The organism is Methylocystis sp. (assembly GCF_051061225.1).
Classification (GTDB): Bacteria; Pseudomonadota; Alphaproteobacteria; order Rhizobiales; family Beijerinckiaceae; genus Methylocystis.
On the sequence record NZ_JBPFEB010000028.1, the window covers coordinates 56,041 to 237,724 of the forward strand.

Annotated in this window: 162 protein-coding genes, 2 tRNA genes and 3 pseudogenes (1 of these 167 cut by a window edge); 93 read left to right on the forward strand and 74 right to left on the reverse strand. The window is 65.7% G+C overall.

Features of this window, described 5'->3' with window-relative positions; all coding sequences use genetic code 11:
• The 4 genes from ACR652_RS05930 to ACR652_RS05945 all read left to right on the forward strand — a co-directional run.
• On the forward strand, positions 1-453 hold the 3' portion of the coding sequence (locus tag ACR652_RS05930) for an ABC transporter ATP-binding protein (RefSeq protein WP_434505599.1). 495 nt of this gene lie to the left of the window's left edge; 453 of the gene's 948 nt are visible here — the last part of the coding sequence; its start codon lies off the left edge, out of view; the stop codon is at positions 451-453.
• Positions 450-1,628, forward strand: a complete 1,179-nt coding sequence (locus ACR652_RS05935) for an ABC transporter permease (protein ID WP_434505600.1) — start codon at positions 450-452, stop codon at positions 1,626-1,628. Before ACR652_RS05930 ends, ACR652_RS05935 begins: the two co-directional genes overlap by 4 nt.
• An 83-nt stretch (positions 1,629-1,711) precedes the next feature.
• Complete coding sequence (locus ACR652_RS05940) at positions 1,712-1,921, forward strand: hypothetical protein (protein WP_434505601.1); 210 nt, start codon at positions 1,712-1,714, stop codon at positions 1,919-1,921.
• A 1-nt stretch (position 1,922) separates the two neighbouring features.
• Positions 1,923-2,345, forward strand: coding sequence for a hypothetical protein (locus tag ACR652_RS05945; RefSeq protein WP_434505602.1), 423 nt, complete (start codon positions 1,923-1,925; stop codon positions 2,343-2,345).
• 33 nt (positions 2,346-2,378) lie between these two features.
• On the opposite strand, the gene ubiA is transcribed toward ACR652_RS05945, so the two are convergent.
• Both ubiA and ACR652_RS05955 read right to left on the reverse strand, forming a co-directional pair.
• Complete coding sequence (gene ubiA / locus ACR652_RS05950) at positions 2,379-3,323, reverse strand: 4-hydroxybenzoate octaprenyltransferase (RefSeq protein WP_434505603.1); 945 nt, start codon at positions 3,321-3,323, stop codon at positions 2,379-2,381.
• Entirely contained in the window at positions 3,320-3,769 is a 450-nt protein-coding gene (locus ACR652_RS05955) for a hypothetical protein (RefSeq protein ID WP_434505604.1), read from the reverse strand. Before ACR652_RS05955 ends, ubiA begins: the two co-directional genes overlap by 4 nt.
• A 152-nt stretch (positions 3,770-3,921) precedes the next feature.
• Between ACR652_RS05955 and ACR652_RS05960 the strand changes: the two genes are divergently transcribed.
• Both ACR652_RS05960 and ACR652_RS05965 read left to right on the forward strand, forming a co-directional pair.
• A complete protein-coding gene (locus ACR652_RS05960; protein ID WP_434505605.1) occupies positions 3,922-4,674 on the forward strand; it encodes a 16S rRNA (uracil(1498)-N(3))-methyltransferase in 753 nt (250 codons plus the stop codon).
• Positions 4,675-4,910: 236 nt separating this feature from the next.
• Positions 4,911-5,219: a hypothetical protein gene (locus ACR652_RS05965; protein ID WP_434505606.1), complete on the forward strand. Its 309-nt coding sequence runs from the start codon at positions 4,911-4,913 to the stop codon at positions 5,217-5,219.
• 159 nt (positions 5,220-5,378) lie between these two features.
• Here the strand turns inward: ACR652_RS05965 and ACR652_RS05970 are convergent, their stop codons facing one another.
• Together ACR652_RS05970 and ACR652_RS05975 are read right to left on the reverse strand one after the other, a co-directional pair.
• Positions 5,379-6,767 carry a glutamate--cysteine ligase gene (locus tag ACR652_RS05970; protein ID WP_434505607.1) on the reverse strand — a complete coding sequence of 463 codons (1,389 nt, stop codon included), beginning with the start codon at positions 6,765-6,767 and terminating at the stop codon, positions 5,379-5,381.
• Between the two features lie 208 nt (positions 6,768-6,975).
• The gene (locus tag ACR652_RS05975; protein ID WP_434505608.1) at positions 6,976-7,857 is read right to left on the reverse strand and encodes a DUF937 domain-containing protein; all 882 of its coding nucleotides are present in this window, start codon (positions 7,855-7,857) and stop codon (positions 6,976-6,978) included.
• 323 nt (positions 7,858-8,180) lie between these two features.
• On the opposite strand from ACR652_RS05975, the gene ispH reads away from it, so the two are divergent.
• From ispH to rnhA, 3 genes are read left to right on the forward strand one after another with little or no spacing between them, the layout of a single operon-like run.
• A complete protein-coding gene (gene ispH, locus ACR652_RS05980) occupies positions 8,181-9,149 on the forward strand; it encodes a 4-hydroxy-3-methylbut-2-enyl diphosphate reductase (protein ID WP_434505609.1) in 969 nt (322 codons plus the stop codon).
• Between the two features lie 27 nt (positions 9,150-9,176).
• Positions 9,177-10,142, forward strand: a complete 966-nt coding sequence (locus ACR652_RS05985; RefSeq protein ID WP_434505610.1) for a homoserine kinase — start codon at positions 9,177-9,179, stop codon at positions 10,140-10,142.
• Positions 10,139-10,597 (forward strand): ribonuclease HI, encoded by a 459-nt coding sequence (gene rnhA, locus ACR652_RS05990; protein WP_434505611.1) that lies wholly within the window; start codon positions 10,139-10,141, stop codon positions 10,595-10,597. The genes ACR652_RS05985 and rnhA overlap by 4 nt, the downstream gene beginning before the upstream one ends.
• Positions 10,598-10,774: 177 nt before the next feature.
• Here rnhA and ACR652_RS05995 read toward each other — a convergent pair whose 3' ends face one another.
• Positions 10,775-12,268: an outer membrane beta-barrel protein gene (locus ACR652_RS05995; protein WP_434505612.1), complete on the reverse strand. Its 1,494-nt coding sequence runs from the start codon at positions 12,266-12,268 to the stop codon at positions 10,775-10,777.
• 344 nt (positions 12,269-12,612) lie between these two features.
• On the opposite strand from ACR652_RS05995, the gene ACR652_RS06000 reads away from it, so the two are divergent.
• The 3 genes from ACR652_RS06000 to lpxK all read left to right on the forward strand — a co-directional run bounded on the left by ACR652_RS06000 (position 12,613) and on the right by lpxK (position 16,611).
• Complete coding sequence (locus tag ACR652_RS06000; RefSeq protein WP_434505613.1) at positions 12,613-14,142, forward strand: FAD-dependent oxidoreductase; 1,530 nt, start codon at positions 12,613-12,615, stop codon at positions 14,140-14,142.
• Between the two features lie 204 nt (positions 14,143-14,346).
• On the forward strand, positions 14,347-15,624 hold the full coding sequence (locus ACR652_RS06005) for a 3-deoxy-D-manno-octulosonic acid transferase (protein WP_434505614.1): 1,278 nt from the start codon (positions 14,347-14,349) through the stop codon (positions 15,622-15,624).
• Entirely contained in the window at positions 15,625-16,611 is a 987-nt protein-coding gene (lpxK, locus tag ACR652_RS06010; RefSeq protein ID WP_434505615.1) for a tetraacyldisaccharide 4'-kinase, read from the forward strand.
• Here the strand turns inward: lpxK and ACR652_RS06015 are convergent.
• Positions 16,595-16,816 (reverse strand): DUF2093 domain-containing protein, encoded by a 222-nt coding sequence (locus ACR652_RS06015; protein WP_434505754.1) that lies wholly within the window; start codon positions 16,814-16,816, stop codon positions 16,595-16,597. The genes lpxK and ACR652_RS06015 overlap by 17 nt on opposite strands.
• Before the next feature lie 278 nt (positions 16,817-17,094).
• On the opposite strand from ACR652_RS06015, the gene ACR652_RS06020 reads away from it, so the two are divergent.
• Positions 17,095-18,168, forward strand: a complete 1,074-nt coding sequence (locus ACR652_RS06020; RefSeq protein WP_434505616.1) for a DGQHR domain-containing protein — start codon at positions 17,095-17,097, stop codon at positions 18,166-18,168.
• Here ACR652_RS06020 and ACR652_RS06025 read toward each other — a convergent pair.
• Positions 18,146-20,083 carry a glycosyltransferase gene (locus ACR652_RS06025; RefSeq protein WP_434505617.1) on the reverse strand — a complete coding sequence of 646 codons (1,938 nt, stop codon included), beginning with the start codon at positions 20,081-20,083 and terminating at the stop codon, positions 18,146-18,148. The two genes, ACR652_RS06020 and ACR652_RS06025, sit on opposite strands and share 23 nt — an antisense overlap.
• Before the next feature lie 124 nt (positions 20,084-20,207).
• Here ACR652_RS06025 and ACR652_RS06030 point away from each other — a divergent pair, with 124 nt between their 5' ends.
• Positions 20,208-21,047 (forward strand): transporter substrate-binding domain-containing protein, encoded by an 840-nt coding sequence (locus ACR652_RS06030; protein WP_434505618.1) that lies wholly within the window; start codon positions 20,208-20,210, stop codon positions 21,045-21,047.
• On the opposite strand, the gene ACR652_RS06035 is transcribed toward ACR652_RS06030, so the two are convergent.
• Positions 21,044-21,448, reverse strand: a complete 405-nt coding sequence (locus ACR652_RS06035) for an Hpt domain-containing protein (RefSeq protein WP_434505619.1) — start codon at positions 21,446-21,448, stop codon at positions 21,044-21,046. The genes ACR652_RS06030 and ACR652_RS06035 overlap by 4 nt on opposite strands.
• Before the next feature lie 267 nt (positions 21,449-21,715).
• On the opposite strand from ACR652_RS06035, the gene ACR652_RS06040 reads away from it, so the two are divergent.
• Both ACR652_RS06040 and ACR652_RS06045 read left to right on the forward strand, forming a co-directional pair.
• The gene (locus tag ACR652_RS06040) at positions 21,716-28,801 is read left to right on the forward strand and encodes an apolipoprotein acyltransferase (RefSeq protein ID WP_434505620.1); all 7,086 of its coding nucleotides are present in this window, start codon (positions 21,716-21,718) and stop codon (positions 28,799-28,801) included.
• 155 nt (positions 28,802-28,956) lie between these two features.
• Positions 28,957-29,817, forward strand: coding sequence for a hypothetical protein (locus ACR652_RS06045; RefSeq protein WP_434505621.1), 861 nt, complete (start codon positions 28,957-28,959; stop codon positions 29,815-29,817).
• Here ACR652_RS06045 and ACR652_RS06050 read toward each other — a convergent pair.
• The 3 genes from ACR652_RS06050 to ACR652_RS06060 form a co-directional block, all read right to left on the reverse strand.
• Entirely contained in the window at positions 29,802-31,439 is a 1,638-nt protein-coding gene (locus ACR652_RS06050) for a copper resistance D family protein (RefSeq protein WP_434505622.1), read from the reverse strand. The two genes, ACR652_RS06045 and ACR652_RS06050, sit on opposite strands and share 16 nt — an antisense overlap.
• Position 31,440: 1 nt before the next feature.
• Positions 31,441-31,722, reverse strand: coding sequence for a copper resistance CopC family protein (locus ACR652_RS06055; RefSeq protein ID WP_434505623.1), 282 nt, complete (start codon positions 31,720-31,722; stop codon positions 31,441-31,443).
• 195 nt (positions 31,723-31,917) lie between these two features.
• On the reverse strand, positions 31,918-32,607 hold the full coding sequence (locus ACR652_RS06060) for a GyrI-like domain-containing protein (RefSeq protein ID WP_434505624.1): 690 nt from the start codon (positions 32,605-32,607) through the stop codon (positions 31,918-31,920).
• A gap of 134 nt (positions 32,608-32,741) precedes the next feature.
• On the opposite strand from ACR652_RS06060, the gene dapF reads away from it, so the two are divergent.
• Both dapF and ACR652_RS06070 read left to right on the forward strand, forming a co-directional pair.
• Positions 32,742-33,602, forward strand: a complete 861-nt coding sequence (gene dapF, locus ACR652_RS06065; protein ID WP_434505625.1) for a diaminopimelate epimerase — start codon at positions 32,742-32,744, stop codon at positions 33,600-33,602.
• Positions 33,599-34,756, forward strand: coding sequence for a MiaB/RimO family radical SAM methylthiotransferase (locus tag ACR652_RS06070; protein WP_434505626.1), 1,158 nt, complete (start codon positions 33,599-33,601; stop codon positions 34,754-34,756). The genes dapF and ACR652_RS06070 overlap by 4 nt, the downstream gene beginning before the upstream one ends.
• Before the next feature lie 57 nt (positions 34,757-34,813).
• On the opposite strand, the gene ACR652_RS06075 is transcribed toward ACR652_RS06070, so the two are convergent.
• Positions 34,814-35,068, reverse strand: coding sequence for a DUF4170 domain-containing protein (locus tag ACR652_RS06075; RefSeq protein WP_434505627.1), 255 nt, complete (start codon positions 35,066-35,068; stop codon positions 34,814-34,816).
• Positions 35,065-35,889 (reverse strand): inositol monophosphatase family protein, encoded by an 825-nt coding sequence (locus ACR652_RS06080; RefSeq protein WP_434505628.1) that lies wholly within the window; start codon positions 35,887-35,889, stop codon positions 35,065-35,067. Before ACR652_RS06080 ends, ACR652_RS06075 begins: the two co-directional genes overlap by 4 nt.
• Positions 35,890-36,118: 229 nt before the next feature.
• Between ACR652_RS06080 and ACR652_RS06085 the strand changes: the two genes are divergently transcribed.
• Positions 36,119-36,643 (forward strand): DUF6101 family protein, encoded by a 525-nt coding sequence (locus tag ACR652_RS06085; protein WP_434505629.1) that lies wholly within the window; start codon positions 36,119-36,121, stop codon positions 36,641-36,643.
• 75 nt (positions 36,644-36,718) lie between these two features.
• Here ACR652_RS06085 and hdeA read toward each other — a convergent pair whose 3' ends face one another.
• Complete coding sequence (gene hdeA / locus ACR652_RS06090) at positions 36,719-37,060, reverse strand: acid-activated periplasmic chaperone HdeA (protein WP_434505630.1); 342 nt, start codon at positions 37,058-37,060, stop codon at positions 36,719-36,721.
• Positions 37,061-37,219: 159 nt separating this feature from the next.
• On the opposite strand from hdeA, the gene ACR652_RS06095 reads away from it, so the two are divergent.
• The 3 genes from ACR652_RS06095 (at position 37,220) to ACR652_RS06105 (ending at position 39,035) form a co-directional block, all read left to right on the forward strand.
• Entirely contained in the window at positions 37,220-37,630 is a 411-nt protein-coding gene (locus ACR652_RS06095) for a helix-turn-helix domain-containing protein (RefSeq protein WP_434505631.1), read from the forward strand.
• A gap of 89 nt (positions 37,631-37,719) precedes the next feature.
• Entirely contained in the window at positions 37,720-38,352 is a 633-nt protein-coding gene (locus tag ACR652_RS06100; protein WP_434505632.1) for an FABP family protein, read from the forward strand.
• 116 nt (positions 38,353-38,468) lie between these two features.
• Positions 38,469-39,035, forward strand: a complete 567-nt coding sequence (locus ACR652_RS06105; protein ID WP_434505633.1) for an HdeD family acid-resistance protein — start codon at positions 38,469-38,471, stop codon at positions 39,033-39,035.
• 154 nt (positions 39,036-39,189) lie between these two features.
• On the opposite strand, the gene ACR652_RS06110 is transcribed toward ACR652_RS06105, so the two are convergent.
• From ACR652_RS06110 to ACR652_RS06130, 5 genes are all read right to left on the reverse strand, one after another.
• The gene (locus tag ACR652_RS06110) at positions 39,190-40,293 is read right to left on the reverse strand and encodes a CobW family GTP-binding protein (RefSeq protein WP_434505634.1); all 1,104 of its coding nucleotides are present in this window, start codon (positions 40,291-40,293) and stop codon (positions 39,190-39,192) included.
• A 161-nt stretch (positions 40,294-40,454) separates the two neighbouring features.
• Positions 40,455-41,330, reverse strand: a complete 876-nt coding sequence (locus ACR652_RS06115; protein WP_434505635.1) for a metal ABC transporter substrate-binding protein — start codon at positions 41,328-41,330, stop codon at positions 40,455-40,457.
• 5 nt (positions 41,331-41,335) lie between these two features.
• The gene (locus ACR652_RS06120) at positions 41,336-42,205 is read right to left on the reverse strand and encodes a metal ABC transporter permease (protein WP_434505636.1); all 870 of its coding nucleotides are present in this window, start codon (positions 42,203-42,205) and stop codon (positions 41,336-41,338) included.
• On the reverse strand, positions 42,195-42,977 hold the full coding sequence (locus ACR652_RS06125; RefSeq protein WP_434505637.1) for a metal ABC transporter ATP-binding protein: 783 nt from the start codon (positions 42,975-42,977) through the stop codon (positions 42,195-42,197). Before ACR652_RS06125 ends, ACR652_RS06120 begins: the two co-directional genes overlap by 11 nt.
• Positions 42,962-43,174 carry a hypothetical protein gene (locus ACR652_RS06130; RefSeq protein WP_434505638.1) on the reverse strand — a complete coding sequence of 71 codons (213 nt, stop codon included), beginning with the start codon at positions 43,172-43,174 and terminating at the stop codon, positions 42,962-42,964. The genes ACR652_RS06125 and ACR652_RS06130 overlap by 16 nt, the downstream gene beginning before the upstream one ends.
• Before the next feature lie 206 nt (positions 43,175-43,380).
• Here ACR652_RS06130 and rpsU point away from each other — a divergent pair.
• Positions 43,381-43,602: pseudogene (gene rpsU, locus ACR652_RS06135) on the forward strand (30S ribosomal protein S21); the annotation flags it as partial.
• A gap of 115 nt (positions 43,603-43,717) precedes the next feature.
• Entirely contained in the window at positions 43,718-44,590 is an 873-nt protein-coding gene (locus tag ACR652_RS06140) for a tetratricopeptide repeat protein (RefSeq protein ID WP_434505639.1), read from the forward strand.
• Between the two features lie 21 nt (positions 44,591-44,611).
• Here ACR652_RS06140 and ACR652_RS06145 read toward each other — a convergent pair whose 3' ends face one another.
• From ACR652_RS06145 to ACR652_RS06170, 6 genes are all read right to left on the reverse strand, one after another.
• Positions 44,612-44,902, reverse strand: a complete 291-nt coding sequence (locus ACR652_RS06145) for a hypothetical protein (RefSeq protein ID WP_434505640.1) — start codon at positions 44,900-44,902, stop codon at positions 44,612-44,614.
• 33 nt (positions 44,903-44,935) lie between these two features.
• Positions 44,936-45,226, reverse strand: a complete 291-nt coding sequence (locus tag ACR652_RS06150; protein ID WP_434505641.1) for a hypothetical protein — start codon at positions 45,224-45,226, stop codon at positions 44,936-44,938.
• A gap of 26 nt (positions 45,227-45,252) precedes the next feature.
• Positions 45,253-45,495 carry a hypothetical protein gene (locus ACR652_RS06155; protein ID WP_434505642.1) on the reverse strand — a complete coding sequence of 81 codons (243 nt, stop codon included), beginning with the start codon at positions 45,493-45,495 and terminating at the stop codon, positions 45,253-45,255.
• Positions 45,496-45,606: 111 nt separating this feature from the next.
• Positions 45,607-45,819, reverse strand: coding sequence for a cold-shock protein (locus ACR652_RS06160; protein WP_434505755.1), 213 nt, complete (start codon positions 45,817-45,819; stop codon positions 45,607-45,609).
• 303 nt (positions 45,820-46,122) lie between these two features.
• The gene (locus ACR652_RS06165; RefSeq protein WP_434505643.1) at positions 46,123-46,815 is read right to left on the reverse strand and encodes a TerC family protein; all 693 of its coding nucleotides are present in this window, start codon (positions 46,813-46,815) and stop codon (positions 46,123-46,125) included.
• Between the two features lie 35 nt (positions 46,816-46,850).
• A complete protein-coding gene (locus ACR652_RS06170; protein ID WP_434505644.1) occupies positions 46,851-47,012 on the reverse strand; it encodes a hypothetical protein in 162 nt (53 codons plus the stop codon).
• A 19-nt stretch (positions 47,013-47,031) separates the two neighbouring features.
• On the opposite strand from ACR652_RS06170, the gene ACR652_RS06175 reads away from it, so the two are divergent.
• Positions 47,032-47,457, forward strand: coding sequence for a PRC-barrel domain-containing protein (locus tag ACR652_RS06175; RefSeq protein ID WP_434505645.1), 426 nt, complete (start codon positions 47,032-47,034; stop codon positions 47,455-47,457).
• Positions 47,458-47,522: 65 nt separating this feature from the next.
• On the opposite strand, the gene carA is transcribed toward ACR652_RS06175, so the two are convergent.
• Positions 47,523-48,713 carry a glutamine-hydrolyzing carbamoyl-phosphate synthase small subunit gene (gene carA / locus ACR652_RS06180; RefSeq protein ID WP_434505756.1) on the reverse strand — a complete coding sequence of 397 codons (1,191 nt, stop codon included), beginning with the start codon at positions 48,711-48,713 and terminating at the stop codon, positions 47,523-47,525.
• Between the two features lie 242 nt (positions 48,714-48,955).
• On the opposite strand from carA, the gene ACR652_RS06185 reads away from it, so the two are divergent.
• Positions 48,956-49,405, forward strand: coding sequence for a GatB/YqeY domain-containing protein (locus ACR652_RS06185; RefSeq protein WP_434505646.1), 450 nt, complete (start codon positions 48,956-48,958; stop codon positions 49,403-49,405).
• Positions 49,406-49,496: 91 nt separating this feature from the next.
• On the opposite strand, the gene ACR652_RS06190 is transcribed toward ACR652_RS06185, so the two are convergent.
• The 3 genes from ACR652_RS06190 to ACR652_RS06200 form a co-directional block, all read right to left on the reverse strand.
• The gene (locus ACR652_RS06190) at positions 49,497-50,846 is read right to left on the reverse strand and encodes a hypothetical protein (protein ID WP_434505647.1); all 1,350 of its coding nucleotides are present in this window, start codon (positions 50,844-50,846) and stop codon (positions 49,497-49,499) included.
• 170 nt (positions 50,847-51,016) lie between these two features.
• Entirely contained in the window at positions 51,017-52,249 is a 1,233-nt protein-coding gene (locus ACR652_RS06195; protein ID WP_434505648.1) for a hypothetical protein, read from the reverse strand.
• A 327-nt stretch (positions 52,250-52,576) separates the two neighbouring features.
• On the reverse strand, positions 52,577-53,266 hold the full coding sequence (locus ACR652_RS06200; RefSeq protein WP_434505649.1) for a hypothetical protein: 690 nt from the start codon (positions 53,264-53,266) through the stop codon (positions 52,577-52,579).
• A gap of 130 nt (positions 53,267-53,396) precedes the next feature.
• On the opposite strand from ACR652_RS06200, the gene ACR652_RS06205 reads away from it, so the two are divergent.
• Positions 53,397-53,603 carry a hypothetical protein gene (locus ACR652_RS06205; protein ID WP_434505650.1) on the forward strand — a complete coding sequence of 69 codons (207 nt, stop codon included), beginning with the start codon at positions 53,397-53,399 and terminating at the stop codon, positions 53,601-53,603.
• Positions 53,604-54,264: 661 nt separating this feature from the next.
• Here the strand turns inward: ACR652_RS06205 and ACR652_RS06210 are convergent.
• The 8 genes from ACR652_RS06210 to ACR652_RS06245 form a co-directional block, all read right to left on the reverse strand.
• On the reverse strand, positions 54,265-55,431 hold the full coding sequence (locus ACR652_RS06210) for a hypothetical protein (protein WP_434505651.1): 1,167 nt from the start codon (positions 55,429-55,431) through the stop codon (positions 54,265-54,267).
• A 102-nt stretch (positions 55,432-55,533) separates the two neighbouring features.
• Entirely contained in the window at positions 55,534-56,331 is a 798-nt protein-coding gene (gene thiD, locus ACR652_RS06215) for a bifunctional hydroxymethylpyrimidine kinase/phosphomethylpyrimidine kinase (protein WP_434505652.1), read from the reverse strand.
• Positions 56,332-56,367: 36 nt separating this feature from the next.
• A complete protein-coding gene (locus ACR652_RS06220; protein ID WP_434505653.1) occupies positions 56,368-56,598 on the reverse strand; it encodes a hypothetical protein in 231 nt (76 codons plus the stop codon).
• A 90-nt stretch (positions 56,599-56,688) separates the two neighbouring features.
• Positions 56,689-57,108: an EVE domain-containing protein gene (locus ACR652_RS06225; RefSeq protein ID WP_434505654.1), complete on the reverse strand. Its 420-nt coding sequence runs from the start codon at positions 57,106-57,108 to the stop codon at positions 56,689-56,691.
• Positions 57,109-57,390: a YciI family protein gene (locus tag ACR652_RS06230; RefSeq protein ID WP_434505655.1), complete on the reverse strand. Its 282-nt coding sequence runs from the start codon at positions 57,388-57,390 to the stop codon at positions 57,109-57,111.
• 69 nt (positions 57,391-57,459) lie between these two features.
• Positions 57,460-58,482 carry a hypothetical protein gene (locus ACR652_RS06235; RefSeq protein ID WP_434505656.1) on the reverse strand — a complete coding sequence of 341 codons (1,023 nt, stop codon included), beginning with the start codon at positions 58,480-58,482 and terminating at the stop codon, positions 57,460-57,462.
• 157 nt (positions 58,483-58,639) lie between these two features.
• Positions 58,640-59,230 (reverse strand): DUF1134 domain-containing protein, encoded by a 591-nt coding sequence (locus ACR652_RS06240; protein ID WP_434505657.1) that lies wholly within the window; start codon positions 59,228-59,230, stop codon positions 58,640-58,642.
• A 129-nt stretch (positions 59,231-59,359) separates the two neighbouring features.
• Positions 59,360-60,190, reverse strand: coding sequence for a 3'(2'),5'-bisphosphate nucleotidase CysQ family protein (locus ACR652_RS06245; protein ID WP_434505658.1), 831 nt, complete (start codon positions 60,188-60,190; stop codon positions 59,360-59,362).
• Positions 60,191-60,367: 177 nt separating this feature from the next.
• Between ACR652_RS06245 and chpT the strand changes: the two genes are divergently transcribed.
• The 5 genes from chpT to ACR652_RS06270 all read left to right on the forward strand — a co-directional run bounded on the left by chpT (position 60,368) and on the right by ACR652_RS06270 (position 65,485).
• Entirely contained in the window at positions 60,368-61,057 is a 690-nt protein-coding gene (chpT, locus tag ACR652_RS06250; RefSeq protein WP_434505659.1) for a histidine phosphotransferase ChpT, read from the forward strand.
• A gap of 83 nt (positions 61,058-61,140) precedes the next feature.
• On the forward strand, positions 61,141-63,705 hold the full coding sequence (locus ACR652_RS06255; protein WP_434505660.1) for a hybrid sensor histidine kinase/response regulator: 2,565 nt from the start codon (positions 61,141-61,143) through the stop codon (positions 63,703-63,705).
• Positions 63,702-64,250: a chemotaxis protein CheW gene (locus ACR652_RS06260; protein WP_434505661.1), complete on the forward strand. Its 549-nt coding sequence runs from the start codon at positions 63,702-63,704 to the stop codon at positions 64,248-64,250. Before ACR652_RS06255 ends, ACR652_RS06260 begins: the two co-directional genes overlap by 4 nt.
• The gene (locus tag ACR652_RS06265) at positions 64,247-64,612 is read left to right on the forward strand and encodes a response regulator (protein ID WP_434505662.1); all 366 of its coding nucleotides are present in this window, start codon (positions 64,247-64,249) and stop codon (positions 64,610-64,612) included. The genes ACR652_RS06260 and ACR652_RS06265 overlap by 4 nt, the downstream gene beginning before the upstream one ends.
• A 33-nt stretch (positions 64,613-64,645) precedes the next feature.
• Entirely contained in the window at positions 64,646-65,485 is an 840-nt protein-coding gene (locus ACR652_RS06270; protein ID WP_434505663.1) for a CheR family methyltransferase, read from the forward strand.
• 81 nt (positions 65,486-65,566) lie between these two features.
• Here ACR652_RS06270 and ctrA read toward each other — a convergent pair whose 3' ends face one another.
• Together ctrA and ACR652_RS06280 are read right to left on the reverse strand one after the other, a co-directional pair.
• Positions 65,567-66,268 (reverse strand): response regulator transcription factor CtrA, encoded by a 702-nt coding sequence (gene ctrA, locus ACR652_RS06275; protein WP_434505664.1) that lies wholly within the window; start codon positions 66,266-66,268, stop codon positions 65,567-65,569.
• Positions 66,269-66,972: 704 nt separating this feature from the next.
• A pseudogene (locus ACR652_RS06280) lies at positions 66,973-67,236 on the reverse strand (TetR family transcriptional regulator C-terminal domain-containing protein); the annotation flags it as partial.
• A gap of 276 nt (positions 67,237-67,512) precedes the next feature.
• Here ACR652_RS06280 and rpmH point away from each other — a divergent pair.
• The 6 genes from rpmH (at position 67,513) to ACR652_RS06310 (ending at position 72,524) form a co-directional block, all read left to right on the forward strand.
• Positions 67,513-67,647 (forward strand): 50S ribosomal protein L34, encoded by a 135-nt coding sequence (rpmH, locus tag ACR652_RS06285; RefSeq protein ID WP_116638084.1) that lies wholly within the window; start codon positions 67,513-67,515, stop codon positions 67,645-67,647.
• Between the two features lie 34 nt (positions 67,648-67,681).
• The gene (rnpA, locus tag ACR652_RS06290; protein ID WP_434505665.1) at positions 67,682-68,122 is read left to right on the forward strand and encodes a ribonuclease P protein component; all 441 of its coding nucleotides are present in this window, start codon (positions 67,682-67,684) and stop codon (positions 68,120-68,122) included.
• The gene (gene yidC / locus ACR652_RS06295; RefSeq protein WP_434505666.1) at positions 68,119-69,891 is read left to right on the forward strand and encodes a membrane protein insertase YidC; all 1,773 of its coding nucleotides are present in this window, start codon (positions 68,119-68,121) and stop codon (positions 69,889-69,891) included. The genes rnpA and yidC overlap by 4 nt, the downstream gene beginning before the upstream one ends.
• 76 nt (positions 69,892-69,967) lie before the next feature.
• Positions 69,968-70,624 carry a ribosome biogenesis GTP-binding protein YihA/YsxC gene (gene yihA / locus ACR652_RS06300; RefSeq protein ID WP_434505667.1) on the forward strand — a complete coding sequence of 219 codons (657 nt, stop codon included), beginning with the start codon at positions 69,968-69,970 and terminating at the stop codon, positions 70,622-70,624.
• Positions 70,625-70,806: 182 nt separating this feature from the next.
• The gene (gene argB / locus ACR652_RS06305; protein WP_434505668.1) at positions 70,807-71,673 is read left to right on the forward strand and encodes an acetylglutamate kinase; all 867 of its coding nucleotides are present in this window, start codon (positions 70,807-70,809) and stop codon (positions 71,671-71,673) included.
• A gap of 146 nt (positions 71,674-71,819) precedes the next feature.
• Positions 71,820-72,524 carry a pyrimidine 5'-nucleotidase gene (locus ACR652_RS06310; RefSeq protein WP_434505669.1) on the forward strand — a complete coding sequence of 235 codons (705 nt, stop codon included), beginning with the start codon at positions 71,820-71,822 and terminating at the stop codon, positions 72,522-72,524.
• A gap of 71 nt (positions 72,525-72,595) precedes the next feature.
• Here the strand turns inward: ACR652_RS06310 and mazF are convergent, their stop codons facing one another.
• Together mazF and ACR652_RS06320 are read right to left on the reverse strand one after the other, a co-directional pair.
• Positions 72,596-72,922: an endoribonuclease MazF gene (gene mazF, locus ACR652_RS06315; protein ID WP_434505670.1), complete on the reverse strand. Its 327-nt coding sequence runs from the start codon at positions 72,920-72,922 to the stop codon at positions 72,596-72,598.
• Entirely contained in the window at positions 72,922-73,164 is a 243-nt protein-coding gene (locus ACR652_RS06320) for an AbrB/MazE/SpoVT family DNA-binding domain-containing protein (protein WP_434505671.1), read from the reverse strand. The genes mazF and ACR652_RS06320 overlap by 1 nt, the downstream gene beginning before the upstream one ends.
• A 132-nt stretch (positions 73,165-73,296) precedes the next feature.
• On the opposite strand from ACR652_RS06320, the gene dapD reads away from it, so the two are divergent.
• From dapD to ACR652_RS06350, 6 genes are all read left to right on the forward strand, one after another.
• On the forward strand, positions 73,297-74,154 hold the full coding sequence (dapD, locus tag ACR652_RS06325) for a 2,3,4,5-tetrahydropyridine-2,6-dicarboxylate N-succinyltransferase (protein WP_434505672.1): 858 nt from the start codon (positions 73,297-73,299) through the stop codon (positions 74,152-74,154).
• The gene (locus ACR652_RS06330; RefSeq protein WP_434505673.1) at positions 74,154-74,630 is read left to right on the forward strand and encodes a hypothetical protein; all 477 of its coding nucleotides are present in this window, start codon (positions 74,154-74,156) and stop codon (positions 74,628-74,630) included. The genes dapD and ACR652_RS06330 overlap by 1 nt, the downstream gene beginning before the upstream one ends.
• 48 nt (positions 74,631-74,678) lie before the next feature.
• Entirely contained in the window at positions 74,679-74,906 is a 228-nt protein-coding gene (locus ACR652_RS06335) for a DUF1902 domain-containing protein (RefSeq protein ID WP_434505674.1), read from the forward strand.
• The gene (locus ACR652_RS06340) at positions 74,906-75,100 is read left to right on the forward strand and encodes a type II toxin-antitoxin system HicA family toxin (RefSeq protein WP_434505675.1); all 195 of its coding nucleotides are present in this window, start codon (positions 74,906-74,908) and stop codon (positions 75,098-75,100) included. Before ACR652_RS06335 ends, ACR652_RS06340 begins: the two co-directional genes overlap by 1 nt.
• A 2-nt stretch (positions 75,101-75,102) precedes the next feature.
• Positions 75,103-76,263, forward strand: coding sequence for a succinyl-diaminopimelate desuccinylase (dapE, locus tag ACR652_RS06345; protein ID WP_434505676.1), 1,161 nt, complete (start codon positions 75,103-75,105; stop codon positions 76,261-76,263).
• Between the two features lie 337 nt (positions 76,264-76,600).
• Complete coding sequence (locus tag ACR652_RS06350; protein WP_434505677.1) at positions 76,601-77,053, forward strand: hypothetical protein; 453 nt, start codon at positions 76,601-76,603, stop codon at positions 77,051-77,053.
• A 4-nt stretch (positions 77,054-77,057) separates the two neighbouring features.
• Here ACR652_RS06350 and ACR652_RS06355 read toward each other — a convergent pair whose 3' ends face one another.
• From ACR652_RS06355 to ACR652_RS06365, 3 genes are read right to left on the reverse strand one after another with little or no spacing between them, the layout of a single operon-like run.
• Positions 77,058-79,265, reverse strand: coding sequence for a transglycosylase domain-containing protein (locus ACR652_RS06355; protein WP_434505678.1), 2,208 nt, complete (start codon positions 79,263-79,265; stop codon positions 77,058-77,060).
• Positions 79,262-85,084, reverse strand: coding sequence for an alpha-2-macroglobulin (locus tag ACR652_RS06360; protein ID WP_434505679.1), 5,823 nt, complete (start codon positions 85,082-85,084; stop codon positions 79,262-79,264). The genes ACR652_RS06355 and ACR652_RS06360 overlap by 4 nt, the downstream gene beginning before the upstream one ends.
• Positions 85,085-85,140: 56 nt before the next feature.
• Positions 85,141-90,279: a hypothetical protein gene (locus ACR652_RS06365; RefSeq protein WP_434505680.1), complete on the reverse strand. Its 5,139-nt coding sequence runs from the start codon at positions 90,277-90,279 to the stop codon at positions 85,141-85,143.
• Positions 90,280-90,489: 210 nt separating this feature from the next.
• Between ACR652_RS06365 and ACR652_RS06370 the strand changes: the two genes are divergently transcribed.
• The 11 genes from ACR652_RS06370 (at position 90,490) to ACR652_RS06420 (ending at position 101,904) form a co-directional block, all read left to right on the forward strand.
• Positions 90,490-90,891, forward strand: a complete 402-nt coding sequence (locus ACR652_RS06370; protein WP_434505681.1) for a hypothetical protein — start codon at positions 90,490-90,492, stop codon at positions 90,889-90,891.
• Between the two features lie 331 nt (positions 90,892-91,222).
• Complete coding sequence (gene ccoN, locus ACR652_RS06375; protein ID WP_434505682.1) at positions 91,223-92,878, forward strand: cytochrome-c oxidase, cbb3-type subunit I; 1,656 nt, start codon at positions 91,223-91,225, stop codon at positions 92,876-92,878.
• A gap of 14 nt (positions 92,879-92,892) precedes the next feature.
• Complete coding sequence (ccoO, locus tag ACR652_RS06380; RefSeq protein ID WP_434505683.1) at positions 92,893-93,648, forward strand: cytochrome-c oxidase, cbb3-type subunit II; 756 nt, start codon at positions 92,893-92,895, stop codon at positions 93,646-93,648.
• Between the two features lie 4 nt (positions 93,649-93,652).
• A complete protein-coding gene (locus ACR652_RS06385) occupies positions 93,653-93,841 on the forward strand; it encodes a cbb3-type cytochrome c oxidase subunit 3 (RefSeq protein ID WP_434505684.1) in 189 nt (62 codons plus the stop codon).
• Positions 93,834-94,724, forward strand: coding sequence for a cytochrome-c oxidase, cbb3-type subunit III (gene ccoP, locus ACR652_RS06390; RefSeq protein WP_434505685.1), 891 nt, complete (start codon positions 93,834-93,836; stop codon positions 94,722-94,724). The genes ACR652_RS06385 and ccoP overlap by 8 nt, the downstream gene beginning before the upstream one ends.
• Positions 94,725-94,868: 144 nt before the next feature.
• The gene (gene ccoG, locus ACR652_RS06395; protein WP_434505686.1) at positions 94,869-96,311 is read left to right on the forward strand and encodes a cytochrome c oxidase accessory protein CcoG; all 1,443 of its coding nucleotides are present in this window, start codon (positions 94,869-94,871) and stop codon (positions 96,309-96,311) included.
• A gap of 21 nt (positions 96,312-96,332) precedes the next feature.
• Positions 96,333-96,869, forward strand: coding sequence for a FixH family protein (locus tag ACR652_RS06400; RefSeq protein ID WP_434505687.1), 537 nt, complete (start codon positions 96,333-96,335; stop codon positions 96,867-96,869).
• Between the two features lie 37 nt (positions 96,870-96,906).
• Positions 96,907-99,210 (forward strand): heavy metal translocating P-type ATPase, encoded by a 2,304-nt coding sequence (locus ACR652_RS06405; RefSeq protein ID WP_434505688.1) that lies wholly within the window; start codon positions 96,907-96,909, stop codon positions 99,208-99,210.
• Positions 99,207-99,362, forward strand: a complete 156-nt coding sequence (gene ccoS / locus ACR652_RS06410; RefSeq protein ID WP_434505689.1) for a cbb3-type cytochrome oxidase assembly protein CcoS — start codon at positions 99,207-99,209, stop codon at positions 99,360-99,362. Before ACR652_RS06405 ends, ccoS begins: the two co-directional genes overlap by 4 nt.
• A complete protein-coding gene (locus ACR652_RS06415) occupies positions 99,359-100,429 on the forward strand; it encodes an MFS transporter (protein ID WP_434505690.1) in 1,071 nt (356 codons plus the stop codon). Before ccoS ends, ACR652_RS06415 begins: the two co-directional genes overlap by 4 nt.
• A gap of 116 nt (positions 100,430-100,545) precedes the next feature.
• Positions 100,546-101,904 (forward strand): MBL fold metallo-hydrolase RNA specificity domain-containing protein, encoded by a 1,359-nt coding sequence (locus ACR652_RS06420; protein WP_434505691.1) that lies wholly within the window; start codon positions 100,546-100,548, stop codon positions 101,902-101,904.
• 3 nt (positions 101,905-101,907) lie between these two features.
• Here the strand turns inward: ACR652_RS06420 and ACR652_RS06425 are convergent, their stop codons facing one another.
• Entirely contained in the window at positions 101,908-104,172 is a 2,265-nt protein-coding gene (locus ACR652_RS06425; RefSeq protein ID WP_434505692.1) for a transglycosylase SLT domain-containing protein, read from the reverse strand.
• A 209-nt stretch (positions 104,173-104,381) separates the two neighbouring features.
• On the opposite strand from ACR652_RS06425, the gene dapA reads away from it, so the two are divergent.
• Both dapA and smpB read left to right on the forward strand, forming a co-directional pair.
• Positions 104,382-105,275 carry a 4-hydroxy-tetrahydrodipicolinate synthase gene (gene dapA / locus ACR652_RS06430; RefSeq protein ID WP_434505693.1) on the forward strand — a complete coding sequence of 298 codons (894 nt, stop codon included), beginning with the start codon at positions 104,382-104,384 and terminating at the stop codon, positions 105,273-105,275.
• Positions 105,276-105,311: 36 nt separating this feature from the next.
• Positions 105,312-105,788, forward strand: coding sequence for an SsrA-binding protein SmpB (gene smpB, locus ACR652_RS06435; protein WP_434505694.1), 477 nt, complete (start codon positions 105,312-105,314; stop codon positions 105,786-105,788).
• 111 nt (positions 105,789-105,899) lie between these two features.
• Here the strand turns inward: smpB and ACR652_RS06440 are convergent, their stop codons facing one another.
• Positions 105,900-106,514 carry an NYN domain-containing protein gene (locus ACR652_RS06440; protein WP_434505695.1) on the reverse strand — a complete coding sequence of 205 codons (615 nt, stop codon included), beginning with the start codon at positions 106,512-106,514 and terminating at the stop codon, positions 105,900-105,902.
• A 383-nt stretch (positions 106,515-106,897) separates the two neighbouring features.
• Here ACR652_RS06440 and rpoZ point away from each other — a divergent pair, with 383 nt between their 5' ends.
• Both rpoZ and ACR652_RS06450 read left to right on the forward strand, forming a co-directional pair.
• Positions 106,898-107,284: a DNA-directed RNA polymerase subunit omega gene (gene rpoZ / locus ACR652_RS06445; protein ID WP_434505696.1), complete on the forward strand. Its 387-nt coding sequence runs from the start codon at positions 106,898-106,900 to the stop codon at positions 107,282-107,284.
• A 161-nt stretch (positions 107,285-107,445) separates the two neighbouring features.
• Positions 107,446-109,653 carry a RelA/SpoT family protein gene (locus ACR652_RS06450; RefSeq protein ID WP_434505697.1) on the forward strand — a complete coding sequence of 736 codons (2,208 nt, stop codon included), beginning with the start codon at positions 107,446-107,448 and terminating at the stop codon, positions 109,651-109,653.
• A gap of 12 nt (positions 109,654-109,665) precedes the next feature.
• On the opposite strand, the gene ACR652_RS06455 is transcribed toward ACR652_RS06450, so the two are convergent.
• Positions 109,666-110,433, reverse strand: coding sequence for a glycerophosphodiester phosphodiesterase family protein (locus ACR652_RS06455; RefSeq protein WP_434505698.1), 768 nt, complete (start codon positions 110,431-110,433; stop codon positions 109,666-109,668).
• Complete coding sequence (locus ACR652_RS06460; RefSeq protein ID WP_434505699.1) at positions 110,433-110,912, reverse strand: RidA family protein; 480 nt, start codon at positions 110,910-110,912, stop codon at positions 110,433-110,435. The genes ACR652_RS06455 and ACR652_RS06460 overlap by 1 nt, the downstream gene beginning before the upstream one ends.
• A gap of 106 nt (positions 110,913-111,018) precedes the next feature.
• Between ACR652_RS06460 and ACR652_RS06465 the strand changes: the two genes are divergently transcribed.
• Both ACR652_RS06465 and ACR652_RS06470 read left to right on the forward strand, forming a co-directional pair.
• Positions 111,019-111,843, forward strand: coding sequence for a cell envelope integrity EipB family protein (locus ACR652_RS06465; protein WP_434505700.1), 825 nt, complete (start codon positions 111,019-111,021; stop codon positions 111,841-111,843).
• Positions 111,844-111,960: 117 nt separating this feature from the next.
• Positions 111,961-112,761 (forward strand): DUF1217 domain-containing protein, encoded by an 801-nt coding sequence (locus ACR652_RS06470; RefSeq protein WP_434505701.1) that lies wholly within the window; start codon positions 111,961-111,963, stop codon positions 112,759-112,761.
• Between the two features lie 75 nt (positions 112,762-112,836).
• Here ACR652_RS06470 and ACR652_RS06475 read toward each other — a convergent pair whose 3' ends face one another.
• From ACR652_RS06475 to ACR652_RS06490, 4 genes are read right to left on the reverse strand one after another with little or no spacing between them, the layout of a single operon-like run.
• Entirely contained in the window at positions 112,837-113,070 is a 234-nt protein-coding gene (locus ACR652_RS06475) for a hypothetical protein (protein ID WP_434505702.1), read from the reverse strand.
• A 49-nt stretch (positions 113,071-113,119) separates the two neighbouring features.
• Positions 113,120-113,410: an acylphosphatase gene (locus ACR652_RS06480; RefSeq protein WP_434505703.1), complete on the reverse strand. Its 291-nt coding sequence runs from the start codon at positions 113,408-113,410 to the stop codon at positions 113,120-113,122.
• Positions 113,407-114,267 (reverse strand): pantoate--beta-alanine ligase, encoded by an 861-nt coding sequence (gene panC / locus ACR652_RS06485; protein ID WP_434505704.1) that lies wholly within the window; start codon positions 114,265-114,267, stop codon positions 113,407-113,409. Before panC ends, ACR652_RS06480 begins: the two co-directional genes overlap by 4 nt.
• On the reverse strand, positions 114,264-114,710 hold the full coding sequence (locus ACR652_RS06490; protein WP_434505705.1) for a gamma-glutamylcyclotransferase family protein: 447 nt from the start codon (positions 114,708-114,710) through the stop codon (positions 114,264-114,266). Before ACR652_RS06490 ends, panC begins: the two co-directional genes overlap by 4 nt.
• 61 nt (positions 114,711-114,771) lie before the next feature.
• Between ACR652_RS06490 and ACR652_RS06495 the strand changes: the two genes are divergently transcribed.
• Both ACR652_RS06495 and ACR652_RS06500 read left to right on the forward strand, forming a co-directional pair.
• Positions 114,772-114,861: transfer RNA gene (locus tag ACR652_RS06495), tRNA-Ser, on the forward strand.
• Between the two features lie 274 nt (positions 114,862-115,135).
• Complete coding sequence (locus tag ACR652_RS06500; protein WP_434505706.1) at positions 115,136-115,387, forward strand: hypothetical protein; 252 nt, start codon at positions 115,136-115,138, stop codon at positions 115,385-115,387.
• 110 nt (positions 115,388-115,497) lie between these two features.
• Here ACR652_RS06500 and ACR652_RS06505 read toward each other — a convergent pair whose 3' ends face one another.
• The 3 genes from ACR652_RS06505 to ACR652_RS06515 form a co-directional block, all read right to left on the reverse strand.
• Positions 115,498-115,815 carry a hypothetical protein gene (locus tag ACR652_RS06505; RefSeq protein WP_434505707.1) on the reverse strand — a complete coding sequence of 106 codons (318 nt, stop codon included), beginning with the start codon at positions 115,813-115,815 and terminating at the stop codon, positions 115,498-115,500.
• 62 nt (positions 115,816-115,877) lie between these two features.
• Entirely contained in the window at positions 115,878-116,285 is a 408-nt protein-coding gene (locus ACR652_RS06510; protein WP_434505708.1) for a hypothetical protein, read from the reverse strand.
• A 233-nt stretch (positions 116,286-116,518) separates the two neighbouring features.
• A complete protein-coding gene (locus ACR652_RS06515) occupies positions 116,519-117,208 on the reverse strand; it encodes a response regulator transcription factor (protein WP_434505709.1) in 690 nt (229 codons plus the stop codon).
• A gap of 265 nt (positions 117,209-117,473) precedes the next feature.
• On the opposite strand from ACR652_RS06515, the gene ACR652_RS06520 reads away from it, so the two are divergent.
• The gene (locus ACR652_RS06520; protein ID WP_434505757.1) at positions 117,474-118,526 is read left to right on the forward strand and encodes an ATP-binding protein; all 1,053 of its coding nucleotides are present in this window, start codon (positions 117,474-117,476) and stop codon (positions 118,524-118,526) included.
• 80 nt (positions 118,527-118,606) lie between these two features.
• Positions 118,607-119,338, forward strand: coding sequence for a DUF1614 domain-containing protein (locus tag ACR652_RS06525; protein WP_434505710.1), 732 nt, complete (start codon positions 118,607-118,609; stop codon positions 119,336-119,338).
• On the opposite strand, the gene lipB is transcribed toward ACR652_RS06525, so the two are convergent.
• On the reverse strand, positions 119,289-120,068 hold the full coding sequence (lipB, locus tag ACR652_RS06530) for a lipoyl(octanoyl) transferase LipB (RefSeq protein ID WP_434505711.1): 780 nt from the start codon (positions 120,066-120,068) through the stop codon (positions 119,289-119,291). The genes ACR652_RS06525 and lipB overlap by 50 nt on opposite strands.
• On the reverse strand, positions 120,065-120,415 hold the full coding sequence (locus ACR652_RS06535; protein WP_434505712.1) for a hypothetical protein: 351 nt from the start codon (positions 120,413-120,415) through the stop codon (positions 120,065-120,067). Before ACR652_RS06535 ends, lipB begins: the two co-directional genes overlap by 4 nt.
• Before the next feature lie 157 nt (positions 120,416-120,572).
• Between ACR652_RS06535 and ACR652_RS06540 the strand changes: the two genes are divergently transcribed.
• Positions 120,573-120,659: transfer RNA gene (locus ACR652_RS06540), tRNA-Leu, on the forward strand.
• Positions 120,660-120,952: 293 nt separating this feature from the next.
• The gene (locus tag ACR652_RS06545; RefSeq protein ID WP_434505713.1) at positions 120,953-121,549 is read left to right on the forward strand and encodes a hypothetical protein; all 597 of its coding nucleotides are present in this window, start codon (positions 120,953-120,955) and stop codon (positions 121,547-121,549) included.
• 15 nt (positions 121,550-121,564) lie between these two features.
• Here ACR652_RS06545 and ACR652_RS06550 read toward each other — a convergent pair whose 3' ends face one another.
• The 6 genes from ACR652_RS06550 to ACR652_RS06575 form a co-directional block, all read right to left on the reverse strand.
• Complete coding sequence (locus ACR652_RS06550) at positions 121,565-124,630, reverse strand: efflux RND transporter permease subunit (protein ID WP_434505714.1); 3,066 nt, start codon at positions 124,628-124,630, stop codon at positions 121,565-121,567.
• The gene (locus ACR652_RS06555; RefSeq protein ID WP_434505715.1) at positions 124,627-125,802 is read right to left on the reverse strand and encodes an efflux RND transporter periplasmic adaptor subunit; all 1,176 of its coding nucleotides are present in this window, start codon (positions 125,800-125,802) and stop codon (positions 124,627-124,629) included. The genes ACR652_RS06550 and ACR652_RS06555 overlap by 4 nt, the downstream gene beginning before the upstream one ends.
• Before the next feature lie 80 nt (positions 125,803-125,882).
• Complete coding sequence (locus ACR652_RS06560; protein ID WP_434505716.1) at positions 125,883-126,785, reverse strand: EamA family transporter; 903 nt, start codon at positions 126,783-126,785, stop codon at positions 125,883-125,885.
• A 29-nt stretch (positions 126,786-126,814) separates the two neighbouring features.
• Entirely contained in the window at positions 126,815-127,552 is a 738-nt protein-coding gene (locus tag ACR652_RS06565) for a class I SAM-dependent methyltransferase (RefSeq protein ID WP_434505717.1), read from the reverse strand.
• A gap of 54 nt (positions 127,553-127,606) precedes the next feature.
• Positions 127,607-128,302, reverse strand: coding sequence for an MOSC domain-containing protein (locus ACR652_RS06570; RefSeq protein WP_434505718.1), 696 nt, complete (start codon positions 128,300-128,302; stop codon positions 127,607-127,609).
• A complete protein-coding gene (locus ACR652_RS06575) occupies positions 128,299-128,769 on the reverse strand; it encodes a peroxiredoxin family protein (protein WP_434505719.1) in 471 nt (156 codons plus the stop codon). The genes ACR652_RS06570 and ACR652_RS06575 overlap by 4 nt, the downstream gene beginning before the upstream one ends.
• 156 nt (positions 128,770-128,925) lie before the next feature.
• Here ACR652_RS06575 and ACR652_RS06580 point away from each other — a divergent pair, with 156 nt between their 5' ends.
• From ACR652_RS06580 to ACR652_RS06595, 4 genes are all read left to right on the forward strand, one after another.
• Positions 128,926-129,267, forward strand: coding sequence for a hypothetical protein (locus tag ACR652_RS06580; RefSeq protein WP_434505720.1), 342 nt, complete (start codon positions 128,926-128,928; stop codon positions 129,265-129,267).
• A gap of 390 nt (positions 129,268-129,657) precedes the next feature.
• Complete coding sequence (locus tag ACR652_RS06585; RefSeq protein WP_434505721.1) at positions 129,658-129,822, forward strand: hypothetical protein; 165 nt, start codon at positions 129,658-129,660, stop codon at positions 129,820-129,822.
• Positions 129,823-129,837: 15 nt separating this feature from the next.
• Complete coding sequence (locus ACR652_RS06590; protein ID WP_434505722.1) at positions 129,838-131,451, forward strand: methyl-accepting chemotaxis protein; 1,614 nt, start codon at positions 129,838-129,840, stop codon at positions 131,449-131,451.
• Positions 131,452-131,540: 89 nt separating this feature from the next.
• Positions 131,541-132,338 (forward strand): metallophosphoesterase family protein, encoded by a 798-nt coding sequence (locus ACR652_RS06595; protein ID WP_434505723.1) that lies wholly within the window; start codon positions 131,541-131,543, stop codon positions 132,336-132,338.
• Between the two features lie 43 nt (positions 132,339-132,381).
• Here ACR652_RS06595 and ACR652_RS06600 read toward each other — a convergent pair whose 3' ends face one another.
• Entirely contained in the window at positions 132,382-132,867 is a 486-nt protein-coding gene (locus tag ACR652_RS06600) for a Crp/Fnr family transcriptional regulator (protein ID WP_434505724.1), read from the reverse strand.
• 148 nt (positions 132,868-133,015) lie between these two features.
• Between ACR652_RS06600 and ACR652_RS06605 the strand changes: the two genes are divergently transcribed.
• Positions 133,016-133,270 carry a hypothetical protein gene (locus tag ACR652_RS06605; protein ID WP_434505725.1) on the forward strand — a complete coding sequence of 85 codons (255 nt, stop codon included), beginning with the start codon at positions 133,016-133,018 and terminating at the stop codon, positions 133,268-133,270.
• A 5-nt stretch (positions 133,271-133,275) separates the two neighbouring features.
• On the opposite strand, the gene ACR652_RS06610 is transcribed toward ACR652_RS06605, so the two are convergent.
• Positions 133,276-134,490 carry a polyhydroxyalkanoate depolymerase gene (locus tag ACR652_RS06610; protein ID WP_434505726.1) on the reverse strand — a complete coding sequence of 405 codons (1,215 nt, stop codon included), beginning with the start codon at positions 134,488-134,490 and terminating at the stop codon, positions 133,276-133,278.
• Between the two features lie 120 nt (positions 134,491-134,610).
• Between ACR652_RS06610 and ACR652_RS06615 the strand changes: the two genes are divergently transcribed.
• A complete protein-coding gene (locus ACR652_RS06615; protein WP_434505727.1) occupies positions 134,611-135,264 on the forward strand; it encodes a glutathione S-transferase family protein in 654 nt (217 codons plus the stop codon).
• Between the two features lie 95 nt (positions 135,265-135,359).
• Positions 135,360-136,337: a YihY/virulence factor BrkB family protein gene (locus ACR652_RS06620; RefSeq protein WP_434505728.1), complete on the forward strand. Its 978-nt coding sequence runs from the start codon at positions 135,360-135,362 to the stop codon at positions 136,335-136,337.
• Between the two features lie 12 nt (positions 136,338-136,349).
• Here ACR652_RS06620 and ACR652_RS06625 read toward each other — a convergent pair whose 3' ends face one another.
• Positions 136,350-137,414, reverse strand: a complete 1,065-nt coding sequence (locus ACR652_RS06625; RefSeq protein WP_434505729.1) for a sodium:proton exchanger — start codon at positions 137,412-137,414, stop codon at positions 136,350-136,352.
• 82 nt (positions 137,415-137,496) lie between these two features.
• Here ACR652_RS06625 and ACR652_RS06630 point away from each other — a divergent pair, with 82 nt between their 5' ends.
• The 4 genes from ACR652_RS06630 (at position 137,497) to eutB (ending at position 141,964) form a co-directional block, all read left to right on the forward strand.
• Positions 137,497-137,877, forward strand: a complete 381-nt coding sequence (locus tag ACR652_RS06630; protein WP_434505730.1) for a hypothetical protein — start codon at positions 137,497-137,499, stop codon at positions 137,875-137,877.
• A gap of 30 nt (positions 137,878-137,907) precedes the next feature.
• The gene (locus ACR652_RS06635) at positions 137,908-138,141 is read left to right on the forward strand and encodes a hypothetical protein (RefSeq protein ID WP_434505731.1); all 234 of its coding nucleotides are present in this window, start codon (positions 137,908-137,910) and stop codon (positions 138,139-138,141) included.
• 115 nt (positions 138,142-138,256) lie between these two features.
• Positions 138,257-139,678: a glycosyltransferase family 4 protein gene (locus ACR652_RS06640; protein ID WP_434505732.1), complete on the forward strand. Its 1,422-nt coding sequence runs from the start codon at positions 138,257-138,259 to the stop codon at positions 139,676-139,678.
• A 96-nt stretch (positions 139,679-139,774) separates the two neighbouring features.
• Positions 139,775-141,964, forward strand: a complete 2,190-nt coding sequence (gene eutB / locus ACR652_RS06645; protein ID WP_434505733.1) for an ethanolamine ammonia-lyase subunit EutB — start codon at positions 139,775-139,777, stop codon at positions 141,962-141,964.
• Between the two features lie 36 nt (positions 141,965-142,000).
• Here the strand turns inward: eutB and ACR652_RS06650 are convergent, their stop codons facing one another.
• On the reverse strand, positions 142,001-142,918 hold the full coding sequence (locus ACR652_RS06650) for a hypothetical protein (RefSeq protein ID WP_434505734.1): 918 nt from the start codon (positions 142,916-142,918) through the stop codon (positions 142,001-142,003).
• Positions 142,919-143,283: 365 nt separating this feature from the next.
• Positions 143,284-143,505 (reverse strand): NepR family anti-sigma factor, encoded by a 222-nt coding sequence (locus ACR652_RS06655; RefSeq protein ID WP_434505735.1) that lies wholly within the window; start codon positions 143,503-143,505, stop codon positions 143,284-143,286.
• 225 nt (positions 143,506-143,730) lie between these two features.
• Between ACR652_RS06655 and ACR652_RS06660 the strand changes: the two genes are divergently transcribed.
• The 3 genes from ACR652_RS06660 to ACR652_RS06670 all read left to right on the forward strand — a co-directional run bounded on the left by ACR652_RS06660 (position 143,731) and on the right by ACR652_RS06670 (position 145,292).
• On the forward strand, positions 143,731-144,051 hold the full coding sequence (locus ACR652_RS06660) for a DUF1330 domain-containing protein (RefSeq protein ID WP_434505736.1): 321 nt from the start codon (positions 143,731-143,733) through the stop codon (positions 144,049-144,051).
• Positions 144,052-144,186: 135 nt separating this feature from the next.
• The gene (locus ACR652_RS06665; protein WP_434505737.1) at positions 144,187-144,570 is read left to right on the forward strand and encodes a hypothetical protein; all 384 of its coding nucleotides are present in this window, start codon (positions 144,187-144,189) and stop codon (positions 144,568-144,570) included.
• 116 nt (positions 144,571-144,686) lie between these two features.
• Positions 144,687-145,292, forward strand: coding sequence for a J domain-containing protein (locus ACR652_RS06670; protein ID WP_434505738.1), 606 nt, complete (start codon positions 144,687-144,689; stop codon positions 145,290-145,292).
• Here ACR652_RS06670 and ACR652_RS06675 read toward each other — a convergent pair.
• On the reverse strand, positions 145,283-146,092 hold the full coding sequence (locus ACR652_RS06675; protein ID WP_434505739.1) for a DUF72 domain-containing protein: 810 nt from the start codon (positions 146,090-146,092) through the stop codon (positions 145,283-145,285). The genes ACR652_RS06670 and ACR652_RS06675 overlap by 10 nt on opposite strands.
• Positions 146,093-146,196: 104 nt before the next feature.
• On the opposite strand from ACR652_RS06675, the gene ACR652_RS06680 reads away from it, so the two are divergent.
• A complete protein-coding gene (locus ACR652_RS06680; protein ID WP_434505740.1) occupies positions 146,197-146,655 on the forward strand; it encodes a YbhB/YbcL family Raf kinase inhibitor-like protein in 459 nt (152 codons plus the stop codon).
• A 1,092-nt stretch (positions 146,656-147,747) separates the two neighbouring features.
• On the opposite strand, the gene ACR652_RS06685 is transcribed toward ACR652_RS06680, so the two are convergent.
• On the reverse strand, positions 147,748-148,098 hold the full coding sequence (locus tag ACR652_RS06685; protein WP_434505758.1) for a DUF3147 family protein: 351 nt from the start codon (positions 148,096-148,098) through the stop codon (positions 147,748-147,750).
• 147 nt (positions 148,099-148,245) lie between these two features.
• On the opposite strand from ACR652_RS06685, the gene ACR652_RS06690 reads away from it, so the two are divergent.
• Both ACR652_RS06690 and der read left to right on the forward strand, forming a co-directional pair.
• Complete coding sequence (locus ACR652_RS06690; RefSeq protein ID WP_434505741.1) at positions 148,246-149,025, forward strand: tetratricopeptide repeat protein; 780 nt, start codon at positions 148,246-148,248, stop codon at positions 149,023-149,025.
• Positions 149,026-149,145: 120 nt separating this feature from the next.
• Positions 149,146-150,549 (forward strand): ribosome biogenesis GTPase Der, encoded by a 1,404-nt coding sequence (der, locus tag ACR652_RS06695; protein ID WP_434505742.1) that lies wholly within the window; start codon positions 149,146-149,148, stop codon positions 150,547-150,549.
• 14 nt (positions 150,550-150,563) lie between these two features.
• Here der and ACR652_RS06700 read toward each other — a convergent pair whose 3' ends face one another.
• Complete coding sequence (locus ACR652_RS06700) at positions 150,564-151,196, reverse strand: poly-gamma-glutamate hydrolase family protein (RefSeq protein ID WP_434505743.1); 633 nt, start codon at positions 151,194-151,196, stop codon at positions 150,564-150,566.
• Here ACR652_RS06700 and ACR652_RS06705 point away from each other — a divergent pair.
• A complete protein-coding gene (locus tag ACR652_RS06705) occupies positions 151,195-152,205 on the forward strand; it encodes a methyltransferase (protein ID WP_434505744.1) in 1,011 nt (336 codons plus the stop codon). The two genes, ACR652_RS06700 and ACR652_RS06705, sit on opposite strands and share 2 nt — an antisense overlap.
• On the opposite strand, the gene sctU is transcribed toward ACR652_RS06705, so the two are convergent.
• Positions 152,198-153,400, reverse strand: coding sequence for a type III secretion system export apparatus subunit SctU (gene sctU / locus ACR652_RS06710; RefSeq protein WP_434505745.1), 1,203 nt, complete (start codon positions 153,398-153,400; stop codon positions 152,198-152,200). The genes ACR652_RS06705 and sctU overlap by 8 nt on opposite strands.
• A 51-nt stretch (positions 153,401-153,451) precedes the next feature.
• On the opposite strand from sctU, the gene istA reads away from it, so the two are divergent.
• The 8 genes from istA to ACR652_RS06750 all read left to right on the forward strand — a co-directional run bounded on the left by istA (position 153,452) and on the right by ACR652_RS06750 (position 178,962).
• Positions 153,452-154,990 carry an IS21 family transposase gene (gene istA / locus ACR652_RS06715; protein WP_434505759.1) on the forward strand — a complete coding sequence of 513 codons (1,539 nt, stop codon included), beginning with the start codon at positions 153,452-153,454 and terminating at the stop codon, positions 154,988-154,990.
• A complete protein-coding gene (gene istB, locus ACR652_RS06720) occupies positions 154,980-155,777 on the forward strand; it encodes an IS21-like element helper ATPase IstB (RefSeq protein WP_434505746.1) in 798 nt (265 codons plus the stop codon). Before istA ends, istB begins: the two co-directional genes overlap by 11 nt.
• Before the next feature lie 97 nt (positions 155,778-155,874).
• Positions 155,875-156,360, forward strand: coding sequence for a hypothetical protein (locus ACR652_RS06725; RefSeq protein ID WP_434505747.1), 486 nt, complete (start codon positions 155,875-155,877; stop codon positions 156,358-156,360).
• Between the two features lie 26 nt (positions 156,361-156,386).
• Entirely contained in the window at positions 156,387-158,234 is a 1,848-nt protein-coding gene (locus ACR652_RS06730) for an ATP-dependent nuclease (protein WP_434505748.1), read from the forward strand.
• Positions 158,231-159,940 carry a UvrD-helicase domain-containing protein gene (locus tag ACR652_RS06735; protein ID WP_434505749.1) on the forward strand — a complete coding sequence of 570 codons (1,710 nt, stop codon included), beginning with the start codon at positions 158,231-158,233 and terminating at the stop codon, positions 159,938-159,940. The genes ACR652_RS06730 and ACR652_RS06735 overlap by 4 nt, the downstream gene beginning before the upstream one ends.
• 861 nt (positions 159,941-160,801) lie before the next feature.
• Positions 160,802-168,574, forward strand: coding sequence for a SpvB/TcaC N-terminal domain-containing protein (locus tag ACR652_RS06740; protein ID WP_434505750.1), 7,773 nt, complete (start codon positions 160,802-160,804; stop codon positions 168,572-168,574).
• A 19-nt stretch (positions 168,575-168,593) separates the two neighbouring features.
• Positions 168,594-175,574, forward strand: coding sequence for a neuraminidase-like domain-containing protein (locus tag ACR652_RS06745; RefSeq protein ID WP_434505751.1), 6,981 nt, complete (start codon positions 168,594-168,596; stop codon positions 175,572-175,574).
• 112 nt (positions 175,575-175,686) lie between these two features.
• The gene (locus ACR652_RS06750) at positions 175,687-178,962 is read left to right on the forward strand and encodes a hypothetical protein (protein WP_434505752.1); all 3,276 of its coding nucleotides are present in this window, start codon (positions 175,687-175,689) and stop codon (positions 178,960-178,962) included.
• 444 nt (positions 178,963-179,406) lie between these two features.
• On the opposite strand, the pseudogene ACR652_RS06755 reads toward ACR652_RS06750, so the two are convergent.
• Positions 179,407-180,427: pseudogene (locus ACR652_RS06755) on the reverse strand (IS630 family transposase).
• Between the two features lie 722 nt (positions 180,428-181,149).
• A complete protein-coding gene (locus tag ACR652_RS06760) occupies positions 181,150-181,518 on the reverse strand; it encodes an alpha/beta fold hydrolase (RefSeq protein ID WP_434505753.1) in 369 nt (122 codons plus the stop codon).
• Positions 181,519-181,684 lie beyond the last annotated feature (166 nt).

The following is a 181,684-nucleotide window of genomic DNA, read 5'->3' on the forward strand; positions in this document are numbered from 1 at the left end:
CTGCTGGATGAGCCGACCGCCGGCGTCGATCCGAAAGCCCGTCGCGACTTCTGGGACGAGATTCACCATCTGGCGACGCAGGGCCTGACCGTGCTCGTCTCGACCCATTACATGGACGAGGCCGAGCGCTGTCACGAGATCGCCTATATCCTCGACGGCAAGCTGCTCGTTTCCGGCGCGATCCAGGACATCATCCGCAACGCGGGCCTGTCCACCTGGGTCGTCACCGGCGAGGGGCTCGACGCTCTGGCTGGCGAGCTCAAACATGCGCCGGGCGTGGATATGGTGGCGCGCTTCGGCGCCGCCCTGCATGTCGCCGGGCGCGACGCCGGGGCGATGGCGCGCGTCGTCGAGCGCTACGCCGATCCGGCGCATCGCTGGGCGCAGGACCGGGCGACGCTCGAAGACGTCTTCATCGAGCTGATGACCCGCAACAATCGAGGGGCCGCATGAGCGACGCGGCGAGGCCTGCCGAACAACCAGCGCGCCGTCGCGGTTTCGCACAGGCGTGGCGGCGCATCGTCGCCATGTTCGTGAAGGAGTTCATCCAGCTTCGGCGCGATCGCCCGACCTTCGCGATGATCGTCGGCATTCCGCTGATGCAGCTTCTGCTGTTCGGCTACGCCATCAACACGGACCCGAAACATCTGCCGACCGCGATCCTGTCGTACGACGACAGCGCCATCGCCCGCGCGATGATCGGCGCGCTGCGCGCGACCGATTACTTCGACATCCGTTATGTCGCACATGGGGAAGCGGACGCCAACCGTCTGATCAAGTCCAACAAGGCGCAGTTCGTCATTCAAATTCCGCCGGATTTCACGCGCCGCCTGGTGCGCGGCGAGCGTCCCGCGGTACTGCTGATCGCCGACGCCACCGATCCGACGGCGGCCTCGGTCGCCATATCCGGCGCTCTCGGCGCCGCGGCGCAGGCGCTGGACCGCGAGCTGACCGGGCCGCTGGCGTTTCTGGCGCAAAATCCGGCACCCTTCGATCTGCAGGTGCAGCGCCGCTACAATCCGGCGGGCGAGGCGCGGCGCAACATCGTGCCGGGGCTGATCGGCACCATCCTCACCATGACGATGCTGATCTACACCGCGCTCTCCGTCACGCGCGAAATCGAGCGCGGCACGATGGAGGCGCTGCTCGCCATGCCGGTGACGCCGACCGAGATCATGCTCGGCAAGATCACCCCCTATGTGCTCGTGGGCGGCGTGCAGATGGCGACCATCCTGATCGTCGCGAGCCTGCTGTTCCGCGTGCCGATCGTCGGTTCGCTGGGCGTGCTCGTGCCGCTGACGCTGCTGTTCATCCTCGCCAATCTGTCGCTCGGCTATACGCTCTCGACCATCGCCGCGAATCAGCTCCAGGCGATCCAGATGACCTTCTTCATCTTCCTGCCGAGCATGTTGCTGTCGGGCTTTCTCTTCCCCTTTTACGGAATGCCGGTGTGGGCGCAATATATCGGCGAGGCGCTCCCGCTCACGCATTATCTGCGCATCGTGCGCTCGGTCATGCTGAAAGGCTCGGGTTTTTCCGATCTGGCGACGGACGCCGGCGCATTGGCGGTTTTCACGCTGGCCGCCATGTCCGTGGCGGTGATGCGGTTCCGGCAGACGCTGGACTAGAGTCGCCGCTTTACAGGGACGCGGCGCTCCGGCCGATTGACGCGCCGCGTCGGCGGCCTAACATTGTGGCCAAGGAGGCGCTCATGTCACAGCCCGAGACAGACCCGATCACGCGCTTCAACGTGCTTCTCAAGATAGTGGCCGTTCTGGCGCTGGCGCTCGTCAGCTATAATCTCTGGTCTTTCTTCACCAGCAGCCGGTATCAGGCGCTCTGCGGCGCCTCCTACTGGGATCTCAACCGCGCCCAGCTTGATTCCTGCCTGGATCAGAAGCGGAATCTGGAAGGCAAGTGAGATGAGGACAGCCTTTGCCGTTCTGGCCCTCGCCGCCGCGTCCGCGCCCGCGATCGCGGCGGAAATCCACCTCGACTGCGCGCGGTCGAATCAGACGGCGATGGTCGACGTCGACACCGGGCGGCAGTTTTTGCAGATCATGTGGAGCGAGGGCGTCGCCGAGGAATACCAGCAGGGCGATTCCTACATTTCCGGGCCGGACAAACACGGCCGCAAGGAAAGGGTCGTCTATGTGATGAGCGTCGACAAGAGCCTCATCACATTCGGCACGGACCGGCTCTGCATGGACGGCGGCGCGGACACATGCGCCGAGCGCCATGTGCGCAACACGCTCGACGTCGGACGCGGCGAGATGAAATATGACAATGGCGATGAAATCGCCGTGCTCGCCTGCCATCCGGCGCCGCCGGGACGGAGATTCTGACAGCCGTCAGTGCGAATCGCCCGAAAACGGGCGTCAGATCAGGTAAGCGACGCTCTGCATGAAGAACCCTGCGGAGAGCAGCAATCCCGCGTCCCGATTGGAGCGGAAAAGCATCAGCGCCACTGGCACGGGAGTCTCCTCGCGCGTCAGCGAGACCTGCCAGGCGAGATGCGCCGCATAGGCGGCGACGCCGAGCCAGGCGAACAGGCCGCCGCCGATGAGATGAACCGCCAGCGCCGCGAAGGCCGCCGAGGCGGCGTAGAGCATCCCCACCGCCCGCTTGACCTGCGCCCCGAAGAGCCGCGCCGTCGAGCGCACGCCCGCGATGGCGTCGTCGCGCACGTCCTGCAAGGCGTAGATCGTGTCGTAGCCAATGGTCCACAGGATGCACGACGCATATAGCGACAATGCGGGAAGCCCCAGCGATCCCGTCTGCGCCGTCCAGCCGAGCAGGGCGCCATAGGCGAAGGCGAATCCCAATATGGCCTGCGGCCAGGAGGTAAAGCGCTTGGCGAAGGGATAGACCAGCACGATCAGCGGCGACAGCAGCCCGACCGCGATCGTGTAGCCGTTGAAGGACAGGAGCACCGCGAGCCCCACGAGGCATTGCGCGACGATGAACCAGATCGCGGCGCGCGGGCTGACGCGGCCGGATGCGAGCGGCCGCCCGCGCGTGCGCGCGACCTTCGAGTCGATCTCGCGATCCACATAATCATTATAGGTGGAGCCGGCGCCACGCATCACGACGGCGCCGATGAAGAACAGCGCCAGATGCCAGAGGTTCGGCGCCCTGTGCAGCGCAGCGGCGGCAAGCGCGCTCGATTCCCAGCAGGGCAGCAACAGCAGCCACCAGCCCACCGGGCGGTCGAGCCGCGCGAGCTGCACATAGGGGCGGACCCACGCCGGCGCGTGGCGCCAGATCGGATGGTCGGTTTCGGCGTCCGGAAGGGCGGCGTCGTCGTCGCTGATGAGGCTCACAGAGGTCCGGCCGGCAGTTTCGGCGGCGCGCCCATGCCGCCGCTCGCGGCCTGTTCGCGCTGCTGCTCCATCATCTGTTTCATCTTCGCGGCGGCGGTGCAGGCCTGGTTGGCGAATCCCTTGGTCTTGGCGCCCGCCTGCTTGAAGCCGTCGAGAACCTGATCGGGAATGTTGCACCATTCCTTGTTCTTGGTCATGTAGGCCGCCATCTCGCTCTCGATGCCGACGAGCTTCTTGGCGGCGCCGCAGGCGGCGGTGGGGTCCATCTTGCCCTTGCCGGCCTTGCCGAGACCGTTGAGCACCTGAATCTGCGCCATCCGGCGGTCGGTCAGCTTCTGAAAGTCCTCCTGACAGGACTGCGCTTGCGCTGCGCCCGCGGCGGCGAGAAGCGCCAGCAGCGAGAGGCCCGCAACCGAGCGCAAGACGAAGAGACCGCTGTTCTTCATAATCGGGATCCGCTCCACGAAGGTGTATTTTCTGTTAACAGCAGGCTTGCCGCTCACGCAAGTTTTGGCCAACCTGTCCGCGAACAAAACGGCTGCTTCAAGGCGGTCCGACCGGCGGGTTGGACCCGTCTCCCTCCTGTCAGGACAAGATCTTGTCGCATTACGACTTTTCCGCGCAGCGCCTGTTCGTGGACGACGCGCTCGCGCCGGGCGTCGACATTGCCCCGCCGCCCGAGGCGCTCAATTATCTTCTCAATGTGCTGCGTTTGCGCGGCGGCGACGCCATCCTTCTCTTCAATGGCCGCGACGGCGAGTTTCTCGCGCATGTCGCCGAGACCACGCGCCGTTCGGCGAAATTGCGCGTCGACCGGCAAACGCGCCCGCAGACCGCGCCGGCGGATCTCGATTATTGTTTCGCGCCGCTGAAACAGGCGAGGCTCGATTACATGGCGCAGAAGGCGACCGAGATGGGAGCGGGCCGTCTCGTGCCCGTGATCACCCGCCGCACGCAGGTGCGCCGCGTCAATTCGGCGCGGCTGCGGGCCAATGCGATCGAAGCGGCCGAGCAATGCGGCGTGCTCGTCGTGCCCGAAGCGCCGGAAGCCATGGAGCTCGACGACTTCATCGCCGCCTTTCCGGCGGACCGTCTGCTCGTGTTCTGTGATGAGGACGCGCCGATCGCCAATCCGGTGGAGGCGCTCAAGGGCCGGACCGGAAAGGGCGTTTCCGTTCTTGTCGGGCCCGAGGGCGGGTTCGACGACGCCGAGCGCGCGGCGATTGGGCGCCTCTCCAATGTCGCCCGCATTTCGCTGGGACCGCGTGTCCTGCGCGCCGACACCGCCTCTGTCGCGGCGCTTGCAATCGTGCAGGCCACAATCGGAGATTGGTGTGGTAATCATTTGTAAACGGTATTTAATCAAACCTTTCGCGTATACGAAAAATCAATCCGACTGTGGTTTCTAATCCACAGGGGACGGACAAATCCCCCGTCCGGGACACGATCCTGCCACGATGTCAGGCTTAAGTGTCACGATCGCAGTTGAGGAGTCGGGCGCGTTGACCCCGGGTCTGTCTGCACAGGGATTGGGCAAGGATCGCAGCGCTTCGGGTTGCGCGGCGATCGGAAAAAAGGCTGACTGCCATGATGTGCGCTGATTTTCGCCCCAACGCGCCGCTCGCCATAGCCGGAGCCTTTGCGCTCGCCGCGTCTTTCTCCTCGCTTCCGGCGAAGGCCGAAGCGTCAAACCATTGCGCGCGCTATGGCGCGGATTATGTGGCCGTCGCCGGCTCCAATGGCTGCGTCAAGATCGGCGGCCATGTCCGTGTCGACATGGCGCGCCAGCCAGCGGCGGCGGCGATGGGCTACGCCGCTCTGTCGGATGGCGTGCAACGCGCGTCCAGCCTCCAGCCCATGGCGCCGTTCGGCCTGAACGATCTGTTCCCGCGCTGATTGTCACGAAATCATCGAGGAGTCGCCACGCCTCACCGGCGTGAGCCAATCCCTCCCCTGGACGGGGAGGGCGCCGCGCAAGGCGCGACACATCAAGTCCCTCTTTCTCATTGCGGCGCGGGCGCCACCGACGGTCTTCGATCGACGCCGGGGCGCTGATCAGAGCGGGATCACGCAATCCCGGAACGCGCCGTCCACCGAACCTCCCCAGGGACCATTGAAGGCGTCGAGCCTCTGCTGCGCCAGCGTGCGGCCGTCCGACACGATCTGTTCCAGCGGCGCCAGATAGACGGTCTCGTCCTGTCCCTTGGCGTTGAGCTGCGCGCGCCGCTTCAGTCCGGCGGCGGCGAGGTCGAGCACGTCGCGCGCGATCTCCCGCAGGCTGCGGCCCCCGATTCGCGCGTCGAGCGCGAGCGTCGGCACATCCTCCCGCAAAGTCTGACGGGCCGCATCATCCCAGTCTTTGGTCAACTGCCGGGCCTGATCGAGCGCCGCGCCGTCGTAGAACAGGCCGGCGAACAGAGCGGGCAGGGCCGTCATATGCGCTCGTGGGCCGCCATCGGCGCCGCGCATTTCGAGGTAGGTCTTGAGCCGCACCTCGGGGAAGATGGTTGAGAGATGATTCGCCCAGTCCGACATGGTGGCGCGTTCGCCCGGAAGCTGGCGCAGGCGGCCGTCGAGCAGGTCGCGGAAACTGGCGCCCGCGACATCATGATACACGTCGCCGCGTTTGACGAAATACATCGGCACGTCGAGCGCGTAATCGACATAGCGCTCGAACCCGAAACCATCCTCGAAGGCGAAGGGCAGCATGCCCGTCCGGGCCGGGTCGGTGTCGAGCCAGATGTAGGAGCGTTGCGAGAGCCGTCCTGTGGGCTTGCCGTCGAGGAAGGGCGAATTGGCGAAAAGCGCCGTCACCAGCGGCTGGAGCGCAAGGCCGACCCGCACCTTCTCGACCATGTCCGCCTCGCTGACGAAGTCGAGATTGGCCTGAATGGTGGCGGTGCGGAACATCATGTCGAGACCGCGCGAGCCGACCTTCGGCATATAGGCGGCCATGATCCGGTAGCGCTGCTTGGGCATGACCGGCGTCTCGGCGCGCGACCATTTCGGGCTCGCGCCGAGGTCCAGAAAGGCGACGCCGAGCGACCGGGCGACGCCCGCCAGGGCGCCGAGATGCGAATCGAGTTCGGCCGCCGTCGCGTGAATATCGGGAAGCGGCGCGCCGGACAGTTCGAACTGGCCGCCCGGCTCGATCGAAATCGCGCCGCCGCCGTTGGTCTCGGCGAGGCCGATCAGCGCGTCGCGGTCCATGATGGGCTCCCAGCCCATGGCCGCGCGCATTCCCTCAAGAAGATCGCCGACGCCGCAGCGGCCGTCGACGCAGCCATAGGGAACCGGCCGCAGCGTGTCCGCGTAGAAGGGGATTTTCTCGTGCTCGGTGCCGATCCGCAGCGGCGCGCCGGAGGTCTTGCAGCCTGCGGCGAGCCATTCGACGAGCGCTTCGCGGGACTCGATGGGCGTCGTGTCGGTTACGTCGCGGGCCATGATCTGACTGAATTTTCCATTGAGACAGGCGCCTGTCGGCGCCGACACGGGCGCAAAGCCGGCGGGGCGCCGGATGGATGCCGGAAAAGCCGTTCAGATGCAAGAGCCAAGCCGTTCCAGCCGAGCCGTTCCGCGCTCGCGCGCGAGAGGCCGCGCTCGCAAGCCCGGCGCCCTTTCCCGGCGCTTGCGGGAGAAGGCGCGTCAGGCGTCAGCGTTTGCCGAGGATCTGCCCCAGAATGCTTTCCAGATCGGCCGCGCCGCCGCCGCTCTGCCCGCCCGCGCCGCCGCCGCGTCCGACCTGAAGCGTCTTCTTGATCTCCTCGATCGCCTGCTGGATCGAGGCGTCGTCGAGGCCGGAGGACAGGCCCCCCGACTCGATCGGCCCCGCGCCGGAATCGAGCACGTCGCCGCCCCGGCCGCCGCCGGGACCACGGGGCGGAACGCCGCCGGGACCGTTGGGCGGAACCGGGGCCGGCGCTCGGCGCCCGCCGAGCAGGGAGCCGAGGATCGAGCCCAGAAGGCCGCCCAGCAGGCCGCCGCCGGCATTGCCTCGCGGCGGGGGCGTGGGAGCGGGCGCCGGGCTGGGGGCGCCGCCGCCGAGAATCTGCTCCAGAAGCCCCCCGAGCGCGCCCGAGCTTGCGAGCTGGCCGAGAAGGCCGCCAAGACCCTTGTCATTGATGGATTTGGTCAGCCCGCTGAGCAGGATCGAGGCGAGGATCGGCAGGAGCTGACCGAGAATGTCCGCCCGTACGCCCGAGGCGCGCGCGGCGGCCTGAAGCACCTGGCCGGTCTCGGCCGGAGACCCGAAAAGATCGGAGACGAGGTCGCGGCCCAGCGTGACGGCCTCCTCGCTTTCGGCCGCCGAGGGGTCATCGAAGAAGGAATAGCCGGAGGCGCCGGCGAGCGCGCCGACAGCCTTCTCGAAGACCTGCGGCTCTTCCGCCGCCCGGTTGAGCCCCATGGCGAGGGCAGGGGTCAGCGCCTGAATGGCGCTCTCGATCTGCTCTTCGGACAGGCCGAAGCGCTGGGCGAGGTTGGGGACGAGCTGTCCGCCCTGGGCGGAGGCCAGAATGCTCTCGACATCGGTCATTGATTCCTCCCGTCGCTGGGGGAGTTCGGTCTCCCGCCTCTTGCCAAACCCGCGCCGTCGCCAACGGATTTGCCTCATGCTAGCCCAGACCCGACCCAGCCGATAGCGCCGATTCCGCCGCCGCCTGCCCAGGCCCCCGCCGGCGCGCCTGCTCAAGCCCTTGCCCGCGCCCGCAGGCGCGCGGTCGCCTGCCCGCTTGACAGAGTCCGGCCGGCGCGACATTGCTTCCCGACAATCGACGCCAGATTGGCGTTTGTCCGGATGGACGATCCGCTGATTGAGCCGCGGCGCGGCCGCGCGCAACCTTTGCCGAAGGCGCCATAATGAATGCTCAGCCCCGCGGCATGAAGCCGCCGCTCAAGATTCTCCTGTGTTCGCCGCGCGGTTTTTGCGCCGGGGTGGTTCGCGCCATCGACGCCGTCGAGCGCGCGCTCGCGAAATTCGGCCCGCCCGTCTATGTGCGCCACGAGATCGTGCACAATCGCTACGTCGTGGAATCCCTGAAGTCTAAGGGCGCGATCTTCGTCGAGGAGCTCGATGAAATCCCCGCGACAAACGCGCCGGTCATCTTCTCCGCGCATGGCGTCGCCAAAGCGGTCTCGGCCGAGGCGCAGTCCCGCAATCTGATGGCGATCGACGCCACCTGTCCGCTGGTCACCAAGGTGCATCGCGAGGCGGAGATTCACTGGAAACGCGGCCGCCGCGTGCTGCTCGTCGGCCATTCCGGCCATCCGGAGGTCGTCGGCACGATGGGACAGTTGCCGGACGGCGCCGTGGTGCTGGTCGAATCCGTGGACGACATCGCGGGGCTGAGCTTCGCGGACGAGAGCAATCTCGCCTATGTCACGCAGACGACGCTGTCGCTGGACGACTCGCAGGAGATCGTCAACGCCCTTCAGCGCCGTTTCCCGTCGATCGTCGGCCCGCACAAGGAAGACATCTGCTACGCCACCACGAATCGTCAGGCGGCGGTGAAGGAAGTGGCGCCCAATGTCGACGCGGTGATCGTCGTGGGCTCGCCCAACTCCTCGAATTCGCAGCGTTTGCGCGAGGTCGCGGAACGCGCCGGCGCGCCCGCGCAGCTCGTGCAGGGTCGCGGCGAGATCGACTGGGAGATCTTCGGCAATATCCGCTCGCTCGGCATCACGGCCGGCGCCTCGGCGCCGGAGGTGCTGGTCGAGGAGATCATGGACGCCTTCGCCGAGCGCTACGAGGTCACGGTGGAAACCGTGTCGACCGCCGATGAAAGCGTGTCCTTCCCGCTGCCCAAGGAGCTGCGGGCGATGGCCTGACGGGCGTTGCTCTCTGGAAAGACGCCCATGGCCGTTTACACCCAGGTCGACGACGCGGAGCTGATCGCGTTTCTCGCGACCTATGACCTCGGCGACCTCCTCTCGTGCAAGGGCATCGCGGAGGGGGTCGAAAACTCGAACTATTTCCTGCACACCAGCGCGGGCAACTTCATTCTCACGCTCTATGAGAAGCGCGTGGCGGAAGCCGATTTGCCGTTCTTTCTGGGGCTGATGGAGCATCTCGCCGCGCAGGGCGTCACCTGTCCGCAGCCGGTCCGCGATCGTGAGGGGCGCGCGCTCGGCCGGCTCGCGGGCCGCCCGGCGGTGATCGTCACCTTCCTCGAAGGCTACTCGGTCCACCATCCCGAGCCCGCGCATTGCGCCGCGCTCGGCGAAGCGCTGGCGCGGCTTCATCTCGCCGGCGCGGGCTTCCCGCTGCATCGCGCCAATGCGCTCTCCGTCGACGCGTGGCGCCCGCTGTTTGCGCCCGCCGCCGACCGCGCCGGAGACGTCGCCGACGGCTTGCGCGAGATTGTCGAGGCGCAACTCGACGAGCTCGAAGCCCATTGGCCGCGTGATCTGCCGGGCGGCGTCATTCACGCCGATCTGTTCCCCGACAATGTGTTCTTTCTCGGCGACCGGATCTCGGGGCTCATCGACTTCTATTTCGCCTGCGTCGACGCCTTCGCCTATGATCTGGCGATCTGCCTCAACGCCTGGTGCTTCGACGAGCGGCATGTCTATGCGCCGGAACGAGGCGTGGCGCTGCTCGACGCCTATCGCCGCCTGCGGCCGCTGTCGCGCGCGGAGATCGACGCCTTTCCGCTGCTCGCGCGCGGCGCCGCGACGCGCTTTCTGCTCACGCGCTATGTCGACTGGCTGAATGTGCCCAAGGGCGCGCTGGTGCGGCCGAAGGACCCGCGCGAATATCTCGCCAAGCTGCGGTTTCATCGCACGGTCGATGACCTCGCCGGCTACGGCCTCTCGCCATGACCCGGCGCGTCGCGATCTGGACCGACGGCGCCTGTTCCGGCAATCCCGGCCCCGGCGGCTGGGGCGCCATCCTGCGCTTCGGCGAGAAAGAAAAGGAAATTGCCGGCGGCGAGCCGATGACCACGAACAACCGCATGGAGCTGATGGCCGCGATCATGGCGCTGGAGGCGCTGACGCGGCCCTGCGCCGTCGATCTCTATACAGATTCGCAATATATGCGCGGCGGCGTCACCTCTTGGATCAAGGGCTGGAAGGCGCGCGGCTGGACCACGGCGGACCGCAAGCCGGTGAAGAACGTCGAGCTCTGGCAGCGGCTCGAAGCCGCCGAGGAACGGCATGACGTGGCCTGGCACTGGGTGCGCGGCCATTCCGGCCATGAGATGAACGAGCGGGCGGACGCGCTGGCGCGCGCCGGCATGGCGCCTTTTCTGCCACACCGCCGCGCTCGCGGCTGAGCGCCCCTTGCAGGCCCGCGTTGCGCGCCTATCTCATGAGCAGACCCAGGACTCTCTTCTCTAGCCTCACGGGGCGCGGCGTGCCGCGCCCCTTTTTCGTATGGGTAAGCCAGCCAAATGAAAAAGCCGGCGACGTGGCGTCGCCGGCTTTCGTTTCGAGTTGCGTCTCGCGCCGTATCAGAGCAGCGAGAAGGGAATGATCACGTCCATGTTGAACATGCCCTGCGAACGGCTCTGGCCGTTGCCATTGTAGTTGAGGCCGCGGAAGAAGGGCGTCGTGCCATTGACCGCCGTGTCCCAACGGACTTCCGGACGCAGGATCAGGCCCGTGATGATCGGCAGCTTCGGCAGTTCCGGCGTGATCGTCATGCCAGCCGTGAGCGCCAGATAGCTGGTGCCGACATTGGCGGGACGGGCGATGCAGGACGGGCAGTAGAAGCCGTGCAGAAAGTTGATCGCGTCGAAGTAGCCCGGGAAGGCCGAGACAAAGAAGTTGTTGGCGTCGCGATAATATTCCACGCGGCCGTTGATCTTGAAGATGTCGTTGACCTTGTAGGAGGCATATTGCGCGATGGCGTATGACTCCGCGCCCTTGGGGTGCTGGGGCAGATAGGACAGGACCGTCGTCGGCCAGCCGCCCGGCGTCACGAAGTTCGGGAAGAACTGGTCGTAGAGGCCGTAGGAGTTCTGCGGAACATTGCCCAGAGCCGAGGCCGGGTTCCATCCGCGCTCGCGGTTGAACGCCATGTCGGTGATGAGGGTCAGGTTCTCCGTCACCTTCCAGGTTGTTGTCAGATTGGCGTAGGTGCGGGCGGTCGAGTTCGGATTACACACGCAGAAGAACGGCGTGTTCGGCCAGGAGGCGACAGGGAAGCCGAATCCCGGGTCGTAGGGGCCGCCGATCTGCTTGGGGTTCTCGGGGCCGTGGTGGACGATGCCGAGGATCGTCAGATTGCCGTCGAGGAGGTTGAGGCCGAAACCGCCATGGAAGGACGGCGAGCCGTTGTTGTCGCCCGGCCAGCCGATGAAGGTGTTCACGCCCGTGGTGACGCCCGCGTAGACGTCGAGCCACTCGCGGACGTGGGTCGTCGTCATCACGCCGGTGTGGAGGAAGGGCCCGAAGTTGAAGATGTAGGAGTGGCTGTAGAAGAGGTTGTCCTTCGCGTACATGACTTCGGCGCCATTGTACGTCGGGAAGATACCGGCTTTGACGTCGATGCCGCCCTGCGAGAGGAAGGTCTTCCAGGGCAGATGCGCCTGAACGTTGGCCTCGAGCGGGCCGACCTGGGTGCGGTTCTTGATCCAGTATTCGGTCGTGCCCGTCAGATGGTTGTAGCGCATGTCCTCGCCGAGCTGGACTTGCGCCTTGAAGCCGAAGTCATAGGTGTCGGACTTCGGGTCGAGGGGACGCTGCACGGTCAGAACCGCGCCATTGAAGGTCGGCGTGTTGGCGCGGTCGGTGTAGAGATGGCCCCAGTTGATGCCGTTCCAGGGCTGGTTGAAATTCATCGCCACGCCGCCCTCGACATAACCGTCGATGGTCAGCGTATCGAGCCAGGCTGGCGGCGGCGGAGGCGCGGCGGGCGCCTTCTTGTTCGCCAGGTCGGCTGCGCCGGCCATGGTCGCGGCGATCGACGCCGCAGTTATGACGGGGAGGGAATACCACTTCATTGCCAGGAACTCCGGTCTGGGGAGGCGGGAACTGCGTCAATTTCAACGCCATGGACCTTCGGCTTCAAGCTCAAGTCTCTCGCAATTGCCCAGATATTGAGCAAATACGGGTGTGGCGCGGTAATGTCTTTGTTGCTGTTGCGTCAATGTCACAACGTCGTCGCCGCAAAACTCATCGGCATTTCAGTTCGCTATCCTGAACCGGGCAAAACAGGTCTGCTCCTTGTGTCTGTTTTCGTACAAACTGATTCGCGCGATCGCTTCCGGCTGCTTGCCGTCCGTGCGGAAGCGCCCAGTTTATTAGCCAGCGGCCGCGTTCATGACGGCCGGCGAGAGGGGGACACATGTCGCAGAGCGATGAAACAGTCGGGCAGGACTTCGCGCTCGGGATCGAGGCCGGGACGGTGGTGGAGGGGCGTCCCCTTCGGGGTCACGTCGGCGGCAAGGACGCCATCATGGTGCGCAAGGGCGACGAGGTGTTCGTCGTCGGCGCCTTTTGCACCCACTATCATGGGCCTTTGGAGGAGGGGCTCGTCGTCGGCGAAACCATTCGCTGCCCCTGGCATCACGCCTGTTTCAGCCTGCGCAGCGGCGAGGCCCTGCGTGCGCCGGCCTTCGACGCGCTCGCGCATTGGCGCGTCGAGCAGTCGGACGGAAAGATCTTCGCGCGCGAGCGCATCCGGACGCAGGCTCCGAAATCCGCGCCGACCCGCGCGCCGCGCGCCGTCGTCATCGTCGGCGCCGGCGCGGCCGGTTTCGCGGCGGCCCATGAGTTGCGCGCCCAAGGCTATGACGGCGCCATCGACCTGATCGGAGCCGATCCGGCGCAGCCCTATGACAGGCCCAATCTTTCAAAGGATTATCTCGCTGGAACCGCGCAGCCGGAATGGCTGCCGTTGCGCGATCCGGACTGGTACCGCGAGCAGCGGATCAATGTGCGGACCGGGCGCCGGGTGGACCGGCTCGACGTCTCCGCCCGTCTCGTGACGCTCGACGGCGGCGAGTCGGTGGGCTTCGACGCGCTGCTGCTGGCGACGGGCGCCGATCCGATTCGCCTTCCCATTCCCGGCGCGGACCGGCCGAATGTGTTTTACCTGCGCAGCCTCGCCGACGCCGACCGTCTGGTCGCCGCCTGCGCGGGGGCAAAGCGCGCCGCGATCATTGGCGCGAGCTTCATCGGGCTGGAAGTTGCGGCGTCGTTGCGGGCGCGCGGGCTCGACGTTCACGTCGTGGCGCCGGAAGCCGTTCCCATGGCGCGCATTCTCGGGCCGGACCTTGGCGCGCACATTCGCCGGCTGCACGAGAGCCATGGCGTCGTCTTCCACCTCGAGAACTCCGCGACCGAGATCGGGGACGGCGGGCTGACGCTGAAGGACGGCGGGTCGCTGGCCGCGGACATTGTGGCGATCGGCGTGGGCGTGCGGCCCAATCTCGCGCTCGCCCAGGCGGCGGGCCTCGCCGTCGACCGGGGCGTGCTGGTCGACGCCTTTCTCGAAACGTCCGTCGCCGGCGTCTATGCCGCGGGCGACATTGCGCGCTGGCCCGACAAGATCACGGGAGAGGCGATCCGCGTCGAGCATTGGGTCGTCGCGGAGCGTCAGGGCCAGACGGCGGCGCGCAACATGCTGGGGCGCGGCGAGCGTTTCGACGCGGCGCCCTTCTTCTGGAGCCAGCATTACGATCAGGCGATCTCCTATGTCGGCCATGCGCCGTCATGGGACCATGCCGCGCTTGCCGGCGATCCGGCGGCGGGCGACTGCGAAGTCGTCCTGTCGGCGGGCAGCCGCAAGCTCGCCGTGGCGACGCTCGGCCGTGACCTCGACAGCCTGCGCGCGGAGGTCGCTTTCGAGAAAGCGATGGCGGCGCTTTCCTGATAAGACGAGCCCCCGCTCTCTCCGAGCGGGGGCTTTGCGCCCGGCCTGGAACATGATCGCACAGCCAGGCGGGCGCTTCCTAAATTCGCCAGCTTTGAGAACAATAAGACGGACCCTGTCGCCCGGATCGGCGCACCCCCAAAAGTGCGCCCCGTGCGGTCTGGCCTTGGCGCAAGGCGCAACCGGTTCAACAGAACGGGGATCATGCCGCTCTTAAAGCTTTATCGACTGGCGACTGTCGCGCTCACGCCCCTCGCTGGCCCCCTGCTCAACTGGCGCGTCACGCAGGGCAGGGAGGATCCGGCCCGAATCGACGAACGTCTCGGCTTCGCCTCGCGCGAGCGGCCGCCCGGCCGGCTGGTCTGGATGCATGGCGCCAGTCTCGGCGAGACGCTCTCCTTGCTGCCGCTCGTCGAACGATTCATTCAGCGAGGCGCCGAGGTTCTGGTGACCAGCGGCACGGTGACCTCCGCGCGGCTGCTGTGCGCGCGGCTGCCGGCGGGCGCCTTTCACCAATATATCCCACTGGACGCGCCGCAATTCGTCGACCGCTTTCTCGATTACTGGCGGCCGGACATCGCCATTTTCGCGGAATCGGAACTGTGGCCGAACACGGTCGCGGCGCTCTCCGCGCGCGGCGTTGCGCTGGTGCTCGCCAATGCGCGCATTTCGCGCGAGTCCGCCGAGCGCTGGAGCCGCCTGCCGGGCGCCGCCCGCAAGATCTTCCGCGCGGTCGACCTCTGTCTCGCGCAGGACCCCGAAAATGCGGCGCGGTTCATTGCGCTGGGCGCGCCCTGCGTGCGCGTCGGCGGCAATCTGAAATATGATGTGCCGCCGCCCCCCGCCGATCCGGCGCGGCTCGCGGAATTCAACGGCGCCATCGGCGCGCGGCCCGTTTGGGCCGCCGTTTCCACGCATGAGGGCGAGGAGGCGCTCGTCCTCGACGCTCACATGGACGTTGCGAAGACGATCCCGGAGCTTCTCACGGTCATCGTTCCGCGCCATCGCGAACGCGGCGCCGAGATCGCCGCGCTGGCGCAGGCGCGCGGCCTGCCGGTCGCGCTGCGCAGCCGCGACGGCGAGCCGTCGGCCGGCGTCGCGATTTATGTCGCGGACACGGTGGGAGAACTGGGGCTGATCTTCAGGAGCGTCGGCGTCGTGTTCATGGGCAAATCGCTTGCCGCCGGCGGCGGGCAGAACCCCATCGAGCCGGCGAAACTGGGTTGCGCCGTGTTGCACGGGCCGTATGTCGACAACTTCAGCGAGGTCTATGCGGCGCTCGCGGCCGCAAAGGCCGCCGCGCGGGTCACGGACGCGAGCGCGCTGGCGCGGGCGGCGCAATATCTTCTCTCCGATCCCAAGCGTATGCGGCGCATGGGCCGCGCCGGCGCGGAGGCGGTCGAGAAGCTCGGCGGCGCGTCACGCGGCATCATCGACGCGGTCGAGCCCTATATTGCGCAGGTCGCGATAGAGGGCCGCTGAATGAGGCGCGCGCCCGCCTTCTGGCGCGCCAATGGCCCGGCTGCGCGTGTCCTCGCGCCGCTTGGCGGAATTTACGGCGCCGTCGCGGCGCGGCGATTGCGGCGCGAGGCGCCGCGCGCGGCCCTGCCGACAATCGTGGTCGGCGGGCTGACGGCCGGCGGCGACGGAAAGACGCCGTTCGTCATCGCCCTCGCCGGACTTCTGGCGCAATTCGGCGAACGCCCGGCGCTGCTGACGCGGGGCTACGGCGGTCGGCGCCGAACGGGCTCCTTCGTTGTCGAACCCAATGAGACGGCCGAAACCGCTGGCGACGAGGCGCTCCTGCTCGCGCGCCACGCCTTGACCATCGCCGGCGCTGACCGCGTCGTCAGCGCGGACACCGCTCTCGGCATGAGCGCGACGGCGGTCATCCTCGACGACGGTTTCCACAGCCGCCGTCTGGCGGCTGACCTCGCCTTCCTTGTCATCGACTCGGAATACGCCGCCGGCAACGGCCATTGCCTCCCGGCCGGGCCGCTGCGCGCGCCTCTGCTGGCGCAGTTCGACGCGGCCGACGCCGTCGTCGTCATTGGCGACGGCGCCGGCGGAGCGGTGCTCGCGTCTCGCGCCGAAAAGCCCGTCTTCCGGGCGGAGGTCGTCGCGCGGCCGAGCGCCACGCTCGCTGGCGCGCGGGTCGTGGCCTTTGCGGGGATCGGACGGCCCGAAAAATTCTTTCGCACGGCGGCCGACGCCGGGGCGCAGATCGTCGCGCGCCGGGTCTTTCCGGACCATCATCGCTTCAGCGCGACGGATATGGCGGAACTGGCCGCCGTCGCTCGCCGCCATGCGGCGAGGCTGCTGACGACCGAAAAGGACGCCGTCCGTCTCCCCGCGGGCTCCCCGGCCGTGGAGACGCTGCCGGTTCGTCTCATCGTCGCGGAACAAGACGCGCTGGCGGCGACGCTTGCTCAGGCGCTCGAAAAGGCGCGGCTCAGTCGGGCTTGCTGAGCCCGAGCTTCTTCAGCTTGGCGTCGGGGCCGGCGTAGGGCTCCTGCAAATCGACGTTCCAGTAGCGCAGATCCTCGAGCGGAATGGGCTCGCCGGTGACGGCGCAGCGCACATAGGCGCCGGGCTTGCGCACGCGATATTCGCCGTCGAGATATTCGAGCTCGGCCTCGCCTGCCGGTTGAGGGGTGCGTTCGTAGCGGTTCATGCGAAATCTTCTGTTGAAGCGCCGCGAGAGCGGCTGTCCCGTCACCCGCCGCAACGACTTGATGATCGACCACATGGGCGACGCGCCTCCAGCCCGCCGGGCCGTTTGATCTCCTATCTACATCCGCGGGCGCGCCAAAGGAAAGAGAAAACCGCGGCCGGCGCCCGTCGCCTTGTCCCGTTAACGTTTCGCGCCTAGCCTGCCTGCGAGTGCCGATTTTGATTCGTCGAGTCAGCTTTCGTGAGCGCTGTCAAGCTCGCGCTGATGGGATCAGAGACATGGATCGGGACACGATTGGCGATCTCGCCGACTCCACCCCCCTCGCGGACGACGACCGGGACGCGCCCGACAGCGGCTCCGGCGCCCCGAAAGCCAAGGCGGTCAGCGCCAGGGCGTTCGTCGTCGCCCAGGGCAAGCATCGCTTTTATTCGCTCGTCCTGCCGAGCGAGTTGCTGGCGGAGACCTGCATGGTCGAGCCGCGCGTCGAAAACCCCATCGACGGATTCCAGCGTCTTCTGGATGAGCGCCGGGCGAAATCCATCGCCCGCTATATCGACTCCGGCTTTGGCACCGTGCCGGGAGCGGTGGTGCTGTCGGCCCAGTCGCGCGCGCATCTGCATTTCGACAAGGAGACGGGGACCCTCAGCTTCCGCCAGGACAAGAAGGCGTTCCTCATCATCGACGGGCAGCACCGCGTCTATGGCTTCCGGCTCGCGAAAGCCTCGGTCAGCGTGCCCGTGGTGATCTACAACCGGCTCACGCGCGCGCAGGAATGCCGCCTGTTCATGGATATCAACACGAAACAGCGGCCGGTGCCCAACGAGCTTCTGCTCGACATTCGCAGACTTTCCGAGGTCGAGACCGAGACCGAGGCGCTGCTGCACAATGTGTTCGACCTGTTCCAGACGCGCAAGGACAGCGCGCTCGCCGGCCTGTTGAGCCCGGCGGAACGCAAGAAGGGCATGATCTCGCGCGTCACCTTCAACGCCGCGCTGCGCTCCATCAAGGGCGCCTTCGCCGGCGCGCCGGCGGAGGAGGTCTACGCCGTGCTGAACGCCTATCTGCGCGCCTGCCGCCACGGTCTGGGCCTTCACGCCATCGACGAGAACATCTCCAATCCGGCGTTGTTCAAGGCGCTCATGCTGCTCTTCACCAATGTGGCCGAGCGCGTCGCCGACCGCCACGGCGGCAAATACACCGTCGCCAATTTCGAGGATGTGCTGATCCCCTTCTTCCGCCGGATGAAGAAGAGCGATCTGCCGCGCGCCGGCATGACCCACACCGCGCTGCACGAGCATTACAGCAAGGCGTTAAGCGCCGGCTTCCTCCTCAAACAATGGCTCTTCGCCTGAGGAGTCGGGGTCGCCGCGCGGTCAGTCCATGCTCGGTCTTCTCCCAGTGGAAGGGCCGCCGCCAGAGTTCGAACAAGGCGCGCCAGCTCGCGAAGCTGAGCATCAGCAGCCACAGCGGCAGATAGGCGAGCGCGCGGCGCTGGCGTGACAGGCCGCGCCGGCGCGCGCCGATCAGCAGCGGCGCGACGAGCGCCACGGTGCCGGAGGCGGCGACAAGGCACCAGAGCGCGGAACAGGCCATGCCGAAGACGCCCGCGCGGGCAAGCGCGCCGGTCGCCGCGTCGTAGAGAAAGCGCGCGCCCAGCAGGGGCCCGAACATCGGCCCGAGCAGGCCGCCCGCGAACATGGCGAGCACCGCCAGCGCCCCTCGCGGGCCGAAGTCGGCGACGAAGCGGGCAGGGTGACGGCAGTGAACGATCGCCGTCTGCATCCAGCCCTTCAGCCAGCGCGTGCGCTGCTTCAGCAGGGCGGAGAAATCGGCGGGCGCCTCCTCGAACGTGTGCGAGTCGAAGGTGCGGACGGCGTAGCCCGCCCGCGCCAGCCGCAGGCCGAGATCGGCGTCCTCGGTGACGTTGAAGGCGTCCCAGAAGCCGACCTCCCGCAGCGCCCCGATCCGGAAATGGTTGGAGGTGCCGCCAAGAAACAGCGGCAGGCCGAGCGCTCCCAGACCCTTGTTGTAGACATCGAAAAGCGCGGCGTAGTCGAGCGCGAAGAGGCTCGTCATCCAGTTGAGTCCGCCATTGTCGATGGCGAGGCTGGCCTGAAGACAGGCGACCTCGGGCGGCGAGCGGTCGAAGATCGCCGCCGCGCGCCGAAGCTGCCCGCCGTCGGGAATGTCCTCGGCGTCGAAGACCGCGACGAGGTCGCCGCGCGCAAAGGGCATGGCGATGTTGAGCGCGCGCGGCTTGGTGCGGGGGGCGCCCTCGGGGGCCACGATGATCTCATGGGGCGTGCGCGGGGCGTGCGCGCGCAGGGCGGCGGCCGTCGCCTCATCGTCGCATTCGACCACGAATTTCACGTCGAGCTTGGCGCGCGGATAGTCGAGGCGGTCGATGGCGCGCGCCAGTTGCCGCGCGACCGCCGCCTCCCTGTAGAGCGCCACCACCACCGTGTAGACCGGTAGCCGCGCATTCTCGATCCAGCTTGCCGGCTCCTCGACCTTGAGACCCGCGGCGCAAGCGTAAAGACGCAGGCCAATGCTGGCCAGAGACGCGCCCGCGAGGAAAAAGGCCGCCAGCAGCCGCGCTTCTTCCCACGGCGCGAAAAGTCCGGCGACGGCGCCGAAAAGTCCCGCCGTCGCCACGGCCAGCGACAGTGGACAAAGCGAAGCGCGCACGCACAGGTCGGGATCGACGCGCTCGGCGGACAGGCTCGCGGCCCGTGCGGCGTCCGTCGGCCGGGCGCGGCGCAGGGCCTCGTTCAGCCGCCCAGGCGTGGTCAAACCGAAGAGCGGCCGCCCTCTTGCGGCTCGAACCGCGCTCATCAGGCGGAAGATCCCGGCGCCAGTGGGGGCGAAGAGCCAGCGCAGGCCCTCGGCGTTCTCGCCCAACGGGACATAGCCGCGCGCGGCGGCGGCGAAGGCGCCCGGGGCGAGATCGAAGCCGTCGTCCAGGAAGGCGACGCCCAGATGATCCGCGAGCGCCTGATAGAAGACGTCCTCCGCCACGATCTTCTCGGCCAGCAGCACGGCGTCGGCCGACACGCCATCGGCGCGGGCGCGCGCCATGGCGTAATTCAGCGCCTCGGGCGGGACGCCATAATGGGCCAGAAAGGCGATTTCCACGGCGGGCTGGCGCGGCGCGGTCGCCGCCGGGCGCGCGCTGCGTCTCGCGGCGTCGGCCAGCGGATCGAGGGCGCGGCGGCGCGGCGCGCGCCTCCTCTCGCGGGCGAGGGAGGGGATCGGCAGGGTAAACATCAGCCGACGCCACGCTCATGAGCAACTTTCACAAAAAACGCTTGAGCGTGACTATTGCCGCATGGCGAGCCGGCCGCAAGCGATTTAGAATGGCCATGCACACCGATCTTCGCATGGAGCGCCCTTGCCCCGCTTTCGCCTGAGCGTCCTCGCCGCCTGCCTGTTGCCGGCGTTCGCGGCTTGCGGCCCGTCGCGGGCCGAGGTGACGATCCCCTCGTTCTTCGATCCGCATCGCGCCTTGCAGAAGCCCGACCTCTCGCGCCTGAAGCAGATCCGTTTCCTGACGGAGGACGACTTCCCGCCGTTCAATTTCCTGCTGTCGGACGGGCAGTTGGCCGGCTTCAACATCGACCTTGCCCGCGCCCTCTGCGCCGAACTGGAAATCCCCTGCACCATCCAGCGGCGGAGCTGGGAGCTTCTGCTGCCCGCCCTCGACGACACCAGCGGCGACGCCGTCATCGCCGCGCTGGCGATCAATGACGACACCCGCAAGCGGGCGGATTTCACGGCTCCCTATTTCTTGACGCCCGGCCGCTTCGTCATGTTCCGCGACACCCCGCTCTCCGCCGCCACGCCCGAGGCGATCGGCGACCGCAAGGTGGCGGTCGTCGGCGGATCGCGCCACGAAGCCTTTCTCAAGACCTTCTATCCAGAGGCCGAACGCGTCGTCTTCGAAACCACGGCGCAGGCGCGCAACGCGCTCAGAACCGGCAAGGTCACGGCCCATTTCGGCGACGCCATCGGCCTCTCCTTCTGGCTGAACGGGGCCGAGGCGGGCGGCTGCTGCGCGTTCAAGGACGGTCCCTTCACCGATCCGCGCTACTTTGGCGAGGGGGTGGGGATCGCCGTCCGCAAAGGCAATGAGCCGCTGCGGCGCGCGCTCGATTACGCGCTGGCCAAGCTCGACCGGCGCGGCGCGCTCGGCGAGCTCTATCTCAAATATTTCCCGGTCGGGCCGTTTTAGAGAAGTCCGGCGATCTCCGCCCGCGCCGCTCCGATCTCCGCCACCAGCGCGTCGCAGAGCCGGGCCTGGGCGCCGTCTCCCTGGCGCAGCGCCGTCTCATAGGCTTCCGCCGCCGCGCCCACGGCGCAGGCGCCGACCGAGCGGGCCGAGCCTTTCAACATATGGGCCAGCTCCATGCGCGCGATTTTGTCGTCATTGAGGCGAGATTCGGTGAGTCGCGCCGCAAACTGCGCCGCCTGACGCTCAAAAAGCGTGAGCAGCTCGATCTCTAGCGCATGATCGCCAAACGTCTGGCGAGACAGATGGACGAGGTCCAGGACCGGCGCCGCAGGCGCTGTCCCCAGCGTTTCGTCGATCCTCTGGATTTCACGGGACATATCAACAGCCGCAGGGTTTGCCATGCCTCACTCCGCTTGGCCCCCCGCTCGAGTTTCAGAAAAAAGCCGAGCTCATAACAACATGTAATGGTCCGGCCGATGCAGGCGAGGGGGCGTTTGCGCCCAGCCTCGCGCCGACGTCTGAAGCCTGCGTTAACGAAGTTTCCGAATACGCGCGCCGCTCGTGTTTCAATTGAAGGTGAGGGGCTGTAATATTTGGTTAATCCTTTCCGCGCCCACCCCAGGCGCGCAGCACGGGGCGGCTTGTTCGGGCCGTCCGGAGAAGTGACGATGGCGAAATCGGGCAAGATTCAGGACGCGGCCTCCGCCGCTCTGTCGGCGATCGAGGAAGCGCTCGATCTCGGCGCCCCTCCGGCGACGGAAGCCGACGCGGCGAAGATGGACGCGGCGAAATCCGGCGGCCTCGCGAAAGACGTCTCCTCCGGCCTGCCGAATGTGCCGCAACCCGGCGCGCGCAAATCCGAGGCGCGCGAGACGCCGAGGCCGTCGTCGCTCGTGACGCCGCATATCCCGCCGGCGAACGACGACCGCCGTACGGTCGGCGAGTTGCGCGCGGCGCTGCAAATCCAGCCCAATCGCTCGATCATGGGGATGACCTTCGCGTCGATCGCGCTCTGGGCGGCGTGCTGGGTTCTCTATGTCTACTTTCACCGCGACGAGATTCTGGAGGTCGACGGGTCGCTTCTGGCGCCCAGGCCCATTCTGGCCATCGCGGGCCTCGTGGGTCCGACGATCTTTCTCTTCATCACCGGCCTGATGGCGCGGCGCGCCCATGAAATGCGCCTGATCGCCAATTCCATGACGGAGGTGGCGATCCGCCTCATCGAGCCCGAGACCATCGCGAGCGAGCAGGTCGTGTCGCTCTCGCAGGCGATTCGCCGCGAGGCGGCGTCCATGGGCGACGGCATCGAACGCGCGCTCGCGGGCGCCGGCGAACTTGAAGTGATCGTGCGCACCGAGGTGACCAATCTCGAGCGCTCCTACACCGAGAACGAGCGGCGCATCCGTCTGCTCATCGACGAACTGACCCGCGAGCGCGAAGCCATCCTCGTCAACGCCGACAACGCCCGCACCGCGCTTTTCGGCGCGCGCGAGGCGCTCTCGCAGGAACTCTCGGCGACATCCGTTCATCTCGCCGAGGCGGTCAGCGCGGCGGGCGCGCGGGTCACCTCCTCGCTCGGCTCGAAGGGGGAGGAAATCCGCCTCACGCTGGAAAAGGCGGGCGACAATTTCGAGGCCGCCCTGGCCTCTCACGGCGACCGCGTCGTCAGCACGCTGACGGAGACGGGCGAACAGGTGGCGGAGAAGATCGGCGGCGCCACGGAAGACGTGAGCCGGCTCTTTTCGGAGGGCGCGGCGGAGGTCGGGCAGAGGCTGCAAAAGGCCGGCGCCGCGGCGGTCGCCGACTTCGGCATGCGCGGCGATGAGATCGTCGCGCGCTTCGAGGACGTGAGCACGAAATTCGCCGACACGGTCGGAGGGCAGGGCGATCACCTCATCGAACGCCTGTCCGAGACCGGCGCCGCGATTCAGGACGCCGTCTCCATTCATGGCGGCGCGCTCGACCGATCGCTCGCCGTCACCACCGAGCGCCTCACCACGGGCGTCGCGGAGCAGGTGGAGCGCGCGCGGACCATGCTGGAAACGGCGGAAACGCGGTTCCTGGACCATATGGAGCAGGCGAACAGCCGCGCGCAGGAGGATTTCGAACATCGCGGCCAGTCGCTGCAGATGTCGATCGCGAACACGCTGAACGAAACCACCGCCGCGCTCTCCGAGCAGGCGCAGCTCATCGAACAGCGCTTCGCCAGCGTCGCCGTGGACGCGGTGTCCGCGCTCGGCGCGCACAGCGATCGCGTCAGCGAGACCCTCGCGGACCGCATCCAGACCTTCGAGCAAGTGGTTCTGGAGCGCGGCGAACAGATGGTAAGCCGCGTGGTCGAGCGCGGCTCCCAGCTCGACGCGACGCTCGGCGAAAGACTGACCGCCTTCGAGGATTCGGTTGCCCGCAACAGCGAGGAGGCGGTGACGCGCGTCGCCGAACAGAGCGACCGCCTGTCGTCGGCGCTCGGCGAGCGCCTCGTGGCCTTCGAGGACGTCTTCGCCGCGCGCGGGGACGAGCTCGCCGCCCGCGTGACGGAGCACAGCTACCGCGCCACCAACACGCTGACCGAACGTCTGTCCGAATTCCAGTCGGCGCTGCTGCGCCGGACCGAGGATGTCGCGGAGAGCGTGTCCGCGCAGCGGGAGCGCGCGGTCGAGGACATCACGCGCCAGATCGCCGCGCTGGAAGCCGCCGTCGCCGAGCAGGGCGAAGGCATCGCCGCCCGCCTCTCGGAGGGCGGCGCGCAGGCGGCGGCCGCGCTCGCCGATCAGGTGGCGCAGTTCGAGGAGGTCTTCGCGCAGCGCAACGACGAACTGACCGCGCGCATCAGCGACTACAGCGCCCAGACCGCCGAGACGCTGACCGAGCATCTCACGGCTTTCCACGACGCGATCGCGGCGCAGACCGAGCAGGTCGCGCATCGCAGCGAGGAGCTCGCGGCGCGCGTGACGGACCACGGCGACCGCGCGCTGGCCAATCTCGCGACCGGCCTCGCCGCCTTCGAAGACACGGTGCTCCAGCAAAGCGAGGCGATCGCCGCCCGCGTGGCGTCGGAAGGCGGACGCGCCTCGGCCATCGTGTCGGAGCGGCTCGCGGCGTTCGAGGAGTCGGTCGCGCGTCACGGGGAGGGCGTCGCCGCCGTGGTGGCCACGCAGGGCGAGCGCGCCACGATGGAGCTCGCGCGTCAGGTCGCCGCGCTGGAGGAAGCCGTCGCGCGCAGCGGCGAGGAGGTGGCGAACGTCGTCTCCACGCAGGGCGAGCGGGCGGCGATGGAGCTCGCGCGTCAGGTCGCCGCGCTGGAGGAGACCGTCGCGCGCAGCGGCGAGGAGGTGGCCGGCATCGTCTCCACGCAGGGCGAGCGGGCCACGATGGAGCTCGCGCGTCAGGTCGCCGCGCTTGAGGAAACCGTCGCGCTCAGCGGCGAGGAGGTGGCCAGCGTCGTCTCGATGCAGGGCGAGCGGGCCACGATGGAGCTCGCGCGTCAGGTCGCCGCGCTTGAGGAGACCGTCGCGCGCAGCGGCGAGGAGGTGGCCGGCGTCGTCTCCACGCATGGCGAGCGGGCCACGATGGAGCTTGCGCGTCACGTGGCCGCACTTGAGGAGACCGTCGCGCGCAGCAGCGAGGAGGTCGCCAGCCTCGTCTCCACGCATGGCGAGCGCGCCACCGGCGAGCTCGCGCGTCAGATCCAGACGCTGGAGGAGACCGTCGCGCGCAAGAGCGAGGAGGCCGCGTCCCGCGTCGCCGAACAGGGCGATCGCGCGCTGAACAATCTGTCGATCGGCCTCGCTTCTCTCGAGGACGCCATTCTGCGCCAGAGCGAGACGGTGACGGCCCGCGTCGCGCAGCATGGCGATCAGGCCGTGGCGGCGATCACCGAGGGCCTCGCCGCTTTCGCGGAGGCCGTCGCCCGCCACAGCAACGACGCCGCGGCGAGCGTCACCGCCAAGACCGAGGAGGTTCGGGACGCCTTCACGGCGGGCCTCTCCGCTTTCGACGACACCTTCCTGCGCCAGGCCGAGGGCGTCGCGCAGCGCGTTCTCGATCATGCCGCGCTGACCACCGAGGAGCTTTCCGAACGGCTGCGGGCGTTCGAGACGGCCATTCAGGACGCCAACGCCGAGACGACGCGGCGGCTCGGGGACGAAAGCGCGCGCGTTGCCGAATTGCTGTCGACGGGTGTCGAGTCCTTTGAGGACTCGGTGCGCCGGCACAGCGACAATGTCGCGCAGATCGTGACCGATCACGCGCAGCGCGTCGACGAGTTGCTCGGCGAGCGCATGGCGGCGCTGGAGAACGCCGGCATGGCCGTCGCGCAGACGATGGAGTCGACGCGCGAACTCGCCATGCAGGAATTCGAGGCGCACAGCGCCGCGCTGCGTGAAAATCTGCGGCGCAGCGTCGAGGAGGCCACGGAAACCCTGGCGCTCAACTCCGAACAGATGAACGACCGCTTCGCCACGACGGCGAGCGACGCGGTGGTTGCGATCGCCACGCAGGGCGAACGCCTCAACGAGCTGCTCTCTGACCGGCTCGTGGCCTTCGAGACCTCCGTGCTGTCGCAGAGCAATGAGGTCGTGTCCGCGCTTGCGGAACATGGCGACCGGATCACCTCCACGCTCGGCGAGCAGTTGACGCAGTTCGAGAACGCCATGGTGAGCGACGGCGCCGAGATCGCCGACCGCGTGGCGCAACATGCGGCCAGGCTGAGCGACGACGTCGCCCAGCGGCTCAACGTCATCGAGGAAGTGATCGGCGGACGCGGCGCCGCGCTCGTCGAACATCTGGCCGCGCGCACGGAGGACGCCGACGCGCGCATCGGCGCGCGGACGGAGAAGTTCGTCGCCAGCGTCGACGACCGGATCAGCGCCATCGATCAGGCGGTGGGCGAGCAGGGCGGGGCGCTCGTCGAGCGCATCGCCGCCCAGGCCGACTATTTCGCCTCGCGCATCGGCGACAACTCGCGTCATTTCGCGGAAGAGATCGAGGCGCGGCTGAGCGCCCTCGACGACGCCGTGTCGAACCGGGGCGGCAAGCTCGTGGACAATCTGTCCACGCGTTCGGAGCAGCTCGTTTCAGGCCTCGACGAGCGTGCGCAGCAGCTCTACCAGACGCTCGACGACAAGCTCGACGCCATCGACCAGACTCTCAGCGTTCATGGCGGCGTCTTCGTCGAGAAGCTGACCGAACAGGTCGATCAGTTCGCGACGCGCATCGGCGACAATTCGCGCCACTTCGCGACGGAAATCGACACGCGCCTCGACTCCATCGACGAGGCGATCTCCATTCGCGGCGGCAGGCTGGTGAGCCAGCTCGACGCCACGACCGTTTCCGTCTTCTCGCGCCTGAGCGACGAGGTCGGCAAGCTCGCCGACGAGGTCAATGCGAAGCTCGACGCCATCGACCACACGATCATCGGGAAGGGCGAAGCGCTCGTCGATAAGCTCGAGTCGCGCGCGATCGACATCGCGACGGCCATGTCCAGCAAGATCGAAGCCTTCGAGACGGTGACCGACTCCCGCACGCGCGAAGCGTCCGAGCGCATCGACGCGCTGGTCCGGCAGATGGACGCGGGCCTCGGCGCCGGCGGCCAGAAGCTTCAGGCGTCGCTCGCCAACCACGCGATGGAAGTCGCGCGCGTCATGGGCGAAGGCGGTCGCGAGGTCATTCAGGCGATGGAGGAGAAGCTCGAGAGCATCGACTCCGTGCTTCTGTCGCGCTCCACCGAATTGGCCGAGACGCTCGGGGCCAAGGCGGAGGAGATCAACGAAACGCTCGGCGGCCGCGCCAAGGATCTCGCCAGGACTTTCGACGGCGGCATCGAGCTGTTCGAGCAGAATGTCGTGAAGCGCCTGGGCGCAGTGTCCACCGAGATGGACGAGCGCGGGCGCAGCGTCGTCGACTCGATCGGGGCGCGTCTGCAGGACATCAATCAGGCTCTCGCCGACGCCCGCCGCGAGCTGGACACCACGCTGCACGCCCGCGCCGGCGACCTCGGCCAGACGCTCAACGAGCGGGTCGCGCAGATCAGCGGCGCGCTGGAGGCGCGGCTCACGCAAATCCAGACGGCGCTGGACGACCGGCTGGCCGCCATTCAGACGACTCTTGGGGAGCGCGGCGGCGCGGTCACGAGCGAACTGACCAGCGTCGGCGAGCTGATCGCCAAGACCATCGAGGCGCGCGGCGCGGCGATCGTGCGGCACCTTGGGGACAAGCGCGAGGAGCTCGCCAGATCCATCGACGAGTCCGGCGCCTCGCTGACGGCGGCGCTGGACGCGGGCGCGCAATCCTCGATCGGCGCGCTCATCCAGATGAACGACAAGATCCGCTCCGAACTGCCGACCCTGCTCGACAAGCTCGGCCAGACCAACAATTCGCTGCATGCGATCATCGACAAGACGGGCGGCAATCTCGTCAGCCTGGAGCGCGAGCTCGGCGCCCGTCTCGCCGAATTCCAGACCGCCATCCGCGACGTTTCGGGTCAGGTGCAGCAGATCAGCGATGTGGCGAGCGGCACGATCACCAATGCGCACGACATCGTCGAGGCGCTCAACGAGCGGCAGGAGACGCTCACCGAGAGCGTCGGCCAGTTGAGCAGGAGCCAGGAGGCGCTGGACGCGGCTTTCGAGGCGCGGCGCCAGTCGCTCGAACAGGCGATGTCGCTGATCGAGGGCAAGCGCACCGAGGTCGAGAACGTCATGGCCACCTTCTCGCGCAAGATGGAGGAGACCTTCCGCGCGGTCGAGAACCAGTCGCGGGAGATTGGCGGCGCCCTGTCGGCGACGTCGCAGGAAACCGCCGATCTCGTCGACGCGCGCTTCGCGGCGTTGCGCACGGCGGCGGAGACGCAGCGCGCGCAGACCGAGGAGACGATGCGCGCCTCCTTCGAGCAGGCCAATGAGGAGATCAACCGCCTGTTCGGCGAGGCCGGCGCCCGCTTCCAGTCGACGGCCGAGGATATCCGCGCGCTCTCCAGGGAGATCCACCGCGAACTCGAGGAGACACGCAACGAAGTCCGTCGCGGCGCGGTCGAACTGCCGCGCGAAACCGCCGAGCAGGCGGCGGCGCTGCGTCGCGTCGTGGGCGATCAGGTGAAGGCGCTCAATGAGCTGACGGACATTGTCGCCCGCTCGGGACGCGTCTTCGACGTGTCGGAGCAGGCGCCGCCGCCCGCCCCGCGCCGCGCCTTCGAGGCGCCGCGCGCGGAACCGCGTGCGGAGGCCCCGCGCGCCGCCGAAGCGCCCAAGGCCCGCGTCGTTCAACCGCCGGAGCCGCCGGCTCCGGCCCCGGCCCCGCGCGCCCCCGAGGCGGCCCCCGCGCGCGACGCACAGGGCGGATGGCTGAGCGATCTCCTGGCCCGCGCGTCTCGTGAAGAGTCGCCGAAGGCCGCGCGGCCGGCCCGGCAGGTCAATGGCGGCGCGCTGGACGGGCTGACGCTCGACATCGCCCGCATGGTCGACAGCGCCGCCGTGACGGATCTGTGGCGTCGCTACCAGCGCGGCGAAAAGGGCGCCCTCTTCGGGCGGCGCCTCTACACCGCGCAGGGTCATCAGACCTTCGAGGAGATTCGCCGCCGCTATCGGGTCGACGCCGAATTTCGCGGCACGCTGGACCATTACGTCCGCCACTTCGAGGAGCTTCTCCTCGAAACCAGCCGCGGCGATCGCGACGGCTCCAAGGCGCTGGAGCTGCTCACAGGCGACGCCGGCAAGGTCTACACCATGCTCGGCCACGCGGCCGGCCGGTTCGAGTAACGGACGCGACGGCGTTCGGATGAAAGGCGCGGGGCGACCCGCGCCTTTTGCGTTTTCGACCGGCCGCCGCCTCCCTCTTGCGCACGGCAAGCGACCCTGCGAGGGATGGCGAGAGGGCCTTCGCGCAGTGGTCTCGCGGGGCCGGGAGGAGACCCATGCCGCTCTCCGGCGCGTTGAAACTGGTGGTTTCGGCGCTCGCCGCCGCCCTTGTCGCGGCGCTGGCGATCCAGCCGGAGCTGCGCGCGGCGCTCATCGCGCAGATCAACGACCCCGCCGCCCTTCCAACCCTCCCCGAAGACGCGCGGGTGCATTTCGAGGCGCAGGCGCGCGCCCGCGCCGAGGCCGCCGCCGCCGCCCTGCCGGCCGCCGTCGCAAAGATCGAAGCGGAACATGGCCGGCCCTTCGCACGCCCTCCCGTCGTCGCGGTTTTTGCTGACGACGCGGCCTACGCCCGCGCCAATGGGCTGGGCGACGCCGATATCGTGGGCGTCTCGCGCGCCGGGCGCGCCATGCTCTCGCCGGCGCTCTGCCAGAACGAAAGCTGGCGGCTGGTCAGCGTGCTCACCCATGAGCTGTCGCATGTGCACTTCTTCGGCTGGCGCCCGCGAGGGGCGCCGCGTCCGCCGCAATGGTTCACGGAAGGGCTCGCGGTGCTGGCCTCGGACGGCGGCGCCGCGGAGAGCGTCAGCGACGCGGACGCCGCGCGGGCGATCCGCGACGGCTATGGCGTGATTCTCGATGCCTCGCGCTGGACGAATTTTCTGTCGATCCCCTTCGCCGCCGCGCCGCCCTGCGGGGCGGGCTGCGATCTTCGCAGCTTCCGGCAGCGGATGGCCTATCGGCAGGCGGCGCTCTTCATCGGCTGGTTGCGCCGCGGCGACCCGGCGGCGTTCTCGCGGCTGATGCGCGCGCTGGAAGGCGGCTCCGCTTTCGAGCCGGCGTTCGAGGCCGCCTTAAACGACCCGCCGCAGGCGCTCTGGCGGCGCTTCGCGACGGCGCTTCAGGCCTCGCGGTAGAAGACCAGCATCAGCCCGGCGAGGATGAAGGCGACCGGCCAGACGAAGCCGGCGATCCGTTTCGCGCGCCCGTCGAGACGCAGCTCCAGCCAGCGCGACCAGCCCGCCGCGACGCCCACGAGCGCGAGCGGCGTGTGGGTGATCTCGATCAGCGTCTCTTCCTTGAGATTGGCGAGCGCGTGCGAATGGGTGAGCAGGAAAGCCGCCGCCGTCGCCGTGCTGACCGGGAAGACATAAGGCGCCCACCAGGCCCGGATGCGGCCGCGCCGCACCTGCCACTCGAACAGGCCGAAGGCGACGATCAGCAGCGTCAGAAGACGGTGCTGGGCAATCTCGGGATCACGCAGACTTTCAATCAGCCCGAGCCGTCCGAGCGGCCAGACGGCCTCGTCGGCGCGCAGGAACAGGAACCCCGCGAGCCCCAGAAAGACCAGCGGCCAATGGCTCATGACGGGAGCGAGGCGCCGGCTGGCGCGTTCGAGCAGCGCCATCACGCCCATGGCGACGACAAAAAGCCCCGCCCAGTGGTGGTTGTATTCCGACCAGGCGATGTCAGCGGGGGAGCGCGGCGGCTGGGCGCCGGGCGGCAGGTCCTTCAGCGCCTCGGGAGGCAATGCGGCGGACAGCGTCTCGAAATCCGGGCTCTCCAGCCGCACGGGCAGGCGCGGCTCCAGACGGTCGACGATCTCTGAAAAGCTCGCCCGGTCGTTGGGCAGATCGCGAGCGGGCGGCAATGAGGCGAGAGAGGCGGCGCAGAACAGGACCGTCAGGCCGACGCCGATTTCCGTTTCGGCGAAACGGCGCGTGCGCAGCAGCGGCCCGGCCGGCTGCTCCTTCAGGCGGCGCACGGCGAGGAAGTTCAGCCCGCCCAGGAACAGCAGGCCCAGAAGCAGCACGATCTTGGCGGTCAGCATGACGCCATAGGAGGTGCCGTACAGCGCCGGCGGAGTCTCCACGTAGAACGTCGCCATCAGCGCGCCGCCCGCCAGCAGCGCCGCCACGGCGCCGATGGACATGAGCGAGAAGCGGCGGGCGACCTCCGCGCGGGCCTGCGGCTCGGCCACATCCGTCAGCGCCATGAGAAAATAGGGAATGCCGCCGATCCAGACGGCGGCTCCGCACATATGCAGGAACTCCGCGGCGGCCAGCGCATAGGCGCCCTCGAACTGGCTGACCGCATGGGTGGAGCCAGCCTGGACGCCGAGCAGCAGCGCCGCCAGCACCGGGGCCGCCGCGCGGATCGCGGCGACGCCCGATCCCGCCTGCCGCGCCAGCCGGGCGGCAAGCGCGATCACCGCGGCGAGGACCGCCGCCACGAGATCGACCGCCACGGCGCGCGCCCCCGCCGCTTCGTGCACGGGAATGTCCAGAGTGCCAACCAGCATGAGGATGAGCGAGGCGCCCGCGAGCGCCTCCGCCGCGCAAAGTCCGGAGGCGGAGAGGAGGATCAGCCGCAGAGCCCGGCTCTCCAGCGCCGCCCCCGTGCCGCCGAGACGGGACCCCAGCGGCCAGACCAGCATCAGCAGAAAGGCGAGGCCGCCCACGGAGACGGACTGCGCCGCGAGGATGAACCCGCGCAGCACGACGCTCAGGAAGCCGTAGATATCGACGAAAAGCTGCATGTCAGCGGCTCACGTCGAAGGGGATGTCGCCCTGCGAAATATGACCGTCCGGGCTCAGCGTCTGCCAATGCAGACGGTAGCGTCCGGGGGTCAGTCCCGTCGCCCTGGCTTTCAGCGTGTCTTCGGACGCGGCGTCCGCGAGCGGCAGGACGAGGGCCTCGCCATCGATCCTGAAAAGCTTGAGATACGAGCGGCCGGCGTCGATGCGGCTGCTGAAGCGAATCGCGAACAGGGCGTCCGGACCGGTCACCTTGCCGTCCGGACGCGGGGAGGAGCTCAGCACTATGGCGTGCGCCCAAGCGGTCCCGACGGTCGCCGCCAGGCAGGAGAGGGCGCACGCAATTCGCAGGAGCTTCATCAGAATCCGACCCCCAGTCGCCCGGTTTCGCCTATCGGGCGCTGATTAGCCGATTTCGCGAGACCTGAGCAATGGAGGCGAGGGCGCAAATGACGGGACGCGCCCCCCGCCAGTCATCCGCTATTTCAGGAACACATAGATGTCGACGTCGACTTCCGCGTCCTCACCTTTGAAATCATTGAGGTATTCCTCAATGATCATGTCTTTCGTATCCAGGCCCTTTTCATCGAGATAGGCGGCGATGGCCTCATAGGTGGCGTCTATTTCATCATAGGAGCCGCGATGTTGGAATTTCATCGCCTTGCCCGAGGGCGACGCCCCGATCTCGACTCCGTCGGAGAGCCTGGGTTTTCCTTCCGGCGCGGTCGCCAGCGGGGCCATGGCCTCGAAGGTGAAGCCGTTGTCGTCGGTCTTGGTGAAGACAGCGATGGTGCGGCCGTTCACGGTCAGGCCCGCCTTGGCGACGGCGGCGTTGAGTTTCGCGATGGCGTCGGAGAGCGTCTTGGCCGCGCCCTCCCATTTGCCCTGGCCCTTCAGCACCGCCGCCGGGCGGGCGTCGACCATGACCGTCTCGCTCGCCACCGCGGCGGATGCGTCAGGCGCCGGAGGCGGAGCCGCTTCATCCTTGGCCCCGGGCTTCGACTCGGGCGTGGCCGGCGCACTTGCGGGCGGCGTCCCGGCCTCGTCCCTGGCGCCGGAGAACAGGCGCCTTTCCGCGATGACGCCCGCCGTGGCGACAAGCAGCGCGACAATCGCTGCCGCCGGCCAATGGCGCCGCAGCCTGTCAATCAGCCCCGTTTCCTCGTCCATGACCTGATGCGTCCCTTCGCGCGCGCCGAATCAAACGTCTTCTTGCCGGGAAATTGCGACAGGCGTCGGGCGCCGCAAAGTGGCGTCGGCGCGGCGCTGCCTTTATATACGACGCAATCATCCCGGGAACGCTGATGCCGCATCCGCTCGACAATCGCCCCATTCTGCGCATGAACGGCGCGGGCAATGAAATTCTGGTTCTGGATCTGCGCGGGCTCGACCATGTGCTCGCGCCCCGGGAGGCGCGCGCCATCGCCGCCGCGCCGGGTCTGCGCTTCGATCAGCTCATGGCCCTGCACGATCCGCGCGCGGCCGGCGACGACGCCTTCATGCGCATCTATAATGTCGACGGCTCGCTGTCGGGCGCCTGCGGCAATGGCACGCGCTGCGTCGCCTGGGCGCTGGCGCGCGAGGGCAGGGAGCGGCTGTCGCTCGAAACCGACGCCGGCCGCATCGAGACGCAGCGCGAGGCGGAGACGCAGTTCACGGTCGACATGGGCCGTCCGAAGCTCGACTGGCGCGAGATTCCGCTCTCGCGCGCGGCGGACACGCGATCCGTCGCGCTGGAGCCGCCGGTCGCGGGCGCGCCCGCGCAGTTCTCGGCCGTCAGCATGGGCAATCCCCATGCGGTCTTTTTTGTGCCGGACGCCTTGGCGATTCCCCTCGAAACCCTGGGGCCGGCGCTCGAACATCATCCGCTGTTTCCCGAGCGCGCCAATATTTCCTTCGCGCAGATCGTCGCGCCCGACGACATCCTGCTGCGCGTATGGGAGCGTGGAACGGGCGCGACCAAAGCCTGCGGCTCGGCGGCCTGCGCCACGGTCGTCGCCGGCGCCCGCGCGGGACGGACCGAGCGGCGCGCGCGGGTCGCGCTGCCGGGCGGCGAGCTGACGATCGACTGGCGCGCGGACGATCACGTCATGATGACCGGACCGGTCGAATTCGAGTTCGAGACCCGCCTGACCGCCGCGCTGTTCGAGGGCGTGGACGCGTGAGCGCGCTCGGGCAGAAGGCGGAGGTTCTCACCTTCGGCTGCCGGCTCAACATGGTCGACTCCGAGGAGCTGGCGCGCCAGCACGGCGACGAGGGGACGACGGTTGTCGTCAACACCTGCGCCGTCACCAGCGAGGCGACGCGGCAGGCCCGGCAGGCGATCCGCCGCCTGCATCGCGAACGGCCGGAGGCGCGCATCGTCGTCGCGGGTTGCGCCGCGCGTATCGACCCGCAAGGATTCGCGGCCATGGACGGCGTGGCGCGCGTCATCGCCGAACAGCCGCCGAACCGCGCCCTTGCCGCGTCGGAAGGCACGCGCGGCTTCCTCGCCGTGCAAAACGGCTGCGATCATGGCTGCACCTTCTGCATCATCCCCGCCGGGCGCGGCGCCTCACGTTCCGCGCCGCCGCGCGAGGTCGTCGCGCAGGCGCGCGCGCTGGTCGAGAGCGGCAAGCAGGAAATCGTGCTCACCGGGGTCGATCTGACGAGCTACGACGCCGACGGCCTGCGGCTCGGCGGGCTGGCGCGGCTGCTGCTGCGCGAGGTGAAGGACCTTGCGCGCCTGCGCCTGTCCTCGATCGATTGCATCGAGGCGGACGACGACCTCATCGTCGCGCTGCGCGAGGACGAGCGGCTCTGCCCGCATCTGCATCTCTCGCTTCAGGCGGGCGACGATCTCATTCTCAAGCGCATGAAGCGGCGGCATTTGCGCGCCGACGCCATCCGCGTCTGCGACGCCATGCGCGCGGCGCGGCCGGACATCGTCTTCGGCGCCGATTTCATCGCAGGCTTTCCGACCGAAACGGAGGAGATGTTCGCGCAAACGCTCGCGCTGGTCGACGAGTGCGGGTTGACGCATCTGCATGTCTTCCCCTTTTCGCCGCGCCCCGGAACGCCGGCGGCGCGTATGCCGCAGGTTCCGCGCGAGGTCGCGAAGGAGCGCGCGGCGCGGCTGCGCGCCCTTGGCGACAGGGCGCTCGCGCGTCATTTGCAGGGGCGGATCGGGAAGACTCTTCGCCTGCTCACGGAGCGCGGCGGAATGGCGCGGGCGGCGGATTTCACGCTCGCCCGCACGCCCGAGACGGCGGCTGGGCTCATGATCGACGCCCGCGTGACCGGACATGACGGCCGCGCGCTGTCGATCGAGCGCGCCTGACCGTTGGCCATGGCCTCGCCCGCTTTCGCGATTCGAGGCGGGCGCGCGGTCGCGGCGTCAGAGCTTGTCGTGCGCGGGGTCGAGCAGCTTGTAGAGATGCACGACGAAGTAGCGCATATGCGCGTTGTCCACCGTTGATTGCGCCTTCGCCTTCCAGGCGGCGACGGCGCTGTCATTGTCCGGATAGACGCCGACAATGTCGAGCTTCGACGGATCGCGGAAGGTCGCGCCGTCGAGCGTCTCGAGTTCGCCGCCGAAGACGAGATGCAGAAGCTGCTTTTCCTTTTTGGCGGGCGCCGCGTGTTTGGTCATGACCAGCTGATTCCTTTCGACACGGTCCGGGCGATGGCGAGGGTTTCCTCGATGAACGGTTTGGGCGCAGCAACCAGCATGCCGCGTTTGGACGAGCGGCGATTATAGGTCAGCGCGCCGCCCTCGACCTCGGCCAGCGCGACCCCCGCCTCCTCCAGAATCAGGTCGGCGGCGGCGATATCCCAATCGCGGGCGTTGGGCGAGGAGATGACGAGATCGTGGCGGCCCACGGCAATGTCCACGAGCCGCAGGGCGAGCGAGGGCGTGCGCGGGGCAAGGCCGATGTTCTGCGGCAGATGGGCGATGCGCTCGTGGAGCGGACGGGGCGCGATCACACGGGCTCCCGCGAGCGAACTCAGCTCCGGCGGCGCGAGGCGGGCGCCGTTGAGAAAGGCGCCCTGACCGCGCGCGGCGGTGAAGGTCTCGCCCCGCGCGGGGGCGTGGACGACCCCCGCCACGGGCCGGCCGCCCTCGACGAGGGCGATGGAGACCGCCCAGCGCTCATCGCCCCGGGTGAAGGCGTGGGTGCCGTCGATGGGGTCGACGATGACGAGGTCCTCGCGCGACAGCCTGGCCTCGCTGTCGGCCGTTTCCTCCGAAAGCCAGCCGGCCTGCGGCGCCAGGAGGCGCATCTCCTCGAAAAGAAAGCGGTCCACGGCGAAATCGGCTTCGGTCACGGGCGAGCCGCCGCCCTTGTAGGAAATGGCCGCCGCCGTGCGCGCGCCGGGCCGGAAGAAGGTCATGGCGATGTCGCCAGCCTCGCGCGCGACCGCTTCGAGGCGCGACAAAAAGGCGGACAGATCGGATTCGGCGAGGGGCATCGTGAAAGCAGTAGGGGAGGCGTCGCGCGCCCGCAAGCCGGTCCGGGGCGCGAATTACGCACAATTTGAACGACCGCATTTGCGACCGCTTCACCTTATGAGCGCGATACGTGCGCGAATGCAATGGTTTATGCGATTTTTACCGTGCTCGTTAGCAACTTCGCCGGAGCTGGCGCGGCAGGATGGCCTCATCAAAGAAAGACAGACCCCAGGGCAGAGGAGAGGGATCATGTTCGAGGCCAGCCATGCGCGCGCGGATGAAGCGGTTCTGGTGCAGCGCGACTGGCGCGCGGACGGCGGGGCGCGCCGGGTCCGCGTGACCAGCAGCGACATTCTCATCTCCCGGCGCTTCGGCGGCGTGAAGATGCGGATCAGCGTGCCCGTCCCGGCCTATCAGGGGGTGTTGCTCGATCTCGTCGCCGCCGAGACCGGCGAGCCGTGCTACCGCCTGTCGCTCGCGCACCGCGATCGCGACCTGGACGTCGTGCTGGCCGAGGTGGAGGACGAGGACATCGCCACCGGCGCCTGGGCCGATTGGGCCGACTGGCTTGGCCTGCCGCGCCTCGCGCCGACCGAGGAGGGGGGCGTCGCCGATATGGATCTCCCGCTTCCGGCGGCGCGCCCCGCGCCGCGCCGGGGCGCCTCTTCGGTGCGCCGCCGTCGCCCGCGTTTCCTCGCCTGCCGCAAGACGGGCGACGCCGCCCGGCAGGCGGCCGTCCATGCCGGAGAGCGCGAGATCATCAGCTACGAATAAAAGCAGGTCTCGCCGCCGCCGTCATTGCGAGCATCTTCCTCGCAGCGCTCCCCGCACTGACGGCGGCGGGTTTTTTCAGATCTTTTCCTTGATCTTTTTGACGTCGGCCTTGACGTCCGCCTCGATCGCCTTCCAGGCGTTCTTCACCTTGGTCATGAAGGAGTCGCTCGGCGTCTTCTTGCAGTCGTCGATGACCATCGGCACGACTTTCTCCGTGCCTTCGATATCCACGATGGAGCCCGGCTTGCCGGTCTTGCTCTTCGCGGTCGCCCAGTAGACGACCTTCGGCTGGAAATCGCCCTCGACCGCGAGAAACTCCTCGCAGGTCCAGTTGGAGACGGGCTTCTTGTTGTCGTCGGCGGACGCGGCCTGGGCGGCCAGCGCGGCGCCGGCGAGGACAAGATAACGAAGCTTCATGAATGGCTCCCCGAGTCTCAATGAGAAAAGGCGGCCCGAGTCGGACCGCCGTCGCGGAGTCTACGCGGAACCGGCGCCGACACAAGGCCGCGGAGGCGGGGCCTCGGCCTTGTCTTTGACAGAGCCATCTATAGAGTTCCGCCGCAGGAGGGGCCGAGGGTGGAAGAACTCACACGCGATCAGTATCTGGCGCTGCAGTACCATTTCGTGCAGTTTTTCGCCGAGCATCTCGCCGAGACCTCCGTCGCGTTCAACGGCGATCTGCAGGAGATGCTGGTGCTGGCCATCGTCGGCCAGGTCCGTCTGCGCGCCGAGGAGCAGGGCCGAAACGACGCGCCCATCACCGCGTCGCGAATCTCCGACGTCACCGCCATTCCCAGACAGACCGTGCGCCGAAAGCTCCAGTCGCTCGAACGGCGGGGGTGGGTCGAGCAGATCGACGGGGGCGCGTGGCAGATCGTGATGTTCGAGGACGGAGAAGCAGCCGCGCGGCGCGACCTGTCGGAACTCGACCGCAGGGGCATCGGTCGCATTGTCAGATTCATCCGGGCCGTGCGCGCGGTTGTCTGAGCCTTGGATGGACGCGCTCCGCTTTCCTGCCTAGTTTCATCATGCATGGAGAGGCGGCGAGCCGCTCGCGAGCATGCGGGGAGAGTCGGATGGATCGCTATTATCAGGACATCTTCACGGAGCCGGCTGACGTCGACGCCGACACGCTGAGGAATCTGGGGCCGCTGCGGCCCATGGCCGGCGTCTGGCGCGGGACCAGGGGGCTCGACGTCAATCCCAAGGCCGACGGCCCGCAGACGCAAGCCTATATCGACCATATCGAGCTCCATCCCATCGACCCGCAGACCAACGGCCCGCAGCTCCTCTACGGACTGCGCTATCATCAGCACATCGTGAAGCCCGGCGAGGTCGAGACCTATCACGACCAGATCGGCTACTGGCTTTGGGAGCCTGCGACCCAAACCATCATGCAGACCCTCGCCATCCCGCGCGGGCAAATCGCCATGGCGGCGGGCAGGGCGGCGCCCGACGCCAGAACGTTCGAGATCGAAGCAAAGCGGGGGGAGACCCATTACGGGATCTGCGCCAATCCCTTTCTCGACGAGGCCTTCAGAACCGAAAGCTGGCGCGTCAGGATCACGATCGACGACGACGGCGGCTGGAGCTACGAGCAGGTCACCACGCTGCGCATTCGCGGCGCGGCCGAGCCCTTTCTGCACACCGACCGCAGCTCCCTGGTCAAGATCGGCGAGCCAACGCCCAATCCGCTCATGCGAAACTGACGGCGCTGACGCTCAAAACGGCCAGCGCCAGCCTTGACACCCGAACGCCCGTCCCTTCGTTTGTGTGGCAATGCCCCGCGCGTCTTTCACGCCGGGGCCAACCGATGGAGTGTTCAATGACTTATTTGAACGATTATGCGCAGACGCTGCCCGGTTATGAGGCGCTCAAGAAGAACTGGGGCTGGACGGTCGCCTTTGGCGCGCTGCTCGCGCTGGTGGGCGGCTTCGCCCTGAGCACGGTCGTGCTGACGACCGCGACCACGATTCTGTTCGTCGGCGTCGCCATGATCGTCGCCGGCTTCGCGGAAGTGTTCCATGGCTTTGCGATGCGCACCTGGGGCCACTTCTTCTGGATGCTCGTCATGGGCGGCTTCTATATTCTCGCGGGCGCCCTCGTCGTCCGCAATCCGCTGCTCGCGGCGACCTTCCTGACTCTGCTCATCGGCGCCAGCCTCGTGGCCTCCGGCGTGGTGCGCACCTTCGTCTCGGTGCAGTTGCCGAGCGGCGGGGCGAAGGGTTTTCTGGTGTTCTCGTCGATCCTCACCCTTGTCGTCGGCGCGCTGATTCTCGCGCAGTGGCCGAGTTCCAGCCTCTGGGTCATCGGCGTCTTTCTCGGCGCGGACCTCTTCTTTTCCGGCATGGGCTGGGTGGGCGTGGGGCTCGCCATGCGCAACGCGCCCTGAGCAGGCTCTGCCGCGCCAACGAAAACGTTTCGCCACCTCAGGCCGCGGCTGTCGCTCGCGGCCTTTTTCATTGATCCGGCGGTCTTTTCGGTTGAAGAAAGCCCCCCGCGCTCCCCCGCTTTGCGAGAGGGGGAGCAGGGTCGGATCTGGACGTTTACGAGACGACCTTCTCGAAGCCGCCGCGAATGACGTCCTCCTTCAGCTTGCGGCCGATGAAGACGAGGCGCGACTCGCGCGGCTCGCCGTCCTTCCATTCGCGCTGAAGGTCGCCGTCGAGAATCATGTGCACGCCCTGGAAAACGAAGCGGCGCGGTTCGTTCCGGAAGGCCACGATCCCCTTGCAGCGCAGAATGTCCGGGCCCTCCGCCTGCACCAGCTCGTTCAGCCAGGGGATGAAGCGCTCGGGGTCGACCTCGCCGGGATGGCGGATGGAGATCGACTGCATCTCCGTGTCGTGGATGGCTTTCAGATGACCATGGTCGTCGTGGTCGTGGTGGTGATGGTCATGGTGGTCGTGGCCGCAGTCCGGACCGCAGGCGTGGTCATGATCGTGATCATGGTGATGATGGCCATGATCGTGGTGATGATGATCATGATCATGATCATGCTCCTCGGCCGAGAGGAAGTTCGGCTCGATTTGCAGGATGCGGTCCAGGTCGAAGGCGTTGCGCTCCAGCACCGCCTTCAGCGGCACATCGGCTTTCACCGCGCGATGCAGCGTCGCATAGGGGTTGATGCCACGAATGCGCGCCTCCACCTCCTCCAGCTCCTCGGGCGTGACGAGGTCCGTCTTGTTGAGAATGATCACGTCCGCGAAGGCGATCTGCGTCTTGGCTTCGGGCGCGTCCTTCAGCCGCTCGCTCAGCCATTTGGCGTCGGCGAGCGTCACCACGGCGTCGAGCCGCGCGGCGTCGCGCACGTCGGCGTCGACGAAGAACGTCTGGGCGACGGGCGCGGGATCGGCGAGCCCGGTGGTTTCGACGATGATCGCGTCGAATTTGCCGCGCCGGCGCATCAGCCCCTCGATGATGCGGATGAGATCGCCGCGCACGGTGCAGCAGATGCAGCCGTTGTTCATCTCGAAGACTTCCTCGTCGGCGCCGACGACGAGGTCGTTGTCAATGCCGATTTCGCCGAATTCATTGACGATGACGGCGTAGCGGCGTCCGTGCTGCTCGGTCAGAATGCGGTTGAGGAGAGTCGTCTTGCCGGCGCCGAGATAGCCGGTGATGACGGTCACGGGGATTTTGTCGCTCAAGTCTCGTGCTCCAATGGCGTCGCGCCCTCCCTGACTCTCGTAACGACTCCCGTCTTTCGTCGGGCTTTAGCGGCAGAGGGGACGGTCACGATCGGCCATGCTGATGAAGGCTGCAATCTGCTCCCTCTCCCGCGCAGCGGGGGAGGGGTGGGGAGGGGGCCTCACGGCGTGAGGGCTTTGGTCAATTCTCTAACATTGTGGCGCATCATGTCGATATAATTCGATCCGTCCTCCCCCGGCCCGGACAGGGCGTCGGAATAGAGCGTGCCGCCCATGCGGGCGCCGGTCTCGGCGGCGATGCGCCGGGCGAGGCGCGGATCGGAGACGTTTTCCAGAAACACCGCGCCCACCTTGTTCTGCTTCACGGACTGGATGATGCGGGCGATGTCGCGGGCGCTGGCCTCGGCCTCGGTCGAGACGCCCTGCGGCGCGATGAACTCCACCCCGTAGCGCGCCGAGAAATAGCCGAATGCGTCATGGGTCGAGACGACGCGGCGGCGCTCCTTCGGAATGGCGTCGAGCGCCTTGACGATCTCCGCGTCGAGCGCGTCGAGGCGGGCCAGACAGGCGTCGGCGCGCGCCCTGTAGGCTTCGGCGCCGGCCGGGTCGGCGCCGGCGAGGGCGTCACGGATTTCCGCGACGTAGATCTTGGTGTTGGCGACGTCCTGCCAGGCGTGCGGGTCGGCGCCGTCCTCGCCGGGGCGGGCGGCCACGCCCTTGCCGAGCGTGATGACGGCGCCCTTGCTCCTGGCGGCGGCGATCAGGCGCTCCAGCCAGCCCTCGAAGCCGAGCCCGTTGACGAAAATGAGCTTCGCCTGCGCGATCCGGCGGGCGTCCGCGGTGGTCGGCTGATAGACATGGGCGTCGCCGTCCGGCCCGACGAGCGTCGTCACGTCGACCCGGTCGCCGCCCACCTGGGCGACGAGATCGCCGAGGATCGAGAAGGTCGCCACAACGGGCAGTTTCTCAGCCTGCGCGCGGGCAGGGGCCGCGCAGGCGGCGACAAGGAGCGCGAGACTGGCGCGGCGGGTCAGCATGACGATCATCCTTCCAGATGCCGGCGCGGCCGCTTGAGGCGCAGCGCGCCGCCGGCGCGTCCGAATATGAGCGAAACCAAATAGACGAGGCCCGCCGCGAGAATGATGGCCGGACCGGTCGGCGCGCCGGTCTCGTTGGAAAAGACCAGCCCGCCATAGGCGCAGAGCGCGGCGATGGCCGCCGCCAGCGGCAGAGCGGCGGCGAGGTCATGCGTCCACAGCCGCGCGGCGGCGGCGGGCAGCATGATGAGCCCCACCGCCATCAGCGTGCCGAGAGCCTGAAACCCGGCGACGAGATTGAGGACCACGAGGCTGAGGAACAGGAAGGGGACGAACTCGCCGAGCGGCGTGGTCTGGCGCAGGAACAGCGGGTCCAGCGTGTCCATCACCAGCGCGCGATAGAAGACCGCGAGCAGGACGAGGGTGAGGGTCGAGACGCTTGCGAGCATGATGAGCGCGGCGTCGTCGAGCCCGAAGACCGAGCCGAACAGCACATGCAACAGATCGACGCTGGAGCCGCGCAGCGAGACCAGCGTCACGCCGAGCGCCAGCGAAACCAGATAGAAGGCGGCGAGCGAGGCGTCCTCGCGCAGCGTGGTGAAGCGCGAGGCGGCGCCCGTGGCGATGGCGACGACGAGGCCGGCGATCAGCCCGCCGAAGGTCATGGCCGGAAGCGACAGGCCCGCGACCAGATAGCCGATGGCGGCGCCCGGCAGAACCGCGTGGGAGAGAGCGTCGCCCGCAAGCGACATGCGCCGCAGGATGAGGAAGACGCCGAGCGGCGCGCCGGACACCGCCAGCGCCAGCGCGCCGACAAGCGCGCGGCGCATGAATTCATAGTCGAGAAAGGGCGCGACAAAGACCTCAGTGAACATGCGGCGCGTCCTCGTCGCGCAGACATTCGCGCGCTTCCCGGTCATAAGCCTCGGACATGGCGCGCGCGCGGCCCAGATTCTCCGCACAGAGCGCCTCGCGGGTCGCGCACCAGGCGATGGGCTCGCGGGCGAGCAGCAAGGTGTGCGGAAAGGCGCGACGGGCGAGGTCGAGCTCATGCAGCACGGCGATCACCGTGCGCCCTTCGGAGCGCCAGTGCGCGATCAACGCCAGCAGGTCGTCCGTCGTCGCCTCGTCGATGGCGCCGAAGGGCTCGTCGAGCAGAATCACGCGCTGATCCTGCACGATCAGCCGCGCGAACAGAATGCGCTGCATCTGCCCGCCGGAAAGCGTCTCGATCGGGCGTTCCTCCATGCCCGCCATGCCGACCCGCTCGAGCGCGGCTGCGGCGCGGGCGCGCTCGGCCGCGTCGGCACGGCCGAAGAGGCCCAGCCGCCGCATGGCGCCCATGGCGATGAAGTCGCGCACATTGATCGGGAAAGAGCGGTCGACGTCGGGAAGCTGCGGCAAATAGGCGACGTCGCGGGCCGTCGCGCCGTCGCGCTCGATTCGGCCGCCGAGGGGCGCCAGAAGGCCGGCCAGAGCCTTGAGGAGAGTCGATTTGCCCGCGCCATTGGGTCCGCAGACCGCAAGCGTCGCCCCCGGCGCAATCTCGCCCTCGAGATGATGCACGGCCGGGCGCCGGTCGTAGCCAAGCGTCAGATTGACGAGCCGGATCGGCCCCGACGCGGCGGCGCTCAATGAAGAGCCCACCAGACGCCACCCCAGAGCAGGGCGACGAGAAGCGCAACCATGCCGAGACGGGCGCCCGCCGAGGCTTCCAGCAGCGAAGCGGGCCGTGGCCGGACATGAATATGCCCTTGGACATGCCCGTGCGCCTGCGGGTGTCCCGAATCGGCGCCGCCGTGAGCGTGAGCGCGCCGGTGGGTGTGCGTGGTCGCGTTGGTCATGGAGACGTTATAATGTAACGCTGCGCCGGCACAAGAGCCTTGGGCTTTCGCGGGCGCTGGCCTGTATTTTCGCGGCTCGGGCATGGACAGTGGGCGGGGAGTCTGCTATCTCCCCAACTACGGGTCAGGCGCTCCGTCAGCGCCCGGCGACCTATTCCCAATTCCGGACCGCCGACAAGGCTGCCCACAGAAAGCAGGATGGTTTCGTGCAAGTTCTCGTTCGCGACAACAATGTCGATCAGGCTCTGAAGGCGCTGAAGAAGAAGATGCAGCGCGAAGGCATCTTCCGCGAAATGAAGCTGCGCGGCCATTACGAGAAACCGTCCGAGAAGCGCGCCCGCGAGAAGGCCGAGGCCGTGCGCCGCGCCCGCAAGCTCGCCCGCAAGAAGATGCAGCGCGAGGGTCTTCTGCCGATGAAGGCCAAGCCCACCGGCCGCTGATCGGCCGGAACCACTTTTCTGTCGTCGCGTAAACGCTTTTTTCATCAAGGCGGCGGCAGAGGACGTGCTGATCGGAACTTGTAGGGTCGAGAGGATTTCAGGCATGGTCTTCCGCCTCACGGGGACGTCGGTTGGCTGCTTGTTTCCTCTCCGTGGGCGCTGGCTTGCTGTCGGCGGCGTCGCACTCTCCGCGCTGATCCTCGCGAGCTGCGAGACGGCGACCGGCATACGACCGGCCGGGCGCGGCATTGCGGAAATCGCGGATACGGACCCGAAGGCGGCTTCGGCCAACATCGAATCGCTCACCGAGGTCATCAAGCGCAATCCGTCGAGCGCCGAGGCCTATAATACGCGCGGCGTCGCTTACGCCCGGATCGGCAGTTTCCCGGAAGCGATCGGCGATTTCACGCAGGCCGCCAAGATCGACCCCAATAACGCCGCCGCCTATACGAATCGGGCGCTCGCGAATCGGCAGGTTGGACAGAACGAGGCGGCGCGCGCGGATTTCGACCGCGCCATCCAGGCCAATCCGAATCACGCCCCCGCCTATGTGGGCCGCGCGAATCTGCTTCGCGCGCAGGGAAATCTGGACCAGGCGCAGCAGGATCTGGACACGGCGATCCGCCTGAATCCGGAGAACGCGCAGGCGTTTCACGCGCGCGGCCTGATCCATCAGAAGCATGGCGACCATGCGCGCGCGGTCACGGATTTCGACAACGCCATCGACCGCGACCCCTTCGCGGCGGCGCCCTATCAGGCCCGCGGCGAGAGCCTTGTCGCGCTCGGCAAATATGACAAGGCGATCGAGGACTTCAACGCCGCGCTGAACGTCGACAACAAGAGCGCGCTGGCCTGGGCCTGGCTCGGCCTCGCCTATGACAAGAGCGGCAATCGCGCCAAGGCGCAGGAAACCTATCAGCGGGCGTTGCAGCTCGATCCGCAGCAGCCAATCGCCAAGCAGGGCATGCGCGGCTGAGGCTGCGGCCCCCGATCCCGCTCAGCTCGCGGCGGGATCTTCGAAGCGCGGACAGTCCCCGCGCACAACTCTCGACAGAATCTGCCAGGCAAGTTGTTCGCCAGCTACGGCGAAAGCGCCATCGTCACTGTAGAGGGCGGCGAGTTCCGCAACCTGCCGCCATTCGTCCACCGTGGGCGAGAGCCAGATCTCTTCTGGCGTGCGGAAATCGGATGCGAGGGCGAGGATTGCGTGCACAACGACGAGGTCAGTCGTGGGGTGTTCCGACCACCACGCGGCTGAAGCGAAGCTGGGCACCCCTTGCGCGATCATCTCAGGTGACTCTCTTGCCCACTCGCGGCGGGGTTATTTCCCGGACGCCGTCTCGGCCGCCCCTGACGGAGGAAGCACGGCCGCCTTTGCGGCGACGGGGAAAAAAGGGTCGTCGTAGAGGGGGCGGATTTCGCGACCGCGATAGAGCGCCTCATTGACTTCGAGCGTGCAGCTCTCCAGCAGTTTGGGCGTCAGCTCCTCCACGGCAAAGCGGATCGCCTCGGCGGCTCTCGCGAATCGACGGAAGACAAGCGCCTTCCGCTTCGAATTCGTGCTTTTGGCGTAAAAGAGCGACGCTTCGTGCAGATAGTCGTTCGCATCCATGACCGCCTCCGCTTTCTGCGCTGGCCTCAGGTGGCGCGTTCGAGCGCGCTCTCCGTGCAGACGCGCTCCTGACCGTCGCGATCGGAACGAATTCGGTATTGAAGGCCCTGACCCCCATCCGGGAGCCGCCGGGTCACCCGGAAATAGCTCCGCTCGGCGGAAGGACCGGCCTTGTAAGCGACATGGGCGCCGACGTCGAACTTGTGGGTCGGGCCGCTCACGGTCCTCGCCCGGCGAAAGCGCTCTCGCGCATCGATGTAGTCGCTCATTTGCCGCCTCTTTCGAAGAATCGCGTTTGGCGGCGGCGGCGCCAAGGCTGCCGCCACCCCTTTTCCTCGCCCGGCCGCCGGTACATCCGCGGTCGGCCCAAAGGCGAAAGATCAGCTCTGAAGCTGCAGCGACTCTGCGGAGGTCTTGCCGCTGCGCTTGTCGACCATCAGCTCGAAGCCGACCTTCTGGCCTTCGACGAGCGTGGGAAGTCCCGCGCGTTCAATCGCGCTCGCGTGGACGAACACGTCCGCCCCGCCGGCATCCGGCTGAATGAATCCGAAGCCCTTGTTCGCGTTGAACCATTTCACGACGCCAATCTGCATGGGATGTCCTTTCCAGGAGCAGTTGCGCGGCGGCTCCAGAGCCGTCGCCAAGATCGATGTTCTGGAGAGGAAGTCACAAAGCCGACGCGCCAGAGGCGAGAAAGTAAGCAAGATCGTCTGGCCGAAACCCGATGTTCTTAAGATAGAGTAGATTTTTGAAACCACAATGGGCAGCCTGAAAGTATTTCAGGGCTGGTCTGCCTGAATTCGATTTGTCGATTGGATGTTCTTGCGGCGTCCATGCCCGGCCTCAGGCCGGGCATGACTGTGAGCGGGCCAAAAGTTGAACCGAAAGCTGTGCGCTCAGGCGTCTCGCTGATCTTCGCGCCACTGCCGATAGACCTGCATGGCGAAGGCGATCGCCAGCACGATCGCCGCGCCGCCAATGGACAACGCGTGCTCCAGCGTCGCGTGATCGACCCCGGGCAGTCTTTCGAGCAGCACCGCGTCTCCCCCCGCCATCTCTCCCGCGACCCAGCCGAGCAGGCCGGCGCCCGCCCAGACCAGCACCGGGAAACGCTCCAGAACTTTCAGCAGGAAGCCCGCGCCAAACATGACGATGGGCACGGAGAGCGCGAGGCCGAAGACAATCAGATGCGTCGACTCGCGCGCCGCCGCCGCGATGGCGAGCACATTGTCGAGGGACATGACGGCGTCCGCCATGATGATCGAGACGACGGCGCCCATCAGATTTGGTTTCGCCTTGACGTCCGAGTGTTCCGTCTCGTCGACGAGCAGCTTCACCGCGACGAACAGCAGCAGGAGCGAGCCGAACGCCTTCAGATAGGGAATGCCCATCATCTGCACGACAAGCAGCGTGAAGACGACGCGCAGAACGACGCCGCCCAGCGCGCCGAGGAAGACCCCCCAGCGCCTTTGCCGGACCGGCAGGCCCCGGCACGCCAGGGCGATGAGGATGGCGTTGTCGCCGGAGAGCAGGATATTGATCCAGATGATCTCGAGGACTTCCCAGCCGACCGTGAATTGCGACCCCATGAACGCCTTTCCTGCCTGCGGCCTGCGCGCCGCGTTCAAATAGCTGTTTTCGCGTCGCCGCGAAAGTTGACGACCTCGCCGACCGCACGCGCTTTTCCGCCTTTTTCAAGCCGCTCGCCCCCTTCGGGCAGCCGCGCCGGGAACATTTGCGGCGAAGATTTGTTCACAGGGCTCAGCGAACCGGACAGGTTCCTCATTCGCTTTCAGGAGGCGACGATGGGAATGGCGACGCAGAGCGGCAATCTGATCTCCAGCGAGAACGTTGAAGGCACGGCCGTCTATGATCCCTCCGGCAACAAGATCGGCCAGATCGACCATCTGATGATCGACAAGGTCTCGGGCATGGTGCGCTACGCCATCATGACGTTTGGCGGCTTCCTCGGGATTGGCGAAGGCGAGCATCCGCTCCCGTGGAAGGCGTTCAAATACGACACCAATCTGGGCGGCTATGTGACGAACATCTCCGAAGAGCAGCTCAAGAACGCGCCCGAGTATAATGAGCAGAGCTGGACAGACCGTGACTGGGAGTCCCGCCTGCATCAGCATTTCGGCTCGCGGCCCTATTGGGAAGAGGGCGGCACGGGAATCGGCTCCTCGGCCGGGTCGACCAATCGCGGAACCGATCAGACGGCAGGCTTCTAGCCTCAGGCCGACGGACAATGCAGCGGGGCCGCCTTGCGCGGCCCCGTTTGCTTTTTGGAGGGCGATCAGGCCGCCTTCGCCTTCTCCATCATCTCGATGAAGCGGCGGAAGAGGTAATGGCTGTCCTGGGGGCCGGGCGAGGCCTCCGGATGATGCTGCACCGAGAAGGCCGGGCGATCGGTCAGGGCGATGCCGCAATTCGAGCCGTCGAACAGCGAGCGATGCGTCTCCACGGCGTTGGCCGGCAGGCTGTCGCGGTCCACCGCGAACCCGTGATTCATCGACACGATCTCCACCTTGCCGGTGGTGAAATCCTTCACCGGGTGGTTCGCGCCATGGTGCCCCTGCGGCATTTTCCTGGTCTTCGCCCCGACAGCCAGCGCCATCATCTGATGGCCGAGACAGATGCCGAAGGTCGGCACCTTCGCGGCGAGCAGGTCGCGGATCACGGGCGTCGCATATTTGCCCGTCTCGGCGGGGTCGCCGGGGCCATTGGAGAGGAAGACGCCGTCGGGCTTGAGCGCCAGAATCTGGGCGCTGGTCGCCGTCGCCGGGGCGACGATCACCTCGCAGCCCTGATCGGCCAGCAGGCGCAGGATGTTGCGCTTCACGCCATAATCGATGGCGACGACCCGATACTTGGCCTGACCCTCGCGGGCGCCGTAGCCGGCGCCCAGACGCCAGGGGGTCTCCTTCCAGTCATAGCCCTCTTTCGAGCCCACCGAGGGGACGAGGTCCATGCCGTCGATGCCCGGCCAGGCGGCCGCCTTCGCCTTGAGCGCGGCGATGTCGAATTTGCCGTCGGGGGCGTAGGCGATGACCGCGTTCTGCATGCCGCGCTCGCGGATCAGCGCGGTCAGCGCGCGGGTGTCGATCCCGTGCAGGGCGACGATCCCGCGCTTCGCCAGCCAGTCGGCAAGCGTCGATTCGGCTCGGAAGTTCGAGGGCTCGGTGACCGGCTGGCCAAAGATCGCCCCGACCGCGCCGGCGCTTTTCGCCATGTCGACCGTCTCGATGTCCTCCTCATTCGCGCCCACATTGCCGATGTGGGGGAAGGTGAAGGTCACGATCTGGGCGGCGTAGGAGGGGTCGGTCAAAATCTCCTGATAGCCGGTCATGGCCGTGTTGAAGCAGACCTCGCCAACGGCCTCGCCAACCGCCCCGAGCCCAAAGCCCTCAATCACTTCGCCGCTCGCGAGCACCAGAATGCCGGTGTGCGTCGGCTTCGTCCAGCCATTGTCCTGTTCGAGGCTCATGTTCCCGTCCGTCTGCGTTCCGTCATGGGCTGCCATCATGGGCCGCTATTGACAGCCGCCCGCCCGCGCGTCATGCCCCGCGTGACGCGGGCGCCCACCCTCAGGATGCGTTCGCCTGATCGCCGGGAGCGTTGCAGCCGCCCGGCATGGAGGGCCGGGGATCAGCCCGGTCCTGACGCGAGAATTTCAGCCTGTCGGATGTACTCCATCCGCCCCCGAAATGGAAACCCCAAGAAAGTCCCATGCGCGAGAAGATCACACAGGACCTCAAGGACGCCATGAAGGCCGGCGACCGCGCCAAGGTCGACGCCCTGCGGCTCATCAACGCCGCCCTGAAGGACAAGGACATTGAGGCGCGCGGCGCCGGCAAGACGCTCACCGGGGACGATCTCCTCGCCCTGCTCCAGAAGATGATCAAGAGTCGTCAGGAATCCCTCGATATTTTTGAGAAGGCGGGCCGCGTCGATCTCGCCGACAAGGAAAAGAGCGAGATCGCCGTCATTTCCGCCTATCTGCCGCAACAACTCTCCGAGGCCGAGGTCGCCGAGGCGGTGAAGGCGGCGATCGCGGAAGCGGGAGCGGCGTCGATCAAGGACATGGGCAAGGTCGTGGCCGCGCTCAAGGCGAAATATACCGGCCGCATGGATTTCGCCAAGGCCAGCGCGGCGGTGAAGGCGGCGCTCAGCGGGTGAGCTGAAGGGCGTGAGCCCTTCAGCGCGGGAGTGGCCCGGAGGCGGCGGGTCGGCCGCCACGGTTATTCATAAAACTCTCGAGGGAGCCGGATTATCCCCAATCTCGCGCCATATCAGACCTCATGATGGTGGCCCGTACGCTAGCGTGGGCTATGCCAAATACGCTGGCCAGTTGTGCTATGGATGTCTTGTAGTTGGCGTAGATGAAGTAGATTGCCGCGTGATTTTCAGTGTCGAGATAGCGGGTGCTCTTTTTATATGTTTCTTTATTGCGCAGGAGATTGAGTTTTGCGTGAACAACCTCTTGCGCCGAGGCAGAAAGCTCGCGGAACGCGGGGATTTCTGACGGATCGTGGTTGAGACCGTGTACCTCGGCATAGTTTTCAGGGCCCAGGCGGACCTTGCGGCCTGCGAGGAGCTTGATAGGAGCGGGCATCTGCATGGCAATGAAATCGAACTGCGGATCGATGATTGCAGGCGTTGGTCGCGGGGTCGCGTTGACTTGCAAGTCGCGCAAATTCTGCGCCGGTTGAAGCGCTGACGGGTGCGTCCGCGCCTCCGGCTGAACGGAATGGCGATCAACCAGATCCCGATTATTGGCTGTCGTCGCCGCCGTCGGCTGTGGCCGCGAAGGGATAGGATCGGGGAGCGGGAAATCATCGCCGGGCGGTGTCGTGGAATTGCTCATACGCACGCCAATGGGATCGGGCGCCAGGAATTCCGCTCTGCCTTGCTCATGAGCCACTTGCGCCGGAATTTGGTCGCTGTCGCTTTCCGAGGTCAGCGCACTGTCATCGCAACTGCTGCTTTCCAAGCTTGATGTGTGATCGTGGGAGAGGTCATCCTTGCGAGCAGGATGGCGGCTGCTCGGCTGAGTGTCGGGAGACGATACCCGCCATTGGAAATAGGGATCGAGAACACGCGCATGCAGCTTCAGATGCGGGTTTCGCAACAGCGCATTTTTATTGCTGATGGGTCGCACATTCAGAGGCCCGCGCTTGTATGTGCCCGGTTGGAGCGGCCGCCGAATCGGTATGTCAACGGTCGTGGTGGAAGCGTTGCTGATGAGATGCGAGGCGATGAGGGACTGATTTTCAGCCTTTGCCTGGTCACCCGTCTGCGCGTGCGGCGGTGAATCGTTCCAAATACTATCGTACCATTCTTCGAAGGGAAGCGCCTCCTTCGGCTGTTCCATTTGCGCCCCGGGGGGTGGCAAGGAGCCTGATACGCTCCCGAAAATCCTGCCCAGCTTGTTGTCATAGTCCGCTTGCGGCCCAGTCAGCGGGCCAATGACATCGGCCGGACGCGACGACGCGCCGATGGTCGGGCAATAGGGTGTCGCGTCAATTCTCGTCATGACGCCGAGGGTTTGACTCGCGTGCGGGTCGGGGCTTTGTGGCAGCCGCCAATTGCTGTTGCTATTGTTATTGATGTTTGACATCGCGGTGTCTCGCTCCTCGTTTTCGATGCCGCTTGACGCAGGCATGAGAAGTATCTTGCGACCGCCGCGAGGCGAGCGAAACTAGCGGGCGGTTGCATGCCATGAGGCCGCGCCGAGCGGGTGAGGCTGAAGGGCGACAGCCCTTCAGCGTCGCGCGGGGAGCCGCTGGTTCAGCCGCTTCTTCTGCTTTTGGAGTAATTGTAGCGGATTAAGCTTATTGCGGTCTGTATAGTTGAGGCGCTGCAACGGAATACGTTTCCCAAGTCCTCAAGACTGTATGTATAATTGCGATAAATATGGTAGGCAGCGATCTTTTCATTATCTTCAAGCGCCGGCCCCCTGCGATCTTTTTTGTCGATTTTATCAAATAACGTCCCGTCTGCGAGAAGCTTCAGCGCGCCGTCTACGACCTCTTTTGCTTCAGCTGATATGTCTATGTGTGGATAATCGTTTTGCTTTCGCTGCAATCTGTCCAGCTGGTTTGCTTGATAAGTGGACATTTTTCTGAGGCTGGGTGAAAGGTGCGAGTAATAGCCTACTGGGCCGACGTTTTTCGCAGGATGCCGTTGAGAGTCGGTTGTTTGCGTCGGGGCGGGGGCGGCATTGTCCGGCGTAATGATGTCTTGATGTAAATTGCTGCTCGTAAGCGGACCGTTTGCGCCGTAACTATTATGGAATTGATTAGTGAAACTTGCACCTTGTTGATGCCTCGCCGGGTATGAGCTCCATAGGCTGTTCGCAGGGGTTGCATCGCTGTTCGTATAGCCTTTCGGTTGCGGATAGGCTGTGCTCGGGCCCGCGTTGGACGCTGGAGCGATCTGTGGAAGGTTCCCGCTGGCGACGGTTGTCGTTGCTCTCGCTTGAATGCTGGCGCTGGTGTTTTCCAAGTGGGAAGGCGCTGCGTTCCTGTTGGCGTTCATTTCGGGTGAAGCGGGGACAGCAAAGGAAGGCCACTCAAATGCGTCGGCTCTGTCGTTTTCTTCGTTGAGCAGAAAAGAAAGGGGGAGGCCCCCATTCACCGTTCTGTTTTCCCCTGCATTGCCGAGATTGTGGCGCCCGCCTGTCGGTGGAAGCAAGCGCCCGGTCGACAGATCATTGTTGAGGGTTCCCTGTCCCGTTGGTGTCGGGAGCCGGTGATCATCCGTCCCCGCTTGGACCACCCGGCTTTCGAGTGGCGTTGGCGCGCCCTCCAGAGCATGACTGAACTGGGCGAGGTTATAGCAACTCCTCGCGAAGAACAGGAAATCGTGGGCGCCCTCCACATGCTCGCGCCAACTTATGGTTTGCGCTACGCCGCGGTTGTTGATCAGAGCAACGCCGACGTCGGGCTGAGCCGCGTTGGTCTGAGCATGGTTGGCGGGGACTTGCAGATGAGAATTTCCGATGGTGTTCGAGTTGGACATGGCGCCACGCTCCTGTCGCCTCGCGAGAGGGAATAACGATCGTACTGACCGTCGAATTATTGTGCGCCGCACAAATGGCCGCTGAAACTAACAGGTGGTTGATCAGACGCTGATTTTCGCTCTGTGGTCTATGTTGAGGATTTTTTTTTGAAAATAGAGCCAGCGCATTTCGCCGGACCCGCCATTGCGTCGCGTGAAAGATGCATGCAAAGCGACGCCGAGCGAAGGGCGTCGAGCCGTCGCGGCGCAAGTGGGCCACCGCGACGTCAGCGCGCAAGTTCAAACAAGTATACGTGGCGTTTCAGCCAGCTTCTGGGAGTCGGGACCTTAGTCCAACGACCGTCGCATGATCTGGTTATGCAGCAGAAAAGCATTGTGGATGATTGTTTCTATCTCACGCATCGGATGTCCCACAAGCGTATCCAGGACAAAATTCGCGAATGTGACCGCGGGCACCAGTGAGAAGCCTTCGGCCGTAAAGCTCAGATTCGCCGCCACGGGCGCTATGGCGGGGTACGAGGGAAAATGAAGTGTGAACACGTGAATAAAGGATTTCTTTTCCTCATCGGTAAGCGAGTCACGATTGTGTTTCGCGAAATATTGTTTGGCTGAGCGATTCGCATCGGTGCGCTGGTAGTAATATCTGCAAAAACTGACATCTGATCGCGCATAGGTGCTCGTTACGGCCAATGATGGCGGTGGTGGAAGTGTCGATGGCGTCTCATCTTTGAGGCCCGGTTCCACCGGGACGGACGGACCCGAGCGGCGCGGCGCGGCATTGTTGTGCACGCTTCCCTGGTTGGTAAAGGGAGAAGGGGAGGGAGAAGGGGAGGGCGAGGTCGCTGTGCCGAGGAGCGACTGGTAAATCACCGCATCAAGCATCGACAGGACATCTTTTATGAATGCCTCTATTTCGTGGGGCTTGAGAGTCTTAGCGAGATAACCCTCAGCATACTTTCTGAGATAGCCCCTGGTTCCGTCGTCGCCGGGCTTGAGCGGCATCAGCGCGACCACCATTGCCGCGTCTTGTTGACGGCCTTTGTAATATTCCTTGCACCGAGAGATGAACACCTGTCTTTCCGGCTCTTGAAGGTTTTGAACGCCATGCTGATTATAATATGCGTGAATGGTCTGATCGAGGGCATGCGTGGGCGATGGTGATGCGGATAGCGAAAACGACGGCGACGGCGACGGCGACGGCGACGGCGACGGCGACGGCGACGGCGACGGCGACGGTGACGGTGACGGCGAGGGGGATGGCGAGGGGGACGGCGAGCTGGACGGTGGCGACGAGCGCGGGAGGGCGCCCTTCTCTGGTATCGACCCAAGCGACGTAAGCGAGTTCATTCTTTGAGACTTCCGAGTGAACTGACGCGGCATGAAATTCTTCATGGAAAGGCGCCTTTGCATCTTGGCGCTCGCGCCTTCGCCTGAGGGCGCCTTTTGCAACGCGGTCGCTTGGGAGTTGTTTGAACCTTCATTCGCGGATGATTGCGTTTTGGGTTCTGCGTTCGCTTTCGGCGTGGGACCGCTGTTGTTCAGTTGGGGAGACGTATGCGCATGGAGATGATCGTCCTCGTTCCCGCCGCGCCCTGCATTCGCTGAGGCTGTTCGACTTAAGCCTGACGGCGCCTTTTGCTTCGACGTCGAGAGGGAGGCCTGTCTCTCTCTCAGCAGGCGAGGCAGCGGCTTGGGCGCGGGAGTCGGAAGCGCGTTGCCGGTAAAAATATCGTCGATGCTCTGCGCATTGTTCGCAACCTGCCGAACGACAACATTGCCGTGCTGGCCCTGCGCCTGCGGTGGCGTGTTCGTCTGATTATTTGAGAGCGTGCCCTGGGTGCTGGAAATACGAGTTGGGTCAACCATGTCCGTTCCTCCCGCTTTCACGGTGTGACGCTAACGCAGGAACGCCACTCCCGCTGTCATCTATGTGACGCAAGGCCGCACTTTCCCGGCAGTCGCTGTTGCGCATTTCCGTGCAAAAAAAGCGAAGCGCGCGCCGGGAAGGTTCTTCGTCACCACTTCTTGCTGGTGCTCAGATTGTTTTGAGGGCTCGGCTGCAGCAGGGCGCTTATGTAATTCTTCAGCCCGGACCAGGACGGGCGCTGGCCTTTGAAATGCTCGCAAGCGCCTCGCAGCACGTCAATCCGGTGGGTGCGTTTTGGAAGCCTGTCCATATATTGAATGGCGCGGAAGAAAACGCTTTCCTCCTCAATGGCTTTCGCTTCATCCCGTAGAAAGTCGCCCAGCGCGTCGTCGAGCCATTGATCTCCCGATATATCTTTCAGCATATGAGCCGCGGCCAGAGTATCCTTCAGTCTGGCTTTCGCAGCTTCATCATACGTCAGCCCTGGAACGAGATCGTCATCCTTGTCGGTTCCGCCATAATCTTTGATGCTCTGGAAGACGTCGAATGAATAAAAATCGACAAACTCCGAAAATGGCAGATCCGCCACCGCGCTTTCGGCTTCCCTGAGATAGTGCTGGGGGAGAGCGTCCCGGAGTCCGCTGAAAATGAGTTCCGTGAGATCGCTCGCTTCGGAAGGAGACGGAGACGGAGACGGAGAGGGAGAGGGAGAGGGAGACGGAGACGGAGAGGCCATCGGCGCGGGCGAGGGGGCAGGCGACGGGTTTGTGTGTGGAGCCTGCGTGCTTGTCACGATGAGCGGCGCCGTTCGCGCCCTTTGCGTCAAGGATCGCGCCGAAACGTCCTGTTGGTGCTGGCGCAGCATAACCCGTTCTCTCAGCAAGGCCGGAGGTCTGCTTTTCGGAAATTTTTTCTGGCGGAGCCGCGCGACTTGCGAAAGCGACGGCGATGTCGTCACCCTGACGAAGGAAACGTTTCTCTGTCCCATCGGGCGCGGCGAGCTTTCAGGCAATGCGTTTGTGTGCGGATGGGTGAAGAGCTGGTCGATGGTCGAAGTCTGTCGGCCGGGCGTCACATGCTGGACGACCACATTGCCATGCTGGCCCTGCGTTGGTTGGGGCGCATTTGTCTGCGGGGTCGCGTTCAACTGAGCATTATTGATGCGGGTTGGATCAACCATGGCTTTTCTCCGCTCCAGCGTGACGGGACGCTGATCGCGAGCGGGTGTTTCGAACACCGGCCCGACGCGTCTCGGGCTCAACAAGTGTCCAGGATGCAAAGCAAGGCTTCTTGCTTGCAAGATTTCAATGGACACGCCGCCTCGCCGTTTCGGGGCGATGGCTGTTCCAGCCGATGCGAAGGATAGGCGCGCTATGATTCCGCCGCTGTGCCAAACATGACAGCTTGCCGACGCGGTCTAAGGCCTGGCGTAAAGATGATGCGGCGGCCCGCGCCCGTCTCCGAGGTCGAGCTCGCCTGCGGCCTCCAATGCGCCTTCGAGCCAGACTTTGGCGGCGGCGATGGCGTCGATCAGCGGTTCGCCTTTGGCAAGGCCTGCGGCGATAGCGGACGAAAGGGCGCAGCCGGTGCCATGCGTGTGACGCGTTTCGATGCGGCGGCCGTGAAACAGGCGCGTCTCGCCATCGGCGACGAGCACGTCGACCGGGTCCCCCGAAAGATCGCCGCCCTTCACGAGGACGGCCCTGGCGCCGGCCTCGATAAGGAGACGACCCTGGGCGGTCATCTCCTCGACAGTGCGCGCCCGCGGCGTTTCCGTCAGCGCGGACGCCTCGTAGACATTCGGCGTCACGAGCCGGGCGAGGGGCAGCAAGGCGACGAGGAGCGCGCGCTCCAGCCCCGCGGCCGCGAGGCTCACGCCCTGCGTCGGCACGAGCACGGGATCGAGCACGACATTACCCGGCGACGGCCCCAGCGCCGAGGCGACGGCGGCGGCGATTTCGGGCGTGGCGATCATGCCGATCTTGATGGCGTCGGGGCGAATGTCCGTGAGCACGGCCGAGACCTGCGCCGCGACGATGTCGGCGGCGACAGGCCAAGCCGCCGTCACGCCGCGCGTGTTCTGCGCCGTGAGCGCGGTGATCGCCGCCATTCCGTAGCAGCCGAAGGCGGCGAAGGTCTTCAGATCGGCCTGCGCGCCGGCTCCGCCGGACGGGTCGGAGCCCGCGATGGAGAGCAGCTTGGGGATTTTGCTCAAATCTTCCGCCGCTCCCCGCTTCGCGTGTCCTGCGCCCTAGCTGTGCAACTGCTTGCCGCCGGGCCAGGCGCTTTCCTTCTTCTGTTCGTAGTCGCTATAGGCCTTTTTGAGGCCGGACAAGACTTCGGCCGAGGTCTCGAACATCGCCTTTACTTGCGGTTCGTCGACCTTGTCGATGTCCTCGCGCAGGCGATTGATCGTTTCCTGGAGATAGGCCGCCATCTGGCGCGTGTGCTGACGCGGATCGCTTTCGGCTTTGCTGGTCATGGCGCGACTCGCTTCGTTGAGCCGTTTGAGGGGAATGAGCTTCAACCCCTCAAAGCGGGTCGCGTTCCCGCGCTGGCGGCGCCTGCAGCGTCACGCCTTCTCAACCGCGAGCGCCATCACGATGGCCCATTCCGCGTCGGTGACGGGCTGCACGGACAGGCGCGAATTCTTCACCAGCGCCATTTCGGCGAGGCGGGGCTCGGCCTTGATCTGCGCGAGCGTGACGGGCGTCTTCAGCGCCTTCACGGCCTTCACGTCGACCATGCCGAATTTGCCGGTCTCGTCCGTATGGTCGGGATAATAGGTCTTGATGACCTCCACGACGCCGACGATCGCGCGCTCCTCGTTGGAGTGATAGAAAAAGCCGCGCTCGCCCTTCTGCATCGCCATCATCTGCTGCTTGGCGAGGTGATTGCGCACGCCGTTCCAGAACGTGCCCTTCGCGCCGGCGGCGACCTGCTGATCCCAGGACCAGGTCGAGGGTTCGCTCTTGAAAAGCCAGTGGGCCATTTACAGCTCCGCGCCGACCACCCGCCGCCAGGCGCGGACGTCGACGCGTTCGAACAGCCCCGCCTGAGCGTAGGGGTCTTCGGCGAGAAGGGCGCGGGCGGCGGCTTCATCGGCGCAGTCGAGGATGAGCATGGAGCCGACGGGCTGGTCGTTTTCGATGAACGGGCCGCCGAGCTTCACGCGGGCGGCGTGTTTTTCGAGAAAGGCGAGATGGGCGGCGCGCGTGGACATGCGCAGATCGACATGGCCGGGCTTGTCGTGACAAAGGGCGACGAAGAGCAAGACTTGACCCTCGGGATATGTTTGCGTTCGGCCCTTGTCCCAAAGGGAGCCGACGCGGTCAAGCCGCGCTCACTCGACGCGTTCGGTCTCCGCCAGCTCGGCCACGCGCGCGCCGAAGTCGCTCAGGGCGTCGCGCAGCGCGGCGACATCGGCCTGCGTCGGGGGTTCGCTGGTGAATTCGGCGCCGGTGTTACGCCGCTGATGCGCGCGCTCGGCGCGCAGCGCCTCCACCGCGCCATGCAGCATGGCGTTGTCGGCGCGCGCCGACTCCAGCTTGTCGGCGCTGTCCCTGGCTTCGTCGCGCGCGAGGCGCACGGTGTTTTCCAGATGCTCGATCTCGTTCTGGCGCCGGGCCTGTTCGGCCGCGAGCGCGGTCCGCGCCTCGTCGCGCTCGCGGGCGACGGCCGACTTTTCCGTCTGGACGATCTCCAGCGCCTCGCGCGTCTGGAGGAGGTCCCGGGCGAGGTCGGGAACGCGCGTCGCCGTCGCCGAGGCGCCCGCCAGTTCGTTGCGCAGCGTCTCCAGCTCCCGCTGGAGCTTCGTGTTCTGCTCGTGCAGCGCGCTGATCCGGGCCTCGTGGGCGACAACCTGGCTCGATTGAATTTCCTTCTCGCGGCCAAGCTCTTCCTTGTCGGACTCGAGAAGCCGCAGGCGCTCGACGCCACGGTCGGCGCGTTCGGTCATCTCGTTGAGGGCGAGCTCGGTGGAGCGCAGCAGGTCGGTGCGTTCGGCCAGCACCCGCTCCGCCTCGCGCAGCGCCAGCGCCATGTCCCGATTCCCGGCTTCGGCCTTCTTCAGAGTCGCGTCGAGCTCCGCGATCCGGGCGGCGTGGCGGCCGATCGCGGCGAGATCGAAGGCCTTGGAGGTCTTCACGGCCTCCATTTCCTGCTCCATGCGGCGCTCGCGCACGGCGAATTCGGCGCGCAGGAGATCCCGCTCCGCGATCACCTCCTCCATCGACATGGGCGCGAGCATTTGCAGCCGGCGCATGGACAGCCGCATCGCGCGCCGCCAGAACGCGGGCAGGAACAGTAGCGCGAGCAGCCCGGCGACGAGAATGCCGAGCGCGAAATACATTGCCTGTTCGATCAAGACGCAACCTCGCGTCGCCGTGCGCCCCTTCGCCGGCGGGACGCCCGCAAGAGTGCCACGTATGCGGCCCGAAATCAAAAAGGCGGCGCGGCCTTAAGCGGCGCCCGCCCGGAGCCCGCGCGCCGCCGGCGCCTCGCGCTGGCGGGAGCCCGTCCCGTCAGAAGGGGTTCCAGGTCGAATCGGGCGTGAATTTCAGATAGCTGAGGGCGAGGCCGAGGCGGGCGCCGAGTCCGGCGCGCACCGGCATGACCACGACCTCCTCATTGTTGAGGGCGGTGAACCCCAGGCCGCCGACGAGATAAGCGGAGCCGTTCACGCCCGCGTAACGCCGGTAGATCGCGCCGACCTCGGGAAGATTGTAGACGAGCATCATGGTGCGGTCGCCGTCGGCCCCGGCGTCGAAGCCGATGGACGGCCCCTGCCAGAAGACGCGCTGGCGCCCGGCGTTGCGGGTGAACATCTCGCCCTCGCCGTAGCGCACCCCGCCGATGAAGGCGCCGCTCGCCTCCTGGCCGAGGACATAGGCGTTGGGCCGTCCCCACTTCTTGTTGGCCTGCTCGAGCCCTTCAGCCAATCCGCGCGAGATGGAGCCAAAGAAACGGTGCCCGTTCTCGACGATTTCGCCGCTCGAATAGGCCTCGGGCCGCTGCGAGGCGCGGGCCAGGCCGGGCAGGGCGGCGCTCGCCGCAGCGGTAGCCGCGATGCGGAACAGATCGCGGCGGGTGGAAGAACTTTGCCAGGCGCTCATTTTGACTGAAGACTCCTTCACGCAATCCGGGTCGCTCGACGGTTCGACGAGCAATGCGGCCGCCGCGCGGCGGCGCCGCGTCCAGCTCGTGGCGTCGGCCTCACGGGCGCAAAGAGTCGCGCGGCGTCCTTAAGAAACCGTTGCGGCGGCCGGGTCGCCCCAGGCGACGAAGGGTCCGTTTCGATACTGCGCCGCCGCCTTGTTGTAGAGAAGCGGCGCTCCGGCGGGGTCCAGAACGACGCCGCCGGCCGCGCGCAGGACGGCGTCGCCTGCGGCCGTGTCCCACTCCATCGTGGGGCCGAAGCGCGGGTACACATCCGCCAGTCCTTCCGCGATCGCGCAGAATTTGAGCGACGAGCCGACCGACATGCGCTCGGCGATCGGCATACGGGAGATGAACGCGAGCGTCTGCGGATCGAGATGGGATTTGGAGACGAGCGCGGTCAGGCCCGCCGGGGGCGGCCGGCGCGTGCGCAGCCGCCGCCAGTCCTGCGGCGCGGGCAGGGCGCTTCCGGGAGCCGCCTCGGCCACGAAGCTTTCGGCGCCGGCGAACCAGACGCGGCCCTGCGCCGGCGCCGCCACCGCGCCAACAATCGGCGCGGCGTCGAGGACGAGCGCGACATTGATCGTGAATTCCGTGCTGCGCGCGAGAAACTCCCGCGTGCCGTCGATCGGGTCGATGAGCAGAAAGGCGTCGCCATGCGCCGGGACGTCGCCCCGCGCCGTCTGTTCCTCGGCGATGATCGGCAGGCCGGGAAGGTCGCGGGCGAAGGCGGCCAGCAGAAAGGCCTCGACGCGTTCGTCCGCCTCGGTGACCGGCGAATTGTCGGTCTTGAGATGAGAGGCGATCCGCGGCCGGGCCAGCGCCTCCATCGCCAGCGCGCCGGCGCCGGCGACGAGATCGCCAAAGAGACGCGACAGGCGAAGACGTTCGGCGGGCGTGGCGTGCGGATGACTCATGGCGGCCTTTCAGGCAATGTTCAGGACGGCGCCGCGCGCAATTTGCAATCCGCGCAGTCGCGGTTACCCTTGCGAAAAACTGATTCGCGCCGAGTCTGACCGTTTGCGTCCCATAGCGAAAGACTCGGACAGTGTTCTCCACCAGCAAGCGGCGCGACGCGCCACCGGGATTGCGCAATGACCAACTTCTCGCTCGACGCTCTCGATCTCGCGGCCCTGCTGTCGTCGCGCGTCTGCCACGACGTGATTTCACCCGTCGGCGCGATCGTCAACGGACTCGAAGTGCTGGAAGAGGAGAAGGACGCGGAAATGCGCGGCCATGCGCTGGCGCTGATCAAGTCCTCGGCCAATGAGGCGTCGGCGCGCCTCCAGTTCTGCCGCCTCGCCTTCGGCGCCGCGGGCTCCAAGGGCGCCTCGATCGACACGGGCGACGCGGAGCTGGTCACGCGTCAACTGCTCGCCGACGAGCGCACGCAATTCAACTGGAGCGTGCCGCGCGTCCTGATGTCGAAGAACAAGGTGAAGCTGCTGCTCAATCTCTGCCTTCTGGCCGACGGGACGATCCCCCGCGGCGGCGTGATTTCGGTTTCCTCCTCGGGGGCGGACGAGACGGTGTCGTTCCGGATCGAGGCGCGCGGAACCAATGCGCGTCTGGCGGCGCATATTCCGGCGCTGCTGGCGGGCGAGGCCGAGGATGGCGCGGTCGACGCCCGCGCCATCCAGCCCTATTACGCCGGTCTCGTCGCCAAGGCCTCGAACCTCGAAATCACCGTCGTCGCCGCGCAGGACGCCATCACCTTCGAGGCGAAGCCGGCGGAAAACCGGGCCAATGCGCCGCAGGACGCGCCGCAGAGCGCCGTCGCCTGACCCCTACGGCAAAGATTCCGCTTCTTTAACTCCTGGCGTCCATACTGTTCTCATTCGCTGCGGCTGGCGGCGCGAGGGACGGTATGGACGAGCTGCTGAAAGATTTTCTTCAGGAAGCGACCGAGCACATCGACGCGACGTCGACCGAGCTCCTTCGTTTCGAGAAGGAGACGAGCGATCCCGCGCTGATCGCCAGTCTTTTCCGCCATATCCATACCATCAAGGGATCGAGCGGCTTTCTCAGCCTGCCGCGCATCGCGCGTCTGACTCACGCCACGGAATCGCTGATCGGAAAGCTGCGCGACGGCGCCACGGCGACTCCGGCGCATGTCTCGCTGATCTTCGCCTCGGTCGACCGCCTCGGCGCGATCCTCGGCGACATCGCCGGCGCCGAAGCCGAGCCGGAGGGCGACGACTCGGAACTCTTGCAGGCGCTCGAACTCAGCGCCGCCGCCCTCAAGTCGGCGCAGGCCGCCGCGACGCCCGCGCCCGCGCCTGCTCCGACTCCGCCGCCGCAACCGGCCGCCGCCGTGTCTGTCGCGCTCCCGGCGGCGTCGGCGGAGCCCCCGCATGCGCCCGCCGCGCGCGTCGGAGAGACGGTGCGGGTTTCGGTCGGCGTGCTCGACCGGCTCATGGGCATCGTTTCGGAACTGGTGCTCACCCGCAATCAGTTGCTCGAGGTCGCGAGCGTCGCGGGCGACGAGGCCGTGAAGGCGACCGTCCAGAATCTCTCCAGCGTGACCAGCGATCTGCAGGATGCGGTGATGCGCGTGCGCATGCAGCCGGTGGACCGCCTCTTCGCGACGCTGCCGCGCCTCGTGCGCGATCTGTCCATCGAACTCGGCAAGAAGATCGAGCTTGTGACCTATGGCGCCGAGACGGAGCTGGATCGCCAGGTCATCGAGCTCATTCGCGCCCCGCTGACGCATATCATCCGCAACGCCGTCGATCATGGCGTCGAGTCGGCCGCGGAGCGACGTGCGGCGGGCAAGCCCGAGACGGGCGTGATCCGGGTCAGCGCCACATATGACGGGGGCCAGATCACGCTCGAAGTGAAGGACGACGGGCGCGGTCTCGATCTCGCAAAGATCCGCAGGAAGGTCGTCGCCGAGGGCCGCGCGACCGAGGACGCGCTCGAACGCATGAGCGATGCGGACATGTTCCAGTTCGTGATGCTTCCGGGCTTCTCGACCGCGTCGCGCGTCACCGCCGTCTCCGGCCGGGGCGTCGGTATGGACGTCGTGCGCGAGAACATCCAGTCCATTGGCGGAACAGTCGCGCTGAATTCGCGGACCGGCAGGGGCACGACGGTCACGCTGCGCATTCCCCTGACGCTGGCGATCGCGCCCTCGCTGATCCTCACTTGCGGCGGCTCCCGCTTCGCCATTCCGCAGATGGGCGTGGTCGAGGTCGTGGGCGTCGGCGCGGGATTCGGCCACCATATCCAGTTCATCCACGACGCGCCGGTGTTGCGGCTGCGCGAGGAGACCCTGCCGCTCGTCAATCTGGCCGAGGCGCTGGAGCTGGAGGAGGGGCCGGGCGGGCGGTCGCGGGACGGCTTCGCCATCGTGCTGCGGGTCGGCGGGCTGCGCTTCGGCCTGCTCGTCGACGCCATCTGCGACGTGCAGGAAGTCGTCATCGAGCCTCTGGTCGGTCCGCTGGCCCGCATCGGCGTGTTCCTTGGGCAGACGATCCTCGGCGATGGCGGCGTCGTGCTGATCCTCGATCCGGCGGCGGTGGCCGAGCGCATGAATGTGCGCAGCATATCGGAGCCGCCAAGCGCGCCGCCCGCCGACGCCGTGGCGCCCATGCGCGAGAAGACGCGTCTCGTGCTGGCGCGCGCCGGCGCCGGGGTCCTCAAGGCCCTGCCGCTCTCGCTCGTGATGCGGATCGAGGAGGTCGCGGCCGATCGCCTGACGCGCGCCGGCGACGGCTTTCTGATCCTTCAGGAGGGTCGCCTGCTGCCGGTGGTTCCGGCGGCGCCGGACCTGCGGCTCGACAAGAGCCGTCTTCCCATTCTCATTCTCGCCAGCGCCGGGCAGGTCGTCGCGCTCCTCGTCGAGGAAATCGTCGACGTGGTCGAAGAGGCTCTGGAGTTTCAGAAGAAGGGCGCGGAGCCCGGCGTGGTCGGAACGGTCAGCATCCGGGACAGCATCGTCGACGTTCTGGATGCGGGGTATTTCATCGGCAGCGCCGATCCGAGCGCGCTCACGCGCGGCTCCAATCTGCGCCCGCGCATTCTTCTGGTCGACGACAGGTTGTTCTTCAGGGACATGCTCGCGCCCGTTCTGCTGGCCGCCGGCTATGAGGTGACGAGCGCGAGCTCGGGGAGGGAGGCGTTGGCGCTTGTCGAACGCGGCCTTCGCGTCCATGCGGTCGTGACCGACATCGACATGCCCGACATGGACGGCTACGCGCTCGCCCGCGCGCTGCTTCAGGCGCCGGGGCGGGCGGACCTGCCGATCATCGCCCTTGCGTCGCAGTCGACCGCCGCCGCTCTCGAGGCCGCGTCGCGCTGCGGCATGCGCGCCGTGGTCGGCAAATTCGACCGGCGCGCGCTCACGCAAACCGTCGACCGTCTGCTCGAGGGCGTATCGGCGTCCACGGATGACATCGAACGCCGCTTGATGGCGGAGGTCGCGGCATGACGTTCCACATCGATGATTTCTCCTACAGCCGCCGTCGCGGCCCTCTCGCCGCCGCGGACAGCCGACACTTCCAGATCAGGCTGCACGACCAGACGATCGGGCTTCCGGTCGATTGCGTGAAGACCGTCTTTCATGTGGACAATCTCACGCCTGTGCCGCTCGCGCCTGCGGAGGTGGCCGGGCTCGTCAATCTGCGCGGACGCGTCGTGACGACGCTGCATCTCGACCGGTGCCTGTGGCTCGATCCGTCGAAAGGCGCGCGCGCCGACCGACTGGCTGTCGGCGTCGAGCACAATGGCGAGGTGTACGCGCTCTTGATCGACGCGACGGACGACGTTGTCGCGATCAGCGAAGACGACCGGATCAGATGCCCTGCGCATATCGATCCGCGTCTGCGGGAACTGCTGTCGGGATGTTACCGCATCGGGCAGGATTTTCTCTCAATCCTGGACGTCGGCGCCTTGCTGCGCCGGGTCATGAAATCAAGTGAGGCGACGCTCCGCGAGAGCAGGCGGGGCGCCCCGGCCAAAGGAGCAGGCAAATGAAACAGGTGCTCGTCGTCGACGACTCGGCGGTCATTCGCAAGGTGGCGCGGCGCATTCTCGAAGGGCTTCAGTTCAACACCAGCGATGCGGCGGACGGCCGGTCCGCGCTTGTCGCCTGCGAGAATGACATGCCGGACGTCATTCTGCTCGACTGGAACATGCCCGAGATGGATGGGCTCGAATTCCTCGGCGCGTTGCGCAGGATGCCCGGCGGAACGGCGCCCAAGGTCGTCTTCTGCACGACCGAAAACGAGGTGGGCCACATCGCCCGCGCCATGCACGCCGGCGCGGACGAATACATCATGAAGCCCTTCGACCAGCATATCGTGCGGTCGAAGTTCGAGGAGATCGGCCTCGTCTGAGGCCGCTTTCCGTCTTTGCCGGGGAGCAGCGGCATGTCATTCGCCTTTCAACGTTTCCGACGCGCGCTCGAAGCGCGCACGGGCATCGCGCTCGGCGCGGACAAGCAATATCTCGCGGAAAGCCGCCTCTCGCCCATCATGCGCGCGAACGGCTTTCCGCATATTTCCGAGCTTGTCGACGCCTTCGAGCGAGACGACGATTCACCACTGGTGCAGAAGGTCATCGACGCCATGACAACGAATGAGACGCTGTTCTTTCGCGACAGAACGCCATTCGAGAGTTTCCGCGCGCAAATCTTGCCGAGCCTTCTGGAGGCGCGCCATGCGGACCGGAGTCTGCGCTTCTGGTGCGCGGCCTGTTCGACCGGGCAGGAAGCCTATTCGCTCGCCATGACGCTCGACCAGGAGGCGCGCAGCCTGCGCGGCTGGACGCTCGACATTCTTGCGACAGATCTCTCGACCGCGGCGATCGAAACGGCGCGCTCGGGCAGCTACAGCCAGTTCGAAGTGCAGAGAGGTCTGCCGACCGGACATCTCCTGCGCTATTTTCATCGCAAGGACGAAACCTGGCGGATCAACGAACATCTGCGCGCGCGCATCGAATTTCGCGGCTTCAATCTGCTTTCCGACTTTGCGCCTCTGGGCAAGTTCGACGTGATCTTCTGCCGTAACGTGCTGATGTATTTCGAGCCCGAGACGCGCCGCGCGATTCTCGACCGGCTCGACCGGGCCCTCAATCCGGGCGGCTATCTTTTTCTGGGAGCGTCCGAAGGCACGGCCGAGGCGGGCGGCGTCTTTTCGCTTGTGAGCGGCGACGGCGTCTGGCAGGCGCGGCGCGAGGATGTGAAGGAACGAAGGGCGATGTCGGCGTGAGTTGATCGGGAGAGGCGCCGCCTCTCTTTTCGCCGGAAATGAACGCCCTCGCGACAACGAGGGCGTTTTTTTTGGCCATTGTCAGGCGGTGATCCGCTCGTCGGCTTCATTGGGCTCGCGCAGCACATAGCCGCGGCCCCACACCGTCTCGATATAATTGCGCCCCTCGCTGGCGTTGGCGAGTTTCTTGCGCAGCTTGCAGATGAAGACGTCGATGATCTTCAGTTCCGGCTCGTCCATGCCGCCATAGAGATGATTGAGGAACATCTCCTTGGTGAGAGTCGTGCCCTTGCGCAGCGAGAGCAGCTCCAGCATCTGATATTCCTTGCCGGTCAGATGCACGCGAACGCCGGCGACCTCGACCGTCTTCTGATCCAGATTGACGATGAGATCGCCCGTCGTGATGACGGATTGCGCATGGCCCTTGGAGCGACGGACGATCGCGTGAATGCGGGCGACGAGTTCGTCCTTGTGGAAGGGCTTGGTCAGATAGTCGTCGGCGCCGAACCCCAGGCCCTTCACCTTGTCCTCGATTCCGGCGAGCCCGGAGAGGATGAGGATGGGCGTCTTGACCTTCGCGACGCGCAGCGTGCGCAGAACTTCGTAGCCCGACATGTCGGGCAGGTTCAGGTCGAGAAGGATGATGTCGTAATCATAGAGCTTGCCGAGGTCGATGCCTTCCTCGCCAAGGTCCGTCGTGTAGACGTTGAAATTCTCGGATTTGAGCATGAGCTCGATGCTCTGAGCGGTCGCGCTGTCGTCCTCGATCAATAAAACGCGCATGTTGGGTCCCCACCGAGCTCCATCAATCAGCGACACGTACCGAATCCGGCGCGTATCGGCCGCTTGCCAGCCCCCTGGCTCGCAGCTTCACCCGTCATGCCTGACGGTAAGCGGTATTGGTTAATAAACCTTCACTTGCGCCCGCACTGCGGTCCAAAGTCTTAATCCGGACTCCCGGCGGGATACGCGCGAGACGCAACTGAGAAGAGGCGGCGTCGCGATCCGTGGCCCGAATCAGACGCCGTTTTCCATCTATACGACTTCGAGACTCGCGGGTGCAAAGACAAAAATATTCAATCCGGAGAAGTACCAACCGGCCCGGCGCGCGCCCGCGCGCCGGGCGTTTTGACCTCCGTCAGCGCTAGGTCCTTGTCCCGGAAGGAGAATGATGCAGTCGGGATTCAGACCCGCTTTTTGCAGTGCGTCGATCGTCCGGACAGGCCGGTCGGTTTCGAGTTCGGCGACCGTCACGGAACCGTCGCTCATACCCGGCAGATTCAGCAGGCTATTTTGCACAGGCGCGTCGCGCCGGTCGGGCGAGAAGACGAATGATCCGCGCCTTCCGCCGTCGGTATGCTCGACACAAGCTTCAGCATCGCGTTTGAGAAATCTCGGACGGCCGGCGCAGGCTTGTCGGTCGTCAGGAGCCTGCCGGCCGGCGCCTCGGCGGCGCAAACGTCCTCCCCCGGATTTTCGTCGCCGGATCAGTGGGCCAGCAGCCGATCAATGCTGCGGCGCGCCGGCGGGGACGCGGCAGTAGCCGTCCAGCGTCTCGGCGAGCCGTCGAACAGCACATCAGCCATGGCGTTGGCGTTCCGGTCGGCGCGCACGGCGCCGCCGAGCCGCGCCCGCGCGAACCCGGTGGCGAGGAGGTCGCGATAACGCTCGACGGCCTTGCTCAGCGGGTCCCGCGCGGCCGGGCTCGAATCGCCGATCTCGCCCATCAGATTGCCGAGCAGGCAGCCGCCCCTGAAGTCATTGCAGGCGCTTCTTCGTGTCGTCGGGGGGTGGCGCGGCGCGGGAACGCCGGGAAAGGGCGCGTCTTTCCGCCTCGAAAAGCCCCGGACGCGTCATTGACTTGCGCTGAGCCTTTCTCCTATATGCCACGCGCGGCGCCGCTCCGAGAGGAGAGGCGTCAAATCTGTTTTGGCCCCATTGCAACGTTTCGCGCCGCGAGACGGCGCTCCGGGCGAAAAGGACACGGCCGAGGCCATGGCGCCAAAGGCCGCGAGCGGAGAAGTTCGGTGAAAAGAACCTATCAACCCAGCAAAATCGTGCGCAAGCGCCGTCACGGCTTTCGTGCGCGCATGGCCACCGTCGGCGGCCGCAACGTGATTGCGGCCCGTCGTGCGCGCGGCCGCAAGCGCCTTTCGGCTTAAGCCGCGGCGGAACGACGGAAAAGGCGGACGCCAGATGACGACGGACGCCCCCGCCCAACCGCAAAAGGCGAAACAGAAGCTGGCGCGCCTGCGCCGGCGCCAGGATTTTGTGCGTGCGTCGAAAACCGGCGCGCGCTTTTCGGCGCGCCTGTTCACCCTCCAGATGGCGGGGCAGGGCGCTGGCGATGATCCGGAGTCCCGCGCCGACGCCCGCTTCGGCTTCACCGTCACGAAGAAGGTAGCGGGCGCCGTGGGGCGCAACCGCATCCGGCGGCGTCTGAAGGAGGCGCTCCGCGCCAGCGGAGGCCTTGGCGCGCGCGCGGGGCGCGACTACGTGTTTGTCGCCCGGCGGGAGGCGCTCCACGCGCCCTTCGCCGATATCGTCACTCAAATGTCCGAAGGTTTCGCGAGACTCGACGAGCGTCACGCCGCGAACCAACGGCGCAAACAGAAAGACAGGCCTGCGGCGCCATGACAGAAAATACGAAAAATATGCTCATCGCCGCGGCGCTCTCGCTGATCTTCATTGGTCTGTGGGATTATTTCTACGCTTTCCCCGAGCTCGACCGGCAGAAGCAGGCGCAGACCCAGCAGGCGCGCCTGGCCAAGACGCCGAAGCTCGGCGCGCCGGATCAGCCCGCCACGCCGGCCGCGCCGGTGGCGCGCACCCGCGAGGACGCGCTGGCGCTTAGCCCGCGCGTCTCCATCGACACGCGCTCGCTCTCCGGCTCGATCGCGCTGAAGGGCGCCCGCCTCGACGACGTCTCGCTCAAGCACTATCGCCAGACCGTCGATCCGACGAGCCCGATCATCACGCTGCTGTCGCCGGAATTCGGACCCAGCCCCTATTACGCCGAAATGGGTTTCGTGACCGGCGAGGTCGAGAACGCGCCGGCGCTGCCGACGACCGAGACGCTGTGGACGGCGGATTCCGACAAGCTCACCTCCGGCAAGCCGCTGACGCTCTCCTGGGACAATGGCCAGGGCCTCGTGTTCAAGCGCGTGATCTCGGTCGACGACGAATATCTGTTCACGGTCAAGGACACGGTCGAGAACAAGGCTGGCAAGCCTGTCACGCTCTATAATTTCTCGCGCGTGAACCGCATCGGCCGTCCGCCGTCCTCCGGCTACGCCATCCTCCATGAGGGCTTCACCGGCGTCATCGGCGACAAGGCCGAGGAGCTGAACTACGACAAGATCGAGAAGGAGCCCGACTCCACCAAGACCTTCAAGGGCGTTGGCGGCTGGGTCGGCTTCACCGACAAATATTGGGGCGCCGTGGTGGCGCCGGAGCAGACCGCCGCGATCGAAGCCCGCTATATCGCCATGGGCGGCGCGACCAAGACCTACCAGGCCGACACGCTCACCGAGCCGAAGACGGTCGAGCCCGGCGCCAAGGCCGAGACGACGACCTATGTTTTCGCCGGCGCCAAGGAAGTCGACACGCTGGACGCCTACAAGGCCAATCCGGGCCTGAAGCGCTTCGACCTGCTCATCGACTGGGGCTGGTTCTATTTCATCACGCGGCCGATGTTCCGCCTGATCGACTTCCTCTATCGCGTGCTCGGCAATTTCGGCCTCGCGATCCTCGCGGTGACGGTCATCGTGAAGCTCGCCTTCCTGCCGCTCGCCAACAAGAGCTACAAGTCGATCGCCAAGATGAAGGAAATTCAGCCCAAGATCAAAGAGCTGAAAGAGAAATACGGCGACGACAAGCACAAGTTCAACATGGAGCAGATGGAGCTCTACAAGCGGGAGAAGGTGAACCCCGCGAGCGGCTGTCTGCCGGTGCTGTTGCAGATCCCGGTGTTCTTCTCGCTCTACAAGGTGCTCGTGGTGACGATCGAAATGCGTCACGCGCCCTTCTTCGGCTGGATCAGGGACCTCTCGGCGCCCGACCCGACCAACATCTTCAACCTCTTCGGCATCCTGCCGTTTGATCCGACCCATGTCGCGATCTTCGGGCCCTATCTCGCGCTCGGCGTCTGGCCGCTGGTGATGGGCGTCACGATGTGGCTGCAGATGAAGATGAACCCGGAGCCGACGGACGAAATCCAGCGCACCATGTTCGCCTGGATGCCGGTGATGTTCACCTTCACCATGGGCAGCTTCGCCTCGGGCCTGATCATCTACTGGTCGTGGAACAACCTGCTCTCGATCATCCAGCAGGGCGTCATCATGAAGCGCGCCGGCGTGAAGTTCGAATTGTGGGACAATCTCCGCAAGACCTTCGGCATGGCGTAGAGAACGCTCTCCGCCGAAGTGATGAACCCTTGCGGCCGGGACGATCTCCCGGCCGCGCCTCTTTCAAGCAAGGCGCATGATCGACGAGCCCGACTTTTCCGAAGACGGCCGCAAGCTTTTCGCCGGCCCCTGCGAATTCATCTTCGCCAGCGTCAAGGCCAGCGACCTGCCGCCGCTCGGCCCGCCGGAGATCGCCTTCGCGGGCCGCTCCAACGTCGGCAAATCCTCCCTCCTGAACGCGCTCACCAACCGCAAGACGCTGGCGCGCGTCTCGCACACGCCGGGGCGCACGCAGCAGCTCAATTTCTTCGCGCTCGGCGGCTTGCCGGGCTCCGAACGCCTGCGCCTCATCGACATGCCCGGCTATGGCTATGCTGCGGTGGGCAAGGAGAAGGTCGCGAGCTGGGGCGTCCTGATGCGTGACTATCTCCGCGGCCGCGCCTCGCTCGCGCGCGTTTTCGTGTTGATCGACGGGCGGCGCGGGGTGAAGCCGGTCGACGAGGAAATGCTGGACCTGCTCGATCAGTCGGCGGTGTCCTATCAGGTGGTCCTCACCAAGCATGACGAACTGAAGGTCTCCGAGCGGGAGGGCGTGCTGGCGGCGACGTTGGAGGCCCTGTCAAAGCGGCCCGCCGCCTTTCCTGAGATCATCTTCACCTCGTCGCATACGGGGGAGGGGATTCCTGAGTTGCGGGGGGCGGTGGCGAGGCTGCTCCACGAACGCGGGGCTTGAATATAACGAGGGTAAGAGGCTAGTTCGGCGCAAGGTCCCCTCCCTGTCCCTCCCCCGCTTCGCGGGAGAGGGGACGCTCACGATCAGCGTTCCAGATGAAGGCCCGAGTCTGCGCCCTCTCCCGCGAAGCGGAGGAGGGGTGGGGAGGGGGAAGACGCAGTTCGCAAACCATCGGTAAGCTCATGACCAATCCGACCGACAGCGCGATCGAACAGGCCCGCATCCTCATGCAGGCGCTGCCGCATATGCAGCGTTACGACGACGCCATTGTTGTCGTGAAATATGGCGGCCACGCCATGGGCAACGATCAGGTGGCCCGCGACTTTTCCCGCGACATGGTGCTGCTGGAGCAGTCCGGCGTGAATCCGGTGGTGGTGCATGGCGGGGGGCCGCAGATCGGCGCCATGCTCAAGCGCCTCGGAGTCGAGTCGCGCTTCGCCGACGGCTTGCGCATCACCGATGGCGAGACCATGGGGATCGTCGAAATGGTGCTGGCGGGCGCCATCAACAAGCAGATCGTCGGCTATATCAACTCCGAGGGCGGTCGCGCCATCGGCCTGACCGGCAAGGATGGCCGCATGGTCACCGCGAAGAAGATCGAGCGTTCGGACGGCGTCGATCTCGGATATGTGGGCGAGCCGGACAAGGTCGACACAACGGTGCTCGATCAGGTGCTGGGCCGCGAGCTGATTCCGGTCCTGGCACCCGTGGCGCAGGGTCCGGGCGGGGCGAGCTTCAACGTCAACGCCGACACTTTCTCCGGCGCCATCGCCGGCGCGCTCGGCGCCAAGCGTCTGCTGTTCCTGACTGACGTGCCCGGCGTGCTCGACAAGGACAAGAAGCTCATCCAGGAGCTGAAGGTCTCGGATATTCCCGGCCTCATCGCCGACGGCACGATCACCGGCGGCATGATCCCGAAGGTGGAGACCTGCATGTACGCCATCGAGCGGGGCGTGGAGGGCGTGGTCATTCTCGATGGCAAGCTGCCCCATGCGGTGCTGGTGGAACTGCTGACGGATCACGGCGCGGGCACGCTGATCACGCGGTGAGGCCCCTCACCCCAACCCTCGTCTCGTAAACGGGGAGAGCGGGCAGATCACGCGCGCGGATCGCGAGCGTCCCCCTCCCGCTTGCGGGGGAGGGACAGGGAGGGGGCGAGGCGATTCCCGCGCCTGTGGAAGAAAGAGGCGGCGTAGTGACACATCCCCCGAGCATCGCTGGCCGCTTCGCTCATATCGACACATGGGTGTTCGATCTCGACAACACGCTGTACCCGCAGACCGCGGATCTCTGGCCGAGGATCGATGCGCGCATCACGCTGTTCATGATGCGGCTCTTCGGCCTCGACGCCATCTCGCTGCGGGCCTTGCAGAAGCATTATTATCATCGCTACGGCACCACGTTGCGCGGGCTCATGATCGAGCATGCGATCGAGGCGGAGCATTATCTCGAATTCGTTCACGACATCGACCGCTCCTCCCTTGCGCATAATCACTCCCTCGCCGAGGCCATCGCCGCTTTGCCCGGCCGCAAGCTGATCCTCACCAATGGGTCGCGCGATCATGCGATCAAGACCGCGAAGCAGATCGGAATCGATCATCTGTTCGAGGACATCTTCGACATCATCGCCGCTGATTTCATCGCCAAGCCCGAGCCGGCGACCTATGAGCGCTTTTTCGACCAGATGCAGGTGGAGCCGACGCGATCAGCCCTGTTCGAGGATATTCCGCGCAATCTGGTCGTTCCGCATCAGCATGGCATGACAACCGTGCTGGTGCTGCCGGAGGCCGGGGAGGCGGTGGAGCGCGAGGCCTGGGAAATCGCGACGGGCGAGGAGCCGCATGTGGATTTCGTGACCGACGATCTGGTGGGGTTTCTGGAGGGAGTGACGAGCCTCTGACCCGGTCGTTTCTTGCGCTGAAACAAAAATGTCAGGGCGAATCTGCGTCTGAGCCGTCTTTGCTGTCCGTTCTAAGCGAGGAGCGTCCGCGCCTTCGCCAGCACTTCAGCTACTTCGCGCTTCGTCGCCATGCCTTTCTTCCTTGCGTTGCGGGCGCGCCAGTCGAGGCTCTTCACCTGATCCGCCAGCACGGCCGAAGCCTCGTCCCCGGCCAGCGCGACCTCGAACGGATAGCCCTTGACCTTCGTCGTCATCGGGCAACACAGCATCAGCCCGGTTTTCGCATTATAGGCTTTCGGGCTGAGGACGAGCGCGGGCCGATGACCGGCCTGCTCGTGACCCGCCTGCGGATCGAAACTCAGCCAGACGATATCGCCGCGCTCGGGCGCATAGGCCATTACAACGCCTCGCGTCCGACGGCGGCACCGAAATCCTGCTCGTCATGGAGATTGTCGCGCGTCACGGCCGCGAGCAACGAGTCGAGCGTGAATTCCGGCGCCGTGATGGGTTCGATCACCACGCGGCCGTCTTCGACGCGCACCTCGACCGGCTGATCGATCTCGAGCCTGGCCTCCTCCATGACGGCGGCGGGCATCCGCACGGCGGCGGAGTTTCCCCATTTCTTCACGGTCGCGCGCATGTCCGATCCTTGTATCTACATCGTAGAAACATAGAGGCGGAGCCGCCCGCCGTCAATCCGCGCCCGCTGGTTGACTCCCCTGCCCAGACCCCTACAAACCGGCGCAGCTTTTCCTGACCTGACGGGACATTCATGCCGCACACCGGACTCGAAACCCTCATCACCGCCGCTTTCGAAGATCGCGCCAATATCAATGCCGAGACGCAGGGCGACATCCGCCGCGCGGTGGAGAGCGCGCTGCGTCTGCTCGACTCGGGCAAGCTGCGCGTCGCCGAGAAGATCGAGGGCAAGGACGGCCCGGACTCCTGGAAGGTCAATCAGTGGCTGAAGAAGGCGGTGCTGCTCTCCTTCCGCCTCAATGACATGTCGGTGATCGCCGGCGGCCCCGGCGGCGCCACCTGGTGGGACAAGGTTCCCTCCAAATTCGTCGGCTGGGGCGCCGGGGAACATAATGCGGCGGGCTTCCGCTCGGTGCCGGGCGCCATCGTGCGCCACTCGGCCTATATCGCGCCGGGCGCGATTCTCATGCCGTCCTTCGTGAATCTGGGCGCCCATGTCGACGCCGGAACCATGGTCGACACCTGGGTGACGGTCGGCTCCTGCGCGCAGATCGGCAAGAATGTGCATCTCTCCGGCGGCGTCGGCATCGGCGGCGTGCTGGAGCCGCTGCAAGCCAACCCCACCATCATCGAGGACGACTGCTTCATCGGCGCGCGCTCCGAGGTGGTCGAGGGCGTCGTCGTCGGCAAGGGCTCGGTGCTCTCCATGGGCGTCTTCATCGGCGCCTCGACCAAGATCATCGACCGCGCCACCGGCAAGGTCCATGTCGGCTATGTGCCGCCTTATTCGGTCGTGGTGTCGGGCAGCCTGCCGGGCAAGGCTCTGCCGGACGGAACGCCGGGGCCGGCGCTCTATTGCGCGGTCATCGTCAAGACCGTCGACGCGCAGACGCGCTCCAAGACCGGCATCAACGAGCTGCTGAGGGACTGATGGCCATCGACTCCGAGCGCATCCGCTTCCTGTACCGCACCGAGCAGGGCCGCATCGACCGCGCGGCCTGGCTGAAGGGAGCGGGCGCGCTCGCGGGCGTGATCACGCCGTTCTTTCTGATCTGGCTGGCGCTCTCGCCCTATACGGATCACGACCTCGCCCGCGGCGATCCCTTCTTCGCGCCGATGACGGCGGTCGCCTATGGTTATGTGATCTTCCTGACCTTCGTGATCCTGCTCGTGGCGGTGAGCTATGTAAATCTCTCCGCCAAGCGCTTCCGCGCGCTCGGCCATCAGGCGCCGCTGGCGCTTGCCGGGCTCGCGCCGCTGGTCGCGCTCATCGCGAGCGCGACGCACTGGCTCCAGCCGCGCGTGGCGGAAGTCATGCCGCGCTTCTGGGTCTGGGGGGCGGACGCCGTGCTGGTCGCGGTTATCGCCTGGACGATTTACGAGCTGGGAGTGAGGCAGGAAGGCTAAGTCCGCGTTCGCTTGACAAGCGCGGGCATCGGCCCGATTTTTCCAGCCATGAAGACGCCCATTCAAATCGATGCCCAGTGGGATGACGCCGCGCATGTCTGGATCGCAACGAGTAACGATGCGCCCGGTCTCGTGGTCGAGGCTGAGTCCTGGCAGGCGATGATCGACGAGGTGCGCGCTGTGCTGCCGGATCTGCTGGAGCTGAATGGCGGCGCGAGGAGCGATGTTTCGCTCACCTTCAAGGCTGAGACACATCTTGCCCTCGCGGCGGGCTGATGGCGGATTTTTATCCGCAGTTGGTTGCACTGTTGCTGGCGGCTGGCTGCCGGATGGTCCGGCCGGGCAAGGGCAGCCATGAAATCTGGCATAGCCCCATAACAGAGCGAAATTTCTCATTGCCGAGGACGACCAGGTCGCGCCATACCGCCAATGAGGTCTTGAAACAGGCTGGTCTGCCGAAGGCTTTCTGATCATGTCCCTCTCTCCCGCCGTCTCGCTCACCCGCGATCTCATTCGTTGCCCCTCCGTCACGCCAAAGGACGCCGGCGCGCTCGATGTGGTGGAGCGCACGCTGAAAGGCGCTGGTTTCGAGTCGCATCGTCTCCTGTTTACGGAAGACGGCACGCCGGACGTCGACAATCTTTTCGCCACGATCGGATCGGGCGCGCCGCATCTCGTCTTCGCGGGGCATACCGATGTGGTGCCGTCGGGCGATGTGGCGCGCTGGAGCTGCGATCCCTTTGCCGGCGAGATCGTCGGAGAGCGGATCATCGGGCGCGGCGCGAGCGACATGAAGGGCGCCATCGGCGCCTTCATGGCGGCGACGCTCGCCTATGTCGAGCGCCATGGCGCGCCGCGGACGGGAACCATTTCCTTTCTCATCACCGGCGACGAGGAAGGGCCGTCGATCAACGGCACGATCAAGATGCTGGATTGGGCGAAGGCTCGGGGCGAAAGATTCGATCACGCGATCGTCGGCGAGCCCACCAACGTGTCGGCGCTGGGCGACACGATCAAGATCGGCCGACGCGGGTCGCTGAATGGCAGGATTCGCGTCATCGGCAAGCAGGGGCATGTCGCCTATCCCCATCGCGCCGCGAACCCCGTGCCGGTCATCGCGCGGATCGTCGCGTCGCTCTCCTCGCATGAATTCGATCGCGGAACCGCGCATTTCGACCGCACGAATCTTGAAGTCTCGTCGATCGACGTGGGCAATCCGGCGGTGAACGTCATCCCCGCCGAGGCGCGGGCGCAATTCAATGTGCGCTTCAACGACGCATGGACGCTGGAGACGCTGCGCGCCCACATCACGCAGCTTGTCGAGGAAGCAGCCGGCGAGGCGCGCGTGGAACTGGAGTTCCTGCCCAGCAACGCCGTGTCGTTCATCACGCATCCGGGCGATTTCACCGAGCTTGTGTCTCAAGCCGTCAAGGACGTGACCGGTCTCACGCCGGAGCTTTCGACGAGCGGCGGCACCTCCGACGCGCGCTTCATCACGCGGGATTGTCCCGTCGTGGAATTCGGCCTCACCAATGAGACGATCCACGCCGTCGACGAAAACGCGCGCGTTGCAGACATTGACGCGCTTGCGGCGGTGTATCTGCGGATATTGGAGCTGTATTTCGGCGCGTGAAGCTGTGGCTTCGCCCCCTCCCTGTCCCTCCCCCGCCAGTGGGTGTCCGTAAGGACGCCCGTCTTTCGACGGGCTTTGGCGGGAGAGGGGACGCTCATGATCAGCGCTCTCGGTGAAGCCCCGCTCTGCTCCCTCTCCGGCGATGCGGGGGAGGGCTGGGGAGGGGGCAGTCCCATTTCCCAAAAAAATCCCACTGCTCCCGGAACCGCCATCCGTTCAGCCGGTTCTTCTTCTGCGGTTCGAGGAAAGCGTTCATTCGCGATCCGGTGACAACCGCAAACGGCCCGTTCCTCCTCGGAGGACGGGCCGTTAACATGTTCTGCCCCGAGAGGCGCTCATGACTCTCTTCGAAGATGCATTGAAAAATCATCCGCTCGCGCTTGCAGGACTTGGGGTTGTCGTTCTTGCCGCGCCCTCCCTGTTTCCGTCGCTTCGGCCGCAATGGGCGTTCGCCATGAAGGAGGGAGCGAAGCTTCTTCTCGAAGCCAATGGCGAGGCTGAAGCGGATTTGATTGAGAGCCTGTCGGAATTCGCGGTCCAGCGCCTCGTGCAGGCGGTTTCCGCGCCCCCCGGCACACGTGACGAACGAATTGGCCACGTGTTGTCCAAATACAAGGCGAGAGCGCGCCGGCGCTCGAACCGCTGGGGAGGCGACGCTGGAAAACGTGAGAGCCACTACCGGGCGCATCTTGCGCAATTGCGACGGAAGGCCCTCTGGCGCCAGGCGCGCGACGGAAGCGGACGCCGCGACGCGTGGGACGAAGCCATCGCGCAAATCGACGCCGCCTGAAGCATCATTCCACCGTGACCCTCACCGGTCGCGACGACACGGGCGCCAACGCCAGCCTGGCCTGGATGCGATGCGCGCCGGGGGTCATCGGCCAGAAAACGGTTTCGTCTCCCTGAGCGACCGCGAAGGGCGCGCCATCCACGATCCAGACGATCTGCGCCGCGCCCGCGCTTCCCGCGAGTTTCAGCGCAAGCCGGTTGAGCCCCTCCGGTTGTTCGGGATTTCGCCAGACGTGCATGTTGTGCTCCGGCGTGGCGATCACCAGCGCGGCCGACTCCCCTGCGGCGTCCTCGACATGCGCGGCGGCCGTCGCGGGCGCGGCGGCGAGGTCCTCCGGCTTCACCCATTCACGCAGCGTTTGCGCGCAGGCGGCGCCGGCGTCGGCGCGGCAGAGATCGACGGCGATGCGGCCGGGCGGCGGCGCGAAAGCGTCGCGCGCGATGTCGCCGGGCCGCGCGCCATGCAGACGCGTCATTACGGCGTGCGCCAGCCGCGCCGCCGAATTGGCCCCCGCGAGCGCGCGCATGCCGCTCGCGTCGCCCCGGCCGAGCCAGACGCCGACGATGTAGTCTCGTGAAAACGCCAGCGTCCAGGCGTCTCGGTAATTCTGCGACGTGCCGGTCTTCACGGCCACCGCGAACGGATATTCCAGCGGCCCATAGCGCGGGAAGGACGGCAGCCGCGCTTGCGGATCGGCGAGAAAGGAGGTGACGAGCCTCGCGGCGTCGACCGACATGACGCGGCGCGGCGGCGGTTTCAGCTCGTCGCGCGCAAAGGACAGCCCGTTCATGACGCCGTCATCCGCCAGCGCCGCATAGGCGCGCATCAGGTCTTCGAGCCGCGTCGGCAGCGCGCCAATCGCCATGGAGACGCCAAAGCGCTCGGCCGGGGCGTCGAGATTATGCAGGCCAAGCTCGTGGAAGAAATCGAAATTCGCCTCTAATCCGACGCGACGCAGTAGATTCGTCGCGGGCACGTTGCGGGAATTGGCGAGCGCCTGCCGCGCCGTCATCGGGCCGAGATAGAGCCCGTCGGCGTTGGCGACGCCGGATGCGCCCTCGGGAATGTCGTCGAGAAGATCGGTGGGCTTGAGCGCGCCGCGCTCCAGCGCCAACGCATAGATGAAGGGTTTCAGCGTCGAGCCGGGCGAGCGCGCCACACGCGTGAAATCGAAAGCGCCCGCGCGTGGATCGTCGTAATCGGCGGAGCCGACGTCGGCGATGACCGCGTTGGAGCCGCGCTCCGCGACCATCACCGCGACCTGACGCGCGCCGGCGTTGCGGAAGATCGACAGATAACGGCGCGCGAGCTGCGCGGCGTCGCGCTCGATCGCGAGGTCGATCGTCGCATGAATGCGCGGATCGTCGGGAGACGCGGCGCGTACCCGGCCTTCGCGGGCCAGACGCTCGTAGCGCAAGGCGAGATGCAGCGTCTCGGGACGGCGTTTGGCTGTCAGAGGGCGCATGGCCGCAAGCTCGCGCCGCGCCATCTCGGCTTGCGCGGTGTCGAGCGCGCCCTCTCTTTCCAGTTGCGAAATCGCGTAGCGCGCGCGCGTGACCGCGAGCCGAAGGCCGCTTTCACGCGTCACATTCATGCGTCCCGGAGATTGCGGAATGGCGGCGAGCAGCGCGACCTGCGCCCAGGACAGATCGTCGACGGGCTTGTCGAAATAGAAGCGCGCGGCGTGCGCGATACCATGGCTGCCGAGACCATAGGGCGCGAGGCGCAGATAATGCGCAAGCGTCGCCTCGTGGCCGTTGGCGGCGACGATGGCGACCGCGGCCGCCGCCTCGCGCACCTTGTTCAGGAGGCTGCGCGGGGCGGGCGCCTGCATGCGCGCGACCTGCATGGCGATGGTCGACGCGCCTTCGATGCGCCGCCCGGATATCAAATTGTTCCACACGGCGCGCAGCACGGCGCGCGGATCGACGCCCGGATGCGCGGAGAACCGCCGGTCCTCCAGAATGAGCGTCGCGCGCGCGACGCGTTCGGGGATTTGCGCGAGCGGCCAATAGCCGTAGTCCACGCGCCCATCGCCACGGGAGACATTGCCGATCTGGGTCAGAAAGGCGCCGTTGCGGTCATAGACGATCGAGGTCGCCGGCGGCGCGACAAGCGTGGCGCTCCGCACGGCGTCCCGCGCGATCAGGACGCCGCCGCCCGCCGCCGCCGCGAGCAGCGCGAGCGCGACAAGGAGCGGCTTGCGGCTCATGGCTGCTTCGCAATCTCCACGCGGGCGCCCGCGCTCACGCCGCGCACACCTTTCTTGTACATCGTCTCGGCCAGCGCCGGGGGCTGCGTATAGGCGCCGGCCGTCTGCGCCTTCAGGCGAAAGGCGAAGCGGTAATTGCCCTTCGGCAGCGAGTCATAGGCGTAGAGCACGCGGTCGTCGCCATAGGACACCCAGGTCGGCGCGAGGGTCGGCGCGCTCGAGGGCTGCGCTTCGGCTGGCGCCGTGGCGATGTTGGGATTGAGCGGCTCATAGCCCGCCGCGAGCGGCAGCGAGATCGCGACGTACGTGCGATCCTCCGGGTTCACGAGCTCCGCCGTCTCCTCGATGACGTCGCCCTGCGCCACATGAATGACGCCGTTCGTCGCATCGAGCTTTTCCGGCGCCTGGCCATTCTTCACGCGCCAGCTCTGACGCGTGACGACGAACCCCTCGCTCGCCGCCTGCGCCTGCGCGCCGGGTTCGGCGGGCATGTAGCGCGTCTCGACCAGCGCGATCAGCGGCGCGTTGGACGTGTTGGCGATGGCAAGCGGCGCATCCGAACTGGAGACATGGCGCGCGACCGGCGTATTGGCGTCGATCGTGACGGTTTGCGGCGCGCCGCCTTGCGCGAAGGAGACCGTGAGCGGGATCACGGGCCGCCGCCAACCTTCGGCGAGCGCCTCGATGGCGCTGGCGTTGGCGTTGGTCGTGCCCCAGCCGTCGCCTTCGCCCAGCCGCAGCAACGCGTCGCGCAATACGGCCGCGCGCGGATCGGATGGCGTTGCGAGCGCGCCGGCGCGCAGCATTTCGGCGAGGCTGCGCGTCTCCGACGGCAGGACGACGTCCGACGCGCTGTCGCCCGCCTGTCCCGCATAGACCTGCGTCCCGTTCCGGCTGGCGAATTTCACGCGGCCCCACATGGTTTCCATCAGCGACGCGAGAATGCGCTGATCGACATTGGTGAGCCGCGCCGCGGCCGCCGCCATTTCGGCCACGCTTTCATTGGGCAGGAAATCGGCGCGCCGCGCGAGTTCGGCCACGTAGGACTCGTCCAGCTTGCCGCCTTCCGCGAGCGCGGCCAGCGCCGCCGCGCGCTCGCGCATGTCCTCGCCGGCGAGCAGGCGCGTATAATCCGACCGCAGGGAGAGCTTCAGAATATTGGCGAGCCTGTCGAGCAGCGTCTTGTTGACGGGCTCGCCGGCGCGCTCGGCGCGCGCGAGGAAATCATAGGCCCAGGCCGTGAGCAGCACATTGCCGCGCGCACGCGGCCAGAACGCGACGAGCCCGTCGCCGTCGACCGATTGTTCGATCTGCTGCGCCGCGCTTCTCACGCTCGCCGAGACGCGATCCTGCAATCCCGCCGCCGCGAGGATCGGTGAAAAGCCTTTCAGGGACAGGCCGGCGCGCGCCAGCGCCAGCTTCTGCTCGGTGCAGCCATAAGGATAGTCGACGAGCATGGTCAGCCCCGCGACAAGCTTGACGAGCGCGGGGTCGGCCGCGACGACAATCTCTCGCGAGAAGGTGTTCGGCCGCGCCGCGTCGCCCGTCGCGGCCAGCGTCCTGGTCTCGCCCGGCGCGATCTCGATCACCTCGTAACGCCTGGTCGGCTCGCGATCGGGCTTGACGGGCAAGTCGATCTGCACCGCGTCGCGCGCGTGGTCGGCGTCGCGTTCTATGCGGAAAGTGATGGGCGCGCTCTCCTGCAAAGCCGCAGGCGCCTCGGCGCGAACATCGACGCGCACGGGACGGTTCTGCGCCCACTCGATCCTGCGGCTGGTCTCGCCCGACAGTTTCAGCGCGGGCGCCGCGATGGCGGCCTTGCCGGCGCCGCCGGGGCCTTCGACGATGCGCGCCACGAGTCCAATGTCGAAAGCGTCGCCGGGGCGGATGAAACGCGGCAGCGCCGGCTGTGCGACAAGCTCCTGGCGGATGAGCATTTCGCTTCCCGCCGCGCCGAAACGATCCGGTCCGCTCACCGCCTTGGCGCGCAGTTTGAACACGGTCAGCGTGTCCGGCAACGTGAACTTGATCTTCGCGACGCCAGTGTCGCCGATCTTCACGCTGGGAAGATAGATCGGCACGGGGGTGAAATTCTTGCGCACCGAAATATTGTTTTCCGCGCCCCATTCCTGAAGATCGCCGTCGCCGCCGGCGATCTCTTCGAGCGGGATGACGCCAAACGCCATGTTGCGCGTGTCGCGCGCGGCCATTTTCGTCTCGCGCGCCACGATGAAATCCGGCAGCGGATCGAGCGGACGCTCTTTCGCAAGCGACAGCACCGCCTGATCGACGAGCCAGAATGTGGCGTCGCCCGCAATGGGCTTGCCGGCGTCGTCGGTGAGGCGCAGCGCGACCTCCACTTCCTGACCGGGCCGCGCCTTGAGCGGGTTTTCGATCTTCACATTGACGATGTTCTTGACCGGCGTGACCTCGATCCACTTCGTCGCGGCGATGGTGACGGGCTTGCCCTGATCGAAATTGGCGGAAGGCTGCGGCGCGCTGTCCTTCAGCCGCCCGCGCATGATCAGGAAGTGAACGGCGAGTTTCGGCGTCTGCTCCTTGGTCAAAGTCAGCGGGAAGCGGCCGAAGCCGTTGGCGATGTCGACGAAGCTGTAGTCATAGACGCCGTTGGGCTCTTCGACGATGGCGAGCGCGCGCGCGTTCTGGAAGGGAGATTGAATGACAAGCGTCGCGGTTTCGCCCGGCGCGTATTTTTCCTTGTCGGTCGTGACCGTGGCGGAGGAGGCGGGCGGCCGCGCGAAAGTCACGGGCGTGTCGCCGCCGACGAAAAAGTCGACGCTCACCTGCTGGCGCCGCTTGAGCCGGTCATAGGCTTCGAGCTGCACCAGATAGACGCCGGCGCTCTTCGCCTCGAGCGCGATCTTCTGCGCGTCCTTCGCGCTCGTCACCTTGCGTTCCAGAATCGTCTCGTCCTGCGCCTGCGTGACATATTTGGCCGCGCCCTGCGCGAAGTCGCTCGCCTGAAGCGTCGAAATCCAGTTGCGCTTGATCAGCCGCAGCGTCATGTCGAGGCCCGCGATGGCCTCGCCCTTGCCGTCGACGGCGATGATTTCGGGCGTGACCACGCCCGCGCGCTCCACGTAACGCGGCGTTTTCACGCCGAGCACGAAGGGCGGGAGAGCGATGATGTTCTGCACGTTGCGCACGTCCACGCCGTCATCGCCGGTGACAGTCGCTTCGATCGAATAGCGGCGCGGCTGGGCAGTGGGTTCGATCGTCGTGTCGAAGGTCATGCGCGCGGCGCCGCCGGCGTCCGTGCGCGCGTCACGCTCCAGCACGGCGCTGGACTTGAACTTGCCGTCGCCGGAAAAGCGCGCGTCCGTCGAGAACAGGAAGCCCTCGCGGTTGGGCGGCGTGAAGACATGCGGGAATTGCGCCGCGCGCCATTTCACCGGCCGGTCGGCCGCGAGCCCGCCCGCGAAATAGCGGGCGAGGAGATCGACGTCGAAGGTTCCGTCGAGCGCCACCGTCTGCGGCGCGTTCAGCACCACCTCGAAGGTCGGCAGGCGATAGGCTTCCTTCTTGAAGGTGAACTGCCCGCAGGACACATCCTGCGCGGGCTCGGCCGCGTCCTCCTCGCCCGCCTCGGCGTCCTGCGTCTTTTCGGCTTTCTTCGGCTTCGGCGCGTCGGGTTCGAATTTCACCGCGTAATCGCCGGTCGCGGGCGTCTGCGCGTCGAACTTGTGGTAGAAGGAGCCGCTCGCGTCGAGCTTCACCGGAATGCGCCATTCCTGATTGTTCGGCGCGGTGACGACGAGCGCGCCGCCGCTCCTGGCGAGACTCAGCGCGCCGCCCTTGTAGCTGCGCACATAGCCCTTCAGGTGAACAGGCTCCTCGGGCCGGTAGATGGGCCGCTCGGAGAAGACATGGCAGAGCGTGCGCGGCTTTTCGGCGCGCGGCGTGTCGGCTTCGCCGGTCCAGGAGAGCCAGGCGGCTTCCGGCTTCGACCACAGCTCCTTCGCATATTCGGACGGCGCGCTGTCAGGGTCGATCACCAGCGTGTCGAGCCCCTTGCTCGCCACGACGCGACGCAATTCGCCGTCGCCGCGCTTCGCGGGCGTCCATGAGAAGAAGCCGCTCGCGTCCGTCGTTCCGGTGGCGAGGGTGACGAATTTGTCGTCCTTGACGCCTTCGACGCGAATTTGCGCGCCGCTCACCGGCTGCGCCGTCGCCAGCGAGGTAAGGGCGAAGCGCACCCGCGTCGGCTCCTCGATCGCCGAAAGCGAGAGGTCGGTCACCTGCACGCGCAGCCATTTGCGCGTGTCGGAGTCGACGGCGCGCAGGCCGACGAGATAGGTCCCCGGCTGCTCGCGGCCGGCGATGCGCGCGAAGTCCTCCTTGAGATCGACGCCGAATTTCGCGTCGGCGCCGTTGCGTTTGATCGGCAGATCGACAAGCCGCGAGATGGCGGGCGATCCGAGCGTCTTGAGGCGCGCCTTGATGGCGTCGGCTTCGATGTTGGCGCTTTCCGCCCAGCGCGCCGGTTCATTGCCGGACAGCGGCGGCGCTTCCGCGTCGCTGGTTTCGACGCCATGTTCGGGGAAGGGCCAGAAGTCGCGCGCGAGCGGGTCGATCGCGTGGACGCGAATGTCGGCGCGGTCATATCCGCGCCCGCGCAAGGGCAGAAGCTGCGGGCCAAAGCGCTCGACGAGCCCGTAGCCGGCGTCCCATTGCAGCGCCGGAATGTCGCGGGTGAAGGCGAAGCGTTGCGCGTAGGCGCCCGCGAGCGGCCGTCCGCGCTTGTCCTTCAGCGCGCCGGGCGCGATGGCGATTTCATACACTTTGTCGGAGAGAAACTTGCCGCTGACGCGCAGGCGCGTCCCATCGGCCTCGACCGCGAGATCGTCGACCGGCGGCGTGATGCGCAGCGCTTCGCGCGCCTGCAAAATATCCGGCGCCTGGGGCTCGGCGTTGAAGCTGAAGGTGAGGCGCCGCTTGTTGGCCGGCGCGTAGAGAGACGCCGCGTCCCCGCCGTCCTCGGCGCCGCTGTCCGGCGCGGGGGCGTCGCCATTGGCGGCGCAGCGCAGCACGCCGCCAAGCTTGTTGTCGTCCCAGCCGCGTCCGCAATTGGCCTCCGTCACCGCGAAGGGGAGAGCGGTGCGGATGCGCAGCTCGTAGGTTTCGTCGTCGAGGCCGGGTTCGTCCGAGAGCCTGAGGCGCAGAATGGCGACGCGGCCGTCGGCGACGCTGTCGCGCAGCCGCAGCACATAGGTCTGCGCGTCGCCGGGGGCGCTGCGTTCGAGCGCGCGCAAGTCATAGGCCGAGGGGCTGAGGATTTGCCCCCCGAGCAGAGAGATTCCAGGGGCCGGGCGCAGCTCCACGCTGATCAGCCGCGCGAGCGCGGCGGCGTCCACCGGCTGCGCGAAGGTCAGCGAAATTTGCGTGAGCTCGGGCATCGGGTCGGCGTCGGCGGCGGGATTGCTGGATGTCGGGGCAGGGAGCAGCGCGACGAGCTTCTGTTCGGCGCCGCCGCTTTTCACCATCACCCGCGACAGCGGCTTCCATGGCTCGGCGGGACGAAATTGCAGGGCGCGCGGGCCAATCCAGCGCCATTCGCCGGCGGGCTGCGGCGTGACGCTGGCGTATTTCGAGGCCATGTCTTCCGGCCCGCCGGCCTTCGGCCCGACATCGCCGGGAAAGAAGATGGTGAGAGGATCATAGGCGCGCAGAAAACGGTCCGGCGTCATGCGCGCCCCGTCGACGCGCTGGGCGCGGTCGAATTGCGGGGGCGTCCCGGCGCGCAGCGGCGTCGCAAGCGAAATGGCCGCGCACAGTCCAAGAAGCAGGGTCTTTTTCATCGCAGCAACTTTCCTCTGTGCCGTCGCGGCGCGGCGCGGCGCGGCGGCGCTTCGTCTCACTTGCTTTTCTTCATCCCGGCCTTGTCGAGAAGCTCGGCGACGATCTCCTCCGGCGGCGCGGCGGGCGGGGGCGAGAGGCCGACGATCGCCGCCCGGATCGTCGTCGCGCGCGCCTCAGGGGGGACGCGCGCTTCGAGGAAGTAGCGGCCGGGCGCAAGCTTCACGACCTGGCCGGCGCCCTCGGCCAGCGTCTTGCCGCTGGCGTCGAAGAGGCGCGCGGCGACGCGGTCGGGCTCGCTGCGCACGCCAACGCCAATATCGCCGTCGCGCTTGGTCTCGAAGGAGAAGAGCGCGGCGGCGCCGGGGGCGACGACGATCGCGTCGTTGACACCCTCATGCGCCTCGATCACAGGCTGCGCGCGCACGTCCAGCGCGCCCGACAAAACGCCATCATGCGGGGCGTAGAGATCGAGCGTCGCCTCGCCCGCCCCCATGTAATGACGAAACTCCACGCCGGCAGGAAAGGCGAAGGTCTCGCGCTTGCCGTTCTGCGTGAAGGAGACCAGCGCGGGCGCGCCGCTCGACGCCGAGAGCATCGCGGGCGCGTCGCCTTTCAGGGAGAAGCGCGCGGCGGCGCCGTCGAGCGTCACGCGCTGCGGCAGAGTCAGCGCGCGCGCTGTCGGCTGCGGCCAGGGCGCCGCGCCGTTCCGCTCGATCCATGCGGCGACAAGGCCGGGTTCGTAATCGAGCAGAAGTTCGCCAGCGCCGTCGAGAGTCAGTTCGCGTCCGCGCAGGATGCGGCCGGCCGCCGAGATCACGGTGGCGTCGGCGCCGATGACGACGAGGCGGTCGCCGGTCCGCGCCAGCAGCGGCAGCGACATCTGGCCGGCGGCGCCGAAGAAGCGCTTCAGCGCCGATCTGTCGTCCAGAGTCAGACGCGCGTCGCTCTGGCGCGAAACGCGCGCCGGCTGCGGGGTCGCGGTCATGTTCACCAGCAGCACGCGAACGCCCCCGTCGTGGATGACGCGCGAGGCCGCCGCGCCGTCGCCGAAGACGGCGGTCTTGCCGACGAAGCCGGCGAGGCCCCCCGCGAGGTCGACGGCAAGCGGCGCGTCCGACGCCTCCAGCTCGACCGGTTGCGCGCTCATCGGCGGAACGAGCCCCGAGAAGCCGGCGCCGGCCTTGATGGCCTCGCGCTGCGCGACGTCGATGGCCGAGAGCGTCGCCCGCATCGGCGCGGACGCGCTGGCGTTCCACATCTGGAGCGGCGCCTCGCCTGCGAGCGCCAGCGCGGCGCCATCGGCGACGCCCATGCCGGCGCCGCCGTCGATGGCGGGTTGCGTGAAGGTGGAGCGCGCCAGCCACAGGCGCGTCTTGCCGCGCGGCGCGCCGGGCGCCGGCAGGATGGCGCGCTCGCCCGCGTCCAGGTCGAGGGCGATATCCTGTCCGAGCCACTCGAAGGCGTCCACTTTCGCCTTCGTCTTGCAAGTGCGGGTCAGCAGCCACAGCGCCTGCGCCTGAGGCGCCAGCGCGCCGGAGCGCACGCCGCGCAGCAGCCGCCCGGGCGCCGAACCGGCGAGGACGCCCGCCGGCGCGGCAAGATCGACGAGAGCCGCCTTCGGCGCGTCGATCTTCGCGACGCAGAGCTGCGGCGCGATGTCCGTTTCGCTGAAGGAGACGTCCCCGGCCGCCTGCGCGCGGCGCTCAATGGCGCGCGCCGCCACGGTGATCGGCTCAACGCCGCCGCCGACCGGCCAGACGGTCGCGCGCCAGTCGCCGCCGTCCTCCGGCGCGGGCCAGGCGACGGCGGGGGCAAGGCCGCGTTCGGCCCCGACGACCCGCCAGACGCCATCCGCGCCGCGCGTCTCGATGGAGAGCGCGACGTCTCCGGCCGAACGGGCGGCCACCACCGCGAGCGCGCCGGGCGGCGCGGCGGGCAGGGCCAGACGCTCCGCGCCGCCGCCCGCAAGCGTCGTCTCGCCCTGCGCCGAAAGCGCCGCGCCGTCCTTCTCGCTCATGATCGCGAGACGGACCTCGACGCCGCTGTCATCCTCTTCTTCATCTTGCTGCGCGGCGGCGTCATCGGCGGCGTCGGCCGTCGCGTCCGCCGCCTCGTCCTGAGAGTCTTGCGCAACGTCTTCGGCGCCCGCCCCTTCATCCGTGCTGCCTTCTGTCACGGGGCCGCGCGTGGGGCCGAGCGCCTCCAGCTCCAGGCTCCAGGCGCCGGCCGGCAGGCGGCGCGAGAGGGCGACGTTCCAGTCATTGGCGCGAGGCTCCAGCCGCTCCACGACCTCGCCCGCGCCATTCCTGAGCACGCCGATGGTTTCCGTATCGCCGAAGCTCGACAGATCGACGACGCTGTCGGCGGCCAGGGTGAAATCGAGCCGCGCCGGCAGATCGACGCGCCGCGGCGCGCCCGGCTGCAATTGCGGCGAGGACAGAGTGATGTCGTAATCCAGCCGGTCGTCATGGGCGAGGCTGCGCGCCTCGATGCGATAGGCGCCTGCGGCGAGCTTCGCCTTGAATGGCCGGTCGCCGACGACCTTGCCGAGCGACTCGTCCTTGCCTCCGATCACCTCGCCGATCATGCCCTCGCCGATGGCGACTTCGACATCGGAGTCGCCCGCGAGCGCGAAGCGCCAGACATCCGGCGCGCGCGGCGCGTCCTTCGCCTGCGGCTCGCGCCATTGCAGCTTCTGCGTCTTCCCGAAGGGGAGCGGATGCGGGCCATGACCGGCAAGCGCCGTCTCGGGGGTGATGGGCGCCATGCGCGCGATCATGCGCGTCTCGACATCGCCGGGACTGACCACGAGGCGGTAGGCGCCGGGTTCGAGACGCTGCGTTCTGTGTTTGAACGCGCCGGGCTTGGTGAGCGGCCAGCCGTCGGCGTCCTCGATACGGGCCTCAAGGTCCTGCGTCAGGCTCGCGAGCGACAGGCGATAATCGCCGGCGCGGGTGATCTCGATCAGCACGATCGCGCCCTTGCCGGGCGCAAGCGTCGCGCGCGATTCGCCAGCGTCGACGATCTTCGCCGTCGGCGCCAGCGCCGCCGGAGTGACGGCAAGACCCACATGCCCGGCGGAATCCTTCGCCGTGACGGCGGCGCGATAGGCGCCGGCGCGCAGATAGGTCGTCACCAGACCATTGGCGCCCGGACCGTTCGCCTCCCCTTCGCCGAGCTTCGGCGAAACCGCCGCGCCGACGCGCAGGGCGGTCTTCAGGCGGCCGAGCGTTTCGATGCGATAGAGGCCGCCCTGCGGCGCGTCGAACGACAGGCGCCGGGTTTCGTCGCGGGCGAGATCGAAAAAGGCCGGGCGTCCAGCGGTCGCGCGCGCGGCCTTTCCGGCGGTTGCGCCGTCCGTCGTCGCCGTCTCCGGGGCGGGCGGCGCCGGCGGGACGTAGATCAGCCCCAGCGCGCGCGCCTTGTCCGCCGGCGCGATCTTGACCGTGACGAGCCTCTGGTCGTTCTCGACCTTCTCGCCCTCCAAGGCCAGCGGCGCCTCGGCGCCCGTCGCGTCGCGGGCGATGACCTTGCCGTCCTTCGGCAGGCGCAGGGGGAGCGCGAGCGTCTGGCCGGCCTCCTGCCGCAGCGCCAGCGGCGCCTTGTCCAGCGCGACGGGGAGTGGAACGACGCGCGGGCCGGCGAGAAGCTGCGGCGCCGTGTTGGTCAGAAGGAGATAGGAGCCGTTTTCGAGCGTCTGCTCGCCAAAGGAGATGGTCGCGCGCGCCGGCAGGGCGACGGGCGCGGGGACGGAGAGGCCCGGCGGCCCGAGCGTCAGATCCACGACGCCGCCCGTGTCGCCAGTCGGGTTCAGTGACAGCAGATAGAAGCCGGCGCTGAGATCGTAGCGCGTCCGCTCCGCGCCACTCGCCCGCGGCGGCGCGAGCGAGCCGAGCGCGGGCTCGATCGTCGCGCGCAGTTTCAGCCCCTTGGCGTCGACGACAACCGGACCGTCCCGCGTCGCCTCGAACAGCAGGGACACGGGGCCAGCCAAATTGAAGCGCGCGCGCCAGGCCTTGCCGGCGCCGATGCGGGGGAGGTCGGAGGCGATGACCCGCGTCTTGCCGTCGCTTTCGAGGCGGGCGAGCAGGGCGGTGGCGGGCGCCTCGTCGCCGCCCTCGCCCGCGACATCCACCGACACCAGATGCGGCCCGGCGGCCTCGAAGGTCTCGCGGTTGGAGTGGCGCAGGGCGCGCAGCACGTAGCTCTGGCCCTCATGGCCGGTGATGTCCACACGCGCCGGGGCGCTCCCGTCGCTCGCGAGCCGGAGGGTCGCGACCGGCGCGCGGCTCGATTTCGAGATCGACGCGGTCTCGCGCGTCGTCCCGCGCCTTGCGTCCAGACGGGCAGGGGCCTGCTGGGGCAGTTCGAGGCGGAAGGCGTCGTCGCTGGCCGGCGCCTCGTAACGCGCGGAGCCAAAGGGGCCGATGACCCCTTCGGCGACACCCGCCGCAAGCTGTCCGGGTTCGGCGAGGCGCAACATGAAGGGCTGGGCGGCGGCGCCGTCTGTCCAGGCGAGTTTCTCGCCGCCATAGGCGGTCACGAGATAGCGGCCGGGCTCCAGCCGGCCTTCGAGCCGCAGCCGGTTCATGAAGCGGCCGGGCCTGGTTTCGATGGTCGTGCGTTCGAAGGCGAGATCGACGAGCGCGCCATCCGCCTGCCAGACCCGCAGATCCTGAAGCGCGCGCCCGACCGCCTCCAGATAGACCGGACCCTCGCTTTTGATTTCGAGCGCATAACTGCGCTGCTGGAGGTCTCCGAGTTCGCCTCCGACCACAGCGCCGGCGGATAGCGCGGGGCGTGTCTTGTCGACGTCCGAGAAGCTTTCGACAACGATGCCCGCCGCGCCCTTCGCATCCTTCACCGCGCCCAGCCGCACTTTGTAGACGCCCTTGTCCAGCAATGCGTCGATGCGGCCGTCGCGCAAGCCGGCGGCGCCCGAGGACTCGAGCGGGCCCGCGATCATGTCGACAAGTTCGATGCGCGCGCCTGTGGGGCTTTTCGAGCGAATGGAGTAGCGGCCGGGCGCGGGGATGGTCAGCAGGGCGGCGCCGTCGCGGTCGAGAGGCAGTTGCGCCGGGGAGACCAAAACGGACGACGCCGTCTCGTGGGCCGTGTCCTTCGCAAAGGCATGATCAGGAGAGAGCGCGCACGCCGCTCCCGCGATCAACAGGGAAAGTGCAAGACGTCGCATGTAGGCGCCCCAATTCGCGGGAGAGCGTGGAGTCCACTGCAAGAGAATAGGAGCGCGCCGGCGCGGGTGTCGAGGGCTTGACCGAACATTGTCCCCCATGGCCATCGCCGCCTCCCTTTCGCCGGTTTCGAAGCTGGAGACTTTCTTCTAGACTGCGGCGCGACTTGGCGATTTGCGCTGGCGCACGCGGCGCGCGAGGCGGGAGTTCAGATGCGGCGGTTTTTCGTTACCCCGGCGATATGTCTCGCCATTTTCTGCACGGCGGGTTGCGCGCCGACCAATGTGGTGACCCTTCAGGCTCCCGTCGAACTGCGCGCCGAGCCGGTCAAAAAGAGCCCGGTCGTCGTGATCGCGCCGAAAGATACGGACGTCGTGGTCCTGGGGAGGGGGAAGGACTGGGTCCCGGTCTCCCTCAACGGTCTGCAATTCTACGCGTCGACTCCCGCCTTCGCCAATGCGACGCCGGCCGGCGCGCCGGGACCCGATCCAACCTGCGATTATGGCTATCCCTACTCCGGCAGCGGCGAGTTTTTCGCGCGTCCGCTCGCGCAGATTCGCCATACCGGCCCGCTCGGATCGCTTCTCGGGACGCACCGCTTCTATCCCTGCTGAGAGGCCCCTTTACCGGCCCGGCGCCCTGCGACATAATCGCACGAAGACGCGCCGGCCACAGTCTTCAATTTGCAACAAAAGATAAACAAGGCGCGCAAACCCAAGGCGCGACAGGCATGATCTGCGTTCGCAGGATTTGATCTGTGACAATTCCGCGCATGTGCATTTGAAGTGGCTAATATTTGATATCCATCAAATTTCGTGGCATGTTGCGCTGTACAATGCGGCCGTCAAGCAAAGCTGCGCGTAAGGCGGCTGTGCAATGCTCTACTGGCGTTGGCGAACTCTCGCATCCACAAGAATTGCGGAAACCTCCAGAGGATAAAAGATCATGGAGCGCCCCCCTCTCATCGCGAAACATATGACCTTCGGCGAGAAATCGCTGATCGCGATTTTCGCCGCACTCGCGATTGCGGCTGGCTACATTGCGTCGAGGGCCTATACGCCCGCCTTTGCCTTCCATGCCGCGCTCTTCTCGCTCGGCTCCATCGGCGCGGTGGCCGCGATTGTCCTTCGGTACCGCGCGCGCGACGCGCAGCCGGCGCCGCTGATGATCGACGGGCGGCCGAATTACAATTACGGGCCGATCAAATTCGCGTCCATCGCCTCGCTGTTCTGGGGCGTCGCGGGGTTCATTGTCGGGCTGTATCTCGCGCTGGAGCTCGCCTTCCCGGTCTTCAATCTCGATCTGCCCTGGATCAATTTCGGGCGGCTGCGGCCACTGCACACGTCGGCGGTGATTTTCGCCTTCGGCGGCAATGCGCTGCTCGCAACGTCCTTCTACGTGATGCAACGAACCTGCCGGGCGCGAATGGCGGGCGATCTCGCGCCGTGGTTCGTCGTGCTGGGGTATAATTTCTTCATCGTCATCGCGGGCACGGGCTATCTGCTCGGCGTCACGCGCGGGCATGAATACGCCGAGCCTGAATGGTATGCGATCCTTTGGCTCGTCGTGGTCTGGGTGACCTATCTGCTCATCTATCTCGTCACGCTCGCGCGCCGCACCGAGCCGCATATCTATGTGGCGAACTGGTTCTACCTGTCCTTCATCGTGACGGTGGCGGTTCTGGTGCTCGGCAACAACGCCGAGATTCCGGTCTCGATCTTCTCGCCGCAGTCCGTCATCGTGTGGGCGGGCGTGCAGGACGCGATGATCCAGTGGTGGTATGGCCACAACGCCGTGGGCTTCTTCCTCACCACGGGCTTTCTGGGGATCATGTATTACTTCATCCCCAAGCGCACGGGCCGGCCGATCTATTCCTACCGGCTCTCCATCGTGCATTTCTGGTCGCTGATCTTCCTCTACATTTGGGCGGGACCGCACCATCTGCAATATACGGCGCTGCCCGACTGGGCGCAGACGCTGGGTATGGTGTTCTCCGTCGTGCTGTGGATGCCCTCCTGGGGCGGCATGATCAACGGTCTGATGACGCTCTCCGGCGCCTGGGACAAGCTGCGCACCGACCCCGTGCTGCGCATGCTGGTCGTGTCGGTCGCCTTTTACGGCATGTCGACCTTCGAGGGTCCGCTGATGTCGGTGAAAGCGGTGAACGCGCTCTCCCATTACACCGACTGGGGCATCGGCCACGTGCATTCGGGCAGTCTCGGCTGGGTGGCCTTCGTGACCTTCGGCGCGCTCTACTGCCTGATCCCCTGGGTGTTCAACCGGCAGCTCTATTCGCTCAAGCTCGTCAACTGGCACTTCTGGATCTCGACCATCGGCATCGTTTTCTACATCACGTCGATGTGGGTGGCTGGCATCATGCAGGGCCTCATGTGGCGCGCCTACACGCCGCAGGGCTTCCTCGAATACTCCTTCGTGGAGACCACCGAGGCGCTGCATCCGGAATATGTCATCCGCGCGATTGGCGGCGGCCTCTTCGTCATCGGCGCGCTGATCATGGTCTACAACATCTACAAGACCCTCGCCTCGCCTGCGCGTGAAGCGTCGCAAGACGTCGCCGTGTCGCCCATGCCGGCCGAGTGAGGAGGAGGAACATCATGTCGCAACCCTCTCAACATACGCCCGCGAGCGGCGGGCTCCAGAAGCTCCTCGAAACCAATTCGATCCTGATGATCGTCGGCATTCTGCTGCTGGTGTCGGTCGGCGGAATCGTTGAGATCGTGCCGCTGTTCTATCTGAAGAACACGATCGAGAAGGTGGAGGGCGTCCGTCCCTATTCGCCCCTCGAACTCGCGGGCTACAACATCTATGTCCGCGAGGGCTGTTACGTCTGCCACTCGCAGATGATCCGGCCCCTGCGCGACGAAGTGGAGCGGTACGGCCATTATTCTCTCGCGGCCGAGAGCATGTATGACCATCCGTTCCAGTGGGGCTCGAAGCGCACGGGACCCGATCTCGCGCGCGTCGGCGGCAAATATTCGAACGACTGGCAACGCGACCATCTGCGCAATCCGCGCGCCGTGGTGCCGCCCTCGATCATGCCGGGCTATCCCTTCCTCGCGGCGACGCCGCTCAAGGCCGAGCATGTGCAGGAGCAGATGAAGATGCTGCGCGTCGTGGGCGTGCCCTATACCGACGTGCAGATCGAAAATGCGGGCGCCGATCTTCTGGCGCAGTCGTCTCCGGACGCGCCGGGCGCGGCTGAAGTGGCGTCGCGCTATCCCAACGCGGTTTCCGCCGATTCGTCGTCGAAGACCGGCCCGACGGAGGAGGACGCGCTCGTCGTCTATCTCCAGCATCTGGGCGTCTCCGTGGATTTCAAAATCTACGACGACAAGGCGAACGTCAGGTGATCGCATGAACGCCGGAACCGCCGAAGCGCTATCGACCTATGAAAGCTGGCGGGCCTTCGCGGCCCACTGGGGTCTGATGTTCTTCGGCGTCATTTTTCTGTGCGCCGTCGCCTACGCCTTCTGGCCCTCGCGCCAGCGGCAGTTCGAGCAGGACGCACGCATTCCCTTCCGAGAGGACGACGACGATGTCTGAGGACACGTTTGACAAAGGCAAGGTCCGCATTGACGAGGTCAGCGGCACGCCGACCACCGGCCATAAATGGGACGGCATCGAAGAACTGAACACGCCGCTGCCGCGCTGGTGGGTGTGGACCTTCGCGGTGACGGTGATCTGGGGCGTCGCCTATACGATTGTCTATCCCGCATGGCCGACGCTGTCCGGCGGCACGCAGGGTCTGACGGCGTGGCATTCGCGCGAGCAGGTGGCCTCCGAAGTGGCCGATCTGCAGGTGCAACGCGGCCCCGTGCTCGACAAGATCAAGGACGCGCCGCTCGACAAGATCGAGGCCGATCCGGAACTGCTCGCCGCCGCCCGCACCGTCGGCAAGGTGGCGTTCGCGACCAACTGCGCCTCGTGCCATGGCGCGGGCGGGCAGGGCGCCAAGGGCTACGCCAATCTCAATGACGACGACTGGATTTGGGGCGGCAAGCTCGCCGACATCAAGCAGACGATCGAGCATGGCGTGCGCTGGGACGCCGACAAGGCGACCCATGTCTCCGCCATGCCGGCCTTTGGCCGCGACGGCATTCTGACGCCCGAGCAGATTTCCGTCGTCGCGGATCATGTCCGCACTTATGCGGAAACGCCGGATTCGGACGCGCCGACGCCCGAGGGCGAGAAGCTCTACGCCGAGAATTGCGCCGCCTGTCACGGCGTGGAGGGCAAGGGCAATCCCGAGCTTGGCGCGCCGGCGCTTTATGACCAGGTGTGGCTCTATGGCTCCGACAAGCCGTCGGTCGTTTCGCGCATCGTCAATGGCGGCGGCGCGGTGATGCCGGCCTGGAAGGGCAAGCTCGACGACACGACGATCAAGGCGCTCACCGTCTACGTGCATTCGCTCGGCGGCGGGCAGTAAAGGCGGGGCCGCCCCCTCCCAATCCCTCCCCCGCTTCGCGGGAGAGGGAGCCGATTGGCGCCGTCATCGACACTCTCGATCATGAGCGTCCCCTCTCCCGCGAAGCAGGGGAGGGGAGGGGGCCTCGCAGGAAAGAGCAAAGCCATGTCCATCCACGATACGCTCACAGACGAACACATCGTCGAGGAAGCGCGCAGGATTTACCCCAAGAAGGTCGACGGACATTTCCGCCACATCAAATGGGGCATCCAGTTCGCGACGCTCGCCATCTATTACTTCCTGCCTTTCGTGCGCTGGCATCGCGGGCCGGACGCGCCCAGTCAGGCCGTGCTCGTCGACTTCCCGCATCGGCGCTTCTACTTCTTCTTCATCGAAATCTGGCCGCAGGAAGTCTATTACCTCACCGGCCTGCTGATCATCGCGGCGCTCACGCTGTTCCTCATGAACGCTGTGGCCGGCCGCATCTGGTGCGGCTACATGTGTCCGCAGACCGTGTGGACAGACTTCTACATGACGACCGAGCGCTGGATCGAGGGCGACGCCCGCGACCGCATCCGGCTCGACAACGGACCGTGGACGGTCGACAAGATCCGCAAGAAGTTCGCCAAGCATTTCGTCTGGATTCTCATCGCGTGGTGGACCGGCGGCGTCTGGGTGCTCTACTTCGCCGACGCGCCGACTCTCGTCTACAAGCTCGCGACCTTCCAGCCTGGGGTCGGCGAAGCCTATCTGTGGATCGGCATTCTCACCTTCACCACCTATATCTTCGCTGGCTGGATGCGTGAGAAGGTCTGTCTGCACGCCTGTCCCTGGCCGCGCATTCAGGCCGCGCTGACCGACGAATATGCGTTGAACGTCACCTATCGCTTCGATCGCGGCGAGCCGCGCATGTCGGCGAAAGCGGCGACCGCCGCGCGCGCGGCGGGGGCGGCCGCGGGCGATTGCGTCGATTGCGGCCAGTGCGTCGCGGTCTGCCCGACGGGCGTCGACATCCGCAAGGGCGCGCAACTCGGCTGCATCCAGTGCGGCCTGTGCATCGACGCCTGCGACTCCATCATGGAGAAGCTGCATCGACCGACGCGGCTGATCGCCTACGACACCGAGATGAACCTCAAGCGGCGCGAATGCGGGGAAGCCCCGATCTACAAGCCGCTGCGCGTGCGGACTGTCTTCTACGCCGTGCTCATCCTCGCGATCGGCGGCTTCATGTCGGTGATGCTCGCCACGCGCGACGACATGCATGTGAACGTGCTCCATGATCGCAATCCGCTTGCCGTGCGGCTGAAGGACGGCGGCGTGCGCAACGGTTACACGCTCCGATTCTCCAACAAGAAGCCGGATGTGCGTCGCTTCGTGCTGTCCGTCGCGGGTGTTCCGGGTGCGCAGACCGAGGTCGTCGGCGTTCCCGCCGACGCCAAGGGCAAGGTCACGATCGAGGTGGGGGCGGATCAAACCCGCGAGGCGCGCGTTCTGCTCTCGACCCACGGCGCGGCCGCTGCAAAAGGCCAGACGCCCGTCGTCTTCACCGTGACTGACGCCGCGACGGGCGCCGCCATCGAGGTGAAGGACGTTTTCATCACGCCGTGAGGTCCGCCGATGAGCATGGTCATGAGCAATCGACTCGAGAACCAGAATGAGCCGGATCGCTTTTCGGATTACGAGGCCGGCGGCAGGCCGCTCAATGGCTGGAAGGTGCTGGCGATGATCGTCGGCTTCTTCCTTGTCGTGGGCGTCGTCGACGGGCTGATGATCTACAAGGCGCTCGGGACGTTTTCCGGCGAGGTGACGCCGCACCCCTATGAGCGCGGCCTCGCCTACAACAAGGACATTGCGCAGGCCCGCGCGCAGGCGGCGCGCGAGTGGAAAGTCGATGTGACGCTGTCGCGGATCGCGCCGGGCGAGAGCGAGATTCGCGTCGTCGCGCGCGACGCCGCTGGCGCAAACGTCACGGGCGCGGAAATGACCGCGCTGTTCGCCGCGCCGGCCGATCTGGCGAAAGACGTTCGTGTGAAGCTCGGCGAGACCGCGCCGGGCCGCTACGCGGCGGCGGTGAAGCTTCCCAAAGGCCAGCGCGATCTCGTCTTGACGGCGGCGCGCGACGGGCGTGAAGTCTTCCGCTCGAAGAGCCGGATCAACATGGAGTAGAGGGCGCTTCTTCAGCGCCTGCGAGGGGAACGCCCGCATGACCGCCGCTTTCGACTATGTGTCATTGGTGACCAGCGCTCCGGATGGCGCGCGGCGTTTCGAGGCGGCGATCGACGGGATGACCTGCGCGGCCTGCATCGGCGAAATCGAGCACGGACTCGCCGATCTGCCGGGGCTGGAGACAGCCAGGGTCAATTACACGGACCGCCGCCTGCTGCTGGAATGGCGGGACGACTCCTTTGATCTCACACGCGCCTTCGAACGCCTGCGCCGCATGGGCTACACGGTCCATCCCTTCGAGCTTGCCGAAAGCGAGCGCGAGGAGACCGAGACCGCGCGCTGGCTTCTGCGCTGCCTCGCCATCGCGGGCTTCGCCTCGATGAACATCATGTTGCTGTCGGTTGGCGTGTGGGTCGGCGGCGGGGAGGGCGGCGACATCGATCCGTCGACCCGCGATCTCTTCCACGGCGTGTCGGCCCTGATCGCCCTGCCAGCGGCGGCGTTCGCGGGCCAGCCCTTCTTCAGAAGCGCCTTCGCCGCGTTGCGGGGCGGGCGGCTCAATATGGATGTGCCGATCTCGCTCGGCGTGCTGCTCGCGCTCGGCATGTCCGTCTATGAGACGCTGACCCACGCCGAGCACGCCTATTTCGACAGCGCGGCGATGCTGCTGACCTTCCTGCTGCTCGGCCGCTTCCTCGATCACGCCAGGCGCCGCAAGACGCGCGCCGTCGCCGCCAATCTCGCGGCGCTGCGCGCGCCGCTGGCCTGCCGCCTGTCCGCGGACGGTTCGGAGACGCTGACGCCGCTGGCCAAAATCGAGCCGGGCGATCTCGTGCTGTCGCGGCCCGGCGAGCGCCTGCCGGTCGACGGCGTGGTCGAAAGCGGGGCGTCGCAGCTCGATGAGAGTCTCATCACCGGCGAGACGCAGCGCCGCGCCGTGAAAGCCGGCGATCAGGTTTACGCCGGATGCATGAATTACGACGGCGCGCTGACGATCCGGGTCGCATCGGCGAAGGGCGCGGCTCTGCTCGACGATATCGAGCGGCTGCTGGAAAAGGCGACGAATGCGCGCTCGCGCTATGTGCGCCTTGCCGATCGCGTCTCGCGCCTCTACGCGCCGATGGTGCATGTCGCCGCGCTCTCCACGGCGCTGTTCTGGCTGTGGCGCGGCGCGAGCGAGCATGACGCGCTGATCACAGCGATCTGCGTGCTCATCATCACCTGCCCCTGCGCGCTCGCTCTGGCGGTTCCGGCCGTGCAGGTGGTGGCGAGCGGCGCGCTGTTTCGCGCCGGCGTGCTGCTCAACAGCGCCGACGCCATCGAGCGTCTGGCCGAGGCCGACGTCGTCGTGTTCGACAAGACCGGCACGCTGACGACGCCCGAGCCCAGGGTCTCGAACGTGGCCGACATCGACCCGGCGACGCTCGATCTCGCCGCCCGGCTGGCCCGCGCCAGCAGCCATCCGCTCGCGCGCGCGGTCGCTCAGGAACGGCCGACAGGCGCGGCGCTCGCGGCGCGGGAGGAACACGGGCAGGGCGTCTCGGCCACGGTCGACGGCGTCGAGGCGCGGCTGGGCTCGGCCCGTTTCTGCGGGCTGGAGGCGGAGGCCGCGCAGCTCGGGGCGCTGGACGCGGATGTGTCCTTCGTCGCGTTCCGCCACGGCGAGACGACCGCGCTGTTCCAGATCCGACAGGCGCTGCGCAGCGATGCGGTTGAGATGATCGCGGCCCTGAAGGCGCGCGGCTACGCCCTCGAAATCTTGTCCGGCGATCGCGTCGACGCGGTGGAGACGATCGCGCGCGCGCTCGACGTCACGCAGTGGTCCGGCGCGCTGAAGCCCGCTGACAAGGTGGCGCGCCTCGATGCGCTGCGCGCCGAGGGCCGCAAGGTTCTGATGGTGGGCGACGGTCTGAACGACGCGCCGGCGCTCGCGTCGGCCTATGTCTCGATCTCGCCGATCGACGCAACGCAGATCACGCAGGCGGCGGCCGATGCGGTGTTCCTCGGCGAGCGTCTCGCGCCCGTCGTAGCGACGCTGGATCTCGCCCGCAAGGCGCGGCGCCTGATGCGCGAGAATCTGGGTCTGTCGGTGATCTACAATGTCTTCGCCGTGCCGCTCGCCATGGCGGGATGGCTCACGCCGCTGATCGCGGCGGCGGCCATGTCGGGCTCGTCCATTCTGGTGACGCTGAACGCGCTGCGCGCCGGCCATGGAGGGGCAGGGAGGGGGCTTGTCGGCTCCGACGCGCCCGCCTCTCAACCGCCCGCTCCGGAAGGTGAGCAGATCGCCGGTCTCACTCAGGCGGACGGGACGCCGACAAGCATGGAACCTGCCGAATGACCGTGCTTCTCTTTCTCATCCCGCTCGCATTGCTGCTCGGATTGACGGCGCTGGCGGGCTTCATGTGGTCGCTGAGGAGCGGGCAATTCGATGACCTCGACGGGGCCGCGCATCGTGCGCTGATGGACGATGACGTCGAGGAGGAGAAGTGAGCCAGGACGACGCCGACATGCGGCTCGGGGCGCTGTACTGCGCCTGTCCGGCGTCCGTGCAGCGGGCCAATGTCACGGATAATCGCCTGACGCTCGCCGGCGCCTTCGGGCTGGCGGTGCTGGCGCAGGCGCTCGTGCTCACGGTCCTGCCGGAACAGAGCCGCTTGATGGCGCCAACGGTCGAACGCATCGGCTGGCCCTTTGCGTTGCTACTGATCGGCGCCGCGCTGGCGAGTTTTCCGGCGGCGATGCTGGTCGATTCCTTTGGCCGGCGCGCGGCGTTCGGGCTCGGCGCGAGTCTCGGCGCGGCCGGCGGCGCGCTCGCCGCCTTTGCGATTGCAAAGAGCAATTTCTTCGGCCTGTGTCTCGGCGCCTTCTGGCTTGGGCTCGCCCAGGGTTTCGCCCTGTTCTATCGCCATATCGCGGCGCAGGGCTCCGCGCGCGGAAGCCTGATGGTGCTTGCCGGCGGCGCCGGAGCGGCGCTGCTGTCGCCGCTCGCCGTATCGCTCGCCGCGAGCCCGGCCGCGACATTGCTGACGGCCTCGGGTCTGCACATCGCCGCCCTCGGGCTCGCCGTGAGAATGCCGCATGCTGTTTCTTCTCCGGGCCGTTCGTCGCGGCAGGCCAGCCTCTCGCGCGGCTTCGTCGTCGCGACCATCGCCGGCGCCGTCGCCTGGTTCATCATGTCGGCGGGCATGTTGCACGGGCCGCTGACGCTTGCCGTTTGCGCGGCCGGCCCGGCCTTCATCGGCGGCGCCATGGGCTGGCATCTGTTCTCGATGTATGGTCCCGCCGCCGTCGCTTCCTATCTGCCGGGCATGTTCCCGCCCTTGCCCACGCTCGGCGCCGGCGTTGCCGTCATGCTCGCGGGCGCGGGGGCGGTTCATGCGGGCTTTTCCATTGCGAGCGTCACACTCGGCCTTCTCGCCATCGGCGTCGGCTGGGGCGCCGTGAATGTCGCGGCGCTGCGCCTGCTGCATGAAGGCGCCCCGCCGTCGCGCACGGCGCTGGCGCTTCACGACCTCTGCCTGCTCGGCGCAGCAGCGGCTGGCGCGCTGGCGTTTTAGAATTGCGTCAGGCGTTCTTGAAGGCGGCCGCGCGCTGAAGCGATCGCTCCGCGCCGGGCGTGACAGTCGCGCCGGTCGGAACTAGGCTGCGATCCTTGATTGCAGCGAGATCGGGCATGAATCTCCATTTTTTCGGCGCGGCGGGAACGGTCACCGGTTCGAGATATCTCCTCGAAAGCAAGGGCGACCGCATTCTCGTCGATTGCGGCCTGTTTCAGGGGCTCAAGAACCTGCGTCTGCGCAATTGGGCGCCATTTCCGGTCAAGCCGAAAAGCATCTCGGCGGTCATTCTCACGCACGCCCATCTGGATCATTCCGGCTTTGTGCCTGCCCTGGCGCGCGACGGATTCGACGGGCCGGTCTATTGCTCGAAAGCCACGCGCGAACTGTGCAAGATTTTGCTCGCCGACGCTGCGCATCTGCAGGAGCAGGACGCCGCATACGCCGAGCGGCGCGGCTTCTCGAAACATCGCCCGCCCTTGCCGCTCTACGACACGCAGGATGTGAAGCGCGTGCTGAGGGCGTTCTCTTCTCTGTCGTTCGGCGACAACCACGATTTGCGCGAGGGACCTTCGGTGCGGCTGCGTCGCGCCGGCCATATCCTCGGCGCGGCGATCGTCGAGGTGAACTGGAAGGGCAGGCGGATCGTCTTTTCCGGCGACCTCGGCCGGTATGACGATCCGCTGACCGTCGACCCGGAGCCCGTGCATGCGGCGGATTATCTCATCGTCGAGTCGACCTATGGCGACCGTTTGCACGAGCCGCGCGACGCGCAGGAGGCGATCGGGGCCGTGATCGAGCGCACGATCGCCCGTGGCGGCACGGTGATCGTTCCGGCCTTCGCGGTGGGGCGCGCGCAAATGCTGCTGTATTATCTCGAACGGTTGAAGTCCGCCGGGCGTCTCGCCGATACGCCGGTCTATCTCAATAGCCCCATGGCGGCGGAGGCGAGCGCATTCTTCCTGCGCCATAGCGACGACCAAAGGCTTTCGGACGAGGAGCGCCGGCGCGCCTGCGCAGTGGCGAAATACGTCGACTCCGTGGAAGAGTCGAAGGCGCTGAACGAAGACACGACGCCCAAGGTGATCATTTCGGCAAGCGGCATGGCGACGGGCGGTCGCGTTCTGCATCACATCAAGAAATACGCGCCGGACCCGCGCAACACGATCCTTTTCTCCGGCTTTCAGGCGGCGGGCACGCGCGGCGCGGCGATGGTCGCGGGCGCGCAGACCATCAAGATCCACGGCGAATATGTGTCGGTGCGCGCCGAGGTCCAAAATCTCGGCATGCTCTCCGCCCACGCCGATGCCGAGGGCCTGCTGCGCTGGATGCGAAATTTCACCCGTCCCCCGCGCATGACCTTCGTCACTCACGGCGAGCCGACCGCCGCCGATACGTTGCGGCGGCGCATACAGGACGAACTCGGCTGGCGCGCGTCGACCCCCGAGCAGATGGACTGCGTGAAGCTGTCCTGATCCTCACATCCCGAAGCGCGCGAACTGCACCTGCGGCGCGGGCGTCTGCGTGTCGCCGAACTTGGCGCGGTAGACGATGAAATTCTCCATCACCCGCTGAACGTAATTGCGCGTCTCGGTGATCGGAATGCGCTCGACCCAGTCGATGGGATCGACATTGGGCTTGCGCGGGTCGCCATAGGCGTCGATCCACTGCTTCACGCGCCCGCCGCCGGCGTTATAGGCCGCGAAGGTGAGGAGATAGGCTCCCTTGTATTCGCCCAGCAGAATGCCGAGATGCGCCGCGCCGAGTTTGGCGTTGAAAGCGGGCTCGTTGATCATGCGCGGCAGATCGAAGGCGACGCCGTGCTGATAGGCGGTGTGGCGCGCGGTGGAGGCGATCATCTGCATCAGCCCCATGGCGCCGGCGGAGGAGACGGCTTTCGGATCGAAGGCGCTCTCCTGGCGGGCGATGGCGTAGACGACCGAGCGCGACGCCGAATTGGGCAGCGCGTCGAAATTCGGCACGCCATAGGAGGGGAACGCCACGTCGTCGAGCGGAATGCCGCGATAGGACGCCGCCTTGCCGAAGACGAGCGACAGTTTCGCGTCGCGCTGGCTGGCGATCGCCTCGCCGAGCGCGGCGACCTGCCGCGCATCGGCCATGTTCTTCGCGGCGTCGAGCGCCAGCGGCGCGGCCACGTCCTTGTCGCCGGTCGCGAGCAGCAGCGCGGCGGCCCGCACCGCCTCGTGCCGCTCGTGATGCGCGGCGGCCTCGGGGGCGGGGCGGATCGGCTGGTCGTCCGCGCCGAGCTTGGCGCTGGCGAGCTGGCCGTAAAAGGTCGTGGAATGCGCCGCCGCCTGCCGATAGAAGTCGCGCGCCTTGGCGTCGTCGTCGGGCGTGCGATAGGCCTCCGCCGCGCGGCCGCGCCAATACAGCGCGCGCGATTTCTGCAGGGGCGTTTCCGCAACCTGATCGAGCGCCGCGAAATGGCGCGTCGCCCGTGACGGATCGTCGAGGAATCGCAGCGCGATCCAGCCGGCCATGAATTCCGCTTCGACCCGGTTGCTCGTCGATTCGGCGCTGTGCTGGGAGGCGATGAGATAGGCGGTGTCCGCGTCGCCCACGTCGAGCAGCTTGCGCGCCGTCTGGCGCCGCTCCGCCCACCAGGCGTCGCCGTCGATCACCCTGGCGGGGTCTGTCGGCGCCTTGCGGAACAGCGCGCCGGCCTCCGTGAATTTCTTCGCGGCGTTGAGGCTGCGGATGCGCGCGAACAGCAGGCCCGGATCATTCTGAAGCGACGCCGGAACGGCCGCGAACAGCCGTTCGCCGCCGACGCCGTTATTGGCCGCCGCGCGGGCGCGGGCGAGCAGCCCGACATCCTTGCCGGCGAGATCGGCGGCGCGCAGGCCGGGCGCGTTCTTGCCGGCATAAAGCAGCCGGTCGGAGCGGTATTTATGGTCTTCGCCCCTGAGAAGCTCGCCGAGCTCCCGGAGGAACTGGGCCTCGAAGCTCTGGGGGAGGTCATCTTCGCGCCAGGCGTCGCGGGCGAGGACGGCGGCGCCATCGAAATCGCCCTCGCGCGCCAGCGCCCGCGCCAGCACGAATTTGCCATAGGCCGTCTGCGGCCTGGTCTGCGCGAACCAGCCCTTGACGACCCTGTCCGGCTGGTGCTCGGCCACGAGCGCCTCTTCGGCGCCGCGGCGCCGCCAGTCGGCGGCCGGCCAGTCGGGATGCGCCTCGAGGAAGGCAGTGATGCGCTTGAAGCCCGCCTCATGCGAATGCAGCTTGAGCCCGACCCAGCGCGCGGCCGTGTCCGCGAGATTGGTCTGCAAATTGGCGGCGGCTTCCTCGCCGCTGGCGAAATCGCCGGCGCGGAAGGCCGCGAGCGCCGGATAGAAATTCTCGAAGTCCGGGCCAAGAAGCTCGGCCGCGTCGGGGGCGACGGCGGGTTTGGCGCGCGGCCAGCCGTCCGGCGGCGCATAGCGCGCGAGCGGCGTCAACGTGGCGTCGTCCCGGTCGAACAGGCTGGAGGGAAGCGGATGCGCCGCCTCGGTGTTCGGCGGCTCGCCGGTGACAAATCCGCGCACCGCCTCCTCGAGGCTGCCCACGCGCGCGCGCCAGGCCCCCATGCTAAACGGCACATGCGCCATCCAGCCCGCGCTTTCGCGGGGGATTTCAAGGTCGCCCACCGTGCCGAACCCCGTAAAGGCGGGCGTGACGAGGGCGATCGCGGTCGCGGAGGCGAGGAGCTTGAGGCGCATCGAAACCCGGGGTGGTAGTGTCATCCTCGTTTTGCTTTCGTCTTGCCTTCAGAGGCTGCGCTGCATTCGTTTACGAACAGTCAACCAAAAGCGTCGCCGGCTGTCTGGCGCTTTGCCGCGCCCCCTGGCGTCAGGTGGGGCTTTTCTCACAAGCGCCCAGCGGCTATGAAAGACCCTTCCATGATACGGGCGCGAATACGGCGGCTGTGAGGCGTAAGAAAGTTCCTGACTCTATGAGCAAAAAGCCGATTTTTCACGGGTCGATCACGGCGCTTGTCACGCCTTTCGCCAATGGCGAGGTCGATTATGAGGCGCTGCGCGCCCTCGTCGACTGGCAGATCGAGCAGGGAATCCATGGGCTCGTCCCCGTGGGAACGACGGGTGAAAGCCCCACGCTCAGCCATGAGGAACATGGCCGGGTGGTGACCGAGACGATCCGGGCCGCCAGGGGCCGCGTGCCGGTCATCGCGGGCGCGGGCTCCAACAACACGCGCGAGGCGATCGCGCTCGCCGGACATGCGGAGCGCGCCGGGGCGGATGGGCTGCTCATCGTCACGCCCTATTACAACAAGCCCAATCAGGAAGGGATGTACCTTCACTTCAAGGCGATAAACGACGCCGTGTCGATTCCGATCGTCATCTACAACATCCCGCCGCGCTCCGTGGTCGACATGAGTGTCGACACGATGAAGCGGCTGTCCGAGCTCAAGAACATCGTGGGCGTGAAGGACGCGACCGGCAACATCGGCCGCATTTCGCTCCAGCGCGAGGCCATGGGGCCGGATTTCATCCAGCTCTCCGGCGACGATCTGACCGCTCTGTCCTGCATGGCGGCGGGCGCGCATGGCTGCGTTTCGGTCGTCTCCAACATCGCGCCGCGTCTGTGCGCCGATCTCCAGAACGCCTGCCTGGCGGGCGACTACGCCAAAGCGCTGGAGATTCAGGACAAGCTGGTGCCGCTGCATGTCGCGACGTTCCTGGAGGCGGGCGTGACCGGGGCGAAATACGGGCTCTCGCTGCTCGGCAAGGCGCGGGAAGAGGTGCGGCTGCCGCTCGTTCCGGCGACCCAGCCGACGAAGGACCGCATCCGCGCCGCCATGATCCACGCCGGCGTCCTGCCGGCGTAAGACCGCGGACGCGTTTCTCGCTCTCAGGGACAGGTCGTGGCCGCTAAACAGGAGCCAAACCACAAGGTTGTCGCCGACAACCGCAAGGCGCGCTATCATTACGAGATTGGCGACACCTTCGAGGCCGGACTCGTCCTCACCGGCACGGAGGTGAAGTCGCTGCGCACCGGCAAGGCCACGATCGCCGAGAGCTACGCCCATGTCGACCGGCATGGCGAAGCTTGGCTGGTGAACGCCAATATCCCCGAATATCTCGCCGGCAATCGCTTCAATCACGAGCCCAAGCGGCCGCGCAAGCTGCTGCTGAAGACTCGCGAGATCGCCAAGCTCGCCCAGGCGGTGGAGCGGGAGGGCATGACCATCGTGCCGTTGAAGCTCTATTTCAACGAGAAGGGTCGCGCCAAGCTGCAGATCGCGCTCGGGCGTGGCAAGAAAATCCACGACAAGCGCGAGGTCGAGAAGAAGCGCGACTGGAGCCGCGAAAAGGGCCGGCTCATGCGCGAAAAGGGCTGAGCCGGACATCGAGCGGCGCCTTCGACGCCAGGCGCAAAGAACCCCCGCGGCCGGGAGCGCCGCGACGGCGCTCCGAATCGCGAGGGCGTGATGTGGTCCGGCGAAGGGGTGTTATTCCTCGTCGTCCTCGTGCGCGCCAGCCGGGGCCGGAGCCGGCATCGGGCGGCGCTCCTGATAACGCTGCATGCGCTCGGCCCGCTCGCCGGGGTCGCGGCCGATCTTGCCCACGAGGTGGATCAGATCAATGAACTCGTCCGCCTGACGGCGCAGTTCGTCGGCGATCATCGGCGGCTGCGTCGTGATCGTCGAGATCACCGAGACGCGGACGCCCTTGCGCTGAACCGCCTCGACGAGAGAGCGGAAGTCGCCGTCGCCGGAGAACAACACCATGTGGTCGATGTGCTCGGCCATCTCCATCGCGTCGACCGCGAGCTCGATGTCCATGTTTCCCTTGACCTTGCGGCGGCCGAGCGAGTCCACGAACTCCTTCGTGGGCTTCGTCACCACGGCGTAGCCGTTGTAGTCCAGCCAGTCGATCAACGGGCGGATCGACGAATACTCCTGATCCTCAATCAGGGCGGTGTAGTAAAATGCGCGGATGAGGCGTCCCTTCCCTTGGAACTCGCGCAGAAGTCGTTTATAATCTATGTCGAAGCCGAGAGACTTGGCGGTGGCGTAGAGATTCGCGCCGTCAATGAATAAGGCAATACGTTCGATATCAGCCATTTTATTCTCGCGTTCTGTTCTGTGGCGGTCGCCGCTGGCTTGGCCTCTGGCGCATCCTGCCCCGGCTCGAGGCTCGGTTCAAAGTCTTTTGAAGTGGCCTCTGGTCGACTTTTCGACGTCGGAGGCGATCCGACAGAGCGATGTGTCGACGGACGCCAGAGCGTCATAATCGCTAATTTGCGCCGTTAAGCCGCGAGGTCAAGAGCAACCTGTCTGAAACCACCGGCAAATATTTGAAAAGCGCCTACAATTTACAACTTTAACGCTCACATTGGGCGGGTGCAACCCGATGTGGGCGTTGCGCATTGTCGCGTCTATGATTGATTAATTTACCTTGGTGGTATAAAGGCGATCAATTCCCCCGGCACAGGAGCTTTGAACAGATGGCGCGCGTCACCGTCGAAGACTGCATCGACAAGATCGAGAATCGTTTCGACCTGGTTCTGCTCGCGGCGCATCGCGCTCGCCTGATCTCCTCCGGCCAGCCGATCCTCGTCGACCGCGACCGCGACAAAAACCCGGTGGTGGCGTTGAGGGAAATCGCCGAGACCGCTTTGTCGCCCGGCGACCTCTCCGAGGACTTCATCCATTCGCTGCAGCGCCATGTCGAGGTGGACGAGCCCGAGGCCGAGGCCACTCCCGCGCTGACGCCCGCCATGGGCTCCGACATTGAAGGCGAGGCGCAATTCGACCGCATGACCGAGGAAGATCTTCTGCGCGGTCTCGAAGGCCTCGTGCCGCCGGCCGAAGTGGAAGAAGACGGCGAATAAAAAGCCGCTCAAAAATCGCCTCCGCCGCTTGGAGACGACGGCAAAGCTGCGCTACACTTTCGCCTCATTCCCAGCGGCGTGGGGCCGCCCGTGCGTGACGCCCGATCTGGCGGACAGGCGGGCGCGCCGGCGCTGCGCAGATATGCCGTGGCGTCCCGCGCATGATGCGTCAATACGAGTTGGTCGAACGGGTCCGGAAATATAATCCGAACGTCGACGAGGATTTGCTCAACCGCGCCTATGTCTACGCGATGAAGGCGCATGGCCAGCAGACCCGCGCCTCCGGCGACCCCTACTTCTCCCATCCGCTCGAAGTCGCGGCGATTCTCACCGATCTCAAGCTCGACGACTCAACGATCGTCGCGGCGGTCCTGCACGACACGATCGAGGACACGGAGACAACGCGCGAGGAGATCGACCGGCTGTTCGGCGCGCAGATCGGCAAGCTCGTCGACGGCCTGACGAAGATCGAGAAGCTCGACCTCGTCTCCAAACAGGCGCGCCAGGGCGAGAACTTCCGCAAGCTGCTGCTCGCCGTCGCCGACGATGTGCGCGTGCTGCTCGTCAAGCTCGCGGACCGCCTGCACAACATGCGCACGTTACATTTTGTTCCGCTCGACAAGCGCGCGCGCATCTCGCAGGAGACCCTCGACATTTACGCGCCGCTCGCCGGCCGCATGGGCATGCAGCGATTGCGCGAGGAGCTGGAGGCGCTGGCGTTTCGTCACCTGATGCCGGAGGCGCATCAGACGATCGAGCAGCGGCTGCACGAGCTGCGCTCCAAGAATGGGCGCATCATCAAGAAGATCGAGGACGAGCTGACGCGCGAGTTTCAGGATCGCGGGATCGAGGCGGCGGTGACCGGGCGCCAGAAGACGGCCTTTTCCGTCTGGCGGAAGATGGAGCGCAAATCCGTCTCCTTCGAGCAGCTTTCGGATATCTTCGGCTTCCGCATCATCGTCGGTTCAATGGAGGACTGCTATCGCGCCCTGGGCGTCGTCCATACGAAATGGCCGAGCGTGCCCGGCCGCTTCAAGGACTACATTTCGACGCCCAAGCAGAATGACTATCGTTCGCTGCATACGACCGTGATCGGGCCGGGACATCAGCGCGTCGAGCTACAAATCCGCACCGCCGAGATGCATGAGATCGCCCGCTTCGGCATCGCGGCCCATGCGCTCTACAAGGACGCGGTCGGCGACGAAGGGCGCGAGGACCTCGCGCGCGAGAGCCGCGCTTTCCGCTGGTTGCAGGAGACTCTCGATCTGCTCGCCCATGGCGACAGTCCGGAAGAGTTTCTTGAGCACACGCGACTGGAGCTGTTTCAGGATCAGGTCTTCTGCTTCACGCCGAAAGGCGGGCTCATCGCCTTGCCGCGCGGCGCGACGCCCATTGATTTCGCTTACGCCGTGCACACCAAGCTCGGGGACTCGGCCGTTGGCGCCAAGATCAACGGCCGCGTCGCGCCCGTGCTGTCGCACCTCCAGAATGGCGACGAGGTGGAAATCATCCGCGCCGAGGGCCATGTGCCTCCGGCGGCCTGGGAATCGGCGGTGGCCACCGGCAAGGCGCGCGCCGCCATCCGCCGCGCCACGCGCGAAGCCGTGCGTCAGCAATATGCGGGGCTCGGCCGCCAGATCGTCGAGCGCGCCTTCGAGCGCGCCGGCCGCGCCTTTTCGGACGACCGGCTGAAGGCGGCGCTGATGCGTCTCGCGCGTCCCTCCATCGAGGACGTGCTGGCGGCGGTTGGGCGCGGAGAGATCTATTCGGGCGATGTCGTGAAGGCGGTCTACCCCGACTTCACGGAGGAGCGCAAAACCCCGCAGGCGCCCATGGCGCCGGGCGAGCCGGGGTGGTTCGGCGTGAAAGCCAACGCCAATGTGGTGTTCAAGGCGCCGGGCGCCGAGGGCGAAGCCGGCGCGATTCCGATTCGCGGCCTGCGCGGCGACGCGCCCGTGCGCTTCGCGCCGGAAGGCGGCGCCGTGCCCGGCGATCGCATCGTCGGCATTTTCACGCCGGGCGAGGGCATCACCATCTATCCGATCCAGTCCCCCTCGCTGACCGCCTTCGACGATCAGCCCGAGCGCTGGCTCGACGTGCGCTGGGACATCGATCCCGAGAATCGCGCGCTTTTCCCCGCCCGGATCGTCGCGACGGCGATCAACGAGCCCGGCACGCTCGGCGCGCTGGCGACCCTGATCGGCGAGACGGGCGCGAATATCGACAACATCCGCTTCAAGGCCCATTCCTCGGATTTCCGCGAGATGACCTTCGACCTCGAAGTCGCCGATCTCAAGCATCTGACCAATGTGCTCTCCAAGCTGCGGGCCAGTCCGCTCATCAGCAAGGTTGAGCGGATGATCGGTTAGCCTCGCGTCATTTCACTTCGGCGTGAAGCCTTCGAAGACGATCTGATCCGCCCATTGCGCGGCGATGTCCGCCTGCGCCTGCGAGCGCACGGTCCAGGTCGTGACGGGAACGCCCAGCGCGGTCCGCGCCAGGAAGGGAATGGCGTGCGGCAGTTCCGCCACGTTCCACGAGACGAAGTCCGGACGCGTGCGCGGATAGTGCAGGAAATGCGTCATCTCGGCGCGCTGCGCCAGCGAGAGCGTCGGCCAATCCTCCTGAGCGTACACAGCCTCGCCAACCATGCCGAGCGGGACATGCGCGATTTGCAGCGCCGCCGCATTGGCGCGCAGATAGGCCATGGGCTCGGGGTCGAAGCTCTCGATGACCGCCGGACCCGCATAGCTGGCGAGAAGCGCCGCGGCGCGCCGGGCGCCGCTCAGATCGCCGTCGAACCGGCTTTTGAGCTCGACGACGAGCGGCGTGCGGCCGGCGATCTCCCCCAGCAAGGCGGCGAAGGTCGGAATGGTTTCCCCTGCGCCCGTGAGCCTGACGTTCGCTAGGTCGCCCGCATCGAAATCAATGACGCGCCCGGCCAGCGGCGTGAGACGCTCCAGCGTGTCGTCGTGAAAGACGATGAGCTCGCCGTCCTTCGTCGGTTGCACGTCGCATTCCACCGCGAAGCCGGCCGCGATCGCGGCCCGGGCGGCGCCCAGCGAATTCTCCACCACGCCGTCCGGCGCGTTGTGCAGCCCCCGATGGGCGATCGGTCTGGCGATGAGCCAATCGGGCGCGGCCGCCATCAGAGAATCTCGAAAACGGCTTCGACCTCAACGGCGGCGTCGAGCGGCAATTGCGCGACGCCGACGGCGAAGCGAGCATGTTTGCCGTTCTCGCCGAGAACGGCGGCGAACAGGTCGGAGGCGCCGTTGACCACCTGCGGCACCTGGCCAAAGTCGGGAAGGGCGTTGACATAGCCGCCGACGCGCACGGCCTTGAGCCGGGCCAGATCGCCGACAGCCGCCCTGGCCTGCGCCAGAACATTGAGCGCCGCCTGCCGGGCCGCCGCCTGTCCGTTTTCAAGCGAGACGGACGCGCCCAGCTTGCCCTTGTGCGCCGGGTCGACGCCATTGGCGCCCACCGGCAACTGGCCGGAGACGAACAGCAGATTGCCGGTCCGCACGAAGGGGACATAATTGGCCACGGGCGCGGCGGCGGCCGGCAGCTCCAGGCCGAGCGCCGCGAGACGCGTCTCCGGCGCGCTATCGGTTGAGTTGGACATCGGCTCTCCTTTGAGAAAAACATTGCTCCGGTTCGCCGCTGACCCTAATTTCAGCGGTCCCGCGGCGCAACGCCGGCGCCTCATTTCGTCAGAGTGAAATCATCCCATGAATTCCAGGAGCGCGTGTTTCGCCGCCTTTCTCGCCGCCGCCGCGACGTTTCCCTCGCTGACGCGGGCTCAGGGCGTGGCGCCGCTCGCCAGCCATCGCGCGGTTTACGAACTGACGCTCGCCAAGGCCTCGGGCTCGAAGGCCCCGGCGCAGGCGCGCGGGCGCATCGTTTTCGACTTCGCCGCGACCTGCGACGGCTATGTCCAGAATTTCCGTCAGATCACCGAGCTTCAGCCGGCCGAGGGCGCGACGCGCCTGTCCGACATGATTTCGGGCACATTCGAGGCGCTCGACGCAAGCGACTTCCGCTTCAAGGTTGAGACGAAGGTCGACGGCGCCGTCACCGAGACGATCGACGGGAAAGCCCGCAAGGAAAAGGACTCGCGCATCGGCGTCGATCTTACCAAGCCCAAACGCGGGCGCCTCGATCTCGACGGGCCGGCCTTCTTCCCGAGCGAGCATCTGCTCCACATCATCGAGGCCGCGCGCGCCGGCCAAACGCTTCTGGAAGCGCGGGTCTTCGACGGCAGCGGCGCGGGCGACAAGACCCTGGACACGTTGACGGTCATCGGCAAGGCCATCGAGACGCCGGCGCCCGAGACGGCGGCGCAGGCGGATGCGCTGAAGAGCATGAAGCGCTGGCGCGCCGCGGTCTCCTATTTCGAAGGCGGCAAACGTGACGGTCAGCCCATCTACGTGCTGTCCTTCGACCTCTATGAAAACGGCGTCTCGCGCGCGCTCTCGCTCGATTACGGCGATTTCGTTCTCAAGGGGGAGATGAAGGAGCTCTCCCTGCAACCGGCCGTCGCCTGCAAGAAATAGGTCCTTAATGTCGACGCGCGGATGATGCGCGTCCGGGGACAGTCTGCCGCCAATTTCATGTAGCATGTTCCCGCAAGGACGAAGGACGCGGCGCGACCTTCGCCGGAGGGCGCTTCGATGACAACGGTCGGCACATATCTTTCGGTCGCGAAAAATCTCGATCGTTGGCGCGGGATCGCCGCGCGCAAGCCGGAGGTTGCCTCCGACACCAAATATTTTCAGGCGAATATCGGAAAGGCGACGTCGATCGACGCGCTGATGAAGGATCGCCGGCTGCTGACCTACGCGATGAAGGCTTTCGGCCTGGGCGATATGACCTATGCCGTCGGCATGATGCGCAAGGTTCTGGAGCAGGGCGTCGACAGCCCGAAGGATCTCGCGAATACGCTGAACAATGCGAATATCCGCGCCTTCGCCACGGCGTTTGACTATGCGGGCGGCAATGCCGGAGTGACGTCCCAAAGCTTTGTGAAGACGGTGACCGACCGCTATGTCGAACAGGCCATGCAATCCAACCAGGGGGAGCAGAATCCGGGAGTGCAGCTCGCGTTGTATTTCCGCGAACACGCGCCGCAGCTCACGACGATCTATGGCGTGCTCGCGGACAAGAGCCTGTTGAAGGTCGTGCAGACGGCGCTCAACATTCCGGCCGCATCCTCGGCGCAGCCTGTCGATACGCAGGCGCGCCTGCTCAAGGCCAAAGTGAACATTGATGATTTCAAGGACCCCAAGAAACTCGACGCCTTCATCTCGCGCTTCGCCGCCATGTACGACACGGAAAATCCGGGCGCAGGGCAAACCGCAAACATGAACGGCAACGCCATTCTCTACAGCGCGTCCTTTCTCGGCTCGGATCAGCCGGTCGGCGTGGACATGTCGCTGCTGTTGCGCCGGCAGAATGCGGCGCGGGGAGTCTGACGCATGTTCGGGTCCGATTGAAGCCGGTTGGGGCTGCCGCGCTCTCCTTCGCCGAACCGGGGGCCGCTTCGCGCTTCAGTTTTTGTGATCGCTGAAGCCGCCGCCGCCGTTCAGGCCCCCGTAAGCGCCGTTCCAACCGCCGCGCGGCTTTTCCTCTCGCGGGGGCATGGGTTCGATTGGTTTCGCGAGGACCGGCTTCTCAGGCTTTCTGGCGGCCTCCGCCTTTTGCGCGCGTGACGCGGCGGGGCCGGCGGGGCCGGCGATGGCGATGGCGATACAGGCCGGCAGGACGATGCAGACGCGTCGCATGATATTCCTCCTGGACGAATTCCCCTGAAGGGACGGGTTTGAACTCACTCTACAGCGTCGGCGCCATGCCGAAGCCGGTGACGCCGGCGAGTTCCGCCGCGCCGGCGGGCGCCTCCCAAAGACGATCGACGCGCGCCGCCGACGGCCCCCGCCGCGCCGCCTCCAGAAAGGCCGCGACAACGTGCTCGGGTCCAGCGGCAACCGCCTCCACCGACCCGTCCGAGCGGTTGCGCGCCCAGCCGTCGACGCCCAGCGCGCTGGCCTCGCGGACAAGAAAATTGCGGAAGCCCACGCCCTGCACGCGGCCGGCGACAAAGAAGCGGATGACGCGCCGACTCATGCGGTCGGAACCGCCACATTGTCGATCAGCCGCGTGGCTCCCAGACGCGCGGCGGCGAGGATGCGGATCGGCCCGTCCTGGCGGCGCGCGACGCGCGCCAGCGTCTCGGCGTGGCGGGCCTCGACATAGTCGATGTCGAAGCCTGCGCCGACGATGGCCTCGCGCGCCTCGCCCATGACATGGCCGACGACCTCGCCCTCGGCGATTCTGCGCGCGGCCTCCGAGAGGGCGCGGAACAGCGCGGGCGCGCGGGCGCGATCCTGCGGCGAGAGATAGACATTGCGCGACGACATGGCGAGACCGTCGGGGTCTCGCAGCGTCGGACTGCCGATGATGCGCGTGGGAATGTCGAGATCGCGCGCCATCGCATGGATGACGAGGAGCTGCTGATAGTCCTTCTCGCCGAAGACGGCGACGTCCGCCTGCGCCTGATTGAGCAGCTTCGCCACCACCGTCGCGACCCCGACGAAATGGGTGGGCCGGAAATGATCCTCGAGCTCCGCTTTCGCGCAGCCTTCGAGCGAGACGGTCGTGCAGAAGCCCGGCGGATACATCTCTTCGACGGCCGGCGCGAAGACGAGATCGGCCGCGACGCTCGCGAGCTTCTCGCAATCCGCCGGCAGCGTGCGCGGGTAGCGCGAAAAGTCCTCGCTGGGCCCGAACTGGGTGGGATTGACGAAGATGGTCGTGACCACCCGATCCGCATGGCGGCGCGCCTCCTCGATGAGCGAGAGGTGGCCGGCGTGCAGGGCACCCATTGTGGGCACGAGACCGACGCGCTCTCCACGCGCGCGGCGATCCCGCACGAAGGCGCGCATTTCCGCCACTGTGTGAACGACGGGAACCTCGAAGCTCATCCGCGCGGGCCTTTCCTTTGCTCGCCAAGGAGTCCGGACAAATAGCCGACATAGGGGGCCGGCAGCCCCAGCCGCTGCGCCGCCGCGACGATTTCGGCGAGATAGCCCGGCCAGGCGGCGCCCTGGGTCGGAGCCGCGCCGATATACACCAGAGCCGGCGCGGAGCCGACAGGCTCGCGCAGCACGGGGATCATCTTCTTGGCGTAGAGGCCCTGGCCAACCTGTTCGTAGCGGTCGAGCGCCGGAACGTCGGAAACGGGGACGTCCCAAAGGGCGCCATGGACGACCGAGCGAGGCTCGGGCGCGACGCTGGCGAAGCCGGACGGAAGGATGAGGAATCGCCAGCGCGGCAGCCGCGCCCGCCCCAGAAGCCGCGCGCGCGGACAGCGGCGGGCCATGGCGGCGGCGTCCATATTGGAGCCATAAGCGAAATGCAGCGGCACTGTCCGAGCCCTCTCGCAACCCTCTCGCGCGGCGGCGCAACCGTGCTATATCACGTCGCGGGGAAGGGTGGCCGAGTGGTTTAAGGCAGCGGTCTTGAAAACCGCCGTGGGGGCAACTCCACCGTGGGTTCGAATCCCACCTCTTCCGCCAGAATCAGACACTTCGCATTTTCTGGCCGACAGGCGAAGCGGACCGCGTCCCGAACTTTGACGGTCCAAGCCGTCGCAGAACGGGCGCTCACTGCGTTCTTGTATCGTTCTGTTCTGGGAGCGGGGCCGTCACGGCCGGCGCTATCGTCCAAGGCGGCGCTGTTTACAATGTTTGCAATCCGTAGAACGGATGAGACCCCTTTCCCATTGCCCTGCCTTAAAAAAAGTGAATTTGTATCTTTCTTGGCTTGGTCGCACTTTTTGAGGAAAACGACATGAAAAAGATTTTCATTTTCATAAGCTTAGCCGCCGGTGTGGCGCTCGTTAACACCTCCGCCCTGGCGGCGGAGGGGGACAGCCGTCTGGGTCAAAACGACCTAAGATCGCTGGCCGGCTATCTGGACCACGTCAAGGATACTGTCGAAGGCCGGGTGCAGGATGGTCTCCAGCAGGGCGGGCGCCACCTCGCGGATTTCTGCGAGCGGCACCCGAACTCCTGCAAGCACTTCCCCCTCTCCTGGGAATAAAAGCGGCGGGCCGGCGCCTCTGTGAGCGGCGCTGGCCCTTCACGCGCCTTTGAGGCGACCTTGCGTGAGCGCATCATCGCCTGCGTCAGCCTCCGGCGCTTCTCGATGGCTTATTGAGTCGCGGGCTCGGTCACGCATCGACGCTTGCGGCAGGCCGCGGCTGTGTCGTGCAGATCGCTTCCCAGACAGAAGGGAAACGCCCGGATGAGCGCTTCTCGTGCGTCGTCGCGATGGTCGGAGGCGACGGCGAGGTCGGACTGGCAGGGCACGGCGACAAGCGTGCAATCATCTTTCGATTTGCAGGCAAACCAACTCTCGGGAAGATTCGCCGCCGCCCTCATCCTGGACTCATAATCATCGAGGTGATGCGCGAGCGCAGGCTGCGCGACGGCCAGAGCGGCTGTCAGGATGAGAACCGTTTTTTTCACCCGACTCTCCCCGGCTCGCGCAGCCATGAGGCGCCGACGAGGCGGCGCGCCTCCCCGTTTCGCTAATCGAACTTGATGACCACGGCTTCAGCGCCGCCGCTGAGTTGAAGACCCTCGCGCGTCCCGTGGAGCTTGAGGTAAACGCCTTTGGGGTTGCGCAGCCAGAAGCGACCCTTGCCCGTATCGCCCACAGCCCAGCCGGTGCGCAATTCGCCGTAGGCTCCCTCGAAATCCGACAGTTTGCTCAGGCCGTACACATCCCCCGAGGCGCTGAGGCGCGACGCGCCAATCCCGCCGACTCCCAGCCCGCCAATCTTGAATTTGTGCGTCTTGCCCTGAAACTCCAGCGTTCCGCCGCCAAGCGCGCCCGAACCCATGAATGCGATCTGCACCTGCTGGATCGTCACATGGCCGGTTGGGGCGTCCCTTGGCTCGTCTTCGCCGAAAGCCGGCGAGAGTGCGCCCGTCATCAACAGGCAGACTCCAAACAGCCTCGCGGCGACGCCACGAGCGCTTCTCTCGTTCTGTTGACGGCGAATGGTTTCTGGCACGGTCAAATCCTGATGTCTGCGATTGGTCGAGCTCAGTAACGAATCGTCACGTCACCTGAGCAAGAGAGCATGACAACGCCCTTTGCGCAGGTCAAATGTAATGGGGGTCGGCGGTCGGTTCCGGCCGCGGAATCAGGCGGGCCGGCGGGGCGTCATCCGCGCTTGCGAAACGCGAAGCCCTGGCGGGGAACGGTTTCGATCGGCGCCTTCTGCTGCGTTTGATCCTCGATCTCTCGCCGCAGTCGCGTGACGAACATGTCCAGCGCGCGGCCGCTCTCGTCCGTCTCTTCAATCCCGATCACGCGCCTCAGTTCATCCCGCTTTACGGCTTTGCCCGGTGAGCGCATCAGACGCTTCATGAAGTCCGTCTGCCGGACGCTCAGATTGACCTTCTGGCCGGCCGGCGTGAGCAGCGAGCCCTCCTTGTCGAACCGCCAACCCGCCAATTCCCCGCCGGATTCAACGCTGTCGCGTCGCAGGAGCGACTCGACCGCCGCAAGCAGTTCGGCCTGCGCCGTGGGCTTGACCATGTAAATGTCGGCGCCGTGCGTATAGCCTTCGACCCGGTCGGCCATCGTGTCGCGGCCCGACAGAATGATGATCTTGGTCGGCGAGGTGTCGCGCAGTTGCCGCACGACGGCGAAGCCGCTGTCGTCCGGGAGATTGATATCGACGATGGCGAGATCGAACCGGTCGCCGCCGGCTCTTTCGCGAAACTCGGTTGCATTGGAAGCGGTGGTGACGGCCCGGCCCGGCGCCGACAACGCATACTTCAACGTTTCACGGAAATCCTCGTCGTCCTCGACGATGACGATCTTCTTGGCCACGCTAGGGTTGTTCATTCTCTCTCAGGGAGTTGGGGGCGAGCCCCGAAGACCATGCTCTACGAACCGCTGCAAACGACACAGGACGTAACGACCGGCCGCGGCGATTCTGTGTCATATCACGTGAATATTCGAAAAAAGGAGGTCGCCAAACACGTACGTAGCTTGACGTGCGCTCTCTACTTTATTTTGAAATGTATTTACAATTATCATCAAGAATTAACTTCCTCTATCCGAGGCGGGATCAAGTCGAAATTAGGGAGGAGAGGTCCAATTGACCGACGTGGAGCTGAAGCTGCTCATCGAACAGGCGCCTGTGCCGATCGCAATCTTCGACGCGGAGATGCATTATGTTGCTGTGAGCGCGAGATGGCTGGGTCAGCTTTGTCTCGAGGGTGGAATACTGGGGTGCGACGTTGTTGAGACGCTGCCGGGTTCCGCCACGGTCTGGCGAGAGGTTCGAGATCACGCTCTGGCTGGGAGGGCGCATCGCGCTGAGGCCTGGCTGACGGCGCCGGCTTGCGTGCGGAGTTGGCCCTGGCGGGATGAGAGCGGCGCCATCCGCGGCGTAGTCGTCCTTCTGGAAAGCAGCGCCGGCCCCAAGCCAGAGGGCGGGGGGGAGCGCGCCGACGTCGCGCGCGCGTCCGCGAACGCCTTTCTCGACAAGGCGGAGCATGAACTCCGAAACCCGCTCGCGACGATCGGCCTATCGGTCGAGCGCGTCGCCGGCGACCTCGAAAGCGGCCGTGGCGACAAGGAAAAGGACCTCGCCGCGCTTCGGCGCGCAATCCGGCAGGCCGGACATCTGGTCCGGCTCGTGGACGACATGCTTCAATTCTGGCGAGTCTCTATTGGCGCCGTCGAACTGCGGCGGGAGCGCATCGACCTCAACGACGTGGTCGCAAGGGCCGCGCAAGGCCAGCAAAAGGCCGCGGCTCAGAGAAACATCGGCCTGACGATCGAGCTGTCGCCGGAGCCCTTGCTGATTGCAGGCGATGCGGCGCGCCTCGCGCAGGTCTTCGGCACGATTCTGTCGAATGCGGTCAAAGTCTCCGAAGAAGGCGGGCGTGTCCTGCTGACCTCACGGCGCGACGGCCCAATGGCGGTTGTGACGGTCCGGGACGCCGGGCCTGGCCTCACCCCGGAGCAAGTAGCGACCATCTTCGATCCGTACGCCCGGCGGGCGCAGAAGGCGCAGAAAGCCGACGGGCTGGGCGTCGGGCTGGCGATCGCGCGCCACTTCGTCACTCTGCATGGCGGGAGCCTGGAGGCGCGCAGCGGCGGGCCGGGGCAGGGAAGCGAATTCACGGTGAAGGCGCCGCTCCTCCCTTCGTAGCGTGGCAGGGTCATGGCGTCCCCGGCTTCTGGACGAGTGCGGACCCTGCTCCATTTCCCCGTGAGACCCGGGGAGAGCGCATGCATTTCGGCGACACGCAATATCTGCCGGTGGCCCCGCCATTTTTCGCCCTTCTTCTCGGCGTCGTGGCGATTCTTGCCGTGCTCATCCAGCTCAAGGTGCTGCAATATGTCTATCTGCAGCTCGGCGTCAGCCCGGGAACCGCGATTTTTCTCCTGATCGCGTCGCTGCTCGGCAGCTACGTCAACATCCCCATCGCCACGCTGGGCAGCGAACCTGTCGAGGACCCCGGCGAAGTCTTCTACTTCGGCGTTCCGCATATGATCCCGAGGATTTCCGAGCCGGAAGTCATCCTTGCGATCAATGTCGGCGGCGCGGTCATCCCGACGGTGCTGTCCATTTATCTTCTCAGCAAAAACGGGCTGTGGATGCGGGGGCTCATCACGACCGCCTGCGTCGCGGCTCTCTGCTACGCGTTTTCGCAGCCGGTGCGCGGCGTCGGCGTCGCCCTGCCGATCTTTGTCGCGCCGCTGGCCGCCACCATCGTCGCGGTTCTCATCTCCTGGCGGCACGCCGCGCCGCTCGCCTATGCGGGGGGAAGCCTCGGCGTGCTGGTGGGCGCCGATCTGATGAACTTCGACAAGCTGAGGGGCCTCGGGACGCCGATTCTCTCGATCGGCGGCGCTGGGACATTCGACGGGATTTTCATGACGGGCGTTCTGTCCGTGCTGCTGGCGAGCCTTATCGGAAGCGTGATGCGCCACTACGAACAACGCCCGCGTCTCTTGTAGGGCCCTCTGCAACCGGGCCGAAAACCTCCACGAACCGCCGTTTGAGCGCGGCGTCGACCTCCGCCATCTCCGCGCTCACGCCGAGGTCCGCGAGGCTGGTGACGCCGAGATGGGCGTCCCGCACGCCGCAGGGCGTGATGCCGGAAAAATGGGACAGGTCGGGCGCGACATTCAACGCGACGCCGTGGAAGCTGATCCATTGGCGCAGGCGCACGCCGATGGCGGCGATCTTGTCTTCCGCTGCCTCGCCGGCCGGGCCGCGGGGCTTGTCCGGCCGCTTCACCCAGACGCCGACGCGCGCCTCGCGCCTTTCCCCCGCCACGCCGAAATCGGCGAGGGCGCCGATGAGCCAGGATTCGAGCGCGCAGACGTAAGCGCGGGCGTCGCGCCGGCGGCGCGCGAGGTCGAGCATGACATAGGCGACCCGCTGGCCGGGGCCGTGATAGGTGAATTGGCCGCCGCGCCCGGCGCGGTGCACGGGGAAGCGGGGGTCCAGCAGATCGGCGTCCTTGGCCGAGGTTCCGGCTGTGTACACGGGCGGGTGTTCGAGGAGCCAGACACATTCGGGCGCCTCGCCCGCGGCGATGCTCGCGACCCGCGCCTCCATTTCCGCCAGCGCCGCAGGATACTCCACGAGTCCGGGGCTGACCCGCCATTCGACGGGGGCTTCGGCGCCCTGCGGCAAAAGCGGCAGGCGCAGCGAGTCGCGTGGCGGGCAAGCGGCGGTCATTCGGCGGGGCCTTTCTCGGGGGTCTGACGTCCATGGGCGCGTTTGATGTCGTCAATCTCGTCCAGCATGGCGCAAAGGGCTCGAATGGCCTTTTTCTCGTCGCGCGTCAGGGGCTTCTTCGGCTCGAAATGGTCAAGCAGGACCCGCAGGGCGTCGCCCATGCGGCCAAGCTGCTTTCCATAGCTTCCGACATTGTCCAGCACCTGCCGCTCGACCTCCGGCGCGCTCGAATGGCCCACCTCGACATTTAGGAAGCTGAAGTGATTCCCGACAGCGCCAAAAAGATTCGTCCAGGGGGCGACCGTGACGGGCACGTCGCCCGAAAGGGGAAGTCTGAAAATGGCCAAGGCGAACTCCTGCTCTTCCAGCAATCGCTCTTTCTACAGCATTTCCCGCGCCATGCGGGGGGATTGGAAAAGAGCGGCGCGCCGCCTCTTGTCATGGCCCGGTCAATTTGTTAGAGGCTGCGCGCCGGCGCTTCGCAGCTTGCGATCAGCGCCCCGTGCGGCCGTGGCGGAATTGGTAGACGCGCTAGCTTGAGGTGCTAGTAACTTAACCGTTGTGGAGGTTCGAGTCCTCTCGGCCGCACCAGTTCTTTTCAAGAACATCCTGGAACACCGAGAGGTTGCGAGCCTCCGAATCCGCCCTCCGGTGGGGCGGGGTATCGCGTCAAGGCGCTCCACATCCGCTCGGCGCATCACTGAACCTCCACTCGGACGGGCGCCTCCCTCTCCTTGACAATTGCGCAGACGAGCGACGGCTCGTTACATTTATCGTCTTTCATGTCTCTATGATCATTGCCGGGGGCGTTCCCTTGCGGCGCGCCGATATGCCTGCGCTCAGGCTCTCTCCCGGAAAGATGACATGATCGGAGGACAAATCCTGTGCGCTTCGCCTTCGCGCTCGTCGCGGTTCTGATCTCGTCCCGGGCTCATGGGCAATGGGTGATCCAGAACGATGTCGTCCCGCTTCAAGTTGATGCGAGCAATCAGCCGTATTTCGACTTCCCGGTCGGGACGCCCTTTCGCAGGGGCGTCAATTACCTGACCCGCTCCGTGGATGGGTTTGCCGGCGCGAAAGGCTTGTCGATGCAGTTCACCGTCTCGACGACGGGAACGCCTGCGTTTGACTGGCGCACGAAGGCGAACAACACCTGCGCCGGGTCAAAAGCGAACGTTCGCCTGTTCATCTGGCGCTCTCCGGACATGACCAGCCAGACCGGCCGCTATTGGGCCCAGGCTGGATATGCGGACATCGCCGCCGGCACGATCACCATTGGGGCTGACTTCGACCCGGCCAAATGGAGCGACGTCATGGGAGAGCTCGGCTCGAAGAATCCGGCGGCGTTCGCCGATGCGCTCAAATATGCGACGCAGGCCGGCGTGACGTTTGGCGGGGGGTGCTTCTACGGACACGGCGTCTTCGTCGTCAGCGGCACGGGAAGCGCGAGATTCACGGTCAATGCGTTTGGCGCTTACTGAGATTGGGTGCGGTCTTCACCTGATGCCCGCCGCCTGCCTCAGACGTTCCATGTAGAGATAGGTGACGGGAGTCGTGAACAGCGTCAGCAGTTGCGAGACCAGCAGCCCTCCCACCACCGCCACGCCCAGCGGCTGGCGCAGATTGGCGCCGGCGCCGACTCCGACGGCGATCGGCAAGGTCACGAAAACGGCCGCCATCGTCGTCATCAGAATGGGGCGGAAGCGCAGCAGCGCCGCCTCCTCGACCGCCTCTCTGGGCGACATGCCCGCGCGCACGCGCTCGATGGCGAAATCCACGAGCATGATGCCATTCTTCTTGACGATGCCGATCAGCATGAGAAGGCCGATGATGGCGATCATGGTGAGGTCGAAGCCGAAGCCCCACAGCGACGCCAGGGCGCCGACCGTCGCGGAGGGCAGGGTGAGCAGGATCGTCACCGGATGAATGAAGCTCTCGTAGAGCATGCCCAGCACGATATAGACGGCAAACAGCGCCGCCGCGATGAGCACCGGCTGGGTCGACAGCGAAAGCTGGAATTCGCGGGCGACGCCCTGAAATGAGCCGTGCAGGGTTTCGGGCTTTCCCATCTCGCTGACGGCGGCGTCCACTCTCCGCACCGCCTCGCCGAGCGAGACTCCGGGCGCCAGATTGAAGGACAGCGTCACTGCGGGAATCTGGCCCTGATGATTGACCGTGATCGGCGCCTGTTTGCGTTCGAGCGTCGCGAACTGGCTGACCGGAACCAGCTTGCCGCCCGAGCCGCGCACATAGATCCGCGACAGGGCGGCGACGTCCGTCTGATATTGCTGCGCGACCTCCAGAACCACGTGATAGGTGTCGGTGGCGCTGTAGAGCTGCGTGACATAGGGCTGCCCGAAGGCGTCGTAGAGCGTCTGCTGAATGGCCGTGACATTGACGCCGAGGCGCGCGGCGGCGTCCCGGTCGATATTGATCATGAGCTGCTGGCCGCCGGTCTGCTGATCGCTCGTCAGATCACGCAGCATGGGCTCGTTCTTCAACGCCGCGAGAATGCGTGGCGCCCATTGGTTCAGCTCGTTCAGGTCCGTGTCCTGGAGCGTGTATTGATATTGCGTCGCCTCCAGCCGCGCGCCGATCTGGATGTTCTGGATGGACTGCATGAAGGTCGTGATGCCGGGGATGGAATTCACCTTTGGCCGCAGGCGCCGGATAATCTCATCCGCCTTGGCGGTTCGCTCGTCGAGAGGTTTGAGCTGAATGAAGAAGCGGCCCGTGTTCAGCCCCGCGCCCCCGCTGCCGCCGACGAAGGAGCCGAAGGCCGCGACATCCGGGTCCTTTTCGAGGATGGCGCCGACGGCGTTCTGGCGTTCGGTCATCGCCTTGAAGGAGACATCCTGGTCCGCCTTCGTGAAGCCGAAGATCAGCCCCGTGTCCTCCTGCGGAAAGAACCCCTTCGGCATGGCGTAGAACATCCAGCCCGAGAGGGCGATGAGCGTCAGATTGAGCAGAAACACCGGAAGCTGGTGGCGCAACGAGAATGCGAGGCCGCGTCGATAGGCGGCGGCGACGGAGTCGAATCCACGCTCGATGAACCCATACAGCCGGCCGTGTTGCGCCGTCTTCGGATTGTCGAGGATCAGGGAGGCCATCATCGGAGACAGCGTCAGGGCGATGAAGGCCGACAGGCCCACGGCGACGCTGACCACGACGCCGAACTCCCGAAACAGCCGGCCGACGATACCGCTCATGAACAGGATCGGAATGAAAACCGCGACCAGCGAAACGGTGATCGACACAATGGTGAAGCCCATCTCCGCGGCGCCTTCCAGAGCCGCCTCCAGGCGCGTCTTGCCCTGTTCGAGATAGCGATAGACATTTTCGACCATCACGATCGCGTCGTCGACGACAAGACCCACAGCCAGCGTCAGGCCCATGAGCGACAGATTGTCGAGCGTGTAGCCCAGAACATACATGACGCCGAATGTGCCCACGAGCGACAGCGGCACGGTGACGCTCGGTATGGCGGTGGCGGCGAGGCTGCGCAGAAACAGAAAGATGACGGCGACGACAAGCGCGATCGCGGCGACGAGGGTGAGCTCCACGTCACGAAAGCTTTCGCGAATGGACACAGTCCGGTCGCTGATGATGGAGAGATCGACGGCGCGGGGGATGCCGGCGCGAAGCTGCGGCAACTGCGCCAGGATGCGGTCGACGAGCTCGATCGTATTGGCGCCGGGCTCGCGCCAGACGCCGACCATTTCGCCGCGCCGCGTTCCCACCCAGCTCGCCTGAAGGGCGCTCTCTGGTCCGATGACGATCTGCGCGACGTCGCTGAGCCGCACGGGCGCGCCATTGCGATAGGCGACGACGACCTTGCCGAGTTCGGCGGGCGTGAACAACTGGCTGTTCGCGCCGATGGCGAAGGACTGCTGCGGCCCCTGCAATGTCCCCATCGGCAGTTGGGCCGAGCTGCCGGCGATCGCGCTCGCGACCTCGTCGAGCCCGATGCCGCGCGCCGCCAGCGCGGCGGGATTGACCTTGATCGTCGGCGCGAACTTCTGTTGTCCGAAGATGATCGCCTGTCCGACGCCCGACATGGTGGACACCCGGCGAACGATCCCGAGGTCCGCATATCGATCGACCATCGTCAGCGGCTCGGCGCTGGATGTGAGTCCGAAGATGAGCACCGGCCGGTCGGCGGGATTGACCTTGCGATAGGTGGGCGGCGTCGGCAGGTTTCGCGGCAGATTGCCCTGCGCCGCATTGATGGCCGCCTGCACGTCGCTCGCGGCGCCGTCGATATTGCGCGACAGATCGAATTGCAGCGTGATCTGCGTGAAGCCAAGCGTGCTCGTCGACGTCATCTCGTTGACGCCGGGAACGGAAGCGAACTGGCGTTCGAGCGGCTGGGCGACCGACGAGGCCATGGTCTCCGGATCGGCGCCGGGCAGGTTGGCGGTGACCGACAGCGTGGGAAATTCGACTTCCGGCATGGCCGCCACGGGCAGGAGATTGTAGCCGATGGCGCCCGCCGCCAGAAGCGCCAGCATCAGCAGGAACGTCGCCACCGGCCGGGCGATGAAGGGCGCCGAAATGTTCATCGGCCCCCTTCCGCCGAGGCGGCGGCCGAGGAAGGCGGGGGCGTTGCTCTCGCCGGCGGCGAAACGGTGACCTTCACGCCTGGCGCGATGTTGAGATGACCCGCCGTGACGACGCGCTCGCCCCTCATGAGACCGCCGCTTAAAGCCGACTGGTTATGCTCGGTCTGGATGACCGTCACGGGCCGCATGTCCACTGTATCGTCCGCGCGCACGACATAGACGAAAGACCCCTGCGGGCCGCTCTGGACCGCGACGCTCGGGACGACGACCGCGTTTCTGACGACGTCGACCACGAGATGCGCGTTGACGAACTGACCCGGCCACAGCGACAGATCGGCGTTCGCGAACTGGGCCTTGAGTTTGACCGTTCCCGTCGAGGGGTCCACCTGATTGTCGATCAGCTCCAGCACGCCTTTCGACAGCAGCTTCTGATCGGTGGAATCGTAAGCGAGAACTTGCGGCCGACGCTCGCGCATGGACTGGCGCAATTGAGCGATATTCGCCTCCGGCAGGGTGAACAGCACATAGATGGGCTTGATTTTCGTGACGACCACGAGCGTCTGCGCGTTCGGCTGGATCAGATTGCCGACATCAATCTGGCGAATGCCCACGACTCCGTCGATCGGCGAGACGATGGAGCAATATTCGACATTGAGCTTCGCGGCGTCGACGGCCGATCTGTCCGCTTCGATGGTCGCCTCGTCCGCCGCGACGGTCGCCTGCTGGTTTGCGTATTGCTGTCTGGAGATGAAATTGCCCCTGACGAGCTTGGCGTAGCGGGCGAGATCGGCGCGGGCGTTGGCGAGATTGGCTTCGTCGCGCGCCAGTGTGGCGTTGGCCTGCGACAGCGCGGCTTCATAGGGCCGGGCGTCGAGCTGCACCAGCAGGTCTCCGGCCCGCACCTCCTGGCCTTCGCGGAAGTTCACGCTCACGATGCTTCCGACCACGCGGCTTTTCACGTCCACGGTCGCATAAGCGACAACGGAGCCGAGACCCCGCAGGATCAAGGGAACGTCGCGCGTTTCCGCGATCGCGACCGAGACGGGGACGGCGGCGGGCGCGGCCGGCGCGCTGACCTTCGCGGGACGGTCCCATATCGACCACGCATAGACGCCTGCCCCCCCGAGGGCGACGAAGACGCTCCACAGCACAAACCTGCGCCAGACCGACATTGATCCTCCCGCGATGTCCGGGAGGAACTATCTGGGGCGGAGTCGGTCTCCCTGCGAGAGGATCGCCGCCGAAGCGCGCGTCACTCGCGGGTCAGAACGATCATGACGGCGCCGGCCAGCATCACCGCCGCGCCGAGAAACCGGCCGCCGGTGTCCTCCTTCAGCACACGCCCGCTCGCGACCACGGTGAACAGCGCTGACAGGCGCTTGATCGCGATGACATAGGGCGTGAACAGCACGGTGAGCGCCCACATCTGCAGGGCGTTGCCGAACGACATGGCGGAGCCCGCGAGAAGCGCCGGGCGCAACGCCTTCCGTTGCGCCTTCGGGCGGCCGCCGGCCAGCCAGTAGACGATCGCGCAGGCGGCGATGAAGGCGCTGAGGAAGGCGATCCAGATCAGCGGCGTCGAGGCCCGCACGCCGAGCTTGTCGAGATTGGCGCAAAGGCTCCAGATCATGGCCGTCGCGATCATGTAGCGGGGGCCGGGGTTGCGGACGAAAACCGCGAAATTGAAGCGCTTGCCATTCGCCCGGTTGGCATCGAGCAGCCCGACGCCGAGCACGGTGAGAATGACGCCGACCATGCCCATCGCCGGCACATGTTCGCCGGTCATGATGGGCGAGGTGACGAGCATCAGCACGGGCGTCAGCAGGACGAGGGGCGCGACCAGCGAGGCGTCCGACAGTCTGAAGGCGCGAATGTAGAGCGCGTAGGCGACGACATTGAGCGCGCCATTGCAGGCGAGCAGCGTCCAGAAGCCCGGCTGCGTGAGCGCATTCACGGTCTCGATGGGCGCGCGCAGGATGCCCGGATAGACGACGGCGCAGGCGAGGATCAGCAGCAGCGCGCAGATCGTCCATTCGATGGCGAAGATCGCCCGGTCGTCCGCGGCGCGCGTCGCCGCCTTCGTGCCAAGGTCGGTGACCGACTGGCAGACGGCCGTGACAAGTGCGCCGACGAGGGCGATGAGCGCGAGGTCCATCTGTTTTCAGCCGGATCGTGTGGGGCAGGTCAGGCCTTGACGGCTTTCACGAGCGTGTCGACCCCTTCGCGGAAATCGACCGTCACGGGCGCGAAACCGATCCGGGCCAGCTGCGCCAAAGCGGGCTGATACAGCATGATGTGGTCCGGGGACTCGTCGCTGTAGAGGTGCACGATCCAGTCTTCGAGCAGATCGAGGCGGTCCAGTTCGCGGAACATCCGGAACCACTGGCGCACCATCGTCTGCGTATCGGCCAGATGCGCCGCGCGGTCGTCCATGGCGTAGCGGTCGCCATTGACGAACAGCCCGCCGGGCGCGAGCACCCTGTAGATTTCCCCGAGCGCCTGCGCGCGGTAGTCCTGGCTGAAATTGTGGATGGCGTAATTGGAGGCGACGACGTCGACGCTCGCTGTCGGCAGCGCCTTCAGCGCCTCCAGCGCGTCGGCTTCCCGAAACTCCACGCGGCCGGCCGCGACATAATCGGCTAGACTGGCGCGCGCCTGATCGAGCATCTTCGCCGCGCTGTCGATGGCGAGAAGCGTGAGACTGTCGCTCGCCGCGAGCAGGGCCAGCGTGCTGATCCCCGTGCCGCAGCCGATCTCCACCCCTTTCAGCGGAACGCCCGGCTTCCAGTCCGCGACCGTCTCGGCGACGCGTTTGGCCAGCACGGTGTGGTTGGGGCACATGATGCGCAGAAACTCATATTCCGCCCCGATCTTGCCGGTGAACAGATTGTCTTTGAGAAGTTCCTGGTGGCGCGCGGACATGGGTTCCCTCTGGATGTCGCCGCGCACATTATTGGGAACGCGCCACAGAGGCAATCATTCGCGCGGAAGGCGGCCATAAAGCCGTGCGCTCCAGTTCTCGACCCTGCCGCTTTGCAGCCGCCGCTGCGCAAGGCTGCGCCAGCTTTCCGCGAGTTGCGGCAGCGCCGCCATGGCGGCGAGGCCCTCGCGATTGCGCGTGTCATGATACAGCATCGCCGAGAGCCGCGAGAGCGGCCAATCGGGGCAGGGGCGTTCGACGAGGTCGAGCGTGTCGCCCTCCTGCGCGACGCCTTCCTCGAGAACGCGGTAATACCAACCGGTGCGCCCCGTCTGCTGGACGCGCCGCGCCATGTCTCTCACGCTAAAGCGAAGGTTCAGCTTGTAGCAGGGCTGCCGGCCCTGGCTCACCTGGAGCAGCGCGCGCCCGAAGCGCAGCACGTCGCCGACGCAGACCTCCTGCTCGGTCCAGCCGAGCGTCGAGAGATTTTCTCCGAAGGCTCCGGGGGCGTCGAGCACGGCTGTCTCGCCGATCTCGGTGCGCCAGGCGGGATAATGGTCGCGGGCATAGTGATGCAGCGCCTTGTCGGCGCCGCCGTGATGGCGCGCGTCGGCGATCTGGTCGCCGGCGAGGCCGGCGGCGCTGATGCGCCAGGGGCCGGGCGCCAGCTTTTTGTCGACGCCGCTGACGGGGCCGCCCGGCCCGATCGGCGCCAGCCGGCCCGTGAGGACGTCGGGGCGGACAGGGATCATGGCTTCTCGGTGAGGAGCGAACCAAGAATGGCGCCGAGCGCGAGATCGTCTTCCTGCCCGAAGCCCTCGTGACGGATGGTTCCGTCGCGTCCGATGACGATAGCGGTCGGCGTCCCGCGCATCTTGAACCGCCCCATGGTGACGGGGACCGGCTGGTTCCCCTCATGCGCGTCCACGCCGATCGGGAAGGTCAGGCGGTATTCATGAATGAAGGCTTCGAGCGAGACCGGCGTCATCGCCGCATGATGCTCGAAGACCGTATGCAGTCCGACGACGGCGAGATCGGTGTGGCGGAAAAGCGTATGGGCGCGCTGGGCCTGCGGCGTTCCATGCGACACGCAGCCGGGACAAAGCATCTGGAACGCGTGAAGCAGCACGACGCGGCCGCGCAGGCCGGCGAGGGTCAGGGGTTCGGGCGTGTTGAACCAGCGCGAAACGGCGAGCTCGGGCGCGGGCAGCGCAGTCATTCGGGCAAACTCCCATTTTTCTGAGGATAAATCTCCAGGCGCGGGGTTCTGGCAAGGTCCACTGGCGTGCCGAAACCTTTACCTGTGACGAAATCTGTCTCAGCTTCACGATCAGGCGATTGTCGCCGGCCGGCGGCGGTCTTCAGGAGACACATTATGCGAAAATCTACCGCCGCGCTCGTGCTTGCTCATTTCCTGCTCGGCTTCCCCCTGACAGCGGCGGCCGCCGTGTCCTGCTCGCCTCAGGCTTCCGGCGTCAGCGGCGTCATTTCGGATCAGGCCGACGTGATCGCCGCCGTCAACTGCCTTGGCCAGCAGCTCGCGGAACTGAAAAACGCGGCGATCGCCGCGGACCGGGTGGAGGCCGGCCGCATCGAGGAGCTCGCGCGCCAGATTTCGGCGCTGCAAATGGCTGTCGATTCCCTGTCCCGCCGTGTCTCCGCGCTGGAGGCTAATGTCACGGACGTGCAGCGTCCATTGGCGACGCGTCCCTGGTAGGGGCGCCGGCCGAAGCCATTGACAAAGATTTAACCATAGCCCCCATATTTTATTCCCAGAGCGACGGAGCTTCGCGACATCATCCAAGCTGCTTCATGACGAAGGAGCCAACTTTGCGCCAATCGACCATGACGGCGGCCGCGGCGTTCCGGTGGTTCCTTGGCGAAGCCCTTTCCCCGCACAGCGATTGAGAAACTGTCCGCCGCCGGCGGAGCGCCGTACGTCCAGCACGCTGGCGCTTCGCGGCGACGGGCGTGTTTCTGGAACTGGGCGCCTCCGACCTTTCTTGCCTTTTTCAGCCTTGTGACGGCTGCGCTGGCGATGGCCCAGCCGCGCGGCGGGGGAAACATCGTCGCGATCTTCCCTCCGTGGTGGCCCCCGGAGCGATCCTTGATCGCGGCGTCTTCGGCCGGGCCTGTCCTGGGCGCCGGCGCCTTCTCCTTCATGGTGGCGGTCAGAGGCAAGTCGACGGACGACCAGGCGAGATTGCGCGCGGCCGGGGCGATCCTGATCCTGGATGGCGCGCGCTTTCCGTTCTGCGGACAGAGGGCCTGATTGAGGATGCGGCCAATGCTGACGCCCGACAGTCTCGAACGGAATGCGGACAGACTCATCGTCGCGCTTCTATGGGTCCATGTTCCGCTGAATGGCCTGGTCACCTTGCTCGTCGGCGGGCCGGTCATTCTCATCACGGGGGCGACGGCTCTTTGCGCGGGAGCCGCGACCGCCGCCTGCTCGTTCGCGCCGAGCAGGCTGGCGGTGCGGTTGACGATCGCCGTGGCCTTCGTCGCCGTGATCTCGCTGCTGCTCGCGGCCATGGCCGGGCATGCCTGGCAGGTCGACATTCATATGTATTACTTTGTGGCGGTCGCGCTCCTCGCGGTCTATTGCGATCCCCTGACGATCGCCGTCGCGGCTGTGACCGTTGGGCTCCATCACTCGGTCCTGAACTTCATTCTCCCGGAGGCGGTTTATCCCGGCGGGGGCGACTTTGGCCGGGTCATGCTCCACGCCGTCATCATCACCTTCGAAGCCGCTGGCCTGATCCGGATGGCGATCATGCTCAACAACGCCTTCGCGCGCGAGGGCGGCGCGGTCCAAAGCGCGAGGGAGGCGACCCTGGCCGCCGAGACCATCGCCTCCGAACTCCGCGTCGCCAAGGCGGCGGAGGAAAAGCACTTCCAGGAACAGCAGGCGTTCCAGCGCGAGGTGTCCGCCCGACAAAGCGAACTGGTCGCCTTGCTGGGCTCCAAGCTCGAACAGGTAGCCACGGGCGATCTCACCGCTCGCATTCATGAGCGCGTCGATCGCAATTTCGAAAAGATCAGGGACGATTTCAATTCCGCCATGGGTCGGCTGGACGCGGCGATTCAGCGCGTTAACGAACGCGCCGAAATCGTTCGGCGCGGCGCGGATCAGATTTCACAAGCCGCGGAGGATCTCTCCGCCCGCACGGAGCAACAGGCGGCGAATCTGGAGGCGGCCGCCGCTGCGCTCAAGGAAGTGACGGCGAGCGCCTCCCAGGCCGCGCGCGGGGCGGGACACGCCAACCAGATCATCGTCGCGACGGACATGGAGGCCAAGGCGACGTCAAACACTGTGCGGCAGGCGATCGGCGCGATGGACGCCATCACGACCTCCGCCACGAAAATCAGCCAGACGATTGGAGTCATCGACGAGATTGCGTTTCAGATCAATCTCCTCGCCGTCAACGCCGGGGTGGAGGCCGCGCGCGCCGGCGAGGCGGGGCGGGGATTTGCCGTCGTGGCGACGGAAGTCCGCTCGCTCGCCGCGCGCTCCGGAGTGGCCGCGCGGGAGATCAAGGACATCGTGACCAATTCCGAAGCGCAGGTTCACGACGGCGCGAAGCTCGTGCAGGACGCGGGCGGCGCTATCAGCGTCATTCTCACCAAAGTGTCGGAGATCAGTTCGATCGTGTCCTCGATCGCCAGCGACACGAAACAGCAGGCGGCGGGTCTGGATCAGGTCACCGAGGCGGTGGCGCGGATGGATCAGATGACGCAGAAAAACGCCGTGGTCGCCGAGCAGTCGGCTTCCGCCAGCGCGTCGCTGCGTGAGGAAAGCGACGGGCTGAACCGGCTGATGAGAGAATTCAAGAGCAACGCCGCATCCAGCAAGGCGCTTCGCAAACAGGTAGATAAACCCGTTCGACGCGCATCGTGACCGGGCGCTCGAATTGTTGAGAAGCGATTGATCTTTACCTTCGCCGCGACCGCATAGTACTCTGCCGGTCTCCGACGGGTAGAGGGATCATGCGCTGGCTTGTCGTCTCCGATCTGCATTACGCGCTCCCGCAGTTCGACTGGTTGATGACGGCCGGCCCGCGTTTCGATCTCGTTGTTTTTGCCGGCGACGCGCTGGACGCAAGCTCCATCGTCGACTACGCCGCCCAGACCGTCGTTGTGCGCAAATATCTCGAACGCCTGTCCGCCGAGACGCAGGTGATTTTCTGTTCAGGCAATCACGATCTCGACGCGCGCGAGGACAGCGGCGAGAAGATCGCGCGCTGGGTGGAGACGCTGAGACAGATCGGCGTTGCTTGCGACGGCGACGCGGTCGTGATCGACGACGCGCTTTACTCTGTCTTTCCCTGGTGGGACGGACCGTTGGTGAAAGAAAGGCTCATCGCGCAACTTGCCGCTGACGCCGAACGCCGGCAGGGACGTTATTGGGTCTGGGCGCATCACGCGCCGCCCCGGCAGTCTCCGACGAGCTGGTCCGGAAAGCAGAGTTTCGGGGACGCCGAGCTTGTCGAGTGGATTGCGCGCTATCAACCGGACATGGTCGTCTCCGGCCATATTCATCAGGCGCCGTTCGTCGCCGACGGCGCCTGGGCCGATCGTCTTGGCGCGACCTGGGTCCTGAATGCAGGCCGGCAATATGGCGCGCCGCCCGCGTATATTGTCGTCGACACGACGCTCAAGGAAGCGCTCTGGGTCTCAGCGATGGGCGCGCAGTCCGTGCGGCTCGACCAACCCTTGCAGCGACCCATCCCACCGTTGAAGGCCTATCCGGAATGGTTCGACCCGCCGCCGGTCCCGCCTTTCTAGAGCAGCCGCGCGATACGCAGGGGCGGGCGTCCGGCCGTCTCCATCACTCCCGATAGCCGTCGCGCTCGGAGGCCTGTCCGACGCTGCGCAATCCCTGCTGGTGCATGAGCGATTCGAGAACCTCGCCGACCAGTTCGAGATGATTGCCCGAGCCGGCGAACTGGCGTTTGATATCCGCGAGATAGGTGGTCGCGGCGTTCAGCCGGCGCGCCAGCAGACGCGAAACGAGCCAGGCCAGTTCGGGATGGGCGCTCATGAAGGCGGCGCCGTCGTCCACGACATGGACGGTCGCATCTCCCAGAGCGCGGGCCGTGGCCGTGTGCGGCGAGTCGAGCAGGACCGCCATTTCGCCGACAAGCGAGCCGGGCTCGTCGAGCACCGCGACCTGCGTGTCGCCGCGCAGAATTTCCAGGCGCCCTTCCGCCAGCGCATAGAGCCTGCCGGTTTGTTCTCCCTCCCGGAGCAGAACCTCCCTGTCGGAGAGGCTGCGTCGGGGAACGTCGCGAAAATGTGTCAGAATCTCACGCATGGGTCCGCCTCCTGCCCGCGGGCGTGTGAATTTCGCCAAGGAGACAATCCGTGACGGCGCTTGTCAAACCCGCAGGCGCGGGGCGCCGCGAAGCAGCCATGATCCTGCTTGAATTTGACGGCGATTTTTTCGTGACGGGGATGCAACCATGCGAACCGCGTTTCTGGCGGCTCTGGCGGCCGGCTTGCTGCTCGGCGCCTGCGAGACGACCTCTCCCGCCCAACAGCGCGCGGCGGATGACGCTCGCTGCCGTTCCTACGGATTTCGCCCGGGGACGGACGGGTTTTCCAAATGTCTGCTCGACATCGATCTCGACCGCTCCGCCGACCGGCGCGCGCGCCGGGAGGAGCTGATGCTTGCGGGCCCACGGTTTTATGGCGCGCCATATGGGCGATACTGGTGACGGGGCTAGTTGCTGTTACGAATATGGTCGCGCACGACCGGATAGACATGGTTGTCCCATCTCTTGCCGTTGAAAACGCCGTAATGGCCCACGCCCGGCTGCATGTGGTGCGATTTCATGTAGGGCCTTAGCCCGCCGCACAGGTCCTGGGCGGCGAGCGTCTGGCCGACCGCGCAAATATCGTCCCGTTCGCCCTCCACGGTGAGAAGGAAGGTTTTCCTGATCGCGCGGGGATGGACCGGGCGTCCCTTGAACAGCAGCTTGCCCTCTGGAAGCGCGTATTTCTGAAAAACCGTCTCGATGGTGTGAAGGTAGAAGTCCGCGTCGAGATCCATGATCGCGAAATATTCCTCGTAGAACGTCCGGATCTGATCGGCCTTCGCATCGTCGCCCTCGACGCGGCGTCTGAACAGATCCGCAAAGGCTTTCTGATGCCGATCCATGTTCATGCTCATGAAGGCGGTGAGCTGGAGAAAGCCGGGATAGACGCGTCTGCCGGCGCCGGGGAGCCCGCGCGGGACGGTGCTGATCATGTTTTGCCGAAACCAGTCCAGGGGCTTCGAGGTCGCGAATTCGTTCACCTTGGTGGGCGAGACGCGCGCGTCGATCGGACCCGCCATCAGCGTCAGGCTCGCCGGCTGATCGGGGTCGTCGTCCTGCGCCATTACCGCCACGGCTGCGAGCGCCGGAACAGCGGGCTGACAAACGGCGACGAGATGAGACTGCGGCCCCATGAATTTCAGGAAATCCACGATGTGTTGGACGAAGTCGTCGAAGCCGAACGCGCCGTGCGTCATCGGAATGTCGCGCGGGTTATGCCAGTCGGTGACATAGACCTGATGGTCGCGCAGAAGGGTGCGGATCGTGCCGCGCAGCAGCGTCGCGAAATGGCCCGACATTGGCGCAACGAGCAGCACGCGCGGATCGGACCCGCCATCCTGCCGGGCGAAGCGCAGCAGGGTGCTGAAGGGCGTGGTCAGCACCGGGGTTTCCGTGACGGGGATTGTGTCGCCCGTGTCAGTGACGATCTCCGTCACGCCATAATCGGGCCGCCGATGGGTGAAACCCGAGAGGGCGATCAGCTCATGATAGGCGAGGATGCAGCGCAAAGGGTAGGTGGCGTGCATCGCGCTCCACACGCTCATGATGCGTTCATTGCTCGCCGCCGCTCTGCGAATCTGGGCGCCGAGATGGGCATAGGCGTGATAAGCGTCATACATGAGGCGGCCATGAAACCCTTGCGTTGCGACGGCTCCCGATGAGCAAGGCCTGTGCCATGGCCTGCCTCGAAACATGGCACATGACTTGCTGAGAGGCAGGCGTCGCAATGGGGAGCCATCATGCCGGTCGTCACGCTTACCATCAGTAGCCGGAATTATTCGTCCTGGTCCTTGCGCGGCTGGCTGATGATGAAGCTCTCGGGGCTGCCGTTCGAAGAGGTCGTGGTCGACCCCGACGACGCCGCCGCGCGCGAGGAAATTCTGCTGCTGTCGCCGTCGATCCTCGTCCCGTGTCTCAACTATGACGGCTTCCGCATCTGGGATACTCTGGCAATCGGCGAGTTTCTCAACGAGGCCGCCCCGCAGGCGCAGATTCTGCCGCAGGATCGGTTCAGCCGCGCGCGCTGCCGCTCGATCTGCGGCGAGCTGCATTCGGGCTTCAATTCGCTGCGCTCGGCGTTGCCGATGAATCTCAAGGGCCGCTTCCCGAAGTTCAAGGTCTGGTCCAAGGCCCAGGGCGACATCGCGCGGGTGACGCAGATCTGGCGCGAGTGTCTCGAGGCCCATGGCGGCCCCTATCTGTTCGGCGAATTCTCCATGGCCGACGCCATGTATGCGCCGGTGGCGACGCGCTTCCGCACCTATGACGTTCCCCTGGACAGTCTCAGCCAGGCCTATTGCGACCGCATCTTCGCCTGGCCGGCGATGCAGGAGTGGATCGCGCAGGCGCAACTCGAAAAGGAAGAGATCGAGGAGCTTGAAGTGGAGTTCTGAAACTCGCCGATTGGCGCTCCGACCCGCGCAGGGTTCGGAACGTCTTCCGGCAGCCGCAGTTCTTCCGTGACACTGCGTCACGAAAGGCCTCGGCAATGGCTATGGATCAGGCGGCTTCGCGCCAAGGCGGCGAGCGTGGCAGGCAGGCTTCGACGCCCGCGCAACTCCCGGCGACTGGCTGGAAAGACGTGCTCCTGCGCGTCTACGAGAATATCGCCGAGCACCGCATCCTCGCCATTGCCGCAGGCGTGACCTTCTACGTGCTGCTCGCGATCTTTCCCGCGATCGCGGCTTTCGTCGCGCTCTATTCGCTGTTCGCCGATCCGGCCACGATCAGCTCTCATCTCGAGGCGCTTTCCGGCGTCATTCCCAAGGAGGCGCTCGGTGTTATCGGCGATCAGTTGCGGCGCGTCTCGGCGCAGGGCGCCGGGGCATTGGGCTTTGCGTCGGTCTTCGGCCTTCTCGTCTCGTTGTGGAGCGCCAACGCCGGCATGAAGGCCATCTTCGACGCGATCAACGTGGTGTATCAGGAGCGCGAGAAGCGGGGCTTTTTCAAACTCAACGCCGTCTCGCTCGTCTTTACGCTTGCCGGCATGTCCATGGTTGCGCTTGCGCTTGCCATCATGATCGCCTTGCCGCCCGCGCTCGACGCGCTGGGTCTTCCGCAGGCCATGCAGACCGCGGTCTCGCTTTTGCGCTGGCCCGTGCTGCTGATCGTCGTCGCCCTGGCGACCGCCGTCATTTATCGCTACGCGCCCAGCCGCGACGAGCCGAAATGGCGCTGGGTGAGCTGGGGAGGCGCTTTCGCCGCGCTCGGCTGGCTGGCCGTTTCCGCGCTGTTTTCCTGGTACGCCGCGCATCTGGGGGATTTCAACAAGACCTACGGCTCGCTGGGCGCCGTCATCGGCTTCATGCTGTGGATGTGGCTCTCGTCGATCGTGCTGCTGATTGGCGCGGAGCTGAACGCCGAAATGGAGCATCAGACGGAGAAGGACACGACCGAAGGCGCGCCGCGTCCGATGGGGGAGCGACGCGCCCGCATGGCGGACACCATTGGGCCGAGCGCGTCCTGAAAAAGACCCGGGTCAGCCCCACCAGAAAATGGTGGCGATGATGACGTAAAGCCCCATCAGCGCCGCGCCGTCGACCATGTCTGCCTCGCCGTCGACCGTGACGACGGTCACGACCAGCACGGAGACGAACAGGGCCGCCGCCAGAATGGGCGGAATGACCAGCGTGAAGGCGGCGCCGCCCATGCCGAAGCTCACGAGAATGAGCACGGGCACGATGACGACGGCCACCTGAAGCGCGCTGGTCAGCATCACGCTGACCGCCAGGTCCGCCTTTCCGGCGGCTGCGAGCCGCACGCCCACGACATTTTCGATGGCGTTTCCGGCGATCGCGACGACGACCAGACCGGCGAAGGTCTGGCTGAGCCCGAAGGCGTCGATCGCCGGCTCCAGCGCCTCCACGAACCAGTCCGAGACGAGCACGGCCGCAGCGGCGCAGACCAGCAGCACCGCCACGGCCACTCCGAGCGGCCAGGCGTGGGCGCGGGCGTGCGCCTCGGCGGGCACGGCGCGCTGGCCCTGTTCGAGCATGGCCTTCGTCATGATCGCAAAGACGAGCAACAGCACCACGGCGCAGACCACCGCGAGCGGCTGCTCATGCGCCGCAGCGGGAAGATGCAGCTCGTTCGCCAACGTCGGCAGCAGCAGCGCCGACACGGCCAGCAGCAGGAGAGAGGCGATCATGCGCGGGGTGCGGTCGTTGAACACCAGAACGCCATGCCGCCAGCCGCCCACCACGAAGGACAGGCCAAGCACAAGCAGGGCGTTGGCCAGAATCGAGCCGATCAACGACGCCTGGACGACCGAGACGAGACCCGCGCGCAGCGAAAAGATGCAGACGAACAGCTCGGGCAGACTCCCGACCGCCGACTGCACGAGTCCGGTCGCCGAAGCGCTCAGATGATTGCCGAGCTGGTCGGTCGCTTCCCCGATCACATGCGCGACGCCGGCCAGCGCCAGCGTGCAAGCGAGGAAGCTCAGCAGCGGCCCCGCCTGCGTGAAGTGGGAGGCTCCGGCGAGCCCGACGAGTCCGACGGTCGCGGCCATGACGAAAATATCGTTCCGATCGAGCGCCGCCACGCAGAATCCTCCCTGAAGTCACGGGCGCGCGCATCTGGCCCCGGCCGCTTCTCATATGGCAAATTGTCCTGATGCATTATGAATGATCGTCTTCGCGGAGGCTATGGCGATGCTCAAGGCGCTGATTGCGGGTTTTACGCTGGGTTCTCTTCTTGCCTTGCCCGCGCCAGCGGAGGCCGGCGGCGGACCCTTTTTCTGCCGGCTGAGCGAGACGGCGGCCTTCCTGCCGGAGCTGCAAACGTTCAGCGGCTATCGCTGGATCGAGTGCCGGGTTCTGGGGCCGGCGGCGGCGGAGGTCGAGGGGGTCGCGGTCAATAACGGAAAATGTAACTCTTTTGATTATTGGTACGCAGGCCGCAGTTTCGCGCCGGGCCAGGCGATCTACATCCCCTACGCCTGCATGAGCCCGATCAGCGTGACGATTTCGGCGAACGGCTATTATTGGCCCGTGAGACTGCGTTAGCGTTCGGTTTTCGGGCTTGTGGGAGACAACATGCGTCATCTGCGTCCCGTCGCTTTCATGCTCGCTCTTTCCGCCTGCAACAGCGCGCAAACCGCCAAGGACGTGGCCAACCGGGAATATGCCGTCGGGTCCTATGAGCAATCGCTGGAAGCCTATCAGCTTTGCTCCGCGCGCAATCCCGGCGACCCGGAAAAATGCAGCGCCCTCTCGCGTGTGATCGAAGCCGACCGCAAGCGATACGAGAGACTGTCCGCCGGTTCCTGAGCCCTCAATCCAACGGGGCAGTGCGGAATCGCAAAAAATCCGGTCCGGGGCTATAAGCCCGTCAAACTGCGGCGCAGCCCGAGACGGGCCGTCGCCCCCGCGAGAGGAGCCCCTTGTGTCGACTCATGACCACGCCGCATCCAGCCGGGACGACGTGTCCATGCGGCTCGAGGAACGGGAGCGAATTCTGGAGCATCAGCTCGGTTATCTCTACGACGAGGTTCTCCAGCTCAAGAAAGAGCGCTACGAAATCACCTATACGGCGAGCTGGCTCCTCGTCCGTCCGCTGTTGCGTGCGGAGGAGGCTCTTGTCGGCTTCGTGCGTCGCCTGTTCGCGCGCGGGTCGCAGCCGGCCGCGCCGGCGGCGGGCGAGCCTGCGCGCCCTGTCCGCGCGGAAACGCGCGCCGCGCCGCCCCGGCGGATCCTCGTCGACGTGACGGGCACGGTCCTGCGCGACATGGGCACTGGCATCGAGCGCATGACGAAGGACCTTTCACAGGCGTTGCGCGACGCCGATCCGGAGACCTGCCTGCTGGTGCGCTGCGAGAATGGCGGGCTGCTCAAATGCGAAGCGCCGATCGGCTCGAAGCGCAGGGATCTGGACTCGCCGATGTCCATCGAGCCCGGCGATCAGTTGCTGATCCTCGCGGACGCCTGGAATTACCCGCAAGCGTACGACGGCGTCTTCGACGCGGTTCACGCCGGCGGCGGCAGGGTGATCGTCTGCGTGCCGGACGTCATTCCGGAACTCTATCCCGCCGCCTGCCACGAGCGGACCGTCGAACTCTACCAGCCGTGGCTGCGTGACATCCTGCTCTCGGCCGATGGCGTGCTCTGCATTTCGCGGGCGGCGAGAGACGACCTTCTTCACGTGGTGGCGGAGCGGAGTCTGCCGCACCGGCCCCAGCTCCCGGTGGACTGGTTCCATATCGCGACGCGCTTCGAGCCGCGGCCGGACGTCGATGCGCGCGAGAAAATCCGGCAGCTCTTCGAAGGCCGGGCGCATGTGTTTCTGTGCGTCGGCACGTTCGAGCCGCGAAAGGGCCAACTCATCGCCGTTCGCGCCTTTGAGCAACTCTGGGAGCAGGGCGACCCAGCGCGCCTTGTTTTCGTTGGCCGGCGCGGCTGGTTCGACTATGCCCTTGCCGCACGGATTTTGAATCACGTCGAATACGGCCGGCGCCTGTTCTGGTTCGACGACGTGAAGGACGACGAGCTCTCCTTCCTCTACACGCACATGTCCGCGCTGGTGTATCCGTCCTTCGCGGAAGGATTCGGCCTCCCGATCGTCGAGGCCTCCCGCTGCGGAAAGCCGGTGATTTGCAGCGACATTCCGGTGTTTCGCGAGGTGGGAGCCGAGGGGGCGATCTATTTCCCGCTGAATGATCCCTCAGCGTTGGCGCAGGCGATCCGCCACTGGGAGGCGAAAGCCGTGCAGGCGCGCCCCGACCGTGTGCTCGGCGCCACATGGGCGGAGGCGGCGGCGCGGATCATCGAGACTGTCAGAAACGACCGGTGGGAGTATCGTCTCCCCTGAGGCGCGTCTTGCGGACAGGCCCCGAAGCGATGCCGCCGACGGGCGGGCGCCTATATATCTTGCACAGCTTCTGACGAGCCGAGCGGGGGATGGGGCATGGGCAGTCTGAGACCATTATCCGAGGTGACGGTACCCGCGCCCACGCCCGAGACGGGGTTTGAAACCTCCCTCTTCGGGCAGAGGTTCGCCTTCCGGAGCCTGAAAAAGCTGCTCGGCGCCGCGGACTATGAAAAAGCAGGCGATCGGCTGGCGGGGCTCGCCGCCGCAAGTGAGTTGGAACGGGAAGCGGCGCGCCGCATCCTTTCGGCCCTGACGTTGCGCCGCATCTACGACTGCCCCCTCGTCGACGACAATGGCCGCGTCGACGACGTCATGCGCGTGAATTACGACCTGGACGCCGACGTGTTCAGCCGATACGCCAGCCTCACGGTCGGGGACGCGAAGAATTTCATCCTGTCGAGCCCGGCGGAAGACGTCCAGCGCTTCGGACGCGGCCTGACCGGCGTGATGGCGGCGGCGATCGCCAAGATCATGGACGTGCAGGAACTCATTTACGCCAGCAGGAAGCTTCAGACATCGGCGCGCGCGCGAACGACCGTCGGATTGCCCAACACGCTGTCGTCGCGCCTGCAGCCCAATCATCCGACAGACGATCTCTCCGCGATGACCCTGCTGGTATACACGGGTCTCGCGCTTGGCGCCGGAGACGCGCTGATCGGCGTCAATCCCGCGATCGACACGGTTGAAAACACGAGCACGCTGCTGCGCCATATCGACAGGCTCAGGCGGGAGACCGGCGCGCCGACGCAAATCTGCGTGCTCTCACACATGCGCACGCAGCTCGCCTGCCTCGAAAGCGGGGCGCCGGTGGAAATCCTGTTTCAGAGTCTCGCAGGCACGGAGCGAACGCTGACGGAGGAATTCGATTGCTCCGTCGAGCTGCTCGACGCCGGTTACGTGGCGATGGCGGCGCGTGGCGCTCTCGGTTCGCACGCGCGCCAGTTCATGTATTTCGAAACAGGGCAGGGGAGCGAGGTCAGCTACGGCAAGCATGATGGCATCGACATGGCGACAGCCGAGGCGCTCTGCTACGGACTGGCGCGCCGTTACGACCCTTTCATGGTGAATAACGTCACGGGATTCATCGGCCCCGAGACTCATCTGACCGACATGGAGATGATCCTGTCCAATTTGCAGGATCACTTCATGGGCAAGCTCCTCGGCCTGCCGATGGGGATGGCCCCCTGCTACACGCTGCATTCGCAGATCACGACGGAAGGTCAGCAGATCGCGACGACCTTGCTGACGGCGGCGGGCGCCAATTATTTCATGGATGTTTATCTCGGCATCGACCGCATGCTCGCCTATTTCGATACGTCGGCGCATGACGATCAGACGTTGCGGGAAATCTTCATGCGCGAACCGGCTCCGGAATTCACGGACTGGGCGCTCGGCGTTGGCGTCTTCCAGCGCAGCGCGAGCGGAATGCTGGAGCGCGGATCAAATTGGGGAAACCCCAGGATTTTCTGCCGGAACGACGGAGAGTTCGAGGCGCTGCGCGCCAGGCTGCCGGCCGCCTATGGCTTCGAGAACGCCGGTCCCAGACCTTCCAACGCCGTCGCGCGCGACGCCAGAGCCAACATCGCGCTGGCGCGGCAGGCGATCCATTCGGAATTATCCGAGGCGAAGTTGGTGGAGGCGACATTCCGCTCGGTGAAGACCTGCGCGACAGGAAAGCTTGCGCATCTCGGCAATCCCGAACTCGGCGCCACGCTCGATCCCGAAGCGCGTCTTTCCCTGAAACCCGAGAGCGAAGATATCCAGATCATCGTCTCCGACGGGCTGAGCGCCGAGGCCGTGCATCACAATATCCCGCGGCTTCTGCCCATCCTTCTCGCATCGCTGGACGAGGCGGGAATTTCCGTCGGAACGCCGCTGCTCGCGCGCAATGGGCGGGTGAAGCTGGCGGAGGCGATCGGCGACGCCTTGCAGCCGAAGCTCGTCATTTCGCTCATTGGAGAGCGCCCCGGAGGCGATGGCATGGCCTCCCGCAGCATGTCCGCCTATCTTGCCTATCGCGTCACCGAGCCATCGGAGAGCGCGCAGAGCGCGCCACGAGGGGGAAACGCCCCGGTGCGATATGAATATTCGGTTCTCTCCAACATTTACGAGCAGGGAGCGCCGCCCGAGGAGGCCGCGCGGATGGTGGCCGAAAAGGCGCGCCAGATCCTGAGACACCAGGCCGCCGGCAATCGTCTGGAAAGCCTGCTGCAACGTTCGTCGTAGGGTGCAGATGGCCCCATCGGGGCCGTGTTGCGTCTCCTAATTGACGGAGGTCAGTTGACACTCGGTCAGTTCAACATTGCCGTTGCTGAGATCCTCGATCACTCCGCTCGCACGGACCTTGTCGCCCTTATTGATGTTCGTGAGAAATGAGATCACCTGCTGGTCGTCGGTTCCACAGACGATTCCACGCTCCAAACTCACTTCGAAACGATTCTTCTGGGTTTGCGATCTGGCAATCTTCTCGACCTGTAGCGGCGCCTGAAACTTTCGGCCGGCATAATCGCGCAGGAAACGCGCCGGGTTTTTCTCATAGGTCGAGCGCATCGCGTCGAGGTCGGCGTCACTGAGAGCATCGCCGCCGCGCTTGGCCGCATCCTGAGAGTCGGCCTTTTGAGGCTGTTCGACAACAGCCGCTTGCGCCGGGGGATAGGCCTTATCGTAACAGGCAAGCCGTTCCTTCGGCTCCGCGATTGCCTGACAGCCCGGCGCCGGATCGTTTGGCGTCTTGACGGCGGCTGTCGCCGGGGCGGGCGCGGGCTCGCCTTCCACAACGCATCTTGCGCGCGTCTCGTAGACTTTCGCGCCGCGCTCCCGGGCGTCGAACAGCTGTTCCACATATTCGTAGGAATGATTGGCTTTGGGCACGATCTTGCCAACCATGTTGAGATAGGCGCGCCGCTTGTTCGGCCCCTCCCATGCCGGCTGGTTGGGCGTCGATCTGTCGCGCATCGAATATTGGGAAGCGCGATCCACGCGGGAGCCATCCTCCGCCACATGAACAACTGAAAAACGCCCGCCGCCAACCTTGATGTCGATGCGACGCACGGCGTTTGGCTCGTCACTGCCGCTCTGGGCCTGTGGCGCACACTTCAGCGACAATGGTTCCTCCGCCGCCGCAAGGGAAACGCAACAGATCACGCCCGTCGCCGCGAAAAGAAAGCGCCGCAACATCATTTTCCTCTCTGAAGGGCCGCAGAAGCGGTGATTCGCGTCACATTACTTCAATTTCACAGGATGGTGTAATGCGAAGTTTCCCGTGAACAGCGCTCGTTTACAAAGCGATGCGCTTCAATGTCACCGGCCGCTTGTTCTGAACGCGGACGTCCTTCCCGGTCATGGACAGGGAACGCCCGGAAACTTATTGTAAAATGGTCGTGAGCGCGTGGTTTGCAATTGGAGGCGTCGGCGCCTGCCAGTCGCAAATTCGAACGCGCGAAGATGTTGGGAAACAGCTCTTGGCAGGAGTCGCGGGCGTCTGAAATCAAGCCCTGCCGTGCATAATCAATGTCATAGGAAGAAGAACGGATAAGCGGCTGTTTCTAATATTTGGCCTGCGACGCGTCTTTCACAACGGAAGCGCGCTTCACGCTCTTTGACTCTTTCGCGCCGGATTCCAGCATGTCGAGAACGCCAAGAAATCGGGCGGGAATGGGTTCCTGGAGGATTTCCGAATATGCGGCCTGGAGCTGCTGTTCGATGTGATCGGCGATGGGCGGGGCGTTGCGGGCCTGAGACGCGATTTTGTCCTTGGCTTTCGACATCGCCTGACGCTCCGCGGTTACCAACCAATCGGCTCCGGCGCTTTGACACGCCCGCCTGCCTGCTTGCTGTAACGCTTTGAACACCCGCTTTGTGTTCTCAATGGGGCAGTTCAAATCCAGCGCTCCCGGTCAAGGTCGGGCCGACTGTTTGACACCCTGCATTTCAGGAGCGATCAGGCTCGTCTACAAGGCGCAAAGGTTCGCGGCCCTGATCCGGAGATGCTCATGCCCGCCTATTTCATTTGCACGATGACCGTCCACGATCCCGAAACCTATCTGCAATACACGGCGCGGACCCCCGCGACCGTGGCGCGCCACGGCGGCCGGTTTCTCACGCGCGGCGACGCGGTCGCCACGGTGGAGGGGCCGGCGTTCACGGAGCGTCTTGTGATCCTGGAGTTCCCGGACCGGGCCAGCGCCATGGCGTGGTATGACGACCCCGAATATCAAAGCGCTTGCGCCTTCCGGCGCGCCGCTTCGACCGGCCGTATGATCCTGCAGGAGGGCCGCGAAAATACAAAGGATCCCGATCCTAAGATCGAGTGACGCCCGGGGAGAGCGGTTGAGCGCGGACGCGTTTTCCTGTTGCTTTGGCGCGCCAAAACCGGGAAGGTCCGCGCGATGTCATCGGACCGGGGCGGGGGGTGCGATGGCCTTCTCCAACCGACTCGAGAGCCTCAATTGGATCGCCGCTTGCTCATCTGGGCGTTTTTCAGGCCGATGGCCAATCTTCTGATCGCGGCCGCCGCGCTGGCGGTGAACTACTACGGCATGAAGATCAGCTTCGCCTCCATGGGCCTCGACTTCTACGCCTTCTTGTCGAGCTCCTGGTTCATCGGCGGATTGTTCCTCGCCTGGGCTTTTCTGGCGTTCAAGTCCTCCGCCGTGGACGCCCTGCTCAATCTCATTGACGACCTGCTGGGGTACAATTTTGCGCTCGCCCTCCTCATGAGCCCCTATCTCGCCTTTCTTTTCTGGACGACCAACGGATGGCGGTTTCTCGCCTTCTGGCTCGTGACGATCGCCTGGCTGTCTGTGGATTTCGTTCTCTCGATCGCCGCCTGATCGCCTGGCGCCGGCGAATCTGCGAAAATAATTAACCGCTTCTGGATATGCGGGACGAGCAGCGGGCTGGCCTCGCGTCGGAGGTCTCTCGGCATTACAGCTTCGAGGCGCGATCAATGCAGACCCACCACGACATCCTTGGGATCCGGGACGACGCGAGCCGGCGAGAAATCAACGCCGCCTATCGCAAGCTCGCAAAGAAATACCATCCTGATGTCGAGGGAGGCGACAGCGCGCGCTTCCAGTTGGTGACGGACGCCTATAATGCGCTCACGGTCAAGCCGACGGCGGCGCCGGTCGAAACGCGCCGCCGCTCCGCGCCGGTTGAAGCAGAACCGCCGCCCGTTCCCGGCATGCGGCAATGGCTGTTCGGCTTCCTGCGGCGGCGGGCCTTCGCGGCGCTGTCCGTCTTCGCTTTTCTTCTCGGGCTCTTCCTGCTCGACTGGGGCGACGGCATCCATGAGGATTTCACGCCCGGGCTGCTGCTGGCCGGTAGCCTCTGCATCCTGCTCAGCATCGGCTTCTTCGCCAACCGGGGACATGACTACAGCGATCTGGCGGACGCGGTGGAGCGTGCGATCATTTCCGTCGCGCGCTTTCTCTTCGACATGCTGGTTCGGGTCTATCTGATGATGGTCCTCGTCTTTGCGGTCGTCAGCCTGCTTGCGCTGATCAACTGGTTGAAGAAGCATTTCCTGCATTTTTTGCCGGTTCATTTCTGAATTGCGCGCAGACGTTCGATCAAGGCGGCCGCCGCGGCCGGATTTCTGACCTTGGCGCCGCGGATCACATAGAGAAACACGTCTCGCGCGCGGGTCTTCGGCGCGTGGGCGGCGAGATGCGGCAAATCCTCGGCGTCCGCGCCCCGCGCCCATCGCCTTGCGCGCTCCGCCCAAAGGTCGAGACGCGCGCAATCGTATCCCTGACGCCGCCGCGCCTGCGTGCCCATCAACCGCGCATAGACAAAGGGCGCGGTGATGTCCGCGATGAGGGGAAAGTCCGAGTCGCCGGCGATCACAATCGCGGCCTGATGCGCACGCGCGAGCGCGACGAAGCCGGGGCTCGCAAAGCTGTCATGGCGCGCTTCGATCGCGTGGCGGATCGTGCGTCCGCCGGAGGCGCTCGGCAGAGCTGACAGAAAGCCTTTCACGAAATCCGGGTCATAGGCGCGGGTCGCGGGGAATTGCCACAGAACCGGGCCGAGTTTCTCTTCGAGCGCGAGCACACCGCTGTCGAAGAAGCGCTGGATCGATTGGATCGCGTCGCTCAGCCTGGGGCGCGTGACTGCGTAACGAGGCGCCTTGACGCTGAAAACGAAGCCCGACGGCGTCGCCTCGCGCCATTTCGAGAAGATGTCCGGGGTCTGCGTTCGATAGAATGTCGCATTGATCTCGATCGAGGTCAGATGGCGGCTTGCATAGTCGAGCTCGCGGGCGTGCGGGAGGTCGTTCGGGTAAAAGACGCCACGCCAGGGCGCGAAGCTCCATCCGCCGACGCCGACATGGATATGGCCGCTCGCCATGGACGCGCTCCCTGTGCGGGCGCGAAGATAGGGCGCGCAGATATCCGCTCCAGTCCGGCGCTAAGTCGCCGCGCTATCCCCGGCCAACGAGGAAGGAGGGGGCGATGAAACTGATCTCGGAGGCGTTTTCGACGGGCGACGCCATCCCGCGCCGCTTCACCTGCGACGGAGAGGATCTGTCGCCGCCACTGACCTGGACGGGGGCGCCCACGGAGACAAGGAGCTTCGTCCTCCTCGTCGACGACCTGGACGCGCCCGGAGGCGTCTTTCACCATTGGGCCTGTTACGACATCCCGCCCCACCACGCCGGGCTCAACGAAGGCGCCGGGCGGACGGGCCGGTTTGAAGATTTCCGGCACGCTGTCAATGACTTCGGCGAGCTTGGCTATAATGGCCCATGTCCGCCGCACGGGGCCGGGCTGCGCCGCTATCGCTTCAGCCTGCTCGCGCTCGGCTGTAAGGAGTTGCCCATTCGCACGCATCCCGGATGCGACGAGGTGGAAGCCGCCGCGCGCAGGCGCCTTCTGTCCGAGGCGCGGATCACGGTCGTTTATCATCGCTGACGACGCCGTCCGACTGCGCTAAGCACAAGGGCAGGGGGCGATGCGATGGGCTTTTGGGACTTTCTGCGGCGCGGGCGCCGGCGACGCGCGGACATGCCGCCCGCGCTGGCCGAGCTGGCGCAGGAGGTCTGCTCCAATCTGCGCGGGCTCGGCCTCTTCGTCGGCCAACAGAGCTATGGGCCAGGCTTCGTCGAGATCAGGGCGTCGACCTCGCGAAAACTCGTCAGCACGCCCGACGACCGGGAGGCTTCCGGCGTCGCTCTGCTGCTCGCGGCGAAATATGAGCCGCCGGCGCTGGTGTTCGAGCAGATCAACTCGGTCGAGCGGGGTCTCGGGCGCCGCATGGTCGAGGCGGTCATGGCGGGGCTGCGCGCTCATCCCGGCGTGCTGTCATGCGTGAAGGTGAATGATCTGTCCCCCGTGCAGGCGGACGGGCGCCGCTGGTGGGAGCATGTCGCGGACGCCCATGCGGAGTGGGATTGGCGCATCACTCACGATCCGGACGACACGCATTGGCCGGCGCGGGCGGATGTGACGCAGTCTCCCGAATTTCTCCGCAAGAGCGAGAAACTGCGTGCGCTGGCGCGTGAGTTCGGGCACGCGCCGGAGGTGGTCGCGCTCAGCCCGGAGCGCAAAACCTTTGATTTTCTCGGCCAGCGTTTCAGCTCCGAGGGCGAAGCGACGCCGGACGGACGCGTGACGATCTATTACGATCCAGCGATGAGCGACGCGCGGGTCGCCTGCTGCCTCGCCCATGAGCTGCAACATCTGCGCTATTTCGTCGTTTCCGCCGCCTGGCGCTCGGAGCCGCCCGATGGCCCGCTGCGCCGCCGCTTCGCGCGCTTCACGCCGGAGCTGCTGGCGGCGCAGCGGGGCGTTTCCCCTTATTCCAACGAGCATTGGGACGCCTGGGCGGGCGCGGGGCCGCCCCGCCTGTTTTCCGACGAGATCGCCGAGGGCGGCAGCGAGCCCATCAACGAGACCATCTCCGAGGTCGCCAAGGCGCTCTACAATTGGGGGCCGGACGTTGCGATCAATCCGGTGTGGCGGGAGCTCCAGGCCGCGATTGACGCCGAATATGCCCGGCTCGCGTCACAGCCCGACGCCCATCCGGCGCAAGAGCGGCAGCATGAGCAGATAGGCGCCCGCCGTCGTCCCCACCGAGAGGCCGAGGCTCGTCCAGAAGCCGAGGCCGTGTCGGATCAGCAGCGGAAGCATGGGAAACAGCGCGAGCGAGGGGATGATGAGCCAGAAAATCTGGCCGGACAGCGCGGCGATCTTCCCCGGCTCCTCGCCGTCGATCCGCAGCCAGACGAAGGCCAGCAGCGAGGTCAGCGGCAGTGAGGCCACGAAGGCCGCGAAGGCCGTGGAACGCTTGGCGATTTCCGAAACGGCCACGATGACCAGCGCGGAGACGAGGACTTTGACGGCGTAATAAAGCATGGCCGACCATAGCCTTGGGCCGGGCCAGCGGGCAATGCCCGGCCCGGCGCGCGATACTCGCCTTTCCCGCCCGCCTGTGCTAACCGGATGACCTCCCCGCTGCGGGGACAAGAAAAACCGGGCTGGAAACCTAAGGGTCGCGGAGAAATGTCGGATATTTTCCACGAGGTCGACGAAGACGTCCGTCGGGACAAGGCAGCCGATCTATGGCGCCGCTATCAGACGCCGATTTTCGTCGTCGCCTTTCTGATCGTCGCCGCGACGGGCGCCTGGAGCTATTACCAGGACAAGCGCCTGAAGGCCGCGGAAGCCGCCAACGCCCGCTATGTCGCGGCCGTGCAACTGGCCGATGAGGGCAAGAACGCCGAAGCCGCCGCCGCCTTCGACGCGATCGCCAAGGACGCGCCCAAGGGCTACGCCGCGCTCGCCCGCATCCGCGCCGCCGAGGTCCGGCCGGACAAGACCCAGGCGCTGGCCGAGCTCAACGCCATCGGCGAGGACCCCAGCGTCGACAAGCTGACGCAGGAAATCGCCCAGCTTCGCGCCGCGCTGATCGTTCTGGACGGCGATGACCGCCAGAAGCTCGAGCGCGCGCTCGGGCCGCTCATGGTGTCCAATGGCGCGTTCCGCTTCTCCGCGCAGGAGTGGAACGGCCTCGACGCCCTGTTCAACGACGATTTCGACGAAGCCGAGCGCGTGTTCGAGCAGGTTCTCAACAACAGCGACGCGCCCCAGTCCATGCGCCAGCGCGCCTCGGCCTACAAGGGCCTGCTGCACGCCAAGCGCGGCCCGAAGCCGGCCCCGGCCGCCGCAAGCGGCGGCGGCGCGGACGGCGGCAAGATCAACGTCACGCCGGTCATCGAGCCCGAGTCCGGCGGCGCCATGCCCGCCGGAACGGCGCCGCTCGAGGCGTCGCCCGCCAAGTGATCCGGTTTCTCTCCCCGGTCAACGGGGAAAGGAAGAAAGTTCGCGACTTCACGACCCTCTCCCGCCGGGAGAGGGTTTTGCGTTAGGAGAGGGCGCCTGTCGCCCTGTAGAAATTTCGCCATGTCCTTCTCGCTCGCCATCATCGGCCGCCCCAACGTTGGGAAATCCACGCTCTTCAACCGGCTGACGGGGAAGAAGCTCGCGCTGGTCGACGACCGGCCGGGCGTGACCCGCGACCGCCGCGAGGGCGAGGCGAAGCTCGCGGATCTGCGCTTCACCATCATCGACACGGCGGGGCTGGAGGAGGGCGCGCGCGCCACGCTGGAAGGGCGCATGCGCGCGCAGACCGAAAGCGCCATCACGGCGGCCGACGGCATCCTTTTCGTGATCGACGCCCGCGTCGGCGTGACGCCGGAGGACAAATATTTCGCCGACCTCGTGCGGCGCGCCGGCAAGCCGGTGATCCTCGTGGCCAACAAGGCGGAAGGGAAGGCGGGCGAGGCGGGGGCCTTCGAGGCCTTCTCGCTGGGCCTTGGCGATCCGGTGCCGTTCTCGGCCGAACATGGCGAGGGGATCGGCGCGCTCTACGAGGCGCTGCGCGAGGCGCTCCCCGAGCAGACCGCCGAGCCCGCCGAGGAAGAGGAGCAGCAGGAAGAAAACCTGTATGACGACGAGGAAGATGGCAGCGACCTCGATGTGACCAAGCCGCTGCGGATCGCCGTCGTCGGCCGCCCCAACGCCGGCAAATCCACCCTCATCAACCGCATTCTCGGCGAAGAGCGCTTGTTGACGGGGCCGGAGGCGGGCATCACGCGCGACTCGATCGGGGTCGATTTCCGCTGGCGCGACCGCAAGATGAAACTCTTCGACACGGCCGGCCTGCGCAAGCGCGCGAGGGTCGTCGACAAGCTGGAGAAGCTGTCGGCCGCCGATGCGCTGCGCGCCGTGCGCTTCTCGGAAGTCGTCGTGCTGCTCATCGACTCGACGATCCCCTTCGAGAAACAGGATCTTACCATCGCCGATCTCGCCGCGCGCGAGGGCCGCGCCTTCGCCATCGGGCTCGGCAAATGGGATCTGATCGAGGACAAGGGCGCAACGCTTACCAAGCTGCGCGAGGACGCCGAACGCCTGCTGCCCCAGGTGCGCGGCTGTCCGGTCGTTCCGGTCTCCGGCGCGACGGGGCAGGGCCTCGACAAGCTCATGGAGGCGATCGTCGCGACCCACGAAGTCTGGAACCGCCGTATCGCCACGGCGCGTCTCAACCGCTGGCTGTTGCAGACGGTGGAGGAGACGCCGCCCCCCGCCGTCTCCGGCCGCCGCATCAAGATTCGCTACATGACGCAGGCGAAGTCGCGCCCGCCGTATTTCGTGCTGTTCGGCAACCAGCTCGAGGAGCTGCCGGCGAGCTATGAGCGCTTCCTGATCAATGGACTGCGCAAGGCGTTCAGTCTGCCCGGCGTGCCGATCCGCATTTCGAAGAAGGCGGGCGACAACCCCTATGCGGGGAGAAAGAGAAAAGGCTGAGCTTCAGGCGGCGCTCAGCTTTTCATGTGAAGAAGCGCCCGCCGCACCGCCGCCGCGAATCTTTCGCGTCGGCCGCGTTCATGCGCGAAGCTGATCCGCAGCGCGCGCGGCAGCTCCAGTTGCACGCCCGCGCCGCGTCGCCCCCTGTTGCAGATATTCGCCGGGTCGCGGCCCGCGAGCGGATGGCCGTCGCCCACGGATCTGGCGCGGAAGCCGCTGTCGCGAAGCGCCGCGCTGATGGCGTCGCGAAGCGGCTCATGCAGGCCTCCCACCCAGACTGACGCTGCGTCTTCGCCGTTCTTGCGTCCATGAACGCCGATGAGGATTTCCGAATTTTGCGCCAGCCGCAACGCTTGCGGCTCGTCGAAGCGCGTGGAAGTAATGTGCAGTCCATCGCCTTTGGCCCGCAAGGTCAGGCTCTCGAAGCAATAGAACGAAAAAGTGTCATCCGCGATCGCAAGGGTCGCTTCCGACGTGCCGGGCTCGATACAGCCGCCATGCGGCGCGACCACGGCGATCGGCGAGGGCCGCTCGGCGATGCGGATGCGGTAATGCACGCCTTCGATCTCACGCGCCGCAAGCGCGGCGAAACTGTCGTATCGGTCTGCCATGCGGCGAAAATAGCCGCGCAAAGCGGAGTTCGCCATGACCCTGAGACCCTCGCCCGAAAAACTCCTGGCGCTCGGCATGTCCTTCTGGAACGCCAAGGCGCTGCTCTCCGCCGTCGAGCTCGGCGTCTTCGACGCGCTGGCCGACGGCCCCGCCGACATCGCGACCTTGCGCGCGCGGCTTGGCCTGCATGAGCGTTCCGCGCGCGATTTTCTCGATGCGCTGGTGGCGCTGCAGCTCATCGACCGCAACGAGGGCCTCTACAGCAATCGGCCCGAGACGGATTTCTTCCTCGTCCGCGCCCGGCCGGGCTATGTCGGCGGCCTGCTGGAAATGGCGAACAACCGGCTCTACGAAAGCTGGGGCCACCTCACCGAGGCGCTGAAGACTGGCCAGCGGCAGAGTGAAAACAAGGAGGAAGGCGACCTCTTCGCCGCGCTTTACGCTGATCCCCACCGTCTGCGGGGCTTCCTCGCCGCGATGAGCGGCGTGAGCGCCGGCGCGGCCAATGCGATCGCCGGCAAGTTCCCGTGGCGCGACTACAAGACCTTCATCGACATCGGCGCCGCTCAGGGGATGGTTCCGGTCACCATCGCCGGCGCCCATTCGCATCTCCAGGGCGGCGGTTTCGACCTTCCGCAGGTGGGTCCCGTCTTCGAGGAGTTTGTCGCCGCCAACGAGCTCGCCGGTCGTCTGCGTTTTTATCCGGGAGATTTCTTCGCCGACGCCCTGCCGCGGGCGGATGTGCTCATCATGGGCCACATTCTCCACGACTGGGATCTCGACCAGAAAAGAACCCTACTGAAGAAAGCGCACGAGGCTCTGCCGGCGGGCGGGGCGCTGATCGTCTACGAGGCGCTGATCGACGACGATCGGAGAGAGAATGCGTTCGGCCTGCTGATGAGCCTCAACATGCTGATCGAAACGGCGGGCGGCTTCGACTATACGGGGGCGGACTGCCAGGGCTGGATGCGGGAGGCGGGATTCAGCGAGACCCGCGTCGAGCATCTGGTCGGTCCCGACTATATGGTCGTCGGAATCAAATAGCATCCGGCCCCAAGGGTCCGCCCTCGGGCTCGTTCCGGTGATCGCCCATATCCATGTCGATGACGCCGTGGCGCAGGCGGCCCCTGTAGAGCAGATGCTCGTTTTTCTTCACCCAGGCGAGCACTTCGGCGATCGCTTCGAAGAGCTCGTCGGGAACATATTGATTGACGTCCGCTTCCGCGTAGAGCGCCTGTGCGAGGCGCACATTGCGGAACACCGGAACGCCCGCTTCCTCGGCCTGTGTGCGTAGAAAATGGGCGTGCCGCTCCCGGCCCTTGGCGACCACGATGGGCAGCGGCGTTTCTCCTTCCTTGTAGCGAAACGCCACGGCCAGATGCGTCGGATTGACAACCACCGCGGTGGATTTGCGCGTCGCGCCTCCCGCGTCGCTCATGACCAGCTCATGCGCGAGTTGCTTGCGTTTGCCCTTGATATGGGGATCGCCTTCGCTTTCCTTGTACTCGCGTTTCACCTCGTCCTTGCTCATCATCAGACTCTTCGTATAGCTGTGCCTTTGATAAAAAAGATCGGCGACAGCCACGATGATGAAGGCGAGCGCTGAGTAGATCAGCAGTTTGACCAGGACCTGCGCCGTAACGGAGCCGAGGCACGCCAGGCCGCATTCCAGCGTGTAGGCGAAGGGTCCAATCGAATCGCGCAGGACGATGTAAAGCAGGACCGAGAGAAAAATGATCTTGAGCAGCGATTTGAGTATTTCAATGAGTTGCTTCATCGAAAAGATGCGCTTGAAACCCTCTCCGGGATTCACGCGCTCCAGTTTCGGCACGAGGTTTTCGAGCGCGAAAACCACGCCGATCTGCGCGTAATTCGCGGCCAGCGCCGTGACGATCGCCAGGGCGAGAATGGGGATCAGGATCGACACGACCCGTTGCGACACGGCATGCAGAGTGATGAAAACCGTCTTGTCGAACTGGCCGGGGGGCAGCACCGAAACGAGATCGAACAGGTCGATGATCTGCTCCTGGAGCGGACGCCACGCGACCCAGAGATAGCCGATGAGCGAAAGAAGCGTGAAGGTCGTCACCACTTCCTGGCTTTTGGCGACCTGACCCTTTTGTCGCGCATCCCGAATTTTCTTCGGAGATGGCTGTTCTGTCTTTTCGCCGCCCTCGTGTTGATTTCCGCTGAGAGTTGACCCGGGAGAGCGGGAAATTTCCGCTGAGAATTGACCCATGTTCTGAACCCGCCCTGGCTGTTTTCAGCGGGGGTCGACGGAGTGATAGACATGGCGTTATTGAGCGTTATCCGGCGCTGGGCGTTACGGGAGCAGCTTTCGATCCGGGAAATTGCGCGGCGGACTGGACTGTCGCGGAACACGATCCGTAAGTATTTGCGATCGGGAGCTGTAGAGCCGAAGTTCAAGGTTCCGGACCGACCCAGCAAATTGGATGCATTTGCTGACCAATTGGCGCGTTGGCTGAAGACGGAAGCAAGCAAGCCGCGCAAGCAGAAGCGCACGGTTAAACAATTACATGCAGATTTGGTCGCCCTCGGCTATGAGGGCTCCTATGGCCGCGTCGCGGCCTTTGCGCGCGCCTGGAAGGTCGATCGGCAGCTCGAACAACAGACCAGCGGGCGTGGGACGTTTGTGCCCTTGGCCTTCCAATCGGGAGAGGCGTTCCAGTTCGATTGGAGCGAAGACTGGGCGATCGTCGGCGGCGAGCGGGTCAAGCTGCAAGTGGCGCACTTTAAGCTGTCGCACAGCCGAGCGTTTTTTCTCCGCGCGTATCTTCTGCAAACCCATGAGATGTTGTTCGACGCCCACTACCATGCGTTCCGGGTTTTGGGCGGCGTTCCGAAGCGCGGGATCTATGACAACATGCGCACGGCGGTCGATCGGGTCGGGCTCGGAAAGGAACGGCGGGTCAACGCACGCTTTTCGGCTATGGCCAGCCACTACCTTTTCGACGTCGAGTTCTGCAATCCGGCGTCTGGTTGGGAGAAGGGCCAAGTCGAAAAGAACGTTCAGGACGCGCGCCACCGACTTTGGCAACTAGCGCCGCGCTTTCTCACCCTCGACACCCTGAATGATTGGTTGGAGCGGCGCTGCAAGGAATTATGGCGGGAGATTCCTCATGGAAGTCTGCCTGGAACGGTCGCCGATGTATGGGAACGCGAAACAGCGTCTCTCATGCCATTGCCGCCTCCCTTCGACGGCTTCGTCGAATACGTGAAACGTGTGTCGCCGACCTGCCTGGTCCATCTAGAGCGCAACCGCTACAGTGTGCCAGCCTCCTTCGCCAATCGGCCCGTCAGCCTGCGTGTTTACCCAGACCGCATTGTTGTCGCCGCAGAGGGGCAAATCGTTTGCGAGCATCCGCGGGTCATAGATCGATCCCACAACCGGCAAGGACGAACGGTTTACGACTGGCGGCATTATCTGGCGGTTATCCAGCGGAAGCCTGGCGCGTTGCGCAACGGCGCGCCCTTCGCCGAGCTGCCTGAAGCCTTCAAGCGGCTTCAGCAGCATCTGCTCAAGCATCTTGGCGGCGACCGGGAGATGGTGGAGATCCTGGCTTTGGTTCTCCAGCACGACGAACAAGCCGTGCTGTGCGCTGTCGAGCTCGCCTTGAATGATGGGGCGCCGACAAAGATCCATATCCTGAACTTGCTGCACAGGCTGATTGACGGCAAATCGTCTGCGCCGCCAACCGTGGACACGCCGCGAGCGTTAAACTTGTCTCGAGAGCCGCGCGCCGACGTCGAACGGTATGATGCGCTGCGCGACGAGGCCACGACGCGGGAGACTCGCCATGCGTCATGACCCCGCCGGCGCCGCGGTGATCATCATGCTCCGCAGTCTGAAAATGTATGGCATGGCCCAGGCCGCCAGCGACCTCTTGGAGCAAGGAGCGCCGGCGTTCGACGCCGCCATCCCCATTCTCTCCCAACTGCTCAAAGCGGAAACTGCTGAGCGTGAGGTCAGGTCGGTCGCTTATCAGATCAAGGCCGCCCGCTTTCCGATCTACAAAGATCTGACCGGCTTCGAATTTGCCTCCAGCGAAGTCAATGAAGCGCTCGTGCGCCAATTGCATCGGTGCGAGTTCCTGGAACGGGCCGAAAACGTCGTGCTGGTCGGCGGGCCCGGAACCGGCAAGTCTCACATCGCGACGGCCCTGGCCGTGCAAGCCGTTGAGCATCATCGAAAGAAGGCCCGCTTCTACGCTACCGTCGAACTCGTCAACGCGCTTGAGCAGGAAAAGGCGCAGGGAAAAGCCGGGCAGATTGCCGAGCGGTTAGTTCGCTGCGACCTCGTGATCCTGGACGAACTTGGCTACCTTCCGTTCAGCGCATCCGGGGGCGCCTTGCTCTTTCACTTACTGAGCAAACTTTACGAGCGCGCCAGCGTCGTTATCACCACAAATCTAAGCTTTAGCGAATGGGCAGGCGTCTTCGGGGACCCGAAAATGACAACCGCCTTGCTGGATCGCCTGACCCATCACTGTCATATCGTCGAAACGGGGAACGATAGCTTCCGGTTCAAAGCGAGCGCCGCCACGACAAAAGGAAGAAAGGAGAAAGCAAAGCTCTTGACCACGGACCAGGCATGAAAACATAAATCAACCAGGGTCACTTCTCAGTGAAAATCCCGGGTCAACTCTCAGCGGAAATCAACAATCGCGGATCATCGCCGAGCAGAAAGCGACGATGGTGATCGAGCGACTGGCCTATGACGGGCTAGCCGAGCGCTATGACGTTGACATCTTCACCGCGAACCAGACCGGTCAGGACTTTTCCAAGGCCTCGTCTAAGCTCAAGCGGCACGTGTACGATTACGTGGTCACAGACTCCGACATCGAGCGCAAGTTTGCCGACGAGCTGGATACCGCCAGTGAGGTGGTGGTCTACGCCAAGTTGCCGCGCGGCTTCCTGATCCCGACACCCGTTGGCGACTACAACCCCGATTGGGCGATTTCCTTCAAGGAGGGAAGCGTCAAGCACATCTACTTCGTCGCCGAGACCAAGGGTACGATGTCCTCGATGAAGCTCCGCGAGGTCGAAAACACCAAGATCGCTTGCGCCCGGAAATTTTTCGATGAGATCGGGCGGCGCGTGTCGGAGGATCGCGTCAAGTATGACGTCGTCACGAGTTACCAGAAGTTGATCGATATCGTGGGGCGCACGGCCGCCTGACGCCTTTCAGAATTGGGGAAAAAACTATGCGAGTCCGACGCCTCATAATCACGAATTTCAGAGGCGCCTCTGAGGGACGCATCGATTTCTCCGGACATACACTTCTCGTCGGAGGGAACAACGTCGGCAAATCGACCGTGTGTGAGGCGTTGGATCTCGTGTTGGGGCCGGAGCGGCTCTATCGCAGGCCGGTGGTTGATGAGCACGATTTCCACTGCGGACGATATTTGACGGCGGACGGAGCCCCAGTCGAAATCCGCATTGAGGCTATTCTTGTCGATCTTTCCGAGGAAGCAACACGCCGCTTCGGCGGTCATCTACGCCGGTGGGACGATAAGGCCGGCACCTTTATCGACGAAGGGGATAACGGGCTCGACCAGGCCGACGCGCATGGCGTCGTCTGGGCACTGCCCCTCCTGTTCGTCGGCCGCTACGACCGGGACGAGGATGATTTCGTCGGGAACACTTTCTTCGACCATCCGACCAAGGAAGTCGATGCGCTTGATGAGGAGAGCGAGATCAAGCTCGGCCAGGGGCGCATTCCGTTCACGCGTGTTCATAAGCGGCTTTGTGGCTTTGTGTTCTTGCGGACCCTGCGGACTGGATCCCGAGCGCTGAGCCTGCAGCGGGGGTCGTTGCTCGATTCGGTGCTGAAGCTCGGCGGGGCCGGCGCCGCCGAGATGTGGCAGGATACGCTCAGCCGGCTGCAGGCGCTCGACCCGGCAATCGGTGAGATTGAGCAGCTGAAGCACATCCGCGCGGAAATCCGGTCGCGCATGGGCCGTTTCGTTAACCTTGCGCCAGGCGAGAATTCCACGGCATTTTTCGCGTCGGACCTGACACGCGAGCATCTGCGCGAGGTCGTGCGCCTGTTCATCGCAGCGCAGCCAGGGGAGCATCTCGTGCCGTTCGGCCGACTCGGCACCGGGTCGATTAACCTTTTGGTCTTCGCACTACTGACGTTCATCGCTGAACTGAAGGACAAGCAATCTGTAATCTTCGCAATGGAGGAGCCGGAGATCGCGCTGCCGCCTCATACACAGCGGCGCGTGACGCGCTTCGTCCTCGCCGAGATGGGACAGTCCATCGTCACGTCGCATTCACCCTATGTGATCGAGCAATTCGATCCAGCGCAGATTGTTATCCTCACCCGCGACGAAGATGGCGCGCTGACGGGTCAGCCGATCGACGCTCAAGCGGTGAAACCAAAGACGTATCGGACCGAGTGTCGCCAGTTCGCGGAGGCTATTCTTAGCCGAGCGGTGCTGGTGGTGGAGGGCTCGACCGAGGCATCGCTGTTTCCGGTCGCATCTTCGATCATGGAAGCCTCGCTGGCCGCCAACTCCTATATGCACTTCGATCTAGCTGGCGTCAGCGTCTTTGACGCCGGTGCGGACAATGCCGTGCCGCGTCACGGGCCGATATTCTCGGCTCTCGGTAAGCTGGCCTTCGGCTTCTACGACAAGCCGAACGTCGCGTTGGGTCAGGATTCCCTCGACAAGATGAAGAGCTACACCCAAGTCTGGGAATCACCAGAGAAGGGGATCGAGAACGTCCTTGTCAAACAGATGCCGATCGCGGTTGTGCGGCGCTTCCTCGACGAGGTGAAGGATCGGTCTGACTATCCCGCTGTCGGGCCCTATGACCCGGCGGCCGGCGATGCCGACATTGCGGCGCTAGCGACCAAAGTGCTCAAGGCCCGCAAGGGCGAGGCTTATGGTTATGCCGCGATGCTGATCGCGCAGTGCCAGACCGCGGCGGAACTGCCCGCGACCATCCGCGAGATATTAGAGGCGATCCACAAGACCCTTAGCGCCGTGCCCGAAGACATTGCGGCGCCGGTGCCGGGCGATTTCGAGGATCGGTTGGGATGAAGCTTGACCTTTGCGATAAACGCAAGGCGATCATCGCACAGGCCGGGCACCTGCTGGTGCTCGGTGGTCCGGGCTCGGGCAAGACGACGATTGCGCTATTCAAGGCACAAGGCCGCTTCGCGGCATTGAAGCCCGGTCAGGAAATTCTGTTTCTGAGCTTTTCGCGCGCGGCGATCCGTCAGGTCCTGTTGCGCTGCAAGGAAATCCTGACGCCGAGCCAGCGCCGATCCGTCGTGGTTCAGACCTACCATGCGTTCTGCATGGAGATGCTGGAAGCACATGGGCGACTGCTGCACGGGCGGCCGGTGCGTTTCCTTTTCCCTAGCGAGGAGAGGCTTCAGAAGTCAGCCTTCGATGGGGACTGGAATGTCGAGCGCCAGCGTCAGGCGGCGGAAATGGGGCTGTATTGCTTCGACCTTTTCGCAACAGGCGCGGCCGCTCTGCTCGAAGGTTGCGCAGCATTGCGCGGGCTGATCGCTGATCGGTTTCCGATGATCATCGTGGATGAGTTCCAGGATACTGATGACAATCAGTGGCGGATTGTGAGGGCGCTGGCTCTAGTGACCGACGTTTTCTGCTTAGCGGATCCCGAGCAGCGGATATTCGACTATCGCGACGAAATCGATCCGCGCCGGCTGGACATTTTGCGAGAGACTGTCGCGATTGCGGAATTCGATCTCGGCGGCGAAAACCACAGGAGTCCGAACGCCGGCATCCTTCAGTTCGCTGACGCCGTTTTGCGCAATAAAAGTCCACTGCCAGTCACATCCGACGTGAAGCTCGTGAGCTATTGGGGGAACGCGTTCCCCGCGACGGTGCATGCGGCCGTGATCTGGACGTTCAGCGCGCTGCGGAGAAAGGGTGTCGAGAAGCCGAGCGTCGCGGTGCTGTCGCGGAGTAACTCCCTGATTTCCGATCTGTCGATGATCCTGTCGGAACCTCACACCTATAACAATCAGCCGCTGTCTATGGTCGAGCATGATGTCGTGTGGGATGCGGAGCTGTCGGCCGCGGCGGCAGTCGTCGTCGCATCGATCCTGGAATGGCCGACGGGGCCGGCCGCAGAGAGCTTAGCGCGGACACTTCGCGCAATCGCTGGCTTCTACAAGGTGAAGAACGCCGAAGAGCAAACCAATACGGCAGCTGAGAACGCTCGCAAATATGACGAGGCCGCAGCCAAGGTGGCGAAGGGTGAGGAACCGCGGATCAAGGCCGCGAAGGCGTTGGTCGCCGCTCACGCGGCTGGGGTCGCGTTGATCGGTGAGCCGGTAGTGGACTGGAAGGCAGCGCGTCGGTTGCTCCAGGATATGCCTGCACTCAGCGAATTGTTCCGCGAAGTGCGGCTTGTCCGCCTCTTCAGGGCGACGGATGCTCTAGCATCGGGGCTTAGTGAGCGCTGGCTTGCATCAGGCAGCTACGGGGGTGCGAGTGACCTTGTGAGGCGCATTCTCGAACAAGAGCGGCTCATCGCTGCAGAGCGCGATTCACAGAGCGGCTGCATCCTGATGAATATGCATAAGGCCAAGGGCAAGGAGTTCGATGGTGTCGTGCTTGTGGAAGGTGCCTTCAAGTCGGGGTTCTTTGACGAACGGACTGAGCAACCCCCATTTGAGCGCAGCCGCCGGCTATTGCGAGTGGGGCTGACGCGGGCGCGGACACTGGTGACGATCGTTCGGCCGCAGAATGCGAGGCCACTGGTCGACTAGGTGTTTGGGGGCGGCGTGGCGGCGGAAAATATAGGGACTGGAGGATGGACGAAAGCGGGTCTATTCGTAAGAGGTATGCATGAGTATAGATGAGCCCGAGATCAGCGTCTCGAGTGCAGTTGAATCTCCCTGATGGCTAATGGCTTCAGGGCGGTGCTGACGGTACTTTTGAGCCGCTCAGGCGGAGGCGTGCGTCGGGCCAGTTTTGCCGCTCAATAAGGCAATCGAGGCCGATAGATGCCGAAACCATGCAAAAAATTTTTTGGGGAAAATTCCCTTTGAAATCAGAAGCGTAGCATTTTGACGGCCTTGGTGTCGGCGACCTTGTGCAAAACCGGCAAAGAACACCAATTATATCAACTTGTTAGATGTGATTTAAACAATCGAGTGGGAGTGAGGGGTAGTAAAAACGGCGGCTGTAGAGTGCAGAAGGGGGCAGGGAGCTGTGCTTCATTACCGAACGTCGGCGATAGTTGTTGCGGCTCCTTTTTCTAGTCTCGACAACGCGTGACGGCGTTCTGCGAGCGAGCGCACTCGATCTTTCGCATAGAACGGTCGAGGCTCATCACCCCTCGATCGCAACGCATGGGATGGATCAGAATAAGTTGCCGGCAATAATTTCTTGCGCGCGCCTGTTGCCACCTCCGTCATTCGATGATCCAATGATCGATATTTTAAGGTCAGGCGCTTCGAGCAAGGGAGCCCTGTCTAAGGTTGATTGCGGTGTTTTTCTAGCAATTTCGGGAGCACGGCATGGAAGGCGAAAGGGCCGTTACAAGCGCTCCGGAGAAGTTGGCTGGCCAGCGGCAATCTCCTCTCCCCAGCATCGAGTTGCCGAAAGGCGGCGGAGCGATCCGCAGCATGGGCGAGAAGTTCGCCGTGAACGCAGTGACCGGCACGAGTTCGATGTCGATTCCGCTTGGCGCCAGCCCTGGCCGCGATGGCTTCGGCCCGCAGCTTTCGCTGACCTATGACAGCGGCGCAGGCAACGGCCCGTTCGGTTTCGGCTGGCAAATGCCCGTTCCCGTCATCACGCGCAAGACCGACAAGGGTTTGCCCCGCTATCGCGACGGCGAGGAGACAGACGTCTTCATCCTTGCGGGCGCCGAGGACCTCGTGCCTGTGCTCGACGCACAGGGGGCGCGGGTCGAATTCGGACGCACAGTCCATAAGATCGCTTACAGGATCAGGCTCTACCGGCCGCGAGTCGAGGGGCTCTTCTCGCGCATCGAACGCTGGACGGAAACGGCGACCGGCGTCAGCCATTGGCGCACGATCAGCCGCGACAACATCGTCACTTTGTTCGGTCGCGACAGCAACAGTCGCATTGTCGATCCGGCCGATCCGCGGCGAGTCTTCAGCTATCTTGTCAGTCTCATGGCGGATAACAAGGGCAATGTCGTCCACTACGACTACGTCGCCGAGGATTCGGTGGGCGTCGACAAGACGGCGGCGCACGAGGCGAACCGGATGGCGTCGGGACGCGCGGCCCAGCGCTATCTCAAGACGATCCGTTACGGCAACCAGCAGCCATGGTTCCCCGATTGGTCGGCGGGCGGCGCCGAACCGGCGCTTCCCGCTGACTGGCATTTCCAGCTCGTTTTCGACTATGGCGATCACGATCACGCCAAGCCGACGCCCATTCGTAACCAGCCATGGCCGGTGCGCCCCGATCCATTTTCACATTACCGCGCGGGGTTCGAGGTCCGCAGTTACCGCCGTTGCAGCCGGATCCTCATGTTCCATGACTTTCCGCGCGAGGGAACGGCGGGCGCCTCGCTGCTCGTGCGCTCGAGCGATCTGCGTTATTCGGATGAGGAGGCTCCCGCAGATCCGGCGAATCCTATCCACACTTTCCTGCAGTCGATCACGCAGGCCGGCTATCGCGCGGCGCCGGGCGGTTATGCGCGTTCGCCGCTGCCGCCCGTCGAATTCGCCTATAGCCAGCCGCGCCTCTCGGCGGAGGTGCTGACGCTGACCGACGCCGAAAGCCGCGCCAACCTGCCCGAAGGCATAGACGGCGCGCGCTTTCGCTGGGTCGATCTCGACGGCGAGGGTCTGTCGGGCATCCTCAGCGAGGAACATGGCGGCTGGAGCTACAAGCGCAATCTCAGTCCGATCAACACGGTCGCCGGGCCCGATCAGGCGCCCATGGCGCGGGCGCGGTTCGGCGCCAGCGAGCGCATCGCGCGGCTGCCGTTACCTGGCCTCGACCAGCCGGGCGGCCAGTTCCTCGATCTCGACGGCAACGGCCGGCTCGAACTGGTCTCGTTCGAGGCGCCGGTCCCAGGTTACCGGCAACGCACCGCCGACGCCGACTGGGAGCCGTTCAAGCCGCTCCCGGCGCTGCCGGCGATCCGCTGGTCGGAACCAAACCTGCAGTTCGTCGACCTCACCGGCGACGGCCTCGCCGACGTCCTGATCACGGAAGAAGACGCTTATACCTTTTATCGGTCGCTTGGCCTGGAGGGCTTTGCCGAGGCCGAGCGCATACCCACGCCGCCCGACGAGGAGCGGGGACCTCATCTCGTCTACGCCGACGGCACTTTCACAGTGTCCTTCGCGGATATGTCGGGCGGCGGCCTGCGCGACCTGGTGCGGGTGTGCAATGGCGAGGTCTGCTATTGGCCCAACCTTGGTTACGGAAAGTTCGGCGCCAAGGTCACCATGGACGGCTCGCCCCGTTTCGACTGCGACGACCTGTTCGACCCCAAGCGCGTGCGGCTCGTCGACATCGACGGCTCGGGCTCGACAGACGTCGTCTATATCGGGGCCGCCGGGGTCGATGTTTTTTTCAACCAGTCTGGCAACGCCCTTGCCCGGCGTCAGCGGCTCGCGGTGTTTCCCGACGCCTCGCTGCTCAGCGGCGTGCAGACGATGGACCTGCTCGGCAACGGCACGGCCTGTCTCGTTTGGTCGTCGCCCCTGCCGGCCGAAGGGGCGACGCTGCGTTACGTCGACCTGATGGGATCGTGCAAGCCGCATCTCTTGGTTTCGGTGCGCAACAATCTCGGTGCCGAGACACGGGTGCGCTATGCGCCCTCCACGCGCTTCTATCTCGAGGACAAGCTCGCCGGCCGGCCGTGGGTGACGCGGCTGCCGTTTCCGGTGCAGGTGGTCGAGCGGGTCGAGACTTTCGACTGGATCGGGCGCAGCCGGGCGGTCGCCCGCTACGCCTATCATCACGGCCATTTCGACGGCGTCGAGCGCGAGTTCCGCGGCTTCGGCATGGTCGAGCAATGGGACACCGAAGAGCACCGCGACGACACGCTCTTTCCCGAGGCCGAACCCGCCAACGAGGCGGAGGAGTCTTTCAACCCGCCGGTGTTGACACGGAGTTGGTTCCACACAGGAGCGTTTCTCGAGGCGGCGGCGATCTCGCGGCAATATGCCGGCGAATACTGGATCGAGCCGGCGTTGCGCGGCGACAGCCCCGCGGCGGTCGCGGCGCGGGCAGCGCGGGCGATGGCTGACAGCGTGATCGAAGCGGGCCTCACCGCCGACGAGCAGCGGGAGGCCTGCCGGGCGCTGAAGGGCTCGGCGCTGCGCGTCGAGGTTTTCGGGCTCGACGGCTCGGCCGCCGCCGAACACCCCTATTCGGTGGCCGAGCACAATTATGCGGTGCGGTGCCTGCAGCGGCAGGGACGCAACCAACATGCGGTGTTTATGACGTTCCCGCGTGAGGCGCTCACCTGGCACTATGAGCGCAATCCCGAGGACCCCCGCCTCAGCCATGAATTCACGCTCGAGGTCGACAATTTCGGCAATGCGCTGCGCGGCGCCTCCATCGCCTATCCGCGGCGGCCGGGCCATGCCGAACCTGCGCCCGATCTCTCGGCGGCGTTTCGCGCCATGCTGGCGCACGATCAGGCACGCCTTCACATCAGCGGGTCGGGCCACGCCTTCACGGAGAGCCTCGGGGAGCCGATCACGGCGGGCCCTCTCGACAGTTATCGCGGGCCGATGCCGAGCGAGACGATCATCGCGGAGCTCACCGGCTTCGCGCCCGCGGGCGAGCGCTTCGGATTCGACGAGATCGACGCGCGGCATGTGGCGCTCTGGGCCGGCGCCAACGACATCGCCTACGAGGATGTCTCGACGCCCGATATCGAGGGGGTAGGCAATCCGCTCGGTCTCGGGCGGCGGATCGTGACGCGCTCGGGCACGCTCTACCGCCGCGACGACCTCACCGGCCTGCTGGCGCTCGGCAAGGCGGATACGCTCGGGCTCGCGGGAGAGACCTATCAGTTGGCGCTGACGCCGGGGCTCGTCGCGCGTGTCTTCGGCGGCCTCGTCACCGACGCCATGCTTGCCGAGGGCGGCTATGTACGACTGGGCGGCCCCGACTGGTGGGCGCCTTCCGGCCGCGTGTATCTTTCGCCCGGCGACGGCGACAGCCCGGCGATCGAACTCGCCGAGGCCAAGGCGCATTTCTACCGGCCGCGACGCTCCGTCGATCCCTTCGGCGCGGTCGACCGGCGCGACCTCGACCCCTATGACCTGATGCCGGTGCGGGGCTCCGACGCGCTCGGCAATGTGACCCTCGTCGACAACGACTATCGCGTGCTCCAGCCCTGGCGCAGCACCAACGCCAATGGCGCCACCACCTCGCTCGCATTCGACGCGCTCGGGCGCGTGGCCGGCTCGGCAGTAAGCGGCAAGGCGGGGGAGGGCGATAGCCTCGCGGGTTTCGTCGCCGACCTCGACGATCCGACCGTGGCGGCGGTGCGGCAGAACCCGCTCGCCGATCCCGGCGTAATCCTCGGCAAGGCGAGTTCGCGCGTCGTCTACGATCCCTTCGCCTATATGCGCACGCGCGCCGCGCCGGCCCCCGACGCGCCGATGGTCTATACGCTGGCGCGGGAGACACATGCGGCGGATCTCGCCGGGGGCGCGGCGTCGCGCTATCGGCACGGTTTTCTTTATGCCGACGGGTTCGGTCGCGAGGCGCAGCAGAAGGCGCTGGCCGAGGCGGGGCCGGTGGGTGACGCGGCCGCCATCGTGGCGCCGCGCTGGGTGGGCAGCGGCTGGACGATCTACAACAACAAGGGCAAGCCGGTACGCCGCTACGAGCCTTTCTTCTCGGCGACGCATGATTTCGAGTTCGCGCATCAGACCGGGGTGAGCGCGGTGCTGTTCTACGATCCGCCCGAGCGCGCGGTGGCGACGCTCCATCCCGACTCGAGCTACGAAAAGACCGTGTTCGACGCCTGGAGCGAAACCGACTGGGATCGCAACGACACGGTGCTTCTCGACGATCCGCGCACCGACCCCGATGTGGGCGATTTCTTCAAGCGCCTGCTCGGGAACGCGCCGAACGCCTTCACTTCCTGGTACAAGCGGCGTATCGGCGGCGCGCTCGGCGCGGATGCGGCCGAGAAGGCGGCCAACCAGGATGCGGCGCAAAAGGCCGCCGCACACGCCGCGACGCCACGCCTCAAGCTCCTCGATTCGCTCGGGCGGACATGCCTCCTCGTCGTCGACAACGGCGTTGTCGGCGGAGTGCGGCAGCGCCTGGCGCAGCGCACTGCGCTCGATACCGAAGACAAGCCGCTCGTGCTCATCGATGCGCTCGGCCGGCATGTGAGCGAGACCTGCCGGCGCGAGCCGCTGCCGGGCGGCGGCGGATTCAAATATGTCGCCGGCTACGACATGCTCGGCGCCGCGCTCTGCTACGTCACCATGGATGGCGGCATGCGGCTCATGCTGCCCAATGTCGCCAACCACCCCCTCCGGCACTGGGACGATCGCGGCTACACCTTCCGCACCGTCTACGACCTGCTGCAACGGCCGACGCATCAGTATGTCGGCCGCAAGGGGGCGGGCGAGATGCTCGCGGAGCGGTTGATTTACGGGGAGAACCATCCCGATCCCGCGCGCAACTTAAAGGGCAAGCTTTTCCGGCATTACGACGCGGCGGGTGTGTCGTCGCACGAGCGCTACGACTTCAAGGACAACCTCACCGAAAGCACGCAGCAGATGGCGGCGAGCTACGCCACGGCGCCCGACTGGACGCCGCTCGCCGCCCTCGGCGCGGGCGCGCCGATCAACCTTGTCGCGCTGGACGCGGCGGCGGCGCCGCTGCTCGTCACCGGCGAAGTTTTCCAGTCCGCGAGCCGATACGACGCGCTCAACCGGCCGATCCAGTCCATTCTCCCGCATCTGGCGGGCGGGAAAGTCTCGATCCTGCAACCGGGCTACAACGACGCCGGCCTCATCGAATCGCTCAGCGTCTGGCTGCGGCGGGGGGCGGCTCCGGGGGCGCTGCTCGATCCGGCCGTGGCCGACATCAAGGCGGTGACCAATGTCGATTACGACGCACACGGCCAGCGAATCCGCATCGACCGCGGCGACGGGCTAAGCAGCATCTCCACCTATGATCCGCTCACACGGCGTCTCCTGACGTTCACGACGACGCGGCCGTCGGCCGACCCCAACGCCACGACGGTCCAGGCGCTGAGCTACGCCTACGACCCTGCGGGCAACGTCACCCGGCTGCGCGACGACGCCGACATCCACAATGTCGTGTTCTTCCGAAATCAGCGAGTCGATCCGACCGCCGATTACACCTATGACGCGCTCTATCGGCTGGTCGCCGCGGCCGGCCGCGAACAGCTCGGGCGCAATGGGGGCGGACTTCTGCCGCCGCAGCAGGGCGGCAACGACGATGGCGCGCGCCTGCGGATCGCCGCGCCGGGCGACGGCAATGCGCTCGGCACGTACACCGAGCGCTACGTCTACGACGACGCCAGCAATCTCGTGCAGATGTCGCACCTCGTCGCCAGCGGAAACTGGACGCGCCGCTATGTCTATGGCGAGGCGAGCCGCATCACGGCGAGTGAGATGTCGAACCGGCTTTCGACGACGAGCGCGCCGGGCGACAATCCCTTGGGGCCGTTCAGCGATCCTTACGCCTATGACGCGCATGGCAACATGACGTCGATGCCGCATTTGCCGATGATGCGCTGGGACCCGCAGGACCGGCTTTCGGCCAGCGCCCGGCAGGTGGTCAACGCCGGCACGCCCGAGACCACCTATTACGCCTATGACGGCGCGGGCCAGCGCAAGCGCAAGGTCACCGATCGGGCCGCCGCCGCAGGCGCCGCGCCGGCGCGCAAGGCGGAGCGGCTCTATCTCGGGGGCATCGAAATCTACCGCGAATATGCCGGCGACGGCGTGACCGTGACGCTCGAGCGGGAGACCTTCGAGGCGATGCTCGACAAGATGCGGGTGGTGATCGCGGAGACGCGCACGGCAGGCAATGATCCGGCGCCGCCGCAACTCATCCGCCACCAGTTCGCCAACCATCTCGGCTCTGCGACGCTCGAACTCGACCCGGCGGGCGACGTCATCTCCTACGAAGAATATTTCCCCTATGGCTCCACCTCCTATCAGGCGGTGCGGGCGCAGACGGAGACGCCCAAGCGCTACCGCTACACCGGCCGCGAGCGCGACGAGGAAAACGACCTCTCCTACCACGGAGCGCGCTATTACGCCCCCTGGCTCGGGCGCTGGACCGCCTGCGATCCCTCGGGCCACGCCGATGGCGCGAATATCTACGCTTACTCCCACAACAGCCCGACAGTGTTCTCCGACCCAAGCGGGACCGAAGGGCAGGACAACGTCGACAAAGCCAATGCGAAGAGCGGGCTCTCGCTCTTACGTGGCCTCACAGCGCTCATCCCGGACGCCATCGTTTCGGGCAAGCTGCGGGAGGCGGCGCTCAAACTCAACGTCGACGAGATCCGGGCCGTGGCTAACGGCGGTTCGTGGAGCGACCCTAAAAACAAGCAGTTTCTCGACTGGCTGACGAACCAGGCGACCAAGAACGCCGGCGTGTCGTCGCACACCATCCCGCCGAAGGCGCAGATTTCACTCGCCGAAGAGTTGGCGAAGGGGCCGGAGGCCTTCCGCAAGGCGGCGGCCCAACTGATGGTGCGTAATTTCGGCGAGGTCAAAGAGCTGGAATCGCTCACGGCAAAGGCGGTGGGCGCGATCAAGAAGACCAACCGCCCGTCCCGGGCGCTGGCGGACGCCGTCAACAAGAGCATTCGCGGGCGCATTGCGCGGGCGGCGACCGAGGACGCCAAGCTTGTCAGCGACGCGCTCAAGGAAATCCACATCGATCCCAAGACGCTGACCTTCATGAAGGCGGAGGGCGATGTCGCAAAGGTGGCCAACGAGGCGACCAAGGCGGCGGGCGCGGTCTCCAAGGTGGTGAAGGCGGTCGCGCCGGTTGCAAAGGCGCTCAAGCCGCTGGCTCCCGCAGTCAAAGTGGCGGGGAAGGCCGCCGGCGGGCTTGCGGTCGCGGTGTCCGCGGTAGAACTCGTGACCGCCAAGAACACGGAACAGCGCGTCGACGCCGGCATCGGGCTCGTGGGCAATTCGCTGATGATGTCGAAGCATCCGGTGGCGATTGCGGCGGGGGGCGGGATTCTCGTCGGACAGGCGCTGGAGCACAATCTCAACGTTTCGAAATTCGCGTCCCAGCACGGCATCGACACCAAGGAATATCTCGAACGCAAAGGCGTGAACGAAACGGTCGCCTTTGTCGCCGGCGGCGTTGTCACAGTCGCGTCGACGCCTGTGGCGCTGGGCGAAGCAGCGGTTGCGAAAGTCAGATCCTGGTTTTGAACGTTTGGAGCTTGAGGCAATGAACCTTTCAGGGCGAGACCTCCATAGAGAGCTTTTCGGCGACGACGTGAAGCAGTTGCAAAGCGAGCTCGCCCAGCTCGGTTTCAGGATCAGCGCCGACGAGATGGGGCGGGGCATGTTCGCCGGCTCGACCGCCGACGCCGTCATAAGCTTCCAGAAGCAGCAGGGGCTCGACTCGAACGGCCTCGTCGAGGCGGTGACGGCGGCGGCGCTCAGCAAGGCCATCGCGCTGCTGAGGCAGAAGTTCAACGTCGCAGGGCAGCTGTTCTCGTCGACGCGGGTCGGCGTCGGCGGGCTCAGGGTGCTGGTCGTCGACAAGGCGGCCGGCCCCGATACGACGCTCGCCGCGACGACGACCGACGCGAACGGTCGCTACGCAGTGCAGTTCGGCATGGATTTGTTGAAGCAGACCGGCAAGACTGTCCCGGACCTGCAGGCGCAGGCCTTTGCCGGCGACAAGCTGATCGGCGCATCGGTCGTCCGCTACAGCGCCGGCACGAGCGAGACGCTCGACATCAATCTGCCGGCGACGGCGGATGCGATCCTGCTCAGCGAGCACGAGACGCTGACCGGCGCGGTCGCGCCTCTGCTGCGCGGCAACCTTCGCGACCTCAAAGAGGGCGGCGGGCGCTCCGACATCACTTATCTCGCCAATAAAACCGGCTGGGACGCTCGCGCCGTGGCGCTTGCGGCGCTCGCCGATCAATTCAGCGCGCAGGCCGACGGCAAGATTCCGGCGGCCTATTTTTATGCGCTCTTTCGCGCCGGCCTGCCGGCCAATGCGGACGCGCTCTATCACATCGGCGGCGACACGCTGACCGCGATCTGGAAAGGGGCGGTCACCGGCGGCGTCATCCCGGCCAAATCGGCCTACGGGATTCCGGAGATGGTCAAGGCGTTCCAGAGCTTGAGCGCGGATCGCCTGCTTACGACGCCGGTTTTCGCCGGTGCTTCTTCATTCGGCGACATGCTGTCGCTCGCCGGGCTCGGAGCGCCGCAGCAGCGGCAGGTCGCGGCGCTCTATGCGACCCATGACGGCGACCTTCCCGGTTTCTGGAAGGCCGTCTCCGAAGCGGTCGGCGCGCCGACAGCCGAAAAGCTCAAGACGCAGGGCAAGCTCGCCTTTCTGACGCTCAACAACGCACCGCTGATGAAGGCGCTCGACGGCGTCGGCGACCCGCTCAAGCTGGTCCAGCAGGGCTTTCACGACCCCGCCCGCTGGAAGGAGCTCATCAAGCCCGAACAGGTCCCGCCGCAGATTCCCGGCGCCAATGCGCAGGAGCGGGCGGCCAATTATGCGGGCTACCTCGCCGCGCAGTTGCGCATCAGCTATCCGACCGCGGCGATTGCGCAGATGATCGGGGCGGGCGCGGTCAAGCTCGACAACGGACCGGCGGTGGTGAAGTTCCTCACCGAGCAGCAGGGCAAGTTCGAACTCACTGCCAAGCCGATCAAGCAGTATCTGGCGCAAAACAACATAAGCGCCGAAAAGGCGACGACCGAAGCCATCCAGCGCGTGCAGCGGGCGCTGAAGCTCACTCCGAACGACGCGGCCATGGGCGCGCTGATCGAGAGCGAGCTCGACTCGGCCTACCATATCGTGCAGCAGGATCGTTCAGGCTTCATCCGCGCGCTCGGCAAGAAGATGGGAGGGGAGGACGTCGCGGCGCGGGTCTATGACCGCGCGGTGCAGGTGCATGGCGCGGTGCTCAACCTCACGATCGGGTTCCTCTCGGCCAAGAACGCGGCGCCGCTGGGAGCCATCCAGATGGGGCCGCTCAATGCGAACGGCGCGGCGGTTGGCGGGCAATTCCTCGACGCGCGTCCGCAGGCGAAGAACGTCGACGCAACATCCGTCATAGCCTATCCGACGCTCGAGAGCCTTTTCGGCTCGATGGATTTCTGCTCCTGCGACGAGTGCCGGTCGATCCTGTCGCCGGCCGCCTATCTCGTCGATTTGCTTCAGTTCATCGACAAGGCGGCGGACGGCAAGCAGAACGCGCAGTCCGTTCTCTTCAACCGCCGGCCCGACATCCAGCACCTGCCGCTCACCTGCGAGAACACCAACACGGTTTTGCCCTATATCGACATCGTCAACGAGACGCTCGAGTTCTATGTCGCCAACGCCGCCGGGCCGTTGACGCTCACCGGCTTTCAGGGACACGACACGGGCGCCGCCGTCTCGGACGACCTGCTGGCGAGCCCGCAATATGTGATGGATCAGGCCTACACGGTCCTGCAGGGCGCGTGGTTTCCCTCGCCGCTGCCGTTCCATCGGCCGCTCGAAGCGCTGCGCCGGCATTTCGACCAGTTCGAGGCGCCGCTGCCCGACGCCATGGAGCGATTGCGTCAGTCCGACGACCTCGAACGCGGCGCCAACGCCTATGGCTGGCGCGACATATTGATGGAGGCGCTGAAGCTCTCCAGGCCGGAATACCGGGTTCTGTCTGACAGCGCGCTGACGCTCAACGCGCTCTACGGCTTCGCCGCCGGCAAGACAGAGGCGCAGTTGATCGCCGCGCTCTCCAACGCCAAGGCTTTCGCAAGGCGGGTCACGGTGTCCTACGAGGATCTGGTGGCGATCCTCAAGACGCGCTTCATCAACCCAAATTGCGGCCTCGTCCCCAAGCTCGCGCGGCTCAACGTGCCGTTCAGCACCCTGCAGGCAGTGCATGACGGCACGATCACCGGCCCGGCTTTTCTCGCATTGCTGCCGGTGGGGGCGGGGGCGCCTGACCCGGCCGAATTCGGCGGGGACATCGTCGCCTGGGTCAAGGACCCGCAGAACTATGCGCGGCTGATGAGCATTATCACCCTCGTCGATCCGACCGGCAAATCGACGGGATGCAATTTCGACCGGCTGGAATTTCGATATTCGAAGCCCGTCGCCAATCCGGGCGACACGAGCACGCGACTCACAGCCGTCGATTTCGTCAGATTGCTCCGATTCATTCGGCTCTATCAAAAGACCGGCTGGACCATCGAGCAGACCGATATCGCCATTTGTTCGCTCTACCGGCCCGACTGCGGACCGATCACGGCGGGCGACCTCGATACGCTCGCCAAGCTCGACGCCGGCTTCTCGACGCTGCTGCCGCGGCTCGGCGTTGCGGTGCGCGTGCTGGATGCGCTTTCGCTGGCGCCCGCCAAGGCGCTGCAGCGGTTGCTGGCCGTCTGGAGCGACATCCCCACCCAGGGGGCGAGCGCGCTCTACAGGACGATGTTTATCGCCCCCTCGACGCCGAACCGCGACCCGGCCTTCGCCGACAACGGCTATGGCGAGTATCTGACGGACGCCGCGCAGCGCGTCCTCGGTCATGCCGAGGCGCTGCGCGGGGCCTTCAATCTCTCTGGCGACGAGTTCGAGCAGATCGTCAAGGCGCTCGGCTTCGACGCCAACACGCCGCTCACCCTCGCCAACATCTCCGCCATCTACCGGCGCGGCTGGCTGGCGCGCAGTCTCAAGCTATCTGTCCGTGAGCTGCTGCTGCTGACGGGGCTCACTGGAATCGATCCTTTCGCCCCGCCGGATATCGGGGCCGCCCCGAACGCCGCCCCGCCGATCACCCGGCTCATCGAGCTCGTGCAGTCGCTCAAAGAGAGCGGCATGAAGTCCGCGGCGGCGCTCTATCTCGTCTGGAATCAGGACCTCTCCGGCCAGTCCGCGCCCAAGCCCGACGCCATCGCCGCATTCGCGCGGACGCTGCGCGCCGATTTTGCCGCCATAGACAATCAGTTCGCGGTGACCGACGATCCGACGGGGGACGTGCTCCAGGCGCGCATGACGCTCGTTTACGGGCAGGCCGTCGCCGATGCGTTCATCGCCCTCATCGACAATACGACGCGGTTCGACGTCGCCTACACGCATCCCTCTGGCGCGCTGGAGGCGGCGATCACCGCGCTCGATCCGGCGCTCGCCTACGACGATTTCGTCCATCGGTTGTCGCATAAGGGGCTGCTGTCCAAAACGATGCGCGACGCCCTCGTCGCCACGGCGGGCGTGCAGCAGGCATTCAAGGATGCGGTGGGCGCGCTTTACGACGCGTCCTCGGACGCGCTCGCCTCGTTCTTCTCACGCAATCCCGAACTCAAGCCGCTCTACGACGCCTATGTGGCGTCCGCTCAGCCGCCGGAGCAGAAGCGCACGGCGCTCCTTGCCGCCTTCCAGCCGGAGCTGTCGCGGCGGCGCAAGAGCGAGCAGGCGCTCGACCGGCTGGGCGGCGCGGCGGGGCTCGATCTGGCGGGCGCGACGGCGCTGCTTGCGCCAGACGGCGCCGGGCCATTCCCGCTCCACGCCGCGGGGAACGCGGGGCGCTCGGTGCTCGACGATGTGCTGGCGCTCGGCACGCCGGGGCTTGCGGCGCAATTCTTCTTCCGCAACGCGCCCACCGGGGTGGTCGATCAGAGCGTCGCGGCGGCGCCGGCCATCGACTACTCGGCCGCCAATCCGCTGCCGGCCAATCCTGTCGCGGGAGCGGCGATCTCGGGCATCTGGACCGGATCGGTCGAGATCCCCGACGCGGGTTACTACAATTTCGTGATCTCTACCGACGCAACCGCGCTGGTGACGCTCACCTTCGACGGGACTCCTCAGCCGCTCACCCGCAACGGCGCGGTGTGGCGAAACCAGAACCCGCTGCTGCTGGCGGCGGGCCGGCTGGTGGACATCGTGCTCAAGGTCGAGCGGGTCGTCACGAATCTGAGCCTGAGCTGGGAGACGCCCAAGGCGGCGCGCGCGGTGATACCGGGGCGCTATCTCTATCCGCCGTCGATCATGCCGCCCTTCTCCGCCGCCTATGTGCGGATCATGAAGGCGGCCTCGCTCGCCACGGGCCTCAAGCTCAGCGCGGCCGAGATCGCCCATTTCGCGACCGATCCCGATTACCGGATCGCCGGCGAGGGCTGGCTCAACCTGTTACCCGTCTCGGGCGACCCTTTAGCGGCGACGGCTGTGGGGCTGCTCGCCCCGCTCAAGGCGCTGCTCGCCTTCAGCCGCCTGAAGGCGGAATGGTCGCCCGACGACGACCGGCTGCTCTCGGTGCTGAAAGATTCGGCCGCGGCCACGACGGCGCCCGATGGCGTCTTGTTCAAACTCTCGCTCTGGGACCCTGTCTCGCTGACCGACATGCTCAAGCATTTCGGCAAGGCGCCAGCGGACCTGGCGCATTTTGCAGTGCTCCGGCGGCTCGAAAGGGCGTTCGCAACGGTGACCGCGATGGGGATTTCCGCCGCGAGCCTCATCAAGGCGACGACCAACGAGCCGACGGCGGCGGTGGTGCGCGATTTCCAGGCCGCGCTGAAGGCCCGCTACGCCGCCGACGACTGGCGCGACATCATCAAGCCGATCAACGACGCGTTGCGCGAGCTGCAGCGGGACGCGCTTGTCGCGTACATTTTGCAGCAGTTTAAGGAGAACCCGCCGACTCCGGCCGCCGCCAACATCGATACGCCTGACAAGCTCTACGAATATTTCCTCATGGACGTGGAGATGGCCTCCTGCGCGAAGACCTCGCGCATACGCCTCGCGCTGTCCTCGGCGCAGCTCTTCATCGAGCGGTGCCTGATGAACCTCGAAGCTGACGTGTCGCCGGGGTCTATCGACTCGAAGCAGTGGCGCTGGCGCAAGCGCTTCCGCCTCTGGCAGGCCAATCGCGAGGTCTTCATCCACACCGAAAACTGGCTCGAACAGGAACTGCGCGACGACAAGTCGCCGTTCTTCAAGGACATCGAGGGCCAGCTCCTCCAGGCCGACATCACCGACGATTCGGCGGGGCAGGCGGTGCTCGGCTATCTTTCCAAGCTGAGCGACGTCGCCCATCTCGTGCCCTGCGGCTTGTGCATCGAGGAGAACGGGGCGGGCGAGGCCGACGACATCATCCATGTCGTGGCGCGAGCCGGCGCAGGCAGCACCAATTTCTACTACCGGCGCTATGAATACGGCTACTGGACGGCCTGGGAGCAGATCAAGCTGAAGATCGAGGACGCTCCAGTCATCCCAGTCGTATGGAACAACCGGCTGCTGCTCTTCTGGCTCAACTTCCTCAAGCAGACGCCGCAGTCTGCGCCCGATCCCGGCGCCGCCTCCACGGCCAATGGCGGCACGACTCATGTGTCCGACCTCAGTCTCACCCAGGTGCGCGCTGCGGTGAAGAACACGAGCGACGCCGAGGTAAAAGTGAGGCTGCAGGCGTTGCTGTCGTGGAGCGAGTATTACAATGGGCAGTGGCAGCCGCCGCAGACGTCGGACGCGGCGCAGCCGGCCGATCTGGGCGCCTATTCGCCTCTGGAGATGACGCTGATCGACCGCAGCCAGCTCTCGCTTTGGTCGGACGAGCCGGCCGAGGGGTTGCGCATCAGCATCCACGGGGCGCACCAGAACGCCGCGTTCCGGCTCTACAACACGCACTCGACGCCGGAGCTGATGACGCCTCTGCCCAGCTACCGGCCCTTTGGCAAGCAGCGGTCGTTCTCACAGAGCGGGCAGCCTTACACCATCAACTATTCGTCGAGGATCCCCGACCTGCCGCCGGTCTACTACGCCCGCGAGGTGCTGACGGATTCCATCCCGGTCCGCTCCGTACAGGCCGCCCATGGGGTCTCCGACCAATGGACCTCGCCCTTCTTCTTCGAGGACCGGCGCAACGTGTTCTTCGTCACCACCACGGAGAAGCAGGTCTGGGTCGCCGACTTCGGCGGCTACGGAGTCTTCCCGAAACCCTCGTTGCCGGAAATCACCAAATTGCCGCCGATCTATGTGCAGCCGCCGCTCTTCCCCAAGCCCACGCCCTGGGGCGGTCCGGAGGGCATTCTGCCGGGGGTGGTCGATCCTGCTCCAATCGAGCGCTTCGTCACGCAGGACGCCAATATCCGGCAGGGCATCGCCGTCGCGGCGACGGTCAAATTTGGAGGCGTCGACATCGGCCCCGCGGGCGCCATCGACGTATCGGCGCCGGCGCCGGTGCTCGTCCGGCCGGGCTAGGGCGTTTCCCCGTCCGATCGAATCGGACCGGCGCTCTGGTCTTTTGTCTTTTCACGCTTTCTTTCGCCGAACCGGATTCAACGTCGGCGGAACGCGCTCTAAGGGGGTCGCGATGAAATACGCCAACATGTTCGGCTTCCACGACGCGGTCCTCGTCGACAAAACCATTGTCGTCAGCTTCGGCCACCAGGAGGAGAAGTTCACCTACACTTTTCGAAACTTCTTCCATCCCTTTGTCGGCGAGATCGTCACCGCCATGAACCGGGCCGAGGACCCGATCGAGGCGCTCTTTGCGCCCTCGACGCAGGCGATGGAGCAGCCCTTCTTTGACGCCACCTATGCGCCGCGGCACACCGCCGTCGTCGACGTCACGACCTCGCCGATCAAGAATATCGATGTCGATGAACATGGCCCCTACGCCAACTACAATTGGGAGCTCTTCTTCCACATCCCGATGACCGTCGCGACGCATCTTTCCAAGACGCGGCGGTTCGCCGAGGCGCAGCGCTGGTTCCACTTCATCTTCGATCCGACGTCCAACGACCAGTCGCTGCCGCCGCCCAAGCGCTTCTGGAACTTCCTCGCCTTCCGCAACGACGCCGACCCCAAAAGCATCGACGAATTGCTGACGCTTCTCTCCGCGCAGCCCTCAGCCCTCAGCCCCGATGACAAGAAGCGCCAGGCCGACATCCTCGACGGCTATCAGGCGATGCTCAACAAGCCGTTCAACCCGCACGCCATCGCGCGCACCCGGCATGTCGCCTACCAATACAATGTGGTGATGAAGTATCTCGACAACCTCATCGCCTGGGGCGATGACCTCTACCAGCAATATACGGTCGAGACGATCAACGAGGCCACGCTCCTCTACGTGCTCGCCAACAACATCCTCGGGCCGCGGCCGGAAAAGGCGCCGCCGCTCGGCGTCGTGCAGAGCAAAACCTTCGCCCAGCTCAAGGCGCTGAGCCTCGACCAGATGGGCAACGCCATGGTCGAACTCGAATCCTCATTTCCCTTCAATATGGCGGCGCCCAACGGCGGGGCGCCGGGCGGCGACGCCGTGTCGGGGCCGCTCTTCGGCATCGGCCGCACGCTCTATTTCTGCATCCCGCCCAACGAGAAGCTCCTCAGCTACTGGGACCTCGTCGCCGACCGGCTGTTCAAGATTCGTCACTGCATGGACATCACCGGCGTGGTGCGCCCGCTCGCGCTGTTCGACCCGCCGATCGACCCCGGCATGCTGGTCGCCGCGGCCGCCGCCGGTCTCGACGTGTCGAGCATCGTCAGCGGTCTCAACCAACCGATCGGACCGGTGCGCAGCACGGTCCTCATCCAGAAGGCGATCGAGCTCGCAAGCGAGGTGAAGAGCCTAGGGGCGGGGCTGCTCTCGGCGCTCGAAAAGGGCGAGGCCGAGGGGCTCGCGCTGCTTCGCCAGAAGCACGAGATCGCCATCCAACAGATGACCCAGGACACGCGCTTCCTGCAATGGAAGAGCGCGCAGGACTCGCTCGCCTCGCTTACGACGACGCGCCGCGCCGCGCTCGAGCGTCTCCACTATTACGGAAAGCTGCTCGGCGTCCCCGACGACCCCAATGCGCCGGACATCGACAAGATCGATTTCGCGGTGCTCGACGAGGCCAGCTTCGAGGAGGCGCACGGCAAGCTCGTCACCCAATACGACCAAACGCTGACGCTGCAAAAGGTGCCGGACATCCAGCGGCCGCTGGACAATTCGCCGGCGCAGCAATCCGGCGCGGTAGGGGCGGGCAAGCTCCACCTCAACTCCAACGAGGACGCCGACCTCAACGTGCATCCCCCGGCGGCGCGCAGCAACCGCGAGAACGCGATGCACTCCGACACTGTTACGGGGCTGCTCTCGCTCATTCCCGACATGGGGATCGACCTTCATTTCTGGGGCCTGGGCGGGCATATGAACGTCTTCGGCGGTTCGCTGCTCGCGACGGTGGGGCGCTTCTACTCGTCTCTCCAGAACACCAGCGCCGCCCAGGAGGAGGGTCAATCGGCGAGCGCCGCCAAGACAGGCGGGCACCAGCGCCGCGCCGCCGACTGGGTCCTCCAATATAATTCGGCGGCGCATGAAGTGATGCAGAATGGGCGGCAGATCCTCGGCGCGCTGATCGGCGAGCAGGTGGCCAAGCACGATTACGACATCGCCAAACAGCAGGCGCAGAACGCCCTCGAGATCGACCAATTCCTCGAAAGCAAGTTCACCAACAAGGAGCTTTACCTCTGGATGCAGGGGGAGATCTCACGGCTCTATTACGAATATTACCGCTTTGCCTTCGACGTCGCCCAGAAAGCCGAGCGCACAGTCAAGACCGAACTGATGCGACCCGAGCTCAGCAGCCAGAGCTTCATCAAGTTCAACTATTGGGACGCGGGCCGGAAGGGCCTGCTCGCCGGCGAGGCGCTGCATCTCGACCTCAAGCGGCTCGAGATGGCATACCACGACAACAACAAGCGCGAGTTCGAGCTGACGCGCCACATTTCCTTGCGCCAGCTCAACCCGATCGCGCTCCTGCAACTCAAGACCACAGGCTCCTGCCAGTTCGGGCTGCCCGAATGGCTCTTCGACCGCGACTGCCCGGGCCACTATATGCGCCGCATCAAAAGCGTCGCGGTCTCCATCCCCTCGGTTACGGGCCCCTATACCAGCGTCAACGCCACGCTCTCACTGCTTCAGAGTTCGATCCGCACGTCGCCCCTGCTGCTCGACGGCGAATATCTGCGGCAGGGGACCGACGACAGCCGCTTCGTCGATTATGCGGGGGCGCTCCAATCGATCGTGACGAGCAGCGCCAGCAATGATTCCGGCCTCTTCGACATCAATCTGCATGACGACCGCTTCCTCCCCTTCGAGGGGGCAGGGCTCGTGGGGACCTGGCAGCTTAGCCTGCCGACCGCCTATCCGGCGTTCGACCGCCCGACGATCTCGGATGTGATCCTTCATTACCGTTACACCTCGCGCCCCGGCGTCCAGATCGACAAGGTGCAAACCGCGCTTGACGATCTCTTCGCCGAGGCCTCCGGCAGCGGCGCCAATCTCGCGCTCTTGTTCAGCCTGCCACACGATTTCCCGACCGAGTGGTCGGCCTTCGTCAATGGCGATCAGGATCTCAGCATCACGGTAGGGCGTGACTATTTTCCGTATTTTGTCACTGGCAAGCAGTTGACGCTGCAAAAATTCGAGCTCTACGGCATGGACGGCAAACATCACGAGTTCGGTGACCCGGCAGCGCGCACCACCGACTTGCAGGCGCATGAAGCTTTCACTTTGTCCGCCCCTCCTGACGCGGCAGGGCCAACTCAGGCACTGACGCGTACCCTGGGTGCTGAACCTTATCTGGTAGTGCGCTACACGGTTTAGATGTTCTTGGTTGACTCGTATTATAGCAGGCGTTCACAAGAAGGCCGTGACCGTTGCACGCGCTGGCAAACCGTCCCGGAGTGTGTTGGTGCTGCATCGACGTGAGCTATTCCTAAAGACTTGCAATGGACGTCGAGCCGCGAGGTCGGCTGCTAAGTAAGCGCCGAGACTCTCCCCATAGCTTCAGACACTTCCCGGCCTACAAAGCGAAAATTTATCCCGCTCGGTCAAGCGAAAGCATAGAGCTGTTGAACAGCCCTGCCTCTGCACGGAACGCTCAACCTTTACAATCAGCCAGGAAAATGACTAAGACCCAGCTTGGATGTCTACTGACAACACGCTCCCTGTTCGGGCGGTGTAATACTTCCAGATTTGGCTAATACCAACCCGCGTTGATTAGAACCGATAGGCCGCCCATTCACGCAGCCCGATGGACATAATGCGTCAGGGTTGTTCGACGAGGCTGTCCCACGCATCACAGCAGTGATCGACGATGTCATCGTAGGACTTGAACACCCGATTGGAGAGGCGATTGTCACGCAGGAACTGCCAGACGTTTTCCCGTGGGTTGAGTTCCGGACATTTGGCAGGCAGCGGTGCATGATAGTGACGTTGGAGGGAACGTCGAGTTTGTCGGTCATATGCCAACCGGCCTGGTCGAGCAGGACCACCGCATGCGCGTCGGGTGCAATATTCCGCGCAATCTCGGCAAGGTGGAGGTTCATCGCATAGGTGTTGCATTTGGGCAGGATGAGAGCGGCTCCTTTTCCATCCTTAGGCGAGATGGCGCCGAAGAAGTAGGTCGAGGCGGTGCGCTGATCCCGTGGGGCGGAGTGACGCGATCCGCGTTTTGCCCATCGACGGGTGATCTTGTTCTTCTGACCGATGCGCGCTTCATCCGCGAACCAGATTTCTGTGTCGCGCGCATCGACGGATTGTTCCCGGGCGATTTCCTCCAGGCGTGCGGGGAAGTTTTTTTGAATTCCTCGATGGCGCCTTCGCGCTGCGCGTGATGGCGGGGGCGCGCGGAGAGCTTGCGATATCCCATTTTTCGGAGCTCGCGGCTCATCGTCGTTTCGGAGACAGAGATGCGGAACTCTTCCGAGAGCCATTGGCAAAGGTCGACGATCCGCCAACGCACGACGCCATGGATCGCGGGTTTGGGTCCGTCATCGACCATGCGCCGGAGCGCCCTGCGATGCTCATCCTTCATCAGCGATGGCTGGCCAGGCGCCTTGCGATCCAGGAGGCCATTCGGGCCATGTGCGTTGAAGCGCAACACCCAGTCGCGGACGATCTGAAGCGTTACACCACCAATCTTTGCCGCCTCGCTGCGCGCTCCGCCATCATAAATTGTCGCCAGAGCGAGAAGCCGGCGCGCTTGTGGTGCGTCTTTCGAGCCTCGCGCCAACACCCGAAGCCGCTCGGCACTAAAATCATCACGCAATCGCACCGCTGCCGCCATGACGAACCTCCCTCCGGTTCGCCAATAAGAATCAGACATTTGCCGATTCGGGAATCCCATGTGAGTCAAACTCACGGCAGGTTAGTATAACATGATGCAAACTCTGGACGAAGGAGCCAGGGAGACGCAAACTCGACTCGCTCTATGAGATGCCGGGACTAAACATCTAGCTGCTGATTGGCTGATGGAAGACTAACGAAAATTCACCCGCGCATCGCGCCGACGAAGAGCGTGACGGTACTTTTTCTGTGGTGGCTGGAGCGGTCATCGGCTCCTCCGAAATGGGTTTTGGAGCAATCGGCCTCGATAGGTGCTGAAACCGCGCAAAAAAATTTTGCGAAGTTTTCCATTTGAAATCAACACTGTAAGATTTTGACGGGTCGTGCGTCGGATTTCTTGGGCTGCGGGCGATAAACAACCGAGCTAGATCAATATGTTATCTGGATTTTAGACAATTGAGTGGGAGTGAGGGGTAGTAAAAACGGTGGCTGTAGAGTGCAGAAGAGGGCAGGGAGCGGTGTTCCGTGCCGAATGTCATTGATAGCTGTTGCGGCTCCTTCTAGTTTCGATCGCGCGTGACGGCGTTATACGAGCGCTTGATTGCGCCAGTTTGTCGGCAAAGCTGCCGGATGTTCGCGCCAGCCGGACGTAGCCGTGCCTAGTCCCAGGCGTGCGCGCCTCGGGGAAGCGAGTCCAGACAGGCAATGCCGAAAGGCAAGCCTTCATGACGAAGGCTTCCCAACGAGCGGCGCCTGAAAGGCGAGCAAATGCTCGATGACCGCGTCCGGCCTGTCGAGCGGCAGGAAGTGCCCCCCGTCCTCGACGGTCGCCATTTGCGCGCCGGGCACGATTTGACGATCATGTTCGCGTTCCTCTGGCCGCGACCAGTCGCGGGCGCCCCAGAGCAGCAGCACGGGAATCCTGATGTTCGAATAGGCCTTGGTCGCCGTTTCCCAGCTTTCGGCGTTGCGGAGCAGATTGAGGAAGGCGCGATAATGGCCTTTGCGGTTGCCGACGAGATACATCTCCTTCAGCAGCTCCGGCGGAATGCGTTCCGGGTCGGCGACGCCGCCCTCGAGCGCTGATTTCATGATCCACGAATTGGCGCAGGCGCATCGTAAGCGCTCAACGTTCCCCGTGTAGCGGATTTGCGCTTTGACGCCGATGATTGGTTGCCCTGGATTCGGGTGATCGACATAGGTCTGAGCATATGTCTGGAGATAGAACGTTTCAGGTTTTGGATGTCAGCCCGGCGCG

Excerpts from the sequence above, each read along its gene's own strand:
- ACR652_RS05935 (WP_434505600.1), top strand. The coding sequence starts at position 450 with ATGAGCGACGCGGCGAGGCCTGCCGAACAACCAGCGCGCCGTCGCGGT.
- ACR652_RS05940 (WP_434505601.1), top strand. The coding sequence starts at position 1,712 with ATGTCACAGCCCGAGACAGACCCGATCACGCGCTTCAACGTGCTTCTC.
- ACR652_RS05945 (WP_434505602.1), top strand. The coding sequence starts at position 1,923 with ATGAGGACAGCCTTTGCCGTTCTGGCCCTCGCCGCCGCGTCCGCGCCC.
- ACR652_RS05955 (WP_434505604.1), bottom strand. The coding sequence starts at position 3,769 with ATGAAGAACAGCGGTCTCTTCGTCTTGCGCTCGGTTGCGGGCCTCTCG.
- ACR652_RS05965 (WP_434505606.1), top strand. The coding sequence starts at position 4,911 with ATGATGTGCGCTGATTTTCGCCCCAACGCGCCGCTCGCCATAGCCGGA.
- ACR652_RS05970 (WP_434505607.1), bottom strand. The coding sequence starts at position 6,767 with ATGGCCCGCGACGTAACCGACACGACGCCCATCGAGTCCCGCGAAGCG.
- ACR652_RS05975 (WP_434505608.1), bottom strand. The coding sequence starts at position 7,857 with ATGACCGATGTCGAGAGCATTCTGGCCTCCGCCCAGGGCGGACAGCTC.
- ispH (WP_434505609.1), top strand. The coding sequence starts at position 8,181 with ATGAATGCTCAGCCCCGCGGCATGAAGCCGCCGCTCAAGATTCTCCTG.
- ACR652_RS05985 (WP_434505610.1), top strand. The coding sequence starts at position 9,177 with ATGGCCGTTTACACCCAGGTCGACGACGCGGAGCTGATCGCGTTTCTC.
- rnhA (WP_434505611.1), top strand. The coding sequence starts at position 10,139 with ATGACCCGGCGCGTCGCGATCTGGACCGACGGCGCCTGTTCCGGCAAT.
- ACR652_RS05995 (WP_434505612.1), bottom strand. The coding sequence starts at position 12,268 with ATGAAGTGGTATTCCCTCCCCGTCATAACTGCGGCGTCGATCGCCGCG.
- ACR652_RS06000 (WP_434505613.1), top strand. The coding sequence starts at position 12,613 with ATGTCGCAGAGCGATGAAACAGTCGGGCAGGACTTCGCGCTCGGGATC.
- ACR652_RS06005 (WP_434505614.1), top strand. The coding sequence starts at position 14,347 with ATGCCGCTCTTAAAGCTTTATCGACTGGCGACTGTCGCGCTCACGCCC.
- lpxK (WP_434505615.1), top strand. The coding sequence starts at position 15,625 with ATGAGGCGCGCGCCCGCCTTCTGGCGCGCCAATGGCCCGGCTGCGCGT.
- ACR652_RS06015 (WP_434505754.1), bottom strand. The coding sequence starts at position 16,816 with ATGAACCGCTACGAACGCACCCCTCAACCGGCAGGCGAGGCCGAGCTC.
- ACR652_RS06020 (WP_434505616.1), top strand. The coding sequence starts at position 17,095 with ATGGATCGGGACACGATTGGCGATCTCGCCGACTCCACCCCCCTCGCG.
- ACR652_RS06025 (WP_434505617.1), bottom strand. The coding sequence starts at position 20,083 with ATGTTTACCCTGCCGATCCCCTCCCTCGCCCGCGAGAGGAGGCGCGCG.
- ACR652_RS06035 (WP_434505619.1), bottom strand. The coding sequence starts at position 21,448 with ATGGCAAACCCTGCGGCTGTTGATATGTCCCGTGAAATCCAGAGGATC.
- ACR652_RS06040 (WP_434505620.1), top strand. The coding sequence starts at position 21,716 with ATGGCGAAATCGGGCAAGATTCAGGACGCGGCCTCCGCCGCTCTGTCG.
- ACR652_RS06045 (WP_434505621.1), top strand. The coding sequence starts at position 28,957 with ATGCCGCTCTCCGGCGCGTTGAAACTGGTGGTTTCGGCGCTCGCCGCC.
- ACR652_RS06050 (WP_434505622.1), bottom strand. The coding sequence starts at position 31,439 with ATGCAGCTTTTCGTCGATATCTACGGCTTCCTGAGCGTCGTGCTGCGC.
- ACR652_RS06060 (WP_434505624.1), bottom strand. The coding sequence starts at position 32,607 with ATGGACGAGGAAACGGGGCTGATTGACAGGCTGCGGCGCCATTGGCCG.
- dapF (WP_434505625.1), top strand. The coding sequence starts at position 32,742 with ATGCCGCATCCGCTCGACAATCGCCCCATTCTGCGCATGAACGGCGCG.
- ACR652_RS06075 (WP_434505627.1), bottom strand. The coding sequence starts at position 35,068 with ATGACCAAACACGCGGCGCCCGCCAAAAAGGAAAAGCAGCTTCTGCAT.
- ACR652_RS06080 (WP_434505628.1), bottom strand. The coding sequence starts at position 35,889 with ATGCCCCTCGCCGAATCCGATCTGTCCGCCTTTTTGTCGCGCCTCGAA.
- ACR652_RS06085 (WP_434505629.1), top strand. The coding sequence starts at position 36,119 with ATGTTCGAGGCCAGCCATGCGCGCGCGGATGAAGCGGTTCTGGTGCAG.
- hdeA (WP_434505630.1), bottom strand. The coding sequence starts at position 37,060 with ATGAAGCTTCGTTATCTTGTCCTCGCCGGCGCCGCGCTGGCCGCCCAG.
- ACR652_RS06100 (WP_434505632.1), top strand. The coding sequence starts at position 37,720 with ATGGATCGCTATTATCAGGACATCTTCACGGAGCCGGCTGACGTCGAC.
- ACR652_RS06105 (WP_434505633.1), top strand. The coding sequence starts at position 38,469 with ATGACTTATTTGAACGATTATGCGCAGACGCTGCCCGGTTATGAGGCG.
- ACR652_RS06115 (WP_434505635.1), bottom strand. The coding sequence starts at position 41,330 with ATGCTGACCCGCCGCGCCAGTCTCGCGCTCCTTGTCGCCGCCTGCGCG.
- ACR652_RS06120 (WP_434505636.1), bottom strand. The coding sequence starts at position 42,205 with ATGTTCACTGAGGTCTTTGTCGCGCCCTTTCTCGACTATGAATTCATG.
- ACR652_RS06130 (WP_434505638.1), bottom strand. The coding sequence starts at position 43,174 with ATGACCAACGCGACCACGCACACCCACCGGCGCGCTCACGCTCACGGC.
- ACR652_RS06140 (WP_434505639.1), top strand. The coding sequence starts at position 43,718 with ATGGTCTTCCGCCTCACGGGGACGTCGGTTGGCTGCTTGTTTCCTCTC.
- ACR652_RS06145 (WP_434505640.1), bottom strand. The coding sequence starts at position 44,902 with ATGATCGCGCAAGGGGTGCCCAGCTTCGCTTCAGCCGCGTGGTGGTCG.
- ACR652_RS06150 (WP_434505641.1), bottom strand. The coding sequence starts at position 45,226 with ATGGATGCGAACGACTATCTGCACGAAGCGTCGCTCTTTTACGCCAAA.
- ACR652_RS06155 (WP_434505642.1), bottom strand. The coding sequence starts at position 45,495 with ATGAGCGACTACATCGATGCGCGAGAGCGCTTTCGCCGGGCGAGGACC.
- ACR652_RS06160 (WP_434505755.1), bottom strand. The coding sequence starts at position 45,819 with ATGCAGATTGGCGTCGTGAAATGGTTCAACGCGAACAAGGGCTTCGGA.
- ACR652_RS06165 (WP_434505643.1), bottom strand. The coding sequence starts at position 46,815 with ATGGGGTCGCAATTCACGGTCGGCTGGGAAGTCCTCGAGATCATCTGG.
- ACR652_RS06170 (WP_434505644.1), bottom strand. The coding sequence starts at position 47,012 with ATGAGGAACCTGTCCGGTTCGCTGAGCCCTGTGAACAAATCTTCGCCG.
- ACR652_RS06175 (WP_434505645.1), top strand. The coding sequence starts at position 47,032 with ATGGGAATGGCGACGCAGAGCGGCAATCTGATCTCCAGCGAGAACGTT.
- carA (WP_434505756.1), bottom strand. The coding sequence starts at position 48,713 with ATGAGCCTCGAACAGGACAATGGCTGGACGAAGCCGACGCACACCGGC.
- ACR652_RS06185 (WP_434505646.1), top strand. The coding sequence starts at position 48,956 with ATGCGCGAGAAGATCACACAGGACCTCAAGGACGCCATGAAGGCCGGC.
- ACR652_RS06190 (WP_434505647.1), bottom strand. The coding sequence starts at position 50,846 with ATGTCAAACATCAATAACAATAGCAACAGCAATTGGCGGCTGCCACAA.
- ACR652_RS06195 (WP_434505648.1), bottom strand. The coding sequence starts at position 52,249 with ATGTCCAACTCGAACACCATCGGAAATTCTCATCTGCAAGTCCCCGCC.
- ACR652_RS06200 (WP_434505649.1), bottom strand. The coding sequence starts at position 53,266 with ATGGTGGTCGCGCTGATGCCGCTCAAGCCCGGCGACGACGGAACCAGG.
- ACR652_RS06220 (WP_434505653.1), bottom strand. The coding sequence starts at position 56,598 with ATGACCAGCAAAGCCGAAAGCGATCCGCGTCAGCACACGCGCCAGATG.
- ACR652_RS06225 (WP_434505654.1), bottom strand. The coding sequence starts at position 57,108 with ATGGCCCACTGGCTTTTCAAGAGCGAACCCTCGACCTGGTCCTGGGAT.
- ACR652_RS06240 (WP_434505657.1), bottom strand. The coding sequence starts at position 59,230 with ATGAGCGCCTGGCAAAGTTCTTCCACCCGCCGCGATCTGTTCCGCATC.
- ACR652_RS06245 (WP_434505658.1), bottom strand. The coding sequence starts at position 60,190 with ATGAGTCATCCGCACGCCACGCCCGCCGAACGTCTTCGCCTGTCGCGT.
- chpT (WP_434505659.1), top strand. The coding sequence starts at position 60,368 with ATGACCAACTTCTCGCTCGACGCTCTCGATCTCGCGGCCCTGCTGTCG.
- ACR652_RS06255 (WP_434505660.1), top strand. The coding sequence starts at position 61,141 with ATGGACGAGCTGCTGAAAGATTTTCTTCAGGAAGCGACCGAGCACATC.
- ACR652_RS06260 (WP_434505661.1), top strand. The coding sequence starts at position 63,702 with ATGACGTTCCACATCGATGATTTCTCCTACAGCCGCCGTCGCGGCCCT.
- ACR652_RS06265 (WP_434505662.1), top strand. The coding sequence starts at position 64,247 with ATGAAACAGGTGCTCGTCGTCGACGACTCGGCGGTCATTCGCAAGGTG.
- ACR652_RS06270 (WP_434505663.1), top strand. The coding sequence starts at position 64,646 with ATGTCATTCGCCTTTCAACGTTTCCGACGCGCGCTCGAAGCGCGCACG.
- ctrA (WP_434505664.1), bottom strand. The coding sequence starts at position 66,268 with ATGCGCGTTTTATTGATCGAGGACGACAGCGCGACCGCTCAGAGCATC.
- rnpA (WP_434505665.1), top strand. The coding sequence starts at position 67,682 with ATGACGACGGACGCCCCCGCCCAACCGCAAAAGGCGAAACAGAAGCTG.
- yidC (WP_434505666.1), top strand. The coding sequence starts at position 68,119 with ATGACAGAAAATACGAAAAATATGCTCATCGCCGCGGCGCTCTCGCTG.
- yihA (WP_434505667.1), top strand. The coding sequence starts at position 69,968 with ATGATCGACGAGCCCGACTTTTCCGAAGACGGCCGCAAGCTTTTCGCC.
- argB (WP_434505668.1), top strand. The coding sequence starts at position 70,807 with ATGACCAATCCGACCGACAGCGCGATCGAACAGGCCCGCATCCTCATG.
- mazF (WP_434505670.1), bottom strand. The coding sequence starts at position 72,922 with ATGGCCTATGCGCCCGAGCGCGGCGATATCGTCTGGCTGAGTTTCGAT.
- ACR652_RS06320 (WP_434505671.1), bottom strand. The coding sequence starts at position 73,164 with ATGCGCGCGACCGTGAAGAAATGGGGAAACTCCGCCGCCGTGCGGATG.
- dapD (WP_434505672.1), top strand. The coding sequence starts at position 73,297 with ATGCCGCACACCGGACTCGAAACCCTCATCACCGCCGCTTTCGAAGAT.
- ACR652_RS06330 (WP_434505673.1), top strand. The coding sequence starts at position 74,154 with ATGGCCATCGACTCCGAGCGCATCCGCTTCCTGTACCGCACCGAGCAG.
- ACR652_RS06335 (WP_434505674.1), top strand. The coding sequence starts at position 74,679 with ATGAAGACGCCCATTCAAATCGATGCCCAGTGGGATGACGCCGCGCAT.
- ACR652_RS06340 (WP_434505675.1), top strand. The coding sequence starts at position 74,906 with ATGGCGGATTTTTATCCGCAGTTGGTTGCACTGTTGCTGGCGGCTGGC.
- dapE (WP_434505676.1), top strand. The coding sequence starts at position 75,103 with ATGTCCCTCTCTCCCGCCGTCTCGCTCACCCGCGATCTCATTCGTTGC.
- ACR652_RS06350 (WP_434505677.1), top strand. The coding sequence starts at position 76,601 with ATGACTCTCTTCGAAGATGCATTGAAAAATCATCCGCTCGCGCTTGCA.
- ACR652_RS06355 (WP_434505678.1), bottom strand. The coding sequence starts at position 79,265 with ATGAGCCGCAAGCCGCTCCTTGTCGCGCTCGCGCTGCTCGCGGCGGCG.
- ACR652_RS06360 (WP_434505679.1), bottom strand. The coding sequence starts at position 85,084 with ATGAAAAAGACCCTGCTTCTTGGACTGTGCGCGGCCATTTCGCTTGCG.
- ACR652_RS06365 (WP_434505680.1), bottom strand. The coding sequence starts at position 90,279 with ATGCGACGTCTTGCACTTTCCCTGTTGATCGCGGGAGCGGCGTGCGCG.
- ACR652_RS06370 (WP_434505681.1), top strand. The coding sequence starts at position 90,490 with ATGCGGCGGTTTTTCGTTACCCCGGCGATATGTCTCGCCATTTTCTGC.
- ccoN (WP_434505682.1), top strand. The coding sequence starts at position 91,223 with ATGGAGCGCCCCCCTCTCATCGCGAAACATATGACCTTCGGCGAGAAA.
- ccoO (WP_434505683.1), top strand. The coding sequence starts at position 92,893 with ATGTCGCAACCCTCTCAACATACGCCCGCGAGCGGCGGGCTCCAGAAG.
- ACR652_RS06385 (WP_434505684.1), top strand. The coding sequence starts at position 93,653 with ATGAACGCCGGAACCGCCGAAGCGCTATCGACCTATGAAAGCTGGCGG.
- ccoP (WP_434505685.1), top strand. The coding sequence starts at position 93,834 with ATGTCTGAGGACACGTTTGACAAAGGCAAGGTCCGCATTGACGAGGTC.
- ccoG (WP_434505686.1), top strand. The coding sequence starts at position 94,869 with ATGTCCATCCACGATACGCTCACAGACGAACACATCGTCGAGGAAGCG.
- ACR652_RS06400 (WP_434505687.1), top strand. The coding sequence starts at position 96,333 with ATGAGCAATCGACTCGAGAACCAGAATGAGCCGGATCGCTTTTCGGAT.
- ACR652_RS06405 (WP_434505688.1), top strand. The coding sequence starts at position 96,907 with ATGACCGCCGCTTTCGACTATGTGTCATTGGTGACCAGCGCTCCGGAT.
- ccoS (WP_434505689.1), top strand. The coding sequence starts at position 99,207 with ATGACCGTGCTTCTCTTTCTCATCCCGCTCGCATTGCTGCTCGGATTG.
- ACR652_RS06420 (WP_434505691.1), top strand. The coding sequence starts at position 100,546 with ATGAATCTCCATTTTTTCGGCGCGGCGGGAACGGTCACCGGTTCGAGA.
- ACR652_RS06425 (WP_434505692.1), bottom strand. The coding sequence starts at position 104,172 with ATGACACTACCACCCCGGGTTTCGATGCGCCTCAAGCTCCTCGCCTCC.
- dapA (WP_434505693.1), top strand. The coding sequence starts at position 104,382 with ATGAGCAAAAAGCCGATTTTTCACGGGTCGATCACGGCGCTTGTCACG.
- ACR652_RS06440 (WP_434505695.1), bottom strand. The coding sequence starts at position 106,514 with ATGGCTGATATCGAACGTATTGCCTTATTCATTGACGGCGCGAATCTC.
- rpoZ (WP_434505696.1), top strand. The coding sequence starts at position 106,898 with ATGGCGCGCGTCACCGTCGAAGACTGCATCGACAAGATCGAGAATCGT.
- ACR652_RS06450 (WP_434505697.1), top strand. The coding sequence starts at position 107,446 with ATGATGCGTCAATACGAGTTGGTCGAACGGGTCCGGAAATATAATCCG.
- ACR652_RS06455 (WP_434505698.1), bottom strand. The coding sequence starts at position 110,433 with ATGGCGGCCGCGCCCGATTGGCTCATCGCCAGACCGATCGCCCATCGG.
- ACR652_RS06460 (WP_434505699.1), bottom strand. The coding sequence starts at position 110,912 with ATGTCCAACTCAACCGATAGCGCGCCGGAGACGCGTCTCGCGGCGCTC.
- ACR652_RS06465 (WP_434505700.1), top strand. The coding sequence starts at position 111,019 with ATGAATTCCAGGAGCGCGTGTTTCGCCGCCTTTCTCGCCGCCGCCGCG.
- ACR652_RS06470 (WP_434505701.1), top strand. The coding sequence starts at position 111,961 with ATGACAACGGTCGGCACATATCTTTCGGTCGCGAAAAATCTCGATCGT.
- ACR652_RS06475 (WP_434505702.1), bottom strand. The coding sequence starts at position 113,070 with ATGCGACGCGTCTGCATCGTCCTGCCGGCCTGTATCGCCATCGCCATC.
- ACR652_RS06480 (WP_434505703.1), bottom strand. The coding sequence starts at position 113,410 with ATGAGTCGGCGCGTCATCCGCTTCTTTGTCGCCGGCCGCGTGCAGGGC.
- panC (WP_434505704.1), bottom strand. The coding sequence starts at position 114,267 with ATGAGCTTCGAGGTTCCCGTCGTTCACACAGTGGCGGAAATGCGCGCC.
- ACR652_RS06500 (WP_434505706.1), top strand. The coding sequence starts at position 115,136 with ATGAAAAAGATTTTCATTTTCATAAGCTTAGCCGCCGGTGTGGCGCTC.
- ACR652_RS06510 (WP_434505708.1), bottom strand. The coding sequence starts at position 116,285 with ATGACGGGCGCACTCTCGCCGGCTTTCGGCGAAGACGAGCCAAGGGAC.
- ACR652_RS06515 (WP_434505709.1), bottom strand. The coding sequence starts at position 117,208 with ATGAACAACCCTAGCGTGGCCAAGAAGATCGTCATCGTCGAGGACGAC.
- ACR652_RS06525 (WP_434505710.1), top strand. The coding sequence starts at position 118,607 with ATGCATTTCGGCGACACGCAATATCTGCCGGTGGCCCCGCCATTTTTC.
- lipB (WP_434505711.1), bottom strand. The coding sequence starts at position 120,068 with ATGACCGCCGCTTGCCCGCCACGCGACTCGCTGCGCCTGCCGCTTTTG.
- ACR652_RS06550 (WP_434505714.1), bottom strand. The coding sequence starts at position 124,630 with ATGAACATTTCGGCGCCCTTCATCGCCCGGCCGGTGGCGACGTTCCTG.
- ACR652_RS06555 (WP_434505715.1), bottom strand. The coding sequence starts at position 125,802 with ATGTCGGTCTGGCGCAGGTTTGTGCTGTGGAGCGTCTTCGTCGCCCTC.
- ACR652_RS06560 (WP_434505716.1), bottom strand. The coding sequence starts at position 126,785 with ATGGACCTCGCGCTCATCGCCCTCGTCGGCGCACTTGTCACGGCCGTC.
- ACR652_RS06565 (WP_434505717.1), bottom strand. The coding sequence starts at position 127,552 with ATGTCCGCGCGCCACCAGGAACTTCTCAAAGACAATCTGTTCACCGGC.
- ACR652_RS06570 (WP_434505718.1), bottom strand. The coding sequence starts at position 128,302 with ATGATCCCTGTCCGCCCCGACGTCCTCACGGGCCGGCTGGCGCCGATC.
- ACR652_RS06575 (WP_434505719.1), bottom strand. The coding sequence starts at position 128,769 with ATGACTGCGCTGCCCGCGCCCGAGCTCGCCGTTTCGCGCTGGTTCAAC.
- ACR652_RS06580 (WP_434505720.1), top strand. The coding sequence starts at position 128,926 with ATGCGAAAATCTACCGCCGCGCTCGTGCTTGCTCATTTCCTGCTCGGC.
- ACR652_RS06590 (WP_434505722.1), top strand. The coding sequence starts at position 129,838 with ATGCTGACGCCCGACAGTCTCGAACGGAATGCGGACAGACTCATCGTC.
- ACR652_RS06595 (WP_434505723.1), top strand. The coding sequence starts at position 131,541 with ATGCGCTGGCTTGTCGTCTCCGATCTGCATTACGCGCTCCCGCAGTTC.
- ACR652_RS06600 (WP_434505724.1), bottom strand. The coding sequence starts at position 132,867 with ATGCGTGAGATTCTGACACATTTTCGCGACGTTCCCCGACGCAGCCTC.
- ACR652_RS06605 (WP_434505725.1), top strand. The coding sequence starts at position 133,016 with ATGCGAACCGCGTTTCTGGCGGCTCTGGCGGCCGGCTTGCTGCTCGGC.
- ACR652_RS06610 (WP_434505726.1), bottom strand. The coding sequence starts at position 134,490 with ATGTATGACGCTTATCACGCCTATGCCCATCTCGGCGCCCAGATTCGC.
- ACR652_RS06615 (WP_434505727.1), top strand. The coding sequence starts at position 134,611 with ATGCCGGTCGTCACGCTTACCATCAGTAGCCGGAATTATTCGTCCTGG.
- ACR652_RS06620 (WP_434505728.1), top strand. The coding sequence starts at position 135,360 with ATGGCTATGGATCAGGCGGCTTCGCGCCAAGGCGGCGAGCGTGGCAGG.
- ACR652_RS06630 (WP_434505730.1), top strand. The coding sequence starts at position 137,497 with ATGATCGTCTTCGCGGAGGCTATGGCGATGCTCAAGGCGCTGATTGCG.
- ACR652_RS06635 (WP_434505731.1), top strand. The coding sequence starts at position 137,908 with ATGCGTCATCTGCGTCCCGTCGCTTTCATGCTCGCTCTTTCCGCCTGC.
- eutB (WP_434505733.1), top strand. The coding sequence starts at position 139,775 with ATGGGCAGTCTGAGACCATTATCCGAGGTGACGGTACCCGCGCCCACG.
- ACR652_RS06650 (WP_434505734.1), bottom strand. The coding sequence starts at position 142,918 with ATGATGTTGCGGCGCTTTCTTTTCGCGGCGACGGGCGTGATCTGTTGC.
- ACR652_RS06655 (WP_434505735.1), bottom strand. The coding sequence starts at position 143,505 with ATGTCGAAAGCCAAGGACAAAATCGCGTCTCAGGCCCGCAACGCCCCG.
- ACR652_RS06660 (WP_434505736.1), top strand. The coding sequence starts at position 143,731 with ATGCCCGCCTATTTCATTTGCACGATGACCGTCCACGATCCCGAAACC.
- ACR652_RS06670 (WP_434505738.1), top strand. The coding sequence starts at position 144,687 with ATGCAGACCCACCACGACATCCTTGGGATCCGGGACGACGCGAGCCGG.
- ACR652_RS06675 (WP_434505739.1), bottom strand. The coding sequence starts at position 146,092 with ATGGCGAGCGGCCATATCCATGTCGGCGTCGGCGGATGGAGCTTCGCG.
- ACR652_RS06680 (WP_434505740.1), top strand. The coding sequence starts at position 146,197 with ATGAAACTGATCTCGGAGGCGTTTTCGACGGGCGACGCCATCCCGCGC.
- ACR652_RS06685 (WP_434505758.1), bottom strand. The coding sequence starts at position 148,098 with ATGCTTTATTACGCCGTCAAAGTCCTCGTCTCCGCGCTGGTCATCGTG.
- ACR652_RS06690 (WP_434505741.1), top strand. The coding sequence starts at position 148,246 with ATGTCGGATATTTTCCACGAGGTCGACGAAGACGTCCGTCGGGACAAG.
- der (WP_434505742.1), top strand. The coding sequence starts at position 149,146 with ATGTCCTTCTCGCTCGCCATCATCGGCCGCCCCAACGTTGGGAAATCC.
- ACR652_RS06705 (WP_434505744.1), top strand. The coding sequence starts at position 151,195 with ATGACCCTGAGACCCTCGCCCGAAAAACTCCTGGCGCTCGGCATGTCC.
- ACR652_RS06700 (WP_434505743.1), bottom strand. The coding sequence starts at position 151,196 with ATGGCGAACTCCGCTTTGCGCGGCTATTTTCGCCGCATGGCAGACCGA.
- sctU (WP_434505745.1), bottom strand. The coding sequence starts at position 153,400 with ATGGGTCAATTCTCAGCGGAAATTTCCCGCTCTCCCGGGTCAACTCTC.
- istA (WP_434505759.1), top strand. The coding sequence starts at position 153,452 with ATGGCGTTATTGAGCGTTATCCGGCGCTGGGCGTTACGGGAGCAGCTT.
- istB (WP_434505746.1), top strand. The coding sequence starts at position 154,980 with ATGCGTCATGACCCCGCCGGCGCCGCGGTGATCATCATGCTCCGCAGT.
- ACR652_RS06725 (WP_434505747.1), top strand. The coding sequence starts at position 155,875 with ATGGTGATCGAGCGACTGGCCTATGACGGGCTAGCCGAGCGCTATGAC.
- ACR652_RS06730 (WP_434505748.1), top strand. The coding sequence starts at position 156,387 with ATGCGAGTCCGACGCCTCATAATCACGAATTTCAGAGGCGCCTCTGAG.
- ACR652_RS06735 (WP_434505749.1), top strand. The coding sequence starts at position 158,231 with ATGAAGCTTGACCTTTGCGATAAACGCAAGGCGATCATCGCACAGGCC.
- ACR652_RS06740 (WP_434505750.1), top strand. The coding sequence starts at position 160,802 with ATGGGCGAGAAGTTCGCCGTGAACGCAGTGACCGGCACGAGTTCGATG.
- ACR652_RS06745 (WP_434505751.1), top strand. The coding sequence starts at position 168,594 with ATGAACCTTTCAGGGCGAGACCTCCATAGAGAGCTTTTCGGCGACGAC.
- ACR652_RS06750 (WP_434505752.1), top strand. The coding sequence starts at position 175,687 with ATGAAATACGCCAACATGTTCGGCTTCCACGACGCGGTCCTCGTCGAC.
- ACR652_RS06760 (WP_434505753.1), bottom strand. The coding sequence starts at position 181,518 with ATGAAATCAGCGCTCGAGGGCGGCGTCGCCGACCCGGAACGCATTCCG.